Source organism: Flavobacterium sp. CECT 9288, from assembly GCF_918731615.1.
In the GTDB taxonomy this organism is placed as follows: domain Bacteria; phylum Bacteroidota; class Bacteroidia; order Flavobacteriales; family Flavobacteriaceae; genus Flavobacterium.
In genome coordinates this window covers 2220514-2451199 of the sequence record NZ_OU957226.1, presented here as the reverse complement: position 1 = coordinate 2451199, position 230686 = coordinate 2220514, and the positions used below count along the sequence as shown (strand labels likewise).

Annotated in this window: 202 protein-coding genes, 7 tRNA genes, 1 other RNA gene, 2 pseudogenes and 1 riboswitch (2 of these 213 running past the window's edge); of the genes and pseudogenes, 110 read left to right on the top strand and 102 right to left on the bottom strand. The window is 34.0% G+C overall.

The window, feature by feature from the left end; all coding sequences use genetic code 11:
* The 25 genes from LQ189_RS10830 to LQ189_RS10715 form a co-directional block, all read left to right on the top strand.
* Window positions 1–4065 carry the 3' portion of a hypothetical protein gene (locus LQ189_RS10830; RefSeq protein ID WP_230156730.1) on the top strand. It extends 1038 nt beyond the left edge of the window, so only the last 4065 of its 5103 coding nucleotides appear in the window; its start codon lies off the left edge, out of view; it ends in the stop codon at window positions 4063–4065.
* A 114-nt stretch (window positions 4066–4179) separates the two neighbouring features.
* Entirely contained in the window at window positions 4180–8658 is a 4479-nt protein-coding gene (locus LQ189_RS10825) for an RHS repeat domain-containing protein (RefSeq protein ID WP_230156728.1), read from the top strand.
* Window positions 8659–8670: 12 nt separating this feature from the next.
* Window positions 8671–9147 carry a hypothetical protein gene (locus LQ189_RS10820; protein WP_230156726.1) on the top strand — a complete coding sequence of 159 codons (477 nt, stop codon included), beginning with the start codon at window positions 8671–8673 and terminating at the stop codon, window positions 9145–9147.
* Window positions 9148–9201: 54 nt separating this feature from the next.
* The gene (locus tag LQ189_RS10815; RefSeq protein ID WP_230156724.1) at window positions 9202–9750 is read left to right on the top strand and encodes a transposase; all 549 of its coding nucleotides are present in this window, start codon (window positions 9202–9204) and stop codon (window positions 9748–9750) included.
* A gap of 449 nt (window positions 9751–10199) precedes the next feature.
* Window positions 10200–10325 (top strand): hypothetical protein, encoded by a 126-nt coding sequence (locus LQ189_RS16255; RefSeq protein WP_255667829.1) that lies wholly within the window; start codon window positions 10200–10202, stop codon window positions 10323–10325.
* A gap of 92 nt (window positions 10326–10417) precedes the next feature.
* Window positions 10418–11350 (top strand): tail fiber protein, encoded by a 933-nt coding sequence (locus tag LQ189_RS10810; RefSeq protein WP_230156716.1) that lies wholly within the window; start codon window positions 10418–10420, stop codon window positions 11348–11350.
* 6 nt (window positions 11351–11356) lie between these two features.
* Window positions 11357–12271: a tail fiber protein gene (locus LQ189_RS10805; RefSeq protein WP_230156702.1), complete on the top strand. Its 915-nt coding sequence runs from the start codon at window positions 11357–11359 to the stop codon at window positions 12269–12271.
* Window positions 12272–12574: 303 nt separating this feature from the next.
* Window positions 12575–13306 carry a hypothetical protein gene (locus LQ189_RS10800; RefSeq protein WP_230156700.1) on the top strand — a complete coding sequence of 244 codons (732 nt, stop codon included), beginning with the start codon at window positions 12575–12577 and terminating at the stop codon, window positions 13304–13306.
* 39 nt (window positions 13307–13345) lie between these two features.
* The gene (locus tag LQ189_RS10795; RefSeq protein ID WP_230156697.1) at window positions 13346–14275 is read left to right on the top strand and encodes a hypothetical protein; all 930 of its coding nucleotides are present in this window, start codon (window positions 13346–13348) and stop codon (window positions 14273–14275) included.
* Window positions 14276–14399: 124 nt separating this feature from the next.
* Window positions 14400–15671: a hypothetical protein gene (locus LQ189_RS10790; RefSeq protein ID WP_230156690.1), complete on the top strand. Its 1272-nt coding sequence runs from the start codon at window positions 14400–14402 to the stop codon at window positions 15669–15671.
* 30 nt (window positions 15672–15701) lie between these two features.
* Window positions 15702–16640 (top strand): hypothetical protein, encoded by a 939-nt coding sequence (locus LQ189_RS10785; RefSeq protein WP_230156688.1) that lies wholly within the window; start codon window positions 15702–15704, stop codon window positions 16638–16640.
* Window positions 16641–16672: 32 nt separating this feature from the next.
* Window positions 16673–17833 (top strand): tail fiber protein, encoded by a 1161-nt coding sequence (locus LQ189_RS10780; protein ID WP_230156686.1) that lies wholly within the window; start codon window positions 16673–16675, stop codon window positions 17831–17833.
* Between the two features lie 2 nt (window positions 17834–17835).
* Complete coding sequence (locus LQ189_RS10775; protein WP_230156684.1) at window positions 17836–18822, top strand: tail fiber protein; 987 nt, start codon at window positions 17836–17838, stop codon at window positions 18820–18822.
* A 10-nt stretch (window positions 18823–18832) separates the two neighbouring features.
* Complete coding sequence (locus tag LQ189_RS10770) at window positions 18833–20239, top strand: tail fiber protein (protein ID WP_230156682.1); 1407 nt, start codon at window positions 18833–18835, stop codon at window positions 20237–20239.
* A 47-nt stretch (window positions 20240–20286) separates the two neighbouring features.
* Window positions 20287–21375, top strand: a complete 1089-nt coding sequence (locus LQ189_RS10765; protein WP_230156680.1) for a tail fiber protein — start codon at window positions 20287–20289, stop codon at window positions 21373–21375.
* A gap of 10 nt (window positions 21376–21385) precedes the next feature.
* Window positions 21386–22537, top strand: a complete 1152-nt coding sequence (locus LQ189_RS10760; RefSeq protein ID WP_230156677.1) for a hypothetical protein — start codon at window positions 21386–21388, stop codon at window positions 22535–22537.
* 15 nt (window positions 22538–22552) lie between these two features.
* On the top strand, window positions 22553–23536 hold the full coding sequence (locus tag LQ189_RS10755; protein WP_230156676.1) for a DUF3450 domain-containing protein: 984 nt from the start codon (window positions 22553–22555) through the stop codon (window positions 23534–23536).
* Entirely contained in the window at window positions 23526–24008 is a 483-nt protein-coding gene (locus LQ189_RS10750; RefSeq protein ID WP_230156674.1) for a hypothetical protein, read from the top strand. Before LQ189_RS10755 ends, LQ189_RS10750 begins: the two co-directional genes overlap by 11 nt.
* Window positions 24009–24010: 2 nt before the next feature.
* Complete coding sequence (locus LQ189_RS10745; protein WP_230156672.1) at window positions 24011–25285, top strand: hypothetical protein; 1275 nt, start codon at window positions 24011–24013, stop codon at window positions 25283–25285.
* A complete protein-coding gene (locus LQ189_RS10740) occupies window positions 25273–25629 on the top strand; it encodes a hypothetical protein (protein ID WP_230156671.1) in 357 nt (118 codons plus the stop codon). Before LQ189_RS10745 ends, LQ189_RS10740 begins: the two co-directional genes overlap by 13 nt.
* Before the next feature lie 5 nt (window positions 25630–25634).
* Complete coding sequence (locus tag LQ189_RS10735; RefSeq protein WP_230156669.1) at window positions 25635–26105, top strand: type II secretion system protein J; 471 nt, start codon at window positions 25635–25637, stop codon at window positions 26103–26105.
* A 1-nt stretch (window position 26106) separates the two neighbouring features.
* Window positions 26107–27240 (top strand): type II secretion system F family protein, encoded by a 1134-nt coding sequence (locus LQ189_RS10730; protein WP_230156667.1) that lies wholly within the window; start codon window positions 26107–26109, stop codon window positions 27238–27240.
* Between the two features lie 92 nt (window positions 27241–27332).
* Complete coding sequence (locus LQ189_RS10725) at window positions 27333–30698, top strand: RHS repeat domain-containing protein (RefSeq protein WP_230156665.1); 3366 nt, start codon at window positions 27333–27335, stop codon at window positions 30696–30698.
* 49 nt (window positions 30699–30747) lie between these two features.
* Window positions 30748–34359 carry a DUF6443 domain-containing protein gene (locus LQ189_RS10720; RefSeq protein ID WP_230156663.1) on the top strand — a complete coding sequence of 1204 codons (3612 nt, stop codon included), beginning with the start codon at window positions 30748–30750 and terminating at the stop codon, window positions 34357–34359.
* 9 nt (window positions 34360–34368) lie between these two features.
* Window positions 34369–34884 carry a hypothetical protein gene (locus LQ189_RS10715; RefSeq protein WP_230156655.1) on the top strand — a complete coding sequence of 172 codons (516 nt, stop codon included), beginning with the start codon at window positions 34369–34371 and terminating at the stop codon, window positions 34882–34884.
* A gap of 693 nt (window positions 34885–35577) precedes the next feature.
* Here the strand turns inward: LQ189_RS10715 and LQ189_RS10710 are convergent.
* Entirely contained in the window at window positions 35578–36795 is a 1218-nt protein-coding gene (locus LQ189_RS10710) for a tyrosine-type recombinase/integrase (protein ID WP_230156652.1), read from the bottom strand.
* Between the two features lie 65 nt (window positions 36796–36860).
* A tRNA-Met gene (locus tag LQ189_RS10705) sits at window positions 36861–36934 on the bottom strand.
* Window positions 36935–37088: 154 nt separating this feature from the next.
* Between LQ189_RS10705 and LQ189_RS10700 the strand changes: the two genes are divergently transcribed.
* Window positions 37089–37481, top strand: coding sequence for an START-like domain-containing protein (locus LQ189_RS10700; RefSeq protein WP_230156650.1), 393 nt, complete (start codon window positions 37089–37091; stop codon window positions 37479–37481).
* Between the two features lie 50 nt (window positions 37482–37531).
* Complete coding sequence (locus LQ189_RS10695) at window positions 37532–38368, top strand: aminotransferase class IV (protein ID WP_230156649.1); 837 nt, start codon at window positions 37532–37534, stop codon at window positions 38366–38368.
* Here the strand turns inward: LQ189_RS10695 and LQ189_RS10690 are convergent.
* From LQ189_RS10690 to LQ189_RS10670, 5 genes are all read right to left on the bottom strand, one after another.
* Window positions 38365–38925, bottom strand: coding sequence for a YqgE/AlgH family protein (locus tag LQ189_RS10690; RefSeq protein WP_086454751.1), 561 nt, complete (start codon window positions 38923–38925; stop codon window positions 38365–38367). The genes LQ189_RS10695 and LQ189_RS10690 overlap by 4 nt on opposite strands.
* A 118-nt stretch (window positions 38926–39043) precedes the next feature.
* Window positions 39044–39316, bottom strand: a complete 273-nt coding sequence (locus LQ189_RS10685; RefSeq protein WP_086454747.1) for an HU family DNA-binding protein — start codon at window positions 39314–39316, stop codon at window positions 39044–39046.
* Between the two features lie 167 nt (window positions 39317–39483).
* Window positions 39484–40434, bottom strand: coding sequence for a methionyl-tRNA formyltransferase (gene fmt / locus LQ189_RS10680; protein ID WP_230156647.1), 951 nt, complete (start codon window positions 40432–40434; stop codon window positions 39484–39486).
* Window positions 40431–42326 carry an ATP-dependent DNA helicase RecQ gene (locus LQ189_RS10675; protein WP_230156645.1) on the bottom strand — a complete coding sequence of 632 codons (1896 nt, stop codon included), beginning with the start codon at window positions 42324–42326 and terminating at the stop codon, window positions 40431–40433. Before LQ189_RS10675 ends, fmt begins: the two co-directional genes overlap by 4 nt.
* A 50-nt stretch (window positions 42327–42376) precedes the next feature.
* Complete coding sequence (locus LQ189_RS10670) at window positions 42377–42916, bottom strand: AAA family ATPase (protein WP_086454750.1); 540 nt, start codon at window positions 42914–42916, stop codon at window positions 42377–42379.
* Between the two features lie 146 nt (window positions 42917–43062).
* Here LQ189_RS10670 and LQ189_RS10665 point away from each other — a divergent pair, with 146 nt between their 5' ends.
* The 4 genes from LQ189_RS10665 (at window position 43063) to LQ189_RS10650 (ending at window position 46524) form a co-directional block, all read left to right on the top strand.
* Complete coding sequence (locus LQ189_RS10665) at window positions 43063–43347, top strand: DUF493 family protein (protein ID WP_086454935.1); 285 nt, start codon at window positions 43063–43065, stop codon at window positions 43345–43347.
* 81 nt (window positions 43348–43428) lie between these two features.
* On the top strand, window positions 43429–44154 hold the full coding sequence (locus tag LQ189_RS10660; protein ID WP_230156643.1) for a DUF4290 domain-containing protein: 726 nt from the start codon (window positions 43429–43431) through the stop codon (window positions 44152–44154).
* Window positions 44155–44248: 94 nt separating this feature from the next.
* Window positions 44249–45559: a UDP-N-acetylglucosamine 1-carboxyvinyltransferase gene (gene murA / locus LQ189_RS10655; protein ID WP_086454933.1), complete on the top strand. Its 1311-nt coding sequence runs from the start codon at window positions 44249–44251 to the stop codon at window positions 45557–45559.
* Window positions 45560–45654: 95 nt separating this feature from the next.
* The gene (locus LQ189_RS10650) at window positions 45655–46524 is read left to right on the top strand and encodes a cation diffusion facilitator family transporter (RefSeq protein WP_230156641.1); all 870 of its coding nucleotides are present in this window, start codon (window positions 45655–45657) and stop codon (window positions 46522–46524) included.
* Between the two features lie 91 nt (window positions 46525–46615).
* On the opposite strand, the gene LQ189_RS10645 is transcribed toward LQ189_RS10650, so the two are convergent.
* The 3 genes from LQ189_RS10645 to LQ189_RS10635 form a co-directional block, all read right to left on the bottom strand.
* A complete protein-coding gene (locus LQ189_RS10645; RefSeq protein WP_230156639.1) occupies window positions 46616–49102 on the bottom strand; it encodes a DUF5686 and carboxypeptidase regulatory-like domain-containing protein in 2487 nt (828 codons plus the stop codon).
* 85 nt (window positions 49103–49187) lie between these two features.
* Window positions 49188–49607 carry a type II 3-dehydroquinate dehydratase gene (gene aroQ, locus LQ189_RS10640; protein ID WP_230156637.1) on the bottom strand — a complete coding sequence of 140 codons (420 nt, stop codon included), beginning with the start codon at window positions 49605–49607 and terminating at the stop codon, window positions 49188–49190.
* 74 nt (window positions 49608–49681) lie between these two features.
* Complete coding sequence (locus tag LQ189_RS10635) at window positions 49682–50245, bottom strand: porin family protein (RefSeq protein WP_230156629.1); 564 nt, start codon at window positions 50243–50245, stop codon at window positions 49682–49684.
* 498 nt (window positions 50246–50743) lie between these two features.
* Here LQ189_RS10635 and LQ189_RS10630 point away from each other — a divergent pair, with 498 nt between their 5' ends.
* The 3 genes from LQ189_RS10630 (at window position 50744) to xerD (ending at window position 53323) form a co-directional block, all read left to right on the top strand.
* On the top strand, window positions 50744–51352 hold the full coding sequence (locus LQ189_RS10630; RefSeq protein WP_230156627.1) for a porin family protein: 609 nt from the start codon (window positions 50744–50746) through the stop codon (window positions 51350–51352).
* 376 nt (window positions 51353–51728) lie between these two features.
* Window positions 51729–52346, top strand: coding sequence for a porin family protein (locus tag LQ189_RS10625; protein WP_230156625.1), 618 nt, complete (start codon window positions 51729–51731; stop codon window positions 52344–52346).
* An 80-nt stretch (window positions 52347–52426) separates the two neighbouring features.
* On the top strand, window positions 52427–53323 hold the full coding sequence (gene xerD / locus LQ189_RS10620) for a site-specific tyrosine recombinase XerD (protein WP_230158662.1): 897 nt from the start codon (window positions 52427–52429) through the stop codon (window positions 53321–53323).
* An 80-nt stretch (window positions 53324–53403) separates the two neighbouring features.
* Here xerD and rny read toward each other — a convergent pair whose 3' ends face one another.
* The 4 genes from rny to LQ189_RS10600 form a co-directional block, all read right to left on the bottom strand.
* Complete coding sequence (gene rny / locus LQ189_RS10615; protein WP_230156623.1) at window positions 53404–54969, bottom strand: ribonuclease Y; 1566 nt, start codon at window positions 54967–54969, stop codon at window positions 53404–53406.
* Between the two features lie 49 nt (window positions 54970–55018).
* A non-coding RNA gene (gene ssrS / locus LQ189_RS10610) (6S RNA) lies at window positions 55019–55125 on the bottom strand.
* A gap of 51 nt (window positions 55126–55176) precedes the next feature.
* Window positions 55177–55470: a cell division protein ZapA gene (locus tag LQ189_RS10605; RefSeq protein WP_086455282.1), complete on the bottom strand. Its 294-nt coding sequence runs from the start codon at window positions 55468–55470 to the stop codon at window positions 55177–55179.
* Window positions 55471–55475: 5 nt separating this feature from the next.
* Window positions 55476–55766, bottom strand: a complete 291-nt coding sequence (locus tag LQ189_RS10600) for a hypothetical protein (RefSeq protein WP_230156621.1) — start codon at window positions 55764–55766, stop codon at window positions 55476–55478.
* A 174-nt stretch (window positions 55767–55940) separates the two neighbouring features.
* Between LQ189_RS10600 and LQ189_RS10595 the strand changes: the two genes are divergently transcribed.
* The 3 genes from LQ189_RS10595 to LQ189_RS10585 all read left to right on the top strand — a co-directional run bounded on the left by LQ189_RS10595 (window position 55941) and on the right by LQ189_RS10585 (window position 60947).
* Complete coding sequence (locus LQ189_RS10595; RefSeq protein WP_230156619.1) at window positions 55941–57638, top strand: M23 family metallopeptidase; 1698 nt, start codon at window positions 55941–55943, stop codon at window positions 57636–57638.
* Window positions 57639–57649: 11 nt separating this feature from the next.
* A complete protein-coding gene (locus LQ189_RS10590; RefSeq protein WP_230156617.1) occupies window positions 57650–60118 on the top strand; it encodes a carboxypeptidase-like regulatory domain-containing protein in 2469 nt (822 codons plus the stop codon).
* A 106-nt stretch (window positions 60119–60224) separates the two neighbouring features.
* Window positions 60225–60947: a hypothetical protein gene (locus tag LQ189_RS10585; RefSeq protein ID WP_230156615.1), complete on the top strand. Its 723-nt coding sequence runs from the start codon at window positions 60225–60227 to the stop codon at window positions 60945–60947.
* 132 nt (window positions 60948–61079) lie between these two features.
* On the opposite strand, the gene LQ189_RS10580 is transcribed toward LQ189_RS10585, so the two are convergent.
* From LQ189_RS10580 to LQ189_RS10530, 11 genes are all read right to left on the bottom strand, one after another.
* Entirely contained in the window at window positions 61080–61877 is a 798-nt protein-coding gene (locus LQ189_RS10580; protein ID WP_230156613.1) for a DUF3667 domain-containing protein, read from the bottom strand.
* A 15-nt stretch (window positions 61878–61892) separates the two neighbouring features.
* Window positions 61893–62150: a hypothetical protein gene (locus tag LQ189_RS10575; RefSeq protein ID WP_230156605.1), complete on the bottom strand. Its 258-nt coding sequence runs from the start codon at window positions 62148–62150 to the stop codon at window positions 61893–61895.
* A 68-nt stretch (window positions 62151–62218) separates the two neighbouring features.
* The gene (locus LQ189_RS10570; RefSeq protein WP_230156604.1) at window positions 62219–62461 is read right to left on the bottom strand and encodes a hypothetical protein; all 243 of its coding nucleotides are present in this window, start codon (window positions 62459–62461) and stop codon (window positions 62219–62221) included.
* 241 nt (window positions 62462–62702) lie between these two features.
* Window positions 62703–63404 carry a hypothetical protein gene (locus LQ189_RS10565; RefSeq protein ID WP_230156602.1) on the bottom strand — a complete coding sequence of 234 codons (702 nt, stop codon included), beginning with the start codon at window positions 63402–63404 and terminating at the stop codon, window positions 62703–62705.
* Window positions 63405–63456: 52 nt separating this feature from the next.
* A complete protein-coding gene (locus LQ189_RS10560) occupies window positions 63457–64593 on the bottom strand; it encodes an aspartyl protease family protein (protein WP_230156600.1) in 1137 nt (378 codons plus the stop codon).
* A 2-nt stretch (window positions 64594–64595) separates the two neighbouring features.
* Window positions 64596–65243: a DUF2306 domain-containing protein gene (locus tag LQ189_RS10555; RefSeq protein ID WP_230156598.1), complete on the bottom strand. Its 648-nt coding sequence runs from the start codon at window positions 65241–65243 to the stop codon at window positions 64596–64598.
* Window positions 65244–65352: 109 nt separating this feature from the next.
* Window positions 65353–67182 carry an ABC transporter ATP-binding protein gene (locus tag LQ189_RS10550; RefSeq protein WP_230156596.1) on the bottom strand — a complete coding sequence of 610 codons (1830 nt, stop codon included), beginning with the start codon at window positions 67180–67182 and terminating at the stop codon, window positions 65353–65355.
* Complete coding sequence (locus tag LQ189_RS10545; protein ID WP_230156593.1) at window positions 67182–68909, bottom strand: phospho-sugar mutase; 1728 nt, start codon at window positions 68907–68909, stop codon at window positions 67182–67184. Before LQ189_RS10545 ends, LQ189_RS10550 begins: the two co-directional genes overlap by 1 nt.
* Window positions 68910–69005: 96 nt before the next feature.
* Window positions 69006–69518 carry an ORF6N domain-containing protein gene (locus LQ189_RS10540; protein WP_230156591.1) on the bottom strand — a complete coding sequence of 171 codons (513 nt, stop codon included), beginning with the start codon at window positions 69516–69518 and terminating at the stop codon, window positions 69006–69008.
* Between the two features lie 445 nt (window positions 69519–69963).
* Window positions 69964–70923, bottom strand: a complete 960-nt coding sequence (locus tag LQ189_RS10535; protein ID WP_086455560.1) for a glycosyltransferase family 2 protein — start codon at window positions 70921–70923, stop codon at window positions 69964–69966.
* A 6-nt stretch (window positions 70924–70929) separates the two neighbouring features.
* Window positions 70930–71460: a DUF4199 domain-containing protein gene (locus LQ189_RS10530; RefSeq protein WP_230156589.1), complete on the bottom strand. Its 531-nt coding sequence runs from the start codon at window positions 71458–71460 to the stop codon at window positions 70930–70932.
* Between the two features lie 241 nt (window positions 71461–71701).
* On the opposite strand from LQ189_RS10530, the gene LQ189_RS10525 reads away from it, so the two are divergent.
* The 3 genes from LQ189_RS10525 (at window position 71702) to LQ189_RS10515 (ending at window position 75117) form a co-directional block, all read left to right on the top strand.
* Window positions 71702–71953: a type B 50S ribosomal protein L31 gene (locus LQ189_RS10525; protein WP_086455156.1), complete on the top strand. Its 252-nt coding sequence runs from the start codon at window positions 71702–71704 to the stop codon at window positions 71951–71953.
* Between the two features lie 146 nt (window positions 71954–72099).
* Window positions 72100–73275 (top strand): GlmU family protein, encoded by a 1176-nt coding sequence (locus LQ189_RS10520; protein WP_086455157.1) that lies wholly within the window; start codon window positions 72100–72102, stop codon window positions 73273–73275.
* Between the two features lie 207 nt (window positions 73276–73482).
* Window positions 73483–75117: an ABC-F family ATP-binding cassette domain-containing protein gene (locus LQ189_RS10515; protein ID WP_230156588.1), complete on the top strand. Its 1635-nt coding sequence runs from the start codon at window positions 73483–73485 to the stop codon at window positions 75115–75117.
* A 55-nt stretch (window positions 75118–75172) separates the two neighbouring features.
* Here the strand turns inward: LQ189_RS10515 and LQ189_RS10510 are convergent, their stop codons facing one another.
* Both LQ189_RS10510 and LQ189_RS10505 read right to left on the bottom strand, forming a co-directional pair.
* On the bottom strand, window positions 75173–75457 hold the full coding sequence (locus LQ189_RS10510; RefSeq protein WP_158729363.1) for a GNAT family N-acetyltransferase: 285 nt from the start codon (window positions 75455–75457) through the stop codon (window positions 75173–75175).
* A gap of 14 nt (window positions 75458–75471) precedes the next feature.
* Window positions 75472–76191: a pirin family protein gene (locus LQ189_RS10505; RefSeq protein ID WP_230156586.1), complete on the bottom strand. Its 720-nt coding sequence runs from the start codon at window positions 76189–76191 to the stop codon at window positions 75472–75474.
* Window positions 76192–76305: 114 nt separating this feature from the next.
* Here LQ189_RS10505 and LQ189_RS10500 point away from each other — a divergent pair, with 114 nt between their 5' ends.
* Window positions 76306–76974 (top strand): alpha/beta hydrolase, encoded by a 669-nt coding sequence (locus LQ189_RS10500; protein ID WP_230156584.1) that lies wholly within the window; start codon window positions 76306–76308, stop codon window positions 76972–76974.
* Window positions 76975–76997: 23 nt separating this feature from the next.
* Here the strand turns inward: LQ189_RS10500 and LQ189_RS10495 are convergent, their stop codons facing one another.
* Together LQ189_RS10495 and LQ189_RS10490 are read right to left on the bottom strand one after the other, a co-directional pair.
* Window positions 76998–77690 carry a thioredoxin family protein gene (locus LQ189_RS10495; protein ID WP_230156582.1) on the bottom strand — a complete coding sequence of 231 codons (693 nt, stop codon included), beginning with the start codon at window positions 77688–77690 and terminating at the stop codon, window positions 76998–77000.
* A gap of 150 nt (window positions 77691–77840) precedes the next feature.
* Window positions 77841–78356: a DUF2892 domain-containing protein gene (locus LQ189_RS10490; RefSeq protein ID WP_230156580.1), complete on the bottom strand. Its 516-nt coding sequence runs from the start codon at window positions 78354–78356 to the stop codon at window positions 77841–77843.
* A gap of 163 nt (window positions 78357–78519) precedes the next feature.
* On the opposite strand from LQ189_RS10490, the gene rpmH reads away from it, so the two are divergent.
* Window positions 78520–78681: a 50S ribosomal protein L34 gene (rpmH, locus tag LQ189_RS10485; protein WP_008464848.1), complete on the top strand. Its 162-nt coding sequence runs from the start codon at window positions 78520–78522 to the stop codon at window positions 78679–78681.
* A gap of 151 nt (window positions 78682–78832) precedes the next feature.
* The gene (gene carB, locus LQ189_RS10480) at window positions 78833–81685 is read left to right on the top strand and encodes a carbamoyl-phosphate synthase large subunit (protein WP_230156572.1); all 2853 of its coding nucleotides are present in this window, start codon (window positions 78833–78835) and stop codon (window positions 81683–81685) included.
* Window positions 81686–81751: 66 nt separating this feature from the next.
* On the opposite strand, the gene LQ189_RS10475 is transcribed toward carB, so the two are convergent.
* From LQ189_RS10475 to LQ189_RS10465, 3 genes are all read right to left on the bottom strand, one after another.
* On the bottom strand, window positions 81752–82360 hold the full coding sequence (locus LQ189_RS10475) for a YkgJ family cysteine cluster protein (RefSeq protein ID WP_230156565.1): 609 nt from the start codon (window positions 82358–82360) through the stop codon (window positions 81752–81754).
* Window positions 82361–82519: 159 nt separating this feature from the next.
* Complete coding sequence (locus LQ189_RS10470; RefSeq protein ID WP_230156563.1) at window positions 82520–83809, bottom strand: amidohydrolase family protein; 1290 nt, start codon at window positions 83807–83809, stop codon at window positions 82520–82522.
* A 133-nt stretch (window positions 83810–83942) separates the two neighbouring features.
* Window positions 83943–84836: a dienelactone hydrolase family protein gene (locus LQ189_RS10465; RefSeq protein WP_230156561.1), complete on the bottom strand. Its 894-nt coding sequence runs from the start codon at window positions 84834–84836 to the stop codon at window positions 83943–83945.
* A gap of 199 nt (window positions 84837–85035) precedes the next feature.
* Between LQ189_RS10465 and LQ189_RS10460 the strand changes: the two genes are divergently transcribed.
* The 7 genes from LQ189_RS10460 (at window position 85036) to LQ189_RS10430 (ending at window position 91725) form a co-directional block, all read left to right on the top strand.
* Entirely contained in the window at window positions 85036–85980 is a 945-nt protein-coding gene (locus LQ189_RS10460; RefSeq protein ID WP_086453563.1) for an ion channel, read from the top strand.
* An 87-nt stretch (window positions 85981–86067) separates the two neighbouring features.
* Window positions 86068–86964: a MerR family transcriptional regulator gene (locus tag LQ189_RS10455; protein ID WP_086453564.1), complete on the top strand. Its 897-nt coding sequence runs from the start codon at window positions 86068–86070 to the stop codon at window positions 86962–86964.
* Between the two features lie 36 nt (window positions 86965–87000).
* Complete coding sequence (locus LQ189_RS10450) at window positions 87001–88476, top strand: NAD(P)/FAD-dependent oxidoreductase (protein ID WP_230156560.1); 1476 nt, start codon at window positions 87001–87003, stop codon at window positions 88474–88476.
* 1 nt (window position 88477) lies between these two features.
* Complete coding sequence (locus tag LQ189_RS10445) at window positions 88478–89317, top strand: phytoene/squalene synthase family protein (RefSeq protein WP_230156559.1); 840 nt, start codon at window positions 88478–88480, stop codon at window positions 89315–89317.
* Between the two features lie 44 nt (window positions 89318–89361).
* Entirely contained in the window at window positions 89362–89802 is a 441-nt protein-coding gene (locus LQ189_RS10440; protein ID WP_086453567.1) for a sterol desaturase family protein, read from the top strand.
* Between the two features lie 166 nt (window positions 89803–89968).
* The gene (locus LQ189_RS10435) at window positions 89969–90430 is read left to right on the top strand and encodes an SRPBCC family protein (RefSeq protein ID WP_230156557.1); all 462 of its coding nucleotides are present in this window, start codon (window positions 89969–89971) and stop codon (window positions 90428–90430) included.
* Window positions 90430–91725, top strand: coding sequence for a deoxyribodipyrimidine photo-lyase (locus LQ189_RS10430; RefSeq protein WP_230156555.1), 1296 nt, complete (start codon window positions 90430–90432; stop codon window positions 91723–91725). Before LQ189_RS10435 ends, LQ189_RS10430 begins: the two co-directional genes overlap by 1 nt.
* 63 nt (window positions 91726–91788) lie before the next feature.
* On the opposite strand, the gene LQ189_RS10425 is transcribed toward LQ189_RS10430, so the two are convergent.
* From LQ189_RS10425 to LQ189_RS10385, 9 genes are all read right to left on the bottom strand, one after another.
* Entirely contained in the window at window positions 91789–93207 is a 1419-nt protein-coding gene (locus tag LQ189_RS10425; protein WP_230156553.1) for an SDR family oxidoreductase, read from the bottom strand.
* Window positions 93208–93314: 107 nt separating this feature from the next.
* Window positions 93315–93926, bottom strand: a complete 612-nt coding sequence (gene folE / locus LQ189_RS10420; protein ID WP_230156551.1) for a GTP cyclohydrolase I FolE — start codon at window positions 93924–93926, stop codon at window positions 93315–93317.
* Between the two features lie 40 nt (window positions 93927–93966).
* A complete protein-coding gene (locus tag LQ189_RS10415) occupies window positions 93967–94650 on the bottom strand; it encodes an SDR family NAD(P)-dependent oxidoreductase (RefSeq protein ID WP_230156549.1) in 684 nt (227 codons plus the stop codon).
* Between the two features lie 49 nt (window positions 94651–94699).
* The gene (locus LQ189_RS10410; RefSeq protein WP_254906649.1) at window positions 94700–94984 is read right to left on the bottom strand and encodes a TIGR03643 family protein; all 285 of its coding nucleotides are present in this window, start codon (window positions 94982–94984) and stop codon (window positions 94700–94702) included.
* 33 nt (window positions 94985–95017) lie between these two features.
* Window positions 95018–96505, bottom strand: a complete 1488-nt coding sequence (locus tag LQ189_RS10405; protein ID WP_086453571.1) for a cryptochrome/deoxyribodipyrimidine photo-lyase family protein — start codon at window positions 96503–96505, stop codon at window positions 95018–95020.
* A gap of 5 nt (window positions 96506–96510) precedes the next feature.
* Window positions 96511–97815 (bottom strand): DASH family cryptochrome, encoded by a 1305-nt coding sequence (locus LQ189_RS10400; protein ID WP_230156547.1) that lies wholly within the window; start codon window positions 97813–97815, stop codon window positions 96511–96513.
* Window positions 97791–97925 carry a DUF2256 domain-containing protein gene (locus LQ189_RS10395; RefSeq protein ID WP_230156545.1) on the bottom strand — a complete coding sequence of 45 codons (135 nt, stop codon included), beginning with the start codon at window positions 97923–97925 and terminating at the stop codon, window positions 97791–97793. Before LQ189_RS10395 ends, LQ189_RS10400 begins: the two co-directional genes overlap by 25 nt.
* Complete coding sequence (locus tag LQ189_RS10390) at window positions 97925–99232, bottom strand: AarF/ABC1/UbiB kinase family protein (protein WP_230156543.1); 1308 nt, start codon at window positions 99230–99232, stop codon at window positions 97925–97927. The genes LQ189_RS10395 and LQ189_RS10390 overlap by 1 nt, the downstream gene beginning before the upstream one ends.
* The gene (locus tag LQ189_RS10385) at window positions 99232–99891 is read right to left on the bottom strand and encodes a TetR family transcriptional regulator C-terminal domain-containing protein (RefSeq protein WP_230156540.1); all 660 of its coding nucleotides are present in this window, start codon (window positions 99889–99891) and stop codon (window positions 99232–99234) included. The genes LQ189_RS10390 and LQ189_RS10385 overlap by 1 nt, the downstream gene beginning before the upstream one ends.
* Before the next feature lie 118 nt (window positions 99892–100009).
* Here LQ189_RS10385 and LQ189_RS10380 point away from each other — a divergent pair, with 118 nt between their 5' ends.
* Window positions 100010–100924, top strand: coding sequence for a TIGR01777 family oxidoreductase (locus LQ189_RS10380; RefSeq protein WP_230156538.1), 915 nt, complete (start codon window positions 100010–100012; stop codon window positions 100922–100924).
* Between the two features lie 46 nt (window positions 100925–100970).
* Here LQ189_RS10380 and LQ189_RS10375 read toward each other — a convergent pair whose 3' ends face one another.
* The 6 genes from LQ189_RS10375 to LQ189_RS10350 form a co-directional block, all read right to left on the bottom strand.
* Complete coding sequence (locus tag LQ189_RS10375) at window positions 100971–101522, bottom strand: acyl-CoA thioesterase (RefSeq protein WP_230156531.1); 552 nt, start codon at window positions 101520–101522, stop codon at window positions 100971–100973.
* Window positions 101523–101888 carry a 6-phosphogluconate dehydrogenase gene (locus LQ189_RS10370; protein ID WP_086455386.1) on the bottom strand — a complete coding sequence of 122 codons (366 nt, stop codon included), beginning with the start codon at window positions 101886–101888 and terminating at the stop codon, window positions 101523–101525.
* Between the two features lie 5 nt (window positions 101889–101893).
* Window positions 101894–103264: a DNA recombination protein RmuC gene (rmuC, locus tag LQ189_RS10365; RefSeq protein ID WP_230156529.1), complete on the bottom strand. Its 1371-nt coding sequence runs from the start codon at window positions 103262–103264 to the stop codon at window positions 101894–101896.
* Window positions 103265–103442: 178 nt separating this feature from the next.
* Window positions 103443–106853, bottom strand: a complete 3411-nt coding sequence (locus LQ189_RS10360) for a T9SS-dependent choice-of-anchor J family protein (RefSeq protein WP_230156527.1) — start codon at window positions 106851–106853, stop codon at window positions 103443–103445.
* A gap of 529 nt (window positions 106854–107382) precedes the next feature.
* Complete coding sequence (locus LQ189_RS10355; RefSeq protein ID WP_230156525.1) at window positions 107383–108216, bottom strand: PorT family protein; 834 nt, start codon at window positions 108214–108216, stop codon at window positions 107383–107385.
* A 164-nt stretch (window positions 108217–108380) separates the two neighbouring features.
* Window positions 108381–112352 carry an MBG domain-containing protein gene (locus LQ189_RS10350; RefSeq protein WP_230156518.1) on the bottom strand — a complete coding sequence of 1324 codons (3972 nt, stop codon included), beginning with the start codon at window positions 112350–112352 and terminating at the stop codon, window positions 108381–108383.
* 244 nt (window positions 112353–112596) lie between these two features.
* Here LQ189_RS10350 and LQ189_RS10345 point away from each other — a divergent pair.
* Window positions 112597–112728 (top strand): annotated as a pseudogene (locus tag LQ189_RS10345) (alkaline phosphatase family protein); the annotation flags it as partial.
* Between the two features lie 115 nt (window positions 112729–112843).
* Window positions 112844–112981 (top strand): annotated as a pseudogene (locus LQ189_RS16305) (alkaline phosphatase family protein); the annotation flags it as partial.
* A gap of 448 nt (window positions 112982–113429) precedes the next feature.
* On the opposite strand, the gene LQ189_RS10340 reads toward LQ189_RS16305, so the two are convergent.
* The 7 genes from LQ189_RS10340 to LQ189_RS10310 all read right to left on the bottom strand — a co-directional run bounded on the left by LQ189_RS10340 (window position 113430) and on the right by LQ189_RS10310 (window position 125208).
* Window positions 113430–114263, bottom strand: a complete 834-nt coding sequence (locus LQ189_RS10340) for a PorT family protein (protein ID WP_230156513.1) — start codon at window positions 114261–114263, stop codon at window positions 113430–113432.
* A 164-nt stretch (window positions 114264–114427) separates the two neighbouring features.
* Window positions 114428–121384, bottom strand: a complete 6957-nt coding sequence (locus LQ189_RS10335) for an MBG domain-containing protein (RefSeq protein WP_230156505.1) — start codon at window positions 121382–121384, stop codon at window positions 114428–114430.
* A gap of 15 nt (window positions 121385–121399) precedes the next feature.
* A complete protein-coding gene (locus LQ189_RS10330; RefSeq protein ID WP_230156503.1) occupies window positions 121400–122338 on the bottom strand; it encodes a formyltransferase family protein in 939 nt (312 codons plus the stop codon).
* Window positions 122335–123465: an ABC transporter substrate-binding protein gene (locus LQ189_RS10325; RefSeq protein ID WP_230156501.1), complete on the bottom strand. Its 1131-nt coding sequence runs from the start codon at window positions 123463–123465 to the stop codon at window positions 122335–122337. Before LQ189_RS10325 ends, LQ189_RS10330 begins: the two co-directional genes overlap by 4 nt.
* Before the next feature lie 69 nt (window positions 123466–123534).
* Window positions 123535–124071, bottom strand: coding sequence for a phage tail protein (locus tag LQ189_RS10320; protein WP_230156499.1), 537 nt, complete (start codon window positions 124069–124071; stop codon window positions 123535–123537).
* A gap of 17 nt (window positions 124072–124088) precedes the next feature.
* Window positions 124089–124628: a phage tail protein gene (locus tag LQ189_RS10315; RefSeq protein ID WP_230156490.1), complete on the bottom strand. Its 540-nt coding sequence runs from the start codon at window positions 124626–124628 to the stop codon at window positions 124089–124091.
* Window positions 124629–124668: 40 nt separating this feature from the next.
* On the bottom strand, window positions 124669–125208 hold the full coding sequence (locus tag LQ189_RS10310) for a phage tail protein (protein WP_230156482.1): 540 nt from the start codon (window positions 125206–125208) through the stop codon (window positions 124669–124671).
* A gap of 353 nt (window positions 125209–125561) precedes the next feature.
* On the opposite strand from LQ189_RS10310, the gene LQ189_RS10305 reads away from it, so the two are divergent.
* Both LQ189_RS10305 and LQ189_RS10300 read left to right on the top strand, forming a co-directional pair.
* Window positions 125562–126134 carry a pseudouridine synthase gene (locus LQ189_RS10305; RefSeq protein ID WP_230156480.1) on the top strand — a complete coding sequence of 191 codons (573 nt, stop codon included), beginning with the start codon at window positions 125562–125564 and terminating at the stop codon, window positions 126132–126134.
* Window positions 126135–126205: 71 nt separating this feature from the next.
* Window positions 126206–126664, top strand: a complete 459-nt coding sequence (locus LQ189_RS10300) for a tRNA (cytidine(34)-2'-O)-methyltransferase (RefSeq protein WP_230156478.1) — start codon at window positions 126206–126208, stop codon at window positions 126662–126664.
* A gap of 331 nt (window positions 126665–126995) precedes the next feature.
* Here the strand turns inward: LQ189_RS10300 and LQ189_RS10295 are convergent, their stop codons facing one another.
* The 3 genes from LQ189_RS10295 to LQ189_RS10285 form a co-directional block, all read right to left on the bottom strand.
* Complete coding sequence (locus LQ189_RS10295) at window positions 126996–127781, bottom strand: ABC transporter ATP-binding protein (protein ID WP_230156476.1); 786 nt, start codon at window positions 127779–127781, stop codon at window positions 126996–126998.
* The gene (locus tag LQ189_RS10290; protein WP_230156474.1) at window positions 127781–128812 is read right to left on the bottom strand and encodes an iron ABC transporter permease; all 1032 of its coding nucleotides are present in this window, start codon (window positions 128810–128812) and stop codon (window positions 127781–127783) included. The genes LQ189_RS10295 and LQ189_RS10290 overlap by 1 nt, the downstream gene beginning before the upstream one ends.
* A 70-nt stretch (window positions 128813–128882) precedes the next feature.
* A complete protein-coding gene (locus LQ189_RS10285; RefSeq protein ID WP_230156472.1) occupies window positions 128883–130025 on the bottom strand; it encodes an ABC transporter substrate-binding protein in 1143 nt (380 codons plus the stop codon).
* A 407-nt stretch (window positions 130026–130432) separates the two neighbouring features.
* Here LQ189_RS10285 and cobU point away from each other — a divergent pair, with 407 nt between their 5' ends.
* The 6 genes from cobU to LQ189_RS10255 all read left to right on the top strand — a co-directional run bounded on the left by cobU (window position 130433) and on the right by LQ189_RS10255 (window position 137004).
* Entirely contained in the window at window positions 130433–130948 is a 516-nt protein-coding gene (gene cobU, locus LQ189_RS10280; RefSeq protein ID WP_230156466.1) for a bifunctional adenosylcobinamide kinase/adenosylcobinamide-phosphate guanylyltransferase, read from the top strand.
* The gene (locus LQ189_RS10275) at window positions 130945–131586 is read left to right on the top strand and encodes a diphthine--ammonia ligase (protein WP_230156464.1); all 642 of its coding nucleotides are present in this window, start codon (window positions 130945–130947) and stop codon (window positions 131584–131586) included. The genes cobU and LQ189_RS10275 overlap by 4 nt, the downstream gene beginning before the upstream one ends.
* Window positions 131587–131670: 84 nt before the next feature.
* Window positions 131671–133353 (top strand): nicotinate-nucleotide--dimethylbenzimidazole phosphoribosyltransferase, encoded by a 1683-nt coding sequence (gene cobT, locus LQ189_RS10270; protein ID WP_230156462.1) that lies wholly within the window; start codon window positions 131671–131673, stop codon window positions 133351–133353.
* Window positions 133354–133386: 33 nt separating this feature from the next.
* Window positions 133387–134187, top strand: coding sequence for an adenosylcobinamide-GDP ribazoletransferase (locus tag LQ189_RS10265; RefSeq protein ID WP_230156460.1), 801 nt, complete (start codon window positions 133387–133389; stop codon window positions 134185–134187).
* The gene (gene cobC, locus LQ189_RS10260) at window positions 134172–134708 is read left to right on the top strand and encodes an alpha-ribazole phosphatase (protein ID WP_230156458.1); all 537 of its coding nucleotides are present in this window, start codon (window positions 134172–134174) and stop codon (window positions 134706–134708) included. Before LQ189_RS10265 ends, cobC begins: the two co-directional genes overlap by 16 nt.
* Window positions 134709–134748: 40 nt before the next feature.
* A riboswitch (cobalamin riboswitch) is annotated at window positions 134749–135019 on the top strand.
* Between the two features lie 74 nt (window positions 135020–135093).
* The gene (locus LQ189_RS10255; RefSeq protein WP_230156456.1) at window positions 135094–137004 is read left to right on the top strand and encodes a TonB-dependent siderophore receptor; all 1911 of its coding nucleotides are present in this window, start codon (window positions 135094–135096) and stop codon (window positions 137002–137004) included.
* Window positions 137005–137082: 78 nt separating this feature from the next.
* Here the strand turns inward: LQ189_RS10255 and LQ189_RS10250 are convergent, their stop codons facing one another.
* Window positions 137083–137703 carry an N-acetylmuramoyl-L-alanine amidase gene (locus LQ189_RS10250; RefSeq protein WP_230156454.1) on the bottom strand — a complete coding sequence of 207 codons (621 nt, stop codon included), beginning with the start codon at window positions 137701–137703 and terminating at the stop codon, window positions 137083–137085.
* Between the two features lie 181 nt (window positions 137704–137884).
* Window positions 137885–139333, bottom strand: a complete 1449-nt coding sequence (locus tag LQ189_RS10245; RefSeq protein ID WP_230156447.1) for a S41 family peptidase — start codon at window positions 139331–139333, stop codon at window positions 137885–137887.
* A gap of 118 nt (window positions 139334–139451) precedes the next feature.
* On the opposite strand from LQ189_RS10245, the gene LQ189_RS10240 reads away from it, so the two are divergent.
* The 4 genes from LQ189_RS10240 to LQ189_RS10225 are packed head-to-tail and all read left to right on the top strand — an operon-like array spanning window position 139452 to window position 141606.
* Window positions 139452–139961: an RNA polymerase sigma factor gene (locus tag LQ189_RS10240; protein WP_230156445.1), complete on the top strand. Its 510-nt coding sequence runs from the start codon at window positions 139452–139454 to the stop codon at window positions 139959–139961.
* On the top strand, window positions 139948–140418 hold the full coding sequence (locus LQ189_RS10235) for a hypothetical protein (protein ID WP_230156443.1): 471 nt from the start codon (window positions 139948–139950) through the stop codon (window positions 140416–140418). Before LQ189_RS10240 ends, LQ189_RS10235 begins: the two co-directional genes overlap by 14 nt.
* 53 nt (window positions 140419–140471) lie before the next feature.
* Window positions 140472–141071, top strand: coding sequence for a DUF4252 domain-containing protein (locus tag LQ189_RS10230; protein WP_230156441.1), 600 nt, complete (start codon window positions 140472–140474; stop codon window positions 141069–141071).
* 1 nt (window position 141072) lies between these two features.
* Window positions 141073–141606: a DUF4252 domain-containing protein gene (locus LQ189_RS10225; protein WP_230156439.1), complete on the top strand. Its 534-nt coding sequence runs from the start codon at window positions 141073–141075 to the stop codon at window positions 141604–141606.
* 60 nt (window positions 141607–141666) lie between these two features.
* Here the strand turns inward: LQ189_RS10225 and LQ189_RS10220 are convergent, their stop codons facing one another.
* The 5 genes from LQ189_RS10220 to LQ189_RS10200 form a co-directional block, all read right to left on the bottom strand.
* Window positions 141667–143271 carry a PepSY-associated TM helix domain-containing protein gene (locus tag LQ189_RS10220; RefSeq protein WP_230156437.1) on the bottom strand — a complete coding sequence of 535 codons (1605 nt, stop codon included), beginning with the start codon at window positions 143269–143271 and terminating at the stop codon, window positions 141667–141669.
* Window positions 143272–143371: 100 nt separating this feature from the next.
* Entirely contained in the window at window positions 143372–145519 is a 2148-nt protein-coding gene (locus tag LQ189_RS10215) for a TonB-dependent receptor (protein ID WP_230156435.1), read from the bottom strand.
* Between the two features lie 171 nt (window positions 145520–145690).
* Window positions 145691–146068 (bottom strand): hypothetical protein, encoded by a 378-nt coding sequence (locus LQ189_RS10210; protein WP_230156433.1) that lies wholly within the window; start codon window positions 146066–146068, stop codon window positions 145691–145693.
* 186 nt (window positions 146069–146254) lie between these two features.
* Window positions 146255–147268, bottom strand: coding sequence for a YafY family protein (locus tag LQ189_RS10205; RefSeq protein ID WP_230156431.1), 1014 nt, complete (start codon window positions 147266–147268; stop codon window positions 146255–146257).
* Window positions 147269–147412: 144 nt separating this feature from the next.
* Complete coding sequence (locus tag LQ189_RS10200; RefSeq protein ID WP_230156429.1) at window positions 147413–148024, bottom strand: hypothetical protein; 612 nt, start codon at window positions 148022–148024, stop codon at window positions 147413–147415.
* Window positions 148025–148126: 102 nt separating this feature from the next.
* Between LQ189_RS10200 and LQ189_RS10195 the strand changes: the two genes are divergently transcribed.
* The 3 genes from LQ189_RS10195 to LQ189_RS10185 all read left to right on the top strand — a co-directional run bounded on the left by LQ189_RS10195 (window position 148127) and on the right by LQ189_RS10185 (window position 155435).
* Window positions 148127–149512 carry an RtcB family protein gene (locus LQ189_RS10195; protein ID WP_230156427.1) on the top strand — a complete coding sequence of 462 codons (1386 nt, stop codon included), beginning with the start codon at window positions 148127–148129 and terminating at the stop codon, window positions 149510–149512.
* A gap of 294 nt (window positions 149513–149806) precedes the next feature.
* Window positions 149807–154087: a hypothetical protein gene (locus tag LQ189_RS10190; RefSeq protein ID WP_230156420.1), complete on the top strand. Its 4281-nt coding sequence runs from the start codon at window positions 149807–149809 to the stop codon at window positions 154085–154087.
* A 232-nt stretch (window positions 154088–154319) separates the two neighbouring features.
* Entirely contained in the window at window positions 154320–155435 is a 1116-nt protein-coding gene (locus tag LQ189_RS10185) for a DUF418 domain-containing protein (RefSeq protein ID WP_230156418.1), read from the top strand.
* Between the two features lie 253 nt (window positions 155436–155688).
* Here the strand turns inward: LQ189_RS10185 and LQ189_RS10180 are convergent, their stop codons facing one another.
* From LQ189_RS10180 to LQ189_RS10165, 4 genes are all read right to left on the bottom strand, one after another.
* Complete coding sequence (locus LQ189_RS10180; RefSeq protein ID WP_230156416.1) at window positions 155689–155838, bottom strand: hypothetical protein; 150 nt, start codon at window positions 155836–155838, stop codon at window positions 155689–155691.
* 176 nt (window positions 155839–156014) lie between these two features.
* On the bottom strand, window positions 156015–158681 hold the full coding sequence (locus tag LQ189_RS10175) for a S8 family serine peptidase (RefSeq protein WP_230156414.1): 2667 nt from the start codon (window positions 158679–158681) through the stop codon (window positions 156015–156017).
* Window positions 158682–160050: 1369 nt separating this feature from the next.
* On the bottom strand, window positions 160051–160749 hold the full coding sequence (locus tag LQ189_RS10170) for an aspartyl/asparaginyl beta-hydroxylase domain-containing protein (RefSeq protein WP_230156412.1): 699 nt from the start codon (window positions 160747–160749) through the stop codon (window positions 160051–160053).
* Window positions 160750–160752: 3 nt separating this feature from the next.
* Complete coding sequence (locus LQ189_RS10165; protein ID WP_230156410.1) at window positions 160753–161262, bottom strand: hypothetical protein; 510 nt, start codon at window positions 161260–161262, stop codon at window positions 160753–160755.
* Window positions 161263–162407: 1145 nt separating this feature from the next.
* Here LQ189_RS10165 and LQ189_RS10160 point away from each other — a divergent pair.
* The 4 genes from LQ189_RS10160 to LQ189_RS10145 all read left to right on the top strand — a co-directional run bounded on the left by LQ189_RS10160 (window position 162408) and on the right by LQ189_RS10145 (window position 164604).
* Window positions 162408–162481: transfer RNA gene (locus LQ189_RS10160), tRNA-Arg, on the top strand.
* A gap of 196 nt (window positions 162482–162677) precedes the next feature.
* Window positions 162678–162750: transfer RNA gene (locus tag LQ189_RS10155), tRNA-Pro, on the top strand.
* A gap of 6 nt (window positions 162751–162756) precedes the next feature.
* A tRNA-Phe gene (locus LQ189_RS10150) sits at window positions 162757–162829 on the top strand.
* Window positions 162830–163503: 674 nt separating this feature from the next.
* Window positions 163504–164604 carry a slipin family protein gene (locus LQ189_RS10145; protein WP_230156408.1) on the top strand — a complete coding sequence of 367 codons (1101 nt, stop codon included), beginning with the start codon at window positions 163504–163506 and terminating at the stop codon, window positions 164602–164604.
* Window positions 164605–164703: 99 nt separating this feature from the next.
* Here LQ189_RS10145 and LQ189_RS10140 read toward each other — a convergent pair.
* From LQ189_RS10140 to LQ189_RS10130, 3 genes are all read right to left on the bottom strand, one after another.
* Window positions 164704–164786 (bottom strand) — tRNA-Leu (locus LQ189_RS10140).
* Between the two features lie 42 nt (window positions 164787–164828).
* A tRNA-Lys gene (locus tag LQ189_RS10135) sits at window positions 164829–164901 on the bottom strand.
* Between the two features lie 39 nt (window positions 164902–164940).
* A tRNA-Lys gene (locus LQ189_RS10130) sits at window positions 164941–165013 on the bottom strand.
* Between the two features lie 127 nt (window positions 165014–165140).
* Here LQ189_RS10130 and LQ189_RS10125 point away from each other — a divergent pair.
* Window positions 165141–165659, top strand: coding sequence for a shikimate kinase (locus tag LQ189_RS10125; RefSeq protein ID WP_230156406.1), 519 nt, complete (start codon window positions 165141–165143; stop codon window positions 165657–165659).
* Here LQ189_RS10125 and LQ189_RS10120 read toward each other — a convergent pair.
* The gene (locus tag LQ189_RS10120; RefSeq protein WP_230156404.1) at window positions 165651–166151 is read right to left on the bottom strand and encodes a phosphoribosyltransferase family protein; all 501 of its coding nucleotides are present in this window, start codon (window positions 166149–166151) and stop codon (window positions 165651–165653) included. The two genes, LQ189_RS10125 and LQ189_RS10120, sit on opposite strands and share 9 nt — an antisense overlap.
* A 176-nt stretch (window positions 166152–166327) precedes the next feature.
* Window positions 166328–166720: an RNA-binding S4 domain-containing protein gene (locus LQ189_RS10115; protein ID WP_086454030.1), complete on the bottom strand. Its 393-nt coding sequence runs from the start codon at window positions 166718–166720 to the stop codon at window positions 166328–166330.
* Window positions 166721–166798: 78 nt separating this feature from the next.
* Here LQ189_RS10115 and LQ189_RS10110 point away from each other — a divergent pair, with 78 nt between their 5' ends.
* Complete coding sequence (locus LQ189_RS10110) at window positions 166799–167791, top strand: FKBP-type peptidyl-prolyl cis-trans isomerase (RefSeq protein ID WP_230156402.1); 993 nt, start codon at window positions 166799–166801, stop codon at window positions 167789–167791.
* Between the two features lie 69 nt (window positions 167792–167860).
* Here LQ189_RS10110 and LQ189_RS10105 read toward each other — a convergent pair whose 3' ends face one another.
* Window positions 167861–168814, bottom strand: coding sequence for a transketolase family protein (locus LQ189_RS10105; protein WP_230156400.1), 954 nt, complete (start codon window positions 168812–168814; stop codon window positions 167861–167863).
* A 75-nt stretch (window positions 168815–168889) separates the two neighbouring features.
* Complete coding sequence (locus tag LQ189_RS10100; protein WP_230156398.1) at window positions 168890–169741, bottom strand: transketolase; 852 nt, start codon at window positions 169739–169741, stop codon at window positions 168890–168892.
* Between the two features lie 150 nt (window positions 169742–169891).
* Between LQ189_RS10100 and LQ189_RS10095 the strand changes: the two genes are divergently transcribed.
* The 3 genes from LQ189_RS10095 (at window position 169892) to LQ189_RS10085 (ending at window position 172183) form a co-directional block, all read left to right on the top strand.
* Complete coding sequence (locus LQ189_RS10095) at window positions 169892–170473, top strand: Crp/Fnr family transcriptional regulator (protein ID WP_230156396.1); 582 nt, start codon at window positions 169892–169894, stop codon at window positions 170471–170473.
* Between the two features lie 90 nt (window positions 170474–170563).
* Window positions 170564–171070, top strand: coding sequence for a hypothetical protein (locus LQ189_RS10090; protein WP_230156387.1), 507 nt, complete (start codon window positions 170564–170566; stop codon window positions 171068–171070).
* An 18-nt stretch (window positions 171071–171088) separates the two neighbouring features.
* Entirely contained in the window at window positions 171089–172183 is a 1095-nt protein-coding gene (locus LQ189_RS10085) for an alkene reductase (protein WP_230156385.1), read from the top strand.
* Between the two features lie 105 nt (window positions 172184–172288).
* On the opposite strand, the gene LQ189_RS10080 is transcribed toward LQ189_RS10085, so the two are convergent.
* Complete coding sequence (locus LQ189_RS10080) at window positions 172289–172573, bottom strand: rhodanese-like domain-containing protein (RefSeq protein ID WP_230156383.1); 285 nt, start codon at window positions 172571–172573, stop codon at window positions 172289–172291.
* Between the two features lie 365 nt (window positions 172574–172938).
* Here LQ189_RS10080 and LQ189_RS10075 point away from each other — a divergent pair, with 365 nt between their 5' ends.
* From LQ189_RS10075 to prfA, 3 genes are all read left to right on the top strand, one after another.
* Window positions 172939–173331 carry a hypothetical protein gene (locus tag LQ189_RS10075; protein ID WP_182650773.1) on the top strand — a complete coding sequence of 131 codons (393 nt, stop codon included), beginning with the start codon at window positions 172939–172941 and terminating at the stop codon, window positions 173329–173331.
* Between the two features lie 189 nt (window positions 173332–173520).
* Window positions 173521–174378 carry an alpha/beta hydrolase gene (locus LQ189_RS10070; RefSeq protein WP_370634842.1) on the top strand — a complete coding sequence of 286 codons (858 nt, stop codon included), beginning with the start codon at window positions 173521–173523 and terminating at the stop codon, window positions 174376–174378.
* A gap of 535 nt (window positions 174379–174913) precedes the next feature.
* Window positions 174914–175990 carry a peptide chain release factor 1 gene (gene prfA / locus LQ189_RS10065; RefSeq protein ID WP_086454992.1) on the top strand — a complete coding sequence of 359 codons (1077 nt, stop codon included), beginning with the start codon at window positions 174914–174916 and terminating at the stop codon, window positions 175988–175990.
* 178 nt (window positions 175991–176168) lie between these two features.
* Here the strand turns inward: prfA and LQ189_RS10060 are convergent, their stop codons facing one another.
* The 7 genes from LQ189_RS10060 to LQ189_RS10030 form a co-directional block, all read right to left on the bottom strand.
* The gene (locus tag LQ189_RS10060) at window positions 176169–176465 is read right to left on the bottom strand and encodes a hypothetical protein (protein WP_230156380.1); all 297 of its coding nucleotides are present in this window, start codon (window positions 176463–176465) and stop codon (window positions 176169–176171) included.
* Between the two features lie 225 nt (window positions 176466–176690).
* Complete coding sequence (locus LQ189_RS10055) at window positions 176691–176984, bottom strand: YtxH domain-containing protein (RefSeq protein WP_230156368.1); 294 nt, start codon at window positions 176982–176984, stop codon at window positions 176691–176693.
* A gap of 23 nt (window positions 176985–177007) precedes the next feature.
* On the bottom strand, window positions 177008–177151 hold the full coding sequence (locus LQ189_RS10050; RefSeq protein WP_140344658.1) for a lmo0937 family membrane protein: 144 nt from the start codon (window positions 177149–177151) through the stop codon (window positions 177008–177010).
* A 15-nt stretch (window positions 177152–177166) separates the two neighbouring features.
* The gene (locus LQ189_RS10045; protein ID WP_230156367.1) at window positions 177167–177805 is read right to left on the bottom strand and encodes a porin family protein; all 639 of its coding nucleotides are present in this window, start codon (window positions 177803–177805) and stop codon (window positions 177167–177169) included.
* A 250-nt stretch (window positions 177806–178055) separates the two neighbouring features.
* On the bottom strand, window positions 178056–179852 hold the full coding sequence (locus LQ189_RS10040) for a CHASE3 domain-containing protein (protein WP_230156365.1): 1797 nt from the start codon (window positions 179850–179852) through the stop codon (window positions 178056–178058).
* A gap of 1 nt (window position 179853) precedes the next feature.
* Window positions 179854–180300: a response regulator gene (locus tag LQ189_RS10035; protein WP_230156351.1), complete on the bottom strand. Its 447-nt coding sequence runs from the start codon at window positions 180298–180300 to the stop codon at window positions 179854–179856.
* A 12-nt stretch (window positions 180301–180312) separates the two neighbouring features.
* Complete coding sequence (locus LQ189_RS10030) at window positions 180313–180873, bottom strand: AraC family transcriptional regulator (protein ID WP_230156349.1); 561 nt, start codon at window positions 180871–180873, stop codon at window positions 180313–180315.
* A gap of 486 nt (window positions 180874–181359) precedes the next feature.
* On the opposite strand from LQ189_RS10030, the gene pyrF reads away from it, so the two are divergent.
* From pyrF to LQ189_RS10015, 3 genes are all read left to right on the top strand, one after another.
* Window positions 181360–182181 carry an orotidine-5'-phosphate decarboxylase gene (pyrF, locus tag LQ189_RS10025; protein ID WP_230156347.1) on the top strand — a complete coding sequence of 274 codons (822 nt, stop codon included), beginning with the start codon at window positions 181360–181362 and terminating at the stop codon, window positions 182179–182181.
* Window positions 182182–182231: 50 nt separating this feature from the next.
* The gene (locus LQ189_RS10020) at window positions 182232–183035 is read left to right on the top strand and encodes an ABC transporter substrate-binding protein (RefSeq protein ID WP_230156346.1); all 804 of its coding nucleotides are present in this window, start codon (window positions 182232–182234) and stop codon (window positions 183033–183035) included.
* Between the two features lie 101 nt (window positions 183036–183136).
* Window positions 183137–183922: an alpha/beta fold hydrolase gene (locus LQ189_RS10015; RefSeq protein ID WP_086454709.1), complete on the top strand. Its 786-nt coding sequence runs from the start codon at window positions 183137–183139 to the stop codon at window positions 183920–183922.
* A 217-nt stretch (window positions 183923–184139) separates the two neighbouring features.
* On the opposite strand, the gene purU is transcribed toward LQ189_RS10015, so the two are convergent.
* Complete coding sequence (gene purU, locus LQ189_RS10010; protein WP_230156344.1) at window positions 184140–184994, bottom strand: formyltetrahydrofolate deformylase; 855 nt, start codon at window positions 184992–184994, stop codon at window positions 184140–184142.
* Window positions 184995–185109: 115 nt separating this feature from the next.
* A complete protein-coding gene (locus LQ189_RS10005; protein WP_230158660.1) occupies window positions 185110–185817 on the bottom strand; it encodes a DUF4197 domain-containing protein in 708 nt (235 codons plus the stop codon).
* Between the two features lie 279 nt (window positions 185818–186096).
* Here LQ189_RS10005 and LQ189_RS10000 point away from each other — a divergent pair, with 279 nt between their 5' ends.
* Window positions 186097–189549 carry a methylmalonyl-CoA mutase family protein gene (locus LQ189_RS10000; RefSeq protein WP_230156337.1) on the top strand — a complete coding sequence of 1151 codons (3453 nt, stop codon included), beginning with the start codon at window positions 186097–186099 and terminating at the stop codon, window positions 189547–189549.
* A 265-nt stretch (window positions 189550–189814) separates the two neighbouring features.
* Window positions 189815–190306: a hypothetical protein gene (locus tag LQ189_RS09995; protein ID WP_086455126.1), complete on the top strand. Its 492-nt coding sequence runs from the start codon at window positions 189815–189817 to the stop codon at window positions 190304–190306.
* Between the two features lie 69 nt (window positions 190307–190375).
* On the opposite strand, the gene LQ189_RS09990 is transcribed toward LQ189_RS09995, so the two are convergent.
* Window positions 190376–191323: a TerC family protein gene (locus tag LQ189_RS09990; protein WP_230156335.1), complete on the bottom strand. Its 948-nt coding sequence runs from the start codon at window positions 191321–191323 to the stop codon at window positions 190376–190378.
* 158 nt (window positions 191324–191481) lie between these two features.
* On the bottom strand, window positions 191482–192495 hold the full coding sequence (locus LQ189_RS09985) for a glutamine synthetase beta-grasp domain-containing protein (RefSeq protein ID WP_144892868.1): 1014 nt from the start codon (window positions 192493–192495) through the stop codon (window positions 191482–191484).
* A gap of 263 nt (window positions 192496–192758) precedes the next feature.
* Between LQ189_RS09985 and LQ189_RS09980 the strand changes: the two genes are divergently transcribed.
* The 11 genes from LQ189_RS09980 to LQ189_RS09930 all read left to right on the top strand — a co-directional run bounded on the left by LQ189_RS09980 (window position 192759) and on the right by LQ189_RS09930 (window position 203685).
* Window positions 192759–194948 (top strand): glutamine synthetase III, encoded by a 2190-nt coding sequence (locus tag LQ189_RS09980; protein WP_144892866.1) that lies wholly within the window; start codon window positions 192759–192761, stop codon window positions 194946–194948.
* 517 nt (window positions 194949–195465) lie between these two features.
* Window positions 195466–196350, top strand: coding sequence for a hypothetical protein (locus LQ189_RS09975; protein ID WP_230156333.1), 885 nt, complete (start codon window positions 195466–195468; stop codon window positions 196348–196350).
* Window positions 196351–196420: 70 nt separating this feature from the next.
* Window positions 196421–196951 carry a hypothetical protein gene (locus LQ189_RS09970; protein ID WP_230156332.1) on the top strand — a complete coding sequence of 177 codons (531 nt, stop codon included), beginning with the start codon at window positions 196421–196423 and terminating at the stop codon, window positions 196949–196951.
* On the top strand, window positions 196948–197352 hold the full coding sequence (locus LQ189_RS09965) for a hypothetical protein (RefSeq protein ID WP_230156330.1): 405 nt from the start codon (window positions 196948–196950) through the stop codon (window positions 197350–197352). Before LQ189_RS09970 ends, LQ189_RS09965 begins: the two co-directional genes overlap by 4 nt.
* Complete coding sequence (locus LQ189_RS09960) at window positions 197330–197683, top strand: curli production assembly/transport protein CsgE (RefSeq protein ID WP_230156328.1); 354 nt, start codon at window positions 197330–197332, stop codon at window positions 197681–197683. Before LQ189_RS09965 ends, LQ189_RS09960 begins: the two co-directional genes overlap by 23 nt.
* Window positions 197684–197699: 16 nt before the next feature.
* Complete coding sequence (locus LQ189_RS09955; RefSeq protein ID WP_144892858.1) at window positions 197700–198104, top strand: curli assembly protein CsgF; 405 nt, start codon at window positions 197700–197702, stop codon at window positions 198102–198104.
* Between the two features lies 1 nt (window position 198105).
* Window positions 198106–199494: a CsgG/HfaB family protein gene (locus LQ189_RS09950; protein WP_230156326.1), complete on the top strand. Its 1389-nt coding sequence runs from the start codon at window positions 198106–198108 to the stop codon at window positions 199492–199494.
* A gap of 43 nt (window positions 199495–199537) precedes the next feature.
* The gene (locus tag LQ189_RS09945; protein ID WP_230156324.1) at window positions 199538–201031 is read left to right on the top strand and encodes a carboxypeptidase-like regulatory domain-containing protein; all 1494 of its coding nucleotides are present in this window, start codon (window positions 199538–199540) and stop codon (window positions 201029–201031) included.
* A 210-nt stretch (window positions 201032–201241) separates the two neighbouring features.
* Entirely contained in the window at window positions 201242–202042 is an 801-nt protein-coding gene (locus tag LQ189_RS09940) for an OmpA family protein (protein WP_230156322.1), read from the top strand.
* A 98-nt stretch (window positions 202043–202140) separates the two neighbouring features.
* Entirely contained in the window at window positions 202141–203319 is a 1179-nt protein-coding gene (locus LQ189_RS09935) for an AIR synthase related protein (RefSeq protein WP_230156320.1), read from the top strand.
* Window positions 203320–203328: 9 nt separating this feature from the next.
* Window positions 203329–203685 (top strand): hypothetical protein, encoded by a 357-nt coding sequence (locus LQ189_RS09930; RefSeq protein ID WP_230156318.1) that lies wholly within the window; start codon window positions 203329–203331, stop codon window positions 203683–203685.
* A 114-nt stretch (window positions 203686–203799) separates the two neighbouring features.
* Here LQ189_RS09930 and LQ189_RS09925 read toward each other — a convergent pair whose 3' ends face one another.
* A complete protein-coding gene (locus LQ189_RS09925; RefSeq protein WP_230156315.1) occupies window positions 203800–206625 on the bottom strand; it encodes a pitrilysin family protein in 2826 nt (941 codons plus the stop codon).
* Between the two features lie 271 nt (window positions 206626–206896).
* On the opposite strand from LQ189_RS09925, the gene LQ189_RS09920 reads away from it, so the two are divergent.
* Window positions 206897–207337 carry a hypothetical protein gene (locus LQ189_RS09920; RefSeq protein WP_086453237.1) on the top strand — a complete coding sequence of 147 codons (441 nt, stop codon included), beginning with the start codon at window positions 206897–206899 and terminating at the stop codon, window positions 207335–207337.
* Window positions 207338–207398: 61 nt separating this feature from the next.
* Here LQ189_RS09920 and LQ189_RS09915 read toward each other — a convergent pair whose 3' ends face one another.
* From LQ189_RS09915 to LQ189_RS09895, 5 genes are read right to left on the bottom strand one after another with little or no spacing between them, the layout of a single operon-like run.
* On the bottom strand, window positions 207399–208532 hold the full coding sequence (locus tag LQ189_RS09915; protein WP_086453236.1) for a peptidylprolyl isomerase: 1134 nt from the start codon (window positions 208530–208532) through the stop codon (window positions 207399–207401).
* 20 nt (window positions 208533–208552) lie between these two features.
* Window positions 208553–209671, bottom strand: a complete 1119-nt coding sequence (locus tag LQ189_RS09910; protein WP_230156314.1) for a peptidylprolyl isomerase — start codon at window positions 209669–209671, stop codon at window positions 208553–208555.
* A 14-nt stretch (window positions 209672–209685) separates the two neighbouring features.
* The gene (gene gldI / locus LQ189_RS09905; protein ID WP_230156312.1) at window positions 209686–210339 is read right to left on the bottom strand and encodes a gliding motility-associated peptidyl-prolyl isomerase GldI; all 654 of its coding nucleotides are present in this window, start codon (window positions 210337–210339) and stop codon (window positions 209686–209688) included.
* A gap of 4 nt (window positions 210340–210343) precedes the next feature.
* Window positions 210344–211348 (bottom strand): bifunctional oligoribonuclease/PAP phosphatase NrnA, encoded by a 1005-nt coding sequence (locus tag LQ189_RS09900; protein WP_230156310.1) that lies wholly within the window; start codon window positions 211346–211348, stop codon window positions 210344–210346.
* Window positions 211349–211407: 59 nt separating this feature from the next.
* Window positions 211408–212670 carry a chloride channel protein gene (locus tag LQ189_RS09895; protein ID WP_230156303.1) on the bottom strand — a complete coding sequence of 421 codons (1263 nt, stop codon included), beginning with the start codon at window positions 212668–212670 and terminating at the stop codon, window positions 211408–211410.
* Between the two features lie 350 nt (window positions 212671–213020).
* On the opposite strand from LQ189_RS09895, the gene LQ189_RS09890 reads away from it, so the two are divergent.
* On the top strand, window positions 213021–213707 hold the full coding sequence (locus tag LQ189_RS09890) for a hypothetical protein (RefSeq protein WP_230156301.1): 687 nt from the start codon (window positions 213021–213023) through the stop codon (window positions 213705–213707).
* Window positions 213708–213792: 85 nt separating this feature from the next.
* Here LQ189_RS09890 and rplT read toward each other — a convergent pair whose 3' ends face one another.
* From rplT to LQ189_RS09860, 6 genes are all read right to left on the bottom strand, one after another.
* Window positions 213793–214137 carry a 50S ribosomal protein L20 gene (gene rplT / locus LQ189_RS09885; RefSeq protein WP_086453231.1) on the bottom strand — a complete coding sequence of 115 codons (345 nt, stop codon included), beginning with the start codon at window positions 214135–214137 and terminating at the stop codon, window positions 213793–213795.
* Between the two features lie 174 nt (window positions 214138–214311).
* A complete protein-coding gene (gene rpmI / locus LQ189_RS09880; protein WP_022827375.1) occupies window positions 214312–214509 on the bottom strand; it encodes a 50S ribosomal protein L35 in 198 nt (65 codons plus the stop codon).
* Between the two features lie 116 nt (window positions 214510–214625).
* Window positions 214626–215183 carry a translation initiation factor IF-3 gene (gene infC / locus LQ189_RS09875; RefSeq protein ID WP_370514380.1) on the bottom strand — a complete coding sequence of 186 codons (558 nt, stop codon included), beginning with the start codon at window positions 215181–215183 and terminating at the stop codon, window positions 214626–214628.
* Window positions 215184–215199: 16 nt separating this feature from the next.
* A complete protein-coding gene (gene thrS / locus LQ189_RS09870) occupies window positions 215200–217146 on the bottom strand; it encodes a threonine--tRNA ligase (protein ID WP_230156299.1) in 1947 nt (648 codons plus the stop codon).
* Between the two features lie 170 nt (window positions 217147–217316).
* Entirely contained in the window at window positions 217317–217928 is a 612-nt protein-coding gene (locus LQ189_RS09865) for a hypothetical protein (protein ID WP_086453228.1), read from the bottom strand.
* A complete protein-coding gene (locus tag LQ189_RS09860; protein ID WP_086453227.1) occupies window positions 217925–218428 on the bottom strand; it encodes an RNA polymerase sigma factor in 504 nt (167 codons plus the stop codon). Before LQ189_RS09860 ends, LQ189_RS09865 begins: the two co-directional genes overlap by 4 nt.
* A 130-nt stretch (window positions 218429–218558) precedes the next feature.
* Between LQ189_RS09860 and LQ189_RS09855 the strand changes: the two genes are divergently transcribed.
* The 12 genes from LQ189_RS09855 to LQ189_RS09800 all read left to right on the top strand — a co-directional run bounded on the left by LQ189_RS09855 (window position 218559) and on the right by LQ189_RS09800 (window position 227520).
* Entirely contained in the window at window positions 218559–219770 is a 1212-nt protein-coding gene (locus LQ189_RS09855; protein ID WP_230156297.1) for a glycosyltransferase family 2 protein, read from the top strand.
* A gap of 84 nt (window positions 219771–219854) precedes the next feature.
* On the top strand, window positions 219855–221162 hold the full coding sequence (locus tag LQ189_RS09850; RefSeq protein WP_230156295.1) for a dihydrolipoamide acetyltransferase family protein: 1308 nt from the start codon (window positions 219855–219857) through the stop codon (window positions 221160–221162).
* 140 nt (window positions 221163–221302) lie between these two features.
* Window positions 221303–222079 (top strand): 3'-5' exonuclease, encoded by a 777-nt coding sequence (locus LQ189_RS09845; RefSeq protein ID WP_086453246.1) that lies wholly within the window; start codon window positions 221303–221305, stop codon window positions 222077–222079.
* Window positions 222080–222118: 39 nt separating this feature from the next.
* Window positions 222119–222730, top strand: a complete 612-nt coding sequence (locus LQ189_RS09840; protein ID WP_144892819.1) for a fumarylacetoacetate hydrolase family protein — start codon at window positions 222119–222121, stop codon at window positions 222728–222730.
* Window positions 222730–223074 (top strand): Hpt domain-containing protein, encoded by a 345-nt coding sequence (locus LQ189_RS09835; RefSeq protein WP_144892818.1) that lies wholly within the window; start codon window positions 222730–222732, stop codon window positions 223072–223074. Before LQ189_RS09840 ends, LQ189_RS09835 begins: the two co-directional genes overlap by 1 nt.
* 148 nt (window positions 223075–223222) lie before the next feature.
* On the top strand, window positions 223223–224473 hold the full coding sequence (locus tag LQ189_RS09830) for a CinA family nicotinamide mononucleotide deamidase-related protein (RefSeq protein WP_230156287.1): 1251 nt from the start codon (window positions 223223–223225) through the stop codon (window positions 224471–224473).
* A 75-nt stretch (window positions 224474–224548) separates the two neighbouring features.
* Window positions 224549–224785, top strand: coding sequence for a 50S ribosomal protein L28 (gene rpmB, locus LQ189_RS09825; RefSeq protein ID WP_024980263.1), 237 nt, complete (start codon window positions 224549–224551; stop codon window positions 224783–224785).
* Between the two features lie 27 nt (window positions 224786–224812).
* Entirely contained in the window at window positions 224813–224995 is a 183-nt protein-coding gene (rpmG, locus tag LQ189_RS09820) for a 50S ribosomal protein L33 (RefSeq protein WP_007805817.1), read from the top strand.
* A gap of 71 nt (window positions 224996–225066) precedes the next feature.
* Entirely contained in the window at window positions 225067–225219 is a 153-nt protein-coding gene (locus tag LQ189_RS09815) for a DUF4295 domain-containing protein (RefSeq protein WP_082014152.1), read from the top strand.
* Between the two features lie 125 nt (window positions 225220–225344).
* Complete coding sequence (ftsY, locus tag LQ189_RS09810) at window positions 225345–226298, top strand: signal recognition particle-docking protein FtsY (RefSeq protein WP_230156280.1); 954 nt, start codon at window positions 225345–225347, stop codon at window positions 226296–226298.
* A gap of 504 nt (window positions 226299–226802) precedes the next feature.
* Window positions 226803–227243, top strand: a complete 441-nt coding sequence (locus LQ189_RS09805) for a hypothetical protein (protein WP_230156278.1) — start codon at window positions 226803–226805, stop codon at window positions 227241–227243.
* Complete coding sequence (locus tag LQ189_RS09800) at window positions 227224–227520, top strand: DUF721 domain-containing protein (protein ID WP_144892810.1); 297 nt, start codon at window positions 227224–227226, stop codon at window positions 227518–227520. Before LQ189_RS09805 ends, LQ189_RS09800 begins: the two co-directional genes overlap by 20 nt.
* A 117-nt stretch (window positions 227521–227637) precedes the next feature.
* On the opposite strand, the gene LQ189_RS09795 is transcribed toward LQ189_RS09800, so the two are convergent.
* The 3 genes from LQ189_RS09795 to bshC all read right to left on the bottom strand — a co-directional run.
* Window positions 227638–228057: a nucleoside-diphosphate kinase gene (locus LQ189_RS09795; RefSeq protein ID WP_072941331.1), complete on the bottom strand. Its 420-nt coding sequence runs from the start codon at window positions 228055–228057 to the stop codon at window positions 227638–227640.
* A gap of 119 nt (window positions 228058–228176) precedes the next feature.
* A complete protein-coding gene (locus tag LQ189_RS09790) occupies window positions 228177–229448 on the bottom strand; it encodes an acyltransferase family protein (RefSeq protein WP_230156276.1) in 1272 nt (423 codons plus the stop codon).
* 16 nt (window positions 229449–229464) lie between these two features.
* On the bottom strand, window positions 229465–230686 hold the 3' portion of the coding sequence (gene bshC / locus LQ189_RS09785) for a bacillithiol biosynthesis cysteine-adding enzyme BshC (RefSeq protein WP_230156275.1). 371 nt of this gene lie beyond the right edge of the window; only the last 1222 of its 1593 coding nucleotides appear in the window; the start codon falls outside the window, past its right edge; its stop codon occupies window positions 229465–229467.

Genomic DNA, 230686 nt, shown 5'->3' with positions numbered 1-230686 from the left:
AAAATAACTGACATTCCTGTTTATTCTTATGCTCAGCCTACTTATGTAGCTCATCGATTTGTAGCCTCTTGTCAATATGGTCCAAATAATTCAGGTTATTGCCAATATAATAATTTTGGAATTAACGGAGCTCATGGTTATAGGAATATACATACAGTAATTATTGCTTGTAATCCATCTAACACTAACGATGGATTTGCTGGGCCCCATTCAACATTCGGAAATACATATGTAAGTTCATATGAAAGGGGGTTTATGGATATTAATGAAATTTCTTTAAATTCAGTAGATGAATCACTTTCTACACAAACAGATGTTGTTGCTAACAATATGACTTTTCCGGCATATGATAATTTTTCGACAAGTGGACAGGGAGTTTCGGGAAGTATGACAGCTACTCATTATAAAAATGGAGCCTTATTTGGTTTAGATGGTAAAGAAAATAAGGAAGGATATTCACTTAAATACGCTGTTAGAGCTCAGAATGCTGCAGGAAATGATATTACCAAATTTAATACTGCACCTCAATTCGAATTTGATAATGAAATAGCAAGCTTTCTAGAAGTAAATCCGGCACAATTTAAAACTAACATAAATAACACAGTGGCTTTGGACTATTATAGTTCGGGCGTGGATATTAATGACCAAGCTAGAAGGAAAACATCTAGTTATATAGAATACTATACAAACGATCAAATTACTTCAGCTTCTTCCTATGCTTCATTAAAAACAAATGGTTTTTTACTACCGAATGTTTCAGGTTTTGATAGAAGTACCATGCCTAAAAATGGTATTGGTGCTTTCAAAGTGACAACTGTTGATGGAAAAACCTATCATTATTCGCTACCTGTTTACAATCATGAAATCATCACTAGAACTTATGGTGTAATACCTAACAGAACTGAATCAGAGTCATATTTTGAAAAAAGACAGTTAGAACCTTTTGCAACCCATTGGTTGCTTACAGCTGTTACTGGTCCTGATTTTGTAGACAATGGCGACGGTGTTGCTAACGATGGTGATTTAGGGTATTGGACAAGTTTTGAATATGGTAAATGGACAGATGCATTTACATGGAAAAATCCATATAAGAAAGAAGCCTTAATTGATGATAATGATCCATCGATTAAAACATGGATTCGCGGTAGAAAGCAATTGTATTATTTAGATAAAATAACAACTAGAACTCATACTGCTTTGTTTATAAAAGGAGTGAGACAAGATGCTCCATCTCCCGAATGGAGTTATAATAGTGCTGATCATATAGATAATAGACAAAACAACGTAGTTGTAAACGGGAGATTTATTGTTCCACTACAAAATCAATTACGATTAGAAAAAATCATTTTGCTAAAAAACTCAGACTATACTGTGGATAAAAAGTTTGGAGCAGATGCAAATCAATCTTTCCGCATAAATTACAATCAATCTAAAGTGAAAGAGGATTTAGAAGCAAAATATAATATATATGACAATGTTTTAGACGTTGGAGATAATTGGTCAAGCTGTCTTTCGAAAGCAGTAAAAGTAATTGATTTTAATTACGATTACAGTTTGGTGCCTGGCGATAATCGATTAACATTAAAAAGTGTTGACTTCAAAGGTAAAGGCGCTTCAAGTGTATTACCTCCCTATAAGTTTGACTATATCAATGATACCAATACTTTTAATATCGACAATAAAGATGGATGGGGCTATCCTTTAAATCCTGAAACTTTCTCCCTAAATAAAATCACAACACCACAAGGAGGAACTATCAATATTGGTTATGAGACTAATAAATTTAAAAGCGTTACTCCTGTTACATTGGAATTTTCCAATACTAATTCTGTGAAATATATTAGTACTTTACCTAATCCTTTTCCAACTTCTTCAACTGATTTGACTGCGAAAAAAGTAGAAATAGAAATTGGAGGAAATCAAAATTATCCTCTAGTTATAGGGCAAAATGTTACTATCAATTATCTATTTAAATATTTAGGGAATGGAAGTCAGATGACACCTATTTTTGAAAGAACATACGTGGGAAGTGGCACGATTACAGCTATGTCTAATATTCTCGGTACCGTCAAGTATGAGGTAACTTTTGATAGTAATCCAGTTACAAATCAAGTGGGTATGTTACCTGGTAATATAATTGATTTAAATCCTACGTCGGTTAGTGTTTCAAAAATAACAGTTGCTGTCAAGTTAGAAAACAGTTTGTCTTTTACAGGCGGTGGTGCTCGTGTGGCTAACTTAAAAATTTCAGACGGTGTCGACAATTACTTTACAGATTATAGATACGGTCATGAAGAAGATGGTATTGGCTATGTGAGTTATGTTCCCTATTCTCAAAATGTAGTCAAAGAAGTTCCTTATAGTACCGAATTACCTGCGCCACGAGTAATGTATGAATATGTGACTGTAAGTTCTCATAAAGAAGGAGTTTTGCCTGAAGCTAAAATGCGATATAGATTTAATGTTATGAAAGAAAAATCTAAAGATAAAGTGAAATTTGGTGAGTTTTATGAGATTGTTAAAACTTCAAATGTCCCTTTTACAAATACTGCTAATAATAAAGAGGTGAGTATAAATTCATTTACTGTAAAAGAGAACTTTGCAGCATTAGGTCAATTGCTGGAAGTTTCCACTTTGAACTCACAAAATCAATTGTTGAGTAAGGTGTATAGTAATTATTATGATATAAATAGTATTCCAGGTAATATGGGTGTAACCCAAGAGTCTTATCAAAGTTATAAAGAGGTAGATTATACAAATACGGCACTTAAAGACAAATGGTTAATAAATTCTTCAACACGAATAAAATATCCAAGCATCGTAAAGTCATCCACTGAGCAATCTAAGGGCTACACTTATACTACTCAATTTAATGATTATGATTTAGTTTCTGGAGTTTCAAAAGAGCAGGTTTATACCTCTAGTGACGGCCAGTCATTTAAAACCAGAACAATTCCCGCCTACATAAAATATCCAGAAATGGGTTCAAAAGTGGACAATATCAACAACAAAAACATGTTATCACAAACGGCTGTAAATTACTCTTATATTCTTGACAAAAACGATGTTAATAATCCATGGAAGGAGACTGGTGTCGGTATTACAACCTGGAGCAATATTTGGAGTTACAAAGACATTACTGGAACCACTTTTTCCGTGTTGTCAACAGCACCCGAGAAGGATAAGATTTGGAGAAAACATAAGACTTATGTTTGGAACGGCATCAAAGATACCAATGGAATTTTTACCAATTATGACAATATTAATGGTAGCAAAGATGATAATTTTAATTGGACTATTGGTGTAGGCCAACCTGCTCAGTGGAAACAAACTTCGGAGGTTACTTTATACGATCATTTTTCTTCGCCTTTAGAAATGAAAGATATAAATGGTAACAAAGCTTCTACAAAGATGGGTGATAATGAGTCTAAGATCATGGTTACTGGAAATGCTGGATATAATGAAATATTCTATACAGGTGCAGAGAATTTAACTCCAGCAACCAATTGGCTGGAGCCTGAAGTCCAAATGACTAATGCATTGAGAAATACGGCGTATTTCCATACTGGAAAACATTCAGTACAAGCTGGTTCCGACTCTCAATTTGGAGTTGTAATGAAAAACGGGCAGCATAGAGCAGGTAAATACAGAGTCTCCGTTTGGGTCGAAAAGGCAAATGCGGCAAATGCAGCGATTAAAGTTAATGGAAGTATAATTCCTTTTAAAGAAAGTTATACTGCAGGCAACTGGGTATTCAAATCAGCTATTGTAGAAGTACCTTTGAGTGAATGTAGTATTTATATATTTTCAAATACTCGATTTGTTTATTTAGACGATTTGATGATTCGTCCAGTGGCTTCTTCTATTAGCGGATATGTTTACAATCAATGGGACGAGTTGAGCCATATTATTGGAAATAATGGTCTAGCAACCCGATTCGAATATGACAACGCTGGAAGGCTGGTTAAGACCTATTCTGAAGTAATTGATGATGTGGCTAATGGTGTAACAGGTGGATTCAAGCTTTCTAAATCCAACACTTATAACAATAAGCACATGCAATAATTTATGGTATTGAATTATAATCATTAAACAGCTATAATCTGTAAGGGTTTATAGAAGAATTAACGATTTTATCTTCTTATGAAATAATAATAGTTTCAAAAAATACAATTAATAATGAAAAAATACATTTTCTTTTTTGTTTTATTACCTTTATTTAGCTTCTCTCAATCCATAACCTCTTCAGACCTTATATTAACAGGAAGTGGAGGTGGAAGTGGTAATATTACAGTTACAAACAATGTTTTGACAGTTACTTTTTCGGGTTCTTGGTCGCCGCAGGCAATGAAAACTGGGGTAATAAAAGTAATAAATGCTTCACAAGCTCTACCAGATCTGGATTTAGGACCTATTCCAAATGGTAATGTACTTACCGGATATAAAGCAAAGATTGAAAATAATAATTTAGTTTTTTATTCGCCTTTTTTTCTTAGCGGTATTAATACAACAGTATCGGTTCCAATTCTTGGAGGTGCATCAGGTGTTTCTGCTTCTTTAACTTTACCTAATCTTTATTCATGTGTTCCCTCTGGAGGTGGCGGAAGCAGTGGAGAAGTTACGGTGAGTAATGGAATAGCTACCTTATATTTAAGTGGTGGCTGGGACAATACTTGTAATTTACGGACAGGAATATTAGCTACATTTAGTACATCAGTTCCGGATGTCGAATTTGGAATATTATCAGGCTCAAATAACAATCCGACAGCTTACGGAGCAAGGATTTCGGATAATAATTTAATTATTTATCTTGTAGGAACCATGCCTGCTGTACCTGGTGGCTGTGGTCTAAGCTACAGCAAAAACCTTGGTGATTTTATAGTTTTAAGTGATAGTACCAACCACTGGACGCACCAGACCTCCTATGATATTAATGGTAATATTATAAATTCATCAAGAACCTTTTTTGATGACCTAGGAAAATCAGATGTGAGTTTATCTAAAGATTTTCAAAACAATAAGGTTTGGGGTACCGAAACTATTTTTGATGAAAAAGGGAGGCCATTTAGAACCTCATTTATTGCACCGTCGACCTCAAATTCTTTCGAAAAAACAAGTTTTTTAAGAGCGTATGGAACTACGGGTACAGGGAGTTTTCCGCAACAAACATCAATTGTAGATCCTATTTCTACTAATCAAAATGTAAGGGCTACCCAATTGATAACAGCTTCATCAACTATTGCGGCGGGCACTACAGTTAGTTTTACCGCTCCTCAAATAGTATTGACTAAAAATTTCACAGCGGGTCCAGGTTTTACGGCTACTGCAGCTATCGTAAATGAGGATGTTGCGCAACCTAATCTTTACCAATACTATAGCGATGCCAACACTGCTGAGCCTTATCAGGCAACGGCCACGCATCCTTTTTCCGAGGTTGTTTATGATGAATTGAATCCAGGAAATACTGTTAAGGTAATTGGGGGCAATAAAATCAATGGCGACTGGAAGAATGGATTTAGCTATACGCTACCTGCCGCTCAAGAAATGTATTATGCCTTTGGTGCAGCTTATTTTGATGGTGATATACAGTCACAAGGAGAGGTAGTAGTGACTAAGTTTTTTAAAACAGTAGTGCAAGACGCTAATGGAATAGAAAACGTGAGCTTCTCAGATGGTGAAGGTAAGGTTTTGGCCACTGGTACTTCAGGTAGAGGCAGTGCCTATCCTGTGTTATCGTTAATTGGGACACAGGGATTTATTGACGTACATATTCCGCAAGGAGTTGTACCAGCAACCTTGATTGGTTCTGCTTCTGATTATAAAATATACAACCTAAAAACGGGTGCTTTACACACAGGAAGTTTATCAGCAGGTAATTTTTATAGAATTGAAGCCGTTATTGTGCCTACTGCTGAACCAGAGGCCTATATTACTAGCGGAGGAGGAGTAACCTATAGTGCTGGAGCAAAAGGAGTGACATATACCGTAAATTATGCAGACTTTGCTTTAAATTATTATGATAAAACAGGACGCTTGAGTAAAACCATTCAACCCAAGGGTTATCAAAACAATACTTCAATTGTGGCTACGCCAGCACATACTTTAGCCACAACTTACACCTACAATACATTAGGTCAGGTTATAGCTGTGTCAAGTCCAGATGAAGGGAGCAGTAGGTTTGCTTACCGTAAAGATGGGCAGATACGCTATTCTCAAAATGCTTTACAAAGTGATACTCAAGTGTCTTACACAGAGTATGATAGTTTGGGTAGACCTATTGAAAGTGGTGTGATTACTGGTACTGCTGGAATGTGGGCTGCGGCAATTGCTAATCCTGACGGTACATTACTGACAGGAACCCGCTCTGAGCAAACATTTACTATTTATGATGATTACAAGGATTTTACAACCAGTTATGCTGTTCCTGCTAATTTAGATTTGGCTGCACTTCTTACCTCTAGAGGGTTGAACCCTGGACAGTACATTCCAAATAATTTATCAGGGAATGTTGCGGTAACCTTCAACGATACTTCATTTACGTGGTACAGCTATGATTTGTATGGACGTACGGAGTGGGTGGTACAAAACATCTTGGGTTTTGGACTTAAAACGGTACATTATACTTTTGATGAAAATGGCAGAATCAAAAAAGTAATTTATCAAAAAGATACACCTAGTGAAATGTTTGTACATCAGTACACCTATCAAATTGATGGTTCACTTTTAACAGTAGCAACTTCTGTAGACAATATAAATTTTAAAGAGCATGCCAAGTATAAGTATTACCAAACAGGAGAGTTAAAACGTGTAGAACTTGCTCAGGGACTACAAGGAATTGATTATGTGTATACTCTAGGGGGTGCATTAAAAAGTATCAATCATCCTAGTTTAGAAAAAGCAAAGGATCCAGGTGGTGATGCCAATGATGTTTTTGGGATTACGCTTGATTATTACAATGGAGATTACTTGCGATCCGATAGAAACATCAGTACATCGCCTACGGTAGCAGGTTTAAATCAAGACAATTATGATGGGAACATCAAGGCTAGCCGTTGGGCCAACAGGCAAAAAGACGTTCCCAACCCTTTGGCAGAAGCCTCAGCCTCAAATGCGGCACAACAACGTGGCTATATGTACAATTACAATGCTAATAACTGGTTGACTCAATCCAGTTTTGGAAACGTAAGCGGCAATGCCATTTCGCCTGCCACGGCATTTAAAGAAGGAGACATTACCTATGATAAAAACGGTAACATCCTTACTTTGCAACGAGCCAAAGAAGACGGAACAGTCATTGATAATTTTACCTATAAATACGATAAAGGCAACAACCAACTAACACATGTGGATGATGCTGTAGTAGGTAATACCGATTTACAAGACCTTAAAGACCAGAACACGAATAACTACGTTTATGATGTATTGGGTAGAATGACTGAGAATGTTACCGAAGGATTAAAGTATACCTATAATACTCAAGGATTGGTTACTAAAGTAGAGAAAGGTTCACTATATGTCATTACTTTTGGATATAATGAAAGAGGTCATCGTATTTGGAAATCAGAAAATTTTAATTCAGGAAACACGATCAATACAGAATATTATGCAGTAGATTTAGCCGGAAATGCAATGGGATTGTATTACAAATCTTCTGGGAGAATACCAACTGCACTATATCAAAAAGAAAATCCTATCTTTGGAGCTTCGAGGTTGGGAGTTTTTACAAGAGGCAGAATCATAAATGGTAAGCAGACAGCTAGTAAAAGCAGTTATGAAATCACGGATCATTTGGGGAATGTGCGAGCGGTGATACAAGAAAACCCTAATGTGTTCTCTATTTTACTGAGTTATGCTGATTATTATGCCTTTGGAGAGCAGTTGCCAAGCCGTAACACTACCTCAGACTACCGTTATGCCTTTCAAGGGCAGGAGCTGGATAAGGAAACGGGTATGGAAGCCTTTCAGTTGAGGCTTTGGGATGGAAGAATTGGAAGATGGTTGAGTCCAGATCCGTATGGTCAATATGCTAGTCCTTATTTGGGGATGGGGAATAATCCTGTTTCAATGGTAGATCCTGACGGAGGAAAAACAATTGACCCGCCATTAAAAGGTGTTGTACTTAAAGAAGTTGTAGTATATAATACTAGAGTAGCAAAACCAAGAGATGTTAGTAAAGATTTATCTTATGTTTTTAAAGCTCCAATTTTTAATTTTCCACTTGCCCCAAGAGTAGGGGATGATTGGTGGTGGAATAAGTTAGCTATTGATGGATCAAGATATGGAGAACATAATGGATTTAAGTTTTTATTAAACGATGGTGGTTACGCCGTTAAAAATCTCGGTCCTGTTCCTCTTGGAGGGACAATATCTGTGGGACCTGGAGGAGGGGGTGTTAACCTTCTAAAGAATTTAAGGCCTAATGAATTATTAAAATTAGGTAAAAATTTACGTAACGTTATTAAAAAAGGAAGAGCGCCTAAAGGGGTTGAGAGAGTGGATATACCTAAATTAGACCCTTTAGGTAATCCAATACATAATCAGAAGGTACATTTACATTTAAAAGATGGTAGAGCTTTAAATTTAGATGGGACATGGAAACATGGAGAGGGTGAAGTTTCAAAAAACATACTTGAGTGGATTAAAAGTTTTATAGATTAATTATTTATTACTATGGATATATTAGAATGGTTAAAAACAAATATTGAAGAGATAGAGAGTAAGCTTTATATTTCCAAACATCTTAATGATTTTTTTTCATATGACAATTTTTTTTCCTTTGGGAATAAATTATTGTGTGAAGTAGAAAAACAAATTTTTGAAGGCACTTTAGACTGTTCAGAAATTAAATTTGAATTACAATTTGAATTACTTAGTTTGAAAAATACATTTCAAGGTGTTCCTCATTCATTTTTAGAATTTGAGAGTAGAATTAATAAAGCTATTCCACCAGAACTTATTATTAGTAAAAGGAAAAAAGGTTACTTAGATTATATTCCAAAAATTGAATACTATATGTCTCCATTACCGTTTATAATTGAAGATTTAAATGGGTTAGATTATTTTTATACCGAATATAGAACTATTGATGAATTAAATGAAAATGAATCATATACCAGTTGGTTTAACATTGTAATCTCGCCCCGCTAGCGCGAGCTTCTAGCTCGTGCCCACAAACAAAACAAAAACGATATTATTTTGTTTATGAGTAGAAAATATAAGTTTGGAGAAAAAGAAGGGGCTTATTTTATAAGTTTTGCAACTGTTAATTGGATAGATGTTTTTACAAGAGAAGATTATTTTGTTTGTATTATTGAATCTTTAGATTATTGCAGGAAAAATAAAGGAATGGAAATATATGGTTATTGCATTATGCCAAGTCATATACATTTAATTTTTCGTTCTTCATTAGGTGATCCTTCAGGTTTGATAAGAGATTTTAAAGGGTTTACTTCTAGAAAAATGTTAAAAATACTAGAAGAGAACCCACAAGAAAGTAGAAGAGAATGGATTTTGTGGATGTTCGAAAGAGCTGGGAAGAAAAATAGTAATGTATTACATAGACAATTTTGGCAACAAAACAATAAACCAATAGAAATCTGGTCTTTAAAAGTATTTGAACAAAAGTTAAACTACATTCATAATAATCCCATTGAAACAGGTTTTGTAACTGACGCAATAGATTGGAAGTATAGTAGTGCAAGGAATTATGGTAATCATGACCAAACAATTTTAGAAATAGATATTAATTAAATTGATTGTGGGCACAAGCTAGAAGCTCGCGCTAGCGGGGGGTATCAAGTCCCCACTTAACATAAAAAAAACAAGTTATAGCGTTTAAAATAAATTTATTAAGCAGAGGTATCTATAAAATGATGCCTCTGTTTTTTTATGTAGTATTGTTAAAGTTATTATACCTGTGAAATCTATTGTGAACAACCTATCACGAATTAAAGGTTTATTTAAAAGTGTTTTAGTAATGAATCTTTTTTATGATGTTGTGTTTAATTTATAAGATAACAGACTTTGTTTTTGTGAGAAATAATTTTATTTTTACAAGAAATTAAATGTTAATTTTTATTTCTCTCGTCTTATGAAAAAATATCTGTTTTTTTTAGTCTTGATTTTTGGTCAATGTCTATCGGCTCAGCAAATTTCTACAAATCGTAATCCTGTGGGTTTAAAGTATAATTTATTATTCAATGCTACTTCAAGGTTTTGCCTTCCATAAAAGAAATAGAAACCAATGGATTGTATCTGCCCGAAATGAATATGAAGTTGCTCAAAAAAATAGAGGAGTTAACGCTTTACTTGATGGAGCAGGATAAAAAGAATTATGAATTATTGCTTCTCCTCAATAAATAATGGCAAATAATACAAATTTTAGAGAAAATAAATCAATTAATCAGAAAGTAAAAAAATGAAGAAAGCAATGCAAGTTTTTTGTTTGTTTTTTGTGTCGCTACTCAGCGCGCAAAATTACAACAACATTTTAAATTATTATTTTAACGGTGTTCCTAATCACGGAGTTAAAATTAAAACTAATTTACCCTTTCAACCCGGTAGTCAAATGCCAACAATAAATTTAAATGGGTATAATTATGGTACAGGTGAATCAATTAATCTTACAGTTAATTATTATATTTTTGCTAGAAATGCTGTTTTTTCAGATCCAAATAATTTTTATTTTCACGTGCCTTCTATGTCGTCGCACGGAAGTTATACTCCAAAAGTTTTTCTAGCTCATGAAAATGGGAAGGTAGTTATTTACATAGATGATAAGTCGTATTTTCAAAGATTCACAGTAAGTGCATACGCACACGGAATGGGAGAAGCTATTGAATGGTTTCAAGGTTGGACAACAAGTGATGATCCAATTGCAGGAACTATGATCGTTGAAGTGCCATATAAAAATCGTTTTAAGGGTGACATATTTTTATCAGGTTCTGGTGTTTGGGATGCCCAAGGTAAAGTAGGCATTGGCACCACTGCTCCAGATGAAAAATTGACTGTAAAAGGAAAAATCCATACCCAAGAAGTTAAAGTAGATATGGCAGGACCACTGGTACCAGATTATGTTTTTGCTCCTGATTATGACTTGAAATCTTTGAGCGAAGTAGCGCAATACATAAAAGAAAACAGGCATTTGCCCGAAATTCCTTCTGCAAAAGAAATAGAAACTAATGGATTGTATCTGGCCGAAATGAATATGAAGTTGCTCAAAAAAATAGAGGAGTTAACGCTTTACTTGATGCAGCAGGATAAAAAGAATTATGAGTTATTGTTTCTCCTCAATAAACAAGAACAAAGAATACAAGATTTAGAGAAAAAAAGTCAACAAATTCGTAAATAAGAAATCATGAAAAAAGCAATAGTTATTTTTAGTTTGTTTTTTGTGTCGGTAGTAAGCGCGCAAAATTACAACAACATTTTAAATTATTATTTTAACGGTACACCCACAAATGGCGTTAAAATCAAAACGAATTTACCGGTTGTTGTGAGTTCACAAATGCCTACTATACGAATTACGGGCTATAATTATGGCACTGCAGAGACTATTGATTTAAGTTTAGTTTATTATATATGGTGTGATAGTAATTGTGGTGATAAGTCCAATTATTATTTTTATTACCCAAAAATGTCTTCATCAGGGAGTTATACACCAGTGGTTTATTTATCAAATGAAAATGGAAAAGTAGTTATTTATATTGATGATAAGTCCTATTATCAAAGATTTACTGTTAGTGCTTATGCATACGGGAGAGGTGAATCTAGTGAATGGTTTCAAGGTTGGACAGCAAGTGATGAGCCAATTGCTGGCACAATGATTGCTGAAATTCCCTATCAAAACCGTTTTAAGGGAAATGTATTTTTATCAGGTTCTGGTGTTTGGGATGCGCAAGGTAAAGTAGGCATCGGCACCACCGCTCCAGATGAAAAATTGACCGTAAAAGGAAAAATTCATACCCAAGAAGTTAAAGTAGATATGGCAGGTCCACTAGTACCAGATTATGTTTTTGCTCCTGATTATGACTTGAAACCTTTGAGCGAAGTAGCGCAATACATAAAAGAAAACAGGCATTTACCTGAAATTCCTTCTGCAAAAGAAATAGAAACCAACGGATTGTATCTGGCCGAAATGAATATGAAGTTGCTCAAAAAGATAGAAGAGTTAACGCTTTACTTGATGGAACAGGATAAAAAAATTACGGCTCAGGGGAAAATTTTAGATTCGATTTTACAAGATAAATCAAAAAAAAATGATAATCAGTAAAGTAAAATAAAAAAACAGCTCATTTTTATAGCTGTAAATAAATAAGCCGCACATTCATAAAAGATATTATTTGTCATATATACTTTTATAAATGTGCGGTTTTTTGTTTTATGTTGTGATTGTTTAAGGAATTAATCAGGTAAAAGAATTATGCTTATTGATTTTTATTATTGTTTACCCCATACTGCATAATTTTTTGGATATTTTAAAAATCCGAATTAAAAGGTCATAAAGTGTTGTTTTTCTTTCACTTTTTTCTTTCAGAATTTAATTATTTAATTATTTTTACTGAAAAATAATAAAATGATACGTTTTTTGCTAATGCTTGTTTTGGTTGGTTTTGTAAGTTGTAACACAACTAGAATTAAGAATGAGTCCTACGCTGTTTCGAATACAGCACCAGAGCTTGGAAGTGTTGGTTTTTCTGAGCTTGGGGGAATAAGAAGTACTAAATTTGAGGTAAGAAGCATACCAAAATTAGAGTCGCCAATTAGATTGTCAATTGAAGTGGTACCTTTCAATAAGAGACTTCACAATATTTACAAGTCTAAATCAAAATACAATCAAGATCAATCCCAAGTTGCTTATATAGACAGTTTGCCTAGAAAACCAGAATTAGTAACTATTCGTGTTTTGGATATAATGAAACTGGTTAGCGAGATAAATGGGGAACACAATCAAGAACTAGTTCGTTTTCTCAAGGATACCGAAGATTCAAAAGTGGTAACTGGCATTACCTGTTATTTTTCTCAAGATGATCTTGTAAAAATTAAACAATCAGATGCGTATTATATTGCACACTATCAAGATAGTAAATATGCCATTTCGTTATACAAACTCGGAAAAAAAACAGATGTTCTTTTTGTCAATTCATTGAATATTTTGGCCTACAAATTAAGTAAATTTTGTTGGGGTGTTACAGAAAGGGGCAAGTGGTATGTTTCAGACATTATCAATTTGAATTCAAGTTGCAAAGGGAAAACAGAGAAGCAAATAGTAGAAAAAAAACACGAAAACAACTTATTTGACTTGTAAATAGTTGTTTTTTTTATGTCATAACTTGAATAAATCCAAATGAAAAAATCCTTATACGCTCTATTTTTTTTATGCTCTTTTATACTATGTACATCTTGTGATGCTATACTTTTTGAGGAAGACATCTCAAATGCAAAGATAGTTTTGATAGCGCCTAGCGATCAATCAGAATTTTTTACTACAGGTGTTACTTTTTCTTGGGAGAAAGTTCCCGAAGCTACATCGTATCAAATACAAATTGCCAAACCTGATTTTTCTAATCCCACACAATTGGTTTTGGATACTATTATTAAATCGACTTCATTTATCAAGCAACTCCCGTTAGCAAGCTATGAGTGGCGAGTAAAGGCTCTTAATAGTTCTTACAGCACAGCATATGTTACTAGAAAATTTGCTGTTTTAAGCGATAAAGATTTTGCGAGTAACACCGTGGTTCTAAGTGTTCCTGCAAATAACGTTGTGATAACAACAGCATTACAAAGAATGACTTGGCAGTCTATTATAGGAGCAAAGAATTATCAAATTCAAATATATGATGCAAACTCAGTTCTTGTAAAAGAGGAGACAGTTACCACTACTTCTTATGAATTTTCTTTTCCTGAAGGTGATTTCTCTTGGCGTGTAAAGGCCGTAAATGGCGATATGAATACGCTATATTCTTCACGTACTCTTTCGGTAGATACAAAGGCTCCCGCTGTAGCCCTACAACAAGCGCCATTAGACAAAAGCGAAACCACAGTAAAAGACATTAGTTTTCAATGGAGTAGAGCGGCAGTGGCTGGTACCGTAGAAGCAGATAGTATCTATGTATATACTGATTTAGCTTTAAAAAATGTAAAACTCAAGAACTTAGCCACGAGTCCATTTGCAGCCACTTTAGAGGTAGGTGTTTATTATTGGTTTATAAAATCTTTTGACAAAGCAGGAAATACAAGTAAGAGTAACGTTTTTAGTTTTACGGTTAAGTAATAAAAAGTATATCGATGAATATATTGTGAGTATTGACAATAATTCGGAAAATATAACCTATTACAAAACTATTTCTTTAATGCCCAACCCCAAAAAAAATACATTAATTTTCAATCACAATCTTATGTTTTTTTACACTTTTATCCATAGAAAAAGAAATTTTGTATTTCTTTTTTTTATTTCTATCTCCTCTTTTGGTCAACAAATTGGAGATGGTTTTGCTCCTTATTTAAATGATTTTTCGTTGCCCCTTAATTCTGGGGTATATGGCGGTGTAAATCCTATTGGAACAACACCCGATTTAAGTTATCCTTGGCAACACTTATTTGTAATTAGACATGGAAATCCAGCAAATAACCATCAATTACAGATAGGATCATCTTTCATTACGAATGATAGATTGTTTTTTAGAAAAATTTCAACAACCTTACAATCCAGTAACCCGGATTGGATTGAAATTGCGACAAGAGGTACTAACGTTTTTTCAGGAAATCAACTTGTAAATGGTAGTTTAAAAGTTCAGAATCTTAGCGGCGGAAATTATAATGAAAATATGAGATTACTTCCTTCACCTATTAATGATTATGCAAGTTTAGCATTAGGAGCAGTTCCAGGAGACTTTGGTACTGGTGAGGGGCAGTGGACTTTTGTTAGGTATCCACAAGGAAATAATTATATGTTTAGTTTAAGATATTTTAATACAGATTTCTTGAATGTACTTAAAAGTGGTAAAATAGGAATAGGTACAAATAATCCTACTGCAAAGTTGGATGTTAATGGTTATATATCTGTTTCAGGTGAAGAAGTAAATGATCCAAATGATAATGGTTTAATTTATTTTGAAAATACGAATCATGGGATTCGTAGAATTGGAAATGTTATGGATATTTATACCTCTGGTGGTGGAGAAAGTGGATTAACATTTACACTTCGTGGTTATAACAATGCTACTAATTCATATAATATTATGAATGAAGCCATGAAGATTTCACATAACGGCAACATAGGCATCGGTACCACCTCACCAGCTCACAAACTGGATGTAATAGGCACTATCCGTTCTCGTGAAGTTAGGGTAGATATGAGCGGTGCAGATTTTGTTTTTGAAGAAAAATACCCCTTAATGCCTTTGTCTGATTTAGAGGCTTATATCAAGAAAAATAAACACCTTCCAGAAATTGCTCCTGCCAAAGAAATGCAAGAACAAGGCTCCAATTTAGGTGATTTGAATACCAAACTTTTGCAAAAAATTGAGGAGTTGACTTTATATACTATTGAGCAAAATAAAAATTTAGAATTGCAAAACAAAAAACTATTGTTGCAAAATGAAAAAATTAATCGTCTGGAACAAAAGTTAATAGTATTGGAGACTAATAAAAACAGTAGTGACAAATAATTTTTAAAAAAGTAATAACACCTTTCTTATATGTTTATAAATATTAAAATGCCTTTGGCAATCATTGTTTTTTTTTCTAGCTCAATATTGTTTTCTCAAACAACTATAGATCAGAAAGGGGTCAAGTCTACAGTTGTTAATTCTTTAAGCTCAAACGGATTACAAGCCAAAAGATATGAAATAGCAAATATTGGATATAATTCTCATCATTGGCAAGCTGGAGGTATTATTATAATTGAATTGTTTGAATATTATTTTGCTACAGGATATAAAAAAATTATTTTAGAAAATGGATTTGGTCAAGGTGCTAATTATGGTGTTCCTGTTTTAAAATTGGTAGAATCTTATGGGGTTAATCATAACGCGCAAATTATTTTGGGTACGCCAACAGATTTGACCACTTCACTAGGAGGTTTTGTAAATAAACAATTACCGGTATATATAGATGTTAGATTTTATTCGAACTACACAGTAAAAATAACTTATTTGCAAGATAAAGTAGATCAATTAACTTATGCTAATCAAATAAAGATAAATGAAACTCCAATAGGTGTAGATATTCCTGATTTTAATGTTTCCACAGAATTATCAATACCAATAGCAACATCTGGAAATTTATATGTTACAGGTGGAGGAACCCATTATATAAAAAACGGCAACGTAGGCATCGGCACAACTTCACCAGCTCACAAACTCGATGTTATTGGTACTATCCGTTCTCGAGAAATAAAGGTAGATATGAATGGTGCTGATTTTGTTTTTGAAGAAAAATACCCCTTAATGCCTTTGGCAGAGTTGGAGGCTTTCATAAAGAAAAACAAGCATCTTCCAGAAATTGCTCCCGCCAAAGAAATGCAAGAACAAGGCTCTAATTTAGGAGATTTGAATACCAAACTTTTGCAAAAAATTGAGGAGCTAACCTTGCATATAATTGAATTGAATAAAAAAATTGATGCCATTAAAAAATAATTATGAAACCCCAATTAATTCAACATATAAATATGAAAATTACTTTAAAATGTATTTGCCTTTGCTTGTTCTTTTTTTCAACAGTAGTCAATTCTCAAACACTTTCAGCAGTTCAACTACAGAATGCAAGAGCTACAGGATATGCTATTGTAGCGTCTAAGAATCCTGGGAAAAGTTTTTCAATATTAATGATTAAGTGGGATGGTATAAATGATTTAGAGTACAATGCTAATAATCAAATTAATCCTGGTTGGCATCCTCAAGCAGTGGTTAAGGGAAATTATTTTTACCAAGCATTCGAAAATAATGATTTTTCAAATTATAGTTCTGTTCTAGTAAGTCAATCTGAATTTGATTATTTTAAACACACTGGATCAGACTGGTGGATTGTTTGTTCAACCTTACCTTCATTTAGTAATTCAGGTCTAGCTGTTAAAGTTGCTGATGATAAATCAGGAGTTGGAGGTCTTAATATAGAAACCAACAACGGCACCAGTCTAAAGATGGGGGGTAACACTAATTACAGTTGGATACAGTCGCACAATTCTCTGCCTCTATACATTAATGAACTTGGCAACAATTCAATATTTAATTTAACAGGTGGAAATGTAGGTATTGGTACCGCGAACCCCACTTCAAGATTAGATGTGAACGGTAATATTAACTTGGCTGGAGTTTCAGGAAGAAGGATTTTTATGGGTGGCGCAGGTGGATCAACATTTGGTTTAGCATATGATTCAACCTATCCTAATTATGGAATATTTTATACTGAAGGGGAGCCTGACTTTGTTTCAATTTCTCCTAATGGAGATGCTAAAAATGGAGTTATGAATGTGTTTGGCAACGGCAACGTAGGCATTGGTACCACGAACCCCACCTCAAAACTAACCGTAGCCGGTAACATCAACTCACGAGAAGTAAAGGTTTCAGTTGATGCTGGAGCTGACTTTGTATTTGACAAGGATTATGCTTTGCCCTCGCTACAAGAAGTAGAAAAGTTTGTTACCAAAAACAAACATTTACCCGAAATTGCTTCTGCCAAAGAAATGCAAAAAGAAGGTATCAATTTATCTGAAATGAACATCAAGTTGTTGCAGAAGATTGAGGAACTGACACTGTATGTGATTGAGTTAAAAAAAGAAAATGAAGCCCAAAATAAAAAAATTGAACAAATAGTAAAAACAAAAAAATAATTATGAAAAAGCTTGTTTTGTTAATGTTGTTTTTATCATTTACTACCATAGCTCAAGTTTCTAGTGTGGCGGGAGATTTTAAAGTTATTGCCATAGGCACAAATGGTATAGGGGATTACACTAAAAACTTGATATTAATTCATGAAATTTTCAATGGAGCTTTGCTAGATATGAATAATGCTGTGGGCACGATAACAGCTTATCGAGGAAATTCTGGAGCTTGGAATAGAATAAATGTATTAGAAATAAAATCTTCCTCTTCTTACAATGGAACTGCTGCTGCAATTACAGCTTTTGATAATAATGCAAGTTGGGGACTTAAGACTTGTATCTATAATGGTAAAAAGTATTTAGCACTAGATGTACCATATTCTGCATCATTTCATAATTGGGGTTATCAATTTTCAGGATGGACAAAATCTACAGCTGAAAACATGATTTCTGTGAATTACGAAATAAATGGAGTTGCTGTAAATACAAATATATTATCAAATATTACAGATTTTAAGGCAACTATGGAAGAGACTCATTTGGTTAGTAATTTTATAATAATTGGAGATAAAGTAGGTATAGGAACTACATTACCCGATGAAAAACTCACCGTAAAAGGAAAAATTCATACCCAAGAAGTGAAAGTAGATATGGCTGGCCCATTGGTTCCTGACTATGTTTTTGCTAATGAGTATAAACTACAATCATTAAAGGAAGTTGAGACATTTATCAAACAAAACAAACATCTACCGGAGATCCCATCTGCAAAAGAGATTGAAACAAATGGATTGTACTTGGCAGAAATGAATATGAAATTGTTACAAAAAATTGAGGAGCTCACTCTATATGTAATAGAGCAAGAAAAAAAAATGCAAAATCTTCAAGATTTAATTGAAAAAAACAATAAAACAGTTGATTTGCAAAATAAAATATTACAAGATCAACAAAAATCAATAGAAACAATGGTAAAACGATTGAATCGTTTAGAAAAAAAATAAATTCTCTTTTATGAAAACACTTTGCAAAATTCTGATGTATACAATAAGCTTTTTTTCGGTTCATTCATTTGGGCAGACGTTGACCTCGTCTAACGCTACAAATGAAGGTGGTGCACTACAGCTTATTAATCCCTTAAAAACAGCTAATAACATCGCTAATAATTGGACTCTATACAATATGACAGGACCTTATGGTAATAGTTTGCAATTTTGGAATTATGGAAATGGTGGATTTTATGGTAGTAGATTTACCATTTTAGACAATGGTAGGGTAGGTATTGGAACAAATAACCCATTAGCTCAATTGGATGTTAGTGGAGACGGTCGTTTTAAAGCGGCAGACGATAGATCAGCCACAGGAGCACTTACGATTGAGACTAATAATGGCACATACCTTAAGTTAGGGGGTAATACAAATTACAGTTGGATACAATCACATAATTCAAAACCACTATTTATAAACGAATTAGGAAACAATACCATATTCAATCTTGTTGGGGGTAATGTTGGAATAGGCACAGTTAATCCTAATGCAAAATTAGAAATTTCAAATGGAGCTTTTAAAGTTGGCAATGTAGAGAATCGAAATTTCACCATAGCATTTCCAAATGATGTATCAAATCAAACAATTGATGTGATGTTCGGGAACACTTACGTAAATGGCTTTATCGAAATTGAAATTACAAGTGGATATAGTTATCAAAATTCTGTAGGAGTAGTGAAAAAGATTTTTTCAGTCGGCGGTAATCCAGATGGAGGAATATGGAATACAACTACTTCTAGAGTTGTGGAATCAGAAGGTGAGGTTTCTAAAAATTTTGCAGTTGGAGATTTTTTATGGGATGCAACTAAATCCAGTTATAAGATTTCAATTCATCATTTTGTAAAAACCGGCAATACTCTGTTTGTTAATATTAAATATTCATCTAGTTATTCCGCTCCATTATTAGAAACAACAGTTATTACGGCTCCATATACAGCACCAATACCAACTAGTTATTCTTATCCACAGGCTGTTTATTTTAATGGTAACGTAGGCATCGGTACCACCAACCCCACTTCAAAACTAACTGTAGCGGGGAACATTAACTCCCGCGAAGTAAAAGTTTCAGTAGATGCGGGAGCAGATTTTGTATTTGACAAGGATTATACTTTACCCTCGCTACAAGAAGTAGAAAAGTTTGTTACCAAAAACAAACATTTACCCGAAATCGCTTCCGCTAAAGAAATGCAAAAAGAAGGTATCAATTTATCTGAAATGAATATTAAGTTGTTGCAGAAGATTGAGGAACTGACGCTGTATGTGATTGAACAAAACAATCAACTCAAACTTCAAAGTGACAAAATTGAAAAACAAGATCAAGAATTTAAAATTTTTAAAACAAAAATTAAAACATTAGAATCTAAAAAGCAGTAAAAAGCATCAAGCCTTAAAAGACCAATAAAATAAGTTAAATTCAAAAAATGAAAAATACTATCCTAGCAATTATTCTTTTATTTACTTCAATTAATGTTTTCTATTCGCAAACAAATATTTACCCGTCAACAGGGAATGTAGGAATTGGCACCGTTTCACCTAAAGTGCCATTGCATATTGAAAACAATGGAATCGAAAGCAATGGAATTCTGTTAAAACTAGCAAATAACTCAAATAATTTTGCTTATTCTGGGATTGATGGTTTGGGTTTTTATTTGGAACAAGTTGCAGATACTCCCAATAAAAGTCAGATCAGACTACAAGCTAGAAATTCTAATCAAGGTAATTACGCTCAATTATTTATTGATGGTGCTAATTCAAGATTTAATTTAATAAATGGTAATGTGGGTATTGGAACTTTTACACCAACTGAAAAACTTGAAATAGGAGGAAATGCATATTTAAATATTAAAATTGGTCAATGGGCAACGATAGGAACGACAGGAGGAGGTTTAGCTACAATAATTGGAAATAATGTAAAAGCTTCACAAACTGTTAATAATAAAATGGAGTATATTACGAGTACTGTAGATGGTGCAAAAGCTATAAAATTACAATATAATGAGGGTATAACTTTTCATACCATGTTGGGAACTGTTAATGCTAATGAAACTTTTTCAAACTTTGAGAGGATGAGGATTGATAATAACGGCAACGTAGGCATCGGTACCACGAACCCCACCTCAAAACTAACCGTAGCTGGCAATATCAATTCTCGCGAAGTAAAAGTGTCAGTAGATGCGGGAGCAGATTTTGTATTTGACAAGGATTATGCTTTACCCTCTTTACAAGAAGTAGAAAAGTTTGTTACCAAAAACAAACATTTACCTGAAATTGCTTCTGCCAAAGAAATGCAAAAAGAAGGCATCAATTTATCCGAAATGAACATCAAGTTGTTGCAAAAGATTGAGGAGCTGACGTTGTATGTGATTGAACAAGAAAAAAGATTGAAAAATCAGCATGATCAAATTGAAAAAAACAACAAAACGGTTGAGATGCAACATAAAACGTTACAGAATCAACAAAAAATAATAGAAACACTAGCCGAACGATTGAATCTTTTAGAAACCAAATAACTTCTTTTTTATGAAAACACTTTCCAGAATGCTAATCTATACTTTAAGCTTTTTTCCGATTCATTCCATTGGGCAGACGCTGACCTCTTCTAATGCCACAAATGAAGGTGGGGCACTCCAGCTTATTAATCCCTTAAAAACAGCCAACAACATTGCGAATAATTGGACTCTATACAATATGACAGGGCAGTATGGTAATAGCTTACAGTTTTGGAATTATGGAAATGGTGGGTTTTATGGATCCAGATTTACCATTTTAGATAATGGTTGGGTAGGTATTGGAACAAATATCCCGATAGCTCAATTGGATGTTAGTGGAGACGTTCGTTTTAAAGCCACAGATGATCGTTCAGGCATAGGAGCACTAACGATTGAGACTAATAATGGCACAAACCTTAAGTTAGGGGGTAACACGAATTACAGTTGGATTCAATCACATAATTCAAAACCACTTTATATAAATGAACTAGGGAATAATACCATATTTAATCTTGTTGGGGGTAATGTTGGGATTGGTGTGTTAAACCCAAGTAAAAAGCTAGAAGTAGCCACAAATACATCAGCTGGGGAGTTTAGGTTAAGACCTACGGATGGTTTATATCAAGATTATAGATTAGATATTGTTGCTGCAGCCTCAGAAATTGGTGCGGTTAAAATGTCAATAAAAGACAATGTATTTTTAAAAACATATGGGTATTATTTTTTATCTGGTTTGTCTTTAGGTGTTGCAGGGTATGAAGATTTGTTGCATTTAAAAAATAACGGCAACGTAGGCATAGGCACCACCAACCCCACCTCAAAATTAACCGTAGCCGGTAACATCAACTCCCGAGAAGTAAAAGTTTCAGTAGATGCAGGTGCTGATTTTGTGTTTGAGAAAGACTATGCCTTGCCCTCATTACAAGAAGTGGAAAAGTTTGTAACCGAAAACAAACATTTACCCGAAATCGCCTCTGCCAAAGAAATGCAAAAAGAAGGCATCAACTTGTCCGAAATGAACATCAAGTTGTTGCAAAAAATTGAGGAACTAACGTTGTATATGATTGAGCAAGAAAAGAAAAATACTATTCAATCGAAAGAAATAGAAAAATTAAAAGAAGAGAAAGAGTCTTATAAAATTATATTAGAAAGATTAACGGACATAGAAAAAAAAATAAGATAACTTAAAATGATAAACATGCATAGAATTATCCTTTTTGTTTATTTAGTTTTTATTGTTTTGAAAACTAATGCACAAAATACAACTTTTAATAATGTTGCTATAGGTACCGATGGCCCTACTTATGGAGTGAAAATAAAGACTAATTTTCCTGGATATACTGGTGGTTGGGCTAGATTTTTCTCTGTCTCTGATCATGTTGGAGGACAAGACTTTATCACCTTTGGGACCTATGGTGAAATGAGTAATGGTGTTACTGGATTTAATAGAAGTTATATTGGGAAAAATTGGGAAGATACTTTTATTGATTTTTCATCTAATGGTAATGTAGGAATTGGAACAAAAAGTCCTTCGGCAAAACTTAGTATATTAGGTGGTATTTCTAAATTAACATTAAATGGAATTGATGGCACTTTTGATAATATAATTAAATATGGTCACAAATCTGATTTAGAAAGTGGAACAAGTATGGCAAATCGTTGGCATGGGATTGATGCAACAATAACAGCTGGGAATGCAAATGAAAATAAATTAAAATTTAGATTATACCCAGGAGGGTTTTCTAATGCAATCCCATTAGATGTTTTAACATTACAGGGGAATGGCAACGTAGGCATCGGTACCACCTCACCAGCACACAAACTCGATGTTATTGGTACTATTCGTTCCCGTGAAGTAAAGGTGGACATGGATGGAGCTGATTTTGTTTTTGAAGAAAAATACCCCTTAATGCCCTTGACTGAATTAGAAGCTTATGTTAAGAAAAACAAGCACCTTCCAGAAATTGCGACTGCCAAAGAAATGCAAGAACAAGGATCTAATTTAGGTGATTTGAATACCAAACTTTTACAAAAAATTGAGGAATTGACGCTGTATGTGATTGAACAGCAGAAATTGATTACTCAGCAAGCCAAAGAATTAGAATCCCACAAAGTGATGTTGGCCAAAATTGATCAGATGGAAAAAACTTTAGCTAAAATGAATACGGCGAATGAAAAATAAACGCGCTATTTATATTTTACTTCCAGTGGTGCTAGGCATTTGGGGTTTGGTGATTTATGAATTTGTTTCTTTTGGTTCAGCTGAAGAAATAATTCCTGAGTCGCCAAGCCATTGGGCTGTCCAACCTCATACCTACAAAGAGCCACAAAAAATAATTATTGAAACCAACTATAGAGATCCTTTTTTGGGAACACTACATGTTCCCGCTGCACCTGTGACCCAGCCCAAAAAACAAAAAAAAACCATAAAAGTAAAAGCAGTCCCAGAACTGGTTTGGCCAGCAATACAATACAAAGGGGTACTCTCTGACGTAAAAGAGAAGAAAAAAACATTCTTATTGATCATCAATGGCAAGAATTGTTTTATGAGTATTGGGGATACCGCTAATGGGATATTTTTAAAGTCAGGAGACAAAGAATCGGTCTATGTTAAATACCAAGGCGAATTGAATCTAATTATGTTAGCCGATTAAATATGCTTAAAAAACTGCGCTCGGGTGCGCTTCAATTTACCGTGTTTATTGGACTATTGATTGCTTTATTGTTAGGAGCTTTAGTCTTGTATGCCTATACTTTCTATTATATGAAAGAGCAGGCCAAAGGCACAGTAGCGATGATACATCTTTCTAATTTTGGGATAGATTATGTAATTGCTGCCCCCATAGTGTCTTCGGATACGCTTCAAGTGCCTTTACAAGAGGAGGCGAATAAGAGCATACAAGTTCAGCTCGCTCCATGGGGCGTTTTTGAGAAGGTTCATAGCAAAGCCCATTTTAGAAACAAGCATTTTGTAAAAACAGCCATCATAGGCGGAAAATTTTCTACTGAAACTACGCCAGTGCTTTATCTACAGGAGACACAAAATGGCCTGTCTTTGGTTGGGACTACTGCAATAAAAGGAGCGGCTTTTTTACCATCACAAGGAGTGAAAACAGGCTATATAGCAGGGAATAGTTTTTATGGGGTAACGCTAATTGATGGCGCAACAGAAAAAAGTGAAACAAGTTTACCTCCTTTGTCTAAAAATGTTTTAGCATCTTTAGACGAACTTGTTAAAACCAATCCATCAGAACAGCAAGAGATGGGAGCTGTAAATTCAGTAAAATCCTCGGTGCATTCTTTTGAAGCAGCTACAAAGTATTGGACTTCTAAAAATTCCATAGTGTTAGAAAACCTTTCAATCACAGGGAACGTTATTATCAAATCTACCCAGCAAATACTAGTAAAAGCATCAGCACATTTGAAGGATGTTATTATTATAGCTCCAACGGTTATTATTGAGGAAGGCACCAAAGGAGTGTTTCAGGTAGTGGCTTCAAAACAAATCACGGTGCATAAAAATTGTGAGTTAAGCTACCCTTCTTCTTTGGTATTATATCAAGAAGCATTAGATACTAGTCAAAGAAATATGCCCAACAGTACGATCAATCAAATCTTCATTGATTCAGGTAGCTTAATAAGAGGAGTAGTCTTGTATTACAACAAAAAAGAGGTGTCTAATTTTGATACGGCAATCAAAATAGAGAGCGGCGCTACCGTTAAGGGACAAGTCTATTGTAACGGAAACATTGACTTGCAAGGCACTGTCTCTGGAACAGTATTAACCAAACAGTTTGTAGCCAATCAAGCGGGGTCAATTTATGTGAATCATATTTACAATGGAAAAATTAACAATGAGGAGTTACCAATTACTTATGGTGGATTACTTTTTGAAAAACAACCCAAAACAATTATGAAATGGCTGTATTAAGAAAAGTAAGCTCGGCTACCTTGGTGGAAGTGTTGGTCGCAACCGTTTTAGTAGTAATACTTTTCATGATTGCGAGTTTGATTTTAAATAACCTTATCCTAAATACTTACAAACAGAATACGCATGCAATTGAAACCCGATTGAATCGATTAGAATATGATATTCAGCATCACACGATTGACTTGCCTTATGAAGAAAAGTTTCAAGACTGGCAAGTCAATATTGAGCTAAAAGAAAAAGAAACTAAGGCTGTAGTGATTTTGAAAGCAACGAATAGTAATGGAAAAAAAGAAACCTTTAGGGAAGTGATAACGGATTCCGATGTTGACACCAGTTTTAAATAAAGTATATGCAAAAGAATAAAAATAAGTTGGACTCCTTTACCTTGTCTGAGCTGTTAGTGGTACTAATTATTACAGCCATCGTAATTGGTATGGCATTCAGTGTCCTGCGATTGGTACAACGAGAGATTTATGCTATTCAAACCAATTATGATAAAACGAGTAGTTTGGTTCTTTTTGAACAACGGCTTTGGAAAGAGGTCAATCAATTACATGATATAACCTATACCGCTTCCAATGAAACTTTAGCAATGGTTTCAGAGACGGATACCGTATTTTATTCCTTTAAAGGAAATTATGTTTTGCGTAATACGGATACCATAGCGTTAAAATTGAAGCCCATTCATTTTTTATTTGAAGGCAAAACGATATCCGAAGGAAAAGTGGATGGCATTTGTATCTCAGCAGATGAAGAAGTAAAAGGCTATGAACTTTTTATTTCAAAAAAGAATGATCTAACCTATAGCATGAATCAATAATATGGCTTTCCAACTCGATACACAATCAAACACTCCTATCCATTCAAAGGATGGTACTTCCTTAGAATCCCTGCTGAAGCAAGAAATTGTCTTGTTTGGTGAGCGCTTTGGAGCTAAGAAAAAACAAGAATTGTATCATGAACTAGCGGTACTATTACGCGCTGGGATTACACTCAAAGAGGCCTTGGGATTAATTATAGACTCTCAAAAAAAGAACGCCGATAAAGCCTTACTCGAATCCATCCTCCAGCAAGTGATCAATGGAAAGTCCTTTTCTCAAGCATTGATTGAGGCAAAAGTATTCTCGGAATATGAGTTTTATTCTTTGCAAATAGGGGAGGAAACAGGAACTACCGCACAAGTTTGTAAAGAATTAGGAGAGTTTTATAAACGAAAAAACGAGCAAAAAAGAATCATCATTGGGGCTTTGACTTATCCAGCAATCGTGATGTGTACAGCAATTACAGTCGTGATTTTTATGTTGACTTATGTTGTGCCTATGTTCCAAGATATTTTTAGACAAAACCAAGTCGAATTACCCATGTTGACCAAAGTTATTGTAAAATTATCAGATTTAACGACAGCTTATGCGTTATATGTTTTTATCTTGATCCTCATCTCAGCTATTCTTTTTAGAATTTTTAAAGACAATGCCAAGCTTAAGCGCGTGGTAGATTATAGCCTTTTGAAAATTCCTGTTTTGGGCTCTTTTTTGGTAAAAATCTATCTGGCTCAGTTCACACAAGCTATTGCTTTACTAACCACTGCCAAAGTTCCCTTATTGAACAGCATACAAATGGTAAAAAAAATGATTCAGTTTGCTCCCTTACAAGAATCGTTGACCGCTGTAGAACATAATATTTTAAAAGGGCATAGCTTAAGCGAAAGTCTAAAAGCAAATTCTTTGTTTGATAATCGCATCATTTCTATGGTAAAAGTGGCAGAAGAAACCAACCAAACAGACTATGTTTTTCAGCAACTCAGCGAGCAATACAGCCAAGAAGTAGTGCAACAATCTAAAGTTTTAACTACGGTGTTGGAACCTTTTATTATCCTTTTCGTTGGGGTTTTAGTAGCGGTATTGCTTGTAGCGATGTATTTACCAATGTTTCAGTTGAGTAGTGTTATAAATTAGAAAATTAAGCTTGTTGGTTCTTTTTATTTATTGTAATATTGTATTTTAATAGGTTTTGTATTGTTATAAATTAGTTAATAGAATTATATAGTATGAATAGAATATTTTTTTCTTTGATTTTTCTATCTTGTTTTGTTGTGTCAAGTTTTTCTCAAGTGACCAAAGATTTGCCAAATTATTTCCCTGTGAGTCCCAATGCAGCTTCATTTGCCAAACAAGGCTTGTATCCGGTTGATTACTCTACTGGGAAATTAAATGTGAGTATCCCTATTTACACCATTAAAACCAAAGAACTAACGGTGCCAATAAGCTTAAGTTACAATACATCAGGAATACAACTGAATGAAAATGCCTCTTGGGTAGGTTTAGGATGGAACTTAAATGCAGGCGGGGCTATCGTTAGAAATACAAAGGGAAGGCCTGATGGTGGTAATCCAATTCCTGATTTAAGAGGCAATTTCGCTTTTAATACTGAAAATTATAGAAGTTTGTATGACCAACAAAGAGGAGCAGATGATACAGCACCTGATGAATATGTTGTAAATGCACCTGGATTATCAGGTTCTTTTTATTATGATCATACGGATTCAAATAAAGTTCTTTTTAGAGATTTTCAAAACACAAAAGTTGAAGCAAGCCAGATAGAAAGTGGTGGTATTAAAGTTACTAAAGATGATGGTACTGTTTACCTTTTTGGAGCTAAGACTGATTTTGAAACTACGTCTGGTAGTAGTGCTGGTGATGTTATTTATCAGCCAGATTATACATCAGCTTGGTATCTTTCTAAAATTATTTCGGCAAATGGTAGAGAGGAAATTTTGTTTAATTATAAATCTATTGAAAGTCACGATTATCCTGTAGCTGGAAGCGAGAGTTTATTTCCTTTAAAACAATATTCATATATAAAAACAAATTTCCCTCCTGGTTTAACTTCTCCCAGAATTACAAAACAATTTTTAGAATCAATTACATTTCCAAATGGAAGGATAGAATTTTTGTCGACTCTTGACAGACAAGATTTGGTAGAAGATTACAAGCTAAATTCAATTGAAGTATCTTCTGTTGTAAATAATCAGGTAAAACTTCTTCAAAAATCAAGTTTCAATTATGATTACTATTCGAGATCTGGTGGAAGTACAACTACCGATCCCATTTGGTCAGATCCTCTGATAAATAATCTATTAATACAAAATAGCAAATTCAAATCCCTTCGATTAAAAGAGGTTGTTAATAATGTCCTTAACACTAAACATATTTTTGACTATAATACTACACAATTGCCAGTAAGAGGTACTACAAAACAGGATTATTGGGGATATATAAATGGAAATAATGGATCATTAACTACTCCTACGATTATGGATTTACTAGGGGAGCAAGGAATAATTAGTTTTGGAACTGGGAATAGGAATGCAGACGAAAATTTAATGAAATCTGGAATTTTAGAGAAAATAACTTATCCTGAAGGAGGATTTAGTATTTTCGAATATGAAGCTAACCAATATGTTGAGAATGTTAATACTCCAACAATAGTTACTAAATCTGTAACGACAATTGGTTTCGGAACAGGTTGCGGCTATTATGCAGGTCCAAATTATCAAACCCAAACCTTCACTACGGCATCAAGTTATGTACATGGTAGTGGTAAATTAAATATTAATTTTACTCAGGCAAATCAAGAATCTGGTGCAAATTCGAGAGTCACTTATCGAGATGAAATTTTTTTTAGACCTAATAATAATGGTTCTTTTTTTCCAAGTCAATCAATAACAGTTTTAAGAGATTTTGGAGGTAATAGTAGTCATACTATAAGTGCATTAGAAAATCGCTCAGGAAATGTAGGAGCTGCGGGTTGTCCTTCAGCCTCAATAACTGCTAGTTGGCAAGAGCAAACAAGTTCAACAATTGTTCCTACAACTAGGTTTATTGGAGGATTACGCATTAAATCCATAAAAAGCTATAATGGGAAAAATGTTTTACCTGTAATTATAAAACAATTTGATTATCAAAATGAAAACATATTGAATAAAATAGGTTCTGGTTCTTATAAAAGATATAATTCAATGGATAAGTTATCACTTTTGAGTGAAAGCCTTGTTCCAATCTATAGTTCTTCAGCTATTTATAATAATAACATAGGCAGTGGTCCAAATATCACTTACTGTAAAGTTATAGAAACTGAAATTGACCCTGAAACGTCAATTAACAATGGTAAGACTGAGTATTATTTTGAAAATGTTGCCAGTGAACGTGTAATTGATAATGTACCCATCATATATAAGCACCCTTCTTTTAATTTATTCAGTACAGTTGTTAATGTTGAAGCGTTGAGTTTTACCGCTCATGTTGATGATTTTGCCTATTTTAAGAGTGACACTTGGAACTATGGTTCTCTAAAAAAAACAAATGTATACAAAAGGGATGCTTTGAACAGTTTAAAATTAATAAAAAGCACTGAAAATAAGTATTCTATTCTAAAATTAAAAATTTTACCTTATAATGTAATTTTTAATACTATGGTAAAAAATGAACTTCGTCCTGGTGATTATATGCATCCAGAGCCTTACGACCAGAGAAATGATTACGCAAGTGGTCGTTTTTTCTATTTTTCTGGTGGAGTTTCTTTAGGAAAAAAAGTCATGACTGGCACTATAGAAACAGATTATGATAAAAATGAGAAGCCAACGACAACTAAAACTACAAATTATTTCTTTGAGAATCCAGCTCATAATCAAATTACTAGAACCGAAACAAAGAATAGCAAGGATGAGTTGTTGATATCAAAAATGTATTACCCGGATGATTTAAGCAATGAGCCATTTATGTCTGAATTGATAGCTCAAAACAGAATATCTGCTCCAGTTCGAACAGAAACATATAAAAACTCAGCTGTTTTAGAGAATAAATTATCCGAGCAAAAGACAATCTTTACAAAAGAGGCTTCAACAGGAAATCTTTTACTAACTAAAAGTGTTTATTCCGCAAAGTTTCCGAACGTATTGCCGTCAATTCCTAATGTTGGAAATCTAGAGAAAAAACTTACTTACGACCAATATGATAGTAATGGTAATTTGTTGCAATACACTCCCGAAAACGGCACTCCAGTTTCTATAATTTGGGGTTATAATAAAACGCAACCCATAGCAAAAATAGAAAATGCAACCTATGCTCAAGTTCAACAATACGAAGCAAATTTGCAAGCGTTATCAAATGGCATTGATGAAAATTCTTTAATAGCTGCATTAAATGCCTTAAGAACAAATTTACCTAACGCTATGATTTCTACCTACACTCATATCCCATTAGTGGGAGTGAGTACCATTACAGATCCTAAAGGACTAAAAACCACCTATGAGTATGATGCTTTCAATAGATTAAAATGGGTGAAAGATCAGGATGGAAATGTGTTGCAAAAATACTGTTACAACTACAATGGTGAAACTGTTAACTGTCAATAAGTAAGTAGTAGTTCATTTTAAGATTCTTAAAAATATAGAAACACAGCACATGAAAAAACATATTTATCTAATACTAATACTATTTCTTTCTCAGGTACAGATGCACTCTCAAACCTTAAGTGATGAGAATTTCATCTATACTGAGGCACCGCAAAAGCCGTTCACTAGTGCTAATTATAGCAGTTTGCCGGCATCACAGAAGCAAAAGACCGTAACGTATTTTGATGGCTTAGGTCGCCCTATGCAAACTATTGCTATTGGTCAAGGCGGAAATGGAGAAGATATCATCACTCCAGTTACCTATGATGGTTTTGGCAGACAAGATAAAGACTATTTGCCTTATACAGCATCGAGTACAGGAGCCTATCGCACGGATGCATTAACAGGTGTTGCTAATTTTTACAATACCGTAAAATATGAAAATACGTTAAACCCCTATAGTCAAAAACAATTTGAAGCATCTCCATTGAATCGAGTGTTGCAACAAGCCGCTCCAGGAAATGATTGGTCCTTGTTAAACAATCGCACCATCAAGATGGAGTATCAAACCAACATAGCCAATGAGGTAAAATTGTTTCAAGCAACAACAAACTTTGTTTCAGGCTTGTACAATCCAACCCTTAGTCAATCGACTACCTATGGTGTGGGACAATTGTATAAAACCATCACCAAAGACGAAAACTGGAGCGTAGCAGATGGTAACAATAAAACCACCGAAGAGTTCAAAGACAAAGAAGGGCGAGTAGTTTTAAAAAGAACCTACAATAACAATACGGCACATGATACTTATTATGTGTATGATGTTTATGGTAACTTGACGTATGTGCTTCCCCCTAATGCAATGGAGGTATTGAACTCTGGGACCTCACAAGTAACAATGACCTCTACCGCCATTGTGTCCTCAGGAACGAATTTGCAGCTGAATGCCTCACAATCTATAACGCTAAAAGAACCTTTTTATGCACAAGCAGGCAGTACTTTCTCGGCAACAATAGCCTCAGGAAGTGACATGGGTTCTATTTTAAATGATTTATGCTACCAATACAAATACGATTACCGCAACCGTCTGGTAGAAAAGAAACTACCGGGTAAACAGTGGGAGTATATAGTATATGATAAATTAGATAGAGTAGTGGCTACAGGTCCTGCATTAGCACCTTTCAATAATCTAGGACAAGCAAATGGTTGGATGATTACCAAGTACGATGCGTTTAATCGTCCTGTGCTTACGGCTTGGATGCCAGCAACTGTTACTTCTGAGGCAAGAGCAGCCTTGCAAAACACTCAAAATGCTAACACGGTTAATTTTAGCGAAACCAAAAGTGCGGCCACAGATACCACCATCAATGGAGTAAGTTTCAGATATAGCAATGTGGCTTGGCCAACATCCGGCTATCATGTGTTGACGGTTGCTTATTTTGATGATTACAATTATCCTAATCCCCCAACGATACCTACTATTATTGAGACAGAACCCGTTTTTTTTAATAGCACAGTACAACCAAAAGGTTTACCAACGGGGTCTTATACACGCGTACTACAGGCAAGTACAGACTATGCCAATGAGTTGGCTTACTCCTTGTATGATGTAAAGGGCAGAACGATAAGAACCTACACTAAAAACTTTTTAGGAGGCTATACGTATACTGATAGCAAGCTTGATTTTACAGGTAAACCAGAATATACCATAACGTACCACAAACGACTCTCTAGTGACGGTGAGTTGAAGACCAAAGAAGTTTTTACCTACTCACCACAAGGCAGGTTGTTGAGCCAAACCCACCAAATTGGGACCGCTACTCCTGAATTGCTGGTAGAAAATGATTATGATGAATTAGGGCAACTCAAAGCAAAGAAAGTAGGGGCTAATACCCAAAAAATAGACTACAGTTACAACATTCGTGGATGGTTAACGGAGATCAATAAAGTGGCGGCTTTGCAACAAGTAAATGATCCCAAAGATTTATTTGCCTTTAAAATTAATTACAACACCATATCAAGTGGAATTGCAGGAGTAAGTGCACTCTACAACGGAAACATAGCCGAAACTCATTGGGCTTCAAGTACTGATAACGTTGTGAGAACCTACGGTTATAAGTACGACGCCTTAAACCGCTTGAATGATGCCTTGTACAAAAAAGGAACTGTGGTGTCGAATGCTTATGACGAAAAGCTGACGTATGATGCCAATGGTAACATAAAGACATTAACTCGTTATGGAAGTTTAAATGATACAGCACCTGTTGTAATTGATGAACTTACCTATGCGTATAAGAACGCAGCAAGTAATCAATTGATGAAAGTTACGGATACCAAAGCGAACAATGCTAATTTTAGGGACGAGTTCAAAGACAGCGCTACTAACGCCGTAGATGATTATGACTATGATGCCAATGGTAATATGACCAAGGACAACAACAAAAACATCACAGCCATAACCTACAACCACTTGAATTTGCCTACCCAAATTACATTTGGCAGCGCAGGAAATATTAGTTACATTTACAATGCAACGGGACAAAAAGTACAGAAAGTAGTAGTGGAACCTGGGAAAACAACCATAACTACGGACTATTTAGGAGGGTACCAATACAGTAACGCCGCATTAAAGTTTTTCCCGACTTCCGAAGGTTATGTAGAACCTGTTGGAAATTCTTATAAATATGTGTATCAGTACAAAGACCATTTAGGGAACGTACGTTTGAGTTATGATAAAACCTTAGCCATACAAGAGGAGAATAATTATTATCCTTTTGGATTGAAGCACAGTAGTTACAGTGTGTCTGTAATTGTTTCTACGAATGATGCGTTAAAGTATCGATATAACTCCAAAGAATATCAGGATGAACTAGGTTTGAATTTGTATGCTTATGGCTACAGGCATTACGACCCTGCAATTGGTAGATGGACAACAATGGATCCATTGTTAAATGATTTAAAATTTGCTTTTGATGATAGTAAAGTTGATGAAGATGACGAAGATGAAGTATATGAAGCATTAGTTACTAAACTTGAAACTGCTGACGGTATATATAATACCAATAACTTAAATCCGTATGGTTATGGCTACAACGACCCTGTTTCTTTTGACGACCCTGATGGTAGATGTCCTTGGTGTATTCCGATTTTATTAGTTTATTTATTAACTCCTGAAACGGCTGTAGCTCCAACAGGCAATTGGAAAAATGATGGTAAAGCCGTTGGTGAGTCTAAAGCAATGAAAGGAAATATCCTTTTATCTACGGCAGGTGCTGGGCTTGCTACAAAAATAGCGAGTAGTTCAAAGAGTACTCCTGCAAAAGAAAAAGCCGTTGAAAAAACTACAGAAAAAAGTTCTGAGAAAAAAGTTCCTAATCCAAATGGAAAAAATGGTGGTCAAAAGCATCAGGAAAAAATAAATGAGTATGGAAAGAAATTGGAACAAAAAGGATACGAAGTAACTAAGGAAAGAAGGGTTAATACGGAAGGAGGTCATAAAAATACCCGTTATACAGACATAACCGCCAAAAAAGATGGGAAGACCTTAAATGTTCAGGTGGGAAAACAAAATAAAAACGGAACACCTGTAGCAAGAGAGCGAAGAGCCATTGAAGATATAAATAATTCAACAAAAGGTGCGCCAAATGGTAGCAATAGGACGATATTTGTTCCATATAATTAATTTAAAATTATGATTTCAAAACAAATTAATTTTTTTCATTCTAATGACGACGAGGAAAGGTTTGTTGCTTTCTTTAAAAGTAAAGGCTTCGAATTATATCCAAACTTAATAAAGCATTTAGACGAAATAAAACAAGAAAAAAATTTATCTAACCAAAGTAAGGTAGAGATTGTGTTTGATTCAAATCAAACTGAATATAAATTTATTGAAAAGCAAGGTTATTATTTATGTAATCCTGAAAAATCATATGTGGTAGAGTTTTTAAAATGTATTCCATCGAAAGAAAGCACAATCGAAGCGGGTCGATTATATTACACACCGAAATATTACGAAGATGGCAAGTTTACTCTTAAGAGCGATGATTTTATAAGTGAAGCTAATAAACTTTTAAAAGAATTTAAAAAAGAATTTTTAAAGAAAACGGAATATAGTGGCAATTGGTTTTTTACAGAAGATATAAATATTTTATTTAAAAAAAATCTTGCTGAATGGACACAAAACAAGAACTTAATAAAACTCAGTTAGTGTGAATAAAAAAACAGCTGGCGCAAGTATCCCCCTGCTGGCGCGAGCGTCTCGCTCGTGAACATAAGCAAAATCAAAAAAAATCCCGATCGCTCGGATATGGCATAAATTTCTTCGGTTAGATAGCGCGGAATTGCATTCCGTGCCTACACAGTAAGTCTATATGTTAAGGAAAAAAACTACAATTGCAATTCATTTTTCAGGTTGTCCGAAGTCTTCCCCAGCTGTCCGAAGTCTTTTCTAAAACGAAAAGGTTATTAAAAGTTGGGCGTGCTGTGCGAATGTCCCCGCTAACTGAAGTGTTCTCATGAAAAGCTGCGCAAATGGTTCTGACTTTGCGCAATTTTTTTAATACCACACTACGCGCAGTGTTCTTATTTATAAATAAATTTCTTGTGTGTGCTGCTCGAACGTCTCCGACTTCGAGCTTTTTTAGATCGTGTTGAAAGCTGTAAACGTTATAAAGTCTCCTGACTTTATCTAAGGATGTATTTTGAGGGCTTACTTAGCCTCATGTTTGCAACTAATGTCTAGATAAATTAGGACAAACAATTAACAGCGTTTTAGCGCTTATAGAGCAAGCAAAACCACTATCCTTTGAAGTTGCTTTTCTTTTCTTTATAGACCAATTATAACCAGTTGTACTTTACTAAAAAGCAAAATTATGCTAAGTAATTCTACAAAGAGAATAAACTACCTAATATACTTAGAATAATCATCAGGTATATAGGCATTGATCTCCCTTAAGTACTTTCTAAGAGCCGTTTTACTGGTGTGGCCAGTGATAGACATTATATTTGATTCGGCTTCATCAGGTGTCATTTCTTTTATGAAAGTATTGTAAAGTTTAGTTATAAAAGTATGTCTGAAACTGTATAATCCATAATTTTTATCGAACCCAAATTTCTTTTTGACTTCTAAAAAATAATCCGAAAAATCATTTCTTCTGCTATTTTCTGAGGCTTTCCAGTATTGGCCAAAATCTTTTCTTCCAAATAAATAGGCATCACTTTTATAAATGGAGAGATCAGGAATTTCTTCAATAAGCAGTTGAGGTATCCTCTTTACTTTGAATCCTGTTTTGGTTTTAATTTTTAAAATTTTATCATTTAAATCAATGTCGCCAATTTTAATACGATTCACTTCCACTGGCCTTAAAAAGTTAAATGAAATGAATTTAACATACAGGGATAGTAACTTATTGTTCTCGTTTAAATATTTAAAAATTTCAGTTTCTTGATCACTAGTAAAAGATTTATTTTTCTCAGGAGTACTTTTTAAAACTGGAATCTTATGAATAAAGTTGTCAGGAATGATTTCATTATCTGCTAAAACAGTAAACATAGAACTGATGTCAGTACGCGTGTTATTTCTGTTTTTAGCCGATGTAGCAATTAAAATTTCGTTTAAGTAGGATGTGACCACTTTCTTGTTTACAGATGTAATTAGGCTGTTTTTAAACCCATTTTCATTTAGCCATTTTTCAAATCGCAGCATTCTGCCCTCTAATCCCTGATAGGACGTACCTGCTAAGGTACTTTTTTTAATGTTCAAAGCAAATTCAAAAGCTTCTCTTATAGAATGGCTTAAACTTTCTTCACTTTCAAATTCAAAGTTGTTATTTGGGTCATAGGGATTGAAGCCGTCCTTTAAAAGTATCGATAAGTTACGTTGGATACTTTTTAACCATTGAAGTCTCCCTTTTTTATCAAGATGTTGCGGAGCATAAATGTTACTAGGAAATCTAGTTAGGGTTAGATCAGCAGTTTTTCTAAAAGAAAAATAAACATACCAACGTTTTGACAAATCACCGTCTGCATCGTAGATCTTTGGTTCGGAGTATTTCTTCTTTTCTTTCAAATCGTGTTCAAAATCGTGTTCAGATTGTAAATATCGTAATAAATTCGACATAAAAAAGCGGTATTAAATTGCTTTAATACCGCTTAAAATCTAGACTTTATGATTTTTAAAACTTGTAGCGAGACCGAGATTTGAACTCGGGACCTCAGGGTTATGAATCCTGCGCTCTAACCAACTGAGCTATCTCGCCATAGGAGGGTGGTTAACTGTCCCTCATTGCGGGTGCAAATATAGAAATAAATTTAGAGCTTGCAAGCATAAATTAATAAAAAAAAATATTTTTCAAAATCCTTTTTTTATGTGGTAATTATCTATATATTTCCAAAAAAATACAAAAGTATCTCATGGATCAAAAAGTACGTTACGAAATCGAGTTTCCCATAAATTCATCACCTCAATTACTGTATCAATATATATCAACTCCATCAGGGTTGTCAGAATGGTTTGCAGATAACGTTAACTCTAGAGGAGAATTTTTTACCTTTATTTGGAATGATTCAGAGGAAAAGGCTAGACTTGCTTCAAAAAAAACGGGTGAAAAAGTGAAATTCAAATGGGTTGATGAGAATAGTAAGGATACAGAGTACTTTTTTGAACTACACATTCTGGTTGATGAGCTTACTAAAGATGTATCACTAATGGTAGTTGACTTTGCCGAAAAAGGAGAGGTTAGCGAAGCTACTTTATTATGGGAAAATCAAATTTCTGATTTAAAACATCTCATAGGTTCTGTTTAAAAATAGTATTTATAACTATATTTGCCCTAACTAATTTTAGGGCTTTTTTTATGGTTAATTTTAACGGAACAATTGTTTCTCAAGATGATTGCAAATGGGGACAAAACCGTGCTTTTTTGTATGGTGATGGTGTTTTTGAAACAGTCAAAATTGTAAATAATAAAATTCTTTTTCTAGAGGATCACTATTTCAGATTAATGGCGTCCATGCGTGTGTTGCGAATGGAGATTCCTATGAATTTCACCATGGAGTTTCTTGAAGAAGAAATTATCTCTTTGGTACTTAAAAATGAAATGTCTAGTTCGGCAAGAGCCCGAATTACAGTTTTTAGAAACGAAGGCGGGTATTATTTGCCACAAAATCAAACCGTATCATATTTGATTCAAGTAGTTTCAATTGAAAATTCTCGTTACTATATTGAAGATAAAAAGTATGAAGTAGATTTATACAAGGATTTTTATATTTCTAAACAATTACTTTCGAGTATTAAAACAACAAATAAAATTATCAATATAACGGGTAGTATTTTTGCTAGTGAGAATGGCTTAGACAATTGTATCTTGCTCAATGACAGTAAAAATGTAGCCGAAGCACTTCAAGGAAATATATTTATGGTGCAAGGACATAAGCTAATAACGCCGCCCATTTCTGAAGGTTGTTTGAATGGTATTATGCGAAAACAAATTTTGCAAATAGCAAAAAAAATAGATAATCTTGAAGTATTTGAAGAGGTAATTTCTCCGTTTGATCTTCAAAAAGCAGATGAATTATTTGTTACCAATGTAATAAAAGGAATTCAACCAATAACACACTATCGTAAAAAAACATATGTTTCAATAATAGCTTTACAGTTACTTGATGAAATAAATAAGCTTGTGCAAAATTAGTTTAAATAAGGGTTTTCAGGTGCATTTGACCATATTAGGTAATCACCCCCAAGTTCCATTATTTGTTCTTTCCAGAAATGAGTTGCAGATTTTCCAATGATCTTGTTTTCATAACTATTTGCTGTTATGATCCATGAATTGCTTTTCATTTCGGTTTCCAGTTGGTTTTCATGCCAGCCTGTATAGCCCAAAAAGAAACGAATGTTGTCGTTGTTAATAGATCCTTTATTGATAAGTTCTTTTGTGAATTCAAAATCACCACCCCAATAAATACCATTTGATATTTCAATGCTATTTGGAATCAAATCAGGAATGTTATGAATAAAATATAAGTTATCTTGTTCTACAGGTCCGCCATTGTAAATCTTGAAAGAAGCGTCAATTTCAGGAATTAAATCGTGAATAGTGTATTTTAAGGGTTTATTAATGATAAAACCTATTGAGCCTTCTTGGTTGTAATCAGCTAGTAAAATTACTGATCTGTTGAATGATAAGTCGCCAATTATGGAAGGTTCTGCAATGAGCAAATGTCCTTTTTTTAATTTATCTGTAATCATTGGGATAATTTTTTTATTAAAATTAAGGTTTTTATTATTTAATTCATAAATATTTTCGTTGAAATGCAAAAAAAAACCTTCCAAATGGAAGGTTTTGTCTATATATGGTGTTCTAAAATTAGTTTACTGCACTTTCAAGTTCAGCTCCAGCTTTAAATTTCACTACATTTTTTGCTGCAATTTGAATTGTTTTACCTGTTTGAGGATTTCTACCATCTCTTGCAGCTCTAGCAGATACTGACCAAGATCCAAAACCTACTAATGAAATTCTACCACCTTTTTTCAAGGTTTCTCCCACGTTACCTAAAAAAGACTCTAAAGCTAATTTTGCAGCAGCTTTTGTTATTCCTGCATCTGCAGCGATAGCATCGATTAATTCTGATTTGTTCATAATAATAGTTATTAATTGTTGGTTATCAAATATTGTTAATATACAAATTTAAGTGGATTTCCTTTCCTCGCAAGTGTTTTGTGTTAATTTAGTTTAATTTGTTGATAACTTGCTTTTTTTGTTGATAAATCTAGGTTTCTCACTGTGATTCCCTTGTTTTGTAGGGGCTAATACGCTTTTGCAAAAGCAGAAAAAACAATTCCATTTAATAAATTACCTGTATTCATTCTTTTCTTTCCGGGAAATTGTAAGCTGAGTATTTTTACAAATCCGTCAGAAACAGCAATTTTTAATTCTTTCTTGGTACAATGTATACTTCCTATTTCAAGACCATGCTTCTCAATAATCACCTCAGATTCGTAAATTTTCACATTCCATTCCTCTTCATTGTCTTTGATATAGCACCATGCGGATGGATAAGGGCTAAGTCCTCGTATTAGGTTGTGCACCACACTAGCGGGTTTTGACCAGTCTATTTTACAATTGTCTTTGTGTAATTTGTAAGCAGTTTTTATGTCTTTATGATCTTCTTGAATTTGAGTAGAAACATCACCCTTTGTAATCATTTCTAATGTTCTGATTACCGTTTTACTTCCTAGATCCATTAGTCTATCGTGAAGCTGTCCTGCGTTTTCATTGTCATCAATATGGATTTCATCGCTCATGATCATGGCACCTGTATCAATTTTATCATCAATGAAAAAGGTAGTGACTCCTGTTTTACTTTCGCCATTGATAATTGCCCAGTTTATGGGAGCAGCTCCTCTATATTCAGGAAGTAGGGAAGCGTGTAGGTTGAATGTTCCTAATGCGGGCATGTCCCAAACAACTTTTGGCAACATTCTAAATGCTACTACAATATGTAAATTAGCGTTTAAATTTTTTAATTCGGATAAAAAAGCTTCATCTTTCAAGCTTACTGGTTGTAATAATGGAAGCTGATTTTGTAACGCAAATTCTTTTACAGCCGAAAATTTTATTTTTTGACCGCGTCCAGCAGGTTTGTCAGCTGCAGTGATGACACCTACTACATTATAGTTGTTTTTTAAAATAGTATCAAGTATCCCAACTGCAAAGTCTGGAGTTCCCATAAATACAATTCGTAATTTATCTGTCATAATCGTAATGTGTAAGTATTGTTTGGTTGAACCAATATGATGTTGTTTTCTAATAAATCTTGTAAAACGGAAAAAACGTCTTCGGTTGAACTATTGGTTTTATTTTGAATATCTCTGGAGCTTAAATCTCCTTGCTTGAGCAAAGTTACTATTTCTTGAGCAAGATTCTTACTGTCTTTTTTCTTTATTTTATGGGTAATACAATAGGAGCAGTGACCACAATTCTGTATGTTTTTCTCTCCAAAATAGTCTAGGATTAGTAGACTTTTGCAAGTGTTTTTATTTTTTATGTACGCAATTACAGACTCTAGCTGAGTTTTTTTTAATTGGTTTTGATGTTCTAAATGTTTGGATATTCTATTTATTGTTCTCTCGTCTTCTCTAATTTCATTAAAAACTAATGTAGTGTCATTATTTTTAGAGTGGTATTCTACTATATTTTTTTCTTTTAATTTGAGTAAAACAGCTTGTACTTGAGCTTCCTTATGATTTGATTTTTTTGCTACAAGCTGCAGGTTGAAAGGGGTTTGCATCTCGTATATACCTGGATATGTGCGCAAAATAGCTAAAATTATTTCTTCATCATTTGGATTCAAACTCATGTATCGAATTACTTCTTTTGACGGTATGGTGAATTGCAAAGTGATTTTCTCTGAGAATTCTTGTGATAAAGTAATGACTCCTTGGCGGTCTAAAAACTGCATTGCAGCATACGTTTTTAAGGTAGGAAATTTATACTTGATGCAAAATTGATTCAAATTAAATGTAAATTGCTCGTCAATACCTTCGCCGTAGGCAATTTGAAAATAATTGCAAAGCTTTACATACATTAGGTTTAGAAATTTCTTGTCAGGCAAACTGTTTAAAAATTGATTTTCGGCATGAATTATATCTGATGGACTCGTGAGAAGAATTGCAAAAGCTTTTTCTTCATTTCGACCCGCACGACCCGCTTCTTGGTAATAATTCTCCATGTTTTCTGGTAATTGTATGTGTATTACCGTTTTTACATTAGGCTTGTCTATTCCCATTCCAAAAGCATTTGTTGTTACAATGACTTGTGCCTCTTCCTGCATCCAGGCCTGCATGTTTTTATCTTTCTCTTTCGTAGTGAGACCTCCGTGATAGTAAGTAGCTTTAAATCCTAAACTATGCAATTGGGAAGCAATATCAAGGGTTGATTTTCTGTTTCGAACATAAATAATAGAAGGTTCTGGATTTTTTTTTAAAACTTGTTCCACTCTAAACAATTTATCCTCAACTTCAAAAACCATGTAAGCAATGTTTGGTCTTGAAAAAGATTTTTCAAATAATATTGGCTTCTCAAGACTAAGTTGTTGTATGATATCTGTTTTTACTCGGGGAGTTGCACTTGCGGTTAAGGCCAGAAAAGGAGTTTTTGGGAAGTACTCTTTAAGTGTAGAAATTTTTAGGTATGCGGGTCTAAAATCATGTCCCCATTGGGATACACAATGCGCTTCATCAATTGTGATTAAATTTATAGGTAGTTTTTTTATGCGGTCAATAATCCAGTCTGATTGTAAGCGCTCGGGTGATAAGTAAAGAAATTTATAATCACCGTATTGACAGTTGTCTAGCAAATCTATCATTTCTTCGCTTCTAATGCCTCCTGTCAAGGCTATTGCTTTGATGCCTTTTGATTGTAAATTAGCTACTTGATCTTTCATTAATGCTACTAGTGGCGAAATGACAAGGCATATTCCTTTGTTTAAAAGCGCTGGGACTTGAAAGCACACTGATTTTCCACCTCCTGTTGGTAATATTGCAAAGGTGTCTTGACCTTGCAAGACAGATTGAATGATTTCATTTTGAAGCGATCTAAAGGAGTTGTGTTTCCAATATTTTTGAAGAACAGCAAGAGCATCATTCATAAAGTATTTGTTTTATTACCATGAAAAAATATAACTCCTTGTTGATGCAACTAATTCGAGATAGTGTTTAAGATAAAATGAATTCTATTTTCCATTGTGTCTTTCGGAACTTCAATTAAATCGTAGCCATAGTTTTTATACGTTTCAATAAGATGACTGTGAATGAGTTTTGCTTGCTCAAAATTTTCGTAGCGAGCATCATCACTTATATAGATTTCTTCCCAAGGTGGTAAGATGAATATTTTTGAATACGTATGTTCTTTACAAGCAACATCAAAACTTGCAGGGTAACTATCGCCTATGTAGTGCATGTAAGCCAAAACATCAGGGATTCCTCTGTCTATAAAAACTACATTATGAGCTTCGTTTTGAGCGTTGTAAAATTGTTTTATTCTACCTTCAAGCAATAATTCACTAAAAAGCAATGGTTTTTCAAGGAATAATTGTTCTATTCCTTGTTTTTTTGCCTCCATGGTAACTTCACGTGAAATTTCGGGATAACAGCAATGGCCTTTTGCGACCAATCCGTCTATAATAGTAGTTTTTCCTGTACCAGGACCACCTATGATAACAATGATTTCTTTTTGCACTTTTAAAAAATAAGGGGCAAATTTACTTAAACTTATTGGGATTATAAAAATTCAACACATATAAAATGCAAATAGATAAAAATTCACAAATCAAAAATTCATAATTAACGGTTGAAACCGTATATTTGCCTTTATTTTAAATCAAAATGGATAAAAAGACTGAAGAATTTTATGATAGATTAAAAGTAGAGTTAGACCTAAACAATACTTGGCCTGCAGAATACTTGTTTAAATTTATAGTGCCAAGTGATGCTAAAAATATTGAAAAAGTACAGACTGCTTTTGATTGTATGGGTGCTGTTATAAAAACAACAAAATCTAAAACGGGTAAGTTTACAAGCATATCTATTGATGTGACCATGAAAAATTCACAAGAAATTGTAGATAAATACTTAGAAGTTTCTACAATTGAAGGCATTATTTCTTTATAAAAACATAATTTTTTTGATGTGCTTCTCGATTGGGTGAACTTCTCGATAATGCAACCGAATTAAAATAGATACATTCAAAACATGAATTCAAAATACATTAAAGAAAATTCGAATGATGTAGTGCATCATCTTGAGTACAATGCCGAAAGGTCACACCTTATCATTCCAGAATACGGCAGGCATTTGCAAAAACTTATTGACTTGGCTACAAATATTCAAGATGATTTGGAGCGCAACAAAGCTGCAAAATACATCATTCAAGTTATGGGTAGTTTGAATCCGCATTTAAGGGATGTTCCAGATTTTCAACATAAATTATGGGATCAGTTGTTTATAATGTCTGATTTTAAATTAGTTGCTGATTCTCCTTATCCTATTCCGTCACGCGAAGTATTACAATTAAAGCCAGATGTTTTAAAATATCCTCAAAATTTTCCAAAATATAGGTTTTACGGTAATAACATTAAATATATGATTGATGTTGCTAATAAATGGGAAGATGGAGATATGAAAAAAGCATTGGTAAAAGTTATTGCCAATCACATGAAAAAATCATATTTAAGTTGGAATAAAGATACGGTAAAAGATGATGTAATCTTTGAACACTTATACGAATTATCTGATGGAAAATTAAATTTAATACAAAGTTCAGAAGAATTGCTTAATACTACTGATTTGTTGAGAACTAATAAACGAGTTTCTAATAAAATAGCTCCTACAGGTCAGCCTAAAATACTAAGCAACAAAAATTTGAAAACAGGTAAGCCAAATCTACCTCACAAAAACCAAAACAGAAAACCCTTGTAATTTAATTTTAGAATTAGTGACTTATTACCTCATTGGTACTTTTTTTAAAATCATTACGTTCAAACAAATAATTCATAACTCATAACCATAAAAGATGGGAATTTTCAAAATAGAGGGAGGCATAAGTCTTCAAGGAGAAATCACTCCACAGGGTGCAAAAAATGAAGCATTACAAATATTGTGTGCTGTTTTATTAACACCTGAGAAAGTTATTATTAATAATATTCCAGATATTATTGACATTAATAAATTGATCACTTTATTAGGTAATTTGGGTGTAAAAATTCAAAAAACAGGTTCAGGTTCTTACACTTTTCAAGCTGATGAGGTAAATATAAATTATCTAGAAACCGAGGCATTCAAAAAAGAAGGTGGATCACTTAGAGGGTCTATCATGATTGTTGGACCTTTGTTAGCAAGATTTGGAAAAGGATATATTCCAAAACCGGGTGGCGACAAAATCGGAAGACGAAGATTAGATACGCACTTTGAAGGTTTCATAAATCTTGGAGCTAAGTTTAGATACAACAGAGAGGATCACTTTTATGGTGTAGAAGCTGCTGACGGATTAGTTGGAGCTGATATGTTATTAGATGAAGCATCAGTTACGGGAACTGCAAATATTGTAATGGCAGCCGTTTTAGCAAAAGGAAGAACAACGGTATACAATGCTGCTTGTGAGCCTTATTTACAGCAATTGTGTAAAATGCTGAACTCAATGGGCGCAAATATTACCGGAGTAGGATCAAATTTATTGACTATTGAAGGGGTAGAAAGCTTAGGTGGTTGTGAGCACAGAATTCTTCCAGATATGATTGAAATAGGAAGTTGGATTGGTCTTGCTGCCATGACAAAATCTGAAATTACTATAAAAAATGTTAGTTGGGATAACCTTGGAGTAATCCCAAATACATTTAGAAAATTAGGAATTACCCTAGAGCGTCGTGGAGATGATATTTATATTCCTGCTCATGTAAATGGGTATGAAGTAAAAACTGATATTGATGGTTCTATTCTTACTATTGCTGATGCACCGTGGCCTGGATTTACACCAGATTTATTGAGTATTGTACTTGTAGTGGCTACACAAGCAAGAGGTGATGTTTTGATTCACCAAAAAATGTTTGAAAGTCGTTTGTTTTTTGTTGATAAACTAATTGACATGGGTGCTAAAATCATGTTATGTGATCCACACCGTGCTGTAGTTATGGGACATGATTTTAAATCACAATTGAAGGCTACAACTATGTCATCACCAGATATTCGCGCTGGTATATCATTATTAATTGCCGCACTTTCTGCAAAAGGAACAAGTACCATACAAAACATTGAACAAATAGATAGAGGGTATGAGCGTATTGACGAACGTTTAAGAGCAATTGGAGCTCAAATCGTTAGAGCGTAAACCTACTCAATTCTTAATACATCGTTTAAATAAACCATCTAGCAATACAAAAAAGCAAGTGGTTTATTTAAACGATTCTTTTTTAAACGAAACAAATGTCAAGAGAACAAACAGCAATTAGGGCTACTTATTTTAGTATTGTGGGCAATACAATACTGGCCATTATAAAAGGATTTGCAGGTTTTTTTGGCAATTCATACGCTTTGATTGCTGATGCTATCGAGTCTACAACAGATATTTTTGCGTCATTTTTAGTGTTGTTCGGAATTAAATATTCCAATAAACCTGCTGATGAGAATCATCCTTACGGACACGGTAGGGCTGAGCCATTGATTACGTTCTTGGTAGTGGGGTTTTTGATAACCTCGGCAACAATTATAGCTTATGAAAGCATAATCAATATTGGTACACCGCATCAATTGCCTAAGCCTTGGACACTAATTGTTCTTGGCGCCATAATTATCTGGAAAGAGTATTCCTTTCGAGTAGTTATGAAACGCAGTATAGAGACTAATAGTTCTTCATTAAAAGCCGATGCTTGGCACCATAGGAGTGATGCCATCACTTCGGTAGCTGCTTTTTTAGGGATTTCTATTGCTTTAATTTTAGGGAATGGTTACGAAGCAGCTGATGATTGGGCAGCACTTTTTGCATCTGGATTTATATTGTATAATAGTTATTTAATTTTCCGACCTGCTCTTGGCGAAATCATGGATGAACATTTATACGATGACTTGATTGAACATATTAGAGAGGTATCTGTTCAAGTTGACGGAATTTTAGATACCGAAAAATGTTTTATCCGAAAGGCAGGCATGCAATACCATGTTGATTTACATGCAACAGTGAACTCAAATATAACCGTAAAAGAAGGTCATGACCTTGCTCACAAACTCAAAGATACCTTAAGAGAACAAATCCCAGAATTAGGACATGTTCTGATACATGTAGAACCTCATGAGTAAATTTACACCATTAAAAAAGGCACCGAATTATTTTCAGGTGCCTTTTTTATGTATCGTGAATTTTTATTTCGAGAGAAAACTATTTACTGTTTTAATCAATTATGTTTAAAAATTTAAGTCCAAATACCACTCCGTCACCTTTGAAACAATTTTGATAGGAGCGAACATAATCTATTCTAAACATTTTAAATTTCCCAATTCCTATATTATCTAGACCAATACTCATTTCAGAATACGGTTTTTTATCTGGTATAGAAAGTGCATGAGCTCCTATATTTAAAGTAGCTTTTAATTTATTTAATAATGGAATTTTATTCATAATATACCCTTTGTCATTATATTCAGCGTGGGCTTCTGCAAAACGATTGTTAGTACTGCTAGAGTAGTAGGGTAGCAAGTTAAAAACATTCAAATAACGTTCAGTTTGCCCTATGCTTGTTTGGTTTCCATTAAAATGTTTGTAATCCATAAAAGCAATATTTTGAGCATTTAAAAATGCACCTGCTTTTGCATTCACGCCAAGAACTCCTTTGTTACCTAATTTTAAATCATAAGTAGCGCGCAGATTGAAATAGTCATATTCATATTTTTTATCGCTTGCGCCAATGGCTTTCTCATAGGCTACATAAAGCGTAGGATATTTTTCGTTTCTAATATTGAATTTACCATCAGGTCTGGAGGAATATTTATTACCAAAATTGATTTTAAAAAGTAAATTTAATTTAGTTAAATGATGTTTTTCAAAAGCAGTTGTACTATAATTAGTAGGATCTAAAGGGTTGTTAGAAGTATATAAATCAGATTTATTAAACAACGAATAACCAGTTGTATTGAATAAAGGTTTGCGTTGTTGATAATCTATTCTACTATTTAGGTTAACGCCATTTGCAATATTTTGTGTAAACCCAATAGCCATAGATTCTAGGTTGTACAATTTCATGAAATTATTCTTAAAGTAAAGAGTACTTACACTGTTTATGGCTTTACTGATAGGTTCACTTGGGTTAAATTGTTTTACAGAACTTCCACCAATTACATAAACGGTTGCATAATTTTGATTGTTAAACCTATGAAGGAATTGCCCCGTTACACGCAGCCTATCCTCTGAAAAACCATAGTTAAATGTGGTACTCAATGAGGTGTAAATACCTTTTTTTTCTTGATTTTTCCAGTTTGTATATTTAAAACCCGAATCAAGATTGTACCCCTGAACAGTATTAAAACTGAGAGTACCTATATTGATTAAGCCATTATAACTAAAACTATATTTTTGTGAACTGTTTTTAAATGTATACCCAGTAAGCAGTTTGAGTGGATTAAATTTATTGTTTTTCTTATCAATGGAATCTAAATATTTTTTTGAATTTCGAACGGTGTAAATACTATCCTTTCTATAGTAATCTAAATTTTCTTCACTTGTTAAGGGAACTGGTCTGTTACTATTCCAGAACGTGCTGTCTTTTTTGTTAGCATTTAGTTCAATTTTTGTAATTTCATTAGTAAATGTTTTGGGAGCAAAAGAAGTTACAAATTCATAATTACTATACACATAGTTGTATTTCCCGTTAAATTTTATTCCAAAGGCTCCTGCCGTAATCTCTAAACTCTGCGTGTTTTTTGTCCAAATTTTCGAATTATTATTGTAACTAAAATTTTGTTTTAAAGTCATTACATCAAGAAAATCTTCTTTTATTCTATATCCTTTAATGTCAAGTTCTACGGCATAAATAGCCCAAGAATCTTCAACAATGTAGATATATCCTTCAAAAACCGGTTCGCTATCTCGTTTTGCACTAACCTTAATTTTATTTACCATCTTATTCTTGTCATCAAAAAAAGTGCTTTCTAGTTTGTAATTGTAGTAATTCAATGCGTTGCTGGCAATTGGCGAAATCATGGCTATGCCAAAGTCAATTGTATTATCATAAAAATCATAAAAAGAGGATCGTGCGGTATTGTAACTGTAGCCGTTATTGTTACCGCTTACTTTTGATGCCATTACTACTTCACTCAGTTTATTGGGTTTTTCATAAACAATTTTAGAAAATGTTTCAGATAAAGATATAATTCCTGTCCCTGTTGAGTCTAATGCGCCATTTAAATCGCCTATTTTTTGGCCAAAGATTTTTTTAGGAGCATTTTTCAGTTTGAATATACCACGGGAATAGAAATCTGCACGGTATTTATTGGTGTTTTTAGTATTAAAATCCCTATTTGCAATAGCATTTTTTATAATGGCAATGGCGGGATTACTTTTGGTGTTTATGATTACTTCATTTAGTGAAAAACTTTCCTCAACTAGTTTAACATTCAAAGTATAAGGTAGCTTTGCAGTTTCAATAGCAATTTTTTGAGTTTTGAATCCTAAAAATTGAAAAACTAATGTTTGTTTTCCCTTTGGGAGTACATTAAATTCGTAATTCCCTAATTCGTTTGAGGTAGTTCCATTATAAGTATCTTCTTGAAAGATGTTTACAAATGCTAACGGATTGCCTTTTTCGTCAGTGACATTTCCTTTTATTTGCGCTTGGCAAACAAATGTTGAAACTAATAAGAGTAAGAGGTAGTTTTTTTTCATGAAAGTTTTTTCTTCCACAAAAATAGCAGTACATTTAAAATAGCTTCTTAATTATTTGTTAAACAATGTCTTAGTAAATTGTTAATTATTTTTGTTCAAAAGAAAGTACAGCTAAATCATAACTTTGCAAACCAAAACCTAGAATAACACCTTTAGCATTTCCAGAAATATAGGATTGATGTCTAAAGCTTTCTCTAGAAAACGTATTCGAAATATGAACTTCAATTACGGGAGTTGTTATTGCTTTTACAGCATCTCCTATTCCTATAGAGGTATGTGTGTATGCTCCAGCATTGAGAATGATACCATCAAATGAAAAACCAAATTCTTGTATTTTATCAATCAATTCACCTTCAATATTGCTCTGAAAATAACGGAACTCAACGTTCATGTATTTTTTTTCTAAAATAGAGAAGTAGTCTTCAAATGTTTGGTTTCCATAAACTTCAGGTTCGCGTTTTCCTAATAAATTTAGGTTTGGACCATTGATAATACCTATTTTCATAATATTGATTTTGGTAAAAATAAAAAAACCGTTCTAATTTATAGAACGGTTTTACAATTTAATTATAAATATTTTTAGAATTTAAAACCAGCAGATAACTGGACTACTGAATTTTTAACTTCAGCATCTTTAGTAGCTTCGGTTAATCCTAGTACATATCTACCTTGTATGAATAAACCTTTAGTGATATTTAAGGTCAAACCTGCAGCAGCGCCAAATTCAAATGTTTCTGCTTCTTTAAAATTAACATTTTTTCTTTCACTCAATAAAAAAGAAGCCTGAGGACCAAGGTCTAAACTAATGCTGTTGTTAAGGCTGAATTTTGCCATTACAGGAATAGAAATATATCCTAATTCATTTTTAAATTCTTCTCCTGCATTTTCATAAGTAGCACCCTGAGTTGAGTATAATAGTTCGGGTTGAACAGCAAATCCATCGGTTAATTTTATTTCTGCAATTAAACCAGCATGATAACTAGTAATAGCCTCTTTTTTATAATCAACAAGGCTAGTTCCAATATCACTACCTGACTGATTTGCGTAATTTAAACCGGCTTTCAATCCAAACTTAATGGCTTGCGCTTGTATGTTAGCAGTAGCTGCAAACAATACGATTGTTGCTAAAAGTATTCTTTTCATAATTTATATTTTTATAATTATTGTTGTTAGTGATAAAGCACATTAGTTGAAAACTATTTTGTTTCAAAATTATTGCTGCTAATCTCAATTTTTAACGTTTCAATAACTGTTCCAAGTAGTCTTTAATTGTTCTTTTTTTTAGTGAAAAGTTTGTTTTTAAACTTACAGGAAAAAGGTTTGTCTTAAAGTGTAATAATACGCTATATTTTTGATGAAAACGAAACCTTTTGTGTTTAAAATTATTTTTTAAACAGATAAATTATTAATATTTATCTTATTTTTTATAATGTTTTTTAATTTTTTTTATCTCACTAATTTCCGTGATATGCTAGTTTGTTAAGTTGTTAATTGATAGATATTTATGATTAATGTATGTCTGAATTAGTACGGTGTTTTTATCTTCTTCTTCTATAAAAATCTTATAATTTTTTTTTTTTAAAATAACGTTTGATTTATATTTGTTTCATAATTGAACAAAAAAAACAAAAAAAAAACAAAATGAAAAAAATTATTTTAACAGTTGCGGCTGTATTTGCTTTCGGATTTGCTAATGCACAAGAAACAAAATTTGGTGTTAAAGGAGGATTAAACCTTGCGAACATTTCTGGAGATGTTGAAGATAATTCTTCAAAAATTGGCTTCAATGTTGGAGGTTTTGTAGAAATTAAGGTTTCAGATAAATTTTCTGTTCAACCTGAATTATTGTTCTCTACACAAGGTACAAAGTTTGAGGAATCAGGTTCTGGTTTTTCTGCAGAAGTTAAATATAATTTATCCTACCTTAATATCCCAGTAATGGCTAAATATTATGCTGCTGACAAATTTAGTTTGGAATTTGGACCGCAAATTGGATTTTTAACTTCAGCAAAAGCTGATTTTACTGCAACTGAATCGGGAGTTACTGAATCTGGAAAAGAAGATGTTAAAGACGACTTTGAATCAATTGATTTTGGTTTAAATTTCGGAGCAGGATATGATTTGACAGAAAAATTATCTTTAGGTCTTAGATATAACCTAGGTTTATCTAATATTGGCAAATTTGAAGCTGGAGATGATTCTAAGCTTAATAACAGCGTTTTATCTTTATCTTTTGGATATAAATTCTAATATTAAAATATAATATATTTCTAACCTCCTTTTAATAAAGGGGGTTTTTTTATGCTTTAAAGTGTGTTTTCTTGAGTTTATTAGTTTATTATATTCTAGTCAAAGCAGTATCTAGCTATGGTTTAAAAGAAACTTTAATCAGTGTTTTTATAAGTTTTATCTTAATTTGCAATAAACTTATATGCTAATATTTAGCTCACTAATTTCCCTGACATAGTTGTTTTGTAATGTATTGATTAATAGTTTTTTATCATTTTTTAGTACTTCTGTTATTACTTTTTTATACTATTTTAAATTAGAAAAATAGTATAAAAAAGTTTTTTAAGATTAATTGTTTATTTAATTTTGAGTACTATTTTAACAAATAAAAAACAAAATGAAAAAAATTATTTTAACAGTTGCGGCTGTATGTGCTTTTGGGTTTGCTAATGCTCAAGAAGCAAAATTTGGAATAAAAGGAGGTTTAAATCTTGCAACATTTGCAGGAGATACTGATGGTTTGGATTTAAAATCTAAGGCAGGGTTAAATGTAGGTGGTTTTGTAGAGGTAAAATTATCTGAAAAAGTTTCTTTACAACCTGAATTATTATATTCTATGCAAGGAGCAAAAACAGATGATTTTGAAGTTGTAGTTGATAACCAAATTTACACTGGAGATGTAAGTATAAATTTATCTTATCTAAACATTCCAGTTATGATGAAATATTATGCTGCTGAAAAGTTCAATTTAGAAGTAGGACCACAAATAGGATTTTTATTAAGTGCAAAGACTGTTGCCAAAGTAAATAGTAACGAGGCTGAAGATGATGTAAAAGATAATTTTGAATCGGTTGATTTTGGTTTGAATTTTGGAGCTGGTTACGATTTTACTAAAAATATATCTGCAGGTTTAAGATATAATTTAGGGTTGGCAAATATTGGTAAAACAGAAGCTGGTGATGATTCAAAAATTACAAACTCAGTTCTTTCTCTTTCTTTAGCTTACAAATTCTAGTAAGAATAAAGATAATGTTATAACCTCCTCTTTAAAAAGGAGGTTTTTTTATGCTTAAAAAATTACGTTCCTTTGTAAGTATGAATTGGGATAGTATTATAAAAAGTTATCAGTCGTACTTAAAGATTGAGCGGGGATTGTCAAAGAATACCGTTGAAAATTACTCGTTTGATTTAGAGCGTTTATTGCTTTTTTTATTTCAAAATGAAATTGTCGTATCGCCTTTAAAAATTACTGACGAAACCATCCAGCAATTTATTTACAGCGTAGCTAAAGAGGTAAATCCAAGATCGCAAGCTCGTATTATCTCGGGTTTAAAAAGCTTTTTTAAATATTTAGTTTTTGAAGATTATCGCAACGATGATCCTATGGAGCTAATTGAAACACCCAAAACTGGTCGAAAACTTCCTGACACGCTTACAGTAGAAGAAATTGATCGTTTAATACAGGCAATTGACCTGTCTACTAATGAGGGCGAACGCAATCGTGCCATGCTAGAAACATTGTATGGTTGTGGTTTAAGAGTCTCGGAGTTGGTAACATTAAAGATATCGGATTTGTTTTTTGAGGAAGGCTTTATCAAAATCACGGGTAAAGGAAATAAACAACGTTTAGTCCCAATTAGTAATGTTACTCAAAAATACATTCTCCTTTATAAAAATACCGTAAGAACCCATATCACTATTCAAAAAGGTTTTGAGGATACTCTTTTTTTAAATAGAAGAGGAAAACAACTTACACGGGCTATGATTTTTACTATTATAAAAAATTTAGCCGTTTCTATTGATCTCAATAAAACCATAAGTCCTCATACACTTAGGCATTCATTCGCAACTCATTTACTAGAAAATGGTGCCGATTTACGTGCTATACAACTCATGTTAGGACACGAGTCTATTACAACCACTGAAATATACGTGCACCTTGATCGAACATTTTTGACTGAAGTAATTAATAGTTTTCACCCTAGGAAGTAGAAATTGAACTTCAAAAAAAAAATTCCAAATTCCAATAAATTAGTATTGGCATTTGGAATTTTTTTATAGAATTTAATATTTTACTTGGCAATATTTACAGCTCTTGTTTCACGAATTACGGTAACTTTTACTTGTCCTGGATAGGTCATCTCGGTTTGAATTTTTTGTGAAATATCAAAAGATAAATTAGCGGCATTTTCATCTGATACTTTTTCGCTTTCTACAATTACACGAAGTTCTCTACCAGCTTGGATGGCATAAGCATTTTTCACGCCATTAAATCCGTAGGCAACTTCTTCAAGATCTTTTAAACGTTGAATGTAAGAATCAAGAACTTGTCTACGTGCTCCAGGTCTTGCTCCTGAAATTGCGTCACAAACCTGAATTATAGGTGAAAGTAAAGATTTCATTTCTATCTCGTCATGGTGCGCACCTATTGCGTTACAAACTTCTTCTTTCTCACCATATTTCTCAGCCCATTGCATTCCTAATAATGCGTGTGGTAAATCACTTTCAGTATCAGGAACTTTACCTATATCGTGCAATAATCCAGCTCTTTTAGCTAGTTTTACATTCAATCCTAGTTCTGCGGCCATGATACCACATAGTTTAGAAACTTCTCTCGAGTGTTGTAGTAAGTTTTGTCCATAAGAAGAACGGTATTTCATTCTACCCACAACCTTTATCAATTCAGGGTGTAAACCATGAATACCAAGATCAATTACAGTACGTTTTCCAACCTCAATAATTTCATCGTCAATTTGCTTTGCTGTTTTTGCAACAACTTCTTCAATTCGTGCTGGGTGAATTCGTCCGTCAGTAACCAGTTTATGCAATGCCAAACGTGCAATTTCTCTACGTACAGGATCAAAACAAGAAAGGATAATAGCCTCAGGAGTATCATCTACAATAATTTCAACACCGGTTGCGGCTTCAAGAGCACGTATATTTCTTCCTTCACGACCAATGATTCTACCTTTTACATCATCAGATTCAATATTAAATACTGATACGCAGTTTTCAACAGCTTCTTCAGTTCCAACTCTTTGGATTGTATTGATAATGATTTTTTTAGCCTCTTGTTGTGCAGTAAGTTTAGCTTCTTCAATAGTGTCCTGTATGTGAGACATGGCTTTACTTTTTGCCTCTGCTTTTAGTCCTTCTACAAGTTGGCTTTTTGCTTCCTCGGCTGATAGACCAGAAATGACTTCAAGTTGTTGTAATTGGCTTTTGTGTAAACGATCAATTTCGGCTTGTTTCTTTTCTAAATGTTCAATTTTAGAGGTGTATTCTTGTGTTTTCGATTCAAAATCATCATTTACTTTTTTAGCTTTAGATAATTCATTAGAAACTTGAGATTCTTTGTCACGTACTCTTTTTTCTATCTCGGCAACTTTTTTATCACGAGCAAGAATTACTTGTTCATGTTCAGCTTTAAGTTCAATAAATTTTTCTTTTGCCTGAAGAATCTTGTCTTTTTTAATGTTTTCGGCTTCTAGGTTAGCATCTTTAAGTATAGAAGCAGCTTCCTTTTTTGAATTTTTTATAAGGTTTGAGATATTGCTTTTCTCAATTAGTTTTGCGATTCCAAAACCAGCTGCAATACCTATAATACCTGTAATAACGATCGTTAATATGTTGTCCATGTTTGTTAAAATTTATATATAAAAAAAGCCTACATTAGATTGCTTGTATAAACTCGAAAAGACAAGTTTTGAGCTAACTCGTTGTTCAAGCTTCCAAACTGAATTGGCTTGCTATAGTAACGATGATTTGCTCATTCTAAATTGTTAGTGTTGAGTTTACCAAATATGAACTAATGTAGGCAGTATCTTAGTTTTTGTAAAGAACGTTTATTTGTCGAGATATTGGTCTAAAAGTGCGTTAATTTTTTTAATTCGCTCCATGGTTTCTTCGCCATTTATTTGATTGTCAATTTGTTTTTGTTCTGTTTGCGATGCAAATTGTAACGCACACATGGCTAAAACATCTTGTTTATCACGTACAGCATAGTTTTCTTCAAATTGCTTAATCATTATATCAATTTTTTTTGAAGCGCTTCTAAGACCCTCTTCTTGAGAAAGATCTACCGTTAAAGGATAGATTCTATCTGCTATTGATATTTTAATTTTTAGCTTTTCGTCCATATTTCTTAATCTGATAGCTGGGCTATACAGTAGTCAATTTCCCGAATTAATGAATTTATTTTTAGCTTTGTATCTCTTTTATTTTCGTCACTGCCCAGTAATGAGTTTGCCATCTTGAGTGTTTCATACTGCATTTTTAGTGCCTCAATCTCTCGTGATTGAGTTTGTATTGTGGTTGCTGAACTTATTAATTTGTTTTTTAAATCTTGATTTTCTTGTTCTAAAGTTTTCATTTTGTTGAAAATTTTTAGAACCTTATTTTCAAGAGTATCAATAATTTCTGCAATTGTACTCATTGTTTATCCTTTTCATTACATATCTTACAAAGTTACTATTCCTTTTTAATTTTGCAATAATTTATTATTTTTTTTGCATTAAATAAATTAATTAACTCAATTTCAGTGGAGTACATTTTTGTTTTTCTCATTTGGTTTCCGTTGTTTTTTTTTATCTTAGCCAAAATGTAAATTATGAGATTTTTTGTCCTTTTTGTGTTTTTTTGCAGCTCTATTCAAGCGCAAAATGAATATCCAAAAGATTATTTTCGTTCACCTCTTGATATTCCTATGCAATTGTCTGGAAATTTTGGGGAATTAAGACCCAATCATTTTCATGCGGGTTTTGATTTGAAAACCCAACAAAAGGAAGGTTTAAAGGTTTATGCCGTAGCTGATGGATATGTGTCTAGAATTAAAATTTCTACTTTTGGTAACGGAAAAACAATTTATATTAATCATCCTAATGGGTATACTTCTGTTTATGGGCATTTAAATAAGGCTGAAGGTGAAATTGAATCGTACATAAAAAAAACTCACTATAAAGAGCAATCTTTTGAGATTGAAATGTTTTTAAAACCTGAAGAATTGCCTGTAAAAAAAGGAGATGTGATTGCTTTGTCTGGAAATACAGGAGCTTCTGAAGGTCCACATTTGCATTTTGAATTTAGAGATACAAAAACAGAATTTGTTATAAACCCACTACTTTTTGGTTTTGATGCTTTTTTAAAAGACACTAAAAAGCCTATTGTTACGGGTGTTTATGTCTATCCTCTTGATAGTAAAACTACCGTAAATAATGCAAAGCGCCCTGTTTTGTTGAACGTTTCTTTACAAAAAGATGGAACGTACATGGCTGATAAAGTCTTGTCAAATGGTGTGATTGGTTTTGGTATAACAGCTCATGACATTGATGATGTGTCATTTAATAATAATGGTGTTTATAAGGTTCAAACATTTTTGAACGGCAAACCAAATTTTGGGTATGAATTTAATACCTATTCTTTTACTGATATGAGGTATATCAATGCTTTAATTGATTATTCTCGATATAAAAAAATGCAACAGCGAGTGCAAAAACTTTTTATGAAAGCTCCTTATGATTTACGTTTTATACAAGCCGATGAAAATAAAGGGGTTTTGCAGGTTTCTCCTAACTTAGCCTCATTATATAGAATTGAAGTTTCAGATTATTTTGGTAATAAGAGAACCATTTCTATACCCATACATTATGATTTGTTACCTACAATTATTGGCACAGATCAGCCGCAGTCTAAATATTTTGTAAAAGCGTTAAATGACAGTAATTTTGAACTTGGAAACATGTCAGTATTTTTTCCTGCAGGCACTTTTTATGAAGATTTCAATATGAATTTTAATGTGGTTAATGATACTTTGTTTTTACATGATGATACTGTTCCAGCTCATTCTAATTTTACAATTACAATTGAAGATGCAAAGAGTACTGAAGAGCAACGTCAAAAAATGTTTATTGGCAAAGTGCAAGGCGGTAAAGTAAGTTACAATTCTACTTACAGAAAGGATAGTGTTTTTTCTACGAAAGTAAAGGTTTTGGGAAATTACAAGTTGGTATCAGACACGGTGGCGCCTACAGTAACGATGGCAAATCCTATTGAAGGCAAATGGATTAATGAGCAAAAGTCTTTGCAGCTTACTATAAGTGATGCTTTATCCGGAATTAAAACCTATAACGGATACTTGAATGGGAAATGGGTGCTTTTTGAATACGATAATAAAACTCGAAAAATCACTCATATTTTCAATCCAGAATTTTTACAAGAGGGTGCTAATATTTTAAAAGTAGACGTTACTGATAATATGGGAAATTCAACTACTTTTGAAACGCGTTTTTATAGAGGTCAGAAAAAATAAATCCAAATCAATTGAGTACCACTAAATTCTTTTTTCTTTTATCGATTATTTGTCTTGGTTTTTCTTCAACTGCACAAACTGCAAGAATTCGCGGTATTGTTTTGAATGAAAACAAGCAACCTTTAGAAAATGTCAATATTACATTTGACGGTTTTAATACACAGTCTAATGAGAATGGTTTTTATGATGTTAAAGTCCCGGCAAATCAAAAAGTAACAGTTGTTTTTACACACGTTTCTCTTAAAAAAATTACTGTTGTTTTTATGCTTGAGGCTAATGAGCAAAAGGAATTTAACCCTATAATGAACAGTCAGGCAGAGCAAATGGGAGAGGTTGTTGTAGTGACTGGGAATAGGAGTGTGGTTCAGGGAATAGTAAATCTAGAACCCGAAATGATTCGAAAAATTCCGGGTGCCAATGCAGGAGTTGAAAATATTTTAAAATCCTTGCCAGGTGTGAATTCCAATAATGAGTTAAGCACCCAATATGCTGTGCGTGGTGGGAATTATGATGAAAATTTAGTCTATGTAAACGAGATTGAAGTCTATCGTCCATTTTTGATTCGCTCAGGTCAGCAAGAAGGTTTGAGTTTTACCAATACTGATTTGGTTCATAATGTCGATTTCTCTGCTGGAGGTTTTCAAGCAAAGTACGGAGACAAACTGTCTTCGGTATTAGATATTACTTATAGAAAGCCAACCACTTTTGGCGCAAGCCTTGAAGCTAGTTTTCTTGGCGGAAGCATAGCTGTTGATGCGGTTTCTAAAGATAAAAAATGGTCAGCTGTAACAGGATTACGCTATAGAAATAATTCACTACTTGTGAACAGTCAGGAAACGCAAACTAATTTTACACCAACGTTTGCTGATATTCAAACCAATATTAATTATCAGGCTTCGGCTAAATGGCAGTGGAGTTTTTTAGGAAACATTTCTCAAAATAAATACCAATATCGTCCTTTATCACGCGTTTCAAATTTTGGAACACTTGACAGCCCTATGGCACTTACGGTTTTTTATGAGGGACAAGAGAAAGACAAATACGATACTTATTTTGGAGCAATAAAATCAGTCTTTAATGTTTCGGATAATTTTACGTTAAAATTTATAGGTTCCATCTTCCATACGTTAGAACAAGAATATTTTGATATATTGGCGCAATATAGACTGGGTGAAGTAGATACTAATATTGGTTCAGAAACTCTAGGTGACGTTTCATTCACAAGAGGTATTGGATCACAGCTAAGTCACGCGAGGAATGATCTTGATGCCTTAATTGTAAATACTGAAATAAAAGGATTTCAGGACTGGAAAAACAGCCAAATAGAATGGGGTGTTAAGTATACTCGTGAATCTATTAGAGATAGAATAATAGAGTGGGAGGTCATTGATTCTGCTGGTTTTGCTTTGAATCCACCTATTTTAAATTTGCCAAAAAACGATCAGCCTTATACTCCTTACACGGGACAGTTGGTTCCTTATCAAGACATACGAGCTACAAATTTCAATTCTATAAATCGGTTTTCAGGTTACGGACAATGGAGTTTAAAATCAAATTTAGGAACGAATGAAGTTTGGTATAATGCAGGAATCCGAATGCACAATTGGGAAGTTTCTGGCGCCAGTTCATTGGGTAAGTCTCAATTTACAATAAGTCCAAGAGCTCAGTTTGCCATTAAACCAAATTGGAAACAAGATGTTGTTTTTCGTATTTCTGGAGGTCTTTATCATCAACCGCCTTTCTATAGAGAGCTTAGGGATGGAGACGGCATTGTACAGCCCAACACTAAAGCGCAACAATCTTTTCATATTGTCTTAGGGAATGACTATAGTTTTAAATTGTGGGATCGTCCTTTTAAGTTACTTTCTGAAGTATATTACAAATCTATAACGGATGCTAATATTTACACGATTGATAATGTACGCATACGCTATGCAGCTAATAACAATGCAGTGGCTTACGCCCAAGGTGTAGATGTGCGTTTGAATGGTGAGTTTGTACCCGGAACCGAATCGTGGATCAGTTTTGGGTATTTAAAAACCGAGGAAAATAGCAATGACCGTGGATTTATTGCTAGACCAACAGACCAAAGATTGAAGTTTGCGATGCTTTTTCAAGATTACATGCCTAATATTCCAAGTGTAAAATTGTATTTGAATTTAGTCTACAATACGGGATTACCAGGCGGATCACCATCTTATGCAGATCCTTATTTGTATCAAAACCGATTGAATGATTACCGTAGAGTTGATGTAGGCTTTTCTAAAGTATTTATTGATAATACCACAAAGAAAAGAAGTTCGGGTTTATTTAAAGATTGTAAAGAATTAGCTCTAGGATTAGAAATTTTTAATCTTTTTAACAATCAAAATGCTATTACAAATACTTGGGTTAGGGACGTATATTCTAAAAATCAATATGCAATACCAAATTACATGACCACACGAGTTTTTAATGTGAAATTGACTGCTAAGTTGTAAGGTTTTTTTAATACCCAGTTTCATTCTTTTTATTCATTAAATTGTACAAGGTATAAGGTTGCTATTTTTAAAAATGATTACATTTGAGTTTTAATACCATCAGCACATGAAAAAAATACATTTCACTTGTTTAGGAATTGCATTGCTATTTTTAGCAAGTTGTAAAGAGGATTCGGCAACGCCAAAAGTGACTTACGATGCGGCTAATAAAGCAAAGTCGATTGTAAAGGCAGACTCAACCCAAATAGAAATAGCTGATTTGCCTTGGCAAATGGAAGGTACGGATTATTTAATTCATCCTATTGCTGATTTGAGTATTCGTGATCGCGGCGTTAAATCGCGTTATGGTTCATCAAGTGTGAATGATTTGAGCTTTACGATTTCCAATTATGGAGAATATGAAATTACAGGTTTTTTACAAAATATTAAATTCCAAAAAATCGATTCAGACTCTATAACCAAATTAACAGACAAACCAGTTTTGATACAAACAGCAACGTATTTGAAAACGGTTGCAGATAGAACCAGAAATCAAATCATGGTGTACACTATGGTTGATATGGATACCAACAAAGATGGTAAATTAGATACTAGCGATATAAAATCCTTGCATTTGAGCACCATAAGCGGGGAGCGACTCACTAAAATTTCGCCTGACTTTCAGGAATTAATAGATTGGAAACTTCTAGCCTCTCGCAATCGTTTGTATTTTAGAACGGTTGAGGATACTAATAAAAATGGTCAGTTTGATAAAAATGATTTGGTTCATTATTACTTTACTGATTTGACCAGTAAAGAGTGGAAGATTACTGCTTACGAGCCAGTTTAATTGGTTTTTCTAAATTAAAATCTCACTTTCTAAATCTGATTTTTCTATCTTAAAATCAAAACCTAGTTATTCAACTAGTTGAATAACTAGGTTTTTTATATAAGGGATTTCGCTTTATATATTTTAACAGAATTATTGTTTTGGCTTGAAATACTCTAGTGATTCTGGTCCAGCGATTATGGCATAAACAACTCCACCTAAAACTGCAAGTAGCATTAAAAGTAAAAACAAAATAAATAAGAAAGTTAAAGTTAATAGTACACGGCCAATTATGTTTTTTAGAGGTCTCGTGGGATAAAATCCTCTGAAAAACCAAACTAAAATAAAAGGAACACATAGGATGGTCAAACTCGAAATCATTTTAAAGTAGTCCATATTATTTTTAAATAGATATAGTAACGGACTGATTATAATAATGCTAAAGAGAGTGTAAACGCAAACGATATAAGCATTGATAACTACGTGTTCATAATAGTTATTGCCCCATTTTCTAAACGCAAGTTTGGTAGATAATGCAAAGACAGGTATAAGTAATAGCATCAAAATGGAGTTATAACTTTTAAGAGAAGTCATCACATCATTCATGTATTCAGAGTTGAGTGTTTCCTTTGCATAAAGTGTACTCATAATTTTTTCGAAACCAATTATCTTTACAGAGATAAATGTGGAGATACCAGTGAGAACAAATACTAACAATATTGGTTTATAATGATTTACTCTATTGCCGTCAATGAACGAACGGGCTGTTTTTCCTGGATTCTTGATAATGTTTTTTACAGAGTATAAAAAACCTTTGTTAGTATGTAAAAAAGTATATTGAATTTCATCCCAAATATATTTTCTATCTATTTTTTTAAATTTTTTCTGACCACAATTATCGCAGAAGTTATTTAAAATTAATGTATTACAGTTTTGGCAATTTTGTTCCATTGATTGTGAGGTAAATTAAAGTTGTCTTGATTTTATTTCTTTTTTTATTAGCCCGAAATAGATCAGTAAAGGCATAAATGTTGTAGGGAAAACGAAAATAGGCAAGAATACAACTCCTGAAATGTTTTTAAAACCCCTAACCACAACAAGGTAAATGATAAAGGAAAGTAAAAAAAAGTATATAATCGAAAAGCCAATTGTCACGCCTTTCATAAAATCTCTCTTTTTTAAAAGTGCTTCGTTTGATAATTCTACCAAAGTATTTTTTTTCATAATTTTGATTTGGTTTGAATAGTATAGTTATTTTATTTTTTTGATTTTCAATAGTTTAAAATTCTGTCTTACAAGTTAATTTTTCTTAATAACGTTTCTTGTTTAATCTCGTTGTGATCTAAAGCTGCTTTTCTAAAAAAATATCCCACTAAAATAGGTAAGAAAGTGAAAAATCCGAGTCCATTTGTCACGGTACTCCAAACTGCAATACCAATAAAAATTCCAATATAAAGGCACGCAAATGTGAAAGCTGATTTTCTTTTTTTGTATTCTATAATTAGTTCCTCGTTAGTCAAGTTCTTTAGAATCATTTATATTTATTTAGGTTTAGAATTTGTTACAGTTTGGATACGAAAATACAGCAATTTAATAAATAAATTATACTTATTTTAAGTAAATTATAGTTGTGGTTTGATTGTTTTTTATGATTGATTTAACAATATCTTAAATGATTATACATGAAATAAAGTGATTATGAAAGTTTACCTTTAAATTTTAAGGAATCTAAATTAAGTAAAATAGATAAAATTTTTAATTTTTTTCATGTTGTGATTAAATCAAGATATCACTTTCTAAATCTGATTTTTCTATTTCAATATCAAAACCAAGTTGTTTAACTAGTTGAATAACTAGGTTTTTGTACCAATTCTCAGATTTTGGGTGAATGTATATTTTTTCAATCAAAGTAGTCACCTCGACATTTATTTTAAGCCCTTCGTTTAATTTGATTTCACTTTCGCCAATATCAGTTATGATGCGTACTTCGCGCTCATACTGAAAACTTTTTCTTTTGAACAAAAACGGGAAAAACAAATCATCAAACGGAATGTGTTCTTTTTTATAATCGATATAGTTGACCTCGCCAATAAATTGTTTGTGGTCGTTTTCTAAATGCAGTGCCTTTTGCAAACGGCCCAAAGTAGATTGTATGGCAAGTCCTTCGGTATTTTGTGTAAAAATTTGCCACATTGCAAACGATTCGTATTCATTAATGTGCCAACTGCTAATCGCTACTTTTTCGCGATGCTTTTTGTAGTAATTTAAAAAATCAGGATTGTCTTGAGATAATTTTTTGATTTCTTCAAAAGTGGGCTCACTAAAAGTACCTTCGTATTGATCTTCAAACTTATCAGAGCGCGACATGAATAGCTTTTGCGAAAGTAATAAATCCAGAAATTTAGATAAGTCTAGGTATTTCCAAACTACTGTGTTTGGGTCATCTGGAAGTTTAATCGATGCGTTGTTAACATACATAGCTTTAATTTATAGGAAATGCTTTTATGTAAAGTTCATCAATTTTTTTTACTTACGATTTAAGAATTTGTTTTTTTAGCGTTATTTTTTTGCCATTTGCCAGTATTAGTTCCATTGTGTCATTTGTATTAGCTTCTATACGCCAAGAAATAAAATCGCATTCATTTTTAAAGTCGGCTGCTTTGCGTCCGTTAACTGATAGAATTTCTTCTCCAATTGTTAAGTCTTTTGCTGTGCTTTCTGCTAGATTGCTTTTTCCGGTGATTACCAATTTGCCATTTTTCAGAAACACATCAGCATCAAAACTCAATTGCAAGGAAATAGGTTTGTTAGACAATTGCAAATGATAGGTTGACGTACTGTTATTCATTATTGTAACAGAAGTCAATTGGGAGAAAAATTTAATTCCTATCTTTTTTTCAATATCGGGTCTACTATCTGTTTTTACATTGTCAAAGCGTTTATTTCCAAGTACTAAGTTGTCAAAGGAAAGCGTTTCAAAAGTATTGATTTTCATCTCAGAAAGGCTCATGCTTATTCTTGAACTACTAATAATATCATTTTTAAGGTCTTTTTTCAGCTTTTTAAGTACAGGTTCATTAGTTGGAACTTCAAGAAAATCGTTGTAACCAGTATCGATCAAACAATTTTTTAATGTAGTACCTTGAATCGTAATGGCAGTAAAATGCCTGTTGCTTTTATAAACAATTGGTACTTCTAGCATTTCGATAGAGGGTTCAAACACAGCGTCAGAAACGTATAACAGTTTTTTGTCAAAATCAATTTTCCAATTTAGTTTATTAATGGCATTGGCGCCAAGCAAATAGGTTTCTGTGCAAGATAGAAAAGGCATGTCATGTACGATGCTTTTTACGTTATGTATATTAAATGTACCAATAGTAACCGTTTCTATAACTGCTGATTGCATGCTGTTTTGATTTTCGTTACTATCAGTGATATTTTTTATTCCAGAAATCTTAATATTAGCCGCGCTCGCTTTGCTTGTTGGAACCACACCCAATGCAGCACCAGTGTCTAACATAAAGTCGGTTGGTACTCCGTTTAGTTTTCCTTTAAAAATCAGTAAACTTGATTTTAAGCTAAACGGAATCGAATCTATTTTTGTGTTTTGAGCGTAATTGACAACTGTAAAACTCAAGAATAATATTGCTGCAAAAATTCTTTTCATAACTAAATATTTTTTGGATTTGATTTTAGTTTTTGGATGGATCTCGATATAAAAATACCGCCTAAAATTCCAGGTAAACTCCAAGCTACTACATCAGGTAAAAAAGTATTGTTGACTACAATAAAAGCCGTAAACGCAGCAATATAGGCACCTGTCATGCGGCCAATATGATTTTTTAAACTGTATAAAGAATCGGTAACTTTGCCTATGTAGGCTTTATACTCTATGTAGCACAATCGTAAACTAGCAGTTCCAAATAGTAGAAATACGATACCAAAAACTTGTTTGGCTAATACATAACGAATGCCAATGTAATAAAAAATCGCTGAACAAATCAACATGGCAATCGTTAACAATGCATCGCCAAGTTGCGGTTTCTGACCCAAATGGGCTTTTTTTAATTGTATCATTCTGTATCCCGAAACCGCCAAGTAGATTGTAAAAACACCCACGATAAAAAGAAATAAATTAGGATGTACGTACGATAAGTAAAAAGCACACAATCCGGTGCTGACCATTGCTACGGTAAAAATCAAACCAATTCTTTTATGAATTCGGTCCCCTTTTTTACGAATTAAAACAACGGTACCCAATAGTAAACCGGTAAAACCAGAAAGAATGTGCAGCACTAAGATAATTTTGAATAGCATAACAGATTGTTTTAAATGAAAAGGTTACGTAAATATATTGCTATCTTACGTAACCTTTAAAAAATGTATACTGAAATGTCTTACCTCAATGCTGAGTTGTTGATTTTAACTACTCAAGCGATTGCAAACTCACCAGTTTATTGTAAACACCTTGCAGCGCAATCAATTCTTCGTGGTTTCCTTGCTCAACAATTTTTCCTTTTTGCATCACGACAATTACATCTGCTTTTTGAATTGTGGATAATCTATGAGCAATAACAATTGAAGTTCTATTTTGCATCATGTTCTCGAGGGCTACTTGAACAAATTTTTCGCTTTCGGTATCTAATGCTGAGGTTGCTTCATCCAAAATCATGATCGGTGGATTTTTCAAAACCGCACGAGCGATAGACAAACGTTGTTTTTGTCCTCCAGATAATTTATTTCCACTGTCGCCAATGTTCGAGTGAATTCCTTTTGGTAGATCTTGTACAAACTCAAAGGCATTCGCAATTTTCAAAGCTTCAATAATTTCCTCATCGGTAGCATTTGGTTTTCCCAATGCAATATTGGCTTTGATGGTATCATTAAATAAAATACTGTCTTGTGTTACCAATCCCATTAAACCACGTAACGATTGCAAATCAAGATCCTTAATGTCTGTTCCATCAATTGAAATTGTACCTTCATTTACATCATAAAAACGAGTTAGTAAATTAGCAATGGTACTTTTTCCACTTCCAGATTGTCCTACGAGTGCCACCGTTTGTCCTTTTTTTACTTGTAACGAAAAGTTTTTTAACACTTTTTCGTCTTCGTATTTAAAGTTGATATTTGAAATGGTAATATCCGATTCAAATGCGTCTTTTTGAATAGCATTTTCTTTGGATGTGATTTCGTTTTCTACATCTAAAACCTCAAAAACACGTTCAGCAGCAGCCAATCCGTTTTTCACAGAATAAGATGCTTTTGAAATAGCTTTTGCAGGAGTTAAAATATTGAAAGCTAGCGTTAAATATACAATAAACGAAGCTCCGTCAAGCGTTTTGTCATTCAAAACTAAAATTCCTCCGTAAAAAAGTAAAATAGCAATTGTGGTTACTCCCAGAAATTCGCTCAATGGTGTAGCTAAGTTGTTGCGGCTTCCTATGCTGTTGGTTAGATTTAATAAACGGGTTACAGATTCATTAAAGCGACCTTTAAAAGTAGGTTCGGCATTATAGCTTTTTATCACTTTTAAACCACCTAATGTTTCTTCAACAACAGAAATTAAAGAGCCACTTTCTTTCTGTGCTTCTCTGGATTGGCTTCTTAAATTTTTAGCCAATTTAGAAATGATATAACCCGAAATAGGCATGAAAATCAGTACGAATAATGTTAATTTGGTGCTTATGGCAAACATCATTCCTAATGCAAAAATAATAGTCAAGGGTTCTTTTACTACCAATTCTAAAATGGAGAAAAAAGAGTTTTGAACTTCGTTTACATCGCCTAGCATGCGCGCCATCATATCACCTTTTCTTTTTTCAGAGTAGTAGGAGATAGGCAATTCAATGATTTTGGCATACATCGATCGTCTCAAATCCTTCAAAACACCGTTTTTTAAGTGCATGATGTGATAGGAAGCCAAGTAGTTGAACAAATTCTTAATGAAAAATGTAGTGATAACCATAGCTACCACAAACAACAATACTACTTCAGTACTCTCATTATCTGATAAAGATGAAACTTTAAAGTTTATATATTCTGTTACATAATCCTTTAAGTTACCAATTCCAGAGTAAACTGGCTCTTTGAATACTTTTTCAGTTTTTCCAAAAAGTACCTGTAAAACAGGAAACAAAGTCAACATAGATATTGTACTAAACAAAGCATACAAAATGTTGTATATAATGTTCCATACAATATGTGATTGATAAGGTTTTGTAAAGGGTATTAATTTTTTTATGTTTTGATCCATTAGTTCAATTGCATTGCAGTAATAATGTTGGCGATTTTTTGGTCCAGAATTGCTTCTACTTCTTCAAAATCTTCAACAGCATTTAGTGTAGTATTTACACTGATATAAAATTTAATTTTTGGTTCGGTACCACTTGGTCGAGCACATATTTTAGAACCGTCTTCGGTATAGTAAATCAATACATTCGATTTTGGAATCGTCATGGTTGATTCAGCACCATCCAATAAGTTTTTAGCAATACTTGATTGGTAATCTTCTACCATGATCACTCTTTCTCCGTTGATTTCTTTCAAAGGATTTTCACGTAAGTCAATCATCATTTGTGTGATTTCTTGCAAACCTTCCATTCCTTTTTTAGTGATTGATACCAAGTGTTCTTTGTAAAAACCGTTGTCTACATACAATTTAACTAGTTCTTGGTATACAGTACTTCCATTGGCTTTGGCTTGAGCCGCCATTTCGCAAACCAAAAGTGTTGCTGCAACAGCATCTTTATCGCGTACAGCATCTCCCACCATATATCCAAAACTCTCTTCGCCACCACCTATGAACTCTAGTTCTGGGAAATCTTTGATCATTTTGGCAATCCATTTAAAACCGGTCAAACCTACCTTGCATTCTACGCCGTAATTAGTGCCAAGTTCCATCATCATAGGAGTCGATACAATCGTAGAACCAATAAATTGTTTTCCGTTAATTTTTCCAGCTTTTTTCCATTGCTCTAGCAAGAATGCGGTCATCAAAACCATAGTTTGATTTCCGTTCAACAATACCATTTTACCCTCGTTATTTCGCACAGCAACTCCTAATCTGTCACAATCTGGATCAGTACCCACAACAATATCTGCTTGGGTTTTATCTGCCAATTCAAGTGCCATCGTCAATGCTTCTGGCTCTTCAGGATTTGGCGATTTTACTGTTGGGAAATCTCCATTTGGCACTCGTTGTTCCTCAACAATATGTACATTATTATAACCAGCTTGAGCTAAAGTTTCTGGAATGATAGTTATTGAGGTACCGTGTAATGAGGTAAACACAATATTTAAATCGTCTTTTGCTGTCTGCGAAGTGTTAAAACTTGCATTTGCAATAGATGAGGTTATAAATGCGGCATCAATAGCGGTGTCAACATAATGAATTAAATCTTCATTTGCTGTAAACTGAATTTGATCGTAGGTCAATTTTTCAATAACATCAATAATACCTTTGTCTTGTGGCGGAACAATTTGACCACCATCTTGCCAGTATACTTTGTATCCGTTGTATTCAGGTGGGTTGTGAGATGCCGTAAGTACAATACCACATTGACATCCCAAATGTTTTACTGCAAAAGACAATTCTGGTGTAGGTCTCAATTCCGAAAATAAATATACTTCAATCCCGTTTGCCGAAAAAACATCAGCAACCACCTTTGCAAGCGTATCACTGTTTTTTCTACAATCGTAAGCAATAACTGCTTTTAATGGTTGGTTCGGAAAAGTAGTGTGCAAGTAATTTGACAATCCTTGTGTGCTTTTTCCAAGTGTATATTTATTAATACGGTTGTTTCCTACGCCCATTACACCGCGCATTCCTCCAGTTCCAAATTCTAAGTTTTTGTAAAAACTTTCCTCTAAATATTTTGGAGAATTAGATATCATCTCTTTTACAGCCACTTGTGTAGCGTTATCAAATGTTGGTGTAAGCCACTCATTTACCGCATCTAGAATGTTTTGTTTGATTTCCATTTGATGTATTTTTTAATTTTTTAGGAGCTATTTCCTGCTATTCGTTACAATCTTTTATTCGCCGCGGCGCTAAAAGGATTTCCACTGCTATCAGGGCTAGGGTTCGTCCCGTTGTATGTCGTTTTTATAACCAATTTTATTTCTTTCAATTTCATTGATAATATTTTTATCTTTATCAACTAAATAATTTAAAGCTTTATAAATATCTGGAAATTGGCTTTCTATTGCCACAATTCTTTCTTTTAGTTCACTGTAGGTCAAATTAAATTGTCTGAGCGTAACAAAAGCTCTTATTATTGAGATGTTTATTGCTATTGCTTTTTCACTACTTAAAACACTTGAAAGCATCGCTATTCCTTGTTCTGTAAAGGCAAAAGGCATGTACCTAACACCTCCTCTTTTTGAGGTAACAATTTGTGACCTCAAACTATTAAACTCTATTTCTGATAGTTCAAACATAAAATCTTCAGGAAATCGAGTAATGTTTCTTCTAATTGCTTGTTTTAATGCTTTATTTTCTACGTTATACAACAAGGCTAAATCAAAATCAAGCATTACTCTTTGACCTCTAATCTCAAATATTTTGTTTTGTATGATCTCTATTTCCATTTATTTGTAAATGTTAAGTGAAAAAATATACTTAAAATCTGATTTTAAAATGTTATCTCAAAATGAAAGGGTGCTGCTTTGAAGTATTTTTTAAAGGATGAGGATTAAGTTTTACAGTGCTTGCATTAGACTATATTAACTAAGTCAAATTAAATTTTTTTTGCTGACCAAATTTTTTTTACCGAATGGCTTCCACTTTTTATACAATTAAAATTTACCTTTAGTATCACTACACTATTTTATAAATTTCTAAAAAAAAAACTCATTATTTTCAAATACTTTTTCAATTCCACCTCTATTGATAAGTGTTGGATTTTGTTTTTGTATTTTCCAAAGCCATATTGCTGTAAAGTATGGTATAAGTTCTCTTTTTAATTTACGTAAGTACTTTATTACTTATTGAATTTCCGTTATATTTATTGTTTATTTTTATAAATAATTTTCTTTAATCAAAATTAGCGGTATCAGAAATCTTATAACGCTCTTCATTGTTTTTTGTTCTCAAAATGATTTCTCCCAGAAATCCAGCTAGAAATAATTGTGTTCCCAAAACCATTGTGGTCAAGGCAATATAAAACCAAGGATTATTGGTCACTAGGCTATAACGCATATCGTTGTACATGTGGTATAACTTTGAAATACCGATGTAACCAGCAAGCATAAAACCGATGATGAACATCAAAGATCCTATGGCGCCAAAAAGGTGCATGGGTCTTTTGCCAAAGCGAGACAAAAACCAAATGGTAATTAAATCTAAGAATCCGTTAATAAAACGTTCCATCCCAAATTTAGTTTCACCATATTTTCTGGCTTGATGTTGTACCACTTTTTCACCAATTTTGCCAAATCCTGCATTCTTAGCCAATACCGGAATATAACGGTGCATTTCACCAGAAACTTCGATATTCTTAACAACAATATTTTTGTACGCTTTCAAGCCGCAATTGAAATCATTCAATTCAACTCCAGATGTTTTTCTTGCTGCCCAATTAAATAGTTTCGATGGTAAATTTTTAGCTACTACAGAGTCGTAGCGTTTCTTTTTCCAACCCGAAACCAAATCGTATTTGCCATTGGTAATCATATCATACAATCCCGGAATTTCTTCAGGACTATCTTGCAAATCAGCATCCATGGTAATGATGACATCTCCTTGAGCTTTAGCAAAACCAGCATGTAATGCCTGTGATTTTCCAAAGTTTTTCATAAAACGTACTCCTTTTACATGAGGATTCTCTTTTGAAAAGCCTTCAATGAGTGCCCAAGAATTATCAATGCTACCATCATCCAGAAAAATGATTTCATAGGTATAATTGTGGGATTGAACCACTTTAATGATCCATGAGTAAAGTTCATGAAGTGATTCCTCTTCGTTTAAAAGAGGAATTAGTATAGATAAATTCATTAATTTTTATTCTTGTGTAGATTTGCTTTTAAAAAATGCTGCTAAAATTAAACCAAAAATTATTGCACCTAATAGAGACTGAAGAAAACCAAAAAACAATCCTTTTACAGAAAATTGGGAGTTTTTTTCTAACTCTTCAACTGTTTCTTTAATTTGACTTGGTGGCATTCCAAAACTTTCAAACATTTTTATCTGATTTTTAATAAAAATTTCACTTACTAAATCTCTAGCTTCAGTATCGATTACATTAAAAAGTAGTAAGCTAAATGCAGTTGATATAGTAATTCCAATCAATGCTGATAAAAAGTATGTAGTAAACGCTTCTTTATAAGAAAATTTGTTTTGCATTTCTTTTTTTGTAGCGCTTAGTAAAATGATACCTATTAATAAATATACACCAAGAATTCCAAATCCAAGACCGATGTTTACAAATAAATTTATGTCAATCACATACATAAATGTGGTTGCGAAAACTCCAAATAAAGCAGAAATAATACCGTATTTAACTGCGTTTTTTTTAATAATTTCGTTGATCATTTTAGTTAGTTTTAAAATTAATCTACAAATATAGTAATTCCCAATATATACATAGCTAAAAATAACTTTTTACATCATTTTAAAAAAAACGCGACAAAGATTTGTTTATTGAAAAAATAGTGTAAATTTGCACACTCAAAATAAAAGTATAAAACAAAAAGTTATGAGGAGTTTATACCTTTTCTGTAAGAAGAAAAGCTTCAAAGCAACTTATAATTAACAAATAAAAAAGATTTACAAGATGAAAAAAGGAATTCACCCAGAAAATTACAGATTAGTAGCCTTCAAAGACATGTCAAATGAAGAAGTTTTTATTACTAAATCTACTGCAGATACTAAAGAAACAATAACTGTTGATGGTGTTGAATACCCAGTTGTAAAAATGGAGATCTCTAGAACATCTCACCCTTTTTACACAGGTAAATCTAAACTTATCGATACTGCAGGACGTATTGATAAATTCAAAACTAAATACGCTAAACACGTTAAATAATTTTAACTTGTTTTTTATAATAGCAAAGCCTTTCTTTATGAAAGGCTTTTTTTATGCTATTTATTTGAAAACTTTGTAACTTTGAAGTCAATATTAGAAACATGCAGGTGAAGTTGACACCGATATACTTATAAATAATCTACACTATGAATTACATCCTTTTTGACGGACCTTCAAGAAATGCCTTGTTGCCTTTTACATTTACTCGTCCTGTTGCTGATATCTTGATTGGTATCATGACTATTAGACAAAAATGGGAATTGCATCTAGGGTCAACTACCACAACGCTTACAGAGGAATATTTATCAGAAAAATATCCAATGGTGGAACTTGAAGTCAATGTAATGATTAATGCTTCGTATCTTCCTAATGCGGTTTTAGCAGAGATGGTAAGCAACTTAGAGCCTAATCAAGCTATTTTTAAAGGAGATGAAGTAATTGCTTTTTACACTACAGAAGAACAAGAAGAAGTAGATTTTGATACTTATGAGATAATAGAGTATAATGAAGATTGTTTGACGGTTCATAATCCATGGGATATTTTTGCTAAAAATGATGCTGCTATTAGAGAAGATTTTGAATTTTTAACCGAAGACAGACAATCACAACCCATTCCGAAGAGTGTAAATGTAATTGCACCCGAGAATATATTTATTGAGGAAGGAGCAAAGTTAGAGTTTGTAACTTTGAACGCATCTACAGGTCCTATTTATATAGGTAAGGATGCAGAAATTATGGAAGGCTCTGTGATTAGAGGTCCATTTGCTTTATGTGATAATGCAAAGGTGAAATTAGCGACCAAAATTTATGGTGCAACCACTGTTGGACCTTATTCTAAAGTAGGTGGGGAAATTAATAATTCAGTTTTATTTGGATATTCTAATAAAGGTCATGATGGATTTTTAGGAAATTCGGTTCTTGGAGAATGGTGTAATATAGGTGCCGATAGCAACAACTCTAATTTGAAAAACAATTATGAGGAAGTAAAATTATGGAGCTATGAAACAGAGGGATTTGTTAAAACAGGACTTCAGTTTTGTGGTTTGATGATGGGCGATCATAGTAAATGTGGTATTAATACGATGTTCAATACAGGAACAGTGATAGGTGTGAGTGCTAATGTTTTTGGAAGTGGTTTTCCACGCAATTTTGTACCAAGTTTTTCATGGGGTGGTGCAGCTGGATTTACAACGTACATTACTAAAAAAGCTTTTGAAACAGCCCGATTAGTTATGAGCCGCAGAGATATAGAGTTTGATGAAAGAGAAGCGGCTATTTTAGAACATGTTTTTGAGGAAACTAAAAAGTGGAGAAAAGAATAAATACTTCTTGTTTGAAAAATAAAAAGCCATTAAATAACCGCTAATTCGCAAATTTTAAATTCGTGAATTAGCGGTTTTTAGTTTCTGGCATAAAAAATTAAAAATTGCTCAATTCCTTATTTAATCTATCTTTGCACCTTCAAAAAAAGGGTTTCATAAAATATTGAATCCTTTATACTTTTGAACATTAAACTTTAAACTCAAATAATGATTACAGTAAACGATATTTCGGTGCAATTTGGTGGTACAACGCTTTTTAGTGATGTTTCTTTTGCCATTAATGAAAATGACAAAATCGCCCTTATGGGTAAAAATGGCGCGGGTAAATCTACCTTACTTAAAATTATTGCAGGACAAAGTAAGCCTTCAACAGGAAATATCTCTGCGCCAAAAGATGCAGTAGTAGCTTATTTGCCTCAGCATTTGCTAACAACTGATGGTGCTACTGTTATGGAGGAAGCATCAAAAGCTTTTGGTGAAATTTTTCAAATGAAAGCCGAGATTGATGAAATCAACGAGCAGTTGACTATTCGAACGGATTATGAAAGTGATGCGTATATGAAATTAATCGAAAGAGTTTCAGACTTAAGCGAGAAGTTTTACGCTATTGAAGAAGTCAATTACGAAGCCGAAGTAGAGAAAATCTTAACTGGTTTGGGTTTTGAACGTGCTGATTTTACTCGTCAAACTTCGGAGTTTTCAGGAGGATGGAGAATGCGAATTGAGTTGGCTAAAATTCTTTTGAGAAAACCGGATTTAATATTATTAGATGAGCCTACTAACCACATGGATATCGAAAGTATTCAATGGTTAGAAGACTTTTTGATTAATTCAGCCAAAGCAGTTGTGGTAATTTCGCACGATAGAGCTTTTGTAGATAATATTACCAATCGTACTATTGAAGTAACAATGGGACGTATTTACGACTACAAAGCCAAGTATACGCATTACTTAGAATTGCGCAAAGACCGTCGTATTCACCAGCAAAAAGCGTATGATGAGCAACAACGATTTATTGCAGACAATCAAGCTTTTATTGATAGATTTCGTGGTACTTTCTCTAAGACAGATGCAGTTCAATCACGAGTTAAAATGTTAGAAAAATTAGTTATTGTTGAAGTAGATGAGGTTGATACTTCTGCTTTGCGTTTGAAATTTCCGCCAGCAGCTCGTTCGGGACAATATCCTGTCATAGTGAAAGAAATGTCAAAATCGTATGGCGATCATGTGGTTTTTAAAGATGCAAATTTAGTGATCGAAAGAGGTCAAAAAGTAGCCTTTGTAGGTAAAAATGGTGAAGGTAAATCGACCATGATCAAAGCCATCATGAAGGAAATTGGTATTGATTCTGGAAGTGTAGAAATTGGGCACAACGCGCAAATTGGTTATTTTGCTCAAAACCAAGCTGCTTTATTAGATGAAAATGCTACTATTTTTGAAACAATTGACGGCATTGCAGTAGGAGATGTGCGAACTCAAATAAAAAATATCTTAGGTGCATTCATGTTTCATGGTGACGATGTGACCAAAAAAGTAAAAGTACTTTCAGGTGGAGAGAAAACGCGTTTGGCGATGATTAAATTGTTGCTAGAGCCAGTGAATTTATTAATTCTGGATGAGCCTTCTAATCACTTAGACATGAAAACCAAAGACATTATCAAAGATGCCTTGCGTGATTTTGATGGTACTTTAATTTTGGTGTCGCACGATCGTGATTTCCTTGACGGATTAGCAACAAAGGTCTTTGAATTTGGGAACAAACGTGTTGTAGAGCACTTTGAAGATATTACCGGTTTCTTAGCAAATAAGAAAATGGAAAATATGCGTGAAATCGAAAAGTAAAATTTTTGATCTAAAATAGAAAAGCGACTGCAGGAATAATGCAGTCGCTTTTAGTTTATAGTCTAATTCCGGGAGGAAGTAATTCTTTGTATTGTGGAAATTTTTTAAAAAACTGCACAATTCGTGGTAAAATAGGAACTACTTTCCACTTTTGCTCGATGGCATTTTCTAAGATACTTTTTAGGAAATCATTCAAAAAATCTTCATCATTAAATCCTTCTGGTTTGTGAATTTTGGTGAGAAAGATTTTCTTTTCTTGAAAAGAATACTCCACAGCTAGTAAACCTTGTGGGCTATTGGTTTCAAATTGTCTCGAAAATGTATTGTCTTTAATTTCCATAAAAATAAGGATGGTTACTGCTGCATTGGTACTTCAATCAACAGTATTTTAGCTGTACTATTAATTTTAATGTCAATTGCAGTTGTCGCGGTTATTCCGATTGCATCTCTTGCAGTCAGAATTTGGTTGTTTATTTCAATTTCACCTTCTATCAAAAATAAATAAACCCCGTTGTTAGGAATCTGAATCGGGTGGTTTACCGCAGTGTTCTCGTCAAAAATACCTAAGTTGAAAAACGTTTTTTGGTGCACCCAAAGCGCGTTTCCATCGTTTTGGTCTTTTGGTGAAACTACGTTTATGAAAGTGTTTTTGTGCTGTTCTAGGTCAAATGATTTTTGGTCGTAGCGAGGTGTTACTTCTTCTGTATCTGGAAAAACCCATAACTGTAAAGTCTTAGTGCGTTCTGTTTTGCTGGCGTTCATTTCAGAATGTTCCACTCCGCTACCGGCACTCATTACTTGCACTTCGCCAAAGCGAATAATACCTTCGTTACCCATGCTGTCTTTGTGCATCAAGCCACCTTCAAGTGGAATCGTGATGATTTCCATATTGGCGTGACCGTGCGTACCAAAACCTGCGCCTGCAGCAATGGTATCGTCATTTAGTACGCGCAACATTCCAAATTGTACACGTTCTGGATTGAAATAGTTTCCAAACGAAAAAGAAAAATTAGCTTGAAGCCAACCAAAATCGGCAGTACCTCTTGTATTTGCTTTATATAGTTGCGAAGTCATAATTTAATATTAATATATGATTTGATATGGGTGTATTTTCTAAAAAAAAATTAATTTTAAACAAATTTCGGGATTATAATCCTTAAAGATGTTATAAATAAGTTAAAAGCAATTATGAGTAAAACACATGTCTATTTTATGCCTGGGTTGGCAGCTAGTACAACTATTTTTGAGCGTATAAAATTACCTGAGACAGATTTTGAAATGCATTACTTGGAGTGGGAAATTCCATTTGATAATGAAACCTTAATAGCATACGCCAAGAGAATAGCAGATAAAATAGTTCATAGAAATCCTGTTTTAGTAGGGGTCTCTTTTGGAGGTATTTTAGTTCAGGAAATGGCCAAACATATTGAGGTTAGCAAAGTTATTATTATTTCCAGTGTCAAGAGTAATGCTGAGTTCCCTCTTAGATTAAAGGTAGCGAAATCTACTAAAGCTTATAAATTAATCCCGATGAACTTGATTTTGAATATAGAAACTTTAGCTAAATTCTCTTTTGGTGAAAAAGTGAATCAAAGACTCAAGTTGTATGAGAAATTTTTATCGGTAAGGGATATTCGTTATTTAACCTGGGCTGTAGAGCAGGTGGTGCTTTGGGATAGAGTTACAATTGATGAAAGCGTAGTGCACATTCATGGCGATCAAGATGATGTTTTTCCTATAAAAAATATAAAAAAATGTATTGTTGTAAAAGGAGGTACTCACATTATGATTTTAAATAAATACAAATGGTTGAATGAGAAATTACCACTTATAATTACGGATAGTTATGAGATTTGAAATATTGTGTGTAAACAGTGTGTTTAATGTTTTCTTGTAGTTGTATTGAGGCTTAATTTAGTATTTGTTGTGCGTATCATATCTTCAAAAAGAGAATAACTCATAGCAAATGCTGCGTCCTTAGAAATTTTTATTTTATTTTGATTTTTAATTCGGTTAATAGTTACCACCTTTTTATTTTCGTCTATGTAGTAAACGGTAGGCATTCCTAATGTGTGCTTTAAAGTGGCTACTATTTTAAAATCATTTTGATAGGCTTCATTAGCGTAACAAATCTTGATTTTAGAATTAAATTGATTTACTGTTTTTTTTAAATTTTTCTTTTTATCCCAAAAAACTATGACTATTTGTAAATCATTACCATATTTATTTGCTAGGGTATTCAAAGCTGGAGCATCTCCTTTGTTACGTACGCACCAGCTGGCATAAGTGACTAATAAAATGGGTTTGTTTATTTTATGGAGTATTACTTTTTTTGAATTATATCCTTTTATGGTAAAATCATCAAATAGAGTTCCATTTAGTTTGTGTTGAACTAGTGAGTCAAATAACCGCTTGCCCTCTGTGAAGTCTTTGTTTTCAAAAGCAATTGCACTTGCTGATTTATAAGGTTTTATATTGCGTTTTACCGCATCGGAAAAATAGACAATACTATCTTGAGCATAGTTGCCTGTGGTAAAGAGGAAAAACAACAATAAGTATAATTTTCTCCACATATATTTCAATTATTGTTTAAAAGTATGTTAATAAGTTTATTGATGTTAAAAAAATCGTTCAATTACCAAAAAAATCGATAAACTGTAATAGGCATAAAAAAACCACTTACAATTGTAAGTGGTTCGTAATTAATTTATTAAAAAAAAGAGTTACATCTTTTTCATTTGCTCTTTCATCATTACAATTTGTTCCTTCAGCATGTTTTGTTTGTCTAATTTTTTAGCTTCGTTCAATAATGTTGTTGCCTCTAACTTACGACGTCTCGTCATGGCTACACCAGCAAGGTTTAATTTGGCTACAGCCAAATCCATATCCATTGATAACCCCAATTCAATTGCTTTTTTGAAATATTTCTCAGCTTGATTGATATTGGTTTGAGAAAGCATAATTCCGTGAAGGTAATTGAAATAACCTTGTTGTTTTTGTATCAATGCTGTTTCTGGATTTTTAATGTATGCTAACCATTTTTTTGCACCTTCAAAGTCTTGTTTTCTTAATTTTAGAAATGCTAAAAGGATAAATTCATTTTTAAAGTATAAAAATACGGGGATAACACTGATTAGTAAAAGAAAAATTCCATTACCAATATTGCTCTCTGTGAATTGCCAAATGCCAGTAGCTACAATAAGTCCGGCAATAATAAGTTTGATATTTCTGTGAAACATAGTATGTTTAATTTAAGATTACAAATATAGTAAAATGAATTGAAAATAATTTTGCAAAACTACTTGTGAGGAAAAAAAGTCTTTGTATATTTGCACTCGGTTTTCGAATAAACAATTATTCAAATTAGTAGACATATAAATAAGATTTTAAAGATACAAAGCAATGAGCAAAAGAACATTTCAACCATCGAAAAGAAAAAGAAGAAATAAGCACGGATTTATGGACAGAATGGCTTCTGCTAATGGAAGAAAAGTTCTTGCGCGTAGAAGAGCTAAAGGAAGACATAAATTGACTGTTTCTAGTGAACCAAGACACAAAAAATAATGTTTTTATAAACATAATTAAGGCGTTACTTTTTTTAGTATCGCCTTTTTTTATACCTATTCGTTAAAAAAGGACAGGTTATTTTACAGTTAAGTGTCTATTTTTGATACTTTTAATAATTATAAACAACAACAACACAACACTACATAAAATGCCAAAAGATACATCTATAAAATCCGTTTTGATAATAGGCTCAGGTCCTATAGTAATTGGTCAAGCTTGTGAATTTGATTATGCAGGTTCACAATCGGCACGTTCTATTCGTGAAGAAGGAATTGAGGTCATCTTAATCAACTCTAACCCAGCTACAATTATGACTGACCCCTCAATGGCTGATCATGTTTATTTGAAGCCATTGACAACAAAGTCAATCATTGAAATTTTAAAAGCACATCCTCAAATTGATGCGGTATTGCCAACTATGGGAGGACAAACGGCTTTGAATTTATGTCTTGAGGCAGAAGAAAAGGGAATTTGGGAAGATTTTGGAGTACGATTAATTGGGGTTGATGTTAATGCCATCAATATTACAGAAGATAGAGATCAATTTAAAGCTTTGCTAAAAAGAATCAATGTACCTACTGCACCTGCCGAAATTTGTACGTCCTACCTAAGAGGAAAAGAAATTGCACAGGAATTTGGTTTTCCATTGGTAATTCGTCCTTCATTTACTTTAGGAGGAACAGGAGCGGCTATTGTATACAAAAAAGAAGATTTTGATGAGCTTTTAACTAGAGGTTTAGAAGCTTCTCCTATACATGAAGTTTTGATTGACAAAGCTTTGATGGGATGGAAAGAATATGAATTGGAACTTTTGAGAGACAAAAACGATAATGTAGTTATCATTTGTTCTATCGAAAATATGGACCCGATGGGGATTCACACTGGAGATTCGATCACAGTTGCGCCAGCGATGACTTTATCTGATACAACATTTCAAAAAATGCGTGATTATGCTATCTTGATGATGCGTAGCATAGGGAATTTTGCGGGTGGATGTAACGTACAATTTGCTGTTTCTCCAGATGATAAAGAAGATATTGTAGCCATTGAGATCAATCCTCGTGTATCTCGTTCTTCTGCTTTGGCATCAAAAGCAACAGGATATCCAATTGCAAAAATCGCCTCTAAACTGGCGTTGGGTTACAATCTAGATGAATTACAAAATCAAATTACCAAGTCAACTTCGGCTTTGTTTGAACCGACTTTAGATTATGTTATTGTAAAAATACCACGTTGGAACTTTGATAAGTTTGAAGGAGCTGACAGAACTTTAGGACTTCAAATGAAATCTGTTGGTGAGGTAATGGGAATTGGGCGTTCGTTTCAAGAAGCTCTTCATAAAGCCACTCAATCATTGGAAATAAAAAGAAATGGTTTAGGAGCTGACGGAAAAGGATACACCAACTACGAACAAATTATTGAGAAACTAACTTTTGCAAGTTGGGATCGTGTGTTTGTGATTTATGATGCTATTGCCATGGGAATTCCGTTGAGCCGCATTCATGAAATCACTAAAATAGACATGTGGTTCTTGAAGCAATATGAAGAACTTTATACTTTAGAAAAAGAAATTTCAAACTATAAAGTTGAAACTTTGCCAAGAGAATTATTACTTGAAGCCAAACAAAAAGGGTTTGCTGACAGACAAATTGCGCACATGATGGGTTGCTTAGAAAGCCAAGTTCATGATTTGCGTACCGCTAAAAATATCAACCGCGTATTTAAACTGGTAGATACTTGTGCTGCAGAGTTTAAAGCGCAAACACCATACTATTATTCTACATTTGAAGCTGAAATTGAAAAAGCAGATGGTACACGTTATGTGGATAATGAAAGTATTGTAACTGATAAAAAGAAAATTATTGTTTTGGGCTCAGGGCCAAATCGAATTGGGCAAGGTATAGAATTTGATTATTCTTGCGTACACGGAGTACTAGCTGCCAAAGAGTGCGGCTATGAAACCATCATGATCAACTGTAATCCCGAAACGGTTTCGACGGATTTTGATACAGCCGATAAATTGTATTTTGAACCTGTTTTTTGGGAGCATATTTATGATATCATTCAACACGAAAAACCAGAAGGGGTTATTGTTCAGCTAGGGGGTCAAACAGCTCTGAAATTAGCAGAAAAATTATCTAAGTACGGAATCAAAATCATAGGAACTAGTTTTGATGCACTGGATTTAGCCGAAGATAGAGGGCGTTTTTCTGAACTTTTAACAGAATTAGCTATTCCATTCCCGCAATTTGGTATTGCAGAAACTGCTGATGAAGCATCGGCGCTGGCAGACCAACTGGATTTTCCATTATTGATTCGTCCATCCTATGTTTTAGGGGGGCAAGGAATGAAAATTGTGATCAACAAGCAAGAACTTGAGGAACACGTAATTAATTTATTGAAAACTATTCCAGGGAATAAATTACTTTTAGATCATTACTTAGATGGTGCTATTGAAGCTGAAGCAGATGCTATTTGCGACGGTGAAAATGTATACATCATAGGGATCATGGAACATATTGAACCTTGTGGTGTACACTCTGGAGACAGTAATGCTACTTTACCTCCATTCAACTTAGGTGAGTTTGTAATGCAACAAATAAAAGATCATACTCAAAAAATTGCCTTGGCACTTAAAACAGTTGGATTAATTAACATTCAGTTTGCGATAAAAAATGATATTGTATACATTATAGAAGCTAATCCAAGAGCATCTCGTACGGTGCCGTTTATTGCAAAAGCCTATGGAGAACCGTATGTGAATTATGCAACAAAAGTGATGTTAGGCCACAATAAAGTAACTGATTTTGACTTCAATCCGCAGTTGAAAGGATTTGCCATTAAGCAGCCCGTGTTTTCTTTTAGTAAGTTCCACAATGTGAACAAAGCTTTAGGACCTGAAATGAAATCAACAGGGGAAAGTATTTTATTTATTGATGACTTGAAAGACGATCAGTTTTATGAATTGTACTCTAGAAGAAAAATGTATTTGAGTAAATAAAACTCTAAATATTTATATTGAAAAAGCCCCAAATGGGGCTTTTTTTTGTGGGACTGTGTTTTTGGATTAAGCAATATTACCCAAATCTTTTGGAAAAGGACGGTAGGCATAATAGTGTAGAACTTCTTCAATAGCGGTTCTTAAAGCTTTATTGATAGGCATCATGGTAATGCCTAGACGTGCATCAATCTGGGAAAGTTGCATGTAATAGTCTGTAAAAACAGGAATGTAAAGCCCTTTACTTATAGCTTCTTCAGTAGTTTTGTAGTGTTCGTTTTGTCCTTCTTTTATGATTTTGCAAGTCGCTAATCGTAGCTGACCGTATTTGTCTCTCGTGGCTGCATATCCAAAAAGCCTACAGATTAAACCGCGATATCGGTAATTGCTGCAACGCCCCATAGCTCGATCTACTAAGGTTAGAGGTTGATACAAGTAACAAAAAGTATTGGACTTATGTTTTAACATATCCAGCTTTTTTTCAGCTTCTCCATTCAAAAATAAATGCAGTGCCCAAGGCAAAAACTCTAATGGCGACGCTTCTATTTCAGGAGTACTGCAACATGCGCCGCAACCGCTACAACAGTTTAATTGTGATTGGGCCTGAAAGACTATAATTTCCTTTTCAAGACGGTCAAATAATGCTTCTACCAATTGAACCTTTTGAGCTATAGCCATGACTTTCTTGGAAAGGTAGGCTATTAAAAACCAGTAAAGTAAAAATTAGGATTTACTTGTGAGTTGTTATATAATGGGTTCTAGCTTTAGTAATTTTTGTTTGGCTTGCTGTTTATTTTTTTGGTAAGCGTAGGATAGTATTTTGAAACACACAATTTTTTAATTCTTAGAATTTGATTCTAACTTTTTTAGTAGGTCTGATTTTACATAAACTTTACCTTCAATGATTGTGATTGCAACTGTTTTGATGTTGGTGATATCTTGTAATGGATTTTTGTCTAGAATTATTAGATCAGCAGATTTACCTATTTCAATTGTCCCCCAATTTTTGGTTTCACCAAAAAAGGATGCAGGCGTTGAAGTGGCCGATTTTAAAATAGTAAAGGTATCAATTCCAGCATTTGACCAATTTACCATTTCTTCGTACATATTAAATCCGTTCATTTGAAAGCTGCCTGCAGGGTCACTACCTAGTAACAAAAGGCATTTGTTATCATTGAGTTGTTTTAGAATTTTTTGTTTGTATTGAAATTGAGGTTTGTATTTTTCTGCAGCTTGTATGATTTGGTCATTTCCTTTTGCAGTTATATAATCGTTTAATTCTTTTTCCCATTTTTCGAGATACGTTTTAGGAGCATTAAAATAAACCAGTCTATTTTTATAGTCATTAGGATAACTTAGTTTTACTGACATAATATCCCAATCTAGCGTAGGACAGTTGTAAACGCTATATTTTTTGGTTAATAAAATAGCATTTGCTAGAGCACTTTGGTCATTAATTTTTTCGTAGCCAGCAAGATGTTCAATGCTTTTGTAACCAGATTGCAGTACTTTTTCAAGTGCAACTTCCTTAGGATAGTGTCCACAAACGATAATAGAATTTCTATTAGCCGATTTCATCAAGTTGTCAAAAACTTCTTCATTAGCTATGCTAAAAACTTTTATAAAATTAAGATTATTCTTTTTTATTGCAACCATCAAACTGTCAAATTGCGGTTCTGTATATTTATCCTCACGTGATATTATATGACTGTAATGCATTTTTGGGCTACTTATATTGCTATCTGTCTCAATTTTATTTTTTAATAAAAGTTGAGGTGTTTTTGTATTCATAACCCTAATATGAGTTACTCCTGCGGCAATATTTTCTAAAAGATAATTCTCTACATCTTTTTCTTCAGGGACATGGCTGTGCATTTCAGCTAATCCTGGCATCAAGAACTTGTTGTAACCCTCAATTACTTCATGGTTTGATTTTTTTGAAAGTTTATTGAAATCATCAATCTTTACAATTTTGCCATTTTCAATTAAAACGCTTTTTCTTTCAGTAATATTTGGACTGGTCATTGTTATTAAGTTAATGTCTTTTATGATCAATCCTTTGGATTCTTGCGTCATTCCATTAATACTCCATAAAACAGCAAAGAGAGATAGTATTTTTAGTTTCATTTTTGATATAATTCTTTTTATTTATTAGGAATTCACGTTAATGATACGTTCAGTTGAAAAGTTTAAGCACTTATTTTTATAGACCAAAACAAAAATTCCCAAAGATGATTTGGGAATTTAATCTTGTATTTCATTATTTCTTCTTTAATTCCTGCTTGAAAAAATCAATGGTTCTGGTCCAAGATAAAGTAGCGGCTTTTTCATCGTATCTTGGTGTGGTATTGTTGTGAAAACCATGGTTAACACCATCATAAAAATAGGCAACATGTTGTACATTGTTCTTTTTTAAGATGGTTTCATAAGCAGGCCAACCTTCGTTCACACGGGTGTCTAAGCCTGCGTATTGGGCTAGGATAGGGGTTTTAATCAGTTCGGCTTCGGCAGCTGTGGGTTGCCCTCCATAATAAGGAACTGCGGCACCAAGTTCTGGTATTTTTACCGCCATCATATTTGCAATCCAACCTCCAAAACAAAACCCTACAACTCCTATATGTCCGTTGCAATCTTTGTGCGATTTTAAAAAATGGTAGGCAGCAATAAAATCTTCGAGCATTTCCTCGCGCGTACGTTTCTTTTGAAGTTCGCGTCCTGCATCATCATTACCAGGATAACCACCTAATGGAGATAAAGCATCTGGCGCAAGTGTTATAAACCCTTCAACAGCTCCTCTACGACCTACATCTTCAATGTACGGATTAAGACCTCGGTTTTCATGTACTACAATAATTCCGGGTAGTTTTTTTCGGGTTTTAGTAGGTTGAGATAAAAGTCCTTTTATTGGTCCGCCACCTTTATCTGAGTTGTAAGTAATAAATCCCGATTTTATTCTGGGGTCTTCGGGTTGTATCAAAATAGAGTCCACATAATTAGGCGACATGAAACTCAATAATGATGGAAGCGTTAAGGTACCGACAGCAAATAAGGATAGTTTTTCTACAAATCCGCGACGATCAATTTTATTGTGTGCATAATCGTCATATAAGTCAAATACCTCTTGACTGATATCTTCTTTGGTTATTTTTTTCATAGTTTTTTAGTTTGCACTAATGTATAAAAAAAGTGGTAAAGAATTACCGTTGTAAATCTTAGTGGATTAATTGATAAAAAATGTTTTTACACACTACAGCTACTTACTTATTTTTAATATTTCTATTTTTGGTGTTTCAATAACACATGCAAGGAAACCTTTTAAGGGTTGTTCTTGTCTATGTTTTATACTACAAGCTATGAAATTAAAAGGTGAAGGACAACAAAATACGGGTTTTGGTACGAATGCCAATAATTACGGTGGCCGTTTTATTAACAAGGATGGAAGTGCCAATGTTGAAAAAAGAGGAATGTTTATCTTAAATAGAATCAGTTGGTACCACACCATGATTGAGATGCCTCGATGGCGTTTTCTATGCACCTTACTCCTTTTTTATATTGGTATGAATTTTATTTTTGCCTGTTTGTATTACCTCATTGGAATAGAATATTTAAATGGTATTGATATTTCTGGTACAGAGTTAGGTAAATTTGGTCAAGCGTACTTTTTTAGTGCACAAACCTTTACTACAGTGGGATATGGTCATATAAGTCCTATTGGTTTTTTGAGTAGTTTATTGGCTGCAGCCGAAGCCTTGATTGGATTACTTAGTTTTGCCATTGCAACAGGTTTATTTTTTGGAAGGTTTAGTAAGCCCACCGCTTTTCTTAAGTTTTCTCATAATGCTATCATTGCACCGTATAGAGAAGGTACGGGTTTGATGATGCGAGTAACCCCTTTTAAAAATACCAATCTTACCGATGCTTTTGCGAAGGTCACCATTAGAATGAGCATAAAAGAAAATGAGGTTTATATCAATAAATTTTTTGCATTAGACCTAGAATTAGAAAGAATAAATGTGCTCACTTTAAGCTGGACACTCGTTCATCCTATAACAGAGAGCAGCCCGCTATATGGTTTTACCGAAGAGGATTTCAAATCTACCAATGGAGAAATTATTGTATTCTTAACTGCCTTTGATGACATGTTTAGCAATACAGTTGCCACAAGAACATCATATACATTTAACGAATTAATTTATGGTGCTAAGTTTGAACCTATGTACACTAGAAATGAAGATAATTCTAAGACAATTCTGCATTTAGACCTTTTGAATGCTATAAAGCCTGTGAGTTTTAAATAAAAATGACTCTTTTTGTTTGTTTTGGACTTTTTAGTATCATTTATAATAAATTTTATTTTACATTTGTTCAATAAATATTGAAAAACGATGAACAATGTAAAAAATGTATTCAGTATCAAGGATCTTGAAAACCTCTCAGGGATCAAAGCTCATACGATACGAATTTGGGAGAAACGTTACGATATTCTTCAGCCCATGCGTACAGATACTAACATTCGTTTGTATGATTTGGCTAGTTTACAAAAACTTTTAAACATAACCTTGCTCCATGATTATGGGTACAAGATATCAAAAATTGCAACCTATCCTCAGGAAAAAATTCCGTCGCTTGTACGTGAAATAATTTCGAGTAAAACTGCAAAAAGTCACGCCATCAGTGAGTTTAAGATGGCTATGATGAACTTTGATCAAGAGTTGTTTTTTAACACATACAATTGGTTAATAGCTGAGAAATCATTTAAAGAGATTTTTCATCAAGTTTTTATTCCATTGATGAATGAATTAGGACTTTTGTGGCAATCCGATACCATTACTCCAGCACACGAGCATTTTATTAGTTATTTAATCAAACAAAAATTACTAATTAATACAGAGAAACTTCAAGTTTTGAAGCAAACCAAGAATGATAAAGTTTTTGTTTTGTCTTTGCCTATGAACGAGATTCATGAACTTGGTTTGATGTATTTAAACTATGAAGTGTTATTACACGGATACAAAACGATTTATCTGGGTGAAAGTATGCCTATTGAAAACCTAAAAGACTTAAAAAAACACTTTAACTCTATTGTATATGTGTCTTACATGACGGTTCAACCAGAACGAGATCTTCTGGATAATTATATTCAGAAGATGTCAGAAGAGTTATTAGACGACAGCACAGAATTATGGTATATTGGTCGCATGGTAGAGTTCATAAATAAAGACAAACTTCCAGAACAAATAACAATTTTCAATTCTATTTCAGAATTAGTCGATTGGATTTAATTTTTTGTTTAAACAATTTGTATATTTGCTAAACAAATGAAAGATATAAAAAAAATAACAATAATAGGATCTGGCTTTTCTGCTTTGGCTGCAGCTTCCTATTTAGCTCAAAGTGGTCATAATGTGATAGTTTATGAAAAAAACGATGCATTAGGAGGTAGAGCAAGACAACTCAAAATAGACGGTTTTACGTTTGATATGGGACCTAGCTGGTACTGGATGCCAGATGTTTTTGAGCGTTTTTTTGCTGATTTTGGCAAAAAAACTACTGATTATTATGAGTTAATAAAACTAGCACCAGCATATAGGGTATACTACGGAATCAATGATTTCATTACTATTGCTGACAATTTAGATGAAATTGTTGCCACTTTTGAGTCTATTGAAAAGGGTAGTGGTGCAAAGTTGCAAAAGTTTATGGCACGTGCCAAAAGCAACTATGATATCGCTATTAAAGATTTAGTATATCGTCCAGGAGTTTCTGCTCTAGAGTTAATCACTACCGAAACAGCATTAAAAGTAGGTGAATTTTTTAGTAACATAAGTAGAGATGTACGCAAGAAATTTAAAAATGAAAGGCTAATCCAGATTTTAGAGTTTCCTGTATTGTTCCTTGGTGCAAAACCATCAGATACACCCTCCTTTTATAGTTTCATGAATTTTGCTGATTTCGGATTGGGAACTTGGCATCCAAAAACAGGAATGTTTGATGTGGTGAGAGCCATGGTAAATCTTGCAAAAGAATTAGGAGTTCAATTTGTAACCAATGCGGGAGTTGACAAAATAATAGTTGAAAACGGAACTGCAGTTGCACTTCAAATAAACGGAGATCGCATAGCATCTGATTTAATTTTGAGTGGTGCTGATTACCACCACACCGAAACATTATTAGATCAAAAATACAGAGCTTATTCAGAAAAATATTGGGACAGCAGAGTTTTTGCTCCATCATCATTGTTGTTTTATGTTGGTTTCAATAAAAAACTAGATAACATATCACATCATGCTTTATTTTTTGATGTTGATTTTTATCAGCATGCTAGGGATATTTATGATGAACCGCAATGGCCTAAAGAGCCTTTGTTTTATGCAAATTTCCCATCGGTAACAGATCAAACTGCTGCTCCTGAGGGTATGGAATCTGGATTTTTTCTTGTACCTTTAGCACCAGGAATAAATGATACTGAGGCTTTAAGAGAGGAATATTTTGAAATAATTATCAAGCGTTTTGAAACTTTAACACAGCAAAATGTTAGAGAAAGTATTATTTTTAAAGAGTCTTTTTGTAAAAATGATTTTGTTTCAGAGTATAATTCATACAAAGGAAACGCATACGGCATGGCAAATACGCTTTTGCAAACAGCGTTTTTGAGACCGAAGTTAAAAAGTAAAAAAGTTAAAAATTTATATTTCACAGGTCAATTAACGGTTCCTGGTCCTGGGGTACCTCCGGCATTAATTTCTGGAAAATTAGTGTCAGAATTAATTAATAAGCAATTTTCAGAGCAATAGTATGAAAGAATTATTTGACGATGTGTCTTTTAAATGTAGCAAGTTAGTTACAAAAAATTACAGTACCTCTTTTTCATTAGCGGTATACATGTTATCACCTAGCATAAGAGACGCCATTTATAGCATTTATGGTTTTGTGCGTTTTGCAGATGAAATTGTAGATACATTTCATGGCTACAACAAAGAAGATCTCATTACCGAGTTTGAAGAGGAATATTACAAAGCCCTAGAAAGAGGTATAAGTTTAAACCCTATTTTGAATTCTTTTCAACAAACGGTTAAGCAATACAACATTAGCGATGATCTTGTACAGGCTTTTTTACGAAGCATGAAACTAGATTTAATCAAATCTGATTATCACAGTAAAGAAGAGTATGATGCTTACATATACGGCTCTGCAGATGTTGTAGGACTTATGTGCCTCAAAGTTTTTGTAGCGGGTGATGATAAACGTTACGAGCAACTTAAAGACGAAGCCATGAGGCTAGGTTCTGCTTTTCAAAAAGTGAATTTTTTACGTGATTTAAAAGATGATAATTTGGTGTTGAACCGTAATTATTTTCCAGGCGTAGATCTCAATTCATTCGATGAAAAAGCAAAAACACAAATCATCAACGAAATAGAAGAGGATTTTAGAGTAGCTTATGAAGGAATTGTAAAGCTTCCAATAGAGGCAAAGTTTGGTGTTTACACTGCCTTTGTCTACTATAAAAAACTACTTAAAAAATTAGAGAATACGCCTTGTAGTGAGATTGGAAGTTCTAGAATTCGAGTTTCAAATTACTCAAAAGCAGGTTTACTAGCCAAATCTTTTGTGTCATATAAATTAAAACTAGTATAATTTTCAGCATTAATAAAAATTGTTACACTTAAATACATAATATAATGATATTTTTTTTGATTTTTCTTGGTACTTTTTTAACCATGGAGGGGATTACTTGGTGTACCCATAAGTATGTAATGCACGGTTCCATGTGGTATTTTCATGCAGATCATCATCAGCCAAAATACGCAAACATCTTTGAGAGAAATGACATCTTTTTTGTGATTTTTGCAGCTCCAAGCATAGCTCTTTTCTACTACGGTGTAGAGGGCGGATTGAATTATAAATTTTTCATAGGTCTAGGTATTATGTTTTATGGTTTGTGCTATTTCTTAATCCATGATGTCCTTATTCATCAGCGTTTTAAGTGGTTCAAACACACAAACAACAAGTATTTAATAGGTTTGCGTAAAGCACACAAAGTACACCACAAGCATTTAGGTAAAGAACATGGAGAATGTTTCGGGATGCTTTTTGTACCCTTCAAATACTACAAAATGTAATAAAAATCGTTGGGGCGTGACCTCGCTTCCACTAGCGTTACAGCGGGGTCGGGCTATCCGTTCCCGCTTTTTTTTTTGGCTTGACAAAAAAGTCAACCCCAAAAAAAAGAGCTCCACTACTATCCCTCACGCGCACAAAAACACCAATTTCTTTTACAAAGCCATTATGAAAATATACAAACAAGAAACCGTTCAGCATGTTAATGCATCTGTTGCTGAATGTTGGATTTTTTTTTCGAACCCAAAAAACCTTCAAAAAATTACACCCGAAGGAATGGGTTTTCAAATTACTGATTTTGATCAAAAATCAATGTATCCCGGACAAGTTATACAATATAGAGTGACACCACTTTTTGGCATCACCCTATCTTGGATGACCATTATTACTCAAGTGAAAGAAAACAGCTATTTCATAGACGAACAACGTTTTGGACCTTACAGCTTTTGGCACCACAAACATTTCTTTGAAGAAACCCCTTCAGGAACAAAAATGACTGATGTGGTGCATTATGGCTTGCCATTAGGTATTTTGGGTCGCATCATGAACACCTTAGTTGTAAAAAATAAATTAAAATCAATTTTTGAATACCGTGTAACTAAAGTTGATGAAATTTTTAATTCAAAATAATGAGCAAGCAACAAGTATCTCTCTTTTGGTTTAGACGGGATTTAAGACTAGACGATAATGCAGGTTTATTTCAGGCCTTACAGTCAAGCAGAGTTGTAATTCCTTTGTTTATTTTTGATGAAGCTATTCTGGATAAACTGCCAGTAAATGATGCTAGGGTCAACTTTATACATCAATCATTAAGTACCATTCAGGATGCATTAGCTCAAATAGGGAGTTCACTTCTTGTGAAAAAAGGACAAACTCATGTTGTTTGGAAATCGCTTTTACAAGAGTACGATATTCAAAATGTTTTTTATAACAAAGATTATGAGCCGTATGCACTAGAGCGTGATGCTGCCATTTGTGAGTTGTTAGCACAAAGTAATGTAAAAGCACAAGCTTTTAAAGACCAAGTAATTTTCGAAGAAAAAGAAATCACAAAAGCTGATGGGTTACCTTATACTGTATACACACCCTTTAAAAATAAATGGTTAGAAAAATACAAAACGATGGCACCCGTTGTTGAGTATGATACGGAATCATTATATGCTAATTTTCATAAGAATACCTATGCAATGCCTTCTTTGGCCGAAATTGGTTTTGAAAAAAGTGCTATCACTGTTAAGCCGCATAATCTCAAGTTTATATCAAATTATCAGGATACAAGAGATTTTCCAGCTATGGATAAAACCTCTTATTTGTCACCTCATTTGCGTTTTGGGACAGTAAGTGTGCGCAAATTAGTTAATTGGGCTTTTCATAAAAATGATGTTTTTTTAAGTGAATTGATTTGGAGAGAATTTTTTATGCAAATTCTTTACAGTTTCCCAAAAGTGGTCAACCGTAATTTCAAGTCAGCGTATGACGGTATTGAATGGCGCAATGACGAAGCCGATTTTAAGCGTTGGTGCGAAGGAAAAACAGGTTATCCTATGGTTGATGCAGGTATGCGTCAGCTTAATGAAACCGGCTACATGCACAATAGAGTCCGTATGGTTGTAGCTAGTTTTTTATGCAAACATTTATTAATTGAATGGCAATGGGGCGAAGCCTATTTTGCAGAAAAATTATTAGATTACGAAATGTCTGCAAATGTTGGCAACTGGCAATGGGCTGCTGGAACTGGTTGTGATGCAGCGCCATATTTTAGAGTTTTTAATCCAGATATTCAACAAAAAAAGTTTGATGAAAAAGGAGCTTACATTAGAAAATGGATTAAAGAATTTGATTTAGGATACGGAAAACCTATGGTAGAGCATGCTATGGCTAGAGATAGAGCTATAGCAACGTACAAAGCAGGAATTTTAAAATAGTTTACATTTTACAATACGCGTTTAAAGTTTTTAAACGCGTATTTTTTTTGATTTTTGACAGAATTAGTAAATTAATTTTTGAAGCATTCCTTTGAATATAAATCCATGAAAAGGAACAACGCTGTACCAATACAATTTACCCCATATTCCATCAGGTCTAAAAGTTGCCGATTGATATAAGGTATTTCCAATTATTTTAAACTCGAGCCAAGCTTCGCCTGGAAGTTTCATTTCGGCAAATAAGATAAGTTTTCCCTCTTGTTTATTGGCATACAAAACCCTCCAAAAATCAAGAGCATCACCAGCATGTATTTCATGTCTGTTGGTTCGTCCACGTCTGGAACCTACACCACCATATAATTTATCAATAAAACCTCGTAAATCCCAGAGCCAATCTCCATAATACCAACCCGTTTCACCTCCTATGGACCAAATTCTACTGATGGTAAATTCCCGATCAATGATTTCCATTTTTCTGCGGTCAATAAAGCAGTCTTTTTTGGGTACTTTTAAATAATTAGAAAGATTCGTGTTGAAACGCCCGCTAATCATAGAATCTTTCCAGCTGGAAGCTACTTTATCTTCGTCCACTTTTATCAAAGCTCGTTTTAATGCCTGTTGGTACGTCATAGGTTTTACTTGCACAATGTCATTAATTCTATTGTCATTGCATACCACTTCCACTTTCATACTGCTTACCAGTGCCGATGCCAATCTGTAGGATGTTGAAGTTACAAAATACAACCAGTAGGAGGAAAGCTTAGGAGTCATTACGGGTACTGTGAAAATCCATCTTTTTAAATTTTTGGCTGCAGCAAAACCTAAAAGCATCTCTTTATACGTTAAAATATCAGGCCCACCAATATCAAAACTTTGATCAAACGTTTTTGGATTCAATAAGGATCGCATTAAAATATCCAACACATCAGTGATAGCTATGGGTTGACATCTTGTATTGAGCCATTTTGGAGTGATCATTACGGGTAGTTTATTCACTAAATCCCTTATAATATCAAATGAGGCACTACCAGATCCTACTATAATTCCAGCCCTTAGGGTAGTGGTAGCAAAAGTTCCAGTAGTTAAAATATCTTCAACTTTTTTTCGGGAAGAAAGGTGCTTTGACAAGGCTTGATCGTTTACAATACCACTTAAGTAAATCACTTGCTGCACGCTAGTTTGGTTTAACTTAGAAACAAAGTTTCTTGCTGATAAACTTTCTAATTCGTCATAGTTTGTGGCAGATCCTGACATGGAGTGTATCAAATAATACGCTACATCTATAGTATTAGGGATATTTTGAACCGAAAGCTCGTCAAGAAAATCAACCTCAATTACTGTAATTTTACTTTGAAATTCAATAGGACAATAAAACCTATTCTTATCTCGTACACAACATATTACTTCATGACCTTGTTCTACTAATAAGGGTAAAAGTCTTTTTCCTATGTATCCTGTGGCACCAGTTAAGAGAATTTTCATGGCTTTATGAATTAGGTTAACAAAAAAAGGAAACTACGCAATATTTAAATCTTGTAATTTCCTTTTGTGAATTTATGGTAGAACTGTAATTTTATATAAAGATACAATTAACTTAGTTTATTAGATACCAAACTGATAAACTCTTTTCTGGTTTTGTCTTTTTCAAAAGCACCTGTAAAAGAAGAAGTAGTTGTTACAGAATTTTGTTTTTGAATTCCACGCATTTGCATGCACATGTGTTGTGCTTCAATGACAACTGCTACTCCTAGCGGATTTAAGGCCTCTTGAATACAGTTTTTTATTTGGTCTGTCAATCGTTCTTGCACTTGCATTCTTCGAGCAAATGCATCAACAACTCTCGGTATTTTACTTAAACCTACAATTTTTCCGTTTGGAATATAAGCAACGTGTGCTTTCCCAAAAAACGGTAACATGTGGTGTTCACACATAGAGTATACTTCAATATCTTTTACAACAATCATTTGCTGGTGATCTTCAGTAAACATAGCAGATTTTAGGATTTCTAAAGGATCTAAGCCATATCCATGCGTTAAATATTGCATTGCTTTTGCAACGCGTTCCGGTGTTTTTTCTAGACCTTCACGAGTCACATCTTCACCTAGACCATCAATAATGATCTTATAATTATCTGCCAAAGCCTCTGTAATCTCTGTATCGTATTGTTCAATTTTTTCGTAACTTTTCATTTCTTTGATCATTCTATTCTGGGTTTCAATTTTTATTTTGGGTAAATTATTTTTAGATTTTAAAAGATACGATGCCGTAGTCCATTTCGAATATCTGACCGGATATGGATTTAGCGTTCTCTGAAATTAAGAAATTTGCCATATTCGCAACTTCTTCAGGTTTTAAATAGCCTTTCATCGGGTGGCGTTCTACCATGTTTTCTTTCATTCGATCGTTTCTTAATATTCCCGCTGCTAATGTCGTTTCGGTAATTGTAGGGGCAATGGCATTGATTCTAATCACAGATGCTAATTCAGCTCCTAATGATTTTACAAGCCCTTCAATACCTGCTTTGGCCGTTGCAATACTCGCATGGAACGGCATTCCTAGTTTTACAGCAACCGTACTGAATAAAACAATCGACGGATTAGTTCCTTTTCGTAAAGCGGGTAAGTATTTTTGAATGGCTTTTACGGCCCCAATGACGTTTATTTCAAAATCATTTCTAAAATCGTCAATACTTAAACTTCCTATTGGTTTAAGATTTATAGAACCTGGACAGTAAATTAAAGTGTCTACGTTTTCTATTTCTGGTAAAGCATCTTGTAGAACATTTATTGAAAAGTGTCTCAAGTTGGGGTGTGTGATTTCAGGCTCGTTTCTACTTATATTGTACACGATATTGCTTTCTAATTGTTGTAATAGTATAGCACTACCAATACCTTTGCTTCCCCCAATGATTACTATGTTTTTCATGTGTAATATCAATCAGTTATTAAAATTTATTTTTGTAGTTGAATGTGAATTATCGTTTAGAAATTTTGTTGTTGTTGATTTGTCTTTGCATAGTGCATTTAAATCTTCCTTCTCTGAAATCTCTTAGTTTTTCATGCTTTGTTTTTCTTCCTTGCACTCTTTCACGCCACATTTTAAAACTTGATGGTTTCATTTCGGCGCGCATCAAGTTGATTACTTCTTGTTCTTTGAGTCCAAATTGCAATAAAATAGCGTCAAACGTAGTTCGGTCTTCCCAAGCCATTTCTATAACGCGGTCTTTTTCTAAATCAGTAAGTTCTTTTTTTACAGTCACGATACTAAGTTTTTATATTATTCTTTTTTTAATCTAAGCTTCACTATCGCCTATATCGGCCATAGTATGCAATTTTAAGATTCGGGAGCTTTCTTCTTTTACGAGCGGATTTTTTTTCATTTTCCATAAAAAATCACTTGCAAATTTTCTAGTTCTCTCCATGTTTACAATTGGTTTTGGATAATCAACACCAACTTCAAAATCATTAAACTTTTGGTCAAGATATGTCATTTTATATGGCTCATGGATAAAGCTACGCGGAATGTTTTGCAACTCAGGAACCCATTTTCTTATAAACTCTCCCTCTGGATCGTGTTCATAACTGTTTTTTATAGGGTTATAAATGCGTAGCATGTTGATACCTGTTTCTCCTGCTTGCATTTGCAATTGCGGAAAATGAATCCCCGGTTCAAAGTCTAAAAACATTTGAGATAAATGATGGGTAGCTTCTTGCCATGGTTGCCATAAATTATGTGTAAAAAACGAAACCAACATGGCGCGCATTCTAAAATTTAAATAACCAGTTTCATTTAAACATCTCATGCACGCATCAATTAGCGGGAAACCTGTCGTTCCTGTTTTCCAAGCTTCGATGTAATTGTTATTTACTTTCTTTTGCAAGGAATGAAAACCTTTATTTACACTCTCAAACTCCATGATTTCCTCCATTTCAAACTTTTGAATAAAATGAGCTTGCCATGTTAATCGTGATACAAATGAGTCTATTTGTTTAGGATCACTACATTGTAATCTAAAAGTAGCAGCTTTTTGCAATACTTCACGAGTTGATAAATTTCCCCATGCAATATAAGGGGATAACCTACTGCAGCTTTTTCTTGCCAATAATGGTTTAGAAATATGAGAACCGTAATTAAAATACCTTTCATTAAAAAAGGTTTCTAAATACTTGCGACCCATTGTGGTACCTCCTTTTTGAAAAATGGTATCAGGAACAGTGTCTAAGTCTTGTTTTTCGAGTGTTTTCTCTAACTCAATTATTTCCTCAATTGGAACGTATTTTTTTGGGTCAAAATCAAAAACGAATAATGGCAAATTCATGTATTTTTCCCATTGTGATACCCAATTTGATCTGTCTTTTAATCCTCTAAAAATACCATTGTTGATGTTTTCTTCCCAATGGATAAAGTTGTTTTTACAATATCTTTTGAAAGTTTTGTCACGTTCATAAGTGATTTTTATTCCTGTTTCTTGGTGTGAATAGACGGTTTTTATTTTATAATTTTCTTCTAAGAAATTAAAAACCTGCATCACTTCAGATGAAACTGCTAATATTTTTGTGTTAGATTGTTCTAGTTGCTTGTTTAAATCTACAATGGATTGTTTGATAAAATTCCAATGTCTTGTACTATAATGAGTGTCATTTTTTAATGATTTTTCAAATACATATAGCAATAAAGTAGGAATTCCTGAATTTGTTGCATTGAAAATAGCTTCGTTATCTTGTAAACGAAGATCTCTTTTCAACCAGACTACATTGATATTTTTTTTATTTGTATTCATTTACATTAGAATAGTTTGTTTTGCAACCATAAGTTTTGAAATTTTGATTGTCCATCATAATTTGATGCTTGTAACTTGATGTTGAACTTTCGGTCTCTAGGATCATTGCCCACTCCAGAAACATACATCCAGTTACCATAATTGCTGTGGACATCATAATCAAGTAAAAGAGACTCAAAATAAGCAGCACCAATACGCCAGTCCAGTAACAATTCTTTAGCAAAGTACGTAGCTACATTTTGCCTACCTCGATTACTCATCCAGCCCGTTTCCTTTAGTTCAATCATATTTGCATTTACAAATGGTTGTTCGGTAGTTCCATTTATCCATTTAGTAATTGCATATTTATTATTTTTCCAATCGTAATCTCTATGTAAAATGCCGCCTATTTTAAAGATACTATCTCCGTTTTTTAATGAAATATATTTAAAGTAGTCTCTCCAAATTAACTCGAAAAACAACCAGTATGTAGATTCGTTTTTTTCTACCTCTTTTTCATATTGCAAGATTTCCCAATAAATAGTTTTGGCCGAAATGGAACCATTGGCTAACCAAGGTGAAAATTTCGAACTAAAATCGGCGCCTATCAATCCATTGCGAGTGAGTTTATAAACGCTTAACTTTTCGCTATCCCAAAAATAACTTTGTAATCTAGACAAAGCTGCATCTTCACCTCCACGAAACGGAAAAGCAGTTCTAGAATCTAATTCAAAATCTTCTAAACCCAAGTCTTGTAGAGTAGGAATCTTAGTGTCATTTGAAACCAAGTTTTCTTTTGATTTTGATTTAGAAACAAATAATGATTTAACTCGAGCTGATTTTTCGCATTTATTTCTAAATTGTGTAAAAACATTTGGTATCGATTCAATATCAAACGGAATGCTATCAGGATGAAATAAAAATTGGTTGTAAGAAGTTCTAAATTCTACTGAAGCCTCTGTTTTTTCTCTAATATTTTGCTCAATTTGCTTTTCCTCACTAGTCCATTCTTCTTGAAAGTAAAGGGAATTAATTTCATTCTTCTTAATGAATTCAGGCAATACATCCTCAGGTTTTTGTTGGTAAACTAATAATGAAATGTTTAGTTTTTCAAGATTTCTACGCAAAGCAACCACAGATTCAATTAAAAATTTGGCTCTAAATTTTTCTGTTTTTTTAAATCCAAATTGTGTTTCTTCAAACTGTCTTGGATCAAAAAAATAGATGGCAATTACATTTTCATTAATATTAATTGCGCTTGTAAGTGATTCATTATCCTGAACTCTCAAATCATTTCTAAACCAAACTAAACCTTTTTGTTTCTTTTGCATTTTTCACTACAATATTTTACTTCTTCCCAAACTTTTTCCCATTTTTTCCTCCAGTTAAAGGGCCTGTTGCAAACTGGGCACATTTTTGAGGGTAAATGCTCTTTTTTCACTATTTGTATTTTTCAAACTCATTGACAACTATTGTAGCCTTTAAGTCAAACATTAAATTGTACAACCCGAAAAAAGTTCTATTCATGTATATAAAATGCTTAGAACCTCTGTTGCCATTCATCTTTCTTAAGTTTGTATCCTTAGAAAAACGCTCTCCTAATGCAGCTATATTGTCAAAAAATGTTACATCAGAAAAATCAAATGTTGATGCTTGAAATGGCTGAGTGAATAAGGATAACAAATCATGAAACATGGTTGTAAAATAAGCGATTTCCTCAGCGGTATCATCGGTTCTTAAAATTTCAAGTTCAAACAATTTAGCGTTAAATAATTTAGGATCATTTATGACCTTTTTGTCAATAAGCTCAAAATAAGGGATGTAGAATTCCGTAGGAATTTTTTTCATGCATCCAAAATCGAGTGCTACAAGATTGTTGTTTTCATCTACCAAGAAGTTTCCTGGATGTGGATCTGCGTGTACTTTTTTCAGAATATGAATTTGGTACATGTAAAAATCCCATAAAGCTTGACCTATTTTGTCAGCTGCTACTTGATCTGAGTTTATTTTTGTGAACTCAGATAAGTGTTTTCCGGTCATCCAATCCATGGTTATGATTTTCTCTGATGAAAACTCTGGATAGTAACTCGGGAAAACTAAATTTTCAATTTTTTGGCAGGCCTCAACTACTTCTTGGCTTTGTTTTAGTTCCAATAAATAATTGGTTTCCTCAATCAATTTATCTTCTACTTCTTTGAAATATTTATCAGAATCTTTCCCTTGCAGGTTAAACATTCTTATGGCAATTGGTTTTACCATAGACAAATCCGATGAAATACTATTGGCTACACCAGGATACTGAATTTTCACCGCTAATTTTTTACCGTTTTTTTCGGCAACGTGTACCTGTCCTATACTAGCTGCATTTACTGAGGTAGCATTAAATTCATCAAAAATTTCATAAGGTGTTTTACCAAAATTAGTTTTGAATGTCTTTAAAACCAATGGAGCAGATAATGGCGGCACTGAAAACTGAGATAATGAGAATTTTTCAACATAAGCTTGTGGTAAAAAACTTTTATCCATGCTTAACATTTGGGCTACTTTAAGTGCACTTCCTTTTAAACTTTTAAGCCCATCATAAATATCCTCTGCATTATCTTCATTCAATTGATCACGAGTCATATCAGAGTTGACCATTTTGCCACCATAATATTTTAGGTAGTTTACGCCAACTTTTGCACCTGTTTGTACTAATTTAGTTGCCCGCTCAATTTTTGAGGTGGGTATGTAGTCTATTGTTTTCATTACTTGTTGTATATTTTTTCTTTGAAAATAAATTTTCCAAAATCGATTAAACTGTCTATTGGAGCAATATTCATTAACTCAAAAGTCACTTTGACGGACTTTTCAATATAGATATCTGTTTTTTCAAATGCTGGACTAGCATCATCAAGCCAGAACTTTAGGGTTAATAAAAGTTGTATCCAAGACGTTTCTTGAAAAGCTTTTTCTTGAAAGTTTTGTAAACGCTCTTGTTGTGTTCTAAAATCATCAGCGATAATTTCGGTTAAGAAATTTTTAAAGCTATTTCTCAGTCCAGAGAGTTGCATTAATTTTTTAAGTTGGTCATTATGTTCTTTTAAAACTAAAACTACATAACTCCTGTTAGCAGTAAGGATTTCAAAAAAAGTAAAATAGAAACTTAACATTTTACTTTTCATATCATACATCTCGTATTCTTTGTTTTTTTGTAAGAGTTCAATTGTTTTTTCTATAAACATTTTGAAAATCTCTTTTTCGATACTTTCTATTGTCCCGAAGTACGCATAAAATTCTGTTTCAGTAAAATCATTAGACTTGCTAAAACTGTATACTGACTTAGGTTTTTCACTGTGTTCTAGTACATAATCCATGTACAATGAAACTATCTTATCTTTTGTAATTGCTGTTTTCTTGGTAGCCATTTTAGTGTGTATTTCTAATTAAGGTATAAAGGTAGTAAATGTTTAACTATATATTAATAAAGTTAAACAAAATTTATTATAATTTTATATCTTTAAAATTCATTAGCTTTACACTATTATGAAAAAGAACGTATTAATTAGCGGCGGAACAGGATTTATAGGTAAGCAATTAACGACTTTGCTGTTATCCAAAGGTTTTTCGGTATCTATCCTTACTAGGACTTTAAGACCAAATTTAGAGGAGGTTTTTTATTACAAGTGGGATGTTGAAAATCAAACTATTGATGAACAAGCAGTCTTGCGTGCGGACTATATTGTACATCTAGCTGGTGAAAACATTGCCGAGAAAAGATGGACTGCAAAACGTAAAGCTGCCATAATAGAGAGTAGAGAGCAATCTACCTTATTATTATATACCACACTTAAAAAGCACAATAAGCAACTAGAAGCCTTTATATCTGCATCGGCAGTAGGGATTTACGGAGCAGTAAATGGGGAGGAAATTTGTGAAGAAACTATGATTCCTGCAAATGATTTTTTGGGTTATACCTGTCAAAAATGGGAAGATGCGATAGATTTTATTGAAAATAGAAATATAAGAACGGTCAAATTAAGAACTGGACTCGTATTAGGCAAGAACGATGGTGTCTTGAATAAGCTTGCTACTATTTTTAAGTTGAGGTTAGGCTCAGCACTGGGTACTGGCAAACAGTATATGCCTTGGATTCACGTAGATGATTTGTGTATGATGTACTATCATGCCATAAAAACAGATCATATGAATGGTGCTTACAATGCAGCCATACAAGATAATACTACAAATACTATTTTCTCAAAAACGCTTGCATGTGTTTACGGATATTCTATTTGGTTGCCCAATGTACCCACGTTTGTTCTAGAATTTGTCATGGGCGAAATGTCTAAAATTGTACTCACGGGTAGGAGAGTCTCCTCTAAAAAAATAGAGCAGACCGGTTTTCAGTTTCAATTTAAAAATTTGGAGGGAGCTTTGAGGAATTGTTTAACTAAATAACAGTATTCCTTTAACATTTTTTTTGTTTATGTGTTGTTGATGAATGTTAGGGTTCAAAATCAAGTTTTACATTATCATGTGATAGACTTTCAATAGCAGAAGGAGAATTATAATCGAAAATTTCTTCGTGTAAGTCTTTTTCTTTCTTTAGAGAAATTTGCTTAACGCAGTTAAAATAGCGTCTCAAATCATTTTGATTCGATAAAATAAGACCTGGAACGATCACGCTTTCCCCTGAATTTTTTTTGGCAACCATAGTAAAATAAGAAGAATTGCAATGTTTTATTTTTCCAGTTTGAATGTTTTCTGCCTCAACACGAATTCCTATAATCATAGAACTTTTGCCCACATAGTTTACACTGGCTTTCATAGTCACTAGTTCGCCAACTTCAATAGGGCTCAAGAAATTAACGGTATCAACTGATGCAGTTACACAATAATTTCCTGAAAATTTTGAGGCACAAGCAAATGCAATCTGGTCTAAAAGTGATAAAATATATCCACCATGTATTTTACCACTAAAATTAGTATGCGAAGGTAGCATCAGCTCAGATATGCTAATGTCTGAGGATGCTACTGTTTTAAAAATGCGATCCATTTATTTAATCTTGAACGGTGAGTTTACTTTTTTGACATCAGTTATAAAATAGCGTGTGTCTCCCCACCACGGAAAAGTACGGTAACGTTCTACATAATTTACTTGAACGTATTGTCCTTCAAACTCTTGTAAGTCAGTTATAACCTTGTCATTGCTATCTAATACAGAAAAGGTGAAAATTTGCGCTCCAGAAATACCTTGACTGATTTCTCCTTCCCAAGTTTTAAAAACCACTCCTTTATTACTAACTTTAATTAATTCACCAGATCGCACACCTTCACTATATGTTGCAGTGTATAAAAAAGTAAAATAGGATACAAGACCTAGTAGTATAACCGCTAAAGTTATCATTAAAAATTTTCTCATTTTATTTAGTTTAGTAATTGATTATCGTCTTTTTCGGCTCTGTTTATTATGCTTTCTGGAAGTGCTTTTTTTGCTTTGGCTCCCATTTTTTTTAATTTTTCGACACTTACAATTAAGTTGCCTTTTCCATCAACTAGTTTGTTCATGGCACCTGAATATTCTGTTTTAGTTTCGTCTATTTTTTTACCAATTTTTATTAAATCGGCAACAAATCCTTCAAATTTATCATAAAGTGCACCAGCTTGTCTCGCAATTTCTAGTGCATTTTCTTGTTGCTTTTGATTGGTCCACATACTGTCTATCGTTCTCAAAGTAGCTAATAGAGTGGCAGGAGTGACAATGACTATGTTTTTTTCGAATGCTTTGTTGTACAGTGTGGTGTCCTCATTAAGTGCCATAGCAAAGGCAGGTTCTATCGGAATAAAAAGTAGAACAAAATCAGGACTTTCCATTTGGTATAGGTCATGATAATTTTTGTTTCCTAGTTGCTCCACATGACGTTTAATTGAATTGACATGCTCGCGTAAAAATCCAGTTTTTGCTACATCATCCTCTTCATTAATATATTTTTCGTAAGCCGTAAGGGACACTTTAGAGTCGACAATCATTTTTTTACCATCCGGCAAATTAATAACAACGTCAGGAAAAACGCGGTTTCCATCTTCGGTTGTAAAAGCTTGTTGTACTTCATACTCACGACCTTTCTCTAAGCCTGACTTTTCTAGTACACGTTCTAAAACTAATTCGCCCCAATTTCCTTGCATTTTGCTATCGCCTTTTAATGCTTTGGTAAGGTTAATTGTTTCTTTGCTCATTTGAATATTCATCTCGCGTAAGCCCAGAATTTGTTGGCGTAAAGCGGCATGATAATCAATACTTTCTTTATGTGTATCTTCTACTTTCTTTTCGAATAACTGAATTTTATCTTGCAGTGGAGACAATATGTTTTTCATGTTTTCTTTGTTCTGCTCCGTAAATTTATTCGATTTTTCGTCTAATATTTTATTGGCAAGATTTTCAAATTCCTTGGTGAATTTTTCTTGTAGTTTTTCTACCTCTTCCTTTTGTTCTTTATTTCGTTCCCAAAGATTTTCAAAATCTACTTCTTTTTTTGAAAGTTGAATCGCTAAACTGTCTTTTTCATTCCGAATTGCTTCTTTCGCAATTGTGGCGCTCTCCAGTTGTTTTTCAAAAGTTGCTTTGTCTACTTGAACTTGCTCCTTAAGTTGATTGAATTGGCTGGTGTATGCAATTAGTTTTTCTTCTAATCCAATTTTTTCAGACTGAAATCGAGCAGAATAAATGAGTTTTCCCAGAAAAATTCCGAGACCTAATGCAACCAAAAAAATAATTAAAAAAGGAAGTAAAGTTGACATAAAATTTCTTTTGTAAGACTGTAAAATTAAGAAAAACTTTCTAGCTATTTAGATACAAAATCAAATAACTGTTTCAAAATAATTCGCAAGTGTATTAACTTTTTTTTGGTTTTATCGTAACAAAAAAGCCAGATTTCAAATACATGAAATCTGGCTTTTTTTATGGGTCTACTTTAAATTATTTTTTTATGATTTTATCAGTTTGAATAATTTTATTTCCAACGGAAAGTGAGTATATGTAAATGCCTGCGGGTAATTGAGATACATCAATAGAGGAATTGTCTCTGTTTGATTTTGGACTCAATTCGATTGGCATTCCAATGGCTCTTCCTAAAACATCATAAAATTGAAGTTTCACGTTTTCATTTTCAAATGAATCTAATGAAACGTTTAATATATCAGATACTGGGTTTGGATACATTTTCACGATTGTTTTATTCGTTGGTAAAACATCATTTACACTCAACACAGGATCAGCTTTTAGTTCAAAACGAGCTATAACTGGACCGTGATCTGAGGTTGTAGTAACATAATTTGGAACATCATTTCTAGGATCATATACTACGGTAGAATTTGTAACATACTCATCAGTAAGTTCATTAGATACTAAAATATGATCTAAAAATCCTCCAGATGACAAATAACTAAATGCACCAGCTTTACTAATGTCTAATGTTAGTGTATTATATCTTGCTGTGTCTTCTACTAATTTTTGATAAGAAGATGGATTTCCTGCAATTACAGATTGGTCTACATCATCATTGTAATCGCCAAGAAGAATAATATTTGCATTAGGATAATTCACATCAAGACTGTCTTTTAACAATTCAACATCATACTTACGCATGTTGTATCTAGCAATATCACTACCGCTATTTGCACGAGCGTGAAGATTAATAATGGTAAGGTCTTTTGTGATTCCGTTAATGTTTGTCTCTATTTCAACCATATACGGCAAACGACCTGAAGAATAAAAGCTGTCACCTGTACTTGGATAGTTAGGTAACGTTTTAGTTCCTGCGCGTACTTCATCGTAAAGTTTACTAAACATGACACGAGATTTCTTTACGGTTGTAGTTTGTGTATTATATAGTAGTACCAGTTTTTGTGGAGGAAAGTTAGGATCTGGTGCTTGAAAGGAGCGAGACCAAGCAGGAGAAACTGATTTTGCAAATGTTTTTCCATTCACACTTATTTTTTGGATCAAAGTTTCTAATGCGGCATCATCTGACACCTCTTGAACTGCATACACATCGGCGTTCATTGTATTCATTACTTTTGCAACATTATCTATTTGAAGTACATCATTTGTTGGACCGAATTCACTTCCGCTAGTGTCTTTAACATCAGTTCCAAAAAATTCTAAATTATAGGTTACAATGTCAAAAGTTTCAGTTTTTGGTAATGAAGACCCTTTGAAAGAACCAATTTCTTGATTTAGTCCAGTTCCTGTAATTTTTAATGGGCCAGAGATACTCAATTCCTTTGAAGTTGGTACGAAACGCGCATAGACTAATTTACCTATCACAGCATCAGCAGCAGTTACAAGTAGGCTAGTGGTGAAAACACTATTATCTGTTGATAATTCATAGTTTGCTGGAGCATTAATAGTTATGTTTCCAAAACCACCTGCCATGAATATAAACGATTGACTAGCAGAAGTGGTATTAGGACTAATTTCTCCAAAGTTTAAGTTAGGGTTTGAGGCAATAAAAGTAGCTTCATTTGATATTCTCACATCATCAATAGTCCACTCGGCACTATCAGTTCCACCAGATGTAGCTGATTCATATACCCAAGCCACATAAGTTGTATTTGTTTTATAGGCCTCAAGGTTGATAAACTGTGATTGTTTGAATGTTCCTGTTGTGGTTGGAAAATCTCCTTCGATGACAGTCCAAGTTGCTGTTTCGGGATTGCTTTTTCCATCATAGTTTGTAGAAACCAACAATTTAAGAGGCGTTCCTGAGAAAAATTTTCGAGCGTAAAAAGATAGCAATGGAAATTTATCAAAAGCATTTAATCGCAATACAGGAGAAATCAACCAGTCTTTACTAGCTCCGTTTTCTGTATATCCATTCATTTGAACGGCAGCAGGAGAACTATTAAAGCGTGTATTTGTACTAGTCCATTTTAAGTTATTTCCAGCAACACTGTATTCTGTCCAGCCACTATTAGTAAGTACATTTGGATCATTAAAATCTTGGAAATATGGATTTATTCCTTTACCTGTAAGAGTAACAGTTTTATTCGTTCCACCAGTTGTTTGGTGGGTAATAGTTCCTGTTGCCGTTCCTATAGCTGTTGGTGTGAATTTCACAAAGACTTTTGCTAAAGCTGCATTAGTAAATTCATTAACAGCATAATTTAAACTGTTTGCATAAGTACCAGTTTCTGTTTTAGATATAACGTAATTACCCGTTGCTGTTACTGTGATATCATTGGTTAAATTTTCAGCTTGAATTTCATACTGTAGTGGAGTGCTGATTGTATTTTGTTCAACGAAACCAAAGTTTAAATTTGATACTGTTGGCTTAATAGAAGGTACAGCCACTGATGATGTAGTAATAGGCAATACCGTACTTGATACTTGTGTATTACCAGATCCATCTTCTGAAATGGCATATAAATTATACGATGTACCAATAGACAAACCTGTTATACTTTGTGTATACTCAACCTCTGGGTCAATAACGGTTAGTAATCCAGCTTTAAAAGCAATGGTGTTGGTAGCATCTGTTCCTGCCTTTATTTGCTCAATGCTGGGTGCAGCACTACCAACAGGTAGCACGACATAAAAAGTTTTTCCAGGTTCATTGATTTTAGTTATAAAATCAAAACCTGTTGAGAGGATATCACTTATTTTTGGGAATCCAGTAGCGTATACTGGTGCAATTACATCATTTATCACCCTAATATTGTCTATTGCAAATGAGGGTCTTGCGCCCGTGCCCGATGCTTGTCTTGATATCCATCTTATTTGTACTACGTCTTTATCTTCGCAATCTACTGGAAGTTGTACTCTTATTTTTTGTAGATTTTGTTCTGTAGTTCCTGAGGTTTGTGGAGTAGTGGTACTAGAATACAATGTTGATGAAAGGGTAACAAAAGTATCTGTAGTGCCTACTCTGTATTGCATTACAAGGTCATTTATGCGGGTATTGTTGGTTCCATTATAAGGATTACGAATGACCATGGCATCATACTCTACAAAAATCCCTGTTTTTCCAGTTGTTTTTAAAGCTAGAGCTATTGTTAAATCTAGTGATCCTGAGTTCAAAAAACCAATTTTTCCATTGTAGTTATGTACGTTGCCAGAAGTTGTTCCTGCAGTACTACTTGCTGTTAAAGGAGTATCACCTACCAACGTTCCCGTCGTAACGAAACTGCTTGTCGGTAAAACACTTGCTTTCCACCCTTGAAATCCGGCTGGATAGGTAGTTGATGTGGCATCAAGTGTAGAGAAGTTTTGAGTAAAAGGTAATTCTTGAGGTGTAGGTTGGGTTACTTGTGCTTCAAGATTTAGCGTGAAGCCCATAAAAAAAATAAATAAAACCATAATATGGTTCCATGTGTAATTGTGTTTCATTGGGTTACAATTGTAATTAGCTTGCAAACTTACAATTTTCAAAGTTAAGCCAATATTATATGTTACAGGTTTTTAATTAAATTTTGGAGGATTTAGAAAGTTATTAAAAGTATCAGATCTTTTTCAATTAGTAATGTTTCCCCCTAACAAAAAAAGCTATTCAAGATTTTCTTAAACGACTTAAATTGAAAATAGAGATTTTTTTTAAAATTATAATTAGGTGTGTTTTTGCTTCAAGAATACTAATTTGTTTTATAAAGTAAATGGTATTACTCAAGTTTTGCAAATCTATTGTATTGTTTACACCAGCTTCTGTTTTAATAATTCTTTGGTTTGGATTTGGGTAATTTCCACTTCTGGTGTCGCTTCAAAATTATTAGTACTAAGAAATCTCATAGAAAAAGATACCGAAGTGATGGTTATACCGTCTGCAAATTTTAATTACTATTCAACCACTTTGAAAGAGAATATTTTGCAAAAAAAAGGCCTTGATTGAGTCAAGACCTTTTGCATTTAAAAAAAAATGAGATTATTTAAAATTCCATCCTAGCGTTACACCAAAAGCTACCGGTTTAATTTCAGCATCTTTATCAGTACTGTATAAGCCATTAGCTTTCCTATCAGCTGTAGACGTTGGGCTGTAACCAATATAGGATTCATTCTTGTTTTGGTCTAAGATTGTACCATATCCATTTTCCAAAAACATGGCAGCATATAAAGAACTCTTTTTTCCCATATCAAATGTAAATCCTAACTCAAAAGAACTCATTATAACTCCTTTAGTTTTGTACTCTCCTGATGCGGAATAATTATTTTGTTGACCAAAACCATATTCGGGTAAATCAAAAATAGTAAGGTTGACATCAGGATAATAAGCAGTACCATTTACATAATCGGCAGTTGCATTAATTTCATAGTTTACAGGTAAAAAATATTTAGCACCAGCTCTAAAATTAAAGTCAACACCAATATTTATGTTTTTTTTATATTGCACAAAAAGAGGAATTTGCACAGCCTGTAAAGTTTGTTTTTCTCTATAATTGTTTGTAGTCATGTTATATACAAATGCCGAAGTGGAAGCATCAACTTCAAAATTTGAAAGTGTAGCAGTAGGCCTAGAAAAAGAAACTTCTTGCTTGTATTGCGAGAACTCTAACCCGGTACCAATTCCAAAATGACTATTTAAAGAATAAATATAACCTATCTTTAAAGCTCCACCAAGACGATTACCTGTTTGTATACCAGTTATATCACTCTGGATATTTCCTATTCCAGACTGTATTCCTACATAAACTTGTGCAGCTATACCTTGTGAGATTAAGAAAGCTGTAACTCCAATTATGTTTTTAAGATTGCATTTCATAGATGTAAAATTTATTTTTAGCGGTCTTATATGTTATTGCCTTTTACTTGTTGATTACTGCTCGCGCATACTTGCAGAAAATGACAATTTCATACTTGTTGTTTTGATTCGAATAATCCATCCCCATTCATTAAAAATGAGGATGTCATATTCTTTAAATTATTTTATTTTCTTACTAAAAGGTTTTTAGTAAAATAGGTACCATTTGCTAAGGTTATTTTTATAATATAAATTCCCTCAACAATCGGAGCTATCATGTCAATATTGCTTTGACTTGTATTTACAGTAGTTAGCAAGTTTCCTGTTAAGTTAAAAATCTCAACACGTGCATTCTGTATTCTGCTTGCACTAATATTAGTCATTAATTGGAAATTCGTATTGCTTCTAACAGGGTTAGGTACAATTCTCATATACTCTTCTACTATTGTTGGAGAGAGAGTCAACGGACAGCTTGTAATTAATGTTCCGTCTAATTTTGTTGCTACGGCATGATATGTTCCATTCAATGAACCATTTTCTTTGAAAGATTGTGAAGTTTGTCCTGGAACTAAAACCCCATTTTTATACCAGCTGTACGATTTGAAATTCTTAGAACTATTGTCAAAGAATATAATATTTTCAAATTGTTTTCTAATCAGGTTAGGCTGACTAGTTACTACTGGTAAAACTACAGTTGGAGCTGCGTTGTAATTCATGTTTCCTGGTTGCGAGGCTGTTATGGTTGTAGACCCATAATTTTGGAAAAGTAATGAATTATTTGAAACAGAAGCAATGTTCGAGTTAGAAGAAGCATAATTTACTGCTAAACCACTATTTGAAGCAGCAGTTAAAACAATACTAGTTGCTCCATTACAACCAAATCCTAAAGTCTGATTCCATGTAATTACCTGATCTGCTTTCGTAATAGTGAAATTAGAACCGTTATACGTAATGGTGTAATTTCCACCGGCGCTTAAGGTACCTTGTGCAATGGTGTACGTTCCCACATTCTCTCCAACAGTTCTTGTTAACGCTCCAGTGAAAGAATCTCCACTTACTAAACTCGGAGAAACGGTATAAGCAAAAACAGGATCTGTTGTACCATATACTTTGGTTTGTGAAGCATTTGCTGTAACTGTAATTGGTTTTGCGGTAATAGTAAAGTTAGCACCAGCATAAGTAATTAAATATTTAGACCCAGCTGAAAGAGAACCTTGATTGATAGCATAATTACCAATATTTTCACCACTAACTCTTGTTAAAGACCCGGTAAATGAATCTCCAGAAAGCAAGCTTGGTGATACAGTATAAGTTAAAATAGGATCAATTTCCCCATATACTTTAGTTTGAGAAGGTGTCGCAGTTACGGTAATTGGGATTTGATCTAATTTCAGTATATAATTATAGGTAGCAGTACAACTAGTAGCATCAGTAGCGGTAACCGTAAAATTACTATCAGTAATTTGAGTTGAAGTACCTGTTATCTGTCCGGCTATTGATAGTGAAAAACCAGAAGGTAAACTTCCTGCTGTAACTGCATACGTTTTAGATCCTGTTCCTCCTGAAGTTACTATAGTTTCACTATATCCAGTATTATAATCATAACCAGACAAAACTGTTGTTGTAAAATTAATTGCCGTTGGCTGCGTGATTGTAAAGTTTTGAGTAGCAGTGCAACCGTTGGCATCGGTAACAGTTACAGTATACGTTCCCGCTCTCAAACCTGATGCAGTAGCTGCAGTTCCACCAGATGGAGCCCATGCATACGTATAGCTACTTGTTCCTCCAGAAACGCCTACAGTAGCAGATCCGTTAGAACCTCCATTGCAAGAAACGTTTGTTTGCGCAGCAGCAGTTGCTAAAAGAACCGTTGGTTGTGTAATAGTAAAATTTTGAGTAGTTGTACAACCATTAGCATCTGTTACTGTCACAGTATAAGTTCCAGATGCAAGTCCAGTCGCAGTCGCTGCTGTTCCTCCTGATGGAGCCCATGAGTAAGTATAGCCACTTGTTCCTCCTGAAACGCTTACCGTAGCAGATGCGTTAGCACCTCCATTGCAAGAAACGTTCGTTTGCGCAGCAGCAGTTGCTACAAGAGCAGTTGGTTGTGTAATGGTAAAACCTTGAGTAGTTGTACAACCATTGGCATCGGTTACCGTTACGGTATATATTCCAGCGCTTAATCCAGTTGCTGTAGCAGCTGTTCCACCCGAAGGCGACCAAGAATAAGTATATCCACCAGCACCTCCCGAAGGAGTCACGGAAGCAGAACCATTAGATCCTCCATTACAGGATACATTTGTTTGCACAGCAGTTGCCGTACTGATAGCTGTTGGTTGTGTAATTGTAAAGTTTCTAGTAGCTGTACAACCATTAGCATCGGTTACCGTTACGGTATATATTCCAGCGCTTAATCCAGTTGCTGTAGCAGCTGTTCCACCCGAAGGCGACCAAGAATAAGTATATCCACCGGCACCTCCCGAAGGAGTCACGGAAGCAGAACCATTAGATCCTCCATTACAGGATACATTTGTTTGCACAGCAGTTGCCGTACTGATAGCTGCTGAAACCGTTACTGTAATACTTGTCCTTGTTGTACTTTCGCAAGTTCCTATAGTTTGCGAAGCAAAGTAGTTACCAGCTACTAAAGTGGTAGTGGGAGCCAATGCTGTACCACCAGTTGCAGCCGTATACCAATTGATGGTTCCTGTTCCTGTAGCTACTAAGTCAGCTACCGTGGCAGTAGCACAAACTGATTGCGCTGAAGCAGCTGGCGCTGTTGGGTTTGTGTTTACGGTTACATTGACAGCCACTCTATTAGAGGTTTCAGTAGTACCGACAACTAGCTCGTTTATCTCGAATTTATTAAAATTATTATTATTGGCTACTAAAATTTTATCATTGGCTGTTACAGCAATACTTATTAATCCGCCATCTGCATCTGTATATAAAGTTTCGGTGGTTGTGCCATCAACGTCTATTAGTTTTACTTTGTCATCATCTGTTACAAGAATCTTACCATCAGTCATCACTTCAACTGCCGTTGGAAAGATCATTCCGGTGCCAAGTGTAACAATGTTCGATCCATCAGCATTCATTCGCTTAACCAATCCATTAAAAGTATCTGCTACCACAATTTTGCCATCGGCTTGTAGTGCTAAATCATACGGTAGATTAAAGCTATCAGCAATAGTAACAAGATTTGTTCCGTCGGCATCCATTCGTTTTACCTCATAATCATCAATAACCAGAATTTTTCCATTTGGTTGAACTAATATATTGGTTGTAAATGTTAGTCCAGTTCCAAAAGAAACAAGGTTTTTCCCATCTGCATCCATTCGTTTAAGACTCGTAGTAGCATCAGCCACCAAAAGTTTCCCATCGGCTTGAACTGCAACCGAACTCGCATTTGGAATAGAGGCTACTATCTCACTATTTTTTCCATCGGCATCCATACGTTGCACAATACCACTTAGTATTCCTTCAGCAATTAAAATTTTGCCATCAGCTTCTATAGCTATCGATGACAAAGATCCTGAACCTTCTGTCAGCTTTGAAATCGTGGTAGGTACATATTTACTTTGTTCCACGTAATAAGTGCCAGTTGTTATTGCGTCGGGATTGGCTAATGCTGTACCACTACTAGTGGAGGTAAACCATTTTGTTGTTGCGCCAGTTGTTGGTGTGCTCACCAAATTAGCTACGGTTGCTGAGCCACATATAGCCAGTGTTGCTTCACTAATTTTTCGAACTAGAACCGCGGTTCTGATACTTTCCAAGCCACTTGCCGTTTGGCTTACATAATATGTTGTACCATCTACTAATGAAGTAGTAGTTGACAGAGGCGTTCCATCAGTTGAGGCTGTGTACCATTTTAAATTCGTTCCTGTTGCGGTTAAATTGGCAATAGTGGCCATACCAGTATACACTTGTGGTGATATGGCTGTAGGGGCAGCAGGTAGGGCAGCTTCTGTTGCTCGTGAAGCTGCCCATGTTGTTTTTGCTGCTGTGGTGTTAAAATTGGAGCCTTTCAAGGCTGCCACATTACCTAGTTTGCCTTTTTTTGGTGTAAAATAGGTAGGGGTGTGAGTGTGAGCCACTAGGGTGGTCGTAGTAAAGGATAATAAAATGCCTAGAAAAAGGTAGAGTTTTTTCATATTTAGTAAATAAATTTAGGAAATGATAAAAAGCTACAAACCTATACTAATTGTATCAGATTTACAAGTACTTATATTATGATTTGTCTTTCTTATGTTACGAAAACAGAATTAATACCGTAATTTATTGGCTTAATCTGCCCGAAACGGAGTGTCCTCACTTAATCATACTCTATTTTGATTAGCCCGATGAGACAGGTCATAATTACAGGTCTTTGTCGGAAGAAAATATAAAAATGTACCCAAAGTTGATGCTGTCATCGGTCAACACATGCAAAAATTAGACCCGCTTCCTATTGGTAAAAAAATCAATCTAATTGTAGTTTCAGACCACGCAATGATGGCCATTAGCAACGACAAAAAGTCGCTATTTTAGACCATCTCAAACTATAATGGTACGTATTTGCTGCAGTTATAAACCCGATTATGAGTATTGAAGCTAAAGCCGGACATAAAGAAGTCATCGCTGATACCTTAAAAAAGAGTCTCATATCCAATGGTATCCTACAAATAAAATACCTAAACGACTGCATTTTGGGACTAATCCAAGAGCTTTAGATTTTGCTGTTGAAGCAGATGCAGGGTATAGTCTAGTCAACAAACCCGATCAAAAAGTCAGCGTAAGCACACATGGTTACGATAATAAAATGAAAGACATACAAGCCATTTTTTATGCCAAAGGTCCTAATTTCAAAACGGGTAAAAAAGCAATATATTTTTGTAATATTATTGATTATCAGCTTGGTGTTAGTATTCTGTGATTAAAAATAGAGGCTATACATGGTTATCTAGATGAGGTAAAAGGGATGTTGAAAAATTAGTAGTTTCATGATTATGTAATACGTGTTTGTTTTAAAAAAACTGCCCGAAAATTATTTTTCTTGCGGTTTTGTAACAGATTGTAGTAGGTTTATTTATGATCAGTTTGTTGGTACGCTTAGTGTTTGAACCTTTAACAAAATAAACAACTTTTGAAAGTTGCAAATACAGATCAACAGTATACTTTGAAAGAGAATATTTTGCAAAAAAAAAAGGCCTTGATTGAGTCAAGACCTTTTACATTAAAAAAAAATGAGATTATTTAAAATTCCATCCTAGCGTTACACCAAAAGCTACCGGTTTAATTTCAGTATCTTTATCAGTACTGTATAAGCCATTAGCTTTCCTATCAGCTGTAGACGTTGGGCTGTAACCAATATAGGATTCATTCTTGTTTTGGTCTAAGATTGTACCATATCCATTTTCCAAAAACATGGCAGCATATAAAGAACTCTTTTTTCCCATATCAAATGTAAATCCTAACTCAAAAGAACTCATTATAACTCCTTTAGTTTTGTACTCTCCTGATGCGGAATAATTATTTTGTTGACCAAAACCATATTCGGGTAAATCAAAAATAGTAAGGTTGACATCAGGATAATAAGCAGTACCATTTACATAATCGGCAGTTGTATTAATTTCATAGTTTACAGGTAAAAAATATTTAGCACCAGCTCTAAAATTAAAGTCAACACCAGTATTTATGTTTTTTTTATATTGCACAAAAAGAGGAATTTGCACAGCCTGTAAAGTTTGTTTTTCTCTATAATTGTTTGTAGTCATGTTATATACAAATGCCGAAGTGGAAGCATCAACTTCAAAATTTGAAAGTGTAGCAGTAGGCCTAGAAAAAGAAACTTCTTGCTTGTATTGCGAGAACTCTAACCCGGTACCAATTCCAAAATGACTATTTAAAGAATAAATATAACCTATCTTTAAAGCTCCACCAAGACGATTACCTGTTTGTATACCAGTTATATCACTCTGGATATTTCCTATTCCAGACTGTATTCCTACATAAACTTGTGCAGCTATACCTTGTGAGATTAAGAAAGCTGTAACTCCAATTATGTTTTTAAGATTGCATTTCATAGATGTAAAATTTATTTTTAGCGGTCTTATATGTTATTGCCTTTTACTTGTTGATTACTGCTCGCGCATACTTGCAGAAAATGACAATTTCATACTTGTTGTTTTGATTCGAATAATCCATCCCCATTCATTAAAAATGAGGATGTCATATTCTTTAAATTATTTTATTTTCTTACTAAAAGGTTTTTAGTAAAATAGGTACCATTTGCTAAGGTTATTTTTATAATATAAATTCCCTCAACAATCGGAGCTATCATGTCAATATTGCTTTGACTTGTATTTACAGTAGTTAGCAAGTTTCCTGTTAAGTTAAAAATCTCAACACGTGCATTCTGTATTCTGCTTGCACTAATATTAGTCATTAATTGGAAATTCGTATTGCTTCTAACAGGGTTAGGTACAATTCTCATATACTCTTCTACTATTGTTGGAGAGAGAGTCAACGGACAGCTTGTAATTAATGTTCCGTCCAGTTTTGTTGCTACTGCGTAATAAGTTCCATTCAAAGCACCATTTTCTTTAAAATACTGTGAAGTTTGTCCTGGAACTAAAACCCCATTTTTATACCAGCTGTACGATTTGAAATTATTCGAACTGTTGTCAAAGAATATAATATTTTCAAATTGTTTTCTAATCAAGTTGGGTTGACTAGATACTATTGGTAAAATAACTGCCGGAGCTGCGTTGTAATTCATGTTTCCTGTTTGTGAAGCTGTTACAGTTGCAGAACCATAATTTTGGAAAAATAATGAATTATTAGAAACAGAAGCAATATTCGCGTTAGAAGAAGCATAATTTACTGCTAAACCACTATTTGAAACGGCAGTCAAAACAATACTAGTTGCTCCATTACAACCAAATCCTAAAGTCTGATTCCATGTAATTACCTGATCTGCTTTCGTAATTGTGAAATTAGAACCGTTATACGTAATGGTGTAATTTCCACCGGCGCTTAAGGTACCTTGTGCAATGGTGTAAGTTCCCACATTCTCTCCAGCAGTTCTTGTTAACGCTCCAGTGAAAGAGTCGCCACTAACTAAATTTGGTGAAACAGTGTAAGAGTAAACCGGATTCGTTGTACCAAATACTTTGGTTTGTGAAGCATTTGCAGTTACTGTGATCGGTTTTGCCGTAATAGTAAAATCTCTGCTTACATAAGTAATGTTATAATTAGCCCCTGCACTTAAATTACCTTGTGTGATAGCATAGTTTCCAATATTTTCTCCAGCTGTTCTTGTTAAAGTTCCCGTGAAAGAATCTCCACTAACTAGACTTGGTGAGAAAGTATAAGAGTAAACTGGATTCGTAGTGCCATATACTTTGGTTTGTGAAGCATTTGCAGTTACTGTGATCGGTTTTGCCGTAATTGTAAAATCTCTACTTACATAAGTAATATTATAATTAGATCCGGCACTTAAGCTACCTTGTGTGATAGCATAGTTTCCAATATTTTCACCAGCAGTTCTTGATAAAGTTCCTGTTAAGGCATCACTACCTACTAGACTTGGTGAAAGTGTATACGCAAAAGAAGGATCTGCTATTCCATAAACTTTACTTTGTAAAGTAGTTGCCGTCACTGTAATTGGTTTTGCAGTAATAGTAAAGTTAGCACCTGCATAACTAATCATATAATTAGATCCCGCACTCAAACTTCCTTGGTTAATGCCATAAGTTCCTGTATTTTCTCCAGCAACTCTTGTTAAAGCTCCTGTAAAAGAATCACTACTAACTAAACTTGGTGAAACCGTATAAGCAATAACAGGATCTATTTCCCCATAAACTTTTGTTTGTGATGCAGTTGCTGTCACTGTAATTGGTTTAGCGGTGATGGCAAGGTTAGTACCAACATAGGTGATTAAATATTTAGAACCAGCTGAAAGCGAACCTTGATTAATAGCATAAGTGCCAATGTTTTCACCGCTAACTCTTGTTAAAGCTCCTGTAAATGAATCTCCAGAAAGTAAACTTGGTGTTACTGTATAAGTTAAAACAGGATCACTTTCTCCATATACTTTAGTTTGAGAAGGTGAAGCAGTTACAGTAACTGGTATTTGGTTTAATTTCAGTACATAATTAAATGTAGCAGTACAATTATTAGCATCAGTAGCAGTAACGGTAAAATTACTATCTGCAATTTGAGTTGAAATACCTGTTATCTGTCCAGCTGTTGATAGTGAAAAACCAGAAGGCAAACTTCCTGTTGTAACTGCATATGTTTTATCCCCTGTTCCTCCTGAAGCTACAATACTTTGACTATATCCAGTATTATAATCATACCCAGATAAAACAGTTGTTGTGAAACTAATTGCCGTAGGCTGTGTAATGGTAAAACCTTGAGTCGTTGTACAACCATTAGCATCTGTAACAGTTACGGTATATGTTCCTGCACTTAATCCAGTTGCAGTAGCAGCCGTTCCACCTGATGGAGACCATGCATACGAGTAACCACTTGTTCCTCCTGATACGCTTACGGTAGCAGATGCGTCAGCACCTCCATTGCAAGAAACGTTCGTTTGTGCAGCAGCGGTTGCGATAAGAACAGTTGGCTGTGTAATTGTAAAGCTTCGAGTAGCTGTACATGCGTTAGCATCGGTTACTGTCACAGTATAAGTTCCAGCTGTAAGACCAGTAGCAGTAGCCGCTGTTCCGCCAGATGGTGACCATGAGTACGTATATCCACCAGCACCACCCGAAGGAGTTACCGAAGCAGATCCGTTCGAACCTCCATTGCAAGATACGTTTGTTTGCGCAGCTGTTGCCGTACTGATAGTTGTTGGTTGTGTGATTATAAAGTTACGAGAAGCCGTACAACTGTTAGCATCGGTTACCGTTACAGTATATGTTCCTGCACTTAATCCAGTTGCAGTAGCAGCCGTTCCACCTGATGGAGACCACGAATAAGTATATCCACCAGCACCACCAGAAGGAGTAACTGAAGCTGAACCATTAGATCCACCGTTACAAGACACATTTGTTTGTGCAGCAGTTGCTGTACTAATAATCGTTGGTTGTGTGATTATAAAGTTACGGGAAGCTGTACAAGCGTTAGCATCGGTTACTGTTACAGTATATGTTCCTGCACTTAATCCAGTTGCAGTAGCAGCCGTTCCACCTGATGGAGACCAAGAATAAGTATATCCACCAGCACCACCAGAAGGAGTAACGGAAGCTGAACCATTAGATCCACCGTTACAAGACACATTTGTTTGTGCAGCAGTTGCTGTACTAATAATCGTTGGTTGTGTGATTATAAAGTTACGAGAAGCGGTACAAGCGTTAGCATCGGTTACTGTTACAGTATATGTTCCTGCACTTAATCCAGTTGCAGTAGCAGCCGTTCCACCTGATGGAGACCACGAATAAGTATATCCACCAGCACCACCAGAAGGAGTCACCGAAGCAGAACCATTAGAACCTCCATTGCAAGATACGTTTGTTTGCGCAGCTGTTGCCGTACTGATAGTTGTTGGTTGTGTGATTACAAAGGTACGAGAAGCGGTACATGCGTTAGCATCGGTTACTGTTACAGTATAAGTTCCTGCACTTAATCCAGTAGCAGTAGCCGCTGTTCCACCCGAAGGAGCCCATGAGTACGTATATCCACCAGCACCACCAGAAGGAGTCACCGAAGCAGATCCGTTCGATCCTCCATTGCAAGATACGTTTGTTTGCGCAGCTGTTGCCGTACTGATAGTTGTTGGTTGTGTGATTATAAAGTTACGAGAAGCCGTACAACTGTTAGCATCGGTTACCGTTACAGTATATGTTCCTGCACTTAATCCAGTTGCAGTAGCAGCCGTTCCACCTGATGGAGACCACGAATAAGTATATCCACCAGCACCACCAGAAGGAGTAACTGAAGCTGAACCATTAGATCCACCGTTACAAGACACATTTGTTTGTGCAGCAGTTGCTGTACTAATAATCGTTGGTTGTGTGATTATAAAGTTACGAGAAGTTGTACAAGCGTTAGCATCGGTTACTGTTACAGTATATGTTCCTGCACTTAATCCAGTTGCAGTAGCAGCCGTTCCACCTGATGGAGACCAAGAATAAGTATATCCACCAGCACCACCAGAAGGAGTCACCGAAGCAGAACCATTAGAACCTCCATTACAAGACACATTTGTTTGTGCAGCAGTTGCTGTGCTAATAACCGTTGGTTGTGTGATTGTAAAGTTAACAACAGTAGTACAACTGTTTGCATCAGTTACAGTACAAGTCCAAGCACCTGCGCTTAATCCTGTTACTGATCTCGTTCCATCACCTGTTGGGGTACCTGGAGTCCAGTTGTAGGTATATCCACCTGCTCCACCTGTTGGAATATTAATCGAGGCAGCTCCAGTAGAACCTCCGTTGCACGAAATATTGGTTTGAGAAGCTGCAGTTGCTACAATAGCAGTTGGTTGTGTGATTATAAAGTTACGAGAAGCGGTACAAGCGTTAGCATCGGTTACTGTTACAGTATAAGTTCCTGCACTTAATCCAGTAGCAGTAGCCGCTGTTCCACCCGAAGGAGCCCATGAGTACGTATATCCACCAGCACCACCAGAAGGAGTCACCGAAGCAGAACCATTAGATCCTCCATTGCAAGATACGTTTGTTTGCGCAGCTGTTGCCGTACTGATAGTTGTTGGTTGTGTGATTATAAAGTTACGAGAAGCCGTACAACTGTTAGCATCGGTTACCGTTACAGTATATGTTCCTGCACTTAATCCAGTTGCAGTAGCAGCCGTTCCACCTGATGGAGACCACGAATAAGTATATCCACCAGCACCACCAGAAGGAGTAACTGAAGCTGAACCATTAGATCCACCGTTACAAGACACATTTGTTTGTGCAGCAGTTGCTGTACTAATAATCGTTGGTTGTGTGATTATAAAGTTACGAGAAGTTGTACAAGCGTTAGCATCGGTTACTGTTACAGTATATGTTCCTGCACTTAATCCAGTTGCAGTAGCAGCCGTTCCACCTGATGGAGACCAAGAATAAGTATATCCACCAGCACCACCAGAAGGAGTAACGGAAGCTGAACCATTAGAACCTCCATTACAAGACACATTTGTTTGTGCAGCAGTTGCTGTGCTAATAACCGTTGGTTGTGTGATTGTAAAGTTAACAACAGTAGTACAACTGTTTGCATCAGTTACAGTACAAGTCCAAGCACCTGCGCTTAATCCTGTTACTGATCTCGTTCCATCACCTGTTGGGGTACCTGGAGTCCAGTTGTAGGTATATCCACCTGCTCCACCTGTTGGAATATTAATCGAGGCAGCTCCAGTAGAACCTCCGTTGCACGAAATATTGGTTTGAGAAGCTGCAGTTGCTACAATAGCAGTTGGTTGTGTTATTATAAAGTTTTGCGCTATGGTACAACCGTTAGCATCGGTTACAGTGCATGTCCAAGTTCCAGCTGTTAAGCCTGTAACAGAAGTAGTTCCGTCACCTGTTGGAGTACCTGGCGACCAGTTGTATGTGTATCCGCCTGCTCCTCCAGTAGGAGTGTTAATAGTAGCTGCACCATTTGCGCCTCCAAAGCAAGATACATTGGTTTGTGAAGCAGGTGTAACTGCAATTGCAGTTGGTTGCGTAATCGTAAAACTTTGCGTAGTGGTGCATGCGTTAGCATCGGTAACAGTTACGGTATATGTTCCTTGACTTAGACCTGTGGCTGTTGCAGCAGTTCCACCAGAAGGAGACCATGAATAAGTATAACTTGGTGTACCCCCTGTTTGAGCAACTGTAGCACTACCATTTGAACCTCCAAAACAACTTACGTTAGTTTGTGAAGCAGGCGTAGCTACAAGTGCAGTTGGTTGCGTAATTACAAAGTTTCGAGTAGTCGAACATAAACTAGCATCTGTTATGGTTACAGTATAACTTCCTGCTGACAATCCCGTAGCGATTGCTCCGGTCCCTCCTGATGGAGACCAGCTATATGTATATGGAGAAACTCCACCGGAGGGAGTAACCATAGCAGATCCGTTAGAACCTCCAAAGCAACTCACATTAGTTTGAATACTAGTTGCAGTAATATTAGAAACTGTTAATGTTCCTGCATTTGATGTAGCAGAACCTGTACCAGTGGCAATACATCGATATAAATAACCATTCATTCCAGCAGTTGCTGCTGTAATAGTTAATATAGTTGTAGTAGTCCCAGAATAAGGTGCAGCATTTGAAATATTTGTAAATCCGCTACCTGTATTTACCTGCCACTGATAGCTAGTAGCATCGTTTGCAGAAATTGAAAAGGTAGTATTGCTACCAATACAAATTGTTCTGTTGGGTGGGTTAGCTGTAATGGTTGGCGCTGCACCCAGAAAAGCAGCACCTGAAGGCATTGAAAGCGCTGGAGTAGTATTTGAAAGTGTCCAGTTTGCTTGATTCATAACACCAGCTCTTATTGCGGCAGCGTTAGCAAATGGTGCTCCGGTACCATTAAATTTACCTGATGTCCCTAAAACATTTCCTGGTAAAGTTCCTGTGTAAAAAGAGCTTGTTCCTCCTACCAGACCAATAGGTATTACAGAAGAGTTTGGTCCGTCGGCACAAGCCAAATCATCCCAGCTTGCCTGAGAAGTCCCGTTAGAACTACAATAAAAATAATGTAGTCCTGAGATAAAAGTTACACCGCTACTTTCAGGAATACCCGTACCACCCTGAAAAGCAATAATCTGATCTCCTACAGTCGATAAAGATAATCCGTTTGCAGGAGTACCCTCTCTTAAAGTAACCGTTCCGTTTGCTGTTAATGCAGTGGTGTTTGGATCATAAGTAGAGGCCGTAAGACCTTTTATCATAATTTCTGTACCAACCGGAATAGCTGTTCCTGATGTCCAGGTAACGGTAGCTTCTGTAGAGAGGGCTGTTTGCCAAACACCAGCTCCAAAATAACCACGGTCTGTAAAATTAATTACTGTACCTGCCGAAATATTGGTAAGAAGCACAAACGAATAGACATCTCCCGCGGCGGGAGCTGGATTGGCATCATATCCTGTGAAGATAATATCTCCAGCAGACAGAGTCGTTTGAGAGTGCCCCACGTAACTTTGCAAAAATATCCCCAGAAACAAGGCGATATTTATAAAATTCTTAATTTGAGCGTAAAAATGTTTCATAGTTAAATAGTTAATTTATAAAGAGGTGAATTTTTGTCCATTTTTTATACCAAAAACGAGCAACTTGTGCCCACTCATAAAACCTTCATCTGTATAAAGAGTATGTATACGAAGCTGCGTATTATTGTAACATTGTATAATTAATCCCTTGTTTTCATTTATTTCTAAAATAGTCCCCGGAGAATGTGAATGTTCTGTAATATTTTTGGTTGCTGATACTTCAAGAATGCGCATGTTCCATCCGCTACAGTAAGTGTAGGCTCCTTTATTCCAAGGATTACAAGCATTTACTAATGCCTTTATTGATTTTGCATCCTGAGTTTCCCATCGAATGCATACATCGCCTGCAGCTGCTTTTTTATAGTAATTTGCGTTTGTCTCGTCTTGAGGTACTCCTTTGAAATTGGTTTGCAACAGTGCTAGTACTTCGGGCACCATTTGCGCTCCCAGATAAGATAAGTTGGTGCAAAGCATACCATGAGTGACATTAGTAGCTTTTGGAATCACATGTTTTAGTACTATGTTTCCGGTATCAATCCCTTTTTCGATGGTATGAACAGTAATTCCAGTTTCTTGCTTTTGTTGACGAATCGATTCAAAAACAGGATCACAACCACGCATTTCAGGTAAAAGTCCGTAGTGAAAATTATAGAACATATTAGGATATTGTTTTATAATTTTTTCGGATAATTTCCAAGGAAAAGTCATTGTGAAAACATATTCGATTCCACCATTTTCAATTAATTGCTGTAACTGATCTTCTACTTTTCCTTTTTCGAGTAGCACTAAATTAATCCCTGTTTGATTGGCAAAAACCGAACAAAAAGACAAAACCTCCTCGTTACCAACAGGCACTCCGATAGTGTTCAATTTATTCAGGCTATGCAAGGTTTGTATCGCAGGAAAAGCCATGCGATTATTACATAAAATAACGATATCGCGCTGCCTGCTCATGATTCTAGGCAAGCATAGGCATTAAACCAAGAATTGGACGCTACATTTTGCACCGCTAGAATATGGTGTTGTAAACGGCTGCGTTCTTCATTCAGATTATCGACCTCTATGATATCTTCTAAATGACAATTTCCTGTTTCTATATTTTTTGCAACCTTAGCGTAATAAATAGGTGCTGAAGAAAAACCGGTTACAGGATTCATATAAACTTTTCCTCTTGGTGAGTGGATCGTAATAGCATCTAGTGATTTTTCATTTGCAGCTTCTATAAACAAAGCAGCTTCCCATCCTAAGAGCGAAAATATATTGGCTTTGTTTTGACGGATATTCTCCATCGTAGCAACAAAATCTTTATTTTCTTCGCTAATAATTGTTAGTGACCAAGGAATAGAAGAACTCCAATCATATTCTGGATAAGGTATCTTACTTAGCCAAAATTCTTCTGCTGTAAAACCGCTTCCATAAATTTTACTGGATGTTATACTCTTAAATTTAGATGATTCTCTAAAAAAATCTTCTGCCATATCTCCGCAAAAAGAAGTCAAAAGGGCTGCATCTTTGTTTTCTTCAAGATAACCCGCCAATGGTTCCAAACTAAAATCGGAGCGTTTTAAAGGCGTAATATGATTGTATGTAATAGATCCTCCATTATCTTCAACCGAAGTTGAATACGTGTAAGGAGGACGATAACCTGCATCATAAAAAGAACAGGTAAAAGCAAAATCCTTTAGCCCTTCTTCTGCGGCTTTACGAACAATCGCACGGGAACACAAATTACCTTCTAAAGAAATAAAATGAGCATTTGATAATTTTTGTTGAAAGTTTGGGAAATGATAACCACTATCTAAAACGATCAGTAACTTTCCGGAATTTTCAAAAAGAGGATGAATAAATTCTGCTGTAATAGGATTTATATAAGCAATAATTATATCTGTATTATTGAGTAATAATTGTTCGCAGCAAATATAAATTTCTTCATTTTTGCCGGCCACACCTATATTTGATGATACGATTTCGTGTTTTCCTTCTACTCCTAATTTTTTTAGAGAAGATTTAAAACCATCCATGATATCAAAAGCCATTGAAGGATAGATTACAGAACGCGTTAAGAGTAAAGCTATTTTCATAAACAATAATTAATGATATTTTATAACAAGGCAAAAAACCTATTGGAAACATCCAATGGGTATATAAAATTAGTTTCTTGAAGGAAAAATTCCCATCAGGCATATTATATAATTCATCCCTAAATACGGCTGCTGAACAGGTATTGGCTGATTGCCTCCATTTATACCGATGGTAATTGATGCATTTATAGGTCTTAAAGAAGTATCAGGTGTTTTTGTAGAATAAAGACCTGCTAAAGCCGCCAAACTATTTCCTGTCGGAGATCCGTTATCTCCCTCGTCTGAATAAGCTAAAATGGAGTAAGAACCGGTTCCTGCATGTGTATGCGATGGCAAGTTTGCAAGAGTTGCAGTTACATTATTAGCCCCTGAAATTTCACCCAATTGATATTGATCGACAGTTCCTACGCCTGTACCCATTGGAACTCGACCGCGTAAATCAGGCAGTGCAAATGTTTGTACACCATTACCGCCGTAGGTTGTTCCTAAAAGACTAAATAGAGCTTGGTTGGTATTTATTGCAAGTATTTGTCCTGCACAAAACGCCCAATATTTAGGCTCGAAATTGGGAGCAAATAAGCGAATTTCTGACATTGTTCCTTCCATGATTAATATTTTTAAGGTTAGTTTCTAGTTGGATAAATACCCTCAACGCAAATAATATAATTTGCAGCTGTATAAGGTTGTATAATACTAAATGGCATACCCTGACCAGCAGCAGCCAAATTTACAGTTGAAGTTTCGGGTTTTAAACTGGTATCTGCTGTCTCGGTGGAGTACGCTCCTGTTAAACCAGCTAATTCGGCATTGGTTGGAGAACCCACACTATCTGATTGACTGTAAGCTGGAATTGAAATGCTACCTGTTCCAAAATGAGAGTGTGCGGGCATTTGATTACTGGACATTACAGCAGTTTCTGAACCCCCAACTTCACCCAAAATCATTTGTGGTAGACCAGGCCCTTGACCCGTACCTACTGGAATGCGGCTGCGAAGATCAGGAACCTTAAATGTTTGTACTCCGTCTCCCCCATAAGTAGTGCCAATTAGAGAATATAGCGCTTCATTTTCTGAAATACTTAATGTGCTGCCATTACAAAATGACCAATATAATGGTGCGAAATTACCACCAAAAATGCGGATTTCTCCTATAGTTCCTTCCATAATAATGTTTTAAAGTTTATGATGTATTTGTATGTGTTTACTACTGGCGAGAAGGAAACATTCCATATAGGCAAATAATATAATTCAAACCAATTGATGGTTGATTAATAGGTAGTGGATGGTTATTTCCAGTTGCACTAACTACCACATTAAATGGAGCTGCTTTCATTGAGGTATCTCCCGCAACTGTACTATACATGGCAGATTTTGCCGCTAAAACATTTCCACTTGGAGAATTAGAATTTCCCTCATCTGAATAAGCAGGAATTGTAACATTACTTATACAAGTGTGTGTATGAGGAGCAAGCTGATTGTTGTTTAGTGAGACACTATTAAAACCTGATTTTTGACCTAAGGCATAATAAGACAGATCAGGTCCTTGTCCTGCCCCTAAAGCGGTACGCCCTTTAAGATCTGGTAAAGCAAATGTGTTTTGCCCATCACCACCATAATTAGTTCCTAAAATAGAAAAGAGAGCAGTATTGCTTCTTATTTGAATAAGTGACCCATCACAATACGACCAATTTTTAGGTGCAAATGTTGCTGCGAATAGACGAATTTCTCCTATAGTTCCCTCCATATTTATTTTTTTAAATATTTACATTAATTTTATTAAAAGTAATTTTTGTAACTTTATTTTTATTAAATATATTTTAATTTCTGTTTTACAGAACAAATCTAAGTGAAATAAGCGGTCTAAAAGCAGGTATAAATACCTGTTTTTTTATGTAATGATGATAATCTTGCCTATAGATTTAATAAATGTTTTTGCTAATTTAACTAATATTTTGTTAAATAATGATCAATTCGTTAAATTTATATTTTTTAATAGTGCGAATAAATTAAAAAATGTAGCTTTTTATAGCTCAAAAAAGAAATCTCTTTCATAAAAATGGAATAACCCACTATATTTGCCAAAAAAGATTTTAATTCATGCACCGCCATTTCATCATTCACAAGCCTTATGGCTTTTTAAGTCAGTTTATTTATGAACTCAAACGAAAAAAACGCTTGTTGGGTGAACTCTACAATTTTCCAGATGGCACTATGGCTATAGGTAGATTAGATGAAGATTCAGAAGGGTTATTGCTCTTGACAACCGACGGTAAAGAGAGTGAAGCAATTAGGAGTAAGAAAGTCGATAAAGAATACTATGTACAAGTAGATGGTGTAATTACGCAGCAAGCTATTGATGAAATAAAAGAGGGAGTTGAAATTGGTTTCAATGGAACTAAATATAAAACCAAGCCTTGTCAAGCCTTTATTTTGAATGAAATACCTAATTTTGGCCCACGCGGAAAAAAAATAAGGGATGAAAGACACGGACCTACAACTTGGGCTTCAATTATTGTAAATGAGGGTAAATTTCGTCAAGTACGAAAAATGACTGCAGCTGTTGGATTTCCTACCTTACGCTTGGTTCGTGTTCGAGTTGGCAATGTACGTCTCAACGATTTACAAGCAGGAGAAGTTATAGAAGTAGAAAATTTTCAAATAGAAATTTAAAAGGTCGTACTAGTTTTTTAAATCTTTTAATTTTAAATCTTTTAATTTTAAATCTTTTAATAAAGTATAAAATGTTAAACATCGTTTTAGTAGAACCTGAAATTCCAAATAATACTGGAAATATTGGCCGATTGTGTGTGGGTACCGAAAGTCGCTTGCACCTCATTCACCCATTTGGGTTTGTTATCAATGATAAAAACCTCAAACGATCCGGACTAGATTATTGGGTGCATCTTGATGTTACGGAATACCAAAATGTCGCAGAGTGGATGAAAGTAATTCCAGATACCTCAAGAGTTTTTCTAATGAGTTCACACGCAGCCCATTCTTATTTGAATATCGAATTTCAAGACGGTGATTGGTTGGTTTTTGGTAAAGAAAGTGTGGGCTTGAGCCAAGAAGTATTAGATTTGTTTGCCAAAGAAAATCAACTTAAAATTCCAATGTCACCCTTAATTCGTAGTTTTAATATTGCTAATTCAGTTGCTTTTGTAGTAGGAGAGGCTAAAAGACAGATTGCGCTGGGTTAATTGTTTACGTACTTTGTGACTTCTTTGTGACTTCTTTGTGAATCTTTGTGAATCTTTGTGAATCTTTGTGATTTAATTTTTTCTGGAATTTATTTTAAAACAAAACTAATATGAGCTTATATGTCTTATATGGTTCAAAAAAATTACTAATTATTATGAAAGAAGCAACAATCTTTTTAAGTTGATTTTATTTCCTAGCATGAACTTTTACACTCATACACATGTACACACGCATTTTAAAACAAAACTTAAATTCCTTATATGTTTCAAAAAAAGCATCAAATACACCTAAAAATGCATTGAAATTTATTTTTTATTTCAAGTTATGCGTTTAACCTGTAATCACAAACTTCCCTTTTTCAGCATCAAAAACAATATGTTCGTCTTTAAAAAGGGTATTAAAACTACCTTTTTTAATCAAGTTACAGGGTTCATCTTGTACTACATTTCCAGGAGTCATAATAATCATTTCGTCGCTCATTTGTATAGCCATATCAATATCATGGGTAGAGAACAAGATGCATTTACCAGTTTCATGGGTTAGTTTTTTTAGCAATTTTAACAGCGCTACTTTATGCAGTAAATCCAAGTGAGTGGTGGGTTCATCCAGAATGATTAGTGGGGTATCTTGTGCTAATGCTCTTGCAATCAATACTTTTTGCAATTGCCCGTCACTTATTTCATAATGCTTTTTATCAGCCAAATGAGAAATTTGAGTTAATTGCATGGCTTGATTGATTTTGTCACTATCCTCAGCAGATAATTTACCTATCCAGTTGGTGTACGGTTGACGTCCTAAGGCAATTAGCTCATAAACCGTTAAATTGCTTGGCGGAAGCTTTTCAGTAAGTACAATGCTTAAATTTTTGGCCAAAGCCAAAGAATTATAGGAAGAAACATTTTTATGAAGCAATAAAACTTCTCCAGATAGAGGTTTTTGTATGCCTGTAATGGTTTTTAATAAAGTTGATTTCCCTATTCCATTTGAACCTATAAGTGCAATGAGCTTGCCTGTTTTTAATGTAATTGAAACATCAGCGGCAACCACAGTGGATTCTTTTTTATGGTAGTAACCAATGCTAATTTTTGATGTTTCCAGTAGTATTGCGTGTTCCATTAGCCTATCATTTTTTGTTTTCGAACCATAAGCCAAATCACCATGGGCGCCCCAATAATGGACGTGATGGCATTTATGGGTAAACTAAGATTCAAGCTTGGAATCTCTGAAAGTAAATCACAAATAAGCATTATTATACCTCCAAAAATTAAAGTACTCCAAAATAGTATAGTATGATTGCTTGTTTGAAAAATCAACTTGGCTACATGTGGCACAGCAAGTCCTACAAATGCTATTGGTCCAGCAAATGCGGTAATACTACCAGCCAAAATACTAGTGGCAACAATAATGATCAATCTTGATTTTTGATAATTTAAGCCTAAACTGCGGGCATAATTTTCGCCAAGTAATAAAGCATTCAATGGTTTTATGCTTACCACACTTAAAAAAAGTCCTACAATTACACAAACAGCCAGCACAAATACGGATGTCCAAGATAAATTACCCAAACTGCCCATAGACCAAAAAGTAAATTTTTGTAGTTGCTCCGCGGTACTCATGTATGATAATACTCCAACAATGGCACTGGTAAAACTCCCAAACATAAGCCCTACAATGAGTATGGCCATGGTATCTCTTAGTTTTTGTGAAACAAATAAAACCGCAAGTAAGACTAATGCACTTCCTATTGTAGAAGCAATAACTACGCCGTACGCCGAAAGTAAAAAAGGAGTTAAGAAAGAAGGAAGTATTCCTGCGCCCAGAATTACAAACGCTACTCCCAAACTGGCACCTGAGCTTAAACCCAATACATAAGGCCCTGCTAGAGGATTTCTAAACAAGGTTTGCATTAATAAGCCACTTATAGACAATCCTATACCTGCAAGAATAGCAGTTATTGCCTTTGGCAAGCGATAATTCATGATGATATATTCCCATGTTGCTTTACTAGCTTGACCTCCCGTTAGACTCGTAGCCACATCCTTAAACGGAATGGATATGGATCCAAAACTAATGTTCATAAAAAACAGTAGTACGAGTACAGTTGCAAAAAAAAAGAATAAAATGGTATTTCGTTTGTGTGTATCCAACGCTTATTTTTTAGAATAAAAATCCTTTAATTTTTTAAATGTAAAATTTCAAGTATAGATTTAGTTCTTATTACTTTAATTTTTCGGCAAAAGTAAAAGTATAATTTGGTAATAATTCTGGATGAAATATTTTAATGTAATCTTTTAAAACTAAATCAGGACGGCTTGTTGCTAATTCGTAGTAGACAGTTCCTCCAGTTGGTCCCACTTTACTTTCAAAAGTGTATACATTTTTAGCTTTTAAGGCGTCAAATTGATTGTAATGCGGGTTGCTGTTTTTAAACTCATTGTTACTGTTAAAAGAGCCTGTTGCAATCCAGTATTTAGCAGTTCTTGCTTTTTCTAAAATTTTTTCAAAAGGTAGACTTAAACTTCCTGTACCTTTAATGTCGGCCCATAAATAATTTGCTTTTGCATCCATCATGAACTGCGCTACCCAGCTGTTTCCTCTTGCTACATACCATTGTTCTTGGTACATAGAACCATATAAAACTGTTGAGGTTGATTTTTTTTGAGCTACGAGTTGTTGTGCTTCCTTGTAGTTTTTTACTATGGTGTCAAAGATGATTTTGGCTTCTTTTTCTTTTCCAAATAAGGCGCCGTACAATTTCAACCATTCTGCTTTTCCTAGTGGTGTTTGCTCCATCCAGTCGGCTTGAATAAGCACTTTAAGGCCGCTTTTTTGTAAATTATCAAGAGTAGGATTGTTGTTGTTTATACCAAAGCTTACAATTAAATTTGGCTCTAATTCAATGAGTTGTTCTACGTTTAATTTTTCGTTTTGACCTAAATTTTTAACTAATCCAGCATCAATACGCTTTCTGGTTTTAGCAGATGATATATAATTGGTATGTGGAAAACCAGTGAGTTTTTGTTCTACTTGGAGCATTTCTAGGAACGGAATTATTGTTGTTGAGGTTACAACAATAGATTGTAAAGGTACTTGTATTGCCGGATGTTTCTTTAAACTATCAGGTACAATGCTATTTTTTTCTCGTAAGATGTAGGTGAATTTTTTTTTGGCTTCGGGCCAAGGATTTGACACCGTAACTTTAGAGAATCCTTCGTATTTATGTATTGCCAGTCCTGAGGCGTATTCAATGCTGTTTGCAGCAGTGGTGGAATCAGTTGCAGTGGTATTTTCTTTTTTATTACATCCAATAAAAATTGAAATCATCACAATAAAAAGGGTGCGCTGTATGGAAATTCTCATGGCTTAATTTTTCGCTTGACGCAAAGGTAAATTAAAATTATAAAATTTCTTGTTTATTTTTAGCGGTAAAAAAATGAACAAATACTATATTTACATCATGAATATGCTAGCAAATAAAAGTTGTTCAAATTGTGGATTGCCTTTTTTGTGTCAGGTTCAAAACAGTTGTGCCAATTGCTGGTGCTATGGTTTTCCATTGGTACATGTATCAGATGTTAAAAAAGATTGTATGTGCCCTTCTTGCCTAGAGAGTAGTTTGCAATTTCACAAAGATAATCGTAGTGAAAAAGTATCAGTAAAAACATTGACTGTCAAAAAGTTAGATTGAAGTAAAAAAGGTTTGGGATAAATTACTGATTTTCCATTTGAAAGTAGAGAATAGAATTTTGTAAAGAAAAAAACAAAGAATGATATATTTAATAACGGGTGGTGAACGGTCAGGAAAGAGCAGTTATGCTGAAAGTTTAGCCAAAGAACGTTCCAGCAATCCTATATATGTAGCAACTGCTAGAAAATGGGATGCTAATTTTCAAGAACGAATAGATAGGCATCAAAAAGACCGAGACGGACGCTGGATCAATATTGAAAAAGAAAAGTTCTTAAGTGAAATTGATTTCACAGGTAAAGTAGCCGTTATTGACTGTGTCACGCTCTGGTTAACTAATTTTTTTGTGGATACTAAAAATGATGTTTCTCAGTGTCTGGAACAAGCAAAAGCTGAAATTGATGCTCTTGCAAAACAACAAAACACTACCATTATCATAGTTACAAACGAAATAGGAATGGGACTGCATGCTGATACCGCTGTGGGTAGAAAATTCACGGAGTTACAAGGATGGATGAATCAGTATATTGCTAAAACGGCTGATACCGTTGTGTTGATGGTATCTGGAATTCCAGTAACAATAAAAACCAGTATATGAATTTTGTAACCTCATGGAGTGGAGGGAAAGACAGTTGTTATGCCATGATGAATGCTGTTCAAGCAGGAAATACGCCCAAAGTAGTTCTCAACATGATGAATGAAAGCGGAAAAGTTTCTCGTTCTCACGGTTTGCCGTTGTCTATTTTAGAACAGCAAGCTCAAAAAATGAGTCTCCCATTATGCGGAATTCCTGCTACTTGGGGTGATTATGAAAGTAAATTTATACACGTATTAAAGGACTTAAAATCAAAATACGATTTACAAGCTGCCGTATTTGGTGATATTGATTTGCAGGCTCACAAGGACTGGGAAGAAAAGGTTTGTGCTGCTGCTTCTTTACAAGCTATTTTGCCTTTGTGGCAACAAAACCGAATGCAGCTGGTGCGAGATATGATTGCAAACGGTATAGTAACCATGATTGTGTCTTGTAATACCCACATGGGAGAAAACTATTTAGGAAAAATATTGACACTTGACTTGGCCCAGGAATTAATAGGTATTGGAGTTGATCCTTGCGGAGAGAATGGTGAGTTTCATACTCTAGTGCTAAATTGCCCATTATTTGAAAGTCCTATAAATCTCCCAGAGTATACAACGGTAACTTATGATTCATATTGTTTTGTAGTTTGGCAATAAAAGCTAAAGTTTATAGAATCAATTTATAGTTTTTTTTTCGAAAATTAATAGAAAAAAATATCCAATTCAAATTTAAAAAGAAAAATGACTTACCTAGAAGAAATTATACAATCTCGCAGAGATACACGTCATTTTACCAACGATGAAGTTCCAGACGAAGTTCTTCAAAAAGCCTTGCAGGCGGGTCATTACGCACCATCTGTAGGACTCACTGATGCGACTAAATATTTCTTGATTAAGTCTCCCCAAATCAAGCATGCAATTAAAGAATTGTTTTTAGAATACGATAAAAAAGCTATTAACCTAACCGATGATGAATCCCAAAAAGAAACTTACAAAGCCTTAAAACTAGAAGCTATTGAGGAGGCTCCCGTGGGATTAGTAATAGCTTATGACAGATCTGTACTCAATAATTTTACAATAGGTACAGTAGGAAGTAATGAGTCTATAAAGTTTAGTGCCGTGTGTGCAGCTCAAAACATTTGGCTTTCGCTAACAGAGCAAGGATATTCCATGGGATGGGTGTCGATATTAAACTACCACCAATTCAAAACCATTCTAGGATTACCAGAACACATGGAGCCTTTGGGATATTTTTGTGTTGGCAAACCAGCAACAAATTATGAAAATCAGCCCATGTTGCAATTACTCAATTGGAAACAGAAATCAAAAACTCCTTTGGTTGAAGAAATTTCAGTTTTACATCATTTTAAATCTGAAACTAAGTCATGGCAATCCACAAATTTTGAAAATGAAAAGCTAGCCAAACAACTTCAAGAAAAAATAGATACTAAGACTAAGCCTACGGGTTCATTGGGTATCTTAGAAAAACTGGCTTTGCAAATTGGCACAGTTTTTCAATCTCTTGAACCCCAAATACGAAACCCTAATATAGTAGTTTTTGCTGCAGATCATGGCATTGCAAATCATGGAGTTAGCGCGTATCCTCAAGATGTTACAAGACAAATGGTGACTAATTTTTTAGCGGGTGGAGCAGCAATTAATGTATTTTGCAAGCAGCACAACATTGAACTGTCTATTGTAGATGCTGGCGTAAATTATGATTTTCCTACTAACACAAAGCTGATTTCAAACAAAATAGCAATGGGTACTCAGTCTTTTTTACAAGGACCTGCAATGAGTGCAACAGAACTAGAACTATGTTTTAAAAAAGGGAGTGATGTTGTGGCTGCAATTGCAAAAAAAGGCTCAAATTGTATTGGTTTTGGCGAAATGGGAATTGGGAACACCGCTACTGCTTCTCTTTTGATGAGTGTTTTGATGAAACTGCCGGTTTCTGAATGTGTGGGTAAAGGGACAGGGATAAATGATACCCAACTGCAACATAAAATTACAATTCTGGAAAAATGCAGGGAAAATTATAATGGTCCACAAGATGTAGATAGTTTGCTTGCTTATTTTGGAGGATTCGAAATCATGCAAATAGCAGGCGGAATGCTACAAGCAAAAATAGAAAACATGCTCATTCTTGTAGATGGATTCATAAGTTCAGTAGCTTTTTTAGTGGCTTACACTAAAAACAAATTGGTTTTAGAAAATGCTATTTTTTGCCACTCCTCAGCAGAGCAAGCACACCAAAAAATCCTTGATTTTTTAAATGTTCGTTCAGTGTTGCAACTTGATTTACGTTTGGGAGAGGGAACGGGTTGTGCTTTGGCTTTTCCCATTTTGGAATCGGCAGTTGCTTTTTTAAACGATATGGCCAGTTTTGAATCGGCTCAAGTAGACTCCAAAAACACAAATTAACATTATAAATTTGGCTTAGCCAAAGCATAAAAAATGAAAAAAGAAGCTCACATATTTTTTACAGCATTGATGTTTTATACCCGTATTCCGTGTCCTAAAAATATCGATCATAACCCTGATTATTTAAACAAGGCATCCCGATATTTTCCTTTAATTGGTTGGATTGTGGGTGCTGTGGCTTTTGGAGTCTATGCTGCGGCCTCTTGGTTATGGAATGCTGAGACTGGTATTGTCCTTTCGATGATTGCAAGTATATTGATTACTGGTGCTTTTCATGAAGATGGTTTTGCAGATGTTTGCGACGGATTTGGCGGTGGTTGGACCAAAACTAAGATTTTGACCATTATGAAAGATAGTGCTATTGGTGCTTATGGCGCTATTGGTTTAGTGTTACTTTTTTTGCTAAAGTTTATGAGCCTAGTAACTTTAGTCAAAAGTGAATCGCTATTTACAAACTACCATGCATTATTTACTTTTTTTTTAGTTTTTATAACAGGACATGCTCTTAGTAGATTTGCTGCAATATCGATTGTTTTTACACATGAATATTCTCGTGAGGATGCTTCTAGTAAAAGCAAGCCCATTGCACAAAGTTTCTCAAGTAAAGAGGTTATAGGAGCAGCATTTTTTGGATTGCTTCCACTGGTTGTGATGTCTTTTTATCAAATAGCATTTCTCTTGGTTCTAGTACCAATATCTCTTACTCGATTTTTTCTAGCCCGTTATTTTCAAAAATGGATTGACGGTTACACCGGAGATTGTCTAGGAGCCACACAACAAGTTTGTGAAGTTATTTTTTATCTTTCAATTAGTGCATTATGGAAATTTATTTAGTTAGACATACCGAGACCGTTTGCGAAAAAGGAATTTGCTATGGCCAATCTGATGTTGAAATTGCGACGCCTTATGAAGCAGTTTTTGATGCTATTTTAAAGCAATTGCCGCAAGATGCCCTACTTTATTCAAGTCCTTTACAGCGTTGTACCATTCTAGCAAAGTACATTCAAAATAATTTCGCTATTGCAAATGTGACGCTGGATGAGCGCTTGATGGAAATGAATTTTGGCGATTGGGAGTTGAAAAATTGGGACAGTATTCCACCTGATGTTTTTACCCCATGGATGACTGATTTTGTCAACGTCCCTGTACCAAACGGCGAGTCGTTTTTAAACCTCCACAACAGAGTATTGGATTTCATGGAAAATGCACTGGATTCCGCTACCACAAAACCCATTGTTATTGTGGCACATGGTGGAGTTATTAGGAGCTTTTTGTGTGCAGTTTCTAACCTGCCCTTACAAGATGCTTTTCAGAGTAAAGTAGATTTTGGCGCTGTTGTACGTCTTACTTTATAAAATTATCATTTTTTTTGGTGATTTTCTCATTATAATTTTATCTTTGCCGGCGTAATGAGGTTGTGATTTGATTATTTTCAAATTACATTAAAAGGGAAGATAGTGATTGAAAAGTTTTTTTTTAAGTTTTTTCATAAATTGTAAATATGAAACTACTACAAGAAAAATCATCTTCAAAAATCTAGCGCTGTACCCGCAACTGTAAGCTATAAAGATTGATGTTATCTACAATACCATTGTCCGCCGCGGCGGATGAGAAGGTCAACATCAAGACGCGAGCCAGGAGACCTGCCTATTGCACAGAGTATCAAACTTTCGGGAAAAAAAGTTTGGGTATGGGTCATTCTATGCTTTTCTCCCATTTACTAAATTTTACATTATTAAAATGAAAAAAAAGATCATTCGCATGAGTGCGATTGCGTTGTTTTTTGCTATGAATTCGTATGCACAAGAACAAGAGCCAGAACTATTGAATGAGGTAGTTGTATCTGATTCAAAATTTGCTTTATCCAAAGAAAAATCAGGAAAAGTTATTGTAAAAATTACTGCAAATGACTTAAAACAGAAGTCAGGACAATCACTGGCAGCGGTGCTTAGTACTGTGGCAGGTGTTGAAATCAATGGCAATCAAAGCCGGAACGGTAAAGATTTAGGGCTTTACATTCGCGGCGGAAGAAATCATCAAGTTTTAATATTAATTGATGGTGTACCAGTTACAGATGCTTCAGGGATTAGCTTATCTTATGATTTAAGACTTTTACCCATTGAGCAAATTGAAAGCATTGAAATCATGAAAGGGGCATCAAGTACCCTTTATGGATCAGGAGCTGCAACAGGAGTGATAAATATTACCTTAAAAAAAGCAGCTAAAAAAGCTATTGCGGGTAATGCTTACGTGAATATGGGTACGCAAACCACTGCAAAAAATCCAAATTATAATGTACAAGATTTTAGTCAAGGATTTGTTGTTAATGGTGGCGGAAAAAAAGTAAACTATTTTGCCTCGCTAAACAGTACTGAAACCACCGGAATTTCAGAGGCTAAACCAGCCAATTCGAATACTGAATTTGAAAATGACGCTTTTTCAAGAATTAACTCCGTGATTAAAATAGGGATCAATCCTACTGAACGTTTTTCCGTTGATTTTTTTGCCAATTATGACAAATTAAAAAATGATTTTGATTCAGGTTCTTTTGCTGATGATCTCAAAAATTACAGTGCCTCTAGACAATTTAGAGCTGGTTTTACGCCAAAATACAAATACACTAAAGGGGAGTTTGTTGTAAATGCTGCAGGAAATGTAATTGAAAGAGATATTTTTAGCTTTAACTCTCTGTTTTTGGCTAAATCAAGAAGTGTAAATGTAGATGCGTTTAATAAATACGAGTTCTCTTCACAGTTGTTTTTGGTAACAGGAGCACAATTTCAGTTTCATGAAATGTCAAATACAAGTCAATATGACGCCATTACTACTGATGTTGCAAAGTTTAACATGATTGATCCTTATGCTACAGCAGTTTATAATTCGGATTTCGGACTAAACTTAAATGCGGGATTACGTTACAATATGCATAGTAAGTACGGCAATCATTTGGTTTACAATATTAATCCATCTTTTAATCTTACTAGTAATTTTAAATTGCTGGCTTCCTACAGCACAGCATTTGTTGCACCTAGTTTGTATCAATTGTATTCACCGTACGGAGACTTAAATTTGACACCTGAGAACGATGCCACCGCTGAGTTTGGTTTTGATTGGAGTGCATTGAATAAAAAATGGGTGATTAATGCAGTAGGTTTTCAAAGGGAAGAGACAGATGCCATAGGATTTGACTTGGTTACTTATAAATATTTTAATGTTATAGGAAAAAATAAGGTACAAGGATTTGAAACTATGTTTGCTTATGCCTTTACGGATAAAATCAAGTTCAATGCAAATTATACTTTTACAGAACTTGAAAGACAATCACGTATTTTAAATCCAAAACACAAAGTAAATGCTAATGTAGATATTCAAGCAACAGCTAAGTTGGCTTTAAATTTTTCATATCAATTTGTATCAACTCGTTACTTAGAATTTACGACTTATCCTGCTCCTACATTTGATCCCGTTTTAAATGTTGATTTTCTTAAAGATTATCAATTAGTAAACACTAATATTAGATATGAGTTGATTAAAAACCGTCTTAATCTTTTTGGGGCTGTTGATAATATTTTGGACAAGGATTTTGTAGAGTCCAGAGGTTACGCTACACGTGGAAGAAACTTTAAAATAGGATTGAATTTCTTATTTTAAAAGACAAGATTGGTTGTTACATTGGATAAAAAAGCGAGACTCAGCAATGAATGTCTCGCTTTTTTGTTACAATTTGTTTTATTTTAAATCAGCTACAAATGATAGGATTGTAGTAGCAATTTGATCTTGTTTCTTATCATCAGTCAGGTAGGCTCTGTCAGATGAATTTGAAAGGTAGCCTAGTTCAATGAGTACTGCAGGTGCCACTGATTTTTTTAAAATAAAAAATGGAGCTTTTTTAATTTCTGATGGAGCTACTGCATTATTTTTTAAAAATTTAGTACGCAATTCATTAGCGATTTCAATTGATTCATCATTAACTAATGACTCATTAGCCACATAAAACTCCATTCCTGATTTTGATTCATTACGACTTTGGTTTACGTGTAAGGATATAACTAAGTTGGGTTTAATTTTATTGATGAAATCTGCACGGTTGGAGAGGGATACAAATTGATCATCATTTCGAGTAAAATGAATAATTACATTTTCATTTTTATTTAAGAATTTAATTTTCTGAGTTATTTTTTCTACAATTTGCTTTTCAGAACTAGTAATTGATCTGGCACCAAAATCAGAGCCGCCATGCCCAGCATCAATAACTACATGAATTTGTTTGTTGTTCTCTACACTTGGTTTTACAAATGCTAGCGATACAAAAGTAGCGCAAGCTAAAAAGAATGGAATAGCTTTCTTCATTGGTTTTCAGTTTTATAAGTTAATCTATATAAACTTACAAAAACCACTAATTATTGCCTGCTTTTTAATTATTTTACATAAAAGATTGTTAAGCAATCATCTTTAAGGTAAATAAAAAAAATGCCACAAATTCAAAGGGTTGAATCTTTAAATTTGCGGCAAAAATTAAGTTTTAAATTTTTTATTCTAATGCTTTTAGCAATCCTTCGGGAGCTTTTTCAATATACATTTGGTTCAATCCGTTTACGGCTTGTGAGCTACTGAAGTCTTCATAATCAGCTCTTTGTTTTTGAGGACTTACGCGACCTGTTCCTGTAATTTTTGCAATTGCAGTTTTCAATAAAGGCTCATTAACATCTCCTAAAACGCCCATGGTACTTACATTTTCTTTTTGAGGAAAATCTGGCTGTAAACCATTTTGATAATCTCCAAAACCAACCGAATTAACTATTTTTAATACAATAGGTTGCATGGCATATCTGTGTTTTGGATTTCTATTATCGGGTCCAAAACCTGGAGAATCGTACAGTGTTACTGAACCTACATTTTTTCCAACGGTAACATCACCTATTTGAATCACGTTGATGTGTGGTTCTAATCCGTTGACTACTAGTTCGCTTGCAGATGCTGAGCTATTACTTGTAAGAATATAAACTTTGGTTAAGTTTAAACTATTAATAGCGGCATTATCTATTTTATTAGTAAAATAATTATATAAAGCATCAGGATTCTCTGACTCAAAGTAATCATTGATTTCTTTATTCCATTGTTGTTTTGCAAATACCTTACCCGTAAACTGTCCCGTAATCATACTAGCTAAACGTGTTGCTGTTTGCACAGATCCTCCGCCGTTGTAACGTAAATCTAACACCAGTTCTGTAATACCTTGTGCTTTTAACGTACCAAAAGCTTCATTTAATTTGGTATCAAAATTTGCTGTAAAAGCGTTGTACATTAAATATCCTATTTTATGAGATCCTGAAGTTATTACTTTATTCACTAGAATAGGATTTTCGGTTAAGACTGTTTTTGTCAGGGCTATATTTTTGCCATTGGGTACAAATGCACCTCCCGATATATCAGCCATGTTAAGCGTATAATCATTATTAGATCCAAAAAGTAGAGACTGATAATTACTTACTGTAAGTGGCGTTCCATTCACTGCTGTAAAAACATCTCCTCTTTTAATATCCTTAGTAGCTGCATTAGAACCAGGAATAATATAGCGCACAAATCCGAAAATTTCTGATGAGCCAGTTGATTTTCTGCTTAGACCAAACTCAACTCCGTTATTGTTAGTAGTTCCTTGAAATTGTCCTTCTAGTTCTAAATAATCATCAACAATCCAACTGAATCTGTCTTTGTTAGCGTCTACACGTAGAGCTGCAAATAAATTTTCAGGAGAATCAAAATCTTTCAAGAAGTTGTTTAAACTTGCTTGATCAGCAAATCTTGTTTCATCTAAATTAGCAACTTCATCTGTCCATAGGTAGTATTGATTCATGCCTTTCCAAACAAAATCTTGTATTTCAAGTGTAGCTGGAGCTGCTACATCGTCATTGTCTTGACAGCCTTGTAGCACAAAAAGTGTAATGAGTAATAGTAGGGGAATTTTAAAGTAGGTCTTCATAGGTTTGGTTTATATCCTTATTAACGTAAAAATACTAACTTTAGTTTTAATTTAATAATTTATGTTACAAAATAACTTTTCAATCGTCTTGTATCTATAAGTTGTTAGTAAAACGTGTATGAACCAAAGCGAATTTGTAGTCTTGATCTCTCCATTTAAGGACAAAGTCTTTAGGTTAGCCAAGCGCTTATTAATTAGTACAGAGGAGGCCGAAGATGCAACGCAAGAGGTTCTGACTAAGTTGTGGTCAAAAAATGATTCTTTAAATAAGTACGGTAGCGTTGAGGCATTTGCATTGACCATGACTAAGAATTTTTGTTTGGATCAACTGAAATCAAAACGAGCTAATAATGAATCATTAGTTCATTCTAATTATGTAGATACTGCACCAAGTCTTGAAAAAAAATTAGAAGATCAAGATAGTCTTAAATGGGTTGATACTTGTTTAGCTCAATTGCCTGAACAGCAACGTATGATTGTTCAATTACGCGATGTAGAGCAATACGAGTTTGAAGAAATAGCAGCATTGTTACAAATGAATGAAAGCGCCGTTAGAGTCTCTCTTTCCAGAGCGCGAAAAATAATTAGGGAATACATTATAAAGACACACACCCATGGAAATCAATAAAATTGAGACACTTTTAGAAAAATACTTTGAAGGAGTAACAAGTATTAAAGAAGAGAATGAATTACGTATTTATTTTTCCTCAAGCGATGTTGCACAACATTTAATACAATACCAACATTTTTTTAAGGGTCTTGATCAGTCAAAAAAAGAGCAGTTTACCCGTATTGTTCCTTTTTATGAACAAAAAAGGCCTGTATTATGGCTTTCCATTGCAGCTTCTATGGTCGTTGCTGTAGGAGTAGGAAGCTATGCTTTTTTAAATACTGATACTGCGCCACCACAGTCAGATTTAGGAACCTATGAGGATCCCAAAGTTGCGTTTGAAGCTACACAAAAAGCCTTGTCTTTATTATCGAATAATATTAATGTTGGCATAGAAAGTGTACTATATCTAGAGGAGTATCAAATTGCAAAAAATAAAGTATTTAAAAAACCAGTAAGAAAACAAGGCAGTTAAAAAAACGCTAGCTTTTTTCAGTTCACATTTAATCATTAATTACCATTTATATCATGAAATCAATCAATCAAAAGGTGCCATTGAGCACAACGAACACAAAAGCTTTTAGCACTATTCAAAAGACATTTACAAAAATTGTGGTAACACTGGCGCTTTTTTTGGCTACAAATTCACTGTTTGCACAAACAGCATTTGACAAATTTGACGGTCAAGTAGAAGTCAAGTCATTTATTGTCAACAAAAAAATGTTTGACTTAATGAGTAAAGTAAAGATGGATGCATCCGATAAAGAAATGCAGCAATACTTAGCTTTAATTAAAAAATTAGACAACTTGAGGGTTTTCACAACCAAAAGTACTCGCGTAGAAGGCGAAATGAAACTAGCAGCTGATAAGTACATTAAAACCGCGGGTTTAGAAGAGTTAATGCGAGTAAATGATAATGGTAGAAACGTAAAAATCCTTGTAAAATCAGGTGTTGGAGATACACAGATACGTGAGTTGTTGATGTTTATTGAAGGAGCAAAAAATGAAGATACTGTTTTAATGTCATTGACTGGGGACTTTGATTTGAATGAAATTTCAGTGTTGACCGAAAAAATGCGTATTCCGGGTGGCGACGATTTGAAAAAAGCAAGTAAAGGTAAAAAGTAAGATGAAACTACGATACGGAATTCCCGCACTACTGGCTTTATTTTTGGTAAGTTGCAACAACGAGCAGTCTTTGCAAAAATATTTTGTAGAACATTCAGAAGATAAAAATTTTATTGCCTTAGATGTTTCTTCCGAAATATTGAATGTAGACAAGGCTAAGTTATCTGTAGCTCAAACCGAGGCTTTACAATCTTTTGATAAAATGAACATCTTAGCTTTTAACGCTAATGCGACTAATAAAGCTGAATTTGAATCGGAACGCGCAAAAGTAAATGCCATTTTAAAAGATAAAAAGTACCAGCAATTGATGAAATTTGGCTCAGGTAAAGAAGGAGCTTCAGTAAGTTTTGTGGGTACTGATGAGCATATTGAAGAGTTTATTTTTTTTGCCAATAAAAATGAAAATGGTTTTGCTGTAGTACGTGTGACAGGTGATGACATGAATCCTACGGGTGTTATGAACATGATAAGTGTGTTACAACAATCAAATATTGATATGGCTCAATTAAAACCTTTACAACAATTGATGAAATAATTATTGCTACAAAAAAGTAAAGCGTCATGAACTCTTGTTTATGACGCTTTTTTTTGGCTTTTATTTTTTCTTAAGGAACAAAATCAATCCTAAAACACTCACGATTAAAATTGCAAGTGCGGCCAAAACCATTGCTGCATCACGCACATTTTTACCTGCCCAATCTAAAAATAAAAATTTGTGTAGAATAGCAAAAGAATAACCTTCTCTTTTGTCTGCGTTTTCTACTTTTGCGGCTAATCTTGAGGTGGCTGTTTCTATAAAATAAGTAGTATTTTCAGGCGTGTCATAAGCAAGTTTCACCACAGGAAGGCGCTTGTTCACAAAGCCGTATTCCCGACTTTCAAACTCAGTAATAATTTTAGTTTCAACCAATTTTGCGTTTTGTAAAGAAGTTTCAGGTTCATCAGTTTCAGGGATCATTTCGCAACAAGCGGCTTTTGGTGCGCCATCTGTAAAATAATGGGCTAAAAATTCAGCATATTTCACATCCAGATTAGGTGTGATGCGATTGGTTTGTTCGTTGATGTAAACAATTTCTAGTGGTTGTTTGTCTTTCTTTGCCCATTTTGATTCAGGTGCGCTGATAGCCGTGTTGCTCTTTGTTACTTGCTTAGGAAGCAATTGACAACGGTAGTACAAACTGTCTTGAAATGCAACTATACTTGCATTTTCAAACCGATTCCAATCTAATTTTAAATCAGTAAGCGAAGTTGTAAGTGCTTCGGTTTTAAAGCTAGGTTCGTATACCATTTGCGAAAGCGTGTACGGGTCCCATTTGGTAGTGGCGTGATAAGCACCGCTAAAAGCAAAGGTTAAAGTAAACAGTGAAATCCAAATCCCAATTTGTCGGTGGTAACGGCGGATGCCTTTTTTGGGAGCAAGCGCATCACTTTTTTTGAATTGTTTCCAGAAAAGCCCATAAATCAAAAGTCCGCTTATTGCTGAAAAGGTGATCACAGACAAAAGTAAAATCATGATTATAATGCGCAAACTGTTATTAGAAATTACATCAATAAACGACCAATTGTGAAAGGTATCGAAGAACCAAATAAAAATTTGACGTGATTTCGGGTTGAAAGTGGCTAGTTTGCTTGAGGCGGTTTCTACATAAACATGCATTTCATCGTCACGATCAAAACTCAATTGGTAAACGGGTAAATAGCGGTTGACGTATTTGTATTGCGTTGTAAATTCAGTGAGGACTTTGCTGTTTGAAATGCTGCTGGTACTGTCTTGTAAAAAGTAACGCGCCAGAACTTCAGCGTATTTTTGATCACCGTTTTCAAGTTTTTGAGCCGTGGCTGCGTCAAAATAGAGTAGGGCTCCTGATTCGGTTTTTACTTGATAAAAGGTTTTATCGTTCAGGCTGACTAGGCGAAAGTTTTTGAACGTTTTGAGTTGGTTTTTTTGTAAAACCTCTTTCAACGTCATTGGCAATTGACCCGGCTTGATGATGGTTTGTGGAAGTTCTTGATTGGCGATTTCGGGTTTAAAAAAATGCGCCATAAACGGATGCATGATTCCTGAAAGTGTCCAAAAGATAACGGGAATAATTGTAATAATGGCCAAAGTTCGGTGCCACGAGTAGACGTGCTGCTTGATTTTTTTGATCCATTTGGAATCTTTTTTTCGTGTAGATGCCTTTTGATTTTCTTTTTTCATTTTGTGTGTTTTTTAGCCCGGATAGGAGCGATATCCTTTTTTGAGGCCTTTTTTTGGCCTCAAAAAAGATAAAGCGGATAGCCGGATAAGCTCCTGATAATTATTTTTTTAATGATAAGTTGTACTGCAATCCCATCATGAAAATGCGGGGTGCGGCGGCGGTATATGTAGCCTGATCGATTTCGGCATTGCCCCGAGAAACATTGGTAGCATACAATTTATCGGTCAAGTTCATGATATTGGTAAAAATTTCAACTTGCTTGTAGCGGTAGCCTAATCGAGCGTTGAAAAGGGTGTAACCCGCGTAGGAAACAGTGTTGATTTGGTTTTGAAACCAGCTTGATACGTACTGGCATTCTAGTGCTGCACGGAAGTTTGGGAACCATTTTGGGTAATAATTGAGCTCAGAATTAGCAATCCATCGCGGTGCGCTAGGCATGTCAAAGCCGTCGAGTTTTTGAACTGCATCGGTGCTTCGTCTGGAAACGGTAAAGTCGATAAATTCGTGGCGCGCATAGGTTCCGCCAAGGCGAAATGCAAGCTGTGAGGACGGATTGTATTGTAACCCAAGTTCAATTCCTCTATGGCTTGTTTTACCGGCTGATTGGGTATCGGTTGAATTGTCAGGTTGACGAATGCTCAATAATTCATTGCGACCATCAAGTACATACACGGCAAAATCTAGTGTCAATTTGTTTTTTAGAAAACTGCTATAACCACCAATTTCATAGTTTGAAAAATGTGCGGCATCAAGATCCGTGTAAAATTGTACGGGCGTAATTCCAGGTTTTGGACGGAATAAAGTGGTCACCGAAGGTGGAGAGAATCCTTGAGAATAATTGGCATAAAACCCAAGGGTAGTAAGCGGATTATAATTGATACCCGCTTTAAAGGTTAGTTGATCGTAGGTTTTGGCTCCCGAAGTAGCATTGATGTTATTGATGTAATCAATTTTGATGTAGTCGTAGCGCGCCCCTGTAGTTACCGTTACTTTTGAAAGCGGTTGAAAGTTGTATTGTACATAGCCCGAGTTGTTGTAAATGGTAGCATTGTAATTTGAAATGCGTAAGTCTGGTCGAACTTCTAAAATTTGATAATTATTTACCGTCTTTCCATCCGGATTTCGGTTGGCTTGTAATTTAATTTGGTGCGAAAAATAATCGTTTGGTGACCTATCATAAGTAGTTCCGGCAATTAGTTTAGAGTTTAAAAACGAAAATCCTTGTGTGTGCTGTGCCACTACACCGTAACTCTTAAAATCGTTCGAATTGATTTCGCCAGTTGCTTTTGTAGGATCGTTGGTTGCTGATGGCGTAGGATTCCATCGAATGCCATAGCTTGGGTTTTGCCCTAATTTATTGTCTCGGTGGTAAACGGTTACAACGGTTTGACTGTTCTCAGACCATTCTTTTTCAAGTGTTAAACGGCTCCGCAAAGCCTCTGATTTTCGGTAGGTAAAATCGGTTGTACTTTTGTACGAACGATTATTAAAGTCTTGCTCATTGATACTTCCTGTCATGTCAGAGTAATATTCACCTATATAAGTATTGCTTACTAGGCGTAACGTGTTAGAAAACACATATTGAAGTTTTGCGTTGAAATTATTTTTTGAATAGTCAGAAAAAGTGAGCCAACTGTTAGTTTGGTCTGTGCTCGCACCCGCAATGGCAAACGAAAATTTGCCTATAGTAGCGCTGCCAAAGGCTTGCAGGTTTTGGTAGCCGTATTGATCCGCCTGGATGCCTACTTTAAACTCAGGATCGCGGCTTGGTTTTACGGTAATAAAATTTATGGTTCCGCCCACAGCCTCTGGACCGTAAAGTGATGAAGCGGGTCCTTTGATCACTTCTAAATTCTGTAAATTAAACGGATTCATTTCAAGCAAAGCATTGTGGTTGAAAACGCCGAGTGGTCGAATGGGCAAGCCGTCTTCGAGATACAAATAATACGGGCTCAAACCCATAGGTTGCCTGATGGACATTCCGTGTTGCTCGTTACCGAGATTTGTCATCATTACGCCAGGCGTTTTATTCACAATTTCGAAAGCAGAAGTTGCTTTAGTTTCTTGAATGAGTTTTGTAGATAGTTTAGAAATTGCCACTGGCACCTCACTTCGTTTGGCCTTGCCACGGTTGGCGGTAATTACTACTTCGTTTAGGTTTTCTACGCCGCTGCTATCTACTGCAGCAGTTTTTTGTGCATAGGTATATTGTAACGCCAAAAGCATTACAAAAATTAATTTTTTCATTTTTTTTGAAAGGTGTAAAAATCTTATTTCAGTGAAAGTTTAAATCGTTTGCAAGGCTAAAAAGCAAGCAAACAAAGCACGAAAGATCAAGACGCGGTTAGTGCCTACGCAATATTGTAAAACGAAATAGGCAACATAAGGTGCATTTCGTTCTCAAACAGATTGATCTTTTTAAATGAAATAAGCGGGAGGACGAAAGGTGTAAGCCGAAAAGGAAATCGGTTTACGGTTTACAACAGTTTCAGTTTTTGTTGTAATAATGATTGGTTGTACCAACTCGTATGAAGTACTTAGTAACTCTTGCACGTACACCACATCAACTTTTTCTTTGAGGGTGTTTTGCATGCTTTTCTCATTATCAGTGTAGCGTTTTAGACTTTTTTGCAGTTCGCAACGTCCGTTACAACTATTAAAAACCATTTTGCGTTGCACACAAATGGTTTTAGCAATTTCTTCTTGCTGAAGTTTAAATGTCAAATACGTAAAAGAGCTGCCAAAAGTGGGCAGGAGTAAAATAAAAGAAAGTATGTAGATACTGAACTTTTTCAAAGTGGTTGTTTTGACGCTGCAAAAGTAACGCATCAAGACAAATTAACGAAATGACAAACGTTAATATTTTCTTGGTGCTTCATATTATCTTTTTCAAAATTGCAACGCCTAATTCTTGCACCTTAAAACAATAACATCAGGTTACAGAAAAATGTTGAAGACACCTTATTCATGAGGTCAAATCAATTATTCCGCATAACGCGCCAGAGACTTTTGGATAACACTTTTCATTTGATTGCGGAAATAGTCGGGTCGTATCACCTCAAGACCACTGCCAAAACCTAGAAAAATACGTGCTAATTCATAATTTGGAATCACAAATAAGTGAATAACAATGCTCCCATCTTCATTTTGCTTAATCAACCGTTGTGAATTATGCAAGGGTTTAGTAAGTACATAAGGAGCATTAATAGCGTCAATCCAGAGTTCAAATCGATGCGGACGTAAGCCCGTATTCACAGTCACTCCCACCACATTTTTGTAATACAGGTCCGCATTAAAATTTTCCTCTAAATGAGGCATATTAAAATCATAATCAATAGCAATGATTCTATCCAGTGCCAAATTAGTTATGGGCTGGTTTTTCTTTCTTCTTCCTATCAAGAACCATCTGTTGTTAAACTCTTTTAATATAAATCCATGAAAATGAAATACCGTTTCCTCCTGCGATTTGAATGACTTGTACGTAATTACCAAAACTGTTTTTTTAATAATGGCTTGGTAAATTTCCTCTAAAAATGGTAAGCCTTTCAGTTTTTCGTTTTTGTCTAAGTAAATCACCGGTTGTGTTTGAGACTTTTCGGCATAGATCTTATCCTCTAAACGTTGCAAAATATCAGACACATCATTAAACAAAGAAAAGTCTTTAAACTGTTTCAGCATTGAAACCGTTTCTGTGAGTACATTAATATCCGTTTCCGTCAGCGGAATATTCGTAATCGTAAATTCCTCGTCTTCGTACGTATAATACTTTTTGTCATACACCACAATGGGGGCATTGTAGCCCAGTTTTTCGCTACGCATCAACTGAATATCCATTTGAACCGTTCTCTTGCTTACCGCATTTTCCCTTCCTTCGTACTCAAACAAAGCCTCAGAACAAGCCGCAATCAAGTCCTCTAGCGTCCAAGTACGGTATTTATTTTGCAAACACTTATCAATCGTTTTATACCGGATAAGCGCATTTTTATTTTGTGACATATTTTCTTTTTTTTTGGGGCGTGTCCCTCCGTAAAAACTACGGGTCGGGTCATGCGCTGCAATCTTTTAGAACTTCCGCTACCGCTACAGCCCTAAAAGGATTTTCGCTACTACCCCTCACGCAAAGCAACACTATTTTCAATTTCAGCTTAATAATTCTATTTCGCGTTGTATATTTTCTCTCGCTTGCGCTTCGTATGTTGTTCTAAATTCTACGGTTTGAAAAATAAATTCGTTTTCAAGAAAATGCTCCAATGCTTTCTTTCTACCAGGTTGGTATAAGAGAGTGGGATAAATTTTATACTCTTTCCTAATTTGATCACAATAAATGGTGTAATTGTTCCAGTCTTTAGCCAGTATTTTCAAATCAAAATCAATCAACCAGTTGATGTCTTCTATGTCGTTTTGTTGATGCAGTTGAGTAGCGCAAATCATGTCAAAAACCAATTGTTTATCTAGTGTGGCATTTTCAGGCAAAATAGACAAAGCAAGTTCAGCACTTTTTAACTCGTTGTCTTTCCGGGTCACTTTATAAATAATATCGTGGTAAAAAATAGCGTACAAAACTTCATTAGGAAATTGCAACGCCTCTTTATAGCGGTCAAATAAAACAATCATTTCTTCCAGATGATTTAAATTATGATAATGTCTCCCTTTAGCAGCATAGGCTTTTACTAAATCAAGCCAATTAATCAGGATTGCATTTTCATTAAAACCAATCTGGAGCAGTAAAGCAGTATATTTATTTTGAAGCATTTGCGCTGAGTTTGAATCAAAAATACAAATCTTTTTGTACTACGCAAAATAACTGCGTAGTAGGTTTTGAATATTTGTTGAAGAAATAAAAACAGAATAAAAATGGAACAAAAATTACAATTTACAGGAGCTGATATTATTCAATTAGGATTCAGGCAAGGAGCTTGGTTTAAAGAAGCACTTGCACATATCAATGACAATCAATTAGAAACCGAAGAAATAGAAGCCTATTTAGCACAATTCAAATTGCCTGATCCTATAGAGTTACACGCTCAAGCGATCACTTTTCACCAAAATATAAAGGCAGAAAACGAACTAGAAGAAAAAAATGTAACCGATGTGGTGCAAACCATGAAAACCTTGATGCGAACGCCAACTTTAGTCAATGGTGTCATCATGCCGGATGCTTGCCCTACAGGTCCTGACGGAACCATTCCGGTGGGTGGAGTTGCGGTGGCTAAAAATGCAATTCATCCGGGAATGCATAGTGCTGATATTTGTTGCTCAGTGATGCTAACTGATTTTGGAAAAACAAATCCAAAAGAAGTTTTAGATGCAGCGCATGCCATTACCCATTTTGGTGGAGGCGGAAGAAGTCGCGAAACGCAATTCCGTTTTCCTGCTGAAATGTTAGAAGCATTTCAAAGCAATTATTTTTTGAACGATGAAAAAATGATTAGCGCTGCTCGTTCGCATTTAGGAACACAAGGCGATGGAAACCATTTCTTGTTTGTAGGGATTTCAAAAAATACAGGAAATACCATGATGGTAACGCATCACGGGAGTAGAGGCGTGGGTGCTAATTTGTATCGAAAAGGAATGCATCTTGCCGAAAAGTTTAGAAAAACACTATCGCCAGAAACTTTGCCACAAAATGCGTGGATTCCGTTTGATACAAAGGAAGGACAGGTGTACTGGGAAGCGTTGCAAATCATACGTTCGTGGACAAAATTAAACCACGAATGCCTGCACGATGCTACTTTAGAGAAATTGGGAATCGAAAAAGAAAATAGGTACTGGAACGAGCATAATTTTGTTTTCAAAGAGGGAGACCTTTTTTATCACGCCAAAGGCGCCACACCATTGGACCCGAAATTCATGCCTGATAGCACAGGACCACGTTTGATTCCGTTGAATATGGCTGAATCCGTTTTAATTGTTGAAGGAGCCACAACCGAAACCAATTTAGGATTTGCACCACACGGTGCCGGAAGAAACATAAGTAGAACCCAACACCGAAAAAGTAAGGGAGAAAAAACAATCCAAGAAGTTTTTGAAGAAGAAACCCAAGGCTTGGATATTCGATTTTTTTCGAACGAAATTGACATTACCGAGCTGCCATCGGCCTATAAAAATGCAGCATCAGTAAGAAATCAAATGGAGGAGTTTGGTTTAGGAACCGTGATAGATGAAGTACTTCCTTATGGTTGCATCATGGCAGGAAATTGGGAAGTCAACGCCCCATGGAAAAAAAGAAGAAGAAAATAGCAAACCCAAAACGATGGAGGTTCAAAACCTCCCTAAGCAACCCGTAAGACTTTGTAGTTTAAATTGAGAAAACAGTTTGGGTTATTTTAATTACAAAAACAGGTAGTTATACCCTGTTTTTGTAGTTTGTTTTTATTATTTTTGAGAAATACCTTATGTAAAATAAAACAGGAGAGAATTGTTCTTAATTAATCGTGAGAATGTGGGTGGTTTTGGGGAGGGAAGAAGAGGACGGATTAGGTTGATAGGGTTTATTTATGAATATTTTAGATAAAATTAACTTTATTATGTTATATGATTGATTTGATAAATTGGGAAAATTTAAGACCGTATAATTCTACACAAAATAAAAGTTTTGAGGAATTATGCTTTCAAATATGTATTGAAGAGTATCAATCAATGGGAACTTTCGTCCGGATTGATGATAGTGGCGGTGGTGATGGTGTAGAATATTATTTAGAGTTTCCGAATGGTGATATATGGGGTTGGCAATGTAAATTTTTTGGAAGATTTGATGAAAGTGGTAGAAAAGAGCAAATTAAAAAATCATTACAAACTGCTTATAATAGACACAATTCTAGATTAAAGAAATGGGTTTTATGTTCCAAAAACTCTATGACAAATGATGAAAAAAATTGGTTAGATGGTATTGGAAGTTTAGTACATAAAGGAAATAATGTATTACCAGATGATGCAGACATCAAAATTGATCATTGGGGGGATAGCATTTTATTACACTATTCAAGAAAGTATCCAAGTATTCATAAATTCTTTTTTACTGATAAAATTTTAGATGAGAATTGGTTTCAAGAAAAATTTGATTTGATATATAATTCAAATGTTATTAAAACAAAATATCTAGATAATCTGCACACAAAGGGGGATGTTGATGATTTTGTTACAAGACATATTGGAGGAAAAGAGTTAGTTATTATAATTGAAAAACAAGAGAGTGATATTGGTATTGAACATTTTCTAAAAGAGTATGATGCGAATATAAAAAGCATAAAAAACAATAAAAACAATTATGATTTTAATGAAATCTATGATGAAATAAAAGAATTTTTATTTTCAAATAATTATGATACAATAGTTCAAGACGGTGTAAATTTAATTAATGAAATCAAGGATTATTTATTATTAGACAATCATAAATTATCGGCAGCACTAGATTTGAAAATTGACAATTATAAAAATAGATTTAGAGATTTTTATGAATTATATATTGACTATAAAAATGTAGAAAAACTAAAATCTATTCACTGGGATAGTGAAGAATTAGAAATAACCACAGAAGCAAAAAATAAAATCAAAGAATGTAGAGAAACACTACTTGGTCCATATTTTACGATCCGTAATTATGATTATTATTTGACGATTTTTGAAGAACTTGGTTCTTTGAAAAATAATGAAATTCATATATCTGGTAATGCTTCAAAAGGTAAAACTCATATTGCAGTAAATATTGTTAAAGAACATTTAGAACGAAAAAAACCAGCAATATTTATTTTTGGTAAAAATTTAAAAACGGAATTGCCATTAAAAGTTCAATTAAGAGATATTCTAGATTTACCAACAGATTGGAGTTTTAGTGACTTTTTAAGTGTTTTAAATATTTCAGGAAGGGTAAATAATACAAAAGCAATTTTATTGATTGATGGATTAAATGAAGCAATATATTGGAAAAGCGTTTGGGGTGATAATTTAGAAGAACTCATTAATGAAATAAGAAAAAAATTCCCAAACATTCTAATAATAACAACTTTTAGAACATCTTATAAAAGAGAGTTATTTTCTAAAGGTTATTTTAATTATTCAGAGTACTATGATTCAAAAGAAATACAAGTTCATGGATTTAGTCACTATAATGTAAACGAAGCAATTGATAAATATTTTAAGCATTACAATATAAAACTTGAAAATCATTCTGGAGCATTAAGTAGTTTTTCTGAGCCACTTTATTTAAAAATTTTTTGCGAAACAAAAAAAGGACTAACAGTATCTTTTCAAAATGAAGATTTGTTCGATGTTTTTGATGAATATCTAATAAAATGTAATCAAAATATTATTCTAAAATTAAATTATGAGTTGAAATTTAATAAGAAATTTTCAATAAATATTCTTGAAAAAATTTCTAAATTTTTATGGGATAATAGTAGTAGAGAAATAGATTTTGACTTTGCGATTAATAATATCATTACTCAAGAACAGTTGTTGATTTTTGAAAAAGAAGATCTTCTAATTTTTAGAGATTGGAACAATGTTGAGGTAATTACTTTTACATACGATTTATTAAGTGGATATTTAATAGCTAAAACGATAATTGATGAAATAAAGACAGTTGATGATATCAAAGTGTTATTGCTCTCAGAAAAATTTATAAATGAACTTTTACTTAGAGATACATTTCATCCATTATTTAATGATATTTTAAGATGTTTTTGTGTTTTAGCAATAAAAAGATTTGGCTTGGATTTCTATAAAATAGGTGAAAATAAAATACTTGACGAATATATTTTAAATTCAGTTTTTGAGGTTAATAGAAGTACAATTATAAAAAACAAAGATTTTGTTATTAGTATCATTTACGAAAATTTCAAAAACATCAAAAAACATAATTTAATTTATAACTTATTTGGAAATATTGATTTAGATAGTCAGCATCCATTAAATATACATTTACTATCTGATTTACTTTTTGATATGAAAGTTTCCGATAGAGATTTAAGTTGGTCGGAATATAATAGAATGAATAATGGAAGTTATGATAAAGGTTATAAAGATTTCATAGACGCTTTTAAGATTGCTTGTGAGAGTAAGAAAGATTTAAAAACGGACAAAGTTCATTTAGCTGCTAAAAAAATTATGTGGTTTCTTACTTCAACCAATAGAGAATTAAGAGATTTATCAACACGAGCGCTATATTATTATGGTAGAAAATGCCCAAATCAATTCCTTGAATTAGTTGAATATTCATTATCTATAAATGATCCGTATGTGTGGGAAAGAACTCTTGCATCGTTATATGGTGTTGTGTTAGCAAAGCACAATGATTTGAATGATACTAATTTTCAAGAGATTGTTTTTCCGTTAATTGTAAATAAATTATATGACTTAATTTTTAAGAAAGATGCTCCATTTTCGACTACTCACATTTTAGCCAGAGATTATGCTTCAAAATGTATTGAAATTGGAATTAAACACAAAAAAGGAACATTATCGCTTAAGGAAATTAAAAACACAAAAGCACCTTATAAATTTGGAGGAATTCGTAATCCTAAAGAATTCAATTCTTCAAAAGAAGAAGGCATTTCATCCGAACCTATCAGTATGGATTTCAGTAATTATACAATTGGTAGAATAGTTAAAAATGGTCATTCTTATTCAAATCCTCCACAGAAGAAAAAAGTACGCAGACAAATTTATTGGCGTGTTTTTAATCTTGGTTGGAATAAAGAACAATTTGATAAAGTGGATAATCGAATTAGAGAAGATAACTACCGCAGTTCACGTAGTGAGCAACCAAATATCGAAAGATATGGGAAGAAGTATTCTTGGATTGCTTATTTTGAGATTGCAGGATTGCAAAGTGATAAGAACTTACTTGATAATGACTGGGAAAGATTTCGACTATCTGATGCAGATATTGATCCAACTTTTCCAATAAAGCAAAAAAGCAAAAAGTTTATTCTGAAAGATTACCTTGGAGATAGAAACTTGTCATTAATTGACTGGTATAGAGATGGGGGAAAACCTGATGTAAATGAATATTTGCAAATTGAAAATCTGAAAAAAAACAATGGGAATTGGATTTGTTTAGATGGTTTTGTAGTTCAAGAAGACAAAAAAATTAATAGAGAAGTTTTTTATTTTATTAAAGGTTTACTGGTAAAAAATGATGATTACAAAGAAGTTGTAGAACATCTTAAAAAGATAGATTTTGGGAGAATGAATTTACCAGAAGTTAGGACTAATTATTATTCTTTTGCAGGTGAATTATATAGTGTTGACGACTCAACGGTAGAAAACTTATGCGAATTAAGATTTGAGATTAGCAGAAAAAAAGTAAAAGTTAAAAAAGGTGAGCCAGGTTATTATCATAAAGTATTTTTTGAGGATAATGAAATCAAACATTCATTTCCTAAGTTTGTCGAAATTGATAGAATAACTTCAAAGGAATACGAAGTATTATTACCAATAATGTCATATAATTGGGAAGGACACCATAGTGTGTTAAATGATGCTGGACATGAAACAATTGTTGCAAGAGAAATAGCAAATTATTTAAAATTGATTGATAAACCACAAACATTTAATCTTTTTGATGAAAGTGAAAATTTAGCATCACAAAACATTAGGTATCATAAAGATTACAATAACAACCATCATTTTGTTTATTTAAGAAAAGATTTATTAGATAAATTTCTTTTCGAAAATAATTATAAACTAGTTTGGGCAATATGGGGAGAAAGGCAAGTTAACTTTAAGGATTGGGATGGTCGCAAAAAATTCCATTCCGATAATGATATTTCAGATTTACAAATTTTTAATGAAGTTATTGAATACAAATATTAAATTTTAAAACATTTATTAAATCACCATCTAAGGCCTACACACCAAAAACCTACTCCTTTTCGAATTAATCTTAGGTAGTAAATCCTTTGGGCTAAATACGCCAAGCTCTAACATCACTATAAAAGGCGAGCATTATTTGCCGCGAATTGAGTTTTACGGGTAAAATTATAGGTAGTAAGAGGTGAAACAAAATACAATTTACAAAGTAAAAAGTTACATAGAATTTAAAACAATGATGCAAAAAGAACAAAGAGTCGAAATTATTGATATGCTCAGAGGTTGGGCACTTTTAATAGTAGTTATTTCAAATTATTTATATTATGCTTACAGCCCAGAATGGACAATACATGGAGATGGAATTGTAGCAACAGTAATAAATGGAGTGTTATTCATACTTTTTTCAGCTAAAGGATGGACATTGCTTTTTACTCTTTTTGGTTTTGGTTTTGGAGTCATTTATGCTAAAAAGCAGCAACAAACTTATTTTTTTCTGGCACGCCGCATGCTGGTTTTATTTGTATTCGCTTTTGTAAACAGTTTATTTTATGATGGTGATATTTTACGAGACTATGCTTTTTTAGGCTTGCTTATTTTGTTTTTTATTCATTTCTCCGCTAAAACATTATTGTACATAGCTGGTGTGTTATTTTTATTTGCGCCGTTACTAGCGGCATACATAAATACTGTTGATACGACATATATCACTACGTTGACAACTGGTATTGCACCTTTACGATTTAGTACCCAATTGTTAGAGGTTTTTAAATATAATCTTTTGAATTCAATTTATACTGAAGTTCTTAATTTGGCTTATTCTGTAACAGTACATTATATTATGTTTATATGTATGATATTGGGATTGGCGATTCAAAAGAGTAAGATTTTGGAAACTTTATTTGAAAGGAAAAGTCAAATAAAAAAATCCTTATTTTTAGTAGTAAGCATCACTATCGTTTTATGGGGAATTTTTATACTTTCGAATATGTATAAATTACCTTATTTAAAGTATTTCTCATTTCATTATTGGATCGTTTTAACAACCATGCTCTCTACGAGTTTGTTAATTATATTGCTCTATACAAATCAAAAATTTAAAAAAACATTTAAAGCATTTTCATGGGTAGGCAGAATGACTTTTACGAATTACTTAACTCAAAATTTAATTGCTTTTTTCGTATTTCAGGGAGTTGGTTTAGGATTGTTTCATCATATGCCTTTTTATTTTTACTTTTTGTTTGCAATCGCTATTTATGTACTTCAAATCGGATTTAGCTATTGGTGGCTAAAAAATCATGTTTACGGACCTTTAGAATGGCTTTGGAGACAATTAAGTGATACAAAAAAATGATGTTCCTAAATATATTTCAAACTATTCAATGACCATTAAAGACTTAAAATCTCAAAATCTAATTCTTTTCGAAGTTATTTTAGATACAAAAATCAATATGCCGTAAATCAAAAATGGGAATGACTATCAACTAGAACTTGGGGACGTAATTAAACGATCCGCATGAAATTTAGGTTGTATTGCATGTTACAGATCGATTAGTACGATAAAATGGTCAGACAATAGCATTTTCACTAGGCACTATGGCAAAGAACTACAACTCACTTTGCCATTGCGTAATTATAGCATTTGCTGCGGGTGTGTTTAGTTTTTTTAGTTCTTCTATAACTTGTAGTTTTTGAGTTTGGCTCATCACGGGTTCCGGTTTTATAAAATTACCAATAGTATCATTTTGTGAATTCAAGCTTCATAGAATTTACGTTATGGCGTGATTCATATCTTGAGAAGTACTTATCCCAAATTCCACATTAGAAATTTACTTCAACTAAATTACTTTACCATTTTTATATTTTTTAGGGAGCTCATGTAAAAAAAAAACGCCTTGAATGTCAAGGCGTTTTTAAGTAATGATATATCGTTTTAATTTTTAACAAATTTCTTTGAAACTGTTTTCTTTCCGTCATTCAATTCAATAACGTAAATTCCTGAAGGAATCTCAGATACATCAATTCCTGTTTCAATAGCATTGCCAGAAATTATTTTTTTACCAATTAAACTATAAATAACATAACTTACTGCTCTATTATCGAATGTACTGATATTCAAAATCCCCTTGGTTGGGTTTGGATAGATAGCAAAGTCATAATTATTCTTGTTACCATCAATTTCTAGATCAGAAGTTATTGCATTCACAACACTAGAAGCGACAATATTTACAGTATAATCTTCCACCTGCCCGTATGTAAATGATTCACAAGCAGTAGGGACAGCATTGTACTTCATTGATACTCTCAATCTTTTTGGACCTGTAGTTGTAGCGGCAGGCACAGTAAATGTTCCTGCTACTGGTGTAGTTGTAGTTGCTGTTCTTGTGAAAACCTGCTCACCAGCATCAGTAAAGTCTCCATCAGAATTGTAATCTATCCAAACTGAATATCCTTCAGCATATCTAGTACTTCTCCAAAACGGAGTAATTGTAATTGTATTTGCTGTACCTCTAGTTAAGTTTGTTGATAATGAAGTAAAGTTTTCATAACCTGTGGTACTTGTTGAAGCGTTATTGATAGTTCCTAATTGAACTCTTGCAATTCTCTCATCAGTAGTATTTGTTGATGTAGAAGTACAATAAGTTGGAGCAGGTACATTTGCCGTCGTAAAGTTTAAGCTAGCGGAAAAAGCAGAGGATGTATTGTTTGGACAAATACTTTTTACCTGAAATTGATAAGCTGTACTTGCTGTCAAACCTGTTAATGAAACTGATGCACTTGCAGATGTTCCCGTTGTCCATGCTGTTGCAGCTGTAGTTTTATATTGGTATTCATAAGTAGTTCCAGTCACTGCCCCCCAAGAAACTGTAGCTCCAGTAGTAGTTATAGCTGAACTTGCTAAGTTAGTGGGAACTGTTGCGTTACAAGTAACTACATTTGTAGTAACTCCTGTAACAATCAAAGTATAATTTTGGCTTCCACCTGAAAGTGTTGTTCCTTTATGAGTTACTGTAATTGTATATTGACCAGTAGCGCCCGTAACATCCACTCTTTCAAAATTATCTTTTGTATTGTCACCTGTTCCATTTGTGTTTACACCAGTTAACCTCCAAGGAGAAAATACAGAGCTTGATTTAGTTATACGAATATCTAAATCATTTATTAAAATTGCACTTGAAGAATTTAAAGCAGTGGTTGCAGTTCCAGTAGGATCTGTCCAACAAATAGAAGCTAATAACTTATTTACACCATCACTGTTCACATTAATGGTGTACGTTTGTCCAGGCTGTAATGTCAATTCACTTATAATTGAGCTATTCCCTGTATTAGTTATGGTTTCTGCCGCTCTTTTTGCATTCATTAATCCCCAACCAAAAACAGGATCTGGGCCAGCCAATCCAGCATCATCAGCGGTATGAAGAGCAAGTCCTCTTAAGCTAGCTGATCTCATAAAACTACCTTTAACATTTCTATGATGTTGCTGTAAAAGCAATAAAGAGCCTGCAACATTAGGCGATGCCATCGATGTCCCTGATATCGTTCCATAAGCTGAATCCGAGTTTTGGTAGGAAGAATAAACACCTGTTCCATTTCCAGCAATATCTGGTTTGATTCTTAAATCATCTGTAGGTCCTTGACTACTTGACGAATTGATGACTACCGAAACTAAATTTCCAGCTGAATCAATAGTAGCATCTTGAGCATTAGCTACAACCAAGTTGTTTTTTGAGGTAGAATGTCCCGTTAATTTATCAAATCCTGTAGCCAATGGATTTGCAGTAATCGACTGATTTCCATCATTTCCAGCTGCTACTACCATTAAATAATTAGGAGCGTTATACATAAGATTATCCCAGTCTCTAGAATCTTCTATGTAGGCTCCGGGGAAATAATTAGGCAATATATTATTTCCTGCATCATCTTTTGATCGATAACCGTAAGAGTGATTAGAAACTAACATTCCATTTGCTGCTTCAGTTGTAGCTTCAGATAAATCATTATTCCACATATACCCCTTTACTTTAGAGTGTGCAGCCATACCTTTTGCATTAGCCGCAAATCCACTAGCACATATTGTTCCTGTTACGTGAGCTGCGTGAAAGTTAAGTTGTGTTCCTCCTTCAGTAGAGGCGTCTTCTACTGACACTCTATTTGTTCCTCCAACACCATCATACTCCTGATGTGTAACTCTTGCATGTCCTCCATCCCATACATAGGCAGTCATGTTTTGTCCATCTACACTTAATCCAAGACCTCCACCTGTATTTAAATAATTTGTTCTGGTCGATCTTGCCGCAGCAACGTTAAAAGTTCTGTAATATAGTAAACTTCCATCTGCATTTACTTTTTGTAATTCAGCAAATCCTCCATCATTTAGAGTAACAGACACAGGAATATTATTTGCTTTTGCAAACGTAATTGCTGCTTTTTTATTGGTTTTCTGTTTTTCTAAAAATGAACTTGATAGTTTCTTAATTTCTTTAGTGTTATACTCTTTTGTAATTTGTGTTCTTTGTGACTTTGTCTGACCAAAAGTCGTAAGCATAGAACAAAATAACGCAGTAAAAAGCGTTCCTTTAAAATAGTAGTTTTTTAGCATTTTTTTGGGGTTTTTTGGTTTTTTTTTGGTTTGTAAATTCTCTGCATTAATTAAGAATAGGATGCAAAATTAACAAAAAAATAAAATAAATATGAGTTTTATTGTATTTTAATTGTTTAAATATGAAAAAAGAGCTTAAATGATACAATCAACTCTTTGGACTTTTAAAAAAAATACAAAGTAAATTTTCCCTGTATTTTAAGAGGTAACGGGCATTTTAAACATAAGATTTACTCATCACAATCATGCCTAATATTTATTCTTCCTTGGTAAATTAATAGGGCAATATTTAAATGTAATGAATTAAAATAATAAGTTTTTTTGTACTAATTAAATAATTACATAATGTGAACCTTGTTTTGTATAAATATATTTTAGTCCCCTATAAGAAGATCATAAAAATAGCTCCAAAATACAGCCGTCACAACCCAATTTTCCCAAGGCGATCATCTTCGATTTAGACTATATTTTGGCATTCATGAATGGGCGAAATCCTTTGGAGGCAAGCAAATTTGACAAAGCCGAATCAATAAAGAGTTTACAAAAGATAAATATATTATAGAATTTGTTTTGGATGTTATAAATCAGGTAGTTGATGCGTAGTGAAAAGATTTGAAGTTGCCTTGTTTTCAAGTTTATTACGGGGGTAAAAGTATGTTCTTTTTAAGGTTTTACAGCATATATTTTAGAGGCGTATAGTAGTGCGTCTTTTGTAAAAATGATAATCATAGCAAAACCTGTTAGGTTTTTACATGTTCAAAAATCAGAAATAAATCCTTGCAATAGAAACTAAGTAATGAGAATAAAATAGTGTTATATTTTTTATTGATTTCTCGCAAAGCTGCAAAGAAAGCTTTTTTGAGTACTGTGTCTTTGCGCATTTCCGAAAATATTGTTTTGTAAATTGCCAACAAAATATTTTTCAGTCAAAATTTAAATAGGACAATATATAGTACTTAAAACGTAGTGGTATCTTTTATCATAGAAAAACAGTGGAATTAAAACACAAATTAGTAACTTTTTTTTGCGAATTTGTGTTTTATTATTTGATAATTTATAAAAAAGAAATGAAAGACAAAACACTCTATAAATTACAACACATCAAACATGTAAAAGATTTCACACTACTCTATGTGGGGGCATCTTGCAGTTGGAACAGCAGCTGACTTTAAAGAGATTTCATCGGTAAAAGTAGCAAGGATTATGACTCAGCACACTAAAGATTTCTTTAGTGTGTTGAGATTTTAGAATATTTAATTACTAGTTATTTACTTTTAATAATTGTATTTAAAGGATTGGTTCAAAAAAAACACATAACTCTGCTAATGGTTTAAAAGTAAAACACCTCATGATGGTACTATAATAAATTCTACAACTCACTTTGCCATTGCGTAATTATGGCATTTGCCGCGGGTGAATTTAGTTTTTTAAGTTCTTCAATGACTTGTAGTTTTTGAGCTTGGCTCATCACGGGTTCCGGTTTAATAAATTCTTCTGCTGTGGCATGAGCAAAAAACAAAGCATCGGTCCAATTGTTTCGAATGCCGTCAATTACCAAATGAATTCTGTCTTTAGTGCCTTTATTCGCAACTGAATGTGTAAAATTAGCATCAATATACCAACATTCTCCGGTGTTCATGTGCAGGCGTTCGTTGTCTAAAATAAACTCAACTAACGGATTTGTAACAATAGGAATATGCATTCTAAAACAGCCATCTTCATAACCCAAACAATGATCTTGATGCGGTTTTATTATTGCGCCTGCACTTAGTTTTAATAATCTGACCGTAGTTTTTTTAAATAAAAGCGAATCTATAACGTGAGTAAAATAGGAACATTGCGCTAAAATAGGAGTAGGGAGTAATTCCTTTTCAGTTTGGTCAAAGGCATAAATAGCATCTGATTTTCCATTGACAGAAAGTAAGGCAATTGATGTCCAGGAACCGTCATAATCATTTTTGTTGTAATGCTGCACCCAACTATTGTTTAGTATTTTTTGTAAATCGTTTTGTAATTTACTGACATCAAAGGAAAGCTCAAAATTTATATGTCGTATTAATGCTTTCATAATTTAATCTCTTACCCATTTTACCATCGTGGGAAACGGTTTTGTATTTTCTCTGTCCGCTTGCTCTTTGGTCAAACAAAGCCCAGTCCATTCTAAAAGAGGCAATCCTATATAATTTTGATTGCTATAATTCTCAATTAGCCAAGACGCCTGATTTTTATAACCGTTAGGATGAAAAACAAATTCTGCAGGTAAATTTAAATGAGTAAGTGCAGCATAAGACCACAACATAGCAATAATTTCTTCTCCATCAGTAGGCCAGTTGCTAGCCATTTTGGGAGTACCTATATTTTTTCGGTTTTCGCTGGTAGTTACTGCCAGATGGCCTGCTTCGTGTAAAATATCGCCAGCATACAATAACTTGTTGAAATCTATTTGAACACAATTGGCACCCAAAGCCAAACCAGGTAAAAAAGTGGTGTCGTCTAATTCTTTTTCAACCACGGTTATTCCTATTGAATCCAAAAAGTGGAGTACTTTAATTACTTCAGGAGTATTTTTTAAATTTGCCATTTGTAGTATTACTGTTCAAGTACTAAATGTAGTAAAAAAAACAAAAAGTAGCTTGCGCCTATTTGCTAATAAGAAAATTTTGAAACCGTAACCTTTTTTGGGTACATTCTAATATTTGAAAAACTTTAAATATGTTTTAATTAGAGATAGCAGCTACCAAAAAACGATGGCCATTTAAGACCTCACATCTCAAAACCTAATCCTTTTCGAAGTTATTTCGGGGAGTAATTCGTTTGGGTTAGCTACCTCAACCTTAGCTACCGATTTAAAAACTGGCAACAAAATTTATGATGAACTTCTTGAAATGGCCATTCAGACTTTGATCCGCATTCGAGAAAAATTGCATCAATAATTAAAAAATAATACTACATTTGCCTCATGAACAAGCAAAAACATATACTATTAGAAAGATCAGATCGCTTTGCGGGTGTATATCCGTGTGGGCTTTTTGGACGTTGTATGTGTTGCTATAAATCCGTAAATTGATTTTATAAAACAATAATTAATACAAAAGCGTCCTTTAATCGGGACGCTTTTTTGGTTTTATAGCATTTTATCTCGATATGATTTTAGGTGAAATAATAGAAATAAGAGTTCAAAAGAAATTAAAAATAGCAATGATAAAAATAATTTAAAAAAAATAAACAAAATGTTTCATGCCCAAACGAAATAACGACATATAAGCTTTGAATAGTAACCAAATGAGAGACAGCCATTTGACAAAATAAAATTATCCGCACACAAGCGGACAGGACTTCTTATGTTTTAAAATTAAATATAAATAATTGAAAATCAATGAGTTGATTAAAAATAAATTTGGAAGTTAGTTTTTTTTGACATTATCTTTGCCTCAGAAAATTAGACACAAACAAAATGCAATTTGAATAATAATAAAAATTGCAATACATAAATAAATAAGATTATGAAAACGAACATACTATCACATAACGACAAACTTCATTTACTAGTGACTCTGGATATGAATTTTGATATTCGATTTACTCAAGATGTAAACCCGTGTTTTTATGGGGATTTACTAACAGATAGGTGTACTGACATTCATCGGGAAATATAATGATTATATTCTCCTGCTATGATAAGAAGCACCTTCAAAAGAGGTGCTTTTTTTATGTCTAATTTTTATTGATTTCGTAGCTCAATTGGAAAGAGCAACTGCCTACGAAGCAGTAGGTTACTGGTTCGAGTCCAGTCGAGGTCACAAGTTTTTTAGAAAGGAAACTGGCTTATTGGGGTTACTGGCTAACCTTCCCGACTGTCTCTCGGGAGAAACGAGTTCGATTCTCGTATAAGCCGCACACGGTGTTTTTAGTTTATTTGGTAAAATCTCGTCCCGAAGTTTCGGGAGTGAATCCGAAGAACAGGGTTCGATTCCCGAAAACACCCAAATTATAACTCTGGGAAGATAACGATTGGTTGTTTACCTGCTTTGGATGCAGGAGGTTGCAGGTTCGAGTCCTGCTTCTCAGACAAATTGGAATAGTGGTGCACATGGTGTGCACGCCTGTTTGAAGAGCAGGAGGGAACCGTTCGATTCGGTTCTGTTCCACAAATAAATTAGGTACGCAGAATAATTGCGTAGTTAGTTTTGAATATTTGTTTCAGCAATAAATACGTTCATTACATATATAATATCAAACAAGTCCTGTTGTGTGTTTCTGTATAGCACCATTGTGGTAAATAGTACTGGGAAGTATTCTGTTTTACTATACAACTTGATTTGGAGGTTTTGATGGTTTTCCAAAAAATTATCACACGCTATGGGTCGTGGGTTCGAATCCCACTCACAATGTTATGTTGTGATAGTTCAGTTTGGTTAGAACAATAGAAAGTGAAGGTTCGAGTCCTTCTCACATTTTGATGTGATAACTCAATTGGTAGAGTGCTACACTTTTAATGTAGATTTTACAGACTTAAAATCTGTATTCCAGAGATCATTCACTCTTAAAAAGAATGACACAAAGAAAACTGATTTGTCTTTGTCAGTAAAAAAAGAACTAGTGTTCAAGTTTTACACTTATGAAGTGACCTGAATATGAAACTCGTTTTTTGCGACATTGATTTGCTTTAAGATTTGAAGGTTTTAAATACAATATTGAAAATAATATAGAATCAAAAACCAAATTAAAGAAACACTAAACATTTTACATTCCGTCTTTTTATAAGGACAAAGGCAAAACGTTTTCTTATTTAAAAAAAGTATAATAATTGTAATAAATAGAAATGATGTTGAAAAGAATTAAAATTGAGGCATACCAAGTAGGTTTGGTATTTGAAAATAGAAAATTAATCGAAGTATTGAATGAAGGTAAATACTGGTTGTTTGGTAACAAAGAAGCAAGCATTTACGAAATGAAACAATCCTTTGTTTCTCCAGTAGAATTGAATCTTTTATTGCAAAATGAAGTCTTGGGTTCTATGTTGGAAATAATTGAAGTAGCAGATAACGAAATGGCTTTGTACTTTGAAAATGGCATTTTTAAAGAAGTATTGACAACAGGCAGATATGCTTTTTGGAGAGGCTATGCAGACAATAAATTTATCAAAGCTGATTTGTCTAAAGTACACATCACAGAGCAAATTGCGATGACTTTGTTGGAAAACACAAAAGTAAAATCATTTACTAGAAAGTTTCAAGTCATGAGTCATGAGAAAGCCTTGTTATTTGTAAATCGCGCCTTTACTAAAGAATTGACTGCTGGTACATATTACTTTTGGAATAATGCAATTCCTGTTGAGGTTAAAACAGTCGATGCTAGAATGCAACAATTGGAAATTTCTGGTCAAGAATTATTGACCAAAGACAAAGCGGGTTTGAGAATTAATTTCTTTGTTAAATATCAAGTAACTGATATTTTGAAAGCGTTGGTGGCTAATAAAGATTTTGAAAAACAATTGTATGTAGCAATGCAATTGGCTTTAAGAGCTTTTGTAGGCGGTTTTACTTTAGATGAATTATTGAGCAAAAAAGATACTATTGGTGCGTCTATTTTAGCAGAAGTGACCGCAAAAAGCAATGATTTAGGGTTGGTAGTTTCTGATGCTGGTATAAGAGATGTAATTTTACCTGGTGATATGAAAGAAATTATGAATCAGGTCTTAGTTGCAGAAAAGAAAGCGCAGGCTAATAGCATTATGAGACGTGAAGAAACAGCCTCTACAAGAAGTTTGTTGAATACTGCTAAATTAATGGAAGAAAACGAAATGTTGTGGAAATTGAAAGAAATGGAATATGTTGAGAAAATTGCCGATAAAATTGGTGAAATTACTATTTCTGGCGGTGGAAACATTATTGGGCAATTAAAGGAGATTTTTGTCAAATAAGTTTTAAAGACAAATAAATAGTGTAGAGAAAATATCGAAGAATTATTAAATAAAAAACCCAACAATATCTTTCTATAAGAAGTTGTTGGGTTTTATTTGTGACCACGGTGGGATTTGAACCCACACGCCCTTACGAGCACCACCCCCTCAAGATGGCAAGTCTACCGTTTCTCCACGTGGCCTAAAAAAAATAAAGGTCATTCGCCATGGCGAACAACCTTTTGTGACCCGACTGGGGCTCGAACCCAGGACCCCATCATTAAAAGTGATGTGCTCTACCGACTGAGCTATCGAGTCATTGCTTTCAAGGAAATTATGTGTTGATCACTAAATTTGTGACCCGACTGGGGCTCGAACCCAGGACCCCATCATTAAAAGTGATGTGCTCTACCGACTGAGCTATCGAGTCATATTCTTTCCTTGAATGCGGGTGCAAATATAAGAACTAATTTCGGATAATTGCAAGCATTTTTATTATAAATTTGTCTTTTTTAAAGAAAAAAACTCAACCCCTTAATTTGTAAGGTTTTATTAAGATGAAAAAAATCATATTATTAGGTTATATGGGCTGCGGGAAGTCCACTATTGCAAAAAAATTGTCTAAAAGTATTCAAGTCCCTTTTGTAGATTTAGATGAAATGATCGAAAAAAAGCTCAATTTGTCCATAAATGCTATTTTTGAAAAGCATGGTGAAATCTATTTTCGCAAAATTGAACACGAAGTTTTTGCCGATTTAATGCAATCAACAGAAGAAATGATCATCGGTTTGGGCGGAGGAACGCCTTGTTATGCCAATAATCATGAATTTTTTAAAGGGGAAAACGTTTTTTCAATCTATTTAAAAGCTTCGATTGAGACTTTATTTCAAAGATTGCATCAAAATAAAAGCAAACGACCGCTTATTGCCAGCAAAAACGAAGAAGAAATGAGGGAGTTTATTGCAAAACATTTGTTCGATAGAAGCTTTTATTACAATCAAGCACAATATAAAGTAGTGGTTGATGAAAAATCTATCGAACAAACGGTTGCTGATATTATTACTTTATTAGCTTAAGTAAGCGTAATTGTCGCCATTTTCGTCAAACACAACTTGTACATGCTCAAAAAGTGACGTAGAAAGTGAAATACCTTTGAAATCGGCTTTTACAGGGTACTTTTTGTGATTTCGATCAACTAATACTGCTGTCTTAAATTTTTTCAGTGGTACGTCTATAAAGTGTTTCACAGCATATATTAAGGTGGTACCTGAATTTAATACATCATCAACAAGTACTAAACCTTTATTGGTGTACTGTTCTTGGGTTATCGAGGTATGAATAGGAGATTGTGGATTTTGTTTATTAATTTTTACTTCGCAAAGCGTAACCTTTATTGGCGAAATAGTTTCTAGAACTGCTGCTATTTTTTTGGCAAAAGTAAAACCGTTGCTTGCAATTCCAGCAATGACAATTTCTTGTTCATCTACAAAGGTTTCGTAAATTTGATAGGCAATTCGTTTTATTTTGTGTTCGATTTCCTGATTGTTCAAGATGATATTTTTGCTCATTATTTTGAAAATTTGTTTTCCCTTCCCCAGCCCTCCCCAAAAAGGAGGGAGCCTAGGCTGGCAAATGTTATTTTATGTTGTACTTAATTTTACTTGTTACTTATTTTGCATTCATATTTTACGGTTAGGTATTAGTTTTACAAAAGTTAACTAATGTTTTATTGTATTACTTAATGCTAATCGACCTCATCATCATCGGTGATTATTTCGTTACCAAATTCATCAATATCACGACGGTCTTTTTTAGTTGGTCTTCCGGTTCCGTTTTTTCGGTAATGTTCTTTTGATAATTTCAAAAGTTCCAGGTGTTGGTAAGCTTCGGCAGGGGTATCGTTTCGGCGGTACATGTCTACTAATTTTGCACCTACGCGATTTTCGGGAACGTCAAGTACCGTAATAATTTGCGTGATTTGATCTTTTCTAAACGTGATTTTATCAGTAGGAAAAACTTCCTTAGAAGGTTTAGCTACTTGTCCGTTAACGGTTACGTGATTCTTTTTACAGGCTTCGGTAACCATGTTTCTGGTTTTATAATACCGGACACACCATAAATATTTATCTATTCTCATAAAATTTCTAAAATCGGAGTTAAATAGTTTACAAAAATCAATCAATATTGTATCTTGCGCACTTAAAAATTAGCAATAATGAACAAATTTAAGTATTATTTTTTTCTATTAATTACAACTGTGTCTTTATTTTCATGCTCTAAGGATGAAGCCGCTACTCTTAGCCCGCCAAGAGAATTTGCAGTTCAGTATGCTACTGATCTTGCGGATATTGAGGAGTATTTAAAAACATATTATATAGAGGATACAAACCCTGATGTGGTTACCAAAATCTTAAAAATTCCTACAGGAGGGAATCAACCATCTATTTGGTCCTATTTAAATAGTTCCACTTTTCCTAAATTACAAAGCAGAGAAGTACTTAGAAATGGAGTTACATATAAATTGTATTATGTAGTGTTACGTGAAGGTACTGGAGCGTCACCATCTAGTACTGATGGTGTTTTAACTGCTTACAGAGGAGAGTATTTATCTCGAACTAAAGTAGCTGAAGTAAATACACTTGGGGCAACTTTTTTTGAAGAATCAAGTAATCCGCAAACGTTCTTTAATTTAACATCTACAATTGCGGGTTGGGGACAGTCGTTTCCACAGTTTAAAACTGGAACATATAGGTCAAATCCTGATGGTACTGTTTCGTACAGTGATTTTGGAGCTGGGGTTTTATTTATTCCTTCTGGATTAGCTTATTTTGCTTCTGGTCAAAATGGAATTCCTCCATATGCTCCGTTGATTTTTAGTATCAAATTGTATGAAATAAATAGAATAGATTCTGATAACGACGGAATTGCTGATTATCTTGAAGATTTAAATGGAGATGGTTATATGACTAATTATAGCAATACTACAACATATCCAACGCCACCTGTAGATGCTATACGTTATGCAGATGATACGGATAAGGATGGTATACCTAATTTTCAAGACGTAGATGACGATGGGGATGGAGTAAGCACAAGAACTGAGATTACAGTTAATGGCAAGCTAATTCCATTTGCAGACATTCCAAGTTGTGATGGTAATACAACAAATCCATCAAGAATAAAAAGACATTTAGTTAAATGTAACTAGAAAATAAAAGACATAAAAAAACCAGATTGCCAAGGCAGTCTGGTTTTTTTATAGAATAAATTGAAATGATTATTTTCTTTTCATTACTCTTTCTACTGCTTCGATAATAGCTTGATCGTTCAGTTTGTATTTCTCCATTAATTGTTCTGGAGTTCCTGATTCACCAAAGCTGTCATTTACTGCAACAAATTCTTGTGGAGCCGGACTGTTTAAAGCCAATACCCTAGAGATACTTTCGCCAAGACCACCCAAAATATTGTGTTCTTCAGCAGTTACAATACATTTTGTTTTTGCTAAAGAGTTCAAAATAGCTTCTTCGTCTAAAGGTTTGATGGTGTGAATGTTGATTACCTCTGCAGAAATTCCTTTTTCTTCAAGGGCTTCAGCAGCTTGCAACGCTTCCCATACTAAATGGCCTGTAGCAACAATAGTAACATCAGATCCTTCAGTTAAGGTGATTGCTTTACCAATTACGAATGGTTCGTCAGCAGGCATAAAGTTAGGCACAACCGGACGGCCAAAACGCAAATAAGCCGGTCCGTTATGATCTGCTAAAGCTAAAGTAGCCGCTTTGGTTTGGTTGTAATCGCAAGTGTTAATTACTGTCATTCCTGGAAGCATTTTCATCAACCCGATATCTTCAAGGATTTGGTGTGTGGCACCATCTTCTCCTAAAGTCAATCCCGCGTGAGAAGCACAAATTTTCACATTTTTCTCAGAGTACGCTACCGATTGACGAATTTGATCGTACACTCTTCCTGTAGAAAAGTTAGCAAACGTTCCAGTAAAAGGAATTTTTCCTCCTATAGTTAACCCTGCTGCAATACCTATCATGTTCGCCTCTGCGATTCCGATTTGGAAAAAACGCTCTGGATGGTTTTTCTTAAAATCGTCAAATTTTAGAGAACCTATTAAATCGGCACAAAGTGCTACCACATTTTCGTTTTTTTGACCTAGTTCAGTCATTCCCGCTCCAAAACCTGAGCGAGTATCTTTACTTCCTGTGTTTGTATATTTTTTCATTTTCTTTAATTGAATGATTTAAAAATTGAATGATTAGGCAAAACCCTAAATTCATAATTAATATCTCATAATTCTTTAATAATCGCTTTCTGCTTCTGTATAGTTTTGCCCCAAAGCAATTTCTAATTGCGTATCATTTGGTGCTTTACCATGCCATGCATGACTGTACATCATAAAATCGACACCGTTACCCATTTCTGTGTGCAACAAAACGCAAACTGGTTTTCCTTTTCCGGTTCTTGATTTAGCATCGTTCATACCAGCAATAATCGCCTCGATATCGTTTCCTTTTTCAATTTCTAAAACATCCCAATCAAAAGCTTCAAATTTAGCACGGATACTTCCCATAGCCAAAACCTCGTCAGTAGTTCCATCAATTTGTTTTCCGTTCAAATCGATTGTTGCAATTAAGTTATCTACTTTTTTAGCAGATGCGTACATGATAGCTTCCCAGTTTTGACCTTCTTGTAATTCACCATCACCGTGAAGGGTGTAGATGATATGATTGTCACCATTCAATTTTTTAGCTTGAGCAGCACCAATCCCAACAGATAATCCTTGACCTAAAGATCCAGATGCAATACGTACTCCTGGAAGATGGTCGTGTGTAGTTGGGTGACCTTGTAATCTAGAATTGATCAAACGGAAAGTAGCTAATTCAGCAACTGGAAAATAACCGCTTCGTGCCAATACACTGTACAATACAGGTGAAATATGACCATTAGAAAGAAAGAAAAGATCTTCACCTATTCCGTCCATTTCAAAACCTTCTTTGCGATCCATTATATTTTGATACAATACGACAAGAAATTCAGCACAACCTAAAGAACCACCTGGGTGTCCTGAGTTGACTGCGTGTACCATTCGAAGAATATCTCTTCTAACTTGGATTGTTAAATCCTTTAATTGTTGTGTGTTTGGTTTCATTTGTGTGTTAAATTAGACTCGGCAAATATAATCAGATAATTTGATTAATATCAGGTTCCATTTTTAGATTTATCATTAGTTATGAAGGGTAGTGCTGTTTTATTGACAAGATTTTTTTAGTATTATTTCGGTATTTACTATCTTGCCACTATGTTTGACCAATTGTTTAAGAGCTTTCAAGAAAAAGTGACGCTAACTCCAGCCGAAATGGAGTTGTGTAAAACGTTTTTTATTCCAAAAAAGTTACGCAAAAAACAAGTTTTGTTGCAAGAGGGAGACGTATGTATCTACAATGCTTTTGTTGAAAAAGGAATTCTTCGCTCTTATTTTATGGATGAAAAAGGAAACGAACATACGGTTCAATTTGCAATCGAAGGGTGGTGGATTACAGATTTGTCTAGTTTTCTCACAAACAGTTATTCCATATTTACCATTGAAGCCCTTGAGGATTCGGAGTTGATGTTATTAACGACGGAGGCTAGAGAAGCCTTGATGGATGAAATACCCATGTTTGAGCGTTACCAACGCTTACTTTTGCAAAACGCGTACATTGCCAATCAAGCCAGAATCAATTCTACATTAACTGAAACTGCCGAAGAAAAATTTATCAAATTAAGGAAAGCCTATCCCGGAATTGTACAACGTGTGCCGCAACACATGCTGGCTTCGTACCTTGGATTTACTGCTGAAACCCTTAGTAGAATTCGAAAACACTTGCGCGAAAAGGAATAAATAATTGATCTACATCAATAGAATTTCTTGCGCTACATCAAGGAATACTGCTTTTATACTGCCGTAAATTTGTACTGTAGATAAAAAACAATGTCACCAAGAAAAATAGTTGCTGTATTAGGCGTATCAGAAACCAATAGTGTTTTTGTGGCCAAGCAAATTGCCAAGACAAATACTGTTTTGCTGTTTGATCATAATGCTGCGGTGTTGAATAGCGTTTTTTCTGAAATTCAGACAGCACATCCCAATGCCAATGTAGAAATGATGATTTGTCCCACTAACGCCAGTTGGGAGGCTGATGTAATTGTACTTTCAAATGATGCGGTTATTGATGGTAATGGTATCAATAAAATCAAAAATGTAGCTACTGGAAAGTTGATCCTTTTTTTTGAAAATGCTTTTAGTAGTGATTTTGAAAGCTATTCTTATGAGAGAGTGCAAGCTTTGTTCCCATTTTCGAAAGTTGTGCATGTTTGCGAATCAAAAGCTAATCCAAGCGATTCTTTTGACATAAGCGGAAACAATCAGGAAGCCGTGCAGACTGTTTTGAAGCTACTCACAAGCATTGGATTGAAAGCCAGTGCAAAAAAAAATTAAACTAAATAAAAAAATCAAATGAGTAAATCAATTTTATTTCAGCCCTACACTTTAGGAAACAGTACTTTAAAAAACCGAATGGTTATGGCTCCTATGACCCGAAGCCGTTCTAATAACGAAGGAAAAGTTCCTACAACACTTACGGCAGAATATTATGCACAAAGAGCAACCGCAGGTTTAATAGTTTCTGAGGGAACCTTTGTGAGTACAAAAGCAGTGGGTTTTATCAATGTACCTGGAATTTACAGTGAAGCGCAAACCGAAGGGTGGAAGCTGGTTACAAAAGCAGTGCACGAAAAAGGCGGGACTATTTTTGCACAATTGTGGCATACAGGTCGTATGTCGCACCCAGATTTGCACAACGGTGAATTGCCTCACGCACCGTCAGCGTTAAATCCTTTTGCAAAAGCATATACAAAAGATGGTTTTCAAGATACGGTGGTGCCAAAAGAAATGACAATTGAAGACATCAAACAAACTGTTTTAGATTTTAAAAACGGAGCAAAAAATGCAATTGCTGCAGGATTTGATGGTGTTGAATTGCATGCTGCCAACGGGTATTTATTGCAACAGTTTTTTAATGGTTATTCCAACCAACGTTCGGATGAATACGGTGGATCGATTGAAAATAAATCCCGAATCCTATTTGAGATTCTAGATGCTTTGAAAGAAGTTATTGATTATTCAAAAGTAGGAGTGCGTTTGAATCCTTCCTTGCACAATGCGCAAGGGATGATGCTTGATGAAGAAACAATTCCTACCTACGAATACATTATTAATAAACTGAACGATTACGGATTAGCGTATGTTCATTTAACGGAGCCTTTTACAGATGTATCTGAAGTGCCTTTTGCAGTAACTAAAGTAGCCAAACATTTCAGACCATTGTACAAAGGAACTTTGATTATTAACAAAGGTTTCAGTAAGGAAACAGGTATTAAAGTTTTGGAAGATGGTGATGCTGATTTGGTTGCTTATGGCGTTCCGTTTATTGCAAATCCTGATTTGGTAGCACGTTATGAAACCGATGCGCCATTGAACACGCCAGATCCAACTACATTTTACACCGATACAGTAAAAGGATATACAGATTACCCAGCTTTGAATGAGTAAGTCTTTTGATTATTGAAAAAATAGATTTAGACGTATCAATAAAGTACAAGAAAGCCCGCAAGTAGCGGGCTTTTTTCATTGTAAAATTTCATTTGAAAATAATTATTACTCAGCTTGTGCTTGTAAAAAATTGACATCCAGCCAAGAACCTCCGTTATAACATTCAATTCCCTGCGCAGTAAGGAAAACTTGTGCTTGTCCACTTCTGTTGCCAGAGGCACAAAATAGTATTAACGGTGCTTTGAGTTCTTGGATTTCCTGTATTCTATGTGGTATTTCTTGGAGCGGGATGTTGAGAGATCCAGCAACATGACCTCCAGTAAATTCTGCATAAGAGCGCACGTCAATTAAGGTTCCTTTTTTTTCTTTTATTATTTGAGCTATTTCCATTGGGATTATCTTTGTTTCGAATCTAAAATTTATTGGCACAAAAATAAAAATAAAGCTTTATAGGTAACATTTTATTCAGAAAGAAAAGTAGCGTTTGAATATTTTTAAATCGAACTAAAGATGATGATTCAGCTGCTAATTTTTTCGGTGACATAAGACCAAGCTTTTGCAGGTTCATCGCATTTTTCTACAGCATTCAAAAATATACTTGTTTAAAACCAGGAAATGCTTAAAGACTATTTAGAGACCATAAGACTTTGTTAAATGCAACTTTTTTAAAAGTAGATGGACTACCTTTATAAGAACACTAATAATCGGTAGTATGCAGCTGAAATAAAAGGTGTTATAACTAAAACAGTAAAATCATGTCACAGAACAGTAAAAAGCAATTTGGAGTTTGGATGGATTCCCATCACGCTACCATTGTAGGAAGAGAAAATGTAGATTCCGGAGATTTTTTAGTACTAGGTCATGAAACCGTTGACGGACAAGGCTACAATACCAGTGAAAATGCTGCTAACAATGCCGAGAGAGATCAGCTGAGAAAACTTTTTAAAAGTATTACCGCTCACATGCAAAACGTAGATGAATTGCACGTAACAGGAACAGGAACTGCGCAGGAGCAATTCATAAATTATTTGAGTGAAATACCTCAATACAAGAATGTAGTAGCTACTGAAAGTACTTCGAATAAAATGACGGATCAAAGTTTGGTTGAGTACTTTACAGCGCAATTTAATTCATTTAAAAGCTTGTAATTACGTGATATGAATTGAAAATCATTTGATTAAACCATAGCTTCTTAAAAACGGTTCGTATTCTTGATATTGACCGTTTTTTTGGATTTTAAATCTACCAAAAGTGAAAATGACTCTGAATTTAAAGACCTATTTTAGAGACTTGGTAATGGCTACGATTTTTTTTAATAGTATATTCGTAAAAAAATCATGATGCGTTTATTTAATATCCCTACAGTTTTAGTATCTGTTTTTCTGATAACGAGTTGTGCCTCCAAAAAGACTACTAACATTGTTTACCAATCAACTACGGTTGAAAATGCGAGCACAGCACCCAAGCTCAACATTTTTGTTCCTCGAAAAGTAAACAAAGCAGGCGCTAAAGTTTTGATTTTTGTGCATGGTGGAAATTGGAATAGCGGGCGTAAGGAAACTTATAATGTATTAGGTCGCAATTTTGCTCGAAGGGGAATTATCACCGTTATACCAGATTATACACTGAGTCCTGCGGTAAATTACGATGTTATGGCGCAGCAAATTGCAACTGTTATTGAATGGACTAAGAAAAATATTGGTCAATACAACGGCAATACAAACCAAATTTTTGTAACGGGACATTCAGCAGGCGGGCATCTTGGGGCATTGGCAGTGATGAATCCAAAATACGGAGTACAACCTACGAGTGTTGCTGGAATCATTTTAAACGATGCGGCTGGACTGGACATGAAAAACTATCTCGAAAAATATCCTCCTACCAATCAAGACGATTATTTGGCAACGTGGACTGCTGATCCTGAGCAATGGAAAGCAGCTTCGCCGATTTACTATGTTAATGCCCAAACGCCGCCAGTTTTATTGTATGTAGGTACAAAAACGTATCCCTCTATTATTGAGGGAAGCCAACGCTTTGAGAAAGCTATCAAAGCTTTTCAACCTGAGGTGCAAACGATCCGTTTGAGGAAAAAGCATGTTCCGATGGTAGTACAATATTTTAAACCTTGGAGCGCTAGATTTGAGGAAATTATTGGTTTTATGAACGAAAATTCAAAAGAGCGTTTTTCAAAATAGTTTAATAAACACTCTTTTTGGTATTGGTAAGTCATTGTACATTCTAATTCGCTTTTAGGACATCCATTTCTCGAGTGTTTCAATTAATTTCTCTTTTGTAATGGGTTTGGTATGTAATCTACAAATCCTATTTCAAGATATTTATCTTTGTCTCCTTACATTGCATTTACGGTTTGCGCAATTACTTTGGATTTGGGTTTAGTGGCAAGTACCATTCTGGTGGCTAAAACTAACTAGTTGAGGTTTCTAGTCCGTTTTTGGCCTTAGTCCTTTTAAAAGAATATCTTTAAGAATCACTTTCAAATACAGAGAATGCAGATTTTAAATTGAATTTTTTCTTTAGATAAAAAATTCAATCAAGCCCGAACTTCCACATGTTACATTTATTAATTAAAACTATGAATATTGAAATGAAAAATGGAGTTTAATTTCAGGTGAATTCTATTCTAAGGTACTCCATTTGAATCTCTGTGATTCATCTTGCAAACTGAATACTTTTTTCGTATTTTTGCACTCCAATAAAAGGATTTATAAAATGTTAGATAGACTTCAAATAGTAAAACAACGTTTTGATGAAATTTCGGATTTGATCATTCAACCTGATGTAATATCAGATCAAAAACGTTATGTGCAATTGAATCAAGAGTACAAAAGCTTAAAAGCCCTTGCTGAGAAACGAGATGAATACGTTCTTATCATGGCAAACATAGAAGAAGCTAATGAAATTATTGCTGATAATAGTGATGCAGACATGACCGAAATGGCCAAAATGCAACTAGAGGAAGCTAAAGAACGTTTGCCACTACTTGAAGAGGAAATAAAATTCATGTTGATTCCTAAAGATCCAGAAGATGCAAAGAATGTTATGGTTGAAATTCGTGCCGGAACCGGTGGGGATGAAGCTAGTATTTTTGCAGGAGATTTATTCAGGATGTATACCAAATATTGCGAAAATCAAGGATGGCGCACTTCAGTAGTAGATATGAATGAAGGAACATCTGGTGGTTTTAAAGAGGTAATTTTTGAAGTTACTGGTGAAGATGTTTACGGAACTTTAAAATTTGAAGCAGGTGTTCACCGAGTGCAAAGGGTACCACAAACGGAAACCCAAGGGCGTGTACATACCTCTGCTGCTACAGTAATGGTTTTGCCAGAAGCTGAAGAATTTGATGTACAAATTGATATGAACGATGTGCGTGTTGATTTCTTTTGTTCTTCAGGACCTGGTGGACAATCTGTAAATACAACAAAATCTGCAGTGCGATTAACGCATATCCCTACAGGATTAGTAGCGCAATGTCAAGACCAAAAATCACAACATAAGAATAAGGATAAAGCTTTTGGCGTATTAAGATCTCGTTTATATGAACAAGAATTAGCTAAAAAACAAGCCGAAGATGCTTCAAAACGTACTTCTCAAGTTAGCTCTGGTGACCGATCTGCAAAAATACGAACTTACAATTATGCTCAAGGGCGTGTTACAGATCACCGTGTAGGCTTAACTTTATACGACCTAGGTAACATCATGAATGGCGACATTCAAAAAATTGTTGACGAACTTCAGCTTGTAAACAATATGGAAAAATTGAAAGAAGCTAGTGAGGTTTTTTAAAATAAAATCTACAAATACAAAAAAGACCTTGCAATATCTGTTAAGGTCTTTTTTTTATATAGGTATAAAATTATTTTTTTAATAGAGTTGGTTTCAAAAACAGAATTTTAGAATCGATATAAATGTCAGTAAACTCAAAATAACCGTTCGTTTAAGTACATCAATGGAGTTTTACTTTCTAGTCCAGGTAAAGATCAACATCTGGGTCAATATTGTCTTTAAAAACCGCTTTTCTATAACTTTCAAACTTCTCTGTTGCCGAATCTATCTTGCCTTCAAATTCAGATTTACCTTCGGAACTATCTATTCTCAGATTCAATGCATTTAATTTTTTTTCAAAATCCTTTTCAATAGTTTTCCAATTTTTTTGAGCTTCTTCCTTTTTATATTCCGTTACCGAATCAATAAAATGGATGTAATCAATCGTTGCAATTTCAATTCTTTTTTCACTTTTAGTCTGACACGAAATACTCATTATTATTACAAGTAACAAGTAAAAGTGTTTTTTCAAATTTTTCATTGGGGGTATTATTAAATCTTATTTTAAGGTTGTATTTTTAGGTAATTATTGGGGTTGTTATATAAGAGATTTAATGATGCTTTGTAATTTGTAAAACTAATTTTAGCTTTAATTAATTCCTATTATAAACGACAAAATCACACTGCTTTTCAACAGTGTGACTCTATTTGACTATTAAAATTATTTGACTCTGTTTATTTCAACTAAGTGGTCAAAATTTGGTTTTTCTTCCGTATTATTTTGTTCTAATACACCCAATATATTTTGAGTTTCAGATTTTAAAGTATCCATAGTTTGGGATATTTTTTCTCCCAATTGGCTTGAAGAATCCGTGATCAAATTTTTGAGATCACTTCCGTTATCTGCTATTTTTTTTCTGGTTTCGCTTCCTTTTGCAGGGGCAAATAAGATACCTATTACTGTTCCAACTGCTAATCCAGCTAGTATTCCTAATGCTACGTCACTATTTTTCATGATGGTGTTTTTTTAAATTTATATTATCCTTTAATAACTTTTAATAGTATTGCGATCACGGCAATAATCAATAAGAAATGAATCATACTGTCCATATTGTATACAAAAAAACCTAAAGCCCATAGTAGTACAAATAATACAGCAGCTATATATAAGATGTTTTTCATAATGATCAGTTGAGATTAAAATTTTATGGCTGCATAAATGCTCAATGCACTGTTTTTAGAGTCAGGGAAGTTGTATGTTACTCCGCCAGAGGTGCGTTCTTTACCCACGGTGCTTAAACCGTAATTGTATCTAGCACCAATACCAAAATTGTCAAAATCAAATCCGATACCAGCGGCCAACCCATAATCAAAAGTGTTTAGATCCTCTTTATCTATATCTTGCTCAAAGTTGAAAGTATTATTAGCAGTTTCATTCGTAATTTTTGAGTCCATTAAAAACGCGGCGTACGGTCCAAAATGGACATTGAAATTTTTAGTTAAATTTGCCTTTATCAAAACTGGAATTTCAATGTAATTCAATCTAAACCTTCCGGTTCCAGAAGCAAAGAAAGTATCATATTTTAGCTCAGCGCCTTTTGTAGTGTAATTTATTTCTGGTTGAATAGCCAAACTGGAACTAACAGGTAATTGAGCAAATAAACCGATATTGAATCCAGTTAAAAGATTGTTGTCATCTACATCCTCAGTGTATAAGTTAGACATATTCAAACCTCCTTTTAATCCTATCGATGCATTATTTTCTTGCGCTTGCAAAGTACTTGTAGCTCCAATTGCAATGGCTACTAAGGTGAAAATTTTATTTAATTTTTTCATTGTCACTGATTTTAAAGTTATTTTTCGTTTACAAAGATGCGACGACCTTTCACAAACTATGTTATATTACTTTTCAGAATTGTTACAGAATTTTTATGTTGAGACCTTGGAATAGTATAATTCTATAAATAGAAAGGTTACACTCTTGTTGAAATAGTCTTTTTAAAAAAATAAATAACAAAGATTTTTAGGCATAAAAAAAGGTCGTTCTTTTAAAAAAAACGACCTTTTATTCAGTTTTCAAATGTATTTATGACACGACAGGAAAGTAAACTGTGAACTTAGCACCTTCATTTACAATTGCATTTGCAATAATAAAGCCGCGATGATTTTCGACAATTTTTTTACAAATGGCTAAGCCAATACCAGTTCCTGAATATTCATTTTTATTATGTAATCTATTGAAGAGAATAAAAATTTTACTTGCATATTCTTGATCAAAACCTATCCCGTTGTCTTGAAATACTATTTTATAATACAAATTAGAACCTATAATAGTATCAGGAATATTTTCTTCATTCTCAGCAGTGCAAGTAGTAGCGGTAATTTTTATTTCAACTGCACTATTTTCTTTGCTATATTTAAGAGAATTGCTAATGAGATTGGTTAATAATTGTTGTATTTGAAAAGGAATTGCATCAAATGTAGGCAATACATCACTAGTTATAAGTGCTTTTTTATCCTCTATAGTTGGTGCCAATTCTTGTAAAACATTAGAAAGAACAATGTTTAAATCTGTTTTTTCAAATATTTTTTCACCCTTATTGGTTCTAGAAAACTGTAATAAATCATCTATAAGAACGCGCATTCTTTTTGCAGAAGATTGTATACTAGATACATATTGCTGCCCAGATTGGGATAAATTTGAATAATCTTTAGTCACTAATCGGGATAAAAAAGTTTCTATTTTTCGTAATGGTTCTTGTAAATCATGACTTGCAATATAATTAAAAGCCATAAGTTCTTTATTACTGCTTTCTAAGTCTCTATTCCTAAGCTCTATCATTTGTTTGGCTTCTACTTCGGCAGTAACATCACTGGTTGTACCTATGTAAGTACGCTCACCGCTTGATACGTTAACAACTCTACCTAATGCTCTAAAATATCTAATTTCACCATCTTTGCGAATAATTCTATACGTAAATGGAGGCAGATTAACTTCGGATTGGATATTAATAGAATTTTCCCGAACATAGTCTACATCATCAGGATGAACAAATTGATAAAAAGACTCACCACTTGCAGTAAATGATTGCGGTTCACAACCTAATAAACGGTATTCATTGTCAGAAAAAGTAAAGGTTTGTTTGTCAAGATTGTATTGCCAGCTACCAAAACCACCTACAATTTCAGCTAAATTACTAGCTTCATTAGCAACGGTTAAAGTATTAATGGTTTTTTTTAACAATACTAAATCTCTATTCATTTTTATAAAAGCTATTGTAATGAGTAAAAGTGTTACAATAAGCGTTAAATAAATTAGTAGTGGTGTATAATTCATGGTCGAAATATACTCTTGCTGTCTGTAGTTTAATAAAACCTTTTCAGTAATCATCATTTCTTCTATCTGAGAGCGAATAGAGTCCATAGTTTTTCTACCGATGATTAAATTTTTAGCAAGTTCATTTTTATCATAATTTTTATCTTCTTTCAAATAAATTGATTTGGATAAATAATTCTGCCTTTTATTGATGAAAAATAATAGCTTTTTTAAGTTGGCTTGTTGAGCTCTACTATTTTCAGTGAGTTTAGAAACTTTATTGAAGGATTTCTTGAGAGCGTTTTTAGATTCTAAATAGGGCTTTAGAAAAGTTTCATCTTTAGTCAATAAATACCCTCTTTGTCCTGTTTCAGCATCTTTTATAAACGAAATTAAGCGTTCCAGTTCTATATTTACCCCGTGGCTTTTACTAACAAAGTCAGATGATTTTTTTAAAACGGTTATGTGTTTAAAAGTTACTCCACCGATAAAAAATATGATTGCAATTGAAATAATGAAAATTATCTTGAGAAAAAGAGGCGATTTATGAAACTGAAAATATCCCATATTACAATCTCATTAAAAAATTATCTTTATTTAGACCAGAGGTATGATATTGCCAGTTGAGAGTGACCACCTCCGAAAGGATTTTTTTTAGTTCCTCAAAATCATTTGGTTTTTTGATGTAAATATTTGCCCCATTTACAAAGGTTTTTTCAATGTCTTCCTCAGATGAAGATGTGGAATAAATGGCTACAGCTATATCATTGAATTTTTCATCCTTTTTTATTTCGAGTAAACACTCTTGGCCATTTTTTTTGGGCATGTTCAAATCCAGAAACAAAACATTGGGTAATATAGAATCGGGATGGTTTAAGAAATTCATCAATTCTACTCCGTCATTAAAGGTGCTTACTTTTGTATTTATTTTTAATTCATCAAATGCATCAGTAAAAAACAATCTATCGTCTTCATCATCATCCGCAAGGCAAATATTTATAAAATCGGTATTCATATTTATACTTTTTTAATTGTTTTTTTGGGCTACTTCTCTTCTTTTTTGAATGATTTTTTGAAATGCCGATGGTGTCATTCCTGTTGTATTTTTGAATTGTGTGCTTAAATGTGCCACACTGGAATAATTTAATTGAATCGAAATTTCAGTTAAGTTAAGTGAGGTTTTTATCATCAGGTTCTTTGCTAATTCTATTTTTTGAATGATGATAAAATTCTCAATAGAAGTATAGGTTACTTCTGAAAAAACATTCGATAAATACGTATAATTCAAATTTAATTTTTCAGCAATATAGACAGAGCTTTTTATATTCAAAGCCTTATCAGTATGAACCATCTCTACTATTGCATCTTTTATTTTTTGGACCAGAACACTTTTTTGATTTTCAACAATATCAATACCATATTCTTTGAAAATAGCAGTTAGCTCTTCCATCTTTGCCAAAGGTACTTTTTCTAAAAAATTAAATTCACCAAAACCTATGATGTTGAATTTGTAACCCAGATCAGTAAGTTTTTCTTGGATGATTTTTTTGGTTAACTGCGCGTAATCAAACTTCAAATGTATTTTCATAAACTGTCAATTTACAGTAAAGATATAAAAAGCAACATTTGTTTTTATAATGCACGGTTTTGAAGATGTTTTTTTAGGTTTTTTTTTAGATTAAATAATATTTATTAGTAACGTTTTTTCCTAGCTAATGGTATGGTTTTTAAAATATTGGGATGGGAGGTAACGACATTATTATTGTTTTAAGTTCATTTTTTCAGACTGAACAATAGTTAATTTTATTCTTTATTTTGTAGGAAATTAATTTATTTCACACAATTTAATGAAGCAATTTTATATTTTTTTCAAAATTAAATTTACTCTTTTATCTCGCAAAACATCTAGTTGTAAAAGAGTAAATTGAGTTTTGTTAAGGCTTATTACTTTTGACTTTCCTTTCCATGGTTAATTTAAAGATTCATCAGTTAAAGATTAAAATTTAATTTTTATTCTACGGTATGACATTATTTTATGTGGATGTTTGTAATTTTGCCACACAACTACTATAATATGACAACACAGCAATTAATCGATCAAATTAGAATTAAAAAATCATTCCTTTGCGTAGGGCTTGATGTAGATTTAGGTAAAATTCCAAAACATTTACTCACTCTTGAAGATCCTATTTTTGAGTTCAACAAAGCCATTATTGATGCAACTCATGATTTAGTAGTGTCTTACAAGCCAAATACAGCTTTTTATGAGGCTTATGGTTTAAAGGGTTGGACTTCATTACAAAAAACGATTGAATACATTAATGAAAATTATCCCGATATTTTTACAATTGCAGATGCAAAACGCGGTGATATAGGAAATACGTCTACGATGTATGCAAAGGCTTTTTTTGAAGACTTAAAATTTGATAGCGTAACCGTTGCGCCGTATATGGGGAAAGATTCTGTTGAACCATTTCTAGCTTTTGAAAATAAGCATACTATAATGTTAGCACTTACGTCAAATGAGGGTGCGTTTGATTTTCAAACGCTACAAACAAACCAGCAAGAATTGTACAAGCAGGTACTGGAAACTTCAAAAACTTGGAAAAACAGTTCTAATTTAATGTATGTAGTAGGCGCTACAAAAGCCGAATATTTTACTGAAGTTAGAAAGATTGTGCCGGATAGTTTTTTGCTCGTTCCTGGAGTTGGTGCGCAGGGCGGAAGTCTCTCTGAGGTATGCAAATACGGAATGAATGACTCCATTGGACTACTCATTAACTCTTCTCGAGGGATAATTTATGCATCAAATGGAATTGATTTTGCTCAAACAGCACGCGAGGAAGCTTTAAAAATACAACAAGAGATGAATGCAATTCTTGATGCAAAGTTGTAAAGATTGCGTTTGTTGGCTTTTATCTCATTTCATTTTACAAGAATCCATTCATGAAAACATACATTGACCAACTTGGTCGTTCCCATACGTTTGAGTCATCTCCAAAACGCATTGTTTCATTAGTTCCATCTCAAACAGAACTGCTGTATGATTTAGGTCTTGAGGAGAAAATAGTCGGTATTACTAAGTTTTGCGTGCATCCCTATCATTTCAAATCGACTAAGAAATCAGTAGGAGGTACTAAAAAAGTGCATTATGAAAAAATCCGATTGCTGGAGCCGGATATTATCATTTGCAATAAAGAGGAAAACACACAAGAAATGGTAGCCGAGTTGCAAAAAATTGCTCCTGTTTGGGTGACAGATATCATTAGCATTGAGGATAATATCCAAATGATTAAAGATTTTGGACAGCTGTTTAACTGCCGTACCGAATCTCAAAAATGGACTGACAAATTGAATTTTGCCTGGAGCGATTTTAAAAAATTCATAGCTGATAAACCCGTTTTAAAAGTGGCCTATTTTATATGGAAAAACCCTTATATGGTAGCAGGTTCGGGGACTTTTATTGATGAATTATTACAATTAAATCACTTTGAAAATATATACGCAGACAGAGAGCGATACCCTGAAGTTGATATTACAAAAATACGCTCTGAGGGTGATCCCCAACTTGTTTTTCTGTCTTCGGAGCCGTTTCCTTTTACGGAGGAGCATGCTTTTGAAATCGGAATTCACACGCATCACGGCAAAACAATTTTTGTTGATGGCGAAATGTTTTCATGGCATGGAAGCAGATTAGTCAAAGCTTTTGATTATTTCAAAAAAATCCATAATTCAATAGCAACAGTATAGGCATTAGGTTTATTTTTATTTTACAAACCTATATTAATCAGGTTAGCATCAAACAGTGTTGAAATTTTAAATTAAAGTTCTATTTTTACAAAAAAAAATACGTGATCAATTACACCATTTACGAGAATAAAAATACCGATCAGTGGGTTACTTTTGTCCACGGAGCAGGCGGAAGCTCGTCTATTTGGTTCAAACAAATTCGAGATTTCAAAAAGCAATACAATGTTTTGCTACTCGATTTGCGAGGTCATGGTGAATCAAAAACGACTCTAAAAACCGCTTTCAAACAAAAATATACTTTTTCGGCTTTAGCCAATGATATTCTCGAAGTCTTAGATCATTTACACATTAAAAAATCCCATTTTGTAGGCATTTCATTAGGAACAATTTTAATCAGGCAATTGGCTGAAATGTACCCAGAACGCGTGCAAAGCATGATTTTGGGCGGTGCCATTCTCAAAATGAATTTTCGATCGCAAGTATTAATGCGCTTGGGGAATATGTTTAAATACGTGTTGCCTTATTTGGTTTTATACAAGTTTTTTGCATTTGTAATCATGCCAAAGAAAAGCCACAAACAATCTCGATTGCTGTTTATTAATGAAGCTAAAAAGTTGTACCAAAAAGAATTTATTAAGTGGTTCAAGCTTACAGCCGAAATCAATCCGGTTCTTAAATGGTTCCGTCAAGTTGAATTGAATATCCCCACTTTATATGTAATGGGGGAGGAAGATTATATGTTTTTACCATCAGTTCGTAAAGTGGTCGAGAGTCATTACAAATCTTCAAAACTTTTTGTGGTCGAAAATTCAGGTCATGTGGTCAACGTCGAGCAACCTAATATTTTTAATGAGGCTGTTCTTTCTTTCCTAAAAAATAAAAGGTAAAAAAAATGCCCGTACAAGTGTACGAGCAATTCTTTAACTAACCAAAACCAAAATAATAAATAACCAGTTTATTACTCTACAAAGGTCGTGAAGAACTCAAGATATCGTTGTTAAGATTTTGTTATTACTTTGTTGGACTTTAGTTAAGATTTTGGTAAACCAAAAGTATGATTTTTTAAAATGTAGAAATTTGAAAATCAGTATTTTATTACTTTTTTTACACAAACACAATCGTCTTATTATTATACACCATTGTTTTGCGTTCGGCGTGCAATTTTATGGCTCTGGCCAACACCGTTCGTTCTAGGTCACGCCCCTTCATTATATAATCATCAATAGAATGACTGTGAGAAACTCGTGCTATGTCTTGTTCAATAATAGGGCCTTCGTCTAATTCTTCGGTTACATAATGACTTGTAGCACCAATGATTTTTACACCTCGTTTAAAAGCAGAGTGATACGGTTTGGCTCCCGGAAAAGCGGGTAAAAAAGAATGATGAATGTTGATGATCCGATTTTTAAATTGTGCAATAAGATTTGGAGTAATAATTTGCATGTAGCGAGCCAAAACAATAAAATCAATTTGGTTTTGAAGGAGTAATTCCAATTGTTGTTTTTCGCCTATATCTTTTATTTCTTTCGTAAAAGGAACATGATAAAAAGGAATTCCAAATTGATGTGCTACTGCTTCTAAATCGTTATGATTACTAATAATTATTGCGATTTCAAGTGGCAATTCGCCCGCCCGATAACGCCCAAGAATATCATATAAGCAATGGTCGTATTTAGACACAAACAATGCCATTTTAGGTTTGTCAGTTTGCAGGTACATTTCCCATGACATTTGGAACGGTGTAGCTATGACTGCTTGAAAATCGGCTTTTATAGCTTCTAGATTCCAATTTTCAGCTTTGAATTCACATTCAATACGCATGAAAAAAACATCTTCATCAGCATCTACATGCTGGTCTAAATAAACGATATTCCCATCAATGGCGGCAATATAATTAGTAACAGAGGCAATAATTGCTTTTTGATCTGGGCAGTGAATTAGGATTGTAATTTTTTGCATGCGTTTTCTTTTTAGGCCTTGTAAAAGTAGGGAGCTATAACTTCAAAACTAATGGTATTTGCTGATATAAAAAAATAGGATTTGGCTGTTTCTGTGATATTAAACAGCCAAATATTTACTTCTTGTCTTGCATAGCAAAAACTTTTTGGAGTAACACAGAGTTTCTGGAACTCAAATTAGTTCTAATATTCTTTTCCTCAACGGCAACCATTTTAAAAACACCTGTTAGCGCTTGCTTAGTCACATAATCTGTCAAGTCAGGATTAACTTTATTCACCAGCGGAATGCTGTTGTATTTGGTAATAATGTTGGCCCACACTTTATCCGCGCCAACTTTGGTAAACGAGTTTTTAATTACAGGATTAAATTTTCCGTACAATGCCGTTGAAGTACTGTTTTGCAAATACGATGTTGCCGCATTTTGATTGCCTAACAAAATAGTTTTGGCATCCGTAATAGTCATATTTCTCACGGCGTCTACAAATATAGGTGTGGCCTCTTTTACAGCATCTTCGGCAGCGCGGTTCAATACTTTTAAACCTTCGTCAGCAAGGGAACTGAGTCCTATTTTGCGCAAACCAGTATCTACTTTTCGCAATTCCTCTGGCAATAAAATTTTAACAGCCTCATTGCGATAAAAACCATCAGTAGCCGTTAGTTTTGTAACTTGTTTCGAAATTCCGTTGTTTAAAGCTTCCTTTAAACCACCAGCAATATCAATGCCTCCAATGCCTTGCGTTTGCGGAAATTGATTCATCACTTGTTGCATTTCGGCACAACCAGAAAGGGAAATCGCCGCGATCAGTATTACAATCTTTTTCATCTTAAATAGGGTATTCGTTAGTGCGCCATTTGGCATTTGTAAAAATACGACTAATTCAAAAATAAAGCCAAACTTTTCATTAGGAGCACCCATTTTGTGCATTCATGAAAATTTGTCCCGCTTTTCGCTGTATCCTCGCTCCAAAAAAGCGAGGGATGCCGCTGCAATCGGGGCTAGATTAGAAAATTCTTCTATAAATGTGAATAACATCGGTTAACTTCAAATAGCTTTTTTAAAATAAAATTGTAAATTGCAGGCTTAAATTATCATATTCATAAAATGGAACAACAAATACCATATATCCCTAACAATAAAGTAAGAATTGTAACAGCAGCAGCTCTTTTTGATGGTCACGATGCAGCAATCAACATCATGCGTAGGATTATTCAATCTACAGGTGTGGAGGTGATTCACTTAGGTCATGACCGAAGTGTAGAAGAAGTTGTAAATACAGCAATTCAAGAAGATGCAAATGCTATTGCCATCACTTCTTATCAAGGTGGTCATAATGAGTACTTTAAATATATGTATGATTTGCTTCAAGAAAAAGGAGCGGGTCAAATAAAAATTTTTGGAGGTGGAGGCGGAGTAATTTTACCTACTGAAATTGCTGAACTTCAAGCTTACGGTATTACCCGCATTTATGCTCCAGATGATGGACGCGCGATGGGGTTACAAGGAATGATTAACGACTTGGTTCAACAATCTGATTTTCCTACTGGAGATAAATTAACCAATGAAGTGGAGCAATTAGAGGCGAAAAATCCAACAGCTCTAGCCCGAATCATATCTGCAGCAGAAAATTTCCCTGATGTTGCTGCTAAAACATTGGAACTGATCCAAAAAAAGAATGAAAATTGTAAAACACCAGTACTGGGAATTACAGGTACGGGTGGTGCAGGAAAATCATCTTTAGTTGATGAATTAGTGCGTCGTTTCTTGATTGATTTTCCTGAAAAAACAATTGGGTTAATCTCTGTAGATCCATCTAAAAGAAAAACAGGTGGAGCACTTCTGGGTGATAGAATCCGTATGAATGCCATCAATAATCCACGTGTATACATGCGTTCATTGGCAACACGTCAGTCTAATTTGGCTTTGTCAAAATATGTTGCTGATGCTATTCAAGTCATCAAAGCGGCAAACTATGATATTATTATTTTAGAAACTTCAGGAATCGGTCAGTCTGATACTGAGATTATGGACCACTCTGATGTTTCTTTGTACGTAATGACTCCAGAGTTTGGTGCTGCAACCCAATTGGAAAAAATTGACATGCTTGATTTTGCGGATTTGGTAGCGATAAATAAATTTGACAAACGCGGTTCTCTAGATGCGTTGCGTGATGTAAAAAAACAATACCAGCGCAACCATAACCTTTGGGATGCTGATTTAGATACACTTCCTGTTTTCGGGACAATTGCTTCGCAGTTTAACGATCCAGGGATGAATACGCTGTACAAAGCGATTATGGATAAAGTCCATGAAAAAACGGATTCTGATTTGAAATCTATGTTTCAAATTACGCGCGAAATGAGTGAGAAAATCTTTGTGATTCCGCCGCACAGAACCCGTTATTTGTCTGAAATTGCAGAGAGTAACCGCAAATATGATGTGACTGCCTTGAGCCAAGAACAAGTTGCTCAAAAATTATATGGTATTTACAAAACCATTGAAACGGTTGCTAATAAAACACCGGAGTTGAACAAAGCAGGGATCAATGATGATTCTGTTTTACCAACAGCTATAGAACTTGAAAAAGCAGGTGCTGCCGAAAATAAAATATTCTTAAATCTTTTACTAAATCAGTTTGAAAAAGTAAAAATGGATTTAGATCCATACAACTGGGAGATTGTTTTAACTTGGGATGAAAAAGTAAACAAGTATAAAAATCCGGTTTATACGTTTAAAGTGCGTGATCGCGAAATTAAAATGGCTACACATACCGAGTCATTATCGCATTCACAAATTCCGAAAATTGCTTTGCCAAAGTACAAAGCTTGGGGCGATATTTTACGTTGGTGTCTACAGGAAAATGTTCCAGGAGAATTTCCTTTTACCGCAGGTTTATATCCTTTTAAGCGTGAAGGAGAAGATCCTTCAAGAATGTTTGCTGGTGAAGGCGGACCAGAAAGAACCAACAAACGTTTTCATTATGTAAGTGCAGGATTGCCAGCCAAAAGATTGTCAACAGCATTTGATAGTGTGACTTTATATGGAAACGATCCGCATGTGCGTCCAGATATTTATGGAAAAATTGGTAATGCCGGAGTTTCTATTTGTTGTCTAGATGATGCTAAAAAATTATACTCAGGTTTTGATTTAGTACATGCAATGACTTCGGTTAGTATGACAATCAACGGACCAGCTCCTATGCTGCTTGGTTTTTTTATGAATGCTGCAATCGATCAGCAGTGCGAAATTTACATCAAAGAAAATAACCTTGAAGCTGAAGTTGCTGCTCAAATCAAAGCAATTTACAAGCAAAAAGGGGTAGAAAGACCACAATATCAAGGTGATTTGCCTGCAGGAAATAATGGTTTAGGGTTACTGCTTTTGGGAGTTACAGGAGATCAGGTTTTGCCTTTGGAAATTTACAATGATATTAAAGCAAGAACCTTATCACAAGTGCGTGGAACGGTTCAGGCTGATATTCTAAAAGAAGATCAAGCACAAAATACTTGTATTTTCTCTACAGAATTCGCTTTGCGTTTAATGGGTGATGTTCAGGAATACTTTATTACTAAAAACGTTAGAAACTTTTATTCGGTTTCTATCTCAGGATATCACATTGCTGAGGCTGGTGCAAACCCAATTACACAATTGGCTTTTACCCTTTCTAATGGATTCACGTATGTAGAATATTATTTGAGCCGTGGTATGAATATAAATGATTTTGGACCTAATTTATCATTCTTCTTTTCGAATGGGGTAGATCCAGAATACGCTGTAATAGGTAGAGTAGCGCGCAGAATTTGGGCGAAAGCCATGAAAACAAAATATGGTGCTAATGAAAGAGCGCAAATGTTGAAATACCATATTCAAACTTCTGGACGTTCATTACATGCACAAGAAATTGATTTCAACGATATCCGTACTACATTGCAAGCTTTATATGCAATTTATGACAACTGTAACTCATTGCATACCAATGCGTATGACGAAGCTATTACGACACCAACTGAAGAAAGTGTTCGTCGTGCCATGGCAATTCAGTTGATTATCAATAAGGAATTAGGTCTAGCCAAAAATGAAAACCCAATTCAAGGTGCTTTTATTATTGAAGAATTAACAGATCTTGTTGAAGCTGCTGTATTACTAGAATTTGATAGAATTACAGAGCGTGGTGGCGTTCTTGGTGCTATGGAAACGATGTACCAACGTAGTAAAATTCAAGAAGAAAGTTTGTACTATGAAACCTTAAAACATACCGGTGAATTCCCAATAGTGGGTGTGAACACCTTCTTAAGTTCTAAAGGTTCTCCAACCGTAATTCCAGCTGAAGTAATTCGTGCTACCGAAGAAGAGAAACAATACCAGATTGATATGTTGAATAATCTTCACCAATCAAATCAAGATAAGGTAAGTGCACAACTTAATAGCATTCAAGAAGCGGCTATTAAAAATGAAAATTTATTTGAACACTTGATGGAAGCAACAAAGGTTTGTTCGTTAGGACAAATTACGGCGGCTTTGTTTGAAGTAGGTGGTCAGTACAGGCGTAATATGTAAGTTTTAATTTTTTTATAATGAAAAAGACCTTTCTACGGAAAGGTCTTTTTTTATGGCGTTAAATTTTAACAACTGATTTTTCTTGCATTCTAAGTATTTTTTAAATTTTAAGACACTAATTGTGTAATAGATCGATTTTTAAAATATTGTTTTTCAGTTATTTATGGATTATTTAGAAGTGTATTAAAAACTATTTCATTTGTATAATAAAGTTTGGCACAGTTCGTGAATAGAATTAAAAATAACAACTAAAATTTATATAACCATGAAAAATATTACTCTATTTTTAGTATTCATCGGGATGATGACACTACAAAGTTGCGAAGTTACAGAAGTATACGAAGACGGTCCAAGGACTGAAGTTTTTGAAGTAACAACCTCGTTTGGGTCTGTAAATAATTATAGTAGAATCATAGATTTTGATAGACCAATAGGTTCATTTGATTCGGTTTTAGTATATCATTTATTTGATGTAGTTAATGGTGATGATGTGTGGAGGTTGATGCCTCAAACGTATTACTTAGATAACGGCAGAGAGCTAGATTATAACTTTGATTACACTAGGTTCAATGTGAATGTGTTTTTAACATCGAATTTTAATTTGAATACTTTATCATCAGATTGGACTATAAACCAGACTTTTAAAATAGTAATCATTCCTGATGGATTTGCGAAAACAGTAAATAAGAATGATATTAACGCCGTCATGTCAGCCCTAAAAGTACAGCAAAGCGATGTTAAAAAGATCACATTGTAATTTAAATTACATTCATAAAAAAAAGGAAATCGAAAGATGTCCTTTTTTTTATGATCAACAAATAATGTTTTATACTTCGGTTTCTTTGTTTTTGTATAATGAAACTCCAATACCAATTAGAAGTGCAAGAGCAATAAAAGCTAGTGAAGCCCATTCTGGTAGTTTTATAAAATCGTGCAACAACATTTTAAGTCCTACAAAGCTTAAAATAGCAATAAGACTGTATTCTAGATAGCTGAATTTAGCTAACATGTTGGCTAAGAAAAAGTACATAGATCGCAATCCTAATATAGCAAAAATATTAGAACTAAAAACCAGAAAAGGATCATTTGTAATGGCAAGAATAGCAGGTACGCTATCTATAGCAAAAACAACGTCCATAACTTCAATAACAATTAGTGCAACAAACAAGGGGGTTGCAGCTGTAATATGTCTTCTTTTTACAAAAAAATGTTCTTTGTCTATGTGATTAGAAATTGGAATGACTTTTTTTAATGCCTTGTAAACAAAAGATTTTTTAGGTTGAAATTGTTCATCCTCTCCGCTAAAAAGCATTTTTGCAGCGGTATAAATAAGAAACAAACCAAAGATGTAAGTCATCCAGGTGAACTTATTGATAAGCATAACACCAAAGAAAATCATTAAACCTCTAAAAATAATGGCACCTAATATACCCCAAAACAAAACGCGGTGCTGGTATTTTTGTGGAATTTTAAAAGCAGCAAAAATTATGGCAATCACAAATATATTGTCAATACTTAATGACAACTCTATTAAGTAACCCGTAATAAATTTCATTGCAGCAGCACTTGGTTTTAATGCGTCCGGATTTGCTATGTAATTTGTTGAGTACAACCAGTATACTACTCCAGAAAACAAAAACGACAATGTAACCCATATTGCGGTCCATTTCCCAGCTTCTTTTGAGCTAATGATATGTGGGTTTTTATTAAATACTCCCAAGTCTAATGCTAGAAAAATTAGAACTGCTACTAAGAAAGAGATCCAAACAATCATAAAAGTTATTTTAAAATGTAGCGCAAAGATACTTCGAGAATCTTGAATCAAGAAGATTATTGAAAATAAAGTTGAGGGCAGTAACTCTTTGAAATTGGTGTGAAAAAAATGCCTTCGTTAAGGAAGGCATTTTGATTCAAAAAATATAGTATTCAAAATTACAAAGCAGAGTTTACTGTTTGTATAATTCTAGCAGCAATTTTATATGGGTCACCGTTTGAAGCTGGTCTACGGTCTTCAAGCCATCCTTTCCATCCTTTTTGAACAGTCATTAAAGGAATACGTATTGAGCAACCTCTGTCTGAAACTCCATAAGAGAAATCGTGAATTGAAGCTGTTTCGTGCTTACCTGTTAAACGCAAGTCGTTGTAAGCACCATATACTGCAATGTGTTCAGCTGTTACTGGTCTAAAAGCTTCACATATTTTTTCATAAATTTCTTGAGAACCACATGTTCTTAAAACTTCGTTAGAGAAGTTAGCATGCATTCCAGATCCATTCCAATCTGTATCTCCTAGAGGTTTTGGATGGTATTCAATATAGTAGCCGTATTTTTCAGTCAAACGATCTAATAAGTAACGTGCTACCCAAATTTCGTCTCCTGCTTTTTTAGCACCTTGAGCAAACAATTGAAATTCCCATTGGCCACAAGCCACTTCTTGATTTATTCCCTCAAAGTTGATTCCAGCTGCTATACAAAGGTCTGCATGTTCTTCAACAAGTGCTCTTCCGTGGGTGTTTTTTCCACCTACTGAGCAATAGTACATTCCTTGTGGTGCTGGATAACCGCCAATTGGGAAACCCAAAGGCAATAAAGTTTTGGTATCCATGATAAAGTACTCTTGTTCAAAACCAAACCAAAAATCACCATCATCATCTATAGTTGCTCTTCCGTTTGAAGCATGAGGAGTACCATCTGCATTCATAACTTCGGTCATAACAAGATATCCATTAATACGAGTAGGATCAGGATAGATTGCTACTGGTACCAATAAACAATCAGACGAACCACCTTCGGCTTGTCTTGTAGAGGAACCGTCAAATGACCAGTTTCCTATTTCTGCAAGAGTTCCTTGAAAATTTTCGTGCTCTTCAACTTTAGTTTTACTTCTAAGGTTTTGTGTTGGTTCATATCCATCTAACCAAATGTACTCTAATTTAATTTTTGCCATGTCTTTATAGATTTACTTCGTAAAATTGCTGGCACAAAAGTAAAATATTTTTTTAAATAGTGTAAAAATGGGGGTGTTTTTTATTTTAAATGATATAATATTTTTAAAAACGGTATTTTTATAGGGGGTGAATTAAAAAATATGTATTTTTGCAGGGCTTAATTATGTAAATTCATAAAGTACTTCCTTTTATTTTTTATGCAATTATTGAGTATATTTGATTTTGATCTATTGGATTTAAACTAATTTTAAAAAAACGAAACATGCCAACATTACGTTTTCAAGCTTTAAGAGAAGCATCGACTAGAAAGCCCGTTCAATTTGATGAAACAGGTAGAAAATCAATTATTTTTGGTTCAAATGTCTTTAATGAAAAGGCAATGAAGCAATATCTAACTTCGGATGCTTTAAAAGGAATTCAAAGTGCGGTACAACACGGAACCAAAATTGACCGTAAATTAGCAGATTACATTGCTATGGGGATGAAAGAATGGGCACTTGCAAAAGGAGTAACCCATTATACACATTGGTTTCAGCCGCTTACAGGAACAACTGCTGAAAAACACGACGCTTTTTTTGAAACATCTCATGACGGGAGTGATCCTGTTGAAAAATTTGGTGGTGCACAATTAGTTCAACAAGAACCTGATGCTTCCAGTTTTCCAAATGGAGGAATCAGAAATACATTTGAAGCCAGAGGATACACTGCTTGGGATCCTACATCTCCAGCGTTTATCTTTGGAACAACTCTTTGCATACCTACTGTTTTTATTTCGTACACGGGTGAAGCTTTAGATTATAAAACACCGCTTTTGCGTGCGCTTATGGTTATGGATGAAGCAGCAACAGAAGTTTGTAAATATTTTGATAAAAATGTGAAAAAAGTGACCGCCACTTTGGGTTGGGAACAAGAATACTTTTTGGTTGATAGTGCATTAGCCAATTCTCGTCCCGATTTAATCATGACTGGAAGAACACTTCTTGGACACACTTCTGCAAAAGGTCAACAGCTTGATGATCACTATTTTGGATCAATTCCTACACGTGCGCTTACGTACATGAGAGACTTGGAGCAAGAGTGTATGCTCCTTGGAATTCCAGTAAAAACCCGTCATAATGAAGTTGCTCCTAATCAATTTGAATTGGCTCCCATTTTTGAAGAAACCAACTTAGCGGTTGATCACAATTGTTTGTTGATGGATGTGATGCAAAAAGTAGCCGAACGTCATGACTTAAAAGTATTATTTCATGAAAAACCTTTTAAAGGTGTTAACGGTTCAGGTAAGCACAACAACTGGTCTTTGGCTACTGATACTGGCGTTAACCTGTTGAGTCCAAGTAAAACTCCTATGAGTAATTTACAGTTTTTAACATTTTTTATCAATACTATTAAAGCTGTTAATGATAATGAGTCTTTACTAAGAGCAGCTATTGCTTCAGCTAGTAATGATCATAGGCTTGGCGCCAATGAAGCTCCTCCAGCCATTATATCGGTATTTATTGGAGAACAACTTACAAAAGTATTAGCAGAACTAGAAGGAGTAACTGCTGGAAAATTATCACCAGAGGAAAAAACAGATTTAAAATTGAACGTAGTAGGGAAAATTCCAGATGTACTTCTTGACAATACAGATAGAAATAGAACCTCACCTTTTGCTTTTACAGGAAATAAATTTGAATTTAGAGCTGTAGGTTCAACTGCAAATTGCTCTAATGCCATGACAACATTAAACGCTATTGTTGCTAAACAATTGAGAGACTTTAAAGTTGAGGTAGATGCCTTAATTGACTCGAAAGACATGAAAAAAGATGATGCTATTTTTAATGTCTTGAGAGAGTATATCAAGCAATCTAAAAAAATTCTTTTTGAAGGAGACGGTTATAGCGAAGAATGGGAAGTTGAAGCAAAAAAACGCGGTTTAAGTAATTTTAAAACTACGCCCGAAGCTTTAAAAGCTAGAATTTCAAAGCAGTCTCTAGATTTGTTTTCAGAGTTAAACATCATGAATCATGTTGAAGTCGAAGCACGTTATGAGATTGAATTAGAGGAATACACTAAAAAAATACAAATAGAAGGAAGGGTTTTAGGTGATATCTCTAAAAACCATGTGATACCAACAGCTATTAAATACCAAAACACATTAATTGCTAATGTAAAAGGATTGAAAGATATATTTGGTGCTGATTTTGAAACTATTGCTAAGGAGCAAATTAATCTTATCAAAGAAATTTCGGGACATATTGAAGGAATAAATTCAAAAGTTGAAGAAATGACAGATGAAAGAAGAAAAGCAAATACACTAACAAACGCTCAGGAAATGGCCGAAGCGTATTGTAATAAAGTAAAACCTTATTTTGAGATTATTAGAAATCATTGTGATAAACTAGAGTTACTAGTTGATAACGAAATTTGGACCTTGACTAAATATCGAGAATTGTTATTTACTAAGTAAATTAAAGTTTATAACATATTCTTAATTGCAAAGTAAGTCCACATGATAAGAAAATGCCTCTCTGTTTTAGAGAGGCATTTTTTTATTCTTATGATGTATAAACCTTTGATATTTTTTTTCAAGCTGAAAAATGCAAGAATACAATCAAAAAAGCATTAAATTTTGTTTATGAATAAATTACGATCAATATACTTTTAAATATGTCTATTTCATTTTTTTTTAAAATTTGAAACATAAAAAAAATAATTTTTCAAAAATATCTATGTGTTCTTTTTTAATTGGTGTATTTCATCGATTTATATGAACCCTTAATCGGATTTGTATTTAAATGTCTGTAAAACAGGTGTTTATACGGGGGTTGATTTTGAAATGCTTCTCTATCTTTGACATGTGGAAATCAAAAAGTAAAAAAAATAAGTTTTGAAATTACATTTGATTTCTTAAAAAGAAGATCCCCAAATCACTTTTTTGTACCTACATAATAATTTGTATTAACAACCAATTAAATATATTTATTATGAAAAAAGTAGTTTTAAGCATCTCCGCGATGCTATTTGTAGGAGCAGCATCTTACGCGCAACCAGGTCCAACAGCTGGAGCTAATTCAAGTTTGGTAGGTCAAACAGGAACTTCTCAAAATGCGGCGGTACATCAAATTGGAACATCACAAAGTTCTAAGATTAAGCAAACAATAAGCAACAATGATGCTTTTGTGTATCAAGGAGTACTTCCAGGGCAAATGTTTGTGTCTTCTGCTAACGCTTCAGCAAAGAACATCGCTGATGTTGATCAAAAAGGGGACGACAACCGTGCTTACATCTCTCAAAACAATTGGGATAACAAAGCTACCCAAAAACAAGTTGGAGATAAAAACGATGCCACGATTTGGCAAGATGAAGTTCAAGTAGCAACAGGCTCATTATTTGGTGATGATGATGCTACCCAAACACAAACGGGCAATAATAACAAAGCCACTATTGATCAAGGGACTTCAGGAAATAATCCTATTCCTGCTGTTGGGACTTTTTCACTTATGGTGCCACTTACGTCAGCTATACCAATGACTCCACATGGAGACAACGAAGCTACTCAAACTCAAAACGGCAATTTCAATCTAGCTTATACGAGTCAAGGTGGTGACAAAAACAAATCAACTATTAACCAAAACAGTATTGGTAAAGCTACGTCGTTAACTGAAAGAAATGTGGCTAATCATTATCAATATGGTAAAGAAAACATTGCGTTAACTACACAAAATGGATTCAAAAATCTAGATAATATTTTGCAAGAAGGAAAATCAAATACTTCTACAACAATGCAAACAGGATTTAGTTCAGGAAACATCAATACTGTTTCTCAACAAGGGAACTACAATGTATCTAGTGTGATTCAAAGTAACTAATTGAGCAATCATGAAGATTGGAGCAGCTTTGTAGCTGCTCCATCTTTTTTTTTAATTAAAAAGCAATAGTATGAAAATTCGAGTACTCTGTTTTGTCATTGCTGTGTTATTTTCGTTGCAGCTCATTTCTGCTCAAGGAACAGAAACTTCTCAAGGTAAAACCATAGATATAGCTATAGTGGGGGATAATGAAGGTCCTTTATATCTATCCACAGCTAACTTATCAGGAAATGCAACTGTTAAGCAACAAGCTTTTGATAATACTGTGCAAATGCAACAGATTGGGGAGTACAATACTTTTAATGCGGTATTAAGATCAAATACTACTGCTGTATCAGTGTTACAAAAAGGAAACAATAATACGATCTTGTTGAATAAACAAGCACTATCAATTGAACAAAAAGTATTACAGCTAGGTGATAATAATACTATTTACGATTTTGCCACATACAGTAGATATCATGTCAAAAATGAATTTGTACAAAAAGGGAACAATTTAACTATCAATAGTTTTGGTTCCAATTCAATATCACGAGATTTAAAAATTATTCAGTCAGGTAATGGGGCTACTGTACTATTGATCAATAATTCAAAATTATGAAAAGATTATTCTTTAATTTCTCATTTTATATTTTTTTGTTTTTGGGTTGTACATCTTATTCCCAAACAACAAACACAGTTGTAAAAGCAAAAATAGTAATTGATAAAACGGAAACCAATATAAAAATAATTGGTACTGCCGAAAATTTATCGGATGGCTTACAGAGTTTATCCTATAAATTATCAGTAATTAAAAAAAATACTGTAAATGATAATCAGTCAAATAATGTTCAAGAAGGAATTTTTTCTTTAAATCCAAGTGAAAATAAAAATCTGTCTACAACAGAAGTCAATTTGGGCAATACAGATGAGGTTATTGTTTTACTACTTTTTTATAATGAAAATAAGCAGTTAATAGGAAAAGATCGAGTTGTGCTGAATGCTCAAAAAAAAAAAAGATAACGTAGCTAATATTCCAGCTGACGGTTTTGAAATAATAGGAATTATTTCAAATGAAACGAAGACTAAAGTAGGTAAAGATTTTTATGATTTGTATTTCTATCTCTATAATGAGTATAAAATTAATGCCAAAAAAATAGTCGTTTTAACAGAGGAATTTAGTTTTGGTAGGAATACCAAGATAGTAATCACGATAGAGAATGATATTATATATGAATTTTTAGCGCGTCCAGATGAAGAATATTTAAATGAAATGGGTGAACAAGCTATTTATGCCACGTATTTACACCTTAAGAATTTAGAAAAGCAAAACAAATATTTTACTCAGTATTAATTTTATCCACTAACTTATGAGATTATTATATGTCTTAACAATCGTTTTTTTTGGTTTTCAATCCGTAATAGCACAGGACTTAGTTTACAAACCTAAAAATCCCGCTTTTGGGGGGGATACATTTAATTATCAATGGTTAGCAAGCTCGGCGGAGTCCCAAAATAAGTTTACAGACAAATCAATTTCGCAACCTGCTCAAACGGAACTCGAGCGGTTTACATCAAGTTTAAACTCGTTACTTTTAAGTCAAGTTTCGAGCTCCTTGTTCAAGCAACAATTTGGTAATGATGGTATTAAAATAGGTTCCTATACTTTTGGTAGTCTTTCTGTTGAGGTGTATCCTTCGTCTGGAGGATTAACTGTAGATATCTTAGATACTAAAACAGGTGAACAAACACAAGTAATCATCCCAAATCGATAATATGAATACATTAAAATGTGTACCCTTACTTATTTTTATTTTAATTTCCAGTTGTGGAGCATATTACAATCAACCTACTGGTGTAGAAAAGGCAGTAATTGGAGAAAATACTCCAGCTACAACACTCTTGAAAGAGTTACCCAAGCCTAAAGAGCCCATAGTAGTTGGACTTTATAAATTTCGAGACCAAACTGGACAGTACAAAGCTACTGAAAATGGTAGCAATTTTAGTACAGCCGTAACCCAAGGGGCTACATCAATTTTAATTAAAGCGCTTGAAGATTCAAAATGGTTTATTCCCATCGAAAGAGAAAATATTGGTAATTTATTGCAAGAACGTAACCTTATTCGATCTACACGGCAAGAATATTCCAAAGATGTTGATCCTAATGTACCGCAAATTACACCTTTATTATACGCGGGTGTTCTACTGGAAGGTGGAATTATTTCCTATGACTCTAATATAATTACTGGCGGGTTTGGAGCGCGTTATTTCGGTACTGGTGGATCTATTAAATACAGACAAGATCGTGTAACTGTTTATTTAAGAATGGTATCTACGGCAAATGGTAAGATTTTAAAATCAGTTTATATTTCAAAAACAATTTTATCTCAAGCAATAGATCAAAGTCTTTTTAAGTATGTCAATTTCAAAAGATTATTAGAAGTAGAAACGGGATATACAACCAACGAGCCTGTGCAAATGGCCGTTACAGAGGCTATCGAAAAAGCAGTTGCGACTTTAGTCTTAGAAGGAATCAAAGAAAAAATTTGGGATGCTGATGTACCTAAATCAGAGGTTGACGCAATCCTAACGAAGTATGAAAAAGAAAATTCAGATGCTGCTACTACGGCAATTTATGGCAGGAAACTACAAGAAAGAAGATCTCGTTTCGCAATGGAATTAACGGGTGGTGCTGCACTAATGGATGGCGATTACCCTAACGCCATGTTTCGCCCCATGGGTCGTGGTGCCTTAAAATACTATTTTACTCCGTCGTTCAATGTCAGTGCTTCTACTAATGTCATTAAATTAGCTAATAAAGATCTTTTAGATGTAGGTTATGCAACATTTGATCTTAATCTTGAATTTATCGTTTTACCAAAGGATAAATTGTCACCCTATCTATTTGCGGGTGGTGGCTTTGGAGTAAACAAAAATTTCGAAAACAAGCATACTAAAGCTCAATATGGACTAGGATTAGAATATATGGTTTCAAATGCCATAGGAATCAAACTTTATGGCGAACATAATCTAAACTTTAGTGACAACATTGACTATCAAATAAGAGGAGTGCGTGATGATTTTTATTATCGCTTTGGTTTTGGACTCACGTATTATTTTTTTAATAGCAAAAAAAATACTGTTTCAAAAAACATATCGAAATAAGAACATTACCATGAGCTATTCATTCAACTATAATACCTTAACAATGAAAATTAACCATCTTATACAAGCTCTTTTTTTTGTGTTTTTTTTGAGTTCATGCAGTGAAGAAAAATTAGCTGGAGACGAATTCGGGACTATCGAAGGGAAAATTGTCAGTGCCATTGATTTTAAACCTTTAGCTAATGTCAAAGTGTTTTCTAGTCCCAGTACAAGTATCGTTTTTACAGATGAAGCAGGTAAATTTGTTCTTACAAATGTAAAGGTGGGAGATTATTCTCTAGAAGCGCAAAAGGAAGGTTATTTGGCAAAATTTGAACCTGCAAAGGTCAACAGAGATCAAATAACAAATATTGTATTTGAGCTAAAGCTATCAACATCCAACAATAGACCTCCTACTGCTACGGTATTAACTTCGCCCATGGACAATGCTGTAGATCAGCCTATAGAATTAAATTTAAATTTCTCAGCTACAGATCCGGATAAAGACGTCCTGAAGTATGAAATTATATTGAGGAAAAACACGAGCAATGAGGTTACAGTGTACAAAGATATTGCTGCCAGTATGTACTTGTTGAAAGATTTAGCATATAACACGAAGTATTTTTGGCAAGTTTCAGTATCCGATGGAATCAATCCTCCAGTACTAAGTCCGGTGCAAACTTTTACAACGATTGGATTTCCAAACGCAAGGTTTTTATTTGTTAGAAAAATAAGTGACAATAATGTAATTTTTTCTGGCGATGAGACCGGGAAAAGCGTCCAAATTACAACATCGAATACTAATAGTTGGAGACCAAGAAAAAATATTTCATCAAATAAAATTGCTTTTATACGATCAAGTGGTGCACAAAATCACTTGTATACTATGAATCCAGATGGATCTGGAATACTTAAAGTCACTAACTCTATTCCTATTGCTGGATTTAACTCGGACTTTATCAATTTCTCGTGGAACGCCTCAGGCAGTCAATTAATCTATCCTTATTTTGACAAATTGTATAAAATTAATGCTGATGGCAGTGGCTTGACCAAAATTTATCAAACAACAAATGGAAAATTCATTTCAGAATGTGATTGGAGCAACGACGGAACAAAAATTGCCTTGAAAGTAAACGATGCAAGCGGCTACAATACTGAAATCTTTGTGATTAATGCCATAGGTACAGTTATTAATCAAGTTCTATCTGGTACACAAGGTGCTACTGGAGGGCTGAATTTCTCAGTAAATGGTCAGCGATTACTCTTTACCAGAGATGTTTCAGGCTTTGAGGATGCGAATTACAGACAACTGGATACAAAAGTTTTTCAGTGTACCTTAAGTTCAAATTTAATAACTGACATTGGTTTAGAAAAACCATTGGGAACCTTAGATTTAGATGTGAGATATGCCCCCAATGAAGCAGAGTTAATTTTGATGAATACCTCAAACGATGGTTTATCTATTAAAAATATTATAAAATATACCCCTGCAACAAATAATGTAGGAGGATCTCGAACGCTGTTGTTTTCTAATGCAAGTATGCCTGATTGGGAATAAATAAAATTAATGATTTAAAAAAAGCATCTAATTAGTACGAATTAGATGCTTTTTTGCGTTTAGTTATAAGTTTATTAAATCACGTATTTTATTACATTAAAGAAAAATTATCATGAAAACTAGAATCAAAAAGGGTTGCATAAATAGGTATCAAATATTTAACAAAGAATAATGAGGAGTATTGTACTTTTTTTATTACTGTGTTTCAAAATGAATTCTCAGGAGAAACATATACTGTATTTTGATTTAGACCAAGATCAACCTAATGTTCATTCGCAAAGAGTTTTTCAAAAATGGTTGGATAAAAATAAAGAAGTTAATGTGATTAAAATTGAAGGATATTGTGATAGTACTGCATCAAATCAGTACAATAAGCAATTAGCACTTAGGCGCGCTGTAAACGTGCAAAAGCACTTAATACGTAACAATTTTTTATTAGATAGTACTCTAGTTATTGTTAATATTGGAGAAGATTTTTTAGGAGCAACACAAGAATTTATCAATAGGAAAGTAATTGTATATTATCAAAAAAAATCTAATTCTAAAGTTCAAGAAGTATTCGTAAGTAAATTAAATCAAAGTGGGGTTGCAGATCTATCTAAATCCCCAAAAAACAATAATGATAACAACACCTTAATTTCACAAATTCAACAAGCTAAAGTAGGTGATTTTGTTACTTTGCAAAATATAAATTTTAAATTTAACTCAGAGGTTATGGTCAATTCCTCAATGGTGAATTTGGATGAGCTGTTACAAATTATGAGGAGTCAACTCAGTTTAAATATTGAAATTCACGGTCATATTTGCTGTAATCCAGATCCAAATGATGTGAAGTTATCCAATCGTCGCGCAAAATCGGTTCATGATTATTTAATTAAAAATGGAATTCAACAAAGGAGATTGGCATACAAAGGTTATGGTAGCAATAAACCTATCTTTACATTACCAGAAAAAAACGAAATACAACGTGCAGCTAATAGAAGAGTAGAGATTTTAATCCTTCAAAAATAGTGCAATAAATCCTAAAATCAAGTTCCTTATTCCTAAATCAAATTAGTATCTTTGCGCCACAACTAACTGCCTAAAAGCAGGCTTCACAACTAAATTAAATGAGTTCAGATACTTCAAAAAGGTATGCACTTCGCGGTGTTTCGGCATCTAAAGAAGATGTGCACAACGCCATTAAAAACATTGATAAAGGCTTATTTCCACAAGCTTTCTGCAAAATTGTACCCGATTATTTAACACAAGACAAGGAGTATTGCCTGATTATGCATGCTGATGGAGCAGGTACTAAATCTTCATTGGCCTACATGTATTGGAAAGAAACCGGTGATCTTTCTGTATGGAAAGGTATTGCTCAAGATGCATTAATAATGAATATTGATGACTTATTGTGTGTAGGGGCAACCGATAATATTTTACTTTCATCAACCATTGGAAGAAATAAAAATCTAATTCCAGCCGAAGTAATTTCAGCAATTATTAAAGGTACCGAGGAGTTAATAAAAGAGCTTGATTCTTATGGTGTAACTATTCATTCTACAGGTGGTGAAACGGCTGATGTAGGTGATATTGTGCGCACTATAATTGTAGATTCAACGGTTACAGCGCGCATGAAGCGTTCAAAAGTAATTGATAATGCTAATATTAAAGCGGGCGATGTTATTGTAGGTTTAGCTTCTTTTGGTCAAGCAACTTATGAAAAAAGTTACAATGGCGGAATGGGAAGTAACGGACTTACATCAGCCCGTCATGATGTTTTCGAAAAATATTTAGCGACAAAATATCCTGAGAGTTTTGATGCTGCAGTTCCAGAAGCACTGATTTATTCGGGCCAAGTAAAATTAACAGATGCAGTTGCAAATTCGCCTATAGATGCAGGACAATTGGTGCTTTCGCCTACGCGAACGTATGCACCTATCATCAAGAAAATTTTAGATACATATTCGTCAAATGAAATACATGGTATGGTACATTGTAGCGGTGGTGCCCAAACCAAAATTTTACATTTTGTAAACAATTTACACATTATAAAGGATAATTTATTTCCTGTACCACCATTGTTCCAATTAATTCAAGAACAATCTAAAACCGATTGGAAAGAAATGTATCAGGTTTTCAACTGCGGCCATCGAATGGAGCTTTATGTCTCTGAGGCAGTTGCACAAGATATCATTGCGATTTCAAAATCATTCGATGTTGATGCACAAATTGTAGGTAGAGTAGAAGATTCTGGAACAAAAAAGCTTACCATAAAAAGTGAATATGGAACTTTTGAATATTAAAAATAATTTATGTACGAATTAATCTTTTGGAAATATCAAGAAGGAATTTATTTAAATCATCATTTAGTTTATGAGGCATTGCTTGAGGAGCAATTTGTTGAAGGACTAGAGGAATTGCCTGTGACTGTAATTTGGAATAGATTGTCATCCGTTTTTTCAGGTTGGGAAAAAGTAGACGAAAACAGCTGGAAGAATCCAAATGGAACAGGTGCGTTTCAAGTAAAATCAACTTCTCAAAGTATTTTAATTGATTGCTATGGTACTGATGGAAAAACTATGAACTTACTCTCAGACACATTGGAGGAATTTAAATGTTCTTTGTATGACCCACAAGTTCCTGTACGTTATGATGAAATGAATGAGTAGAGAAACCTCTTAATCTCACCTTATATAAAAATAATTTTTCTGATTCGAAATGCTACTTTTACGTAGCTGGTGAATCAGAAAAATTATTTTTTGTTTTGTAATACTGCTGATTTATTAATTTGGTTTTGGGCTGTTAATTAATTTTGGTGTGCCAAAACCTAATTGTTCTAATTTTTTCAATTGCGTTTCAGCATCACCTACAATGAGATAAATCATTTTATTTGGATCTAAATATTTTTTCGCAAGCGTTTTTATATCATCTATTGTAATATTTTTTACAATATTTTCTTGTTTTTTTGCGTAATCATCCGTGTAACTGTAATTACTAATGTCATAGAGCATTTCAAGTTTTGATGATAATGTTTCAAAAGCTCTAGCATTACTTTTGATCAAATAACTTTTAGTAACATCGAGATCATTTGCATTGAAATTAGCACCGTATTTTTGTAAAATATCTTTAACTAATGCAACAGATTCAAATGTAACATTAGAACGAACACCACTCGATACTGCAAAAAATCCTTTATTTACAGATCCCATAAACATGGAGCTAATACCATATGTGTATCCTTTTCCTTCACGTAATTCTTGTGTTAATTGTGAGGCAAAACTGCCTCCTCCCAAGCGGTAATTTAAAATTTGAGCGGGATAATAGTCCGAGTCAGTAGCAGCAAGAGCTGGATAGCCAATTCTTATTACAGATTGTTTAGCTCCTGGAACATCATAAAAATAGACTTGTGAGCTTGAAATAGCTGTTGTATTGGCATTTGTTGGAATAACAATATTTTTAGTACTCCAATTTTTACTTATTATTTTTAAGGAGTTTGAAACACTGTTTTTATTCACGGCTCCAACTACATGAAAATTAACATTTGAAGGAGGCATATTCGTAGTGAAATAGTTTTTCAAGTCATCTATAGTAATTGAACTAACGGTTTTTTCAGATCCAATACGATTATTAGATAAAATAGATGTGCCAAAAAGTAATTTTTTAAACTCAATTCGAGCAATATAATTAGGATCTGCTTTTTGCTGCATTATTTGACTCAGTGTACTTTGTTTTATAAGTTCAAATTCTTTGGTATCCCATCGTGGTTGTAATAAAATTTCTTGTACTAATGCCATAGTAGCGGTATAGTTTTTTGCTAGTGTGGTGCCGTAAATTGAAATAGCTTCATCACTTGCTGTTGCTTTTATAGAAGCACCAAGACTCTCAATAGCATTTTCTAATTGTTCAGGTGTTTTATTTGCGGTTCCTTTGGTCATAAGCTCGGCAAGCATGTTTGAAACTCCAATTTTTTCTGAATTTTCTAGCAATAAGCCTCCTTTAATTTGCAATTGAAATTGTACTAATGGCACTTCGTAATTTTCAATTCCTAATATAGACATTCCTGATGGCATTTTATCTTTCCAAACAACTGGTAAAATTACATCTGGACTAGCGCCGTATGCTGGTTCAATGCTTCGGTCAAATTTCGAAGGAGTTTTTTCATAAGTAGCAGCTATACTTGCATCAAAAGAGTCTTCTTTGCCTTCAATGATTTTTTCTTCAACTACATCGGCCAATATGGAGCCATCTAAAATTAAATTTTTTTCTCCTTTTGGAACAAAACTAGTTGCTACAAATGGTTTGTTTTGAATGTATTTTTTATACACGCGCATTACATCATCACGGGTAACAGCTAATATATTTTTGACATCTTGATTAATATATTCTGGTGTTCCAGCAAATATCTCGTATTGTGCAAGTTGAAATCCTTTTCCTAAAACACTTGATAAATTGTTATAAAAGGCAGTTTCTTGTCCTGCTTTAATCCTATCTAAATCTTGTTGCGAAATACCTTCAGTTTCAAATTTTGAAAAAGCTTCGTTGACACCATTCATGACCTCATTTAAATTTGTTTTATCAAAAGCGGTAACGCTAAGCATGTATTGTCCTGCTATTTCAGAGTTGTACTGAAAAACATCTGCTGCGTCAGTAATTTTTTTATCTTCTACTAAGGTTTTGTACAAAGGAGCTTTTTTACCTTTTGAAAGATAATTGGCAAGAACTTCTAGGGCATAGCTGTCTGGATGGTATTCATAAACTGATGGCCATGTAAGAGTAAGTTGTGGAAGTTTTGCAAAATTGTCTTCGTAGTACAGTTTTTTGGTAGCAGGTAAAACAACAGCTTGTTTTTCCATTTTTGGGATAGCGTCGCCACGTTTTATTTCGCCAAAATATTTTTCTACCCAAATTTTGGTTTGGTTTACATCAATATCTCCTGCAATTGTTAGTGTGACATTGTTAGGGACATACCAGCGCTTGTAAAAATTCTTAACATCATCTAATGTTGCGTTCTGTAAATCTTCAAGAGATCCTATTACATCCCAGTTGTAAGGATGAGTAGACGGATATAAATTTTTTGATATCACAGAGAAATTATGACCATAAGGCCTGTTGTCATAACTTTGTCTTTTTTCATTTTTTACAACTTGTTTTTCTTTAGCAAGAACGGGTTCTGTTACGGTGTTGATAAAAAAACCAAGCTTATCTGCTTCAGCCCAAATCATTTTTTCAAGTGCATCTTTTGGTACAGTTTGAAAATAATTGGTTCTATCTCGGCTAGTAGATCCATTTGCACCCTCTCCGCCTATGCGAGCACTCATTTTATCAAGCCCTCCTTTTCCTAAATTTTCAGATTCAAGGAAAAGTAAATGCTCAAATAAATGTGCAAATCCAGTTCTTCCTTGTATTTCTCTTGCAGAACCTACGTGACTAGTTAATGCAACAGCAACAACAGGATCTGATTTATCAATATGCAAAATGACTTGTAAGCCATTGTCTAAAGTGAATTTTTCAAAATCAACTTTAAATTCTTTTGAATCTTTTTTTTGGGAGTAGGTATTGATTGCACTAAAAACTACTAAGCAATACAGGAGCAACTTGTTTGTTTTCATAGAGAAAATTTAATTATAAGATATTGTTTTTTGGAGTTTAAAAGTAAGAAATAAATGAGTACAATGACACGCAACTCTGTTTTATTACTATCTTTCTTTAAACAATTCTATGGAATAGTATTCTTGTTATTTTATAAATTTAAATCTGTATAACTTGATGACTAAAGTTCTTTTTATGGAAATAAATAGAGATTAAAACCTCAATAGTCCTGATTGATTTTCTAATAATGAAGTATCTTTGCATCACTATTTTAATTTTAAAGTAAAACGAATGAAAATAAATACAAAAAACGGAATTGATAAACTCATTTTTGGAATGAAACAAAATGATGTTACCGCTATTTACGGAAAACCAAACCGAAATTATAAAGACGAGGATGACAATATTATTTATGCATACAACTCTTTAAAAATGCGTTTGACTTTTTATGTTGAAGAAGATTTTAAATTAGGATACATTGTTGCATCAAGCCCAGAACTTGAGCTTTTTGGTAACAAAATTATCAATAAAAAAATTAGTGATGTGAAAAAAGATTTAGTTAGCAAGTCTATAACTAAATTTACTCAAGAGGAATTTGATACTTTTGAGAATTATTTTAACGAAGAAAACTGGATGATTTTTCAAACTGAATTTGATGAGGTTGTAAAATTTGAATTGGGAGCAATTATCAATCAAAAAGATGAATTTGATTGGAAATTCGGGAAAAAATAGAGTAATAAAAAAACACCGATGAAATTTAAGATATCATCGGTGTTTTTTTTTTGATTTTAATTTATTTTATGGGTTCTTTTTCAAGCATTTCTAATTCAAAAATAAGCATGGTATTTGGCGGTATCACTCCATTAGCACCACGTTCACCATAAGCCAAATTTGAAGGTATAAAAACAACTGCTTTATCCCCAAAACCCATGTTTTCAAGACCCTCAATAAAGCCAGCAATCATACCGTCTTTTTTCCCTGCTACAAATGGAAATGCTTTGTATCCGTTTTGAGCCGCTCTTCTTTCATCATACTTACCGTAGGCTTTATTCACATTCTCATAACTGCTGTCAAATAAAGAACCATCTTCAAAATAGCCTGCGTAATTAAAATAAAATGTAGCTCCATTAGCTGGTTTTACACCTGTTCCATTTTCAACTATCTTGTAAGCTAATCCAGATGGAGTGGTAGTAGCTGTAGCTTTTATTGTAGATAGGTAAGTTTTCTTTGCAGCTTTAACAGCCTCAATCTTTTTTTGATCTTCAGTTTTGAAATTAAAATAATCTGAAATTACTTTTACAGCATCAAATTTCTTTGCCAAAGCCCCTTTTCTAACCACGGTTACTTTTGTAATCACATCATCTTGCGCAATAGCGTTTACAATTTCCATTCCAGAGGTTACATGACCAAAAACAGTATGTTTACCATCTAACCAAGGCGTTTCTTTATGTGTAATAAAAAATTGGCTTCCATTTGTTGCAGGTCCAGCATTTGCCATAGATAAGATTCCTGGTTTATTATGCTTTAAATCAGTAATTTCATCTTTAAAAGCATATCCTGGACCACCTGATCCATTTCCAGAAGGATCACCACCTTGAATCATGAAATCTTTGATAACGCGGTGAAATTTTAACCCATCAAAAAAAGGTTTGCCTTTTAGGTTTTCGGGTTTTACAAATGTATTTTTTCCTTCGGCAAGTGCTATAAAATTTGCAACTGTCACTGGTGTTTTTTGGTACGCAAGTTCTAATTCTATGTTTCCTTTATTAGTTGCAATAGTTACAAAGATACCTTCTGCTTCAGTTGGTTTTTTTACAACTGCCTTTGCTGTAGTACTTGGTTTTTTTACTGGTGTTATTTTTTTTCCAGTTTGAGCTTGGATAGTAATACATCCCAGAAGTAGTAAAAACAGATATTTAAATTTCATCTTCTATAATTTTATGTAAATTAATTTTTTTCTAAAAGTTCAATTTCAAAAATAATATTGGCGTTTGGCGGTATAACTCCTCCTGCACCAGCAGCACCATATCCCAAACGGGACGGAATAAAAATTACAGCCTTGTCTCCAAAAGATAATTGTTCTATTCCTTCAATGAAACCAGGAATCATGCCATCTTTTCTTCCTGCTTGAAAAGGAATAGGTTGATATCCATTTTGAGCTGCTCTGTTTTCATCGTATTTTCCAAATGCTTTTGAAACACTCTCTATACTTGCATCAAAAAGCTCTCCATCTTCAAGAAATCCCGCATAGTGTATAAAAACAGGAGTGCCATTAGATGGTTTTTTACCTCCGCTTTTTTTAGTAATTACATATTGTAAACCGGAAGGGGTTGTTGTAGCTTTTGATTTCAATACAGCAAAACTTGCTACTTTTTGCTCTCTTACCACTTTGTATTTTTCATTATAAACGCGCTTGTTTTCAGCTTCAATAGCGGCTTTTTTCTTTTGATTTTCAGACTCTACTGCAAAATAGTCGGTAAAAACTTTTACCGCATTAAATTTCTTAGCAGCTTCACCATTTCTAATGATCGTTACAGATTTGATGTAATCATCTTGTTGAATTTTATTGACAACTTCCATACCTTTTTCTACCACATGACCAAAAATGGTATGCTTTCCGTCTAGCCAAGGGGTTGCAAGATGTGTGATAAAAAATTGGCTGCTATTGGTCATAGGTCCGTTATTGGCCATAGCTAGAACTCCACCTTTATCAAATCGTAAGTCATTGAATTCATCCTTAAATTTATATCCTGTATCGCCTGAACCGGTTCCTAGTGGATCTCCGGTTTGTATCATAAAATCAGCAATGACTCTATGAAATTTTAAACCATCAAAAAAAGGTTTCTTTTTTAAATTTTCATTCGTTACAAACTCATTTTTTCCTTCGGCAAGTGCCACATAGTTTGCAACGGTTATAGGTGCTTTTTCAAAATCCAGTTGTACAATAATCTCCCCTTTGTTAGTTTCAATTTGAGCATACAATCCATCAGGTAAATTGGAATGATCATTTTTACAGGAATACAATGAGGCTATCGCTAGTAGCGCAATTACGATCTTTTTTTTCATTTCTAAATTAATTGTTATGGAGTTATAGTATCTTTTTCTTTGGTTATAGGGTTAGAGGCTTTTTTTGCAATAACGTCAGTTGTAGGTGCAACAGTTTGTAGAACTTCTTTTTTATACGCCACTTCGGGTTTAAAATCTCGCAATGTAACGGTACAAATAATTGGTTGGTTTGTATCTATTTTTTTATCGTCACCATGATAGCCGTAAGCCATATTTGAGGGGAATAAAAAATTTACTTTCTCATTACGATGCATTAATTTGATTCCGTCACGTAAACCCATCATTATATTTTGTTTATCAACATAATACACTTGTGGTTTTAGTTCTTCTTGAGAGTAAATCAAGGTGCCTTTTAAATCCTTAATTTCATAGTCAAACAAAGCAACGTCTCCTTTTTTAGGAGTGAGGGTGTCAATTGTATTTCTTGCTTCATACGAGTACCAGTAACCTTTTTTTGATGCCAAGTATACTGTACTTGGATTGTTTTTGATAACGTTTTGTATCTGACTTTCCTCTGTTGCAACCAATTTTTTATTGCGCAGAATCGATTTTTTCATAAAACTCCCAGACGATTGGGAAATAGGTCTTCTAGCATCCTGATGCTGTTTGCAGCCCGAAAGTAAAAGAAATAAAAAGAATACAACTGCAATTAGGTTGCTGTTTTTCATGGATTTAGATGCTTATTTTTGTTAGTAAATCTTCAAATTTCTTTTGGGTTTCTTCCATCGTAAGTTCTGATTTTCCTCCAGCGGCATTGCGATGTCCACCGCCGTTAAAGTGTTCTCTTGCAAATTGATTAACATCAAAATCACCTTGTGAACGAAACGAAATTTTAATAATTTTTTCTTCTTTATTTTCTATAAAGATAGCTGCAAAATGTATTCCTTGTATGCTTAGACCATAATTTACAATTCCCTCAGTGTCTCCTTTTATATAATTAAAAGAGTTCAGTTCCTCTTGAGTAAGTGTTGTATAAGCAGTCTTAAATTCTGGATAGATAATCATGTTTTGAAGCGCTCTACCTAATATTTGGAGTCTTCCATAAGAACTATTGTCAAATAGTAAACTCGGGATTTCTGTATTTTGAACGCCTAAATCAATTAGTTCTGCAACAATTCTATGTGTTGTTCCAGTGGTTTTAGGAAATTTAAACGAACCAGAATCAGTAAGTATTCCCGTATAGATACAAGTACCTATTGTGAAATCGATGTCATCCTTTTTACCTAAAGCGGTAATAAAATTATAAAGCATTTCACAAGTTGATCCAAATGCGGTGTCAGAGTAGGTAACAGCAGCGTAGTCATCTGGATTTTGATGATGATCAATCATGATAAATGGAGATTGAAGCTGTGCTAACACATTTTCCATTTCTCCAGTTCTGTGCAAAGCATTAAAATCTAATGTAAAAATTAGTTCAGCTTCTTGTAATAGTGCTGTGCAGTTTTCTCTATCCTTCTCGTAAATTTTAATTTTGTCAGCTCCCGGCATCCAAGCTAGAAAATCAGGGAACTCATTAGGAGAAATTACAGTAGGGTAGTGGTGGTTTTTTAGTAAAAAATGATAAAGTCCTAATGTAGAACCCATCGCATCGCCATCTGGACCTCGGTGCGGGATTATTGCAATTTTTTTAGGCGTTGATAACAACTCTTGTACGGCTTGAATGTCTTGTATTTTCATAGAATGCGAAATTACATTTTTTTAATCTAATGTTGAAATCATTTCTACAAATTACCAAATTATACACCTCTTAATAACCGTATTTTTTTAAAACAAAAGGCATACAACGTATATTTTAGTCCTGTTTTTAATTGAGATTTGTAAATCCCGGTAGAACCTGAACAAAAATAGGCCGTACTACAAGCAATACATAATAATAAACCAGCCTCAATCCCAAAAAGTTCTATCCCCATTAATGTACAAGCTATAGGTGTATGTGTAGCGCCAGATAATAAGGCAACAAATCCCATTCCAGCAAGCAAGCTTATGGGTAAGGGAATAAAAAGGGATAACGCGCTACCTAGTGTGGCACCTATAAAAAATAACGGAGTAACTTCTCCACCCTTAAAACCACTTCCTAATGTGATTCCGGTTATAATTATTTTTAATAAAAAATCTTCTGGCAAACTAGGTGTTGTAAAGGATTCTGCAATTACGGGTAGTCCTAGTCCTGTATAGCGTGTCATATCAAAACAGTAAAAAAGGATAACAAGAAACGAGCCTCCCACAAGAGGTCTCCAAGGAGCAAATGGAAAAGTAACGCTAAACAATCGATTCCAGTAATGAGCACTTTTTGAATAAAGCATTGCGGTCAAGCCAAAAAGAAGTCCAGCAACTAAAACCCATAAAAGTGTTTTAAATGTGATATTTGGAATTTCAAAAATATAATAAACGCTATGTTCTATTTGCCAAAGGTCTACGGTATAATTCGCTATAAAGGCTACTAAAAATACAGATAAGATGCTTTTTAGTGTTATTCTTTTAAAACCAACAATTTCTAATGCAAAAAATGCGCCTGCTAGAGGTGTCCCAAAAACCGATGCAAATCCCGCACTAATTCCTAGAAGTATTAATATTTGAGATTCCGTATTTGAGATTTTTTTTATTTTATTGAATTGATATGCTATTGCTCCTCCCATTTGAACTGCAGTACCTTCTCTACCTGCAGATCCTCCCAAAAGATGAGTCATTAATGTGCCCAAAAAAACTAAAAATCCCATTCGTAAAGGAACTCTTGTTTCAGGATTTTCATAAGCAATCAATAGTAGGTTGTTTCCTTTGTTGCTTTCGTTGCCTAGGTAGTGGTATAATAATCCTATTAACAGTCCGCCTATTGGAAGCAACCAAAACAATGTTTTGTAAAGCGTGAATAGTTGTGTAACCCAATCAAGACTAAACAAAAGCAGGGCAGAGGCAGATCCCGAGAATATCCCAATAAGGGTACAAATGAGGGACCACATTATTAGGGATGCTATTTTTTGTTGATATTTAGAAAAATCCATTCATTTAAAAGTTACAGCCTACAAAAGTATCATTTAAAGCTATATTTTTATTTTTTGTTACCAATATGTTTAATTTTTAATTAGATACTTTTCAAATCATTGAAAAGTCTAACATAAACAGCATCTAGTAATTCATTTTATCTGCAGTTTTGTCTTCATGTCTAAAATTAGATATTTAGGAGCGAAGTAAAAATGATTTTTTGTCAAATTTTATTTAATAGTTAAAAGTTCCACCCTGTTCATATACTATTTCAACTCATTTGTAGTTATAAATGAAAGTTAAAAAATGGCTTGATTTTTGAAAGTGAATGTTAGGTTTTATATTTTTAAAACTTGTTAAAACCTATAAAATGAATGTACCGCAAATTATGAAAAGGATTTTATTCACAATGATACTACTTGGTTCATTTTACAGTGGTTTTGCTCAATCTGAATTCAATTCAAAGTTCAAAGCAATTCCTCCTAAAAATAATGCGCCAAAGATAAACAAAACAATTTCACCTAAAATTGATATTCCCCCAATCAATTCACCTACGCCAAATGTTAAACCACCCGTAACAAATCCAAATCTTACAAGTATTCCCGAAACGAAGCCAGTAAAACCTATTTCGATGATTCCATCAAGTGAGTTTATCAATCCAGGTGATGTTTACAGAGATAAATTAAACAAGAAAGAAGATAATTCAGAAGGTATAGTTTATCGTAGAAACCAAAATTTAGGTAATTACACTACGGAATCTGTTTCTGCAAAAGTTATGTATCGGGATGCTGCTTATGTAGATGGTGATTTAATACGAGTTATGTTAAATGATAAAGTAATTCAAAACCAAGTTTATTTAGACAGTAATTTTAAAGGTTTTGAAATTGTTTTAGAAAAAGGGTTCAATAAAATTGACTTTGTAGCTTTAAATCAAGGAAGTTCAGGGCCAAACACAGCAGAATTTAAAGTTTATGACGATAAAGGAGCATTGATATCAGCAAGTCAATGGAATTTAGGGACTGGTTTTAAAGCTACAATAATCCTTATTAAAGAATAAAGTATCACAAGACACAAAAAAACCTCAATCGATTGATTGAGGTTTTTTTTATAAGTAAGTAATCTAAATTGAGTTTATAAAACGTTTATTTTACTTTATTAAGTACTGCTTTGAAAGCTTCTGGGTGGTTCATAGCTAAATCTGCAAGAACTTTACGGTTCAATTCGATTCCGTTAGCTTTAACTTTACCCATGAATTGTGAATAAGACATTCCTTCTAATCTAGCTCCAGCGTTGATACGTTGAATCCATAAAGAACGGAAATTTCTTTTGTTCACTTTTCTATCACGGTAAGCGTAGCACATTGCTTTCTCCACCGCATTCTTAGCAACTGTCCAAACGTTTTTACGTCTACCAAAGAAACCTTTGGCTTGCTTCATTATTTTTTTTCTTCTTGCTCTTTTAGCAACTGAATTTACCGATCTTGGCATAATTTTTATTGTTTTTTTGTAGCAGGCGTCCTGAATTGAATCAAAGGAACTTAAAAGCCATACTCCAAGGTTATTTTAAATTGTTTTAACCTAAAGAAATCTTTAGTCAAATGTAAAAAGCCGAATGTAGAAAGTGTGTACTTTTGACTTTAGGACTTTCTAACTTTGGACTTATTAGATAATTCTTAATTGTTGTTTGATGCTTTTCATATCTGTTTTGTGAACTAGCGCTGAGTGAGTCAAAGCTAATTTACGTTTTTTAGACTTTTTAGTCAAGATGTGACTTTTAAAAGCATGCTTTCTTTTAATCTTTCCAGAACCAGTAACTTTAAAACGTTTCTTGGCGCTAGATTTGGTTTTCATTTTAGGCATTTTTTCCTAGTGTTTTAATTTATTCTTACTTACTTATTTTATTTAGTCGTAAAGTTTTTAAAGTCTTAAAGTCGAAAGTTGAATACTTTTGACTCTAAGACTTTTGACTTTAAGACTTATTTTTTCTTCTTAGGAGCAATAAACATGATCATTCTTTTTCCTTCAAGAACAGGCATAGCCTCTACTTTTCCAAATTCTTCAAGATCTGTTGCTAATCTCAATAATAAAATCTGACCTTGATCTTTATAAATTATAGAACGCCCTTTAAAGAATACAAATGCTTTTAGCTTTGCGCCTTCTTTTAAGAATTTTTCTGCGTTTTTTCTTTTAAATTCATAATCATGCTCATCCGTTTGAGGACCAAAACGAATTTCTTTCACAACAACTTGTGTAGATTTCGCTTTTAAAACCTTATCACGTTTCTTTTGTTCGTAAACAAATTTCTTGTAATCCATGATTTTACAAACCGGTGGTTCAGCGTTTGGAGAAATTTCAACTAAATCCAATTCAAACTGATCTGCTAACCTTAGGGCTTCTGCAAGTTTAAAAACACCTGGTTCAATGTTTTCACCTACAAGCCTTACTTCTTGTACACCACGAATAAGGTTGTTTATTCTGTGGGCATCTTTTTTTTCTACGCGAGGTTGGTAACCTCTGTTGCTTCTTATTGCTATGACTTTATAATTTAAGTTAAACTGTAAATACTTTCAATGTTTTGCTAATTTCTTCGTTTACAATAGCTGCAAATTCTTCTATTGTAACTGTGATATTACCTTTTCCTTCTTGGCCGTGACGGCGTATAGAAATGGTTCCGTTTTTCTCTTCTTCCTCACCTACAATCAACATAAACGGTGTTTTTTGCATTTCGGCATCTCTAATTTTCTTACCGATGGTCTCGTTTCTGTTGTCAATGAGGGCGCGAATTTCGTGATTTTCTAGCAAATCTAAAACTTTTTTCGCATATATTTCATATTTCTCGCTCAAAGACAATATTATAGCTTGTTCTGGCATTAGCCAAAGCGGGAAATTTCCTGCTGTGTGTTCTAGTAATATTGCTATAAAACGTTCCATAGAACCAAAAGGTGCTCTGTGAATCATTACCGGACGGTGTAGTTCATTATCAGAACCTTTGTAAGTCAAGTCAAAACGTTCTGGTAAGTTGTAGTCTACCTGTATAGTTCCTAATTGCCATTGTCTTCCAAGGGCATCCTTAACCATGAAATCTAACTTTGGTCCGTAAAACGCAGCTTCGCCATATTCTACTACAGTATTTAAACCTTTATCTGCAGCAGCATTGATGATTGCATTCTCTGCTTTTTCCCAATTTTCATCGGTACCTATATATTTATCTCTATTTTCCTTATCTCTTAACGAAATTTGGGCTGTAAAGTTTTCAAATCCTAATGAACCAAATACATAAAGTACTAAGTCAATTACTTTTTTGAACTCTTCGTCTAATTGTTCTGGAGTACAAAAAATATGAGCATCATCTTGAGTAAATCCTCGCACGCGAGTTAAACCGTGTAATTCTCCACTTTGTTCGTATCGGTAAACTGTTCCAAATTCAGCATAACGTTTTGGTAAGTCTTTGTATGACCATGGACGAACATTGTATATTTCGCAGTGATGCGGACAGTTCATCGGTTTTAATAAAAACTCTTCTCCTTCTGCAGGTGTATTAATTGGTTGAAAGCTGTCTGCTCCATACTTTGCATAATGACCAGAAGTAACGTACAATTCTTTCTGACCAATATGTGGAGTTACAACTTGCTCGTAACCTGCTTTTTTCTGTGCTTTTTTCAAAAATTGCTCTAATCTGTCTCTTAAGGCAGCTCCTTTAGGCAACCATAGTGGCAGACCTTGACCTACTTTTTGAGAAAAGGCAAATAACTCCAGTTCTTTTCCTAGTTTTCTGTGGTCACGACGTTTTGCTTCTTCTAGTAATTCTAAGTATTCCGTTAATTCTTTTTGTTTTGGGAACGATGTTCCGTAAACTCGGGTTAACTGTTTGTTTTTCTCATCACCTCTCCAGTAAGCACCAGCAACGCTCATTACTTTCATTGCTTTGATGATACCGGTATTTGGAATATGGCCACCACGACACAAATCAGTAAAGGTATCGTGATCGCAAAACGTAATCGTTCCGTCTTCAAGATTAGTAATCAACTCGGTTTTGTAAATGTTGTCTTTGTATAATTCTAAAGCATCTGCCTTAGAAACGGGACGCAGTTTAAATTCGTGCTTTCCTCTTGAAATTTCAAGAACACGGTCTTCAATTTTTTTGAAATCAGCATCTGTGATTTTATGATCTTCAAAATCTACATCATAATAAAATCCATTTGCAATTGCGGGTCCGAGTGTAAGCTTAATTCCTGGGTACATTTCCTCAAGAACCTGAGCCATAACGTGTGAAGTAGAATGCCAAAATGCTTTTTTACCATCGGCGTCATTCCAAGTAAATAATGTAAGGCTACCATCCGTGGTTAGTGGGGTTGTTGTTTCAATAGTAGTACCATTAAAAGAGGCTGAAATTACATTTCTAGCAAATCCTTCACTGATGCTTTTTGCAACATCCATTGGAGTTACGCCTGGAGCAAACTCTCTAACTGACCCATCGGGTAAAGTAATCTTAATCATTGTTTGTTATTTTAAGAATGCAAATATAGTCCATTACAAAAATACAAACAATAGTTGTGTATGTATTGTTTTATAAATAATAGTTTAATTGAAGGTCAAGCAAGTAAAATTTGCTTGTATTGTTTCTGTTTTATTTTAAAGGTGATGATTTCAGATAGTAATTTGATTTTTTACAAGTCAATTTTCTTTAATTCGCTGTAATTTTTGCTCAGTTTGGATAAGAAAGTGCCGTAAACTAACTTATAAAAGCACCAAATAAAGCCCATAAAAAATAAACCAAAAACCAATAAAGCAATAATACTTGACGGGTCTAAAATGTCTACTTTTGTATTTGATCCATCTTTATAGCCTTCGTTAAAAGCTTGTAGGCCAGTATAAGTACCTGTTAACCCGCCAAAAATGATATTCCAAAAAATGTAATACGTAACTACTTTTCTTGTTTTTAATATCTTTTTAATTAGATCTTTGGCTGAATTTAAGGTTGAAATAGATTTGTAATTTTTGTAAAACAGAATTATAAAACCAAAAATAACAATATAATTAATGAGTTCTAGGGTTTTTATTATGGGGTGAGCAATCACAAATGCATCATATTCTTTGCTACTGATGAAAATTGATATCCCATTTAAAATTAAAAATTCTAAAATGCTAACAATTAGTATCCACTTCACTAATGAAGATGATTTTTTGTGAATCATCACATAAATGTCGTTTGTAGAGACTTGTTCAAAAGTATTTCCTTCTTTTTGCCAGTCTTTTTTGAGTAAATCCAGTTCTTTCATGCTTCTAATGGATTTAATATTTTTTTTAATTTCCCTTTTATTCTATTCATTTTTACTCTTGCGTTAACTTCGCTAATTCCCAACGTTTCGGATATTTCTTGGTAGTCTTTGTCTTCAAGATACATGAAGATTAATGCTTTTTCAATATCATTCAATTGATAAACTGCTTTGTACATTAATTTTAATTGTTCTTCCTCTTCATAATCATATTCTACATCATTAAGAAAATGTTGCCTGCCTTCAAACTCCACAGTACTGATAGAACGTTTTGTTTTACGATATAGGGTGATGGCTGTATTTAAGGCTACGCGATAAGCCCAAGTAGAAAATTTGCTATCTCCTCTAAACTTAGGGAAAGCTTTCCATAATTGAATGGTGATTTCTTGAAACAAATCTTTGTGTGCATCATCACCATTAGTATACAATCTACAAATCTTGTGGATTATATTTTGGTTTTCTTGCAAAAGTTGCACAAAAGTCTGTTCTAGGTTTTCACTCATAATTACGTTAGTGGAGAGTTAATGGTTTTTGTTACACAAAATTTGTTTTTTGTTGTCAAATTTTATTTAAGCAATATTGATAAATATTATTCAAGTTTCTATTATTTGTTTTTCTCTGTACATTTGTCACATGTTACTATCGGTTATTATTCTTAATTACAATGTTCGGTACTTTCTGGAGCTTTGTTTAATCAGTGTTCAAAAAGCAATTGAAGGTATTGACGCAGAGATAATTGTGGTTGATAATAATTCTGTCGATGATAGTTGTGCAATGGTATTGCAACGATTTTCAACGGTAAAGTTAATTCAAAACAAATCGAATGAAGGTTTCCCCAAAGGGAATAATATAGGTGTCGACCAAGCCTCGGGAGAGTATGTTTGTATTCTAAATCCAGACACGGTTGTGGCTGAAGATACTTTTTTAAAAATTCTAGAATTTGCTAATCAAAAAGATCATTTAGGGATTGTAGGTTGTAAGCTTATTGATGGTGCTGGTGGTTTTCTTCCAGAGAGTAAGCGCGGTGTTCCAACTCCATTTGTGGCTTTTACAAAGATTGCGGGTCTGTATAAACTTTTCCCTAAATCTAAAATGTTAGGCAAGTACTATGCAAACCATTTGCAGGAAGAGCAAACTGGGAAAGTGGATGTTTTAGTGGGTGCTTTTATGCTTTTAAAACGAAAGTTGTATCTAGAATTAGGAGGATTTGACGAAGCTTGTTTTATGTATTCTGATGATATTGATTTGTCTTACATGGCGCTAAAAGCGGGATATAATAATTTTTACTTTGGCGCAACTACTGTTATTCATTATAAAGGAGAAAGTACTCATAAAGATGGCTTGTATATGAAGCGATTTTCAGAGGCGATGCATTTTTTTTACAAGAAACATTTTAGTAAAGCAAAATCTATTTTTCGGATAAAAGAGTGTTTGTTTGCTGTTTTTATGAAAATAGGCGTCTCTGTTTTTACCGCATACAAGACTTTACAAGGCAATTCATTATTCCAGAAAACAAAAAAGATGATTTCTCCAAAATATATTTTGTTTACCAATGATCAAAGTTTACTTCAAAAAATGGAACGCTCGTTACAAAAAAAAGTAAAATTTCATGATTTAAAAACAGAAAAAATGCTACTTTCGTCAATGGTGAAAGAGGAAACTAATGTTGAAATTATTCTTGACAATGAATTTATATCATTTAAGGATTGTATCGCTATTCAGGAATCTGCAAAGAAAGAGGGATTTAATCAACGAATAACTTTTAAAATTAAGCCAAAAGCTACCGATTTTTTAATAGGAAGTAATAATAGTACATCACGTGGCGAAGTAGTTAAAATGACGTAAAAAATTATATTTAATGTAATTTATATTTGAAATATTTAGTAATTTCGCAAACTGAAAATCAATATCACCTTTTAGGTTAATAATATGGCAAGATATGAATTAAAACTTCCAAAAATGGGAGAAAGCGTTGCAGAAGCAACTATTACCAACTGGTTAAAAGAAGTTGGAGACAAGATTGAAGCTGATGAAGCGGTACTGGAGATTGCTACTGATAAAGTAGATAGTGAGGTACCAAGTGAGGTTTCGGGAGTTCTTGTAGAACAACTTTTTGGAAAAGATGATTTGGTACAAGTAGGTCAAACCATTGCAATCATTGAAACTGATGGTTCTGATGGTGTAAGTACTGAAGCGGCAGTTGCTACACCTGTGGCAGCTACTTCAATTGAAAAAGAAGTTGAGACTGTAAAAAATACCATTGCTGCGCCAGTAGATTTTTCTAATTCAGAAAAATTCTTGTCGCCGCTTGTTAAGAATATTGCAAAAGAAGAAGGTGTTTTACTTACAGAACTTGAATCTATTGCTGGTACAGGGAAAGAGGGTAGAGTTACTAAAAATGATATCCTTGAGTATGTGAAAAGTAGAGGCAACCAGTCAGTAGTTGCTGCACCGGCTCCAGTTCTAGAAAAAGTTATTCCTGCAGCTGCGCCTTTAGCTCAAAAAGCGGTACCAGTTTCTGTAAACGGTGGTGATGAAGTTATTGAAATGGATCGTATGCGAAAGTTAATTTCGGGTTATATGGTAGCTTCAGTTCAAACATCAGCGCATGTACAATCTTTTATAGAGGTTGATGTTACGAATATTGTAAAATGGAGAGAGAAAAATAAAAACGTATTTGAAAAACGCGAAGGTGAAAAGCTTACTTATACTCCTATATTTATGGAGGCTGTAGCCAAAGCTTTAAAAGATTTTCCAGGTATGAATATTTCTGTTGATGGAGATTACATCATCAAGAAAAAGAATATAAACTTAGGAATGGCTGCTGCCTTACCAAATGGTAACTTGATTGTTCCGGTCATTAAAAATGCTGATCAGTTAAATTTAGTAGGAATGGCAAAAGCGGTAAACGATTTAGGGAACCGTGCAAAAATGGGTAAATTAAAACCAGATGATACTCAAGGTGGTACCTATACAGTTACTAATGTAGGGACTTTTGGAAGTGTTTTTGGTACACCAATTATAAACCAGCCACAAGTAGGTATTCTTGCCCTTGGAGCCATTCGTAAAGTACCTGCTGTTATTGAAACCCCTGAAGGAGACTTTATAGGAATTCGTCAAAAAATGTTCTTGTCACACAGCTATGATCATAGAGTAGTTGATGGTGCATTAGGAGGTAGTTTTGTAAAGCGTGTAGCTGAATATTTAGAGGCTTTTGATGCTGATAGAGCTGTTTAAGTTAAATAATCAATAATTGAAACCCCTGATTGATATAAAAGTCTATCAGGGGTTTTATTTTTTATTCTGCTTTTATTAGTCTTTGTTTAGCTTTGGAATTAACTCCAAATTTTTATATTTGTCACATTCAAAAACAAAAAATGGAACTAAAACTCAATAAACCAATTTGCTTTTTCGATCTTGAAACTACTGGAATTGATATTGGAAAAGACCGAATTGTAGAAATATCAATTTTCAAAGTTTTCCCAAACGGGAACAAGGAAAGTAAAACGTGGCTCGTAAATCCTACTATTCCTATTCCGGCACAAACTACAGCGGTTCACGGAATTACTGATGAAAAAGTAGCTAATGAGCCAACTTTTAAAGAACTGGCAACGCAGGTGTATAATATGATAAAAGACAGCGATTTGGCTGGATTTAACTCAGATCGTTTTGATATTCCTTTATTGGCCGAAGAATTACTTCGTGCAGGGGTAGATTTTGACATGAAAAATAGAGTTTCAGTTGATGTGCAAACTGTTTTTCATAAAATGGAAGAGCGAACTTTAAGCGCAGCTTTAAAATTTTATTGTGGTAAAAATCTTGAAAATGCCCATTCAGCTGAAGCAGATACCATGGCTACTTACGAGATTTTAAAAGCGCAATTAGACCGTTATCCAGAATTGGAAAATGACATGAAATCGTTGTCTGAATTTACAACTCGCAAGAAAATTGCCGATTTTGCAGGAATGATAGCATTTGACAAGGATAATGAAGAGATTTTTACCTTTGGAAAACATAAAGGTGTTAAAGTAGAAAAGGTGTTAGAAACAGAGCCGGGTTATTTTAGTTGGATTCAAAATGCTGATTTCCCTTTGTACACCAAGAAAGTTTTAACGGCGATTAAACTTCGAAAACTGAACAATAAATTAAGCTAATTTTTGAATCTTTCAATCATTAAATTTTTTAATTAAGAAATGAAAATAATCTGTATCGGTAGAAATTATACCAATCATATCGCAGAGTTGCATAATGAAAAGCCATCGGAGCCTGTTGTTTTTTTAAAACCAGATTCGGCTATTTTATTAAAACAACATCCTTTTGTTATTCCTGAATTTTCAAATGATGTGCATCATGAAATCGAGTTGATTGTTAAAATTAGTAAGGTTGGTAAATATATTGAACCTAAGTTTGCTCATAAATACTATGATGAAATAAGTGTTGGGATTGATTTTACAGCACGTGATTTACAAGAGAAATTAAAGTCGAAAGGATTGCCATGGGAAAAAGCAAAGGCGTTTGATGGTTCAGCTGTTTTAGGGGATTTTTTACCTAAAAGTCAATTTTCTTCATTAGAAAATATTACATTTGAACTTCTTAAAAATGGAAAATCAGTTCAAAAAGGAGATTCAAGCTTGATGCTTTGGAAGATTGATGAATTGGTGTCTTATGTTTCGCAGTTTTTTACGCTTAAAATTGGCGACGTAATTTTTACAGGAACTCCAGAAGGAGTAGCAGCTGTAAATCAAGATGACGTTTTAGAGGGATTTTTAGAAGGACAACAACTATTTAGAATACAAGTAAAATAATGGCTATACATTACAATCTATCAAAAGTGTACGCACTTTCAGATAATGACCCAGAATTTGTCAATGAAATATTGACATTGTTTGTTACCGAAGTTCCAGAGGATTTATTGCAAATTAAAGAAGGAATAAAGAAGAAAGACCACAAGCATGCTTATGCATATGCACACAAGATAAAGCCGACTCTGGATTTAATGGGAATGAATGTTGCTTTTGAAGAAATTTTACAAATTGAAGCTTGGACAAAAGCCGAAGGGAAAAAGAAGGATATAAAAGAGACTTTTAAAAGTGTTAAAAACCAAGTCAATGATGCGGTGAAAGAAATCAAAAAAGATTTTGATGTTTAAATATTATTATAAAAAAAGTGACCTTTTCGGGTCACTTTTTTTATAAACAATATCTGTAAAGTTGTATTTTTATTCCAAAACAATGTAATGATAAATAGTTATTGGTTCTTAAAGTCCAATATGATAATTATATAATTAAAATTTACTAATGAAAGCAACCATAGTTACAATAGGTGACGAAATATTAATTGGTCAAATTACAGATACTAATTCGGGATTTATAGCTAAGGCTCTAGATAGAATTGGAATCGAAACAATAGAAATGTTATCTATAAGTGATGATAAAAACCATATTTTACAAACCTTGTCAAGATTGCAAAATACTGTTGATTTTGTGGTGCTTACGGGAGGGTTAGGGCCTACAAAAGATGATATTACAAAGAAAACGTTTTGTGATTACTTTGAAGATGAATTGATAGTCAATCAAGATGTTGAAAAGCATGTTGTAGCGCTCATAGAAAGGGTTATGAACAGGCCAGCTTCACAAGTAAATAAAGATCAAGCGCTAGTCCCGTCAAAATGTATAGTGTTGCATAATGAAGTAGGTACGGCTCCCGGCATGTGGATTAAAAAAGAAAATACAGTTTATATTTCTCTTCCAGGAGTTCCTTATGAAATGAAATATTTGGTTGAAGATGAGCTGATTCCTAAAATTGTGCAAGAATATAAACGTCCTTACATTATCCACAAAACCATTTTGACTTATGGTCAAGGTGAAAGTGTAGTGGCTGAGCGTATTGAAGCATGGGAAAATGGATTGCCTGCTTTTATAAAATTAGCCTACTTGCCAGCGCCGGGAAGAGTCCGTTTACGATTGACGGCACGCGGAACTGATAAAGAAATTCTTGAAGCTGCTATTCAAGAAAATGTAAATTCAGTAACTGAGATTATCAAGGATATTATTGTAGGTTTTGATGATGATGAAACGCTGGAAGTAGTTCTGGGATCACTACTTACAAAGCACAATAAAACAATTGCAACAGCCGAAAGTTGCACTGGTGGTAAAATTGCACAGGTGTTAACTGCTGTTGCTGGAGCGTCAAAATATTTTAAAGGTGGTGTGGTTACTTATGATACACAAGCAAAAATAGATCTACTTGGAGTTTCTAAGCACGACATAGAAGCTCATTCGGTGGTGAGTAAAGAAGTAGTCTCTGCTATGGCTTCAAGTGTAAAAGCCATAGTGAAAACAGATTATGCAATTGCTACAACTGGAAACGCTGGACCTCTAAAAGGAGATTCGAATGCTGAAATTGGAACTGTTTTTATTGCAATTGCTACGCCAAGTGAAATAATTGTTGAGGAATTTAATTTTGGTCAACCCCGTGAAAAAGTGATAGATAGGGCTGTAATAAAAAGTTTAGAGCTAGTGTATAAAGAAATTTTGAAAATTGTGTAAAATTATTGTTGGTTAATAGGTTTATTTTTCTTTTCTTTGCACCCTGATTTTGATTAACGATAAAAGATAAGTATAATGTCAAGAGTTTGTGACCTTACAGGTAAAAGAGCGATGGTAGGAAATAACGTTTCTCACGCTATGAACAAAACTAAGAGAAAATTTTCTGTGAACTTAGTTAAAAAGCGTTTTTATCTTCCAGAAGAAGATAGATGGATTACTCTAAGAGTAGCTGCATCTACGATAAAAACAATTAATAAAAATGGAATTGCTGCTGTTTTGAAAAAAGCACAGTCAGAAGGATTTATTAAATAATCCGTTCCACAATAAATATATAGCAAGATGGCAAAGAAAGGTAATAGAATCCAAGTAATTTTAGAATGTACAGAACACAAAACAACTGGTGTTGCAGGTACTTCAAGATACATCACTACTAAGAACAAAAAAAATACTCCGGATAGATTAGAGATTAAAAAATTTAATCCAATCTTGAAGCGTGTAACTGTTCACAAAGAAATTAAGTAATAATTACAAATTTTAAAAGGTTAAAATGTTTACGTTTCAAACCTAATTAAAATTTAAATAACATTTGAATCATGGCAAAGAAAACCGTAGCATCGTTACAAACATCTTCTAAGAGATTATCAAAAGCCATCAAAATGGTGAAATCTCCAAAAACAGGTGCATATACATTCGTAGAATCTATTATGACTCCTGAAGCTGTTGATGAGTTCTTGAAAAAGAAATAATTAACAGAGATAATTTATAGAAAAGCTACTTTCATTCGGAAGTAGCTTTTTTATTTTCTATATTTACCCCGTAAAAAAACAAGCGTTTTTTTAAGACTTATAGTTCATTTTATACCCTACTTACAATGAGTTTTTTTAAAAAAATATTTTCATCAGAGAAAAAAGAGATACTAGATAAAGGTTTAGAAAAGTCAAAAACAAATTTCTTTTCAAAGCTTACTAAGGCTGTCGCAGGAAAGTCTAAAGTTGATGATGAAGTTCTGGATAATCTAGAAGAAATTCTTGTTGCCTCTGATGTGGGAGTAAGTACTACGTTGAAAATCATTACTAGAATTGAAAAACGAGTAGCTTCAGATAAATATTTAGGTATCTCAGAGTTGAACCAAATATTGAGGGAAGAAATAGCTGGTTTACTTTCTGAAACTAATACTGGTGAGTCATCTGAGTTTGTTATTCCAGCAGATAAAAAACCATACGTAATTATGGTGGTAGGTGTTAATGGGGTAGGAAAAACTACGACTATTGGTAAATTAGCATATCAATTTAAAAAGCAAGGTTACAATGTAGTTTTAGGTGCTGCAGATACGTTTCGTGCCGCTGCGATAGATCAGTTGCAAATTTGGGCTGATCGTGTAGGTGTTCCTATTGTGAGGCAAGAAATGGGAAGTGATCCGGCTTCGGTGGCTTTTGATACTTTGCAATCAGCGGTGGCTCAAAAAGCTGATATTGTTATTATTGATACAGCAGGACGTTTGCATAATAAAATCAATTTGATGAATGAATTGTCTAAGGTGAAGCGTGTAATGCAAAAAGTGGTTGCCGATGCACCACATGATGTTTTATTAGTTCTTGATGGATCTACTGGACAAAATGCTTTTGAACAAGCAAAACAATTTACTGCTGCAACAGAAGTGAGTTGTTTAGCAGTTACTAAACTTGATGGAACTGCAAAAGGCGGAGTTGTTATCGGAATTTCTGATCAGTTTCAAATTCCAGTAAAATACATTGGAGTAGGTGAAGGTATTGAGGATCTTCAAGTTTTTAACAAATTGGAGTTTGTAGATAGTTTTTTCAAATAAGTTGTTACTATGAATTTTTCTTCTATCAAAAACATGCCACCGCTATACTTTTATCTGATTAGTGTGTTGTGCTTTGTTGTAGCTAATCTTATTCGGGAGCAGTTCATCAGTTTGTATTATTTTTTGATTTTGGTGGGTTTGGCTTTTTTTGTAGCTGGTTTTTTGATTCGGATAAAGTCTAAGTAATACTTGGTTTTTATTTGGAGATCGGGAAACTAAAACCTGAATTCAAAACAAGATATGACCGATATATTTCGAGTTTTCTTGTTTTTTAAGCGAATTGAACTAGTATCTTTTTATAAGTCTTTGTTGTATTGACAAAGCTATCGATACGTTTTTTTTATTTTTGTTGGTATTTTTCAACCCAATTACACAATTACAATTATAGTAGAATGGTCTAGCCCTGATGGAAGCGGCATCCTTTTTCTTGGTACTACTGACGAAGGAAGGTAGCAAGAAAAAGATACAGCGGACAGCAGGAAATAGCTCCTAAAAAAAATAGATATGAAAAAGATAGTTGGTTTTTTTATTCTCATCTTGGTATTTTTGGCATGTAAGCAAAATATTAAAACCGAAGATGTAGCTCTGTTAAATGGATATTGGGAGGTTAAAAAAGTTGTTTTTGACTCTATTGAGGATAAGGAGTATAGGATGAATGAGGTTTACGATTATTTTAATATTGTAAAAGACAAAGGGATTAGAAAAAAAGTGATGCCACAACTTGATGGTACTTTTTTAGTGAATGATGTAGAGGAAAAAGTAGCTGTACGTTATGAGGATGACCGTGTTTTTATAGACTACACAACGCCTTATATGAAATGGAGTGAGGAAATTATAGCCTTAACAAATGAAGAGCTGGTGTTGTTGAATAAAGATAAAACGGAATACCATTATAAAAGAGCAACAGCAATAAACTTGATGGGCGATGGCAAAGAGATTAAATAATCAGAGTACTATAGGGGATGTTTTGAAACAAATAATCCAAGTGAATAAGTTACAACCTGGCATGGATCAAATTGATGTGAAAGATGCTTGGAAAAATCTTATGGGGAATGGTGTGAACAGTTATACGAATAATGTAGTTTTGAAAGGAAGCACGTTATATGTGGAGTTGACTTCGTCTGTTTTGCGAGAGGAATTAAGTCACGGAAAGTCTAAAATCATCAAAATGATCAATGAGGAATTAAGACGCGATGTGGTGAAAGATGTGGTTTTAAGATAGTGAAAATTCACAGTGTTTAGTTTTCAATGAGATTGCAAATAAAAAATCCCGTTTCAATTATGAAACGGGATTTTCTGTTTTTATATGTCACTATTAACTGCGACTGAAAACTGAATACTAGAATTGCTCTCTTCCAGCAAAATGGAAAGCACCTTCAATAGCTGCATTTTCATCGCTATCAGAACCGTGAACTGCATTTTCTCCAATAGAAGTTGCGTATGCTTTACGGATAGTTCCTTCAGCAGCTTCAGCTGGATTTGTAGCTCCAATTAAAGTTCTGAAATCTTCAACAGCATTGTCTTTTTCTAAAATTGCAGCAACGATTGGTCCTCTTGACATGAATTCAACTAATTCACCGTAAAAAGGTCTTGCAGCGTGAACAGCATAAAATGCTTGAGCATCAGCAACAGTAAGTTGTGTTAATTTTAAAGAAACGATTTTAAATCCTGCATTAGTAATCATTGCTAAAATGTTTCCGATGTGTCCATTAGCAACAGCATCAGGCTTGATCATTGTAAATGTTCTATTAGTAGCCATTTTTTTGTTTTTTTAAGTTTTTCGAATTGGCTGCAAAAGTAAACTTTTTTATGTGTTTATTTTAATAAATCACCAATTAAAAGGAGTTTGTTTAAGATTAATCAGGCCTTTTTTTTAAATTATACCTTAAATATTAATTGATGTTTATAAAATAGTCTTAAAATCAAAGACCAAATAGTTACATAGATCAAAGCTCCGGCTAAGGATGCCGTCATAGGATTATTAAAAACTGGTGCAATCCAAAAATGATACAAATAATTTTGAAGATTAATTTGTTCAGAAGGAATTTCTGGATTTTGAAATTGAATCATTTCTAATGCTTGTGGAATTATTTCAGAAAAGAAGAATACAATCATTGGATTTACTCCCCAAACAAGAAATAGTTTTGTCCATTTTTTATAGTTAGCAACATCAATTACATAATAGAAAATAGTTAACGAAAGTATTGCTATACCAGATGTGTATAAAACAAAAGAGCTCGTCCAAAGTGATTTATTTAAAGGAAATGTGACGCTCCATAAAAGACCAAGAATAATAAGAATAATTCCAGCAATTCCCATTTTTTTTACAATTTCCAGTTTAGGTAATGGACGATTGAGTAATTGACCTATCAGTAATCCTATTATTCCTGAGGCTATTGCAGGAATTGTACTTAGAATTCCTTCTGGATCCCACGTTTTTGTAACTGCCCACACATGATTTTTTAAAAAGACGCTGTCAATCCAAGATGCCAAATTAGTTTCTTTATCAAGAATTGGTAATCCAATTCCTGGAACCGGAATCAATGTCATTACTGCCCAATATCCTATTAAAATTGTTGATGCTACTATGATTTGCGTTTTAAGCGTTGTTTTTAAATATAAAAGAGATATTACAAAATATACAATTCCAATGCGCTGTAAAACTCCCGGTAACCTGACGTCTTGATAAGCTTCAATTCCACTATATGCTAAACATAAAAATGTAACAAAGATACCAATAGCTAAATACGTTTTTACTTTTGCATTGAAACTGCCCATGAGTGAATAACCCACGCTAATTGTTATGATTATGCGTCCTATTAATAAGGGAATACCGTCTAGTCCAAAAAGTTGTATTTTTCCAAAAAAATTGAAAAACATTCCTAAACAAAACATTCGTAAGGAGCGAATTAGTATTTTATTAAAGGTTTTGTTATCAAAATTTTTTGTAGGCATTGCAAATGAAACCGCTACTCCCATTATAAAAATAAAAAAGGGAAAAACTAAATCTGTAGGAGTACAACCATTCCAATCTGAGTGTAATAAAGGAGGATAAACAGTCGCCCAGCTTCCTGGATTATTGACAATAGTCATCAATAAAATAGTAAATCCTCTAAATACATCCAGCGAAATTAGGCGTTCTTTTATCATTTATTTATGGTTTTTCTTAAGGAAATTTAATTATATCAAAATTAGATTGCAATGGTTTTAGCATTTGAATCAATTGCGGAATTAAATTCTCACCATATTCAAGGTAAAATTCTGAAAAATTATTTTGTCTTTCCTGTAAACTTTGATTTGGGAAAAGTTCGTTTTGTAAATCGGTAATTCGCTGTAAAACATCACTTAAAGTCCTTTTTTGAGCTTTTAGTAAACGTTTTTCTAGGTTTTCTAATCCCTTTATTTGTTTGGCCTCCTGAGCTTTTAGGGCTCCCATAAAAGATTGGTCGGTTTTTGTGGCACGTTGATGAAGCGAATCAAATTGTTGTTTTAATTGGTCTTTTAAATCTTTTAAATCAATTTGAATCTCTGATAATTCTTTAGTTTTATCATTTCTTAAGTCTTGCTGTTTTGAAAACAAGTCGGACCAACTCAAGTTTAATTGATCTGCTTTTTTGGCTTGTTTTTCGGTTGCTAATAAAACAGAATTCCTTAGCAGAAGCATTGGAAAAGTAATTTTTGCAGCAGCAAAAAAAGATTTGAGTTCTAACCAATAGGCAATTTCTCCACCTCCGCCAATGTAACAAAGATTTGGTAAAATTACTTCTTGATATAACGGTCTCATAATTACATTTGGACTGAATTTTTCTGGATGATTTTCTAAAATGGATAGAATTTCTGTTTCAGAAAACTCTAGTTTAGTGTGGTTTACTTTGTATTTATTGTTTTCAAAGATGATGCGTTCCCGGATGTTATCTTCAATATAAAACAGATTTATTTCTCTCGGATTTACCTGAATGGTGTACTCTTTTAATTTTTCAGCAGTTTCGAGTACTAATTTATGAGAAGTTTGCTGCAGTAATTCTTCTTTGATGTATGGAATAAAGCTACGTTTTAAGTCAGCATTATCGGCATCTATAATTACTAAGCCGTAATTACCAAATAGTGCATTGGCTAAAAACCGAGTAGCATCGGCGAGATTATTGTGTTTGATATAAGAATCTTCAAATAGTTTTTTTAGGGTATTCGCATTTATACTAGAACCTAATTCGAGTGCATATACTTCAAGGAAATCGGCCAAACCTTCAGTAGATAATCGGCCAACTGGTCCAGTACTTTCTTTGTTCCAACGGAATTTTTTACCTTTAAAATTGAAATAATTAATTTCTTCAAAATCATGATCTTCAGTTGCCATCCAGTAAATGGGAACAAAATTATAGGAAGGATAT

What these genes read in the sequence shown, in the direction of transcription:
- LQ189_RS10825 (WP_230156728.1), top strand. Translation starts at nt 4,180, where the DNA reads ATGAAAAAATACATTTTCTTTTTTGTTTTATTACCTTTATTTAGCTTC.
- LQ189_RS10820 (WP_230156726.1), top strand. Translation starts at nt 8,671, where the DNA reads ATGGATATATTAGAATGGTTAAAAACAAATATTGAAGAGATAGAGAGT.
- LQ189_RS10815 (WP_230156724.1), top strand. Translation starts at nt 9,202, where the DNA reads ATGAGTAGAAAATATAAGTTTGGAGAAAAAGAAGGGGCTTATTTTATA.
- LQ189_RS16255 (WP_255667829.1), top strand. Translation starts at nt 10,200, where the DNA reads ATGCTACTTCAAGGTTTTGCCTTCCATAAAAGAAATAGAAACCAATGG.
- LQ189_RS10810 (WP_230156716.1), top strand. Translation starts at nt 10,418, where the DNA reads ATGAAGAAAGCAATGCAAGTTTTTTGTTTGTTTTTTGTGTCGCTACTC.
- LQ189_RS10805 (WP_230156702.1), top strand. Translation starts at nt 11,357, where the DNA reads ATGAAAAAAGCAATAGTTATTTTTAGTTTGTTTTTTGTGTCGGTAGTA.
- LQ189_RS10800 (WP_230156700.1), top strand. Translation starts at nt 12,575, where the DNA reads ATGATACGTTTTTTGCTAATGCTTGTTTTGGTTGGTTTTGTAAGTTGT.
- LQ189_RS10795 (WP_230156697.1), top strand. Translation starts at nt 13,346, where the DNA reads ATGAAAAAATCCTTATACGCTCTATTTTTTTTATGCTCTTTTATACTA.
- LQ189_RS10790 (WP_230156690.1), top strand. Translation starts at nt 14,400, where the DNA reads ATGTTTTTTTACACTTTTATCCATAGAAAAAGAAATTTTGTATTTCTT.
- LQ189_RS10785 (WP_230156688.1), top strand. Translation starts at nt 15,702, where the DNA reads ATGTTTATAAATATTAAAATGCCTTTGGCAATCATTGTTTTTTTTTCT.
- LQ189_RS10780 (WP_230156686.1), top strand. Translation starts at nt 16,673, where the DNA reads ATGAAAATTACTTTAAAATGTATTTGCCTTTGCTTGTTCTTTTTTTCA.
- LQ189_RS10775 (WP_230156684.1), top strand. Translation starts at nt 17,836, where the DNA reads ATGAAAAAGCTTGTTTTGTTAATGTTGTTTTTATCATTTACTACCATA.
- LQ189_RS10770 (WP_230156682.1), top strand. Translation starts at nt 18,833, where the DNA reads ATGAAAACACTTTGCAAAATTCTGATGTATACAATAAGCTTTTTTTCG.
- LQ189_RS10765 (WP_230156680.1), top strand. Translation starts at nt 20,287, where the DNA reads ATGAAAAATACTATCCTAGCAATTATTCTTTTATTTACTTCAATTAAT.
- LQ189_RS10760 (WP_230156677.1), top strand. Translation starts at nt 21,386, where the DNA reads ATGAAAACACTTTCCAGAATGCTAATCTATACTTTAAGCTTTTTTCCG.
- LQ189_RS10755 (WP_230156676.1), top strand. Translation starts at nt 22,553, where the DNA reads ATGCATAGAATTATCCTTTTTGTTTATTTAGTTTTTATTGTTTTGAAA.
- LQ189_RS10750 (WP_230156674.1), top strand. Translation starts at nt 23,526, where the DNA reads ATGAAAAATAAACGCGCTATTTATATTTTACTTCCAGTGGTGCTAGGC.
- LQ189_RS10745 (WP_230156672.1), top strand. Translation starts at nt 24,011, where the DNA reads ATGCTTAAAAAACTGCGCTCGGGTGCGCTTCAATTTACCGTGTTTATT.
- LQ189_RS10740 (WP_230156671.1), top strand. Translation starts at nt 25,273, where the DNA reads ATGGCTGTATTAAGAAAAGTAAGCTCGGCTACCTTGGTGGAAGTGTTG.
- LQ189_RS10735 (WP_230156669.1), top strand. Translation starts at nt 25,635, where the DNA reads ATGCAAAAGAATAAAAATAAGTTGGACTCCTTTACCTTGTCTGAGCTG.
- LQ189_RS10730 (WP_230156667.1), top strand. Translation starts at nt 26,107, where the DNA reads ATGGCTTTCCAACTCGATACACAATCAAACACTCCTATCCATTCAAAG.
- LQ189_RS10725 (WP_230156665.1), top strand. Translation starts at nt 27,333, where the DNA reads ATGAATAGAATATTTTTTTCTTTGATTTTTCTATCTTGTTTTGTTGTG.
- LQ189_RS10720 (WP_230156663.1), top strand. Translation starts at nt 30,748, where the DNA reads ATGAAAAAACATATTTATCTAATACTAATACTATTTCTTTCTCAGGTA.
- LQ189_RS10715 (WP_230156655.1), top strand. Translation starts at nt 34,369, where the DNA reads ATGATTTCAAAACAAATTAATTTTTTTCATTCTAATGACGACGAGGAA.
- LQ189_RS10710 (WP_230156652.1), bottom strand. Translation starts at nt 36,795, where the DNA reads ATGTCGAATTTATTACGATATTTACAATCTGAACACGATTTTGAACAC.
- LQ189_RS10700 (WP_230156650.1), top strand. Translation starts at nt 37,089, where the DNA reads ATGGATCAAAAAGTACGTTACGAAATCGAGTTTCCCATAAATTCATCA.
- LQ189_RS10695 (WP_230156649.1), top strand. Translation starts at nt 37,532, where the DNA reads ATGGTTAATTTTAACGGAACAATTGTTTCTCAAGATGATTGCAAATGG.
- LQ189_RS10690 (WP_086454751.1), bottom strand. Translation starts at nt 38,925, where the DNA reads ATGATTACAGATAAATTAAAAAAAGGACATTTGCTCATTGCAGAACCT.
- LQ189_RS10685 (WP_086454747.1), bottom strand. Translation starts at nt 39,316, where the DNA reads ATGAACAAATCAGAATTAATCGATGCTATCGCTGCAGATGCAGGAATA.
- fmt (WP_230156647.1), bottom strand. Translation starts at nt 40,434, where the DNA reads ATGACAGATAAATTACGAATTGTATTTATGGGAACTCCAGACTTTGCA.
- LQ189_RS10675 (WP_230156645.1), bottom strand. Translation starts at nt 42,326, where the DNA reads ATGAATGATGCTCTTGCTGTTCTTCAAAAATATTGGAAACACAACTCC.
- LQ189_RS10665 (WP_086454935.1), top strand. Translation starts at nt 43,063, where the DNA reads ATGGATAAAAAGACTGAAGAATTTTATGATAGATTAAAAGTAGAGTTA.
- LQ189_RS10660 (WP_230156643.1), top strand. Translation starts at nt 43,429, where the DNA reads ATGAATTCAAAATACATTAAAGAAAATTCGAATGATGTAGTGCATCAT.
- murA (WP_086454933.1), top strand. Translation starts at nt 44,249, where the DNA reads ATGGGAATTTTCAAAATAGAGGGAGGCATAAGTCTTCAAGGAGAAATC.
- LQ189_RS10650 (WP_230156641.1), top strand. Translation starts at nt 45,655, where the DNA reads ATGTCAAGAGAACAAACAGCAATTAGGGCTACTTATTTTAGTATTGTG.
- LQ189_RS10645 (WP_230156639.1), bottom strand. Translation starts at nt 49,102, where the DNA reads ATGAAAAAAAACTACCTCTTACTCTTATTAGTTTCAACATTTGTTTGC.
- aroQ (WP_230156637.1), bottom strand. Translation starts at nt 49,607, where the DNA reads ATGAAAATAGGTATTATCAATGGTCCAAACCTAAATTTATTAGGAAAA.
- LQ189_RS10635 (WP_230156629.1), bottom strand. Translation starts at nt 50,245, where the DNA reads ATGAAAAGAATACTTTTAGCAACAATCGTATTGTTTGCAGCTACTGCT.
- LQ189_RS10630 (WP_230156627.1), top strand. Translation starts at nt 50,744, where the DNA reads ATGAAAAAAATTATTTTAACAGTTGCGGCTGTATTTGCTTTCGGATTT.
- LQ189_RS10625 (WP_230156625.1), top strand. Translation starts at nt 51,729, where the DNA reads ATGAAAAAAATTATTTTAACAGTTGCGGCTGTATGTGCTTTTGGGTTT.
- xerD (WP_230158662.1), top strand. Translation starts at nt 52,427, where the DNA reads ATGAATTGGGATAGTATTATAAAAAGTTATCAGTCGTACTTAAAGATT.
- rny (WP_230156623.1), bottom strand. Translation starts at nt 54,969, where the DNA reads ATGGACAACATATTAACGATCGTTATTACAGGTATTATAGGTATTGCA.
- LQ189_RS10605 (WP_086455282.1), bottom strand. Translation starts at nt 55,470, where the DNA reads ATGGACGAAAAGCTAAAAATTAAAATATCAATAGCAGATAGAATCTAT.
- LQ189_RS10600 (WP_230156621.1), bottom strand. Translation starts at nt 55,766, where the DNA reads ATGAGTACAATTGCAGAAATTATTGATACTCTTGAAAATAAGGTTCTA.
- LQ189_RS10595 (WP_230156619.1), top strand. Translation starts at nt 55,941, where the DNA reads ATGAGATTTTTTGTCCTTTTTGTGTTTTTTTGCAGCTCTATTCAAGCG.
- LQ189_RS10585 (WP_230156615.1), top strand. Translation starts at nt 60,225, where the DNA reads ATGAAAAAAATACATTTCACTTGTTTAGGAATTGCATTGCTATTTTTA.
- LQ189_RS10580 (WP_230156613.1), bottom strand. Translation starts at nt 61,877, where the DNA reads ATGGAACAAAATTGCCAAAACTGTAATACATTAATTTTAAATAACTTC.
- LQ189_RS10575 (WP_230156605.1), bottom strand. Translation starts at nt 62,150, where the DNA reads ATGAAAAAAAATACTTTGGTAGAATTATCAAACGAAGCACTTTTAAAA.
- LQ189_RS10570 (WP_230156604.1), bottom strand. Translation starts at nt 62,461, where the DNA reads ATGATTCTAAAGAACTTGACTAACGAGGAACTAATTATAGAATACAAA.
- LQ189_RS10565 (WP_230156602.1), bottom strand. Translation starts at nt 63,404, where the DNA reads ATGTATGTTAACAACGCATCGATTAAACTTCCAGATGACCCAAACACA.
- LQ189_RS10560 (WP_230156600.1), bottom strand. Translation starts at nt 64,593, where the DNA reads ATGAAAAGAATTTTTGCAGCAATATTATTCTTGAGTTTTACAGTTGTC.
- LQ189_RS10555 (WP_230156598.1), bottom strand. Translation starts at nt 65,243, where the DNA reads ATGCTATTCAAAATTATCTTAGTGCTGCACATTCTTTCTGGTTTTACC.
- LQ189_RS10550 (WP_230156596.1), bottom strand. Translation starts at nt 67,182, where the DNA reads ATGGATCAAAACATAAAAAAATTAATACCCTTTACAAAACCTTATCAA.
- LQ189_RS10545 (WP_230156593.1), bottom strand. Translation starts at nt 68,909, where the DNA reads ATGGAAATCAAACAAAACATTCTAGATGCGGTAAATGAGTGGCTTACA.
- LQ189_RS10540 (WP_230156591.1), bottom strand. Translation starts at nt 69,518, where the DNA reads ATGGAAATAGAGATCATACAAAACAAAATATTTGAGATTAGAGGTCAA.
- LQ189_RS10535 (WP_086455560.1), bottom strand. Translation starts at nt 70,923, where the DNA reads ATGAATTTATCTATACTAATTCCTCTTTTAAACGAAGAGGAATCACTT.
- LQ189_RS10530 (WP_230156589.1), bottom strand. Translation starts at nt 71,460, where the DNA reads ATGATCAACGAAATTATTAAAAAAAACGCAGTTAAATACGGTATTATT.
- LQ189_RS10525 (WP_086455156.1), top strand. Translation starts at nt 71,702, where the DNA reads ATGAAAAAAGGAATTCACCCAGAAAATTACAGATTAGTAGCCTTCAAA.
- LQ189_RS10520 (WP_086455157.1), top strand. Translation starts at nt 72,100, where the DNA reads ATGAATTACATCCTTTTTGACGGACCTTCAAGAAATGCCTTGTTGCCT.
- LQ189_RS10515 (WP_230156588.1), top strand. Translation starts at nt 73,483, where the DNA reads ATGATTACAGTAAACGATATTTCGGTGCAATTTGGTGGTACAACGCTT.
- LQ189_RS10510 (WP_158729363.1), bottom strand. Translation starts at nt 75,457, where the DNA reads ATGGAAATTAAAGACAATACATTTTCGAGACAATTTGAAACCAATAGC.
- LQ189_RS10505 (WP_230156586.1), bottom strand. Translation starts at nt 76,191, where the DNA reads ATGACTTCGCAACTATATAAAGCAAATACAAGAGGTACTGCCGATTTT.
- LQ189_RS10500 (WP_230156584.1), top strand. Translation starts at nt 76,306, where the DNA reads ATGAGTAAAACACATGTCTATTTTATGCCTGGGTTGGCAGCTAGTACA.
- LQ189_RS10495 (WP_230156582.1), bottom strand. Translation starts at nt 77,690, where the DNA reads ATGTGGAGAAAATTATACTTATTGTTGTTTTTCCTCTTTACCACAGGC.
- LQ189_RS10490 (WP_230156580.1), bottom strand. Translation starts at nt 78,356, where the DNA reads ATGTTTCACAGAAATATCAAACTTATTATTGCCGGACTTATTGTAGCT.
- rpmH (WP_008464848.1), top strand. Translation starts at nt 78,520, where the DNA reads ATGAGCAAAAGAACATTTCAACCATCGAAAAGAAAAAGAAGAAATAAG.
- carB (WP_230156572.1), top strand. Translation starts at nt 78,833, where the DNA reads ATGCCAAAAGATACATCTATAAAATCCGTTTTGATAATAGGCTCAGGT.
- LQ189_RS10475 (WP_230156565.1), bottom strand. Translation starts at nt 82,360, where the DNA reads ATGGCTATAGCTCAAAAGGTTCAATTGGTAGAAGCATTATTTGACCGT.
- LQ189_RS10470 (WP_230156563.1), bottom strand. Translation starts at nt 83,809, where the DNA reads ATGAAACTAAAAATACTATCTCTCTTTGCTGTTTTATGGAGTATTAAT.
- LQ189_RS10465 (WP_230156561.1), bottom strand. Translation starts at nt 84,836, where the DNA reads ATGAAAAAAATAACCAAAGAAGATATCAGTCAAGAGGTATTTGACTTA.
- LQ189_RS10460 (WP_086453563.1), top strand. Translation starts at nt 85,036, where the DNA reads ATGAAATTAAAAGGTGAAGGACAACAAAATACGGGTTTTGGTACGAAT.
- LQ189_RS10455 (WP_086453564.1), top strand. Translation starts at nt 86,068, where the DNA reads ATGAACAATGTAAAAAATGTATTCAGTATCAAGGATCTTGAAAACCTC.
- LQ189_RS10450 (WP_230156560.1), top strand. Translation starts at nt 87,001, where the DNA reads ATGAAAGATATAAAAAAAATAACAATAATAGGATCTGGCTTTTCTGCT.
- LQ189_RS10445 (WP_230156559.1), top strand. Translation starts at nt 88,478, where the DNA reads ATGAAAGAATTATTTGACGATGTGTCTTTTAAATGTAGCAAGTTAGTT.
- LQ189_RS10440 (WP_086453567.1), top strand. Translation starts at nt 89,362, where the DNA reads ATGATATTTTTTTTGATTTTTCTTGGTACTTTTTTAACCATGGAGGGG.
- LQ189_RS10435 (WP_230156557.1), top strand. Translation starts at nt 89,969, where the DNA reads ATGAAAATATACAAACAAGAAACCGTTCAGCATGTTAATGCATCTGTT.
- LQ189_RS10430 (WP_230156555.1), top strand. Translation starts at nt 90,430, where the DNA reads ATGAGCAAGCAACAAGTATCTCTCTTTTGGTTTAGACGGGATTTAAGA.
- LQ189_RS10425 (WP_230156553.1), bottom strand. Translation starts at nt 93,207, where the DNA reads ATGAAAATTCTCTTAACTGGTGCCACAGGATACATAGGAAAAAGACTT.
- folE (WP_230156551.1), bottom strand. Translation starts at nt 93,926, where the DNA reads ATGATCAAAGAAATGAAAAGTTACGAAAAAATTGAACAATACGATACA.
- LQ189_RS10415 (WP_230156549.1), bottom strand. Translation starts at nt 94,650, where the DNA reads ATGAAAAACATAGTAATCATTGGGGGAAGCAAAGGTATTGGTAGTGCT.
- LQ189_RS10405 (WP_086453571.1), bottom strand. Translation starts at nt 96,505, where the DNA reads ATGAATACAAATAAAAAAAATATCAATGTAGTCTGGTTGAAAAGAGAT.
- LQ189_RS10400 (WP_230156547.1), bottom strand. Translation starts at nt 97,815, where the DNA reads ATGCAAAAGAAACAAAAAGGTTTAGTTTGGTTTAGAAATGATTTGAGA.
- LQ189_RS10390 (WP_230156543.1), bottom strand. Translation starts at nt 99,232, where the DNA reads ATGAAAACAATAGACTACATACCCACCTCAAAAATTGAGCGGGCAACT.
- LQ189_RS10385 (WP_230156540.1), bottom strand. Translation starts at nt 99,891, where the DNA reads ATGGCTACCAAGAAAACAGCAATTACAAAAGATAAGATAGTTTCATTG.
- LQ189_RS10380 (WP_230156538.1), top strand. Translation starts at nt 100,010, where the DNA reads ATGAAAAAGAACGTATTAATTAGCGGCGGAACAGGATTTATAGGTAAG.
- LQ189_RS10375 (WP_230156531.1), bottom strand. Translation starts at nt 101,522, where the DNA reads ATGGATCGCATTTTTAAAACAGTAGCATCCTCAGACATTAGCATATCT.
- LQ189_RS10370 (WP_086455386.1), bottom strand. Translation starts at nt 101,888, where the DNA reads ATGAGAAAATTTTTAATGATAACTTTAGCGGTTATACTACTAGGTCTT.
- rmuC (WP_230156529.1), bottom strand. Translation starts at nt 103,264, where the DNA reads ATGTCAACTTTACTTCCTTTTTTAATTATTTTTTTGGTTGCATTAGGT.
- LQ189_RS10360 (WP_230156527.1), bottom strand. Translation starts at nt 106,853, where the DNA reads ATGAAACACAATTACACATGGAACCATATTATGGTTTTATTTATTTTT.
- LQ189_RS10355 (WP_230156525.1), bottom strand. Translation starts at nt 108,216, where the DNA reads ATGAAATGCAATCTTAAAAACATAATTGGAGTTACAGCTTTCTTAATC.
- LQ189_RS10350 (WP_230156518.1), bottom strand. Translation starts at nt 112,352, where the DNA reads ATGAAAAAACTCTACCTTTTTCTAGGCATTTTATTATCCTTTACTACG.
- LQ189_RS10340 (WP_230156513.1), bottom strand. Translation starts at nt 114,263, where the DNA reads ATGAAATGCAATCTTAAAAACATAATTGGAGTTACAGCTTTCTTAATC.
- LQ189_RS10335 (WP_230156505.1), bottom strand. Translation starts at nt 121,384, where the DNA reads ATGAAACATTTTTACGCTCAAATTAAGAATTTTATAAATATCGCCTTG.
- LQ189_RS10330 (WP_230156503.1), bottom strand. Translation starts at nt 122,338, where the DNA reads ATGAGCAGGCAGCGCGATATCGTTATTTTATGTAATAATCGCATGGCT.
- LQ189_RS10325 (WP_230156501.1), bottom strand. Translation starts at nt 123,465, where the DNA reads ATGAAAATAGCTTTACTCTTAACGCGTTCTGTAATCTATCCTTCAATG.
- LQ189_RS10320 (WP_230156499.1), bottom strand. Translation starts at nt 124,071, where the DNA reads ATGGAAGGAACAATGTCAGAAATTCGCTTATTTGCTCCCAATTTCGAG.
- LQ189_RS10315 (WP_230156490.1), bottom strand. Translation starts at nt 124,628, where the DNA reads ATGGAAGGAACTATAGGAGAAATCCGCATTTTTGGTGGTAATTTCGCA.
- LQ189_RS10310 (WP_230156482.1), bottom strand. Translation starts at nt 125,208, where the DNA reads ATGGAGGGAACTATAGGAGAAATTCGTCTATTCGCAGCAACATTTGCA.
- LQ189_RS10305 (WP_230156480.1), top strand. Translation starts at nt 125,562, where the DNA reads ATGCACCGCCATTTCATCATTCACAAGCCTTATGGCTTTTTAAGTCAG.
- LQ189_RS10300 (WP_230156478.1), top strand. Translation starts at nt 126,206, where the DNA reads ATGTTAAACATCGTTTTAGTAGAACCTGAAATTCCAAATAATACTGGA.
- LQ189_RS10295 (WP_230156476.1), bottom strand. Translation starts at nt 127,781, where the DNA reads ATGGAACACGCAATACTACTGGAAACATCAAAAATTAGCATTGGTTAC.
- LQ189_RS10285 (WP_230156472.1), bottom strand. Translation starts at nt 130,025, where the DNA reads ATGAGAATTTCCATACAGCGCACCCTTTTTATTGTGATGATTTCAATT.
- cobU (WP_230156466.1), top strand. Translation starts at nt 130,433, where the DNA reads ATGATATATTTAATAACGGGTGGTGAACGGTCAGGAAAGAGCAGTTAT.
- LQ189_RS10275 (WP_230156464.1), top strand. Translation starts at nt 130,945, where the DNA reads ATGAATTTTGTAACCTCATGGAGTGGAGGGAAAGACAGTTGTTATGCC.
- cobT (WP_230156462.1), top strand. Translation starts at nt 131,671, where the DNA reads ATGACTTACCTAGAAGAAATTATACAATCTCGCAGAGATACACGTCAT.
- LQ189_RS10265 (WP_230156460.1), top strand. Translation starts at nt 133,387, where the DNA reads ATGAAAAAAGAAGCTCACATATTTTTTACAGCATTGATGTTTTATACC.
- cobC (WP_230156458.1), top strand. Translation starts at nt 134,172, where the DNA reads ATGGAAATTTATTTAGTTAGACATACCGAGACCGTTTGCGAAAAAGGA.
- LQ189_RS10255 (WP_230156456.1), top strand. Translation starts at nt 135,094, where the DNA reads ATGAAAAAAAAGATCATTCGCATGAGTGCGATTGCGTTGTTTTTTGCT.
- LQ189_RS10250 (WP_230156454.1), bottom strand. Translation starts at nt 137,703, where the DNA reads ATGAAGAAAGCTATTCCATTCTTTTTAGCTTGCGCTACTTTTGTATCG.
- LQ189_RS10245 (WP_230156447.1), bottom strand. Translation starts at nt 139,333, where the DNA reads ATGAAGACCTACTTTAAAATTCCCCTACTATTACTCATTACACTTTTT.
- LQ189_RS10240 (WP_230156445.1), top strand. Translation starts at nt 139,452, where the DNA reads ATGAACCAAAGCGAATTTGTAGTCTTGATCTCTCCATTTAAGGACAAA.
- LQ189_RS10235 (WP_230156443.1), top strand. Translation starts at nt 139,948, where the DNA reads ATGGAAATCAATAAAATTGAGACACTTTTAGAAAAATACTTTGAAGGA.
- LQ189_RS10230 (WP_230156441.1), top strand. Translation starts at nt 140,472, where the DNA reads ATGAAATCAATCAATCAAAAGGTGCCATTGAGCACAACGAACACAAAA.
- LQ189_RS10225 (WP_230156439.1), top strand. Translation starts at nt 141,073, where the DNA reads ATGAAACTACGATACGGAATTCCCGCACTACTGGCTTTATTTTTGGTA.
- LQ189_RS10220 (WP_230156437.1), bottom strand. Translation starts at nt 143,271, where the DNA reads ATGAAAAAAGAAAATCAAAAGGCATCTACACGAAAAAAAGATTCCAAA.
- LQ189_RS10215 (WP_230156435.1), bottom strand. Translation starts at nt 145,519, where the DNA reads ATGAAAAAATTAATTTTTGTAATGCTTTTGGCGTTACAATATACCTAT.
- LQ189_RS10205 (WP_230156431.1), bottom strand. Translation starts at nt 147,268, where the DNA reads ATGTCACAAAATAAAAATGCGCTTATCCGGTATAAAACGATTGATAAG.
- LQ189_RS10200 (WP_230156429.1), bottom strand. Translation starts at nt 148,024, where the DNA reads ATGCTTCAAAATAAATATACTGCTTTACTGCTCCAGATTGGTTTTAAT.
- LQ189_RS10195 (WP_230156427.1), top strand. Translation starts at nt 148,127, where the DNA reads ATGGAACAAAAATTACAATTTACAGGAGCTGATATTATTCAATTAGGA.
- LQ189_RS10190 (WP_230156420.1), top strand. Translation starts at nt 149,807, where the DNA reads ATGATTGATTTGATAAATTGGGAAAATTTAAGACCGTATAATTCTACA.
- LQ189_RS10185 (WP_230156418.1), top strand. Translation starts at nt 154,320, where the DNA reads ATGATGCAAAAAGAACAAAGAGTCGAAATTATTGATATGCTCAGAGGT.
- LQ189_RS10175 (WP_230156414.1), bottom strand. Translation starts at nt 158,681, where the DNA reads ATGCTAAAAAACTACTATTTTAAAGGAACGCTTTTTACTGCGTTATTT.
- LQ189_RS10170 (WP_230156412.1), bottom strand. Translation starts at nt 160,749, where the DNA reads ATGAAAGCATTAATACGACATATAAATTTTGAGCTTTCCTTTGATGTC.
- LQ189_RS10165 (WP_230156410.1), bottom strand. Translation starts at nt 161,262, where the DNA reads ATGGCAAATTTAAAAAATACTCCTGAAGTAATTAAAGTACTCCACTTT.
- LQ189_RS10145 (WP_230156408.1), top strand. Translation starts at nt 163,504, where the DNA reads ATGATGTTGAAAAGAATTAAAATTGAGGCATACCAAGTAGGTTTGGTA.
- LQ189_RS10125 (WP_230156406.1), top strand. Translation starts at nt 165,141, where the DNA reads ATGAAAAAAATCATATTATTAGGTTATATGGGCTGCGGGAAGTCCACT.
- LQ189_RS10120 (WP_230156404.1), bottom strand. Translation starts at nt 166,151, where the DNA reads ATGAGCAAAAATATCATCTTGAACAATCAGGAAATCGAACACAAAATA.
- LQ189_RS10115 (WP_086454030.1), bottom strand. Translation starts at nt 166,720, where the DNA reads ATGAGAATAGATAAATATTTATGGTGTGTCCGGTATTATAAAACCAGA.
- LQ189_RS10110 (WP_230156402.1), top strand. Translation starts at nt 166,799, where the DNA reads ATGAACAAATTTAAGTATTATTTTTTTCTATTAATTACAACTGTGTCT.
- LQ189_RS10105 (WP_230156400.1), bottom strand. Translation starts at nt 168,814, where the DNA reads ATGAAAAAATATACAAACACAGGAAGTAAAGATACTCGCTCAGGTTTT.
- LQ189_RS10100 (WP_230156398.1), bottom strand. Translation starts at nt 169,741, where the DNA reads ATGAAACCAAACACACAACAATTAAAGGATTTAACAATCCAAGTTAGA.
- LQ189_RS10095 (WP_230156396.1), top strand. Translation starts at nt 169,892, where the DNA reads ATGTTTGACCAATTGTTTAAGAGCTTTCAAGAAAAAGTGACGCTAACT.
- LQ189_RS10090 (WP_230156387.1), top strand. Translation starts at nt 170,564, where the DNA reads ATGTCACCAAGAAAAATAGTTGCTGTATTAGGCGTATCAGAAACCAAT.
- LQ189_RS10085 (WP_230156385.1), top strand. Translation starts at nt 171,089, where the DNA reads ATGAGTAAATCAATTTTATTTCAGCCCTACACTTTAGGAAACAGTACT.
- LQ189_RS10080 (WP_230156383.1), bottom strand. Translation starts at nt 172,573, where the DNA reads ATGGAAATAGCTCAAATAATAAAAGAAAAAAAAGGAACCTTAATTGAC.
- LQ189_RS10075 (WP_182650773.1), top strand. Translation starts at nt 172,939, where the DNA reads ATGTCACAGAACAGTAAAAAGCAATTTGGAGTTTGGATGGATTCCCAT.
- LQ189_RS10070 (WP_370634842.1), top strand. Translation starts at nt 173,521, where the DNA reads ATGATGCGTTTATTTAATATCCCTACAGTTTTAGTATCTGTTTTTCTG.
- prfA (WP_086454992.1), top strand. Translation starts at nt 174,914, where the DNA reads ATGTTAGATAGACTTCAAATAGTAAAACAACGTTTTGATGAAATTTCG.
- LQ189_RS10060 (WP_230156380.1), bottom strand. Translation starts at nt 176,465, where the DNA reads ATGAGTATTTCGTGTCAGACTAAAAGTGAAAAAAGAATTGAAATTGCA.
- LQ189_RS10055 (WP_230156368.1), bottom strand. Translation starts at nt 176,984, where the DNA reads ATGAAAAATAGTGACGTAGCATTAGGAATACTAGCTGGATTAGCAGTT.
- LQ189_RS10050 (WP_140344658.1), bottom strand. Translation starts at nt 177,151, where the DNA reads ATGAAAAACATCTTATATATAGCTGCTGTATTATTTGTACTACTATGG.
- LQ189_RS10045 (WP_230156367.1), bottom strand. Translation starts at nt 177,805, where the DNA reads ATGAAAAAATTAAATAAAATTTTCACCTTAGTAGCCATTGCAATTGGA.
- LQ189_RS10040 (WP_230156365.1), bottom strand. Translation starts at nt 179,852, where the DNA reads ATGGGATATTTTCAGTTTCATAAATCGCCTCTTTTTCTCAAGATAATT.
- LQ189_RS10035 (WP_230156351.1), bottom strand. Translation starts at nt 180,300, where the DNA reads ATGAATACCGATTTTATAAATATTTGCCTTGCGGATGATGATGAAGAC.
- LQ189_RS10030 (WP_230156349.1), bottom strand. Translation starts at nt 180,873, where the DNA reads ATGAAAATACATTTGAAGTTTGATTACGCGCAGTTAACCAAAAAAATC.
- pyrF (WP_230156347.1), top strand. Translation starts at nt 181,360, where the DNA reads ATGACAACACAGCAATTAATCGATCAAATTAGAATTAAAAAATCATTC.
- LQ189_RS10020 (WP_230156346.1), top strand. Translation starts at nt 182,232, where the DNA reads ATGAAAACATACATTGACCAACTTGGTCGTTCCCATACGTTTGAGTCA.
- purU (WP_230156344.1), bottom strand. Translation starts at nt 184,994, where the DNA reads ATGCAAAAAATTACAATCCTAATTCACTGCCCAGATCAAAAAGCAATT.
- LQ189_RS10005 (WP_230158660.1), bottom strand. Translation starts at nt 185,817, where the DNA reads ATGAAAAAGATTGTAATACTGATCGCGGCGATTTCCCTTTCTGGTTGT.
- LQ189_RS10000 (WP_230156337.1), top strand. Translation starts at nt 186,097, where the DNA reads ATGGAACAACAAATACCATATATCCCTAACAATAAAGTAAGAATTGTA.
- LQ189_RS09995 (WP_086455126.1), top strand. Translation starts at nt 189,815, where the DNA reads ATGAAAAATATTACTCTATTTTTAGTATTCATCGGGATGATGACACTA.
- LQ189_RS09990 (WP_230156335.1), bottom strand. Translation starts at nt 191,323, where the DNA reads ATGATTGTTTGGATCTCTTTCTTAGTAGCAGTTCTAATTTTTCTAGCA.
- LQ189_RS09985 (WP_144892868.1), bottom strand. Translation starts at nt 192,495, where the DNA reads ATGGCAAAAATTAAATTAGAGTACATTTGGTTAGATGGATATGAACCA.
- LQ189_RS09980 (WP_144892866.1), top strand. Translation starts at nt 192,759, where the DNA reads ATGCCAACATTACGTTTTCAAGCTTTAAGAGAAGCATCGACTAGAAAG.
- LQ189_RS09975 (WP_230156333.1), top strand. Translation starts at nt 195,466, where the DNA reads ATGAAAAAAGTAGTTTTAAGCATCTCCGCGATGCTATTTGTAGGAGCA.
- LQ189_RS09970 (WP_230156332.1), top strand. Translation starts at nt 196,421, where the DNA reads ATGAAAATTCGAGTACTCTGTTTTGTCATTGCTGTGTTATTTTCGTTG.
- LQ189_RS09965 (WP_230156330.1), top strand. Translation starts at nt 196,948, where the DNA reads ATGAAAAGATTATTCTTTAATTTCTCATTTTATATTTTTTTGTTTTTG.
- LQ189_RS09960 (WP_230156328.1), top strand. Translation starts at nt 197,330, where the DNA reads ATGCTCAAAAAAAAAAAAGATAACGTAGCTAATATTCCAGCTGACGGT.
- LQ189_RS09955 (WP_144892858.1), top strand. Translation starts at nt 197,700, where the DNA reads ATGAGATTATTATATGTCTTAACAATCGTTTTTTTTGGTTTTCAATCC.
- LQ189_RS09950 (WP_230156326.1), top strand. Translation starts at nt 198,106, where the DNA reads ATGAATACATTAAAATGTGTACCCTTACTTATTTTTATTTTAATTTCC.
- LQ189_RS09945 (WP_230156324.1), top strand. Translation starts at nt 199,538, where the DNA reads ATGAAAATTAACCATCTTATACAAGCTCTTTTTTTTGTGTTTTTTTTG.
- LQ189_RS09940 (WP_230156322.1), top strand. Translation starts at nt 201,242, where the DNA reads ATGAATTCTCAGGAGAAACATATACTGTATTTTGATTTAGACCAAGAT.
- LQ189_RS09935 (WP_230156320.1), top strand. Translation starts at nt 202,141, where the DNA reads ATGAGTTCAGATACTTCAAAAAGGTATGCACTTCGCGGTGTTTCGGCA.
- LQ189_RS09930 (WP_230156318.1), top strand. Translation starts at nt 203,329, where the DNA reads ATGTACGAATTAATCTTTTGGAAATATCAAGAAGGAATTTATTTAAAT.
- LQ189_RS09925 (WP_230156315.1), bottom strand. Translation starts at nt 206,625, where the DNA reads ATGAAAACAAACAAGTTGCTCCTGTATTGCTTAGTAGTTTTTAGTGCA.
- LQ189_RS09920 (WP_086453237.1), top strand. Translation starts at nt 206,897, where the DNA reads ATGAAAATAAATACAAAAAACGGAATTGATAAACTCATTTTTGGAATG.
- LQ189_RS09915 (WP_086453236.1), bottom strand. Translation starts at nt 208,532, where the DNA reads ATGAAATTTAAATATCTGTTTTTACTACTTCTGGGATGTATTACTATC.
- LQ189_RS09910 (WP_230156314.1), bottom strand. Translation starts at nt 209,671, where the DNA reads ATGAAAAAAAAGATCGTAATTGCGCTACTAGCGATAGCCTCATTGTAT.
- gldI (WP_230156312.1), bottom strand. Translation starts at nt 210,339, where the DNA reads ATGAAAAACAGCAACCTAATTGCAGTTGTATTCTTTTTATTTCTTTTA.
- LQ189_RS09900 (WP_230156310.1), bottom strand. Translation starts at nt 211,348, where the DNA reads ATGAAAATACAAGACATTCAAGCCGTACAAGAGTTGTTATCAACGCCT.
- LQ189_RS09895 (WP_230156303.1), bottom strand. Translation starts at nt 212,670, where the DNA reads ATGGATTTTTCTAAATATCAACAAAAAATAGCATCCCTAATAATGTGG.
- LQ189_RS09890 (WP_230156301.1), top strand. Translation starts at nt 213,021, where the DNA reads ATGAATGTACCGCAAATTATGAAAAGGATTTTATTCACAATGATACTA.
- rplT (WP_086453231.1), bottom strand. Translation starts at nt 214,137, where the DNA reads ATGCCAAGATCGGTAAATTCAGTTGCTAAAAGAGCAAGAAGAAAAAAA.
- rpmI (WP_022827375.1), bottom strand. Translation starts at nt 214,509, where the DNA reads ATGCCTAAAATGAAAACCAAATCTAGCGCCAAGAAACGTTTTAAAGTT.
- thrS (WP_230156299.1), bottom strand. Translation starts at nt 217,146, where the DNA reads ATGATTAAGATTACTTTACCCGATGGGTCAGTTAGAGAGTTTGCTCCA.
- LQ189_RS09865 (WP_086453228.1), bottom strand. Translation starts at nt 217,928, where the DNA reads ATGAAAGAACTGGATTTACTCAAAAAAGACTGGCAAAAAGAAGGAAAT.
- LQ189_RS09860 (WP_086453227.1), bottom strand. Translation starts at nt 218,428, where the DNA reads ATGAGTGAAAACCTAGAACAGACTTTTGTGCAACTTTTGCAAGAAAAC.
- LQ189_RS09855 (WP_230156297.1), top strand. Translation starts at nt 218,559, where the DNA reads ATGTTACTATCGGTTATTATTCTTAATTACAATGTTCGGTACTTTCTG.
- LQ189_RS09850 (WP_230156295.1), top strand. Translation starts at nt 219,855, where the DNA reads ATGGCAAGATATGAATTAAAACTTCCAAAAATGGGAGAAAGCGTTGCA.
- LQ189_RS09845 (WP_086453246.1), top strand. Translation starts at nt 221,303, where the DNA reads ATGGAACTAAAACTCAATAAACCAATTTGCTTTTTCGATCTTGAAACT.
- LQ189_RS09840 (WP_144892819.1), top strand. Translation starts at nt 222,119, where the DNA reads ATGAAAATAATCTGTATCGGTAGAAATTATACCAATCATATCGCAGAG.
- LQ189_RS09835 (WP_144892818.1), top strand. Translation starts at nt 222,730, where the DNA reads ATGGCTATACATTACAATCTATCAAAAGTGTACGCACTTTCAGATAAT.
- LQ189_RS09830 (WP_230156287.1), top strand. Translation starts at nt 223,223, where the DNA reads ATGAAAGCAACCATAGTTACAATAGGTGACGAAATATTAATTGGTCAA.
- rpmB (WP_024980263.1), top strand. Translation starts at nt 224,549, where the DNA reads ATGTCAAGAGTTTGTGACCTTACAGGTAAAAGAGCGATGGTAGGAAAT.
- rpmG (WP_007805817.1), top strand. Translation starts at nt 224,813, where the DNA reads ATGGCAAAGAAAGGTAATAGAATCCAAGTAATTTTAGAATGTACAGAA.
- LQ189_RS09815 (WP_082014152.1), top strand. Translation starts at nt 225,067, where the DNA reads ATGGCAAAGAAAACCGTAGCATCGTTACAAACATCTTCTAAGAGATTA.
- ftsY (WP_230156280.1), top strand. Translation starts at nt 225,345, where the DNA reads ATGAGTTTTTTTAAAAAAATATTTTCATCAGAGAAAAAAGAGATACTA.
- LQ189_RS09805 (WP_230156278.1), top strand. Translation starts at nt 226,803, where the DNA reads ATGAAAAAGATAGTTGGTTTTTTTATTCTCATCTTGGTATTTTTGGCA.
- LQ189_RS09800 (WP_144892810.1), top strand. Translation starts at nt 227,224, where the DNA reads ATGGCAAAGAGATTAAATAATCAGAGTACTATAGGGGATGTTTTGAAA.
- LQ189_RS09795 (WP_072941331.1), bottom strand. Translation starts at nt 228,057, where the DNA reads ATGGCTACTAATAGAACATTTACAATGATCAAGCCTGATGCTGTTGCT.
- LQ189_RS09790 (WP_230156276.1), bottom strand. Translation starts at nt 229,448, where the DNA reads ATGATAAAAGAACGCCTAATTTCGCTGGATGTATTTAGAGGATTTACT.